The 230,686-nt window shown below is 41.3% G+C and carries 223 protein-coding genes, 1 other RNA gene, 1 riboswitch and 4 other annotated features (2 of these 229 cut by a window edge); of the genes, 188 read left to right on the top strand and 36 right to left on the bottom strand.

From position 1 onward, the window contains the following. From EL241_RS07730 to argF, 9 genes are all read left to right on the top strand, one after another. Positions 1–1,309, top strand: the 3' portion of a protein-coding gene (locus EL241_RS07730; RefSeq protein WP_003755534.1) for a septation ring formation regulator EzrA. It extends 395 nt beyond the left edge of the window; 1,309 of the gene's 1,704 nt are visible here — the last part of the coding sequence; its start codon lies beyond the left edge, outside the window; it ends in the stop codon at positions 1,307–1,309. A 93-nt stretch (positions 1,310–1,402) separates the two neighbouring features. Further along, positions 1,403–2,548 (top strand): cysteine desulfurase family protein, encoded by a 1,146-nt coding sequence (locus tag EL241_RS07725; protein WP_036103843.1) that lies wholly within the window; start codon positions 1,403–1,405, stop codon positions 2,546–2,548. Next, positions 2,548–3,756 (top strand): tRNA uracil 4-sulfurtransferase ThiI, encoded by a 1,209-nt coding sequence (gene thiI, locus EL241_RS07720; RefSeq protein ID WP_003755538.1) that lies wholly within the window; start codon positions 2,548–2,550, stop codon positions 3,754–3,756. Before EL241_RS07725 ends, thiI begins: the two co-directional genes overlap by 1 nt. 77 nt (positions 3,757–3,833) lie before the next feature. Further along, entirely contained in the window at positions 3,834–4,664 is an 831-nt protein-coding gene (locus EL241_RS07715) for a DNA/RNA non-specific endonuclease (protein ID WP_003755540.1), read from the top strand. A gap of 198 nt (positions 4,665–4,862) precedes the next feature. Continuing rightward, on the top strand, positions 4,863–5,894 hold the full coding sequence (gene argC / locus EL241_RS07710; RefSeq protein WP_126320473.1) for an N-acetyl-gamma-glutamyl-phosphate reductase: 1,032 nt from the start codon (positions 4,863–4,865) through the stop codon (positions 5,892–5,894). Positions 5,895–5,906: 12 nt separating this feature from the next. After that, a complete protein-coding gene (gene argJ, locus EL241_RS07705; protein WP_003755545.1) occupies positions 5,907–7,103 on the top strand; it encodes a bifunctional glutamate N-acetyltransferase/amino-acid acetyltransferase ArgJ in 1,197 nt (398 codons plus the stop codon). Between the two features lie 15 nt (positions 7,104–7,118). Then, positions 7,119–7,871: an acetylglutamate kinase gene (gene argB, locus EL241_RS07700; protein WP_003755547.1), complete on the top strand. Its 753-nt coding sequence runs from the start codon at positions 7,119–7,121 to the stop codon at positions 7,869–7,871. Further along, positions 7,868–9,019: an acetylornithine transaminase gene (locus tag EL241_RS07695; RefSeq protein WP_036103849.1), complete on the top strand. Its 1,152-nt coding sequence runs from the start codon at positions 7,868–7,870 to the stop codon at positions 9,017–9,019. The genes argB and EL241_RS07695 overlap by 4 nt, the downstream gene beginning before the upstream one ends. 6 nt (positions 9,020–9,025) lie before the next feature. Further along, a complete protein-coding gene (gene argF / locus EL241_RS07690; protein WP_036103851.1) occupies positions 9,026–9,967 on the top strand; it encodes an ornithine carbamoyltransferase in 942 nt (313 codons plus the stop codon). Positions 9,968–10,013: 46 nt separating this feature from the next. Here argF and EL241_RS07685 read toward each other — a convergent pair whose 3' ends face one another. Then, complete coding sequence (locus EL241_RS07685) at positions 10,014–10,817, bottom strand: NAD kinase (protein WP_126320472.1); 804 nt, start codon at positions 10,815–10,817, stop codon at positions 10,014–10,016. Between the two features lie 137 nt (positions 10,818–10,954). Between EL241_RS07685 and sppA the strand changes: the two genes are divergently transcribed. From sppA to tpx, 3 genes are all read left to right on the top strand, one after another. Then, positions 10,955–11,971, top strand: coding sequence for a signal peptide peptidase SppA (gene sppA, locus EL241_RS07680; RefSeq protein ID WP_036103853.1), 1,017 nt, complete (start codon positions 10,955–10,957; stop codon positions 11,969–11,971). A gap of 12 nt (positions 11,972–11,983) precedes the next feature. Continuing rightward, positions 11,984–12,490 carry an RDD family protein gene (locus EL241_RS07675; RefSeq protein ID WP_036103854.1) on the top strand — a complete coding sequence of 169 codons (507 nt, stop codon included), beginning with the start codon at positions 11,984–11,986 and terminating at the stop codon, positions 12,488–12,490. A gap of 62 nt (positions 12,491–12,552) precedes the next feature. Further along, the gene (gene tpx / locus EL241_RS07670) at positions 12,553–13,050 is read left to right on the top strand and encodes a thiol peroxidase (protein WP_003755559.1); all 498 of its coding nucleotides are present in this window, start codon (positions 12,553–12,555) and stop codon (positions 13,048–13,050) included. Between the two features lie 49 nt (positions 13,051–13,099). On the opposite strand, the gene EL241_RS07665 is transcribed toward tpx, so the two are convergent. Together EL241_RS07665 and EL241_RS07660 are read right to left on the bottom strand one after the other, a co-directional pair. Beyond that, positions 13,100–14,494 carry an MDR family MFS transporter gene (locus EL241_RS07665; protein WP_036103855.1) on the bottom strand — a complete coding sequence of 465 codons (1,395 nt, stop codon included), beginning with the start codon at positions 14,492–14,494 and terminating at the stop codon, positions 13,100–13,102. Positions 14,495–14,575: 81 nt separating this feature from the next. Then, positions 14,576–15,199 carry a TetR/AcrR family transcriptional regulator gene (locus EL241_RS07660; protein WP_036103856.1) on the bottom strand — a complete coding sequence of 208 codons (624 nt, stop codon included), beginning with the start codon at positions 15,197–15,199 and terminating at the stop codon, positions 14,576–14,578. A gap of 208 nt (positions 15,200–15,407) precedes the next feature. Here EL241_RS07660 and EL241_RS07655 point away from each other — a divergent pair, with 208 nt between their 5' ends. The 4 genes from EL241_RS07655 to EL241_RS07640 all read left to right on the top strand — a co-directional run bounded on the left by EL241_RS07655 (position 15,408) and on the right by EL241_RS07640 (position 21,177). Continuing rightward, positions 15,408–16,721: a right-handed parallel beta-helix repeat-containing protein gene (locus EL241_RS07655; protein WP_052009063.1), complete on the top strand. Its 1,314-nt coding sequence runs from the start codon at positions 15,408–15,410 to the stop codon at positions 16,719–16,721. Positions 16,722–16,846: 125 nt separating this feature from the next. Further along, positions 16,847–17,845 (top strand): class I SAM-dependent methyltransferase, encoded by a 999-nt coding sequence (locus tag EL241_RS07650; protein WP_036103857.1) that lies wholly within the window; start codon positions 16,847–16,849, stop codon positions 17,843–17,845. Between the two features lie 22 nt (positions 17,846–17,867). Further along, positions 17,868–19,061, top strand: a complete 1,194-nt coding sequence (locus tag EL241_RS07645; RefSeq protein ID WP_003755571.1) for an acetate kinase — start codon at positions 17,868–17,870, stop codon at positions 19,059–19,061. A gap of 124 nt (positions 19,062–19,185) precedes the next feature. After that, positions 19,186–21,177: a GW dipeptide domain-containing protein gene (locus tag EL241_RS07640; RefSeq protein WP_077912698.1), complete on the top strand. Its 1,992-nt coding sequence runs from the start codon at positions 19,186–19,188 to the stop codon at positions 21,175–21,177. 109 nt (positions 21,178–21,286) lie between these two features. Here the strand turns inward: EL241_RS07640 and EL241_RS07635 are convergent, their stop codons facing one another. Beyond that, positions 21,287–21,745, bottom strand: a complete 459-nt coding sequence (locus EL241_RS07635) for a universal stress protein (RefSeq protein ID WP_003755575.1) — start codon at positions 21,743–21,745, stop codon at positions 21,287–21,289. 156 nt (positions 21,746–21,901) lie between these two features. Here EL241_RS07635 and EL241_RS07630 point away from each other — a divergent pair, with 156 nt between their 5' ends. Continuing rightward, a complete protein-coding gene (locus tag EL241_RS07630; protein WP_036103862.1) occupies positions 21,902–22,333 on the top strand; it encodes an RrF2 family transcriptional regulator in 432 nt (143 codons plus the stop codon). Continuing rightward, on the top strand, positions 22,330–22,902 hold the full coding sequence (locus tag EL241_RS07625) for a class I SAM-dependent methyltransferase (protein ID WP_036103864.1): 573 nt from the start codon (positions 22,330–22,332) through the stop codon (positions 22,900–22,902). The genes EL241_RS07630 and EL241_RS07625 overlap by 4 nt, the downstream gene beginning before the upstream one ends. A gap of 54 nt (positions 22,903–22,956) precedes the next feature. Here the strand turns inward: EL241_RS07625 and EL241_RS07620 are convergent, their stop codons facing one another. Continuing rightward, positions 22,957–24,051 (bottom strand): M24 family metallopeptidase, encoded by a 1,095-nt coding sequence (locus tag EL241_RS07620; RefSeq protein WP_036103865.1) that lies wholly within the window; start codon positions 24,049–24,051, stop codon positions 22,957–22,959. 182 nt (positions 24,052–24,233) lie between these two features. On the opposite strand from EL241_RS07620, the gene EL241_RS07615 reads away from it, so the two are divergent. The 39 genes from EL241_RS07615 to glpK all read left to right on the top strand — a co-directional run bounded on the left by EL241_RS07615 (position 24,234) and on the right by glpK (position 69,862). Next, positions 24,234–24,917 carry a metal-dependent hydrolase gene (locus tag EL241_RS07615; RefSeq protein ID WP_003755582.1) on the top strand — a complete coding sequence of 228 codons (684 nt, stop codon included), beginning with the start codon at positions 24,234–24,236 and terminating at the stop codon, positions 24,915–24,917. Between the two features lie 25 nt (positions 24,918–24,942). Further along, positions 24,943–26,244, top strand: a complete 1,302-nt coding sequence (ytoI, locus tag EL241_RS07610) for a CBS-HotDog domain-containing transcription factor YtoI (RefSeq protein ID WP_003755585.1) — start codon at positions 24,943–24,945, stop codon at positions 26,242–26,244. A gap of 24 nt (positions 26,245–26,268) precedes the next feature. After that, a complete protein-coding gene (locus EL241_RS07605) occupies positions 26,269–27,210 on the top strand; it encodes a DHH family phosphoesterase (protein WP_036103868.1) in 942 nt (313 codons plus the stop codon). Positions 27,211–27,324: 114 nt separating this feature from the next. Beyond that, positions 27,325–30,657, top strand: coding sequence for a DNA polymerase III subunit alpha (dnaE, locus tag EL241_RS07600; RefSeq protein ID WP_036103870.1), 3,333 nt, complete (start codon positions 27,325–27,327; stop codon positions 30,655–30,657). Positions 30,658–30,921: 264 nt separating this feature from the next. Beyond that, the gene (accD, locus tag EL241_RS07595; RefSeq protein WP_115345641.1) at positions 30,922–31,806 is read left to right on the top strand and encodes an acetyl-CoA carboxylase, carboxyltransferase subunit beta; all 885 of its coding nucleotides are present in this window, start codon (positions 30,922–30,924) and stop codon (positions 31,804–31,806) included. Further along, positions 31,796–32,752 carry an acetyl-CoA carboxylase carboxyl transferase subunit alpha gene (gene accA, locus EL241_RS07590; protein ID WP_036103873.1) on the top strand — a complete coding sequence of 319 codons (957 nt, stop codon included), beginning with the start codon at positions 31,796–31,798 and terminating at the stop codon, positions 32,750–32,752. The genes accD and accA overlap by 11 nt, the downstream gene beginning before the upstream one ends. 273 nt (positions 32,753–33,025) lie before the next feature. Then, entirely contained in the window at positions 33,026–33,985 is a 960-nt protein-coding gene (gene pfkA, locus EL241_RS07585; RefSeq protein WP_003755590.1) for a 6-phosphofructokinase, read from the top strand. A 165-nt stretch (positions 33,986–34,150) separates the two neighbouring features. Next, positions 34,151–35,908, top strand: coding sequence for a pyruvate kinase (pyk, locus tag EL241_RS07580; RefSeq protein ID WP_003755591.1), 1,758 nt, complete (start codon positions 34,151–34,153; stop codon positions 35,906–35,908). Positions 35,909–36,143: 235 nt separating this feature from the next. Then, positions 36,144–36,608, top strand: a complete 465-nt coding sequence (locus tag EL241_RS07575) for a DUF441 domain-containing protein (protein WP_003755592.1) — start codon at positions 36,144–36,146, stop codon at positions 36,606–36,608. A 72-nt stretch (positions 36,609–36,680) separates the two neighbouring features. After that, complete coding sequence (citZ, locus tag EL241_RS07570) at positions 36,681–37,802, top strand: citrate synthase (RefSeq protein ID WP_003755593.1); 1,122 nt, start codon at positions 36,681–36,683, stop codon at positions 37,800–37,802. A gap of 26 nt (positions 37,803–37,828) precedes the next feature. Continuing rightward, on the top strand, positions 37,829–39,091 hold the full coding sequence (gene icd / locus EL241_RS07565; protein ID WP_172465241.1) for an NADP-dependent isocitrate dehydrogenase: 1,263 nt from the start codon (positions 37,829–37,831) through the stop codon (positions 39,089–39,091). A gap of 197 nt (positions 39,092–39,288) precedes the next feature. Further along, positions 39,289–41,922: a DNA polymerase I gene (polA, locus tag EL241_RS07560; RefSeq protein WP_126320470.1), complete on the top strand. Its 2,634-nt coding sequence runs from the start codon at positions 39,289–39,291 to the stop codon at positions 41,920–41,922. A 21-nt stretch (positions 41,923–41,943) separates the two neighbouring features. Beyond that, positions 41,944–42,765, top strand: coding sequence for a DNA-formamidopyrimidine glycosylase (mutM, locus tag EL241_RS07555; RefSeq protein WP_126320469.1), 822 nt, complete (start codon positions 41,944–41,946; stop codon positions 42,763–42,765). A gap of 8 nt (positions 42,766–42,773) precedes the next feature. After that, positions 42,774–43,367: a dephospho-CoA kinase gene (gene coaE / locus EL241_RS07550; protein ID WP_036103875.1), complete on the top strand. Its 594-nt coding sequence runs from the start codon at positions 42,774–42,776 to the stop codon at positions 43,365–43,367. 68 nt (positions 43,368–43,435) lie between these two features. Then, positions 43,436–43,900, top strand: coding sequence for a transcriptional regulator NrdR (nrdR, locus tag EL241_RS07545; protein WP_003755598.1), 465 nt, complete (start codon positions 43,436–43,438; stop codon positions 43,898–43,900). Positions 43,901–43,905: 5 nt separating this feature from the next. Then, entirely contained in the window at positions 43,906–45,285 is a 1,380-nt protein-coding gene (locus EL241_RS07540; RefSeq protein ID WP_052009066.1) for a replication initiation and membrane attachment family protein, read from the top strand. 9 nt (positions 45,286–45,294) lie between these two features. Beyond that, positions 45,295–46,218, top strand: coding sequence for a primosomal protein DnaI (gene dnaI, locus EL241_RS07535; protein WP_036104429.1), 924 nt, complete (start codon positions 45,295–45,297; stop codon positions 46,216–46,218). Positions 46,219–46,268: 50 nt separating this feature from the next. Further along, positions 46,269–46,493, top strand: a binding site (T-box leader). Positions 46,494–46,568: 75 nt separating this feature from the next. Continuing rightward, on the top strand, positions 46,569–48,491 hold the full coding sequence (thrS, locus tag EL241_RS07525) for a threonine--tRNA ligase (RefSeq protein WP_003755601.1): 1,923 nt from the start codon (positions 46,569–46,571) through the stop codon (positions 48,489–48,491). 89 nt (positions 48,492–48,580) lie between these two features. Then, positions 48,581–49,168: a ribosome biogenesis GTP-binding protein YihA/YsxC gene (gene yihA / locus EL241_RS07520; RefSeq protein WP_003755602.1), complete on the top strand. Its 588-nt coding sequence runs from the start codon at positions 48,581–48,583 to the stop codon at positions 49,166–49,168. Between the two features lie 148 nt (positions 49,169–49,316). Beyond that, positions 49,317–50,627, top strand: a complete 1,311-nt coding sequence (gene hemA, locus EL241_RS07515; RefSeq protein ID WP_036103877.1) for a glutamyl-tRNA reductase — start codon at positions 49,317–49,319, stop codon at positions 50,625–50,627. Beyond that, on the top strand, positions 50,624–51,559 hold the full coding sequence (hemC, locus tag EL241_RS07510; protein ID WP_036103878.1) for a hydroxymethylbilane synthase: 936 nt from the start codon (positions 50,624–50,626) through the stop codon (positions 51,557–51,559). The genes hemA and hemC overlap by 4 nt, the downstream gene beginning before the upstream one ends. Then, complete coding sequence (locus EL241_RS07505; protein ID WP_036104432.1) at positions 51,552–52,274, top strand: uroporphyrinogen-III synthase; 723 nt, start codon at positions 51,552–51,554, stop codon at positions 52,272–52,274. The genes hemC and EL241_RS07505 overlap by 8 nt, the downstream gene beginning before the upstream one ends. Then, the gene (gene hemB / locus EL241_RS07500; protein WP_036103879.1) at positions 52,271–53,254 is read left to right on the top strand and encodes a porphobilinogen synthase; all 984 of its coding nucleotides are present in this window, start codon (positions 52,271–52,273) and stop codon (positions 53,252–53,254) included. The genes EL241_RS07505 and hemB overlap by 4 nt, the downstream gene beginning before the upstream one ends. A gap of 3 nt (positions 53,255–53,257) precedes the next feature. After that, positions 53,258–54,550, top strand: a complete 1,293-nt coding sequence (gene hemL / locus EL241_RS07495; RefSeq protein WP_036103880.1) for a glutamate-1-semialdehyde 2,1-aminomutase — start codon at positions 53,258–53,260, stop codon at positions 54,548–54,550. A 41-nt stretch (positions 54,551–54,591) separates the two neighbouring features. Then, positions 54,592–54,812: a binding site (T-box leader), on the top strand. A 42-nt stretch (positions 54,813–54,854) separates the two neighbouring features. Continuing rightward, positions 54,855–57,503 (top strand): valine--tRNA ligase, encoded by a 2,649-nt coding sequence (locus tag EL241_RS07490; protein ID WP_036103881.1) that lies wholly within the window; start codon positions 54,855–54,857, stop codon positions 57,501–57,503. 61 nt (positions 57,504–57,564) lie between these two features. Beyond that, positions 57,565–58,869 (top strand): bifunctional folylpolyglutamate synthase/dihydrofolate synthase, encoded by a 1,305-nt coding sequence (locus EL241_RS07485; RefSeq protein WP_036103882.1) that lies wholly within the window; start codon positions 57,565–57,567, stop codon positions 58,867–58,869. Positions 58,870–59,038: 169 nt separating this feature from the next. Next, positions 59,039–59,782: a prepilin peptidase gene (locus EL241_RS13935; RefSeq protein ID WP_126320467.1), complete on the top strand. Its 744-nt coding sequence runs from the start codon at positions 59,039–59,041 to the stop codon at positions 59,780–59,782. A gap of 11 nt (positions 59,783–59,793) precedes the next feature. After that, a complete protein-coding gene (gene radC / locus EL241_RS07475; protein ID WP_036103883.1) occupies positions 59,794–60,474 on the top strand; it encodes a RadC family protein in 681 nt (226 codons plus the stop codon). A gap of 183 nt (positions 60,475–60,657) precedes the next feature. Next, positions 60,658–61,665 carry a rod shape-determining protein gene (locus tag EL241_RS07470; RefSeq protein ID WP_036103884.1) on the top strand — a complete coding sequence of 336 codons (1,008 nt, stop codon included), beginning with the start codon at positions 60,658–60,660 and terminating at the stop codon, positions 61,663–61,665. Between the two features lie 56 nt (positions 61,666–61,721). Then, positions 61,722–62,585 (top strand): rod shape-determining protein MreC, encoded by an 864-nt coding sequence (gene mreC / locus EL241_RS07465; RefSeq protein WP_003755623.1) that lies wholly within the window; start codon positions 61,722–61,724, stop codon positions 62,583–62,585. A 2-nt stretch (positions 62,586–62,587) separates the two neighbouring features. Further along, positions 62,588–63,100 (top strand): rod shape-determining protein MreD, encoded by a 513-nt coding sequence (mreD, locus tag EL241_RS07460; protein ID WP_003755625.1) that lies wholly within the window; start codon positions 62,588–62,590, stop codon positions 63,098–63,100. Between the two features lie 151 nt (positions 63,101–63,251). Further along, positions 63,252–63,929 carry a septum site-determining protein MinC gene (gene minC, locus EL241_RS07455; RefSeq protein ID WP_003755627.1) on the top strand — a complete coding sequence of 226 codons (678 nt, stop codon included), beginning with the start codon at positions 63,252–63,254 and terminating at the stop codon, positions 63,927–63,929. Between the two features lie 2 nt (positions 63,930–63,931). After that, positions 63,932–64,732, top strand: a complete 801-nt coding sequence (minD, locus tag EL241_RS07450) for a septum site-determining protein MinD (protein ID WP_003755629.1) — start codon at positions 63,932–63,934, stop codon at positions 64,730–64,732. A gap of 58 nt (positions 64,733–64,790) precedes the next feature. After that, positions 64,791–66,122 (top strand): ribonuclease E/G, encoded by a 1,332-nt coding sequence (locus EL241_RS07445; RefSeq protein WP_170166150.1) that lies wholly within the window; start codon positions 64,791–64,793, stop codon positions 66,120–66,122. Between the two features lie 47 nt (positions 66,123–66,169). After that, positions 66,170–66,244, top strand: a sequence feature (ribosomal protein L21 leader region). 12 nt (positions 66,245–66,256) lie between these two features. Continuing rightward, entirely contained in the window at positions 66,257–66,565 is a 309-nt protein-coding gene (gene rplU, locus EL241_RS07440) for a 50S ribosomal protein L21 (RefSeq protein ID WP_003755633.1), read from the top strand. A gap of 43 nt (positions 66,566–66,608) precedes the next feature. Beyond that, positions 66,609–66,926, top strand: a complete 318-nt coding sequence (locus EL241_RS07435) for a ribosomal-processing cysteine protease Prp (RefSeq protein ID WP_036103887.1) — start codon at positions 66,609–66,611, stop codon at positions 66,924–66,926. 13 nt (positions 66,927–66,939) lie between these two features. Further along, positions 66,940–67,230 (top strand): 50S ribosomal protein L27, encoded by a 291-nt coding sequence (rpmA, locus tag EL241_RS07430; RefSeq protein WP_003755637.1) that lies wholly within the window; start codon positions 66,940–66,942, stop codon positions 67,228–67,230. A 302-nt stretch (positions 67,231–67,532) separates the two neighbouring features. After that, the gene (locus EL241_RS07425) at positions 67,533–68,351 is read left to right on the top strand and encodes an MIP/aquaporin family protein (RefSeq protein ID WP_036103889.1); all 819 of its coding nucleotides are present in this window, start codon (positions 67,533–67,535) and stop codon (positions 68,349–68,351) included. A 17-nt stretch (positions 68,352–68,368) separates the two neighbouring features. Further along, positions 68,369–69,862, top strand: a complete 1,494-nt coding sequence (glpK, locus tag EL241_RS07420; RefSeq protein WP_036103890.1) for a glycerol kinase GlpK — start codon at positions 68,369–68,371, stop codon at positions 69,860–69,862. Between the two features lie 44 nt (positions 69,863–69,906). Here glpK and EL241_RS07415 read toward each other — a convergent pair whose 3' ends face one another. Then, positions 69,907–70,422, bottom strand: a complete 516-nt coding sequence (locus EL241_RS07415) for a hypothetical protein (protein ID WP_036103893.1) — start codon at positions 70,420–70,422, stop codon at positions 69,907–69,909. A 235-nt stretch (positions 70,423–70,657) separates the two neighbouring features. On the opposite strand from EL241_RS07415, the gene obgE reads away from it, so the two are divergent. The 18 genes from obgE to EL241_RS07325 all read left to right on the top strand — a co-directional run bounded on the left by obgE (position 70,658) and on the right by EL241_RS07325 (position 90,384). Then, the gene (obgE, locus tag EL241_RS07410) at positions 70,658–71,947 is read left to right on the top strand and encodes a GTPase ObgE (RefSeq protein ID WP_003755644.1); all 1,290 of its coding nucleotides are present in this window, start codon (positions 70,658–70,660) and stop codon (positions 71,945–71,947) included. A 73-nt stretch (positions 71,948–72,020) separates the two neighbouring features. Continuing rightward, positions 72,021–72,869 carry a prephenate dehydratase gene (pheA, locus tag EL241_RS07405; RefSeq protein WP_036103895.1) on the top strand — a complete coding sequence of 283 codons (849 nt, stop codon included), beginning with the start codon at positions 72,021–72,023 and terminating at the stop codon, positions 72,867–72,869. Between the two features lie 48 nt (positions 72,870–72,917). Beyond that, a complete protein-coding gene (locus EL241_RS07400; protein WP_036103896.1) occupies positions 72,918–73,646 on the top strand; it encodes a YebC/PmpR family DNA-binding transcriptional regulator in 729 nt (242 codons plus the stop codon). Between the two features lie 102 nt (positions 73,647–73,748). Continuing rightward, complete coding sequence (gene ruvA, locus EL241_RS07395) at positions 73,749–74,351, top strand: Holliday junction branch migration protein RuvA (RefSeq protein ID WP_126320465.1); 603 nt, start codon at positions 73,749–73,751, stop codon at positions 74,349–74,351. A 16-nt stretch (positions 74,352–74,367) separates the two neighbouring features. Next, positions 74,368–75,375, top strand: coding sequence for a Holliday junction branch migration DNA helicase RuvB (gene ruvB / locus EL241_RS07390; RefSeq protein ID WP_040486449.1), 1,008 nt, complete (start codon positions 74,368–74,370; stop codon positions 75,373–75,375). 2 nt (positions 75,376–75,377) lie between these two features. After that, positions 75,378–76,406: a tRNA preQ1(34) S-adenosylmethionine ribosyltransferase-isomerase QueA gene (gene queA / locus EL241_RS07385; RefSeq protein WP_036103898.1), complete on the top strand. Its 1,029-nt coding sequence runs from the start codon at positions 75,378–75,380 to the stop codon at positions 76,404–76,406. A 126-nt stretch (positions 76,407–76,532) separates the two neighbouring features. After that, a complete protein-coding gene (tgt, locus tag EL241_RS07380) occupies positions 76,533–77,672 on the top strand; it encodes a tRNA guanosine(34) transglycosylase Tgt (protein ID WP_036103900.1) in 1,140 nt (379 codons plus the stop codon). A gap of 37 nt (positions 77,673–77,709) precedes the next feature. Next, positions 77,710–78,033 carry a preprotein translocase subunit YajC gene (yajC, locus tag EL241_RS07375; protein WP_003755660.1) on the top strand — a complete coding sequence of 108 codons (324 nt, stop codon included), beginning with the start codon at positions 77,710–77,712 and terminating at the stop codon, positions 78,031–78,033. Positions 78,034–78,202: 169 nt separating this feature from the next. Beyond that, a complete protein-coding gene (locus tag EL241_RS07370; RefSeq protein WP_003755662.1) occupies positions 78,203–78,562 on the top strand; it encodes a post-transcriptional regulator in 360 nt (119 codons plus the stop codon). Beyond that, positions 78,559–80,829, top strand: coding sequence for a protein translocase subunit SecDF (gene secDF / locus EL241_RS07365; protein ID WP_036103902.1), 2,271 nt, complete (start codon positions 78,559–78,561; stop codon positions 80,827–80,829). The genes EL241_RS07370 and secDF overlap by 4 nt, the downstream gene beginning before the upstream one ends. A gap of 83 nt (positions 80,830–80,912) precedes the next feature. Continuing rightward, the gene (locus EL241_RS07360; RefSeq protein WP_036103905.1) at positions 80,913–81,236 is read left to right on the top strand and encodes a LapA family protein; all 324 of its coding nucleotides are present in this window, start codon (positions 80,913–80,915) and stop codon (positions 81,234–81,236) included. Positions 81,237–81,334: 98 nt separating this feature from the next. Next, positions 81,335–83,128 (top strand): HSP90 family protein, encoded by a 1,794-nt coding sequence (locus EL241_RS07355; protein WP_036103909.1) that lies wholly within the window; start codon positions 81,335–81,337, stop codon positions 83,126–83,128. 9 nt (positions 83,129–83,137) lie between these two features. Continuing rightward, positions 83,138–84,133: a hypothetical protein gene (locus tag EL241_RS07350; protein ID WP_052009070.1), complete on the top strand. Its 996-nt coding sequence runs from the start codon at positions 83,138–83,140 to the stop codon at positions 84,131–84,133. Between the two features lie 41 nt (positions 84,134–84,174). Then, entirely contained in the window at positions 84,175–86,499 is a 2,325-nt protein-coding gene (gene recJ, locus EL241_RS07345) for a single-stranded-DNA-specific exonuclease RecJ (protein WP_036103912.1), read from the top strand. A gap of 23 nt (positions 86,500–86,522) precedes the next feature. Further along, a complete protein-coding gene (locus tag EL241_RS07340; RefSeq protein WP_036103915.1) occupies positions 86,523–87,044 on the top strand; it encodes an adenine phosphoribosyltransferase in 522 nt (173 codons plus the stop codon). Between the two features lie 163 nt (positions 87,045–87,207). Then, positions 87,208–89,424, top strand: a complete 2,217-nt coding sequence (locus EL241_RS07335) for a RelA/SpoT family protein (RefSeq protein WP_036103918.1) — start codon at positions 87,208–87,210, stop codon at positions 89,422–89,424. Positions 89,425–89,440: 16 nt separating this feature from the next. Then, positions 89,441–89,887: a D-aminoacyl-tRNA deacylase gene (gene dtd, locus EL241_RS07330; protein WP_036103920.1), complete on the top strand. Its 447-nt coding sequence runs from the start codon at positions 89,441–89,443 to the stop codon at positions 89,885–89,887. A 5-nt stretch (positions 89,888–89,892) separates the two neighbouring features. Further along, entirely contained in the window at positions 89,893–90,384 is a 492-nt protein-coding gene (locus EL241_RS07325) for a GNAT family N-acetyltransferase (protein WP_126320464.1), read from the top strand. Positions 90,385–90,394: 10 nt separating this feature from the next. Here EL241_RS07325 and EL241_RS07320 read toward each other — a convergent pair whose 3' ends face one another. Further along, complete coding sequence (locus tag EL241_RS07320) at positions 90,395–91,675, bottom strand: N-acetylmuramoyl-L-alanine amidase family protein (RefSeq protein WP_036103927.1); 1,281 nt, start codon at positions 91,673–91,675, stop codon at positions 90,395–90,397. Between the two features lie 173 nt (positions 91,676–91,848). Further along, positions 91,849–92,094, top strand: a binding site (T-box leader). 46 nt (positions 92,095–92,140) lie between these two features. Here EL241_RS07320 and hisS point away from each other — a divergent pair. Both hisS and aspS read left to right on the top strand, forming a co-directional pair. Further along, on the top strand, positions 92,141–93,433 hold the full coding sequence (gene hisS / locus EL241_RS07315) for a histidine--tRNA ligase (RefSeq protein WP_036103930.1): 1,293 nt from the start codon (positions 92,141–92,143) through the stop codon (positions 93,431–93,433). After that, a complete protein-coding gene (gene aspS / locus EL241_RS07310; RefSeq protein WP_036103932.1) occupies positions 93,430–95,208 on the top strand; it encodes an aspartate--tRNA ligase in 1,779 nt (592 codons plus the stop codon). The genes hisS and aspS overlap by 4 nt, the downstream gene beginning before the upstream one ends. Before the next feature lie 82 nt (positions 95,209–95,290). Here the strand turns inward: aspS and EL241_RS07305 are convergent, their stop codons facing one another. The 4 genes from EL241_RS07305 to cymR form a co-directional block, all read right to left on the bottom strand. Continuing rightward, on the bottom strand, positions 95,291–95,674 hold the full coding sequence (locus tag EL241_RS07305) for a hypothetical protein (protein ID WP_003755688.1): 384 nt from the start codon (positions 95,672–95,674) through the stop codon (positions 95,291–95,293). A gap of 131 nt (positions 95,675–95,805) precedes the next feature. Beyond that, the gene (locus EL241_RS07300) at positions 95,806–96,174 is read right to left on the bottom strand and encodes a P-II family nitrogen regulator (protein ID WP_077912701.1); all 369 of its coding nucleotides are present in this window, start codon (positions 96,172–96,174) and stop codon (positions 95,806–95,808) included. 9 nt (positions 96,175–96,183) lie between these two features. Next, the gene (locus EL241_RS07295) at positions 96,184–97,389 is read right to left on the bottom strand and encodes an ammonium transporter (RefSeq protein ID WP_036103939.1); all 1,206 of its coding nucleotides are present in this window, start codon (positions 97,387–97,389) and stop codon (positions 96,184–96,186) included. 205 nt (positions 97,390–97,594) lie between these two features. Beyond that, positions 97,595–98,020, bottom strand: a complete 426-nt coding sequence (gene cymR, locus EL241_RS07290) for a cysteine metabolism transcriptional regulator CymR (RefSeq protein ID WP_036103942.1) — start codon at positions 98,018–98,020, stop codon at positions 97,595–97,597. Between the two features lie 143 nt (positions 98,021–98,163). Here cymR and EL241_RS07285 point away from each other — a divergent pair, with 143 nt between their 5' ends. From EL241_RS07285 to EL241_RS07250, 8 genes are all read left to right on the top strand, one after another. Beyond that, positions 98,164–99,438: a replication-associated recombination protein A gene (locus EL241_RS07285; protein ID WP_003755697.1), complete on the top strand. Its 1,275-nt coding sequence runs from the start codon at positions 98,164–98,166 to the stop codon at positions 99,436–99,438. A 57-nt stretch (positions 99,439–99,495) separates the two neighbouring features. Beyond that, positions 99,496–99,685, top strand: a non-coding RNA gene (gene ssrS, locus EL241_RS07280) — 6S RNA. Positions 99,686–99,781: 96 nt separating this feature from the next. Beyond that, positions 99,782–100,942, top strand: coding sequence for a cysteine desulfurase family protein (locus EL241_RS07275; protein ID WP_036103945.1), 1,161 nt, complete (start codon positions 99,782–99,784; stop codon positions 100,940–100,942). Then, positions 100,939–102,054 carry a tRNA 2-thiouridine(34) synthase MnmA gene (mnmA, locus tag EL241_RS07270; protein WP_036103948.1) on the top strand — a complete coding sequence of 372 codons (1,116 nt, stop codon included), beginning with the start codon at positions 100,939–100,941 and terminating at the stop codon, positions 102,052–102,054. The genes EL241_RS07275 and mnmA overlap by 4 nt, the downstream gene beginning before the upstream one ends. Positions 102,055–102,201: 147 nt before the next feature. Further along, positions 102,202–102,873, top strand: coding sequence for a tetratricopeptide repeat protein (locus EL241_RS07265; RefSeq protein ID WP_036104446.1), 672 nt, complete (start codon positions 102,202–102,204; stop codon positions 102,871–102,873). A gap of 11 nt (positions 102,874–102,884) precedes the next feature. Beyond that, positions 102,885–105,272 carry an SF1B family DNA helicase RecD2 gene (recD2, locus tag EL241_RS07260; RefSeq protein WP_036103951.1) on the top strand — a complete coding sequence of 796 codons (2,388 nt, stop codon included), beginning with the start codon at positions 102,885–102,887 and terminating at the stop codon, positions 105,270–105,272. A gap of 122 nt (positions 105,273–105,394) precedes the next feature. Further along, complete coding sequence (locus tag EL241_RS07255) at positions 105,395–105,868, top strand: Rrf2 family transcriptional regulator (protein WP_036103954.1); 474 nt, start codon at positions 105,395–105,397, stop codon at positions 105,866–105,868. Positions 105,869–105,886: 18 nt separating this feature from the next. Next, a complete protein-coding gene (locus EL241_RS07250; protein WP_036103958.1) occupies positions 105,887–108,550 on the top strand; it encodes a YhgE/Pip family protein in 2,664 nt (887 codons plus the stop codon). 42 nt (positions 108,551–108,592) lie between these two features. Here the strand turns inward: EL241_RS07250 and EL241_RS07245 are convergent, their stop codons facing one another. Then, positions 108,593–109,528: a helix-turn-helix transcriptional regulator gene (locus EL241_RS07245; protein ID WP_036103964.1), complete on the bottom strand. Its 936-nt coding sequence runs from the start codon at positions 109,526–109,528 to the stop codon at positions 108,593–108,595. 79 nt (positions 109,529–109,607) lie between these two features. Between EL241_RS07245 and EL241_RS07240 the strand changes: the two genes are divergently transcribed. The 8 genes from EL241_RS07240 to EL241_RS13815 all read left to right on the top strand — a co-directional run bounded on the left by EL241_RS07240 (position 109,608) and on the right by EL241_RS13815 (position 116,814). Then, positions 109,608–110,063: a VOC family protein gene (locus EL241_RS07240; RefSeq protein WP_170166149.1), complete on the top strand. Its 456-nt coding sequence runs from the start codon at positions 109,608–109,610 to the stop codon at positions 110,061–110,063. Continuing rightward, positions 110,060–110,578 carry a ClbS/DfsB family four-helix bundle protein gene (locus tag EL241_RS07235; protein WP_126320462.1) on the top strand — a complete coding sequence of 173 codons (519 nt, stop codon included), beginning with the start codon at positions 110,060–110,062 and terminating at the stop codon, positions 110,576–110,578. Before EL241_RS07240 ends, EL241_RS07235 begins: the two co-directional genes overlap by 4 nt. Positions 110,579–111,125: 547 nt before the next feature. Next, the gene (gene ptcA, locus EL241_RS07230) at positions 111,126–112,148 is read left to right on the top strand and encodes a putrescine carbamoyltransferase (protein WP_003755719.1); all 1,023 of its coding nucleotides are present in this window, start codon (positions 111,126–111,128) and stop codon (positions 112,146–112,148) included. 59 nt (positions 112,149–112,207) lie between these two features. After that, positions 112,208–113,584 (top strand): APC family permease, encoded by a 1,377-nt coding sequence (locus EL241_RS07225; RefSeq protein WP_003755722.1) that lies wholly within the window; start codon positions 112,208–112,210, stop codon positions 113,582–113,584. Next, the gene (gene aguA / locus EL241_RS07220) at positions 113,571–114,668 is read left to right on the top strand and encodes an agmatine deiminase (protein WP_036103967.1); all 1,098 of its coding nucleotides are present in this window, start codon (positions 113,571–113,573) and stop codon (positions 114,666–114,668) included. The genes EL241_RS07225 and aguA overlap by 14 nt, the downstream gene beginning before the upstream one ends. Before the next feature lie 5 nt (positions 114,669–114,673). After that, a complete protein-coding gene (arcC, locus tag EL241_RS07215) occupies positions 114,674–115,615 on the top strand; it encodes a carbamate kinase (protein ID WP_126320461.1) in 942 nt (313 codons plus the stop codon). 124 nt (positions 115,616–115,739) lie between these two features. Then, complete coding sequence (locus EL241_RS07210; RefSeq protein ID WP_126320460.1) at positions 115,740–116,519, top strand: MurR/RpiR family transcriptional regulator; 780 nt, start codon at positions 115,740–115,742, stop codon at positions 116,517–116,519. Positions 116,520–116,706: 187 nt separating this feature from the next. After that, on the top strand, positions 116,707–116,814 hold the full coding sequence (locus tag EL241_RS13815; RefSeq protein WP_232020816.1) for a hypothetical protein: 108 nt from the start codon (positions 116,707–116,709) through the stop codon (positions 116,812–116,814). 325 nt (positions 116,815–117,139) lie between these two features. On the opposite strand, the gene EL241_RS13810 is transcribed toward EL241_RS13815, so the two are convergent. Then, entirely contained in the window at positions 117,140–117,256 is a 117-nt protein-coding gene (locus tag EL241_RS13810) for a putative holin-like toxin (RefSeq protein WP_232020815.1), read from the bottom strand. Between the two features lie 102 nt (positions 117,257–117,358). Here EL241_RS13810 and EL241_RS07200 point away from each other — a divergent pair, with 102 nt between their 5' ends. From EL241_RS07200 to EL241_RS07190, 3 genes are all read left to right on the top strand, one after another. Then, the gene (locus tag EL241_RS07200) at positions 117,359–118,708 is read left to right on the top strand and encodes a PIN-like domain-containing protein (RefSeq protein ID WP_126320459.1); all 1,350 of its coding nucleotides are present in this window, start codon (positions 117,359–117,361) and stop codon (positions 118,706–118,708) included. A gap of 321 nt (positions 118,709–119,029) precedes the next feature. Next, positions 119,030–119,419, top strand: a complete 390-nt coding sequence (locus tag EL241_RS07195) for a peptidoglycan-binding domain-containing protein (RefSeq protein WP_036103970.1) — start codon at positions 119,030–119,032, stop codon at positions 119,417–119,419. Between the two features lie 253 nt (positions 119,420–119,672). Then, complete coding sequence (locus EL241_RS07190; RefSeq protein ID WP_036103973.1) at positions 119,673–120,044, top strand: peptidoglycan-binding domain-containing protein; 372 nt, start codon at positions 119,673–119,675, stop codon at positions 120,042–120,044. A gap of 113 nt (positions 120,045–120,157) precedes the next feature. On the opposite strand, the gene EL241_RS07185 is transcribed toward EL241_RS07190, so the two are convergent. Next, on the bottom strand, positions 120,158–120,325 hold the full coding sequence (locus EL241_RS07185; RefSeq protein WP_126320458.1) for an IS3 family transposase: 168 nt from the start codon (positions 120,323–120,325) through the stop codon (positions 120,158–120,160). A 9-nt stretch (positions 120,326–120,334) separates the two neighbouring features. On the opposite strand from EL241_RS07185, the gene EL241_RS07180 reads away from it, so the two are divergent. After that, positions 120,335–120,598 (top strand): recombinase family protein, encoded by a 264-nt coding sequence (locus EL241_RS07180; protein WP_382310564.1) that lies wholly within the window; start codon positions 120,335–120,337, stop codon positions 120,596–120,598. On the opposite strand, the gene EL241_RS07175 is transcribed toward EL241_RS07180, so the two are convergent. The 6 genes from EL241_RS07175 to EL241_RS07150 form a co-directional block, all read right to left on the bottom strand. After that, positions 120,595–120,834, bottom strand: a complete 240-nt coding sequence (locus EL241_RS07175; protein WP_232020814.1) for a DUF1433 domain-containing protein — start codon at positions 120,832–120,834, stop codon at positions 120,595–120,597. The genes EL241_RS07180 and EL241_RS07175 overlap by 4 nt on opposite strands. 93 nt (positions 120,835–120,927) lie before the next feature. Then, a complete protein-coding gene (gene fosX, locus EL241_RS07170; protein ID WP_126320457.1) occupies positions 120,928–121,326 on the bottom strand; it encodes a FosX/FosE/FosI family fosfomycin resistance hydrolase in 399 nt (132 codons plus the stop codon). 28 nt (positions 121,327–121,354) lie between these two features. Next, positions 121,355–122,431, bottom strand: coding sequence for a helix-turn-helix domain-containing protein (locus tag EL241_RS07165; RefSeq protein ID WP_036103977.1), 1,077 nt, complete (start codon positions 122,429–122,431; stop codon positions 121,355–121,357). Between the two features lie 219 nt (positions 122,432–122,650). Further along, positions 122,651–123,283, bottom strand: coding sequence for an IS3 family transposase (locus EL241_RS07160; RefSeq protein ID WP_077912705.1), 633 nt, complete (start codon positions 123,281–123,283; stop codon positions 122,651–122,653). Continuing rightward, positions 123,284–123,541, bottom strand: coding sequence for a hypothetical protein (locus EL241_RS07155; protein WP_077912706.1), 258 nt, complete (start codon positions 123,539–123,541; stop codon positions 123,284–123,286). It abuts the gene before it with no gap. 14 nt (positions 123,542–123,555) lie between these two features. Then, positions 123,556–123,810, bottom strand: coding sequence for a transposase (locus EL241_RS07150; protein ID WP_126320456.1), 255 nt, complete (start codon positions 123,808–123,810; stop codon positions 123,556–123,558). A gap of 179 nt (positions 123,811–123,989) precedes the next feature. On the opposite strand from EL241_RS07150, the gene EL241_RS07145 reads away from it, so the two are divergent. The 8 genes from EL241_RS07145 to EL241_RS07110 all read left to right on the top strand — a co-directional run bounded on the left by EL241_RS07145 (position 123,990) and on the right by EL241_RS07110 (position 131,709). Then, positions 123,990–124,805, top strand: coding sequence for a hypothetical protein (locus tag EL241_RS07145; protein WP_126320455.1), 816 nt, complete (start codon positions 123,990–123,992; stop codon positions 124,803–124,805). 1,053 nt (positions 124,806–125,858) lie between these two features. Further along, complete coding sequence (locus EL241_RS07140) at positions 125,859–126,113, top strand: transposase (RefSeq protein ID WP_036103983.1); 255 nt, start codon at positions 125,859–125,861, stop codon at positions 126,111–126,113. Next, on the top strand, positions 126,095–126,751 hold the full coding sequence (locus EL241_RS07135; protein ID WP_126320454.1) for an IS3 family transposase: 657 nt from the start codon (positions 126,095–126,097) through the stop codon (positions 126,749–126,751). The genes EL241_RS07140 and EL241_RS07135 overlap by 19 nt, the downstream gene beginning before the upstream one ends. Next, the gene (locus EL241_RS13930) at positions 126,748–126,984 is read left to right on the top strand and encodes an integrase core domain-containing protein (RefSeq protein WP_036103988.1); all 237 of its coding nucleotides are present in this window, start codon (positions 126,748–126,750) and stop codon (positions 126,982–126,984) included. Before EL241_RS07135 ends, EL241_RS13930 begins: the two co-directional genes overlap by 4 nt. 211 nt (positions 126,985–127,195) lie before the next feature. Then, positions 127,196–127,777: a hypothetical protein gene (locus EL241_RS13805; RefSeq protein WP_232020813.1), complete on the top strand. Its 582-nt coding sequence runs from the start codon at positions 127,196–127,198 to the stop codon at positions 127,775–127,777. A 21-nt stretch (positions 127,778–127,798) separates the two neighbouring features. Next, positions 127,799–128,968, top strand: a complete 1,170-nt coding sequence (locus tag EL241_RS07125; RefSeq protein WP_232020812.1) for a hypothetical protein — start codon at positions 127,799–127,801, stop codon at positions 128,966–128,968. Between the two features lie 10 nt (positions 128,969–128,978). Next, a complete protein-coding gene (locus EL241_RS07120) occupies positions 128,979–129,728 on the top strand; it encodes a hypothetical protein (protein WP_036103991.1) in 750 nt (249 codons plus the stop codon). 1,528 nt (positions 129,729–131,256) lie between these two features. Continuing rightward, on the top strand, positions 131,257–131,709 hold the full coding sequence (locus EL241_RS07110) for a hypothetical protein (RefSeq protein ID WP_126320453.1): 453 nt from the start codon (positions 131,257–131,259) through the stop codon (positions 131,707–131,709). 387 nt (positions 131,710–132,096) lie between these two features. On the opposite strand, the gene EL241_RS07105 is transcribed toward EL241_RS07110, so the two are convergent. Both EL241_RS07105 and EL241_RS07100 read right to left on the bottom strand, forming a co-directional pair. Then, positions 132,097–133,500, bottom strand: a complete 1,404-nt coding sequence (locus EL241_RS07105) for an ATP-binding protein (RefSeq protein ID WP_036103994.1) — start codon at positions 133,498–133,500, stop codon at positions 132,097–132,099. Beyond that, the gene (locus tag EL241_RS07100) at positions 133,497–134,189 is read right to left on the bottom strand and encodes a response regulator transcription factor (RefSeq protein ID WP_003755739.1); all 693 of its coding nucleotides are present in this window, start codon (positions 134,187–134,189) and stop codon (positions 133,497–133,499) included. The genes EL241_RS07105 and EL241_RS07100 overlap by 4 nt, the downstream gene beginning before the upstream one ends. A 168-nt stretch (positions 134,190–134,357) precedes the next feature. Between EL241_RS07100 and EL241_RS07095 the strand changes: the two genes are divergently transcribed. The 6 genes from EL241_RS07095 to EL241_RS07070 all read left to right on the top strand — a co-directional run bounded on the left by EL241_RS07095 (position 134,358) and on the right by EL241_RS07070 (position 140,556). Next, positions 134,358–135,818: an ABC transporter permease gene (locus tag EL241_RS07095; protein ID WP_036103997.1), complete on the top strand. Its 1,461-nt coding sequence runs from the start codon at positions 134,358–134,360 to the stop codon at positions 135,816–135,818. Positions 135,819–135,827: 9 nt separating this feature from the next. Then, on the top strand, positions 135,828–136,508 hold the full coding sequence (locus EL241_RS07090) for an ABC transporter ATP-binding protein (RefSeq protein ID WP_036104000.1): 681 nt from the start codon (positions 135,828–135,830) through the stop codon (positions 136,506–136,508). A 296-nt stretch (positions 136,509–136,804) separates the two neighbouring features. Continuing rightward, positions 136,805–139,435: an alanine--tRNA ligase gene (gene alaS, locus EL241_RS07085; RefSeq protein ID WP_036104001.1), complete on the top strand. Its 2,631-nt coding sequence runs from the start codon at positions 136,805–136,807 to the stop codon at positions 139,433–139,435. Between the two features lie 104 nt (positions 139,436–139,539). Beyond that, on the top strand, positions 139,540–139,812 hold the full coding sequence (locus EL241_RS07080; RefSeq protein WP_003755748.1) for an IreB family regulatory phosphoprotein: 273 nt from the start codon (positions 139,540–139,542) through the stop codon (positions 139,810–139,812). After that, on the top strand, positions 139,809–140,225 hold the full coding sequence (gene ruvX / locus EL241_RS07075; protein ID WP_003755750.1) for a Holliday junction resolvase RuvX: 417 nt from the start codon (positions 139,809–139,811) through the stop codon (positions 140,223–140,225). Before EL241_RS07080 ends, ruvX begins: the two co-directional genes overlap by 4 nt. 13 nt (positions 140,226–140,238) lie before the next feature. Further along, positions 140,239–140,556 carry a DUF1292 domain-containing protein gene (locus tag EL241_RS07070; RefSeq protein ID WP_003755752.1) on the top strand — a complete coding sequence of 106 codons (318 nt, stop codon included), beginning with the start codon at positions 140,239–140,241 and terminating at the stop codon, positions 140,554–140,556. Between the two features lie 61 nt (positions 140,557–140,617). Here EL241_RS07070 and EL241_RS07065 read toward each other — a convergent pair whose 3' ends face one another. After that, positions 140,618–141,241 (bottom strand): DedA family protein, encoded by a 624-nt coding sequence (locus EL241_RS07065; RefSeq protein ID WP_036104004.1) that lies wholly within the window; start codon positions 141,239–141,241, stop codon positions 140,618–140,620. Positions 141,242–141,422: 181 nt separating this feature from the next. Between EL241_RS07065 and mltG the strand changes: the two genes are divergently transcribed. The 7 genes from mltG to EL241_RS07030 all read left to right on the top strand — a co-directional run bounded on the left by mltG (position 141,423) and on the right by EL241_RS07030 (position 146,699). Next, positions 141,423–142,490 (top strand): endolytic transglycosylase MltG, encoded by a 1,068-nt coding sequence (mltG, locus tag EL241_RS07060; protein WP_126320451.1) that lies wholly within the window; start codon positions 141,423–141,425, stop codon positions 142,488–142,490. A 16-nt stretch (positions 142,491–142,506) separates the two neighbouring features. Continuing rightward, positions 142,507–143,166 (top strand): O-methyltransferase, encoded by a 660-nt coding sequence (locus EL241_RS07055; protein WP_036104006.1) that lies wholly within the window; start codon positions 142,507–142,509, stop codon positions 143,164–143,166. Beyond that, positions 143,159–143,791 (top strand): uridine kinase, encoded by a 633-nt coding sequence (gene udk / locus EL241_RS07050; RefSeq protein WP_036104008.1) that lies wholly within the window; start codon positions 143,159–143,161, stop codon positions 143,789–143,791. The genes EL241_RS07055 and udk overlap by 8 nt, the downstream gene beginning before the upstream one ends. A gap of 208 nt (positions 143,792–143,999) precedes the next feature. Continuing rightward, entirely contained in the window at positions 144,000–144,482 is a 483-nt protein-coding gene (greA, locus tag EL241_RS07045; RefSeq protein WP_036104011.1) for a transcription elongation factor GreA, read from the top strand. Positions 144,483–144,522: 40 nt separating this feature from the next. Next, positions 144,523–145,161 (top strand): DUF1510 family protein, encoded by a 639-nt coding sequence (locus EL241_RS07040; RefSeq protein ID WP_036104013.1) that lies wholly within the window; start codon positions 144,523–144,525, stop codon positions 145,159–145,161. 50 nt (positions 145,162–145,211) lie between these two features. Further along, the gene (locus EL241_RS07035; RefSeq protein ID WP_036104017.1) at positions 145,212–145,919 is read left to right on the top strand and encodes a 5'-methylthioadenosine/adenosylhomocysteine nucleosidase; all 708 of its coding nucleotides are present in this window, start codon (positions 145,212–145,214) and stop codon (positions 145,917–145,919) included. A gap of 327 nt (positions 145,920–146,246) precedes the next feature. Next, positions 146,247–146,699, top strand: a complete 453-nt coding sequence (locus EL241_RS07030) for a hypothetical protein (protein WP_126320450.1) — start codon at positions 146,247–146,249, stop codon at positions 146,697–146,699. 360 nt (positions 146,700–147,059) lie between these two features. Here the strand turns inward: EL241_RS07030 and EL241_RS07025 are convergent, their stop codons facing one another. Next, a complete protein-coding gene (locus tag EL241_RS07025) occupies positions 147,060–148,862 on the bottom strand; it encodes a M3 family oligoendopeptidase (RefSeq protein ID WP_040486458.1) in 1,803 nt (600 codons plus the stop codon). 148 nt (positions 148,863–149,010) lie between these two features. Between EL241_RS07025 and EL241_RS07020 the strand changes: the two genes are divergently transcribed. From EL241_RS07020 to holA, 12 genes are all read left to right on the top strand, one after another. Next, positions 149,011–149,532 carry a YqeG family HAD IIIA-type phosphatase gene (locus EL241_RS07020; RefSeq protein WP_003755770.1) on the top strand — a complete coding sequence of 174 codons (522 nt, stop codon included), beginning with the start codon at positions 149,011–149,013 and terminating at the stop codon, positions 149,530–149,532. Beyond that, positions 149,529–150,629 carry a ribosome biogenesis GTPase YqeH gene (gene yqeH, locus EL241_RS07015; protein ID WP_036104023.1) on the top strand — a complete coding sequence of 367 codons (1,101 nt, stop codon included), beginning with the start codon at positions 149,529–149,531 and terminating at the stop codon, positions 150,627–150,629. The genes EL241_RS07020 and yqeH overlap by 4 nt, the downstream gene beginning before the upstream one ends. Positions 150,630–150,644: 15 nt before the next feature. Continuing rightward, positions 150,645–151,469: a shikimate dehydrogenase gene (aroE, locus tag EL241_RS07010; protein ID WP_036104026.1), complete on the top strand. Its 825-nt coding sequence runs from the start codon at positions 150,645–150,647 to the stop codon at positions 151,467–151,469. After that, positions 151,466–151,759, top strand: a complete 294-nt coding sequence (yhbY, locus tag EL241_RS07005) for a ribosome assembly RNA-binding protein YhbY (protein WP_036104028.1) — start codon at positions 151,466–151,468, stop codon at positions 151,757–151,759. Before aroE ends, yhbY begins: the two co-directional genes overlap by 4 nt. Before the next feature lie 13 nt (positions 151,760–151,772). Then, a complete protein-coding gene (locus EL241_RS07000; RefSeq protein WP_052009078.1) occupies positions 151,773–152,342 on the top strand; it encodes a nicotinate-nucleotide adenylyltransferase in 570 nt (189 codons plus the stop codon). Beyond that, complete coding sequence (gene yqeK, locus EL241_RS06995; RefSeq protein WP_036104036.1) at positions 152,335–152,898, top strand: bis(5'-nucleosyl)-tetraphosphatase (symmetrical) YqeK; 564 nt, start codon at positions 152,335–152,337, stop codon at positions 152,896–152,898. Before EL241_RS07000 ends, yqeK begins: the two co-directional genes overlap by 8 nt. A gap of 17 nt (positions 152,899–152,915) precedes the next feature. Next, a complete protein-coding gene (gene rsfS / locus EL241_RS06990) occupies positions 152,916–153,272 on the top strand; it encodes a ribosome silencing factor (protein ID WP_003755779.1) in 357 nt (118 codons plus the stop codon). Positions 153,273–153,324: 52 nt separating this feature from the next. Then, positions 153,325–154,059: a class I SAM-dependent DNA methyltransferase gene (locus tag EL241_RS06985; RefSeq protein ID WP_036104038.1), complete on the top strand. Its 735-nt coding sequence runs from the start codon at positions 153,325–153,327 to the stop codon at positions 154,057–154,059. Between the two features lie 91 nt (positions 154,060–154,150). Continuing rightward, complete coding sequence (locus tag EL241_RS06980) at positions 154,151–154,747, top strand: helix-hairpin-helix domain-containing protein (RefSeq protein ID WP_052009079.1); 597 nt, start codon at positions 154,151–154,153, stop codon at positions 154,745–154,747. A 78-nt stretch (positions 154,748–154,825) separates the two neighbouring features. After that, positions 154,826–155,308, top strand: a complete 483-nt coding sequence (locus EL241_RS06975; RefSeq protein WP_003755783.1) for a ComE operon protein 2 — start codon at positions 154,826–154,828, stop codon at positions 155,306–155,308. 111 nt (positions 155,309–155,419) lie between these two features. Next, entirely contained in the window at positions 155,420–157,564 is a 2,145-nt protein-coding gene (locus EL241_RS06970; RefSeq protein WP_126320449.1) for a DNA internalization-related competence protein ComEC/Rec2, read from the top strand. A gap of 67 nt (positions 157,565–157,631) precedes the next feature. Beyond that, positions 157,632–158,660: a DNA polymerase III subunit delta gene (holA, locus tag EL241_RS06965; protein WP_036104041.1), complete on the top strand. Its 1,029-nt coding sequence runs from the start codon at positions 157,632–157,634 to the stop codon at positions 158,658–158,660. Between the two features lie 96 nt (positions 158,661–158,756). On the opposite strand, the gene rpsT is transcribed toward holA, so the two are convergent. Next, positions 158,757–159,011 (bottom strand): 30S ribosomal protein S20, encoded by a 255-nt coding sequence (gene rpsT / locus EL241_RS06960; protein ID WP_003755788.1) that lies wholly within the window; start codon positions 159,009–159,011, stop codon positions 158,757–158,759. A 239-nt stretch (positions 159,012–159,250) separates the two neighbouring features. Here rpsT and lepA point away from each other — a divergent pair, with 239 nt between their 5' ends. The 18 genes from lepA (at position 159,251) to EL241_RS06870 (ending at position 178,116) form a co-directional block, all read left to right on the top strand. Then, entirely contained in the window at positions 159,251–161,083 is a 1,833-nt protein-coding gene (lepA, locus tag EL241_RS06955) for a translation elongation factor 4 (RefSeq protein ID WP_003755790.1), read from the top strand. Positions 161,084–161,147: 64 nt separating this feature from the next. Beyond that, positions 161,148–162,275: a radical SAM family heme chaperone HemW gene (hemW, locus tag EL241_RS06950; RefSeq protein ID WP_003755793.1), complete on the top strand. Its 1,128-nt coding sequence runs from the start codon at positions 161,148–161,150 to the stop codon at positions 162,273–162,275. A gap of 122 nt (positions 162,276–162,397) precedes the next feature. Continuing rightward, positions 162,398–163,435 (top strand): heat-inducible transcriptional repressor HrcA, encoded by a 1,038-nt coding sequence (gene hrcA / locus EL241_RS06945; protein ID WP_036104044.1) that lies wholly within the window; start codon positions 162,398–162,400, stop codon positions 163,433–163,435. Between the two features lie 42 nt (positions 163,436–163,477). Then, positions 163,478–164,053, top strand: a complete 576-nt coding sequence (grpE, locus tag EL241_RS06940; RefSeq protein ID WP_036104047.1) for a nucleotide exchange factor GrpE — start codon at positions 163,478–163,480, stop codon at positions 164,051–164,053. A gap of 18 nt (positions 164,054–164,071) precedes the next feature. Then, a complete protein-coding gene (dnaK, locus tag EL241_RS06935; protein WP_003755798.1) occupies positions 164,072–165,904 on the top strand; it encodes a molecular chaperone DnaK in 1,833 nt (610 codons plus the stop codon). 98 nt (positions 165,905–166,002) lie between these two features. Further along, a complete protein-coding gene (dnaJ, locus tag EL241_RS06930; protein ID WP_003755799.1) occupies positions 166,003–167,142 on the top strand; it encodes a molecular chaperone DnaJ in 1,140 nt (379 codons plus the stop codon). Between the two features lie 86 nt (positions 167,143–167,228). Beyond that, the gene (prmA, locus tag EL241_RS06925; protein ID WP_036104051.1) at positions 167,229–168,170 is read left to right on the top strand and encodes a 50S ribosomal protein L11 methyltransferase; all 942 of its coding nucleotides are present in this window, start codon (positions 167,229–167,231) and stop codon (positions 168,168–168,170) included. After that, positions 168,171–168,929: a 16S rRNA (uracil(1498)-N(3))-methyltransferase gene (locus tag EL241_RS06920; protein ID WP_126320448.1), complete on the top strand. Its 759-nt coding sequence runs from the start codon at positions 168,171–168,173 to the stop codon at positions 168,927–168,929. It begins immediately after the preceding gene. Positions 168,930–169,086: 157 nt separating this feature from the next. Next, positions 169,087–169,260, top strand: a complete 174-nt coding sequence (gene rpsU, locus EL241_RS06915; protein WP_003755805.1) for a 30S ribosomal protein S21 — start codon at positions 169,087–169,089, stop codon at positions 169,258–169,260. 18 nt (positions 169,261–169,278) lie between these two features. Further along, on the top strand, positions 169,279–169,725 hold the full coding sequence (locus EL241_RS06910) for a GatB/YqeY domain-containing protein (RefSeq protein ID WP_036104054.1): 447 nt from the start codon (positions 169,279–169,281) through the stop codon (positions 169,723–169,725). Between the two features lie 167 nt (positions 169,726–169,892). Beyond that, the gene (locus tag EL241_RS06905) at positions 169,893–172,061 is read left to right on the top strand and encodes a GDSL-type esterase/lipase family protein (protein WP_052009083.1); all 2,169 of its coding nucleotides are present in this window, start codon (positions 169,893–169,895) and stop codon (positions 172,059–172,061) included. Positions 172,062–172,198: 137 nt separating this feature from the next. Beyond that, positions 172,199–173,155, top strand: a complete 957-nt coding sequence (locus EL241_RS06900) for a PhoH family protein (RefSeq protein WP_003755808.1) — start codon at positions 172,199–172,201, stop codon at positions 173,153–173,155. Positions 173,156–173,182: 27 nt separating this feature from the next. Beyond that, positions 173,183–175,348, top strand: a complete 2,166-nt coding sequence (locus EL241_RS06895; RefSeq protein ID WP_003755810.1) for an HD family phosphohydrolase — start codon at positions 173,183–173,185, stop codon at positions 175,346–175,348. A 21-nt stretch (positions 175,349–175,369) separates the two neighbouring features. Beyond that, the gene (gene ybeY / locus EL241_RS06890; RefSeq protein ID WP_003755812.1) at positions 175,370–175,855 is read left to right on the top strand and encodes an rRNA maturation RNase YbeY; all 486 of its coding nucleotides are present in this window, start codon (positions 175,370–175,372) and stop codon (positions 175,853–175,855) included. Then, positions 175,833–176,225: a diacylglycerol kinase family protein gene (locus EL241_RS06885; RefSeq protein WP_003755814.1), complete on the top strand. Its 393-nt coding sequence runs from the start codon at positions 175,833–175,835 to the stop codon at positions 176,223–176,225. The genes ybeY and EL241_RS06885 overlap by 23 nt, the downstream gene beginning before the upstream one ends. 29 nt (positions 176,226–176,254) lie before the next feature. Beyond that, positions 176,255–177,160 carry a GTPase Era gene (gene era, locus EL241_RS06880; protein ID WP_003755817.1) on the top strand — a complete coding sequence of 302 codons (906 nt, stop codon included), beginning with the start codon at positions 176,255–176,257 and terminating at the stop codon, positions 177,158–177,160. A gap of 98 nt (positions 177,161–177,258) precedes the next feature. Further along, positions 177,259–177,573, top strand: a complete 315-nt coding sequence (locus EL241_RS06875) for a PadR family transcriptional regulator (protein WP_003755819.1) — start codon at positions 177,259–177,261, stop codon at positions 177,571–177,573. Next, positions 177,574–178,116 carry a DUF2812 domain-containing protein gene (locus EL241_RS06870; protein ID WP_126320446.1) on the top strand — a complete coding sequence of 181 codons (543 nt, stop codon included), beginning with the start codon at positions 177,574–177,576 and terminating at the stop codon, positions 178,114–178,116. It begins immediately after the preceding gene. A 28-nt stretch (positions 178,117–178,144) separates the two neighbouring features. On the opposite strand, the gene EL241_RS06865 is transcribed toward EL241_RS06870, so the two are convergent. Continuing rightward, complete coding sequence (locus tag EL241_RS06865) at positions 178,145–178,780, bottom strand: hypothetical protein (RefSeq protein ID WP_003755822.1); 636 nt, start codon at positions 178,778–178,780, stop codon at positions 178,145–178,147. A gap of 126 nt (positions 178,781–178,906) precedes the next feature. Between EL241_RS06865 and recO the strand changes: the two genes are divergently transcribed. From recO to EL241_RS06800, 13 genes are all read left to right on the top strand, one after another. Continuing rightward, positions 178,907–179,674: a DNA repair protein RecO gene (gene recO, locus EL241_RS06860; RefSeq protein WP_003755824.1), complete on the top strand. Its 768-nt coding sequence runs from the start codon at positions 178,907–178,909 to the stop codon at positions 179,672–179,674. Positions 179,675–179,964: 290 nt separating this feature from the next. Further along, positions 179,965–180,855, top strand: coding sequence for a glycine--tRNA ligase subunit alpha (glyQ, locus tag EL241_RS06855; RefSeq protein ID WP_036104058.1), 891 nt, complete (start codon positions 179,965–179,967; stop codon positions 180,853–180,855). Beyond that, positions 180,848–182,917 carry a glycine--tRNA ligase subunit beta gene (gene glyS, locus EL241_RS06850; protein ID WP_036104062.1) on the top strand — a complete coding sequence of 690 codons (2,070 nt, stop codon included), beginning with the start codon at positions 180,848–180,850 and terminating at the stop codon, positions 182,915–182,917. The genes glyQ and glyS overlap by 8 nt, the downstream gene beginning before the upstream one ends. A gap of 70 nt (positions 182,918–182,987) precedes the next feature. Further along, a complete protein-coding gene (locus tag EL241_RS06845; RefSeq protein ID WP_003755832.1) occupies positions 182,988–183,809 on the top strand; it encodes a pyruvate, water dikinase regulatory protein in 822 nt (273 codons plus the stop codon). Positions 183,810–183,913: 104 nt separating this feature from the next. Continuing rightward, positions 183,914–184,369 carry a YaiI/YqxD family protein gene (locus EL241_RS06840; RefSeq protein ID WP_003755834.1) on the top strand — a complete coding sequence of 152 codons (456 nt, stop codon included), beginning with the start codon at positions 183,914–183,916 and terminating at the stop codon, positions 184,367–184,369. A gap of 4 nt (positions 184,370–184,373) precedes the next feature. After that, the gene (gene dnaG / locus EL241_RS06835; RefSeq protein ID WP_036104067.1) at positions 184,374–186,221 is read left to right on the top strand and encodes a DNA primase; all 1,848 of its coding nucleotides are present in this window, start codon (positions 184,374–184,376) and stop codon (positions 186,219–186,221) included. A 71-nt stretch (positions 186,222–186,292) separates the two neighbouring features. Beyond that, positions 186,293–187,423, top strand: coding sequence for an RNA polymerase sigma factor RpoD (gene rpoD / locus EL241_RS06830; RefSeq protein ID WP_040486463.1), 1,131 nt, complete (start codon positions 186,293–186,295; stop codon positions 187,421–187,423). Between the two features lie 78 nt (positions 187,424–187,501). Next, positions 187,502–188,206, top strand: a complete 705-nt coding sequence (locus tag EL241_RS06825; protein ID WP_036104070.1) for a tRNA (adenine(22)-N(1))-methyltransferase — start codon at positions 187,502–187,504, stop codon at positions 188,204–188,206. Further along, on the top strand, positions 188,203–189,324 hold the full coding sequence (locus EL241_RS06820; RefSeq protein WP_126320445.1) for a Nif3-like dinuclear metal center hexameric protein: 1,122 nt from the start codon (positions 188,203–188,205) through the stop codon (positions 189,322–189,324). Before EL241_RS06825 ends, EL241_RS06820 begins: the two co-directional genes overlap by 4 nt. A 128-nt stretch (positions 189,325–189,452) precedes the next feature. Further along, positions 189,453–190,760 (top strand): DEAD/DEAH box helicase, encoded by a 1,308-nt coding sequence (locus EL241_RS06815; protein ID WP_036104073.1) that lies wholly within the window; start codon positions 189,453–189,455, stop codon positions 190,758–190,760. A 12-nt stretch (positions 190,761–190,772) separates the two neighbouring features. Next, entirely contained in the window at positions 190,773–191,666 is an 894-nt protein-coding gene (locus EL241_RS06810) for a deoxyribonuclease IV (protein ID WP_003755845.1), read from the top strand. A 16-nt stretch (positions 191,667–191,682) separates the two neighbouring features. Beyond that, positions 191,683–192,609, top strand: coding sequence for a manganese-dependent inorganic pyrophosphatase (locus tag EL241_RS06805; protein WP_036104079.1), 927 nt, complete (start codon positions 191,683–191,685; stop codon positions 192,607–192,609). A gap of 14 nt (positions 192,610–192,623) precedes the next feature. Continuing rightward, on the top strand, positions 192,624–193,118 hold the full coding sequence (locus EL241_RS06800; protein WP_036104082.1) for a cysteine hydrolase family protein: 495 nt from the start codon (positions 192,624–192,626) through the stop codon (positions 193,116–193,118). A 58-nt stretch (positions 193,119–193,176) separates the two neighbouring features. On the opposite strand, the gene EL241_RS06795 is transcribed toward EL241_RS06800, so the two are convergent. Further along, positions 193,177–193,875 (bottom strand): TspO-related membrane protein, encoded by a 699-nt coding sequence (locus EL241_RS06795; RefSeq protein WP_036104085.1) that lies wholly within the window; start codon positions 193,873–193,875, stop codon positions 193,177–193,179. A gap of 118 nt (positions 193,876–193,993) precedes the next feature. Between EL241_RS06795 and EL241_RS06790 the strand changes: the two genes are divergently transcribed. Then, the gene (locus EL241_RS06790; protein WP_003755854.1) at positions 193,994–194,425 is read left to right on the top strand and encodes a Fur family transcriptional regulator; all 432 of its coding nucleotides are present in this window, start codon (positions 193,994–193,996) and stop codon (positions 194,423–194,425) included. 155 nt (positions 194,426–194,580) lie between these two features. Here the strand turns inward: EL241_RS06790 and EL241_RS06785 are convergent, their stop codons facing one another. After that, positions 194,581–195,372, bottom strand: coding sequence for a DUF1189 domain-containing protein (locus tag EL241_RS06785; protein WP_170166175.1), 792 nt, complete (start codon positions 195,370–195,372; stop codon positions 194,581–194,583). A gap of 345 nt (positions 195,373–195,717) precedes the next feature. Between EL241_RS06785 and EL241_RS06780 the strand changes: the two genes are divergently transcribed. From EL241_RS06780 to EL241_RS06750, 7 genes are all read left to right on the top strand, one after another. Continuing rightward, positions 195,718–196,326, top strand: coding sequence for a superoxide dismutase (locus EL241_RS06780; protein WP_003755860.1), 609 nt, complete (start codon positions 195,718–195,720; stop codon positions 196,324–196,326). A gap of 144 nt (positions 196,327–196,470) precedes the next feature. Next, positions 196,471–198,633 (top strand): peptidoglycan D,D-transpeptidase FtsI family protein, encoded by a 2,163-nt coding sequence (locus EL241_RS06775; RefSeq protein ID WP_126320443.1) that lies wholly within the window; start codon positions 196,471–196,473, stop codon positions 198,631–198,633. Positions 198,634–198,788: 155 nt separating this feature from the next. Further along, the gene (locus tag EL241_RS06770) at positions 198,789–199,829 is read left to right on the top strand and encodes an aspartate-semialdehyde dehydrogenase (protein ID WP_003755865.1); all 1,041 of its coding nucleotides are present in this window, start codon (positions 198,789–198,791) and stop codon (positions 199,827–199,829) included. A 12-nt stretch (positions 199,830–199,841) separates the two neighbouring features. Continuing rightward, positions 199,842–201,047 carry an aspartate kinase gene (gene dapG, locus EL241_RS06765; RefSeq protein ID WP_003755867.1) on the top strand — a complete coding sequence of 402 codons (1,206 nt, stop codon included), beginning with the start codon at positions 199,842–199,844 and terminating at the stop codon, positions 201,045–201,047. Between the two features lie 18 nt (positions 201,048–201,065). Continuing rightward, positions 201,066–201,938, top strand: coding sequence for a 4-hydroxy-tetrahydrodipicolinate synthase (gene dapA, locus EL241_RS06760; RefSeq protein WP_003755868.1), 873 nt, complete (start codon positions 201,066–201,068; stop codon positions 201,936–201,938). Between the two features lie 20 nt (positions 201,939–201,958). After that, entirely contained in the window at positions 201,959–203,626 is a 1,668-nt protein-coding gene (locus EL241_RS06755; protein WP_003755869.1) for a ribonuclease J, read from the top strand. 97 nt (positions 203,627–203,723) lie between these two features. Then, on the top strand, positions 203,724–204,392 hold the full coding sequence (locus EL241_RS06750; RefSeq protein ID WP_036104091.1) for a DUF4352 domain-containing protein: 669 nt from the start codon (positions 203,724–203,726) through the stop codon (positions 204,390–204,392). 40 nt (positions 204,393–204,432) lie between these two features. Here the strand turns inward: EL241_RS06750 and EL241_RS06745 are convergent, their stop codons facing one another. Continuing rightward, complete coding sequence (locus EL241_RS06745; RefSeq protein WP_126320442.1) at positions 204,433–206,028, bottom strand: ABC-F family ATP-binding cassette domain-containing protein; 1,596 nt, start codon at positions 206,026–206,028, stop codon at positions 204,433–204,435. A gap of 241 nt (positions 206,029–206,269) precedes the next feature. On the opposite strand from EL241_RS06745, the gene EL241_RS06740 reads away from it, so the two are divergent. The 7 genes from EL241_RS06740 (at position 206,270) to EL241_RS06710 (ending at position 212,083) form a co-directional block, all read left to right on the top strand. Continuing rightward, positions 206,270–206,683: an MmcQ/YjbR family DNA-binding protein gene (locus tag EL241_RS06740; RefSeq protein ID WP_036104093.1), complete on the top strand. Its 414-nt coding sequence runs from the start codon at positions 206,270–206,272 to the stop codon at positions 206,681–206,683. Between the two features lie 58 nt (positions 206,684–206,741). After that, positions 206,742–206,846, top strand: a riboswitch (TPP riboswitch). Between the two features lie 62 nt (positions 206,847–206,908). Further along, complete coding sequence (thiT, locus tag EL241_RS06735; protein WP_036104096.1) at positions 206,909–207,472, top strand: energy-coupled thiamine transporter ThiT; 564 nt, start codon at positions 206,909–206,911, stop codon at positions 207,470–207,472. Positions 207,473–207,655: 183 nt separating this feature from the next. Further along, the gene (locus EL241_RS06730; RefSeq protein ID WP_003755878.1) at positions 207,656–208,825 is read left to right on the top strand and encodes a betaine/proline/choline family ABC transporter ATP-binding protein; all 1,170 of its coding nucleotides are present in this window, start codon (positions 207,656–207,658) and stop codon (positions 208,823–208,825) included. Between the two features lie 3 nt (positions 208,826–208,828). Beyond that, positions 208,829–209,482, top strand: a complete 654-nt coding sequence (locus EL241_RS06725) for an ABC transporter permease (protein WP_003755880.1) — start codon at positions 208,829–208,831, stop codon at positions 209,480–209,482. 15 nt (positions 209,483–209,497) lie between these two features. Beyond that, on the top strand, positions 209,498–210,424 hold the full coding sequence (locus EL241_RS06720) for an osmoprotectant ABC transporter substrate-binding protein (RefSeq protein WP_003755881.1): 927 nt from the start codon (positions 209,498–209,500) through the stop codon (positions 210,422–210,424). Beyond that, the gene (locus EL241_RS06715) at positions 210,421–211,092 is read left to right on the top strand and encodes an ABC transporter permease (RefSeq protein ID WP_003755883.1); all 672 of its coding nucleotides are present in this window, start codon (positions 210,421–210,423) and stop codon (positions 211,090–211,092) included. Before EL241_RS06720 ends, EL241_RS06715 begins: the two co-directional genes overlap by 4 nt. A gap of 160 nt (positions 211,093–211,252) precedes the next feature. After that, on the top strand, positions 211,253–212,083 hold the full coding sequence (locus EL241_RS06710; protein ID WP_003755885.1) for a hypothetical protein: 831 nt from the start codon (positions 211,253–211,255) through the stop codon (positions 212,081–212,083). Positions 212,084–212,119: 36 nt separating this feature from the next. On the opposite strand, the gene EL241_RS06705 is transcribed toward EL241_RS06710, so the two are convergent. Both EL241_RS06705 and EL241_RS06700 read right to left on the bottom strand, forming a co-directional pair. After that, a complete protein-coding gene (locus EL241_RS06705) occupies positions 212,120–213,634 on the bottom strand; it encodes an ABC transporter permease/substrate-binding protein (protein WP_036104100.1) in 1,515 nt (504 codons plus the stop codon). Beyond that, the gene (locus EL241_RS06700; RefSeq protein WP_036104103.1) at positions 213,631–214,614 is read right to left on the bottom strand and encodes an ABC transporter ATP-binding protein; all 984 of its coding nucleotides are present in this window, start codon (positions 214,612–214,614) and stop codon (positions 213,631–213,633) included. The genes EL241_RS06705 and EL241_RS06700 overlap by 4 nt, the downstream gene beginning before the upstream one ends. Positions 214,615–214,821: 207 nt before the next feature. On the opposite strand from EL241_RS06700, the gene murB reads away from it, so the two are divergent. The 3 genes from murB to EL241_RS06685 are packed head-to-tail and all read left to right on the top strand — an operon-like array spanning position 214,822 to position 217,269. Beyond that, positions 214,822–215,745, top strand: coding sequence for a UDP-N-acetylmuramate dehydrogenase (murB, locus tag EL241_RS06695; RefSeq protein WP_003755890.1), 924 nt, complete (start codon positions 214,822–214,824; stop codon positions 215,743–215,745). Beyond that, positions 215,742–216,773, top strand: coding sequence for an AI-2E family transporter (locus EL241_RS06690; protein WP_003755892.1), 1,032 nt, complete (start codon positions 215,742–215,744; stop codon positions 216,771–216,773). Before murB ends, EL241_RS06690 begins: the two co-directional genes overlap by 4 nt. 43 nt (positions 216,774–216,816) lie before the next feature. Beyond that, positions 216,817–217,269, top strand: coding sequence for a GNAT family N-acetyltransferase (locus EL241_RS06685; RefSeq protein WP_036104109.1), 453 nt, complete (start codon positions 216,817–216,819; stop codon positions 217,267–217,269). Positions 217,270–217,276: 7 nt separating this feature from the next. Here EL241_RS06685 and EL241_RS06680 read toward each other — a convergent pair whose 3' ends face one another. Next, a complete protein-coding gene (locus EL241_RS06680; RefSeq protein ID WP_036104112.1) occupies positions 217,277–217,870 on the bottom strand; it encodes a flavin reductase family protein in 594 nt (197 codons plus the stop codon). A gap of 81 nt (positions 217,871–217,951) precedes the next feature. On the opposite strand from EL241_RS06680, the gene EL241_RS06675 reads away from it, so the two are divergent. After that, entirely contained in the window at positions 217,952–218,620 is a 669-nt protein-coding gene (locus EL241_RS06675; protein ID WP_052009084.1) for an ArsR/SmtB family transcription factor, read from the top strand. Positions 218,621–218,651: 31 nt separating this feature from the next. On the opposite strand, the gene EL241_RS06670 is transcribed toward EL241_RS06675, so the two are convergent. Continuing rightward, the gene (locus EL241_RS06670; RefSeq protein ID WP_126320441.1) at positions 218,652–220,049 is read right to left on the bottom strand and encodes a 6-phospho-beta-glucosidase; all 1,398 of its coding nucleotides are present in this window, start codon (positions 220,047–220,049) and stop codon (positions 218,652–218,654) included. Between the two features lie 223 nt (positions 220,050–220,272). Here EL241_RS06670 and EL241_RS06665 point away from each other — a divergent pair, with 223 nt between their 5' ends. From EL241_RS06665 to EL241_RS13635, 8 genes are all read left to right on the top strand, one after another. After that, entirely contained in the window at positions 220,273–220,710 is a 438-nt protein-coding gene (locus EL241_RS06665) for a universal stress protein (protein WP_036104115.1), read from the top strand. 164 nt (positions 220,711–220,874) lie between these two features. Next, a complete protein-coding gene (locus EL241_RS06660) occupies positions 220,875–222,089 on the top strand; it encodes a quaternary amine ABC transporter ATP-binding protein (protein ID WP_036104119.1) in 1,215 nt (404 codons plus the stop codon). Continuing rightward, positions 222,086–222,949 carry an ABC transporter permease gene (locus EL241_RS13645; RefSeq protein ID WP_036104122.1) on the top strand — a complete coding sequence of 288 codons (864 nt, stop codon included), beginning with the start codon at positions 222,086–222,088 and terminating at the stop codon, positions 222,947–222,949. Before EL241_RS06660 ends, EL241_RS13645 begins: the two co-directional genes overlap by 4 nt. Positions 222,950–222,962: 13 nt before the next feature. Then, positions 222,963–223,817, top strand: coding sequence for a glycine betaine ABC transporter substrate-binding protein (locus tag EL241_RS13640; protein ID WP_036104125.1), 855 nt, complete (start codon positions 222,963–222,965; stop codon positions 223,815–223,817). Between the two features lie 149 nt (positions 223,818–223,966). Next, entirely contained in the window at positions 223,967–226,492 is a 2,526-nt protein-coding gene (locus EL241_RS06650; protein WP_036104129.1) for a right-handed parallel beta-helix repeat-containing protein, read from the top strand. A gap of 79 nt (positions 226,493–226,571) precedes the next feature. Next, the gene (locus tag EL241_RS06645) at positions 226,572–227,330 is read left to right on the top strand and encodes an SDR family oxidoreductase (protein WP_036104131.1); all 759 of its coding nucleotides are present in this window, start codon (positions 226,572–226,574) and stop codon (positions 227,328–227,330) included. 39 nt (positions 227,331–227,369) lie between these two features. Then, on the top strand, positions 227,370–227,780 hold the full coding sequence (locus tag EL241_RS06640) for a MerR family transcriptional regulator (RefSeq protein ID WP_232020856.1): 411 nt from the start codon (positions 227,370–227,372) through the stop codon (positions 227,778–227,780). A gap of 61 nt (positions 227,781–227,841) precedes the next feature. Beyond that, positions 227,842–228,012, top strand: coding sequence for a hypothetical protein (locus EL241_RS13635; RefSeq protein ID WP_159099822.1), 171 nt, complete (start codon positions 227,842–227,844; stop codon positions 228,010–228,012). Positions 228,013–228,198: 186 nt separating this feature from the next. Here the strand turns inward: EL241_RS13635 and EL241_RS13800 are convergent, their stop codons facing one another. The 3 genes from EL241_RS13800 to cls all read right to left on the bottom strand — a co-directional run. Continuing rightward, positions 228,199–228,684: a glycosyltransferase gene (locus tag EL241_RS13800; RefSeq protein WP_232020855.1), complete on the bottom strand. Its 486-nt coding sequence runs from the start codon at positions 228,682–228,684 to the stop codon at positions 228,199–228,201. Beyond that, complete coding sequence (locus EL241_RS06635; protein ID WP_232020854.1) at positions 228,681–229,877, bottom strand: glycosyltransferase family protein; 1,197 nt, start codon at positions 229,875–229,877, stop codon at positions 228,681–228,683. The genes EL241_RS13800 and EL241_RS06635 overlap by 4 nt, the downstream gene beginning before the upstream one ends. A gap of 150 nt (positions 229,878–230,027) precedes the next feature. Further along, positions 230,028–230,686 carry the end of a cardiolipin synthase gene (gene cls / locus EL241_RS06630; protein ID WP_036104137.1) on the bottom strand. It continues 865 nt past the right edge of the window, so 659 of the gene's 1,524 nt are visible here — the last part of the coding sequence; its start codon lies beyond the right edge, outside the window — the gene reads right to left on this strand; it ends in the stop codon at positions 230,028–230,030.

Here is a 230,686-nt window from a genome sequence, read left to right as displayed (position 1 = left end):
TCAAAGTGAAGAAAAAAATGCGGAAGAGAGCCGCACGACCAAAGAAAAATTTGCCGGTTTAAGACGAGAAGTCTTGACACGTGGTTTCAAACTCGGCAATACGCGTGCGGAGATCGAACAAAAGCTGGATCAATTAGCACTTGAATTAAATGAATACGACCACTTGACTGATCAAGGGGACCATTTGGAAGCTCGCGAAAAAGTCAAGCATGTCCAAGTGGAACTACAGCAAGTCGAAGTCGAAATGGAAAAAATCCCGAATCTGCTTCATGAAACAGAAGTTGCGCTTCCGGATGATATCGGCAAGTTGAACGAAGGTCATGAAGAAATGGTAAGAGATGGCTTTTACTTAGCGCATTTAGAGATTCCAAGCGAAACGAGCCGGATGCGGGAGCAACTAGAAAAACTCCGTGCGACGATTCAAAATTTGGATTTGGAAGCAGCAGAAGAAGGCGTTGTAGCTTTACATAAAGAGTTGGATCTGTTCTACGATGAATTGGAAAAAGAAGTAACAGCCAAACGATTTGTGAAAGATAATCGTTCTGTGATCGGCGAAAAAATCACCAATCTTATTCAAGTTGCTGATTCCGTCGCCGTCCAAATCGAAGAAGTCAAACAAACGTATCATGTAGGAGAAGACGAACTAGCCACGTATTTGAAAACGAGCGAGAAGTTAGAAAAACAAAGTGAATCCTACGAGCAAGTAATTACCTTATTGCAAAGCAACGAGATCGCTTTTTCTGCAGCGCAAGATACATTCAAAGAGATCGAGATCGCTCTAAATGAAATTACATTGGAGCAAGATGAATTTACCGGAGAATTACGTTCGCTCCGCAAAGACGAATTAGAAGCCCGCGATGCTGCAAGCGCGATGCGCAGAACAGTCATCGGGCTGGACCGCAAGATCGAACGTGAAAGACTGCCGGGACTCCCAGAAGATTACGTTCAGTGGCGCCTGCACTTAGGCGAATCCATCGACAACCTGGAAGCTGCTTTAGAAGCGAAACCATTGAACATGAAAACAGTTTCGCAGCATTGGCAAGTGGCGGAAGAGGATCTCAGACACCTTACAGAAAAGACAGAAGAAATGATCGAAAACGTGCAGTTGGTCGAACACGTTATCCAATATGCGAATCGTTACCGTTTATCCAATCCGGAATTAGCAGAAAGTCTTTCAGGGGCAGAATATCATTTCTACGAAGATTTCCAATATAAAAAAGCTTTGGAAATCGCCGTTACGGCTTTAGAGAAAGTCGAAAGTGGCGCCTTTAAGAAAATCGAAAAGAAATATACGGAACAAGATAACTGATCGAACTGGCTATGCCCCCGAGCATAGCCAGTTTTTATGTCTTGACAGATGTGATAAAATATATATGGTATAAATTCGGAAGCGGGGAAAACAATGATTTATTTTGATAATAGTGCGACAACTAAACCCAAAGATGCGGTTTTAGAAACATATACAAAAGTGGCGCAGCATTATTTCGCAAACCCAAGTTCATTGCACCGCCTAGGCGGGAAAGTGGATGAGTTGCTGACGGAAGCGCGCAAACAGATCGCTAGTATGCTTGCTGTGAAACCAGCAGAAATCATTTTTACTTCGGGCGGGACAGAGAGCAATAACCTGGCGATCAAGGGAATAGCACGAGCGTATCGTGCCAGAGGAAACCACATCATCACCTCGAGCATCGAGCACCCTTCTGTGCGGGAAGTGATGCAGGAGCTGGAAACGGAAGGTTTTCAAGTCACTTATTTGCCAGTAGATAAGGACGGACGCGTTTCGCCAAGCGATGTAAAAACAGCGATCACGCCGGAAACGATCTTGGTATCGATTATGTATGTGAATAACGAAGTCGGTAGCATTCAGCCGATTCAAGCTATTGGAGAAATACTAGAAAAGTATGAGCAAATCAAGTTTCATGTCGACAATGTCCAAGGAATCGCCAAGGTGCCACTAGACATAGAAGACGCGCATATCGATCTTTTATCGATTTCCGGGCATAAGATTCATGCGCCGCGCGGAATCGGGATTTTATATAAGCACGAAAAAGTTAGTCTACATCCAGAAATGCTGGGGGGCGGGCAAGAAAATGGCTTACGCAGTGGCACGAGTAATGTGGCTGGCGCAGTGGCTTTTGCGAAAGCATTGCGACTTGCTTTTGATGAGGAAAAAGCAAAGGCTAGCGATCTGCGTGAAGTAAACAAGTATCTGCGCGAGCAACTCACTGATATCCCAGCTATTACTATCCATACACCTGCTGAAAATGCAGCACCGCATATTTTATGCTTTACGGTAGCAGGCAAACAGCGTGGCGAAGTCATCGTGCATGCACTGGAGAAAAAAGATATTTATATCTCGACAACAAGTGCCTGCTCTTCCAGACAAAAGTTAGCCAGCAGCACCTTAAAAGCAATGGGTGTAAGTGATAACGAGGCAACAGGTGCAGTACGAGTAAGCCTCTCGTATGAAAATAGAGGGAGCGAGGCAAAGGTTTTTATCGAAGCATTGCAAGAAGTTATTGAAAATCTAAATAAAGTGGTGAAATAATGGAATTTGATAGAATCGTTATACGTTATGGAGAATTATCGACCAAAGGAAGAAATCGCAAACAATTTATCAAAACACTAGCGCATAATGTGAAAACAGCGATCTCCGACATGCCGGAAGTAAAAGTTTACGGAGAGAGAGACCGGATGTATTTGATTTTAAATGGAGCAGATCCGACCGCTATCGAAGCGCGTCTGCGTCCGATATTCGGGATCCAATCCTTTAGTCCGGCTATTCGTACCGAATTAGATGTAGAAGAAGTGAAGAAAGCGGCGGTCGTGTTGATGACCGAACTGCAGGAACCAAATTGGACATTCAAAGTGGCAGCAAGAAGAAGCTATCGTGATTTTCCGCTTGATACGAATGGAATCAATCAAACAATCGGTGGTCATGTATTAAATGCTTTTCCTGATTTGAAAGTAGATGTGAAACAACCGGTAGTCAAGTTAACGATCGATGTTCGTAAAGAAGGTGTTTTTCTTTCAGCGAAACATATTTTAGGAGCAGGTGGTCTGCCAGTTGGAACCTCTGGCAAAGCAATGCTGATGCTTTCCGGTGGGATCGATAGTCCGGTCGCTGGTTACCTAGCTATGAAACGCGGCGTGGATGTGGAAGCTGTCCATTTTCACAGTCCGCCCTATACGAGTGAAAAAGCGAAACAAAAAGCAGTGGATCTAGCTGCGACATTGAGCAAATACGGCGGTGATGTCCGTATGCACGTGGTCCCATTTACAGAAATTCAAGAAACGATCAAACAACAGATTCCGGAAAGTGTGATTATGACAGTCACCAGACGAATGATGCTCCGGATCACCGATCAGATCCGTCAAAAAGAACAAGGGCTTGCGATCATTAATGGAGAAAGTCTAGGACAAGTAGCAAGCCAAACCTTAGAGAGCATGACGGCTATCAATGCGGTTACAGCAACGCCGATCATTCGCCCTGTAGTAACAATGGATAAAAACGAGATCATCCAGATCGCCAAGCAAATCGATACGTATGACCTCTCCGTACAGCCATTCGAGGATTGTTGCACCATTTTCACACCACCATCGCCGAAAACAAAGCCCAAGCTTGAAAAAATCGAGCGATATGAAAGCTTTGTTGATTTTGAGCCGCTGATCCAAAAAGCAGTAGAAGAAACGGAAAGCTTTGTGGTCGAAAGCAGCCAAAAACAAGCAAAAACCGAATTTGCCGATTTATTTTAAAAGGAAGATGATCAGGCAGGAAGACGCTTTGAACGAAGCGTCCAGCGCCTGATCTTTTTTTAGAAAGGAAAGAGACAATGAAACGAAAATCACCGTGGATCAGTTTGATCATTATCGCGATCATTGCTATTTCAGCAATTTTCAAGATCGATATTTTAGGAGAACTTGGTTTATCTGATCAACCGCAAAAACAGAAACAAACCATTACACGCTCCAATAATGCCCCGCTTTCCAATGCGGTGGATCAGACTGTATATAAAAAGTTGGCAAGCAAAAATTATCAATCAGGAGAAGCGCCCTACATAGAAGTGAATAATGGGCAAAGCAATTTGGATATCCGCAAGTGGAAAGAAAATCGCGTGATTTACGGAAACCTCGATAAATGGAACCGGACAACCTATGTGACAGCGTTTATCGATCGCAAGAACTTAGGTAAATCGAAAGGACGCGACCGCCAAATCTGGCAGCCGACTGGTTGGCACCAAAAGGAGATTGACGGCATGCCGATCTATAACCGTGGTCATTTGCTGGCGTATACATCCAGTTTCAATTTTGATCAAGACGGTAATTATAAAACCGGCGAACAAGGTAGCATCGATAATCCGAAAAACTTAGCTACGCAATCGCAATTTTCAAATCAGCATACGCAGACTTATTTTGAAAACAAGGTCCGAAATGCCCAAGCGATTCGTGGCAATAAAGTGATCTATCAAATCGTTACCGTCTTTCGTGGACAAGAAAAAATGCCGCGGGGCTATTGGCTTCAAGCAGTCGATAGTAAAGGAACTCTCCATTTCAATGTCTATAACTGGAATGTCCAACCGGGGATCGTTTTTAATTATGCGACTGGAACTTCCAAAGTAGCTAAGCAGATGAAAGTATCCACCGATAATCATTTAGCCGAATAGGAAAAAGAACATACCGCGTTGCATGTTCTTTTTTTTTTGCGCTAAAATTTCAGAAAAAACAATAAAATGTATATAAAATACAAATAATATGTATAAAATCCAATTAAATCGTATATATAATTAATAAAAAAACATTTGACATTATATTTATACATAACTATAATGAATATATTCCAATAAATGTTAGGGGGAAACAGAATGAAGGTAGCGATTGTCGGAGCGACGGGATATGGTGGTTTAGAATTGATTCGTTTACTGCAGCAACATCCCGATGTTGAAATCGTTTCACTACATAGCACAACGGCAGCAGATCAGCTGATTACTTCTCTATATCCTCATTTAGCTGGTCAGCACCTTCCTCCTTTAGAAAGAATCGACCCTGAAAAAATCAGCCAAACCGTGGACCTCGTTTTTCTAGCAACACCAAGCGGGACTTCCAAAGACTTGGCGCCAGCTTTTCTCGAATTAGGTATGAAAGTGATTGATCTATCAGGCGATTTTCGTTTGAAAGAAGGAGCACTTTATCAACAGTGGTATCAGAAAGCACCGGCCGCAGATTTATATTTGCAACAGGCCGATTATGGTCTCACAGAGTTTCGTGACGATCCAGCAGCGACATTCGTTTCAAATCCAGGCTGTTATGCGACAGCTACTCTGCTAGGTTTAGCTCCGCTTTTGCAACACCAGCTGATTGAACCATATTCTATCATTGTGGATGCTAAGTCTGGGATCTCCGGTTCTGGCAAAGCACCAACACCACTCACGCATTATTCAGAAGTAAATGACAACCTCATTTATTATAAGGTCAATAAACACCAGCACATTCCGGAGATCATGCAGCAGATCAACAAATGGGATGCTTCCGTTCCAAACATCCAATTTGCGACTGCATTGCTACCAATCACTAGAGGGCTGGTAGCCACTATATATGTGAAGCCCAAGCTGCCGATAACAGAAGAAGCGCTCTTCGCGTACTATCAGCACCTTTATGAGAAAAAGGAATTTGTCCGAATGATGCCTGCGGGCGAACTGCCGACAATCAAACAAGTCGTCGGCTCCAATTATTGTGATATCGGTATCACGTATAATCCACAAACAAATACACTTGTGATCTTGGCAGTGATCGATAATCTGATCAAAGGCGCTGCGGGACAAGCAATCCAGAATTTAAATGTAATGAATGGATGGGAAGAAACTAAAGGATTGGGTTTTGTTCCAGTGTATCCATAAGGAGGAAAAAACTTGGAAATTATCGAGGGAGCAATCGATTCGCCAAAAGGCTTTCATGCAGATGGAAAGTTTGCTGGCTTAAAGAGAAAAAGAAAAGATATCGGCTGGATTGTTTCCGAAGTGCCAGCTTCTGCAGCTGCCGTATATACAACGAATATCATTCAGGCAGCACCGATCGCAGTGACGAAAGCATCTATCCAGCAAGATGGAACGTTACAGGCAATCATCGTCAATAGTGGTAATGCCAACGCCTGTACAGGGAAACAAGGCACAGAAGATGCTAAAACGATGCGCCGTTTGACTGCCGAACGGTTACAGTTATCAGAAACGGACGTGGCGGTTGCATCTACCGGAATCATTGGTGAAACACTACCGATGGAGAAAATCACAACAGGGATTAAAATGCTGGAAACAAACGTACAAAATGGCAAAGCGTTTCAGCAAGCGATTTTAACCACGGATACCTTTGAAAAAACAATTACCTGCAAAGCTGTGATTGATGGAAATGAGGTCACGATGTCCGGCGTTTCCAAAGGTTCAGGAATGATTCACCCGAACATGGCCACGATGCTGGCATTCATCACCACGGATGCTGCTATCAGTCCGTTGCTTTTGCAGCAACTATTGAAGCAAAAAGTGGATCAAACCTTTAATCAAATTACGGTGGATGGCGACACATCAACGAATGACATGGTGATCGTCATGGCTAATGGTATGTCGGGAGCAGCGGAGATTTTTCCGAATACTGAGGCTTATGAGATTTTTACAGATATGTTTCACACGATTTGCGAGTTTTTAGCCAAACAGATCGCGCGAGATGGGGAAGGCGCAACGAAACTAATTGAAATCAATGTCAAAGGCGCGACTAATTCAGAAGATGCACGAATGATCGCGAAAAAAATCGTTTCCTCGAGTCTGGTTAAAACCGCTATTTTCGGTGGAGATGCGAACTGGGGCAGGATCATTTGTGCGATCGGCTATTCAGGCGGCAGGATCACACCGGATAACATTACCATCAAAATCGGAGATACGATGATCTTGCAGCAAAGTGAACCCGTCGAATTTTCGCAGGCAGAGGTAGATCTGTATCTACGCCGGGAACATATCGTCGTGGATGTCAATTTGCATATCGGCATCGCCTCGGGGACTGCTTGGGGCTGCGATTTAAGTTATGAATATGTCAAAATCAATGCGTGTTACCACACCTAAAAGGAGCTGACTTGGATGAAAGATATAATTGTGATCAAGATCGGCGGTGTTGCAAGCGCTAATTTGACGCCGGCATTTTTCGAACAAATCAAAGCATGGCAAGAAGCAAACAAGAAAATAATCATTGTGCATGGCGGCGGACATTATATTTCCAGTATGTTAGAACGGTTGGCGATCCCTATTAAGACGAAGGACGGGATTCGTGTGACAAATGAACAAACACTGGAGATCACAAAAATGGTGTTGATCGGCCAAGTACAGCCGCTTATTATGACCGCTTTCCAAACTCAACATATTCCGGCAGTTGGCCTCAATGCTGGGGATTCCGGAATCATTTCTGCTAAGAAAACCGCAGACCCCTCATTGGGTCTAGTAGGAGAAGTGACAGCTGTCCAAACGGAAGTGATCGAGCATCTATTAGCCGCTGATTTTGTGACAATCATCGCACCGCTAGGGATTACCGAAACATTTGACTGGCTGAATATCAATGCAGATATAGCAGCTTGTCAAATCGCAACCGCCATGCATGCCGAGCAGTTATTTTTACTCACAGACGTCGCTGGTGTCCAAGTAGCCGGAGAAGTGCAAGCGGAAATCACAACAAAAGCAATTACAAAGTGGAAAGAGGACGGTACTATTTATGGTGGCATGGTTCCTAAACTAGCAAGTGCTGAGGCTGCGCTGCAAGGAGGCGTAGAGCAAGTTATTATCACCAATCACTTGGCAAATGCAGGAACAACGATTAAAAGCGAGGTGACGGTTTCATGAAAAATGTCTTTCCGAATTACAAGCGTTATCCGATCGAATTAGTAGAAGGTAAGGGGACAAATGTCAAAGACGCCCAAGGCAAAACGTATTTAGATTTTACAAGTGGTATCGCTGTCTGCAATTTGGGTCATGTTCCTGATTCGGTGAAAACAGTTGTAGAAGCGCAGTTGAACAAAATCTGGCATACATCGAATTTATATGAAAGTTCACTGGAAGAAGAAGTTGCTGCGAAGGTCGCGCAAAACGAAGCATATCAAGTTTTTTTCTGTAACAGTGGGACTGAGGCGAATGAAGCGGCAATCAAATTAGCACGCAAATACACGCACAAAGAAAAAATCATCAGTTTCACCCAATCCTTCCACGGACGAACATTTGGTTCCATGAGTGCGACAGGTCAGTCGAAAATCAAAGAAGGCTTTGGCAAACTCGTTCCTGGATTTGAATTTGCTACCTTCAATGAAAATAGTGCTCTTGAACAGATCGATGAAGATACGGCGGCAGTTTTCATTGAATTGGTGCAAGGAGAGGGTGGCGTAAATGAAGCAGATCCTACCTGGGTACAAGCGATCCAATCAAAATGTGAAGAAACAGGGGCATTGTTGATCGTAGATGAGATCCAGACTGGGATCGGTCGCACCGGAACGCGATATGCCTTTGAACAATACGCTATTTCACCAGATATTTTTACATTAGCAAAAGGGTTAGCAAACGGATTTCCAATCGGAGCAATGGTAGGAAAAAATAAATTGGCGGAAGCTTTTGGCCCTGGAAGTCACGGTTCTACTTTTGGGGGAAATAAGATAGCGCTTGCTGCTGCCAAGCAAGTTTTGACAGAAATCGATCAGCCAGCCTTTTTGGAAGAATTGAACATAAAAGCAGCCGATTTTAAAAAACAACTGACGGCTTTAGTAAAAGGGCTTCCCGGTTCAGAAGTCCGTGGGAAAGGCTTTTTGCTTGGGATCGAACTCCCAGGACCAGCGGATGAAGTCATCGCAGCCTGCCGAGAAAACGGACTACTTGTGCTGAGTGCTGGTCCAAATGTGCTTCGTATTTTGCCGCCACTCACGGCAACGGAAGAAGAGATTACAGCAGCACTTGCTATTTTAAATGATGCTTTATTAGAAAAATGGATGATACAGGAAGGGTGAGCGAAAATGTTGGAGATGAAAAAAAGTTATCCCAAAGATATGCTTTCGCTGTTAGAATGGTCGAAAGCAGAAATCGAAGAATTGATCCAATTAGCACTGGAAATGAAAACCAATCCCAAACACTTCAGTCATGCACTGAGCGGGAAAATATTAGGCCTTATTTTTGATAAGCCCTCCACGCGGACGCGGGTCTCTTTTGAAGCAGGTATGCTGCAATTAGGTGGACAAGCAATTATGATGAACGGAAAAGAGTTGCAACTAGGAAGAGGAGAGCCGATCGCTGATACAGCGAAAGTCCTGTCGAGTTACATAGATGCATTGATGATCCGGACATTTAGTCACGAAGAAGTGGAGACGTTAGCCGAGCACGCTACGATCCCAGTTATCAATGGTTTGACTGATTTGCATCATCCCTGTCAGGCGCTGGCAGATCTGCTGACGATGTATGAATGGAAAGATGATCTCACGAATGTGAAAGTCGCATTCATCGGCGATGGCAATAACGTCTGCCACTCGCTGTTATTGATTTGCGCGTTAATGGGCATCACGATCCACTGTGCGATCCCTGATGCTTACCAGATCGACGCCACGATCTTGGAGAAAGCACATCAGCTGGCGGCAGAAAGTGGAGCAGAGATCGTCGTTACTGCCGATCCAGTTAAAGCAGTAACGGATGCCGATTTCATTTATACGGATGTGTGGACGAGCATGGGGCAAGAGAAAGAAAATCAAACCAGAATGGGGATTTTCTACCCAACTTATCAAGTCAACACAGCATTGGCTGCTTATGCGAAACCGGATTATAAGTTTCTGCATTGCCTACCCGCTCATCGCGAAGAAGAAGTGACAGCGGAAATCATTGATGGCGAACATTCTGTATGCTGGCAACAGGCCGAGAATCGTCTGCATGCGCAGAAGGCTTTGTTGCAGTTGGTGCTACAACATTAAAAAATGGGAAAACCACTAAGAAAAGTGGTTTTCCCATTTTCGTATGCTACAAAAAATTCCGCTTCACTTTATCCCAAAATGAATTTTTAGGCAGTTTGATAATATTGATGAATCGGTCGCCCACTTCCAAATGAATGTCATAAATATGCTGAATGCTCAGTGCTTCTCCATCCATGCCAATCAATGGGAATTCATTATGCCCTAATTCGGAAGCCATCTTTAAGTGCAGCTTCCGCTTAGAACTAAGCAGGAAAGAAGACCCCAACGTCCGGAAACGATTATTGTTCAGGGAGGCAAGTTCACTTACCTGCATGGAAGGCAGTAGCGGGTCAATGATCGAGCCATGCACGGATTTATTATAGGCTGTGCTTCCAGTCGGCGTGGAAATAACCATGCCATCACCACGGAATGTCTCAAATAAACTTTCATTGATAAAAACATCTAACGTCAAAGTTCGGATCGTAGAAGAGCGGATATTGAAATCATTCAACACATAAAAAGCTTTGGTGTTATTGACCGTCCCGTGGATCGTCGGATATTTACGAACAAGCCAGCGTTCTTCTGCTGCGGCTTTGATGATCTCATCGAGCTGATGGATATGAAAATCACAATACTGTCCCAATTGTTCCGTTAAAGCAATTCCTGCATACAGGCAATCCGTTCGAAAACCAGTATCCCGTACTGCTTTCAAAAAGGCACTGTCGCCGCCGATGCTGATGATCACATTCGCTTCTTCAGGATCGGCCGTGATGTCGTAGCCATAAGACTTGGTTATCTTTTTCAATTCTCTGACTTTTTCATGCAGCTGTTCGGTTTTACGATAAAAAAAATAAAAGGTTGTTTGTGGCATAGTACTTCCTCCTTCTTTATCCTTTGTGTCCAGTATAGCATGAAAGCAGCAAAGTTGCCTTTATTTTACTGATAGTTGATAGGGAGCCTGAATCTTGCTACTATTAGTGTATATCTTATGAAAAGGGGTCAATACATATGAATGCAAAACGATGGGTCGCGCTTGCGTTAGTGGCAGGTTTACTACTGGTAAGCGGGTTAGTAAAAATCACCACCAGTCTTTTAGCAGCCGACCAAGAAACTAAACCAAGTTTCATTGATTCGCTGCTGGCGGATGAGGATACATTTGATGAAAAAACGCTAGAAGAAGGCGACGGAGATGCTCGAATCGCAGTTTTGTCTGTTGACGGAACCATCCAGGATACTGGAGAAGCTAGTTCGCTTTTCGGAAGCAGTGGCTATAATCATGCTGCCTTTATGAAACAACTAAAACAGATCGAAGCAGATAAATCGGTAAAAGGAATTTTGATGTATGTGAATTCTCCTGGCGGTGGAGTAATGGAGTCTGCGCAGATCCGCGACAAATTACTGGAGGTCAAGAAGAAAAGAAAGCTTCCTGTCTATGTTTCAATGGGAAGCATGGCAGCATCCGGTGGCTATTACATTTCCACAGCAGCGGACAAGATCTTCGCAAGTAAAGAAACTTTGACGGGTTCGCTTGGCGTGATCATGCAGGGCTATGACTACAGTGGACTGATGAAAAAAGTCGGGATCTCCGATAATACGATCAAGAGCGGCGCACATAAAGATATCATGAGCAGTAGCCGTCCCATGACAAAAGAAGAGAAAAAAATCATGCAGCAGATGATCAATGATTCGTATGATGAATTTGTAAATGTCATTGCTACTGGCCGCCATATGTCGAAAGAAAAAGTTCGGAAGATCGCGGACGGACGCGTTTATGATGGTAGACAAGCTAAAAAAATCGGGTTGATCGATCAATTCGGTTATAAAGAAGATGCGATCCGTGCACTTAAAAAAGAAAAAGGACTGCAAGATGCTGATGTTTTTGAATATCAGCAAACTGGCGGAATCGAAAGTTTATTTTCTGCCTCGGTAAAAGGAATCGTCAGCCCGAATGCAGAATTGCTTTCTTTCTTAAAAATGAGCGGAAATATAAGTGCACCAAAAATGATGTACTTGTATGGAAAATAAGGAGGGATAAAAATGACGGAACCACGTGTTTTTTACTACCGCCAAGCAGCCGCTGAAAAAATGCCAGCAAGCGAAGCGATACCCAAGCCTTATTTTGCAGGTTTTTGGATTCGTTTCTTCGCTTATATCATTGATCTGATCGCAGTAGGATCGATTCAAGTCATTCTGCTGACACCGCTATTCACAGGTGTTGGCTTGCCAAAACATTCCAGCCTTTTCAGTTTGTATGGTCTGGCGAGCGCCCTTCTTTTTCTAGCTTATTTTATCGTTTTCACTAAGCTGGGAGGACAGACACTTGGGAAAATGCTACTAGGGATCAAAGTGATCCGCTTAGACCGGAAGCCGCTGACATTCAGCAATGTACTTTTCCGTGAAGGACTGCTACGCTATCTGCAGAAAGTGATTCTACCGCTTTATTTGGTTGTCGCATTCACTCCGCAAAAACAAAGCATCGCAGATTTACTGGAGAATACGACCGTTGTCCATATTGGTTATTTAGAATTAGAGACAAAAGCATAATATTCGCTTCTTGAAACAGTTTTTCTTACAATAGAAGAGGAAAGTAAAAAGGAGGAATTTACATGGTACAAGTGACATTTAAACAAAAACCCGTGACACTCGGCGGAGAGCAGCGTAAAGCAGGCGATAAAGCACCTGACTTTAAAGTGCTGAATAACGCGAGCGAACCTGTAACGTTAAAGGATTATGCAGGCAAAACAAAGATCATCAGCGTTGTCCCATCCATCGATACAAGTGTCTGCTCCCAGCAAACGAGAAAGTTCAACGAAGAAGCTGGCGATTTAGAAAATACCGTGGTGTTGACGATTTCTGTTGATTTGCCATTTGCACAGCGTAAGTGGTGTGCGAACGAAGGATTACCAAATGCGATCACATTGTCAGATCATTATGATTTGTCATTCGGCAAAGCATACGGCGTTGTCATGGAAGAACTTCGCTTATTGGCGCGTTCCGTTTTCGTTGTAAATAGCGATGACGAAATCGTGTATAGCGAATATGTAGAAGAAGGTACCAACCATCCTGATTACGAAAAAGCGATCGAAGCCGCAAAATTGGCATAATTGCCATATAAATAAGCATGCAAGAGTTTACTCTTGCATGCTTATTTTTTTATTTGGCTTGTCTTCTCTTTAAAAACAGCCCAATAATCAATCCCAGTACAATGAAGCTTGCGAGCAGTAAGAAAGTATGCTGATATCCGATCAGACTGGCGCTTTTGATACCAAGCGTTTTATGCGCATCGATCTGCTGCGAAAGAAACACTGTCAAAAAGGCAACTGCCAGAGAATTAACGATTTGCATCATAACATTAGAAATCGGCGTTACCCTGCTAATGAATTGAATGGGCACCGATTGTAAAGCATGATTGTTTACTTGCATATTGACTAGTCCTTGGCCGAGTCCTAACAAAATAACAGCGGCTAGCAAGTAGGAAATCGAAGAAGATGGCTGTACTTGTGATAATAGGGACAAACTCGCCCCTGTCATGAAGAAACCTGGAAGCGCAGCAGCTTTGGTTCCAAATTTATCAAATACTTTACCGCCGATGATCATACCGATAAAGCTAGCAATGGCCTGCGGAACCATCATCAACCCGGCATGGAAAGAAGAGTACCCGCAAATCTCTTGTAGATATAGCGGAATTAGGAGCATGGAACCGAAAACTGCCACCTGATTTAGCCACATCAAAACGATCCCTTTTCTAAACTCAGAAATTTGAAAGGCTTTGACATGCAAAAGGGGAGCATCTGCTCGTAATTCGGTAATGATAAACGTGACCAGCATAATTATCCCTACTATCAAAAAAAATAAAGCTATAGGATTTTCCCACCCCTCGTCTGCTCCAACATGAATCCCATAAATCAAAAACGGAAAAGCAAAAGGAGAAAAGAGTGCCCCTTTGACATCGATTTTTGCATGTTTGTTTGCTTCGAAGTTCGGTAAAAACAGCACGGCCATTAAAAGTGCACCTGCGCCGATCGGCAAATTTATCATGAAGATCGTGTGCCAATCAAAGTGATTGATCAACCAGCCAGATAATGCCGGTCCAACGGTTGGTGCGATCAGCATCGGCAGACCTAAAAAGCCCATCATACTTCCACGTTTTTCGATAGGGATGATCCGAAAAGACATAGCAATACCAAGCGGTCCCACGACTCCTCCAAAAATACCTTGAAGAATTCGGAAGAGGATCAGCTGCGTCATCGATCCTGAGATTGCAGCTAAAAAGGAAGAGACGGTGAACAATACGACCGTCATAATAAAGACTTTTTTAGCGGAAAAACGATCTGCCAACCAGCCGGCATAAGGAATTACCGTTGCCATTGCAAGTGTATACGCAGTAATCGTCCATTGGGAAACTGCCAATGAAGAATGAAATGCCTGCTGAATATGCGGTAAAGCAACATTCATCACGGTCGTATCCATCATTACTAGAAGCATTCCCAGCGAAATCGTTAAGATCGAGGGGAGTACCTTTTTTAATTCAAAATTTTGTGTATCCATTTTTATCGCCTCTTATCATTTTTAGAACACTGTTCGATAAAAATACTAACACTGTTCGAATTAGTTGTAAAGAAAAACTTTTCAACGATCGGCTTCAATCTTTTCCATACCAGATAAAATTAATTGCAAGCCAAATTCAAACATGAATGGACTACCTAAACGATCAAAAATACCCGCTTTTTTGTAGGCAGTTAAAAACGGCAGAAATTTATAGCTTTCTTCTTCCTCCTCTGTAAATCGATTATCCCTTTTTTGGAAACGCTCGCTATCAATCTTAAACGTACAAATATAATTCATATAGGCATTGATCGCAAAAAACTTTTCTTCGGGCTCCATTGTCAAATCACTTAATGTCATCAATAGAGTGTCTAATAATTTTAAATAATTACGGCTGGAAGGTGGATAATCCATCAGTAATTGAGCTAATCCTGGATAATGATCCAAGGTTGTTAAAATATGATGGGCATATTTTTCTAAGCGACCTTTCCAGGTTCGTTCTTCCACAGGAAAAAGAATTTCTTCGCTTGCATGATTGATCAATTCTGCAAACAATGCTTCCTTACTCGGAAAGTGGTAATATAAAGAAGAGACAGTCATTCCTACTAATTCTGCCAGTTTACGCATGGAGAAACCATTTGTCCCATGGGATTGTAATAATTGCCATGCAGCGTTTGTGATCTTCTTTTGAGTTTCTTGCTTTTTCATTTTATTTTCTCCTAAAAATAGACTTTATATCTGTACATTATTATAGCATAGTAGAAAAGCAGCTATCCATAACTATTTTTGTGGCTATTTGCGGAGGATAAAAGCAGGAATCGATCAGTATTTTTAAAAATTGGTTGAACCAGTTAGGATTGTTGTCAAAATAGTAGAAATGAAGAAAAAAACTTTATTTTGGAGGGAGCATATTTAATTGAAAAACTGGATGATTGTAATCTGTATAGTGCTTGCGGGGGTGATTTGGGGAACGATTCCTAATCAGGCAGAAGCGAAAAAGGAATTGTTTGTTTCACCAAGCGGGAGCGATAACAGTAAAGGGACTAAAAACAAACCACTGAAAACCATTTCAAAAGCGGCTAAAATAGCTAAAAAAGGAACGGTTGTCACAATAAAGAAAGGAACGTATCCTGAGCATATCGTGCTGAAAAATTCGGGCACTAAAAAGGAACCGATTATCTTTCAAGCTGAAAAGCCTAATACAGTGAAAATAACAGGAAAGAAAAAAGGGAATCAAGAACAGCTGATCCTCATCAATAATAAGCAGTATATCCAAATCAAAAACATTGAATTGACCAATTTTTGGACAAAAAAAGAAGACTTCACACCGATCGCGATCATGGTCACGGGGAAATCCAGTCATATTCGGATTGAAAAAACCTATATCCATGACCTTGGAACCAAACATAAAAATGGCAATGCCCATGGAATCGCAGTATATGGAAATAAACCGATCAAGGACATTACGCTTGTAAAAAATAAACTGGCTCATTTGAAATTAGGATACAGCGAGGCAATGGTGCTGAACGGTGATGTGTCCACTTTTAAGATCACAGATAATATATTGACGAAAAATGATAATATCGGCATCGATATTATCGGCGGGGAAGGGGTCTCTGCCAGCAAAAAGACCGATAAAGCACGTAACGGCAGCATCCTCCGTAACAATGTCAGCTATCAATCCAGCAAACATAATCCGGCCTATAAAGGAGAACAGGCTGCCGGAGGTATCTATATCGACGGTGGCGAGAATGTTTTGATCAAAGGAAACACATCGCACAACAATGATATTGGGATTGAAGTGGCAAGCGAACATAAAAATAAAGTAGCAAAAGACATCCGTGTGCTGAATAATACGGTCCGGCAAAACAACTATACCGGAATTGCAGTAGGTGGTTACGATTCTAGCGTTGGCGGAATCAAAAATGTTGTTATTTCCGGTAACATACTTGCTGATAATGATAAAATCGGGCAAGAAGCTGGACAACTATTGATCCAGTCCCACATTACTCAATTAAAAGTAACCAATAATAAATTGTATAATAAGAAAGCCGGGTTTTTCATCTCCCAGGGAGAAAAAGAAAAAATCAAAGCGGTATTATCCGGAAATAAATACTATCTAAGGACTGGAGACAAGTTCTTGAGTACATGGCAAGGGAAGCGAATAACCAGTTTTTCTAAATTCAAAAAGCTTACCGCTGAAACCGGAAAAATAATAAAGAGAAAATAACAGACTGTATTAATTGATTTGAAAAACTGTAGTAATCTCTTTAAGAAAAAACCCTTTAATAATAAAGCGAATTACTGTATAATGTTTTGTGGTGTTATTAATGAAAAATAGTAGAGGTGTTACTTTTGACAAATTCAGTCGCCGAAGAACTTTTCCAAGTGCTCGACAGTACGACCGTCATTTTGCAAGACGCTTTGGAAATAAGCTATTTGGAAGCGTTGTATGAAACAGGAGAAAATTTGTTTCAGCACGAGGTGTTACAAGTAGAAGAAGTTAGTGCCGAGCAAGTAGCTGATTTGAAAAAAGCATATGCGTCGGTCGCGCTCGATGATTATACGCCAGAGGATATCCGCCGAGCACTTCAACTTGCGCTCTTAAAAGGCATGAAGCACGGTATCCAAACGAATCATCAAATGACTCCGGATTCGATTGGCTTTATTTTAGCTTATTTCATTGAGAAATTGACAAAAGAAAAAGCAGAAGTAGCCATTTTAGATCCAGCTTGCGGCACCGGTAATCTCCTCTCTACGATCACGAACCAGCTGCTGCTGACAAAAGATAAAGTCGTTCAGGCAACTGGTATCGAAGTAGACGATCTGCTGATATCTCTTGCCCTTGTATCCAGTGACTTACAAGGACAACGTACCCATCTGCTTCATCAAGATGGACTCAGCAATCTGCTCGTTGACCCCGCAGATATCGTCGTCAGTGATCTTCCGGTCGGTTATTATCCGGATGACGAGCGAGCAAATACGTACGAACTAAAACAAGCGTCCGGGCACTCCTTTGCTCATTATTTATTTATTGAACAAGGTATGCGCTATACAAAGCCAGGCGGCTATTTGTTCTTCCTTGTCCCAGACAGTATGTTTGCAGACAGTGAATTTCCGAGAGTCGACCGTTTTATCAAGAAACACGGACACATGCAAGGTATCATCAAACTTCCAGAGACCTTGTTTAAAAGCGAACAGTCGCGAAAAAGCATTTTGATCTTGCAAAAGCAGTCTGCAGAAACAAAAGCGCCGAAAGAAGTGCTGCTTGCCAACTTGCCGACATTATCTGATCCGGCAGTAACAGCACCGATTCTAAGCAATATTGAGAAATGGTTTAACGAGAATAAATAATAAAGGAGTAGAATAATTTATCATGGATAAAACAATTGCAATCAATGCGGGTAGCTCATCTTTGAAATTCCAATTATATGAAATGCCAGCAGAAACCGTCATCACAAAAGGTATCGTCGAAAGAATCGGATTAAAAGATTCTATTTTTACAATCTCTGTGGGAGACGAAAAAGTAACCGAGATCGTGGACATTCCGGATCACGAAGTCGCTGTTCAAATGCTATTAGAAAAATTATTAGAACATAAAATCATCAGCTCTTACGATGAGATCACAGGAGTAGGACACCGCGTCGTTCATGGCGGCGAAGTTTTTCCTGAATCCGTTGTGATCGACGACCAAGTTATCGAAAAAATTGAAGAACTTTCTGAACTTGCGCCGCTTCACAATCCGGCAAACGTTATCGGGATCAAGGCATTCCGCAAAGTATTGCCGAATATCGTATCTGTGGCAGTTTTCGATACAGCATTCCACCAAACAATGCCACCAGCAAGTTTCCTATACAGCTTGCCATACAGCTATTATGAAAACTACGGCATCCGTAAATACGGTTTCCACGGAACAAGTCATAAATATGTATCCGAACGCGCTGCTGAACTATTAGGCCGTCCAATCGAAGAGCTACGCTTGATCACTTGTCACTTAGGTAATGGTGCAAGTATCGCAGCTATCGAAGGCGGAAAATCAATGGATACATCGATGGGATTCACGCCGCTTGCTGGTGTTTCCATGGGAACTCGTTCCGGTAACATTGACCCGGCACTTATTCCTTACATCATGGAAAAAACGGACAAAACAGCGGAGCAAGTGCTAGATGTGCTAAACAAAGAATCCGGGATGCTTGGCGTATCAGGCATTTCCAGTGATTTGCGCGATCTTGAAAAAGCAGCAGCAGAAGGAAATGACCGTGCAGAACTTGCTTTAGAAGTATTCGTAGACCGTATCCACAAATACATTGGTTCTTATGCAGCACGCATGAACGGTGTAGATGCGATCATCTTTACAGCCGGTATCGGTGAAAACAGTACTTTCATTCGTGAAAAAGTATTACGCGGCCTAGAATTCATGGGCGTATATTGGGATCAAGCTCTAAATCAGATCCACGGTGAAGAAGCCTTCATCAACTATCCGCATTCACCAGTCAAAGTAATCGTTATTCCGACAAACGAAGAATTAATGATTGCTCGCGATGTAGAAACCTTGAAAGACCAAGCCTGAAAATAATAGAAAGCCCTGTAAGTCAAATAAGTATGTTTTGCCTTGCAGGGCTTTTTTTATGAATAACTTTAGAGAAAAACGGTCTGCTAACGGGGAAGGCAAGCCTGAAATGGGAGGACCTTGAGTGAAGAGAAAATGGCGAGTTACTGGAATATTTATTATTGTTTGGAGTATCTTGTTTTTAATAACAACAACCAATGTGTATGCAAAAAGCACGCAAAGTAAAGTGAAGTCAAGTGCAAAGGTAGCGCATGTCAGCTACCGGATCAAAGCGAAAAACAATTATGATGTGTATGCGTATCCGCGGGAATTAAAGGCGAAGAGCAAACGTTTGCACGCGAAAACAGCCAGCAAGAATACAACATTTTTCGCAGACAAAAAAATCATTACCACGAAAAAACACACGTATTTTCGACTGGTAAAGGGAAATGGTCAAGTATACGGATATATCGATGCAAGAGGAATCGCCAAATATGCAACGACATATCGCAGCAAAAACTTACCTAAAAAGCTATATCATTTTAGCAATGATACGAAAGATGTCTGGAATTATCCGGCTGGGACTGCTTATAAAGCGAAAGTAGTTTACCGTAGCAAAAAGTATTGGACCACCTCTTTCTATGTTACAAAAGAAACGACTAGAAAGAGCGATAATACCAAATATTATTATTTAAAGCAGACAAATGGCAAAAACTTCGGCTGGATTTATTATAAAGCAATGAAAGTTGGTAAGTATCAGGCGCCAGCTAAGCCTGCTGCTCCACCTGTCTCACCGGCGCTTCAGCCGCAAATATTCGCACAAGATCTTTCCGTACCGATCGGCGGATCTTGGCGGGCTGAGGGAAAAGCGTTTAGCCCTTATGACGGCATCGCAGCTCTTTTGAGTGAAAAAGGGGATTTCCACACGCAAGTAGAACCGGAAAAAGCAACGATCCTCTCCAACAATGTCAATCTATCGAAAGTTGGTAGTTATGTCATTACCTATCAATATAAGACGAAATATGGTACAGCTACTGCAAGATCCAATATCCACGTGATCAGCGGATCAGACACACAGGCACTGGAACAATTCAAATCAAGCTACATCACGCCGCTGGAAAATAATGAGAATAATCCTTTTCCACATAAAGCTGCAACAAATATGGATGAACTGTTGAAACCGACTTATCAATATAACAATCAATTCCCGACCAGCGCGACCAAACTGCAAACCTATAAAAATCTTGAGAATAAACCAACAGGTCAAACCTATGCCTCGACACTGATCTTGCCGACATCTTTAAAAGATAATCTCACGCTTTATAATCCGCAAAGTATTGTAAAAGAAGGAAAATATATGTATGTGATTTATGATGAAGATACGTATTACGGCAGGTTAGTACGATATGATCTAAGTTTTCCGCTAAAGAACATCGGCGATTACCGGCTGCTCTCTAAAAAAGCCAGTTTAACTGATCCATATTTGATCCGTTTGCGCGATTCCATCAAAATCAGTCCGAAATTTCCGACTGGTCACGGTCAGACATTGTCGGAAAGTGGCGGCACGCTATATATGTTGTCAGATACGACTACAAGCACAGGCGCACAATATAACACGGTTATCCAGAAGCTGGATAAAAACACGTTGCTCCCGGTTCGAGAGTGGTCCTTTAAACTGAGTAATCGTTTTTCAACTAGTACTAGCTACTATTATGTAAATAACTTTACTTGGGCAGGCAATAATGAATTTTATTTTGCTTTGAAAAGAAAAGCAAGAAGCGATGCGCGCTTTACTGGCTATCAATTTTACCGTGGAACAATAACAGGGAACAGCGTCAAAGTCAATCTGATCAAACAGAATTTGACGCAATATATCGGCTATTACATGCAGAATATAAGCTACAATCCGTTGAATGACAGACTTTATATCGTTTCCGACAGTATCTATGCCAGTTTCCCACGTGAGAAATTAAAAGAAGGAACGCTGGAAGGAAAAGATATCGTTTATACCAGACTTTTAAAAGATTTGGGTGCCAATGTCATCGAAACACAAGATATCACCTTTGAGGGAACAAATGCATATATTTTAAACGTACGTTATCCCGAGATCCTGCAAGCAAATAACATCACAGACTGATAAAAGAGGAGAAAAACCTGTATGACGGTTTTTCTCCTCTTTTTTAGCTGAAAAAATGGACTTGAATCGAAGGATCCAAATCCATTTTCACGATATTATGTTTATTTAATTAGGCTTCGTAAGTTGGTTCTTCATTTCTTACAACCAATACATCACAAGGAGAATGACGAATGATGTACTCGGAAACGCTACCGATCAATAAACGTTCTACAGCGTTTAATCCAGTAGCACCACACATGATCAAGTCAGCTTTGAAAGCTGTTGCTGCTTCTTTTGTGATCGCCGTTTTAGGTGAACCATATTCAATATAACTTTCTACTTTTACAACACCGGCATTAGAAGCATCTTCTTTATAACCTTCTAGCAATTCGTCCGCATATTCCGTTGCTTTGTCTGCCATGCTTGTGTCGTAATTGGCAACAGAAGAAAATGCTCGGGTATCGATAACGTGTACTAAACCTAATGCTGCGTCATTCCGTTTTGCCACTTGGACTGCTTTACGGAAAGCACTTTCTGCTTCTTTTGATCCATCCACCGCTACTAAAACTCTTGAATATTGTTGTAACATATTCGTTACCTCCCTAAATATCTTTTTATATTACTATTGTACCCCTTTTTTTATTGAACAAGCACAAAAACGAGAAAAAAATAAAAATAATTTGCTTTTTTGTTATATAAAGGATATTATAGATATATTAAGTCTACGATTGAAAAGGAGCTAATCATGAAATATTCTAAAGCAACCAATTATGCGCTGCATACGATGGTTTATCTCGCACACACAACACTGGAGAATACGCTCGGAGTGAAAGAGCTGGCAGAACGCTTTCAAGTATCCTCCACTTATTTGTCCAAAGTATTGACTACACTTGTTAAAGCGGGGTTGATCGAGTCTGTGTCAGGAGTCAAAGGTGGTTATAAATTGGCACGATCAAGTGAGACCATTACTTTTTTGGATGTTGTCCAAGCAGTAGAAGGGGCTAATCCGCTCTTTGTCTGTGGGATGACTGCGACTCCTGCACACAATGAGAAAATCTGTTTGATTGAAAATGCCATGAAAGAAGCGGAACAGAAGATGGAAGCAGATCTAGCAACTAAAACAATCGCAGGTGTGGCTCATCAAATGAAGTCCCTAAAGGAGGAAATGAAGAAATGAATAAGCAAAATCCCAAACTGGCGCACAAAATGGCCTACTTAGATAACCCAGAAAGGAATGCTATCATTAGTCCCCAAGAAATCTTCGAACTGATCTCACCGTCTGAAAAACCGACGATATTGGATATTGGAGCCGGAACAGGATTTCTCACTATTCCTGCGGCAAAAGCGTTTGGCGGCAAAGTGGTCGCTTTAGATATGGATAAAGATATGTTGGATATCATTGAGGAACGTGCAAAAAAAGAAGATTTAGAGGATATCGAATTGCTACTTGGCAATGCGGAAAATATTGCGCTAGCAGATAATTCAGTCGATACTAGCTTGGCTTCTCTTGTTTTACACGAAATGCACGATCTAAATAAAGTACTGATAGAATTAAATCGGATCACAAAAGCGAAGGGACAACTTATTTGCTTGGAGTTTGAAAAAGAAAAAGCCTCTGAGAAACACATGCATAACCGTATAAGCTCGAACGAGATGGAAACAGCTTTGATCATGGCAGGATTTAAACCGATTAAAAAATCTCATTTGGCTCAGCACATGTATCTGCTGGTAGCAGAAAAAGAATAAAAGCAAAAAAAGAAGCACGCTTATTATGCGCGCTTCTTTTTTATAGCCTTATACTTAACGGATAACTTGCAATCCTTTTGGATATTCTGTAAGTACTGTACAGCCATTTTCAGTTACGACGATATCGTCTTCGATCCGAACGCCAGCTACTTCTGGTACATAGATACCAGGCTCGATCGTGAAGACCATATTGGTTTGGAGAGGCATCTCGTTCGTTTCAGTGATCGATGGGAATTCATGCACGCTTGCACCTAATCCATGACCAAGGCGATGCGGAAAATAGTCGCCATAGCCAGCCTCGGCAATGATGTTTCTCGCTGTTAGATCAATATCTTTTGCAGTTTTACCAGCTTGAACAGCGGCAACAGCAGCTTCTTGGGCTTCTAAAACAGTTTGATAGATTTTTTCCTGTTCGGCAGAAATATCACCAAAGGCTACTGTACGTGTGATATCAGAACAATAACCTTTGTGAACGACACCTAGATCGAATAAGACGAGGTCGCCTTTTTGAATCTTTGTGTCACCGGGCGTTCCATGCGGAAGGGCGCCATTTTTACCTGTCAATACCATAGTATCGAAGGACATGGCAGTGACGCCTTTTTTCTTCATTTCAAATTCGATCTTCGCTACGATCTCCGCTTCTGTTTTTCCTTCTGCGATCTCGCTGACACCCACTTCTACAGCATAATCAGCAAGCAGTGCTGCTTCTTTTAAAATCTGTAATTCTTCTGGTGTCTTGATCAGGCGGATCATTTGGATTTTTTCTTCTGCATTGGCAAAGGCACTGTCTGGTAGAAGGGATTGAAGTATCTCGTAACGTTCTACAGTCATATGACCTTTTTCAACCGCTAAATTAGAGAGCGATGCACGGTTTTTTAATTGAGAAGTGATGATTTCCCAAGGGTTTTCAATGTCACTATAGCCATAAACCGGATGTGACCAGTCGCCGCCTTTGACGTCCTCGATCTCTAAACCAGGAACGAATAAAAATGGTTCTGCCTCTTGGAATACAGCTAGAGCCAGCACGCGTTCATGTGGTTCACTTACATAGCCGCTAAAATAAGCGACATTTTCTGGATTGGTGATCAAGCAAGCATCGATGGCTTCCTCTGTCAGCCAATGTTGTAACACATCAATATTTTTTTCCATGTCTAATCCTTCTTTCCTTCAATTACTCTTCCTTATCATAACACGAAGCGACGGCTAGTTTAAAGAATAATGTTGAGTGGTACAAATAATGGAAAAGAGAACTGTTATATAGTAGTTTATCAAAAAAAATGATACAATAAAAAAGTAGAAAAAATTCAAGATGTAGGAAGGAAGTAAGAAAAATGAAAATCACTTTTCATGGTCAATCTTGTCTAAAAATCCAAACAAAAGGAATTGAAATTCTTGTTGATCCATTTATTTCCGGAAACGAAAAATGTGATTTGGAAGTAGAAGCGCAGCAACCTGATTTTATCTTTGTCTCCCATGGACATGACGATCATGTCGGCGACACAGTAGCAATCGCAAAACAAAGCGGCGCAACGATTATTGCCAATGCAGACTTAGCAACTTTCTTTTCATTGGAAGGGGCAGAAAATATCGCGCCGATGCATATTGGCGGAAAGCGGGAATTTCCGTTTGGAACAATCAAATTGACCCAAGCATTCCATGGGTCACAAACGGTAAAAGACGGAAAAATCGTCAACCTAGGTTTTCCGACCGGGGCTGTTTTTACGCTAGAAGGAAAAAACATTTACTTTGCAGGTGATACAGGAATATTCTCCGACATGAAACTGATTGGGCAACTGAATCCCTTGGATCTGGCGTTCTTGCCGATCGGTGACAATTTCACGATGGGACCAGAAGATGCGGCGCTGGCAGCAGAGTTTTTACAAGCTAAAACAGTTGTACCGATGCACTACAACACATTCCCGCTGATCAATCAAGATCCTGAAGCGTTTGTTGGTCTCCTTCCAGAAGGAGTTGCAGGAAAAGTGCTGGCGATCGGAGAAGGATTAGAATTATAAACTATCTAAAGAGCAGGTGTGAAAAATGGCTACCAAGCATGAGCAAATCTTAAAATATATTGAAAATCTTGCGGTCGGGGAAAAAATCTCAGTACGAAAGATCGCAAAAAATCTTTCCGTTAGTGAAGGGACTGCCTACCGCGCGATCAAGGATGCGGAAATCATGGGCTACGTTTCAACAATCAAGCGTGTGGGAACCCTCCGGATCGAGCGCAAGCAAAAAGACAGCATTGAGAAACTGACATTTGCCGAGATCGTCAATATGATCGACGGACAAGTCCTCGGTGGGCGTGAAGGGCTGTATAAGTCGCTTAATAAATTCGTGATCGGGGCGATGACGGTAGAAGCAATGGAACGCTACACGGAAGCAGATAACCTTTTGATCGTAGGGAATCGTGTGAGTGCCCATGAATTAGCGCTGAAACGCGGAGCAGCTGTTTTGATCACCGGTGGTTTCGACACCGAAGAAGCGGTCAAAAAACTAGCGGACGAAAAAGAACTGCCGATCTTGTCGACTTCTTATGATACGTTCACTGTAGCAACGATGATCAATCGAGCGATCTATGACCAATTGATCAAAAAAGAAGTCGTGCTTGTCGAAGATATTTTGACGTCGCTTGAAAACACTGCTTATCTGACGACTGCCGAAAAAGTTTCTGATTGGCATGATAAAGAAGAAGCAACCGGTCACAGCCGTTTCCCGGTAGTCAACAAAGCGATGCGCTTAGTTGGCATGATTACTAGCAAAGATATTTTAGATAAGAATATGACGGCTTCGATCGAGCGAGTGATGACGAAAAATCCGCTGACCGTTGGCGAGAAAATGAGTGTGGCTTCTGCTGCACATATGATGATCTGGGAAGGAATCGAAGTCATTCCGGTTGTCAAAGATGATCTAACGTTAGTCGGTATCGTTAGCAGACAGGATATCTTGAAATCCATGCAGATGATCCAGAAACAGCCACAAGTCGGGGAAACGATCGACGATACGATCGCGAACCAGCTGTTTGAAAAAGAAGACGGTTTTTATGAATTTCAAGTTTCTCCGCAAATGACGAACTCGTTAGGCACGCTTTCTTATGGCGTTTCTGCCCAAGTAGTCGGCGAAGTTGTCCAACAAAAATTGATGGCACTCAAAAAGCGGAATGTGGCTATTGAAAATATCAATATGTATTTCTTAAAACCTATCCAGATGGATGCGCAGCTGCAAGTCCAGCCACGAATTTTGGAAATGGGAAGAAAATCTGCTAAATTAGATGTAGAATTATATTTAGAAGGCATTCTGACAGGAAAAGCAATCGTCACCTGTCAAATGATGGAACGATAGCATACAAGAGTAGGGGTATCTATAATGAAAACAAAAATTTTAGAAGCAATAAAGCAATATGATGTCATTATTTTGCATAGGCATGTAAGACCAGACCCAGACGCATACGGATCGCAAATGGGACTTGCGGAAATTATTCGCGCCAGTTTTCCGGGAAAAGAAGTTTACTCCGTGGGGCAGCCAGAAGAATCGCTTCGTTTCCTAGGTGAGGTCGATACGATCGCCGATGAGAAATATCAAGATGCGTTGGTTATCGTTTGTGATACTGCCAATGAAGAACGGGTTTCCGACCGGCGCTATACTAGCGGAAAACAACTTATCAAAATCGATCATCATCCCAACGATGATCCATACGGTGATTTGCTTTGGGTAGACACAGCAGCTTCTTCTTGCAGTGAAATGATTGTCGACTTTTATGAAACTTTCGCCGCGGAATTGACGCTGAATACTACAGCGGCTCGTCTGCTTTATGCAGGGATCGTTGGCGATACCGGACGCTTTTTATATCCGAGTACAACCGAGAAAACGCTGCGTTTGGCTGCGAAATTGGTCAGCTTTCCATTTGACCGCTCCGCTATTTATGAGCGCCTATATGAACTACCGCGGCCGATCATTCAATTGTCCGGTTATGTGCTGGAACATTTCGAAATGGATGAATATGGGGCAGCGACAGTATATTTGGATGATGCATTATTACAAAAATATGCCGTTGATCCACGCCGTGCCTCGGCACTCGTGTCCATACTGGAAAATGTCGAGGGAATCCGCGCTTGGATCTTATTCATCCAAGAAGGCGAATTTATTCGGGCCCGCCTTCGTTCTAAAGGACCGGTTATCAATGAACTGGCGAAAGAATATCATGGCGGAGGTCATCCGCTAGCATCCGGTGCGACGATTCATAGCCCATCAGAAGTAGAAGCAATGACAAGAAAACTTTCTTTATTATGTCAAAACTATTCCAAATAAGTGAGAGCGGCTCTTCCAATAGAAGAGTCGCTCTCGTATAAATGCGAACGTACTTTCTTTTTTTTGGCTGAACCGATATAATAAAAGAAAAAGGCCAAGAAAGGAGTTTCGATAATGGGATTTGTACATCTCCAAGTAAAAAGTGCATTTGATCTGCTTTCCAGCACAGCCTCGCTTGACGCACTCATTGCGAAGGCAAAAGCGTGTGGATTCGATTCTCTAGCGATCACAGATAAAAATGCCTTATATGGGGCAGTGAATTTTTATGAAAAATGTCAGGCTGCTCAAATTAAACCGATTATCGGAATGACCGTTTCCGTTTATGGCTATATCGATACGACACGTTCTTATGAGTTGCTTTTACTAGCTGAAACTACTGCGGGCTATCAGAACCTGCTTAAAATAGCGAGTGCCATTCAAACTCAAGATGAAAAAGTCCTCCCACTCAATTGGCTGAAAGCTTATGGAAAAGGATTGATTGCGATTTCTCCTGGAGCGACAGGTGAAATAGAGCATCTGTTAATGGATAGTTCTCCTGAGAGTGCTGCTGAAGTAGTAGCATACTGGCAGTCGATCTTTTCACAGAATTCTTTTTTCTTATCGATCCAAGCGGAGAATCCGCGCTTGAAAGAAGCTGTTCAGAATTTCAGTAGCACGCAAGGAATCGATGTTGTCCTTACTAAAGATGTCCAATATCTGGAAGCAGGAGACGTTCGTGCGCAGGAAGTGTTGATGGCGATCCGTGATAATCGAACTGTTGATTACGAAAAATTGCCGCTTGCCGGACCGAATTTCCTTGCTTCTGCTGATGAAATGGCAGCAAGCTTGACTACTGACTTTGAGCAACAAGCTTATGAACAAACGGCGAAGATCGCAGCAAGATGTCAAGTTGAAATCCCAATGGGGCTGCAGCTGCTACCGCGTTTCCCGCTGAGGTCAGGCAGCAATGCCAGTGCGGAATTAGAAAAGTTGGCGCTGGCAGGATTGCAAGAAAGAAATGTTGCAAGAGACAAACGGTATTTAGACCGGTTGCGTTACGAGCTGGATGTTATTACGAAAATGGGATTTCAAGACTATTTTCTGATCGTTTGGGACGTCATGCGTTTCGCCAGAGAAGTAGGGATCCTCACCGGACCAGGGCGTGGTTCTGCCGCAGGATCACTGGTTTCTTATGCTCTTCGGATCACGGATGTGGATCCGATCGCTTATCGTCTGCTGTTTGAACGTTTCTTAAACCCGGAGCGTGTAACGATGCCGGATATCGATCTGGATTTCCCAGATAATCGCCGCGATGAAGTCATTCGCTATGTCGTCGATAAATACGGCGCAGATCATGTTGCTCAGATCGGAACGTTCGGGACATTAGCTGCAAAAGCGGCGATCCGCGACACGGCAAGAACGTTTGGATTGAATGCAGTGCTACTTTCCGAATGGTCGAAAATGATCCCTAGTCAACTTGGGATAACATTAAAAGCAGCGCGTGAACAGAATCCGCGGTTAAACAGTCATATCCATTCTTCCCATGTCAATGAGATGATCTGGGAGATCGCAGAGAAATTGGAGGGACTGCCGCGCCATATCTCCACACATGCTGCCGGAATCGTTATCAACGATGAACCGCTTGTTACCTATACACCCGTTCAGTCGGGAAGTGGAGATGCACGTTTGACGCAATATGCGATGGGCGAGCTAGAACGTATCGGTCTTTTGAAAATGGACTTTTTAGGACTGCGGAATCTCAGCTTGTTGGATCGGATCTTGAAAATCGTCAATTATAATCGTACGAAGCCGCTCACGCTAGCGGATATTCCACTGGAGGACAAGGCGACGCTGAATCTTTTTCAAAAAGGAGACACAACCGGAGTCTTTCAATTCGAGTCAAGTGGGATTCGGCGTGTCCTTCGCAAACTGAAGCCGACTTCTTTTGAAGATATCGTTGCGGTCGATGCCCTGTATCGTCCCGGTCCAATGGAACAGATCGATACTTTCATTGCCCGCAAGCATGGGGAAGAAATGATCGTTTATCCGCATGAGGATCTGAAGCAGATCTTAGATGTCACGTATGGTGTTATCGTTTACCAAGAACAAATCATTCAAGTGGCGAACCGGATGGCTGGTTTCTCGCTAGGAGAGGCAGATATCCTTCGCCGTGCAGTGAGCAAGAAAAAGCGGGAAGTTTTAGACGGCTTTCGCAAACAATTTGTCTCCGGCGCAAATGCAAATGGTTATGCGGAGACGACGGCCAATGAAGTGTATGATCTGATCGTTCGTTTTGCCAATTACGGCTTCAACCGCAGTCATGCTGCTGCGTATTCCAAGATCGCTTTCCAACTAGCTTATTTAAAAGCGCATTATCCAGCAGCTTTTATGTCCTCTCTATTGAGTTCTGTATTTGGGAACGATGAGAAAATCGCCCAGTACGTAACGGAAGCGAAAAACTATGGAATCGAGATGCTTGCGCCAAGCGTCAATAAAAGTGGCTATTATTTCCAAGTAGAACAGGAGAACAAGATCCGCTATAGCTTGCGTATCATTCGAAAAGTGCCAAATAAATTTATTTTAGAGCTCTTGAATGTCAGAAAACAAGGGGGCCCGTTTGCTGATTTCTTCGATTTCTGTGAGCGTATGCCAAATAATATGCTGACCCACCAAGTTTTAGAAGCGCTGATCTATGCAGGAGCATTTGACGAATTCGGTAAAGATAGAGCGGTCCTTATGGCTTCTATTGAGGCAGGACTCCAATATACAGATCTTTTCGGTGAATCGGAAGCAGGAATGAATCTCTTTGCTACAGAAGATTCTTTCTTAAAGTCGATGAAGCCGAAATATCGGGAAGCGGATCCGATGCCGATGGATACAAAACTAGATAAAGAAAAAGAATTTACCGGTCAATACGTTTCCGCACATCCTGTTACTTCCTATCAACAAGTAGCGCAGACACTTGCGGTTACAGAACTTGCTGATGTGACGAATGGAAATTCTTACGCCATTGCAGTGTATGTACATCAAATCAAGACGGTTCGCACGAAAAAAGGGTCGCAGATGTGCTTTTTAACCATCAGTGATGCCTCCAAGGAATTTCGGGCTGTGGTTTTTCCAGAAGTATATGCAAAGGCGCAAGCAATCATCCAAAAAGGTGCGATCTTGCTGCTGAAAGTAAAAGTAGAGGATCGTAACGGGGAGATGCAAGCTGTTGTGAACAGTATCCAAGATATGAAAACACTCGAGCCTGCCAAACGGCTTTTCTTGAAAATCGCCACAGCTGAAGAACTGAATATGGTCAAAAAGATCTTACTCCAAAATGCCGGTGACCATGCCGTTATCGTTTATCATGCCGGGGAAAAGCAGACGCTACAACTGCAAAATAAATTCTCCGTAAACGGCTCGGAAAACTTGCTGCACCAATTAAAACAGACGTTAGGCACCGAAAATGTCGTTTGGAAATAAGGTTTAAATTTCCTATCTTTCCAAAAAGTATGGTATAGTGTAAAATGGAATTTATTTGTTAAGAATCTTTTTCTTTATCTTTCGGCGGGATGGCGGTTGTTCATTTCTGAGGAGAAGGGCTAGTATTGGCGCGAGCACCAAGCAAGACCTTTTCATGCAGAAGGAAGGCACTGTTGTCTCGCTGAGATCAGTTTTTGTTTGAAAAAGTATCATGCACTTATTAGATTTAAAATTATAGAAAGCGTAATGGGGAGGTTTTTTTCCTTGTTAGGAGATTTGTTTACAAAGCCGAAAAAAAGGAAGTATGCAAGTGTGTCAGCTAGTGGGGCCAAGACAGAAGTACCAGAAGGCATCATGACAAAATGTCCCGACTGTAAGAAAATCATGTACACCAAAGAACTGCAAAAAAACAAAATGGTATGCAGCCATTGTGGATATCATCATCCAATAGGGGCAATGGCTCGTATCGAGATGCTCGTTGATGAAGGTTCTTTTCAAGCGTTGGATGCAGATCTTACGACCGCTAACCCGCTTGGGTTTGACGATTATATGGATCGCATCGAGAAAGATAAGAAGAAAACCGGATTGAACGAAGCGATCGTGACTGGACATGCCAAACTGGATGGTGTTCCATTTGTTGTTGCTGTCATGGATTCCAGATTCCGGATGGCAAGCATGGGATCTGTCGTAGGTGAAAAGATTCTTCGTGCTGTGGAAGAAGCAGATCGGACCAAAGAAGCATTCATTATTTTCACCGCTTCAGGTGGTGCCAGAATGCAAGAAGGAATGATCTCGCTGATGCAAATGGCGAAAACTTCTGCTGCCTTCAAACGCTTCAGCAATCATGGCGGACTTGCGATCACGGTTATGACGCACCCGACAACTGGTGGAGTTTCTGCTAGTTTTGCTTCCCTTGGTGATTTTAACTTTGCTGAGCCAAAAGCATTGATCGGCTTTGCAGGACGCCGAGTAATCGAACAGACTGTTCGCGAAGAGTTACCAGAAGACTTTCAAACTGCTGAATTTTTATTGAAACATGGACAGTTGGATGATGTTATTTCCAGACTCGATATGAACGAGAAGCTGGCATTCATTTTGCAAGTCCATGCTCCAAAGGATGAGGAAGTAGGTGAACAGGATGGCGAGTGAATTAGAATTTGAAAAACCGATACTCGAACTCAAAGAGAAGATCACCGATTTAAAAGAGTATAATGAAAATGCGGAAGTGGATTTGACCCGCGAGATCGAAAAGCTGGAAAAACGTCTGGCTAAGCTAGAAACAGATATCTATGGCAACATGACAGCTTGGGACAAATTCCAAGTAGCGAGACATCCTGAACGCCCGACTACGCTAGACTATATCCCTTATCTGTTTGATAATTTCATGGAGCTGCATGGCGACCGGGCCTATGGTGATGATGCGGCTATCGTTGGCGGTATCGCGACCTTTAAAGGCACACCGGTAACCGTTATTGGTCACCAACGCGGGAAAGATACTAAAGATAATCTTGTCCGCAATTTCGGGATGCCACATCCCGAAGGCTTCCGCAAAGCACTTCGCTTGATGAAGCAAGCGGATAAATTTGGTCGCCCGATCATTTGTTTTATCGATACAAAGGGTGCTTATCCAGGTCGAGCTGCCGAAGAACGTGGCCAAAGTGAAGCAATCGCACGGAACCTATATGAAATGAGCGACATGAAAGTGCCGATCATTTCCATCGTTATTGGGGAAGGCGGAAGTGGCGGGGCGCTGGCACTAGGTGTCGGCAACCAGATCTTTATGCTAGAGAATGCGGTCTTTTCCGTTATTTCTCCAGAAGGCGCTGCAGCGATCCTTTGGAAAGATGCGAGCAAAGCCCAAAAAGCGGCAGAATCTATGAAGATCACGGCCGATGATCTATATGAACTGCAGATCACGGATGGTATTATCCCAGAAGTGAAAGGCGGCGCGCATCGCGATTTAGAGGAACAAGCGAAAGCAATCGAAAAAACACTGAGTAAAGCGCTTCATACATTGACAGCTCTTTCAAAGGAGCAATTGGTGGAACAGCGTTATAATAAATTCAAAAAAATCGGCGTCTATGAAGTCGAATAAATAACAATGAGGAAAGAAACGCCTAGAGTCGCAGTTCTTCCCTCGTTTTTTTGTAATTAGTGAAATATTTTTCAAAGTCACGAGAAGGTAGACCAATTCCCGAACGCCCTAATGAAAAACGTTTTCATTGTCTATTCCAATCATCCAGAATAAGAATGAAAGTAGAAAACATTTGAAAAAACGCCGGAATCCTGCTTTCCATTTACATTGTTTTCATGTAAAATGAAATACGAAGAATGACAAATAATATCATTTTCTAAGGTGGTAGAAAAAATGAAACGAATTGCAATTTTAACAAGCGGAGGCGACGCTCCAGGAATGAATGCTGCTGCACGTGCAGTAGTACGTAAAGGGATCAACGAAGGGCTGGAAGTTTACGGAATAAATTACGGCTTTTTAGGTCTTGTCAACGGAGATATCCATAAACTGGAACTTGGTTCAGTAGGAGATCTTTTGCATCGTGGAGGAACTTTCTTATATTCCGCACGCTATCCAGAATTTGCGACAGAAGAAGGTCAGCTTAAAGGAATCGAACAACTGAAAAAACACGGCATCGAAGGATTAGTCGTAATTGGTGGCGACGGTTCTTATCATGGCGCAGAGGCGCTTACGAATAGAGGATTCCCAACAATCGGCGTACCGGGAACGATTGATAATGATATTTGTGGAACAGACTTTACGATCGGTTTTGATACAGCACTTAATACAGCGCTCGACGCACTGGATAAAATCCGTGATACAGCGACAAGTCATGAACGTACTTTTATTATTGAAGTAATGGGACGCGACGCTGGCGATATCGCACTTTGGTCTGGATTAGCTGGCGGTGCAGAAGCGATCCTTATTCCTGAAGAAGAATTCAGCATGGATGATGTTGTCGGACGTTTGAACCAAGGACGTGCTCGTGGTAAAAAACACAGCATTATCGTTGTTGCAGAAGGCGTTATGAGCGGAAACGAATTTGCGGAACGCTTGGCTGAATATGGCGATTATCATGCACGTGTATCTGTTTTAGGTCATATGCAACGTGGGGGAAGCCCGACTGCATTCGACCGTGTACTTGCAAGCCGTTTAGGCGCTCGTGCAGTAGAATTACTATTAGAAAACCGCGGCGGTCTAGCTGTCGGTATCCGTAATAACCACATTACAGAAAATAACATTACAGAAATTTTAAAAGAAAAACACACATTGGATAAAGATTTGTTCAATCTAGCATCGATTTTATCCATCTAAGACAGAGAAGGCTGCCCATAATGGCGGCTTTTCTGCTGCGCGTATGGAATCGTAGTATTGCGATGTTTTTCACAAATAAGCAGACCTTACTAGGTTGTAGCTGGTAAATTAGTTTGTTTATGTATATAATGAAGAGGAATAGGTAGTTCTAGGAGGAGTATTAACATGAAAAAAACTAAGATCGTTTGTACTATTGGGCCAGCCAGTGAATCGATAGATACATTGGTAAAATTGATTGAGTCGGGAATGAACGTTGCTCGCCTTAACTTTTCCCATGGTGACTATGAAGAACACGGTGCTCGAATCGAAAATATTCGCAAAGCATCTGAACAAACAGGGAAACAAGTAGCTATTTTATTAGATACAAAAGGCCCTGAAATCCGCACGAATGATATGGCAGGCGGCAAGTTAGAATTCGCTACTGGAGATATCGTACGCGTAGCAATGGAAGAAGTAGAAGGAACAAAAGAAAAATTCTCCGTTACTTACCCACAATTATTCGATGATGTAGAAGTTGGATCTTCTATCTTACTTGATGATGGATTGATCGCGCTGGAAGTAACTGAAAAAGATGCTAAAAACCGCGAATTAGTAACGAAAGTATTGAATCCAGGCGTATTGAAAAACAAAAAAGGCGTTAACGTGCCAAATGTTTCGATCAACTTGCCAGGTATCACTGAAAAAGATGCTAACGACATTCGTTTTGGTTTAGGTCAAGGAATCGACTTTATCGCTGCTTCTTTTGTACGACGTGCATCAGATGTACTGGAAATCACGAAAATTTTAGAAGAAAATGATGCGACTCACGTTCAAATCATCCCTAAAATCGAAAACCAAGAAGGTGTCGACAACATCGACGAAATCTTGCAAGTATCGCAAGGCTTGATGGTTGCTCGTGGCGACCTTGGAGTTGAGATCCCAGCGGAAGAAGTTCCAATCGTTCAAAAACAATTGATCAAAAAATGTAATAAATTAGGTAAACCTGTTATTACTGCTACACAAATGCTAGATTCGATGCAGCGCAACCCGCGTCCAACTCGTGCGGAAGCAAGTGACGTTGCCAATGCTATTTTCGACGGAACAGATGCGATCATGCTTTCTGGTGAAACAGCAGCTGGGGATTATCCAGTAGAAGCAGTTAAAATGATGGCGCAAATCGCGATCCGTACAGAAGAAGTGATTTCGACACAAGACAAAGTAGCGCTTAAAATGCATGAAAATACAGATATGACGGAAGCAATCGGCCAAGCAGTTGGTCATACGGCGCGTAACCTAGATGTTCATACGATCGTTGCTGCGACACAAAGCGGTCACACAGCGCGCATGATCTCTAAATACCGTCCGAAATCGCATATCGTTGCCGTAACATTCAACGAACATGTATATCGCAGCTTGGCGTTGTCATGGGGTGTTTACCCTCGTTTAGCAGAGCCAGTTTCCAACACGGATGAAATGTTTGAATTAGCTGTGAAAGAATCTGTTGATTCCGGAATCGCGAAACAAGGCGACTTGATCATCATTACGGCTGGTGTACCAGTTACAGAAAGTGGTACAACTAACTTGATGAAGATCCAATTGATTGGTGAAAAAGTAGTCAAAGGCCAAGGGATCGGCGACAAATCCGTAAGCGGAAAAGCAATCGTTGCCAAATCCAATAAAGAAGCTTTAGCGAAGGCAGAAGAAGGCGGCATCCTTGTTGTAAAAACAACGGATAAAGAAATTCTTCCAGCAATCGAAAAAAGCGTAGCGATCATCGTAGAAGAAGGTGGACTGACAAGCCATGCAGCTGTTGTAGGAATCAACTTAGGTATTCCTGTTGTTGTTGGTGCAAAAGATGCCACTTCTCTAATCAATGATGGGGAAGTAATCACGGTTGACTCACGTCAAGGCAGTGTCTACAATGGTAAAACATCAACTCACTAAAATAATGATCATCGACCGGTAAAGCCTTGTGCTTTGCCGGTTTTTTTATTTCCATGTCTAAATTACCGAAATTGAGGTATAATAACTGAAATAAGAACTGCAATTTGAGTTAGTTTCAATTGTTTTTTCTTATGTTATATAGAAAATAACATAAGGTTTACTTTATGACATTTAGTGATTTTATGTTATAATTACTTCTATCTTGCGAGTTTGCAAGTTTGAAAGGTGTAATGGAATGTTTTCAGAAAGCATGTTATTTTTATTACTTTTTTTACTCCTTGGTTTAATAGCGAAGAACAATTCATTGATTATTGCTGTCGTGGTCGTTTTGTTATTAAAAATTTTCCATGTTGATGGCAAGATCTTAGAAACGATCCAAGCAAAAGGTATTAATTGGGGAGTAACGATCATCACGATTGCGATCTTGATTCCAATTGCCACGAATCAAATCGGCTTGAAAGATCTGATTGAATCTTTTAAGTCCGCAGCTGGTTGGATTGGCTTAACAGCGGGGATCCTTGTGTCGATTCTTTCTAAAAAGGGTGTCGGCTATATGTCCGTTGATCCGCAAATCACTGTCTCGCTTGTTTTCGGGACGATACTAGCTGTTGTACTTTTCCGCGGAATCGCTGCTGGACCAGTTATTGCTGCGGGAATAGCGTACATAGCCATGCAAGTGGTTGGTTTTATCGGTAGATGAGGTTTGTGAAATACACGAATAGTGCAAAGTCTTCTAAAGAGGGCTTTGCATCTTTAAAAGGAGGAATAAATCATGCCACTTTCTAAAGGATTAGAAAATGTCTACGTTGCTGAAACATCGATCAGTTCCATTGTAGATGATACGCTGACTTATGTTGGCTATAGTATCGACAATTTGATGGAGAATGATGCGTCATTTGAAGAAGTGATCTATCTTCTTTGGCACCTGCGCTTGCCGAATGCGAAAGAACTGAAAAAATTCCAAGAAGAAATTGAAGCAAATATCGAAGTTTCCGAAACGATTATTACTAGCCTACGAATGCAGAACCACCAAAATTTGCATCCGATGAGTGTTTTGCGCACAACGGTATCGATGCTTGGGGTATTTGATACGGAGTCGGAACTGGAAGACGGGGAAGCGGTATACCGTAAGGGACTGCGATTACAAGCGAAAATGCCTACGATCGTAGCTGCTTTTTCAAGGATCCGCCGCGGATTAGATCCAATCGCGCCCAAAAAAGGACTTTCGATGGCTGCAAACTTTTTGTATATGCTGACGGGAGAAGAGGCAGATGAACTTTCTGTAACTGCCATGAATAAGGCACTTGTTTTGCATGCTGATCATGAGTTCAACGCTTCCACCTTCACTGCCCGCGTTTGTGTAGGAACCCTTTCGGATGTCTATTCCGGAGTCACTGCTGCGATCGGCGCATTGAAAGGACCGCTTCATGGCGGAGCAAATGAACGTGTTTTCGATATGCTCGAAGACATCGCCGAATTAGAGAATGTCAGATCCTATATCGGGAATAAAATCGACAATAAACAAAAAATCATGGGATTTGGTCATCGCGTGTACCGAAATGGTGATCCAAGAGCAAAATATCTACAAGAAATGTCTCAAAAAGTAACAGCTGAATCTGGTGAAGAAAAATGGTATTTGATCTCGAAAGAAGTAGAACAAGTCGTATGGGAATTAAAACATTTGCATCCGAACGTCGACTTTTATTCGGCTTCGCTCTATCACGCGCTCGGAATCGATCATGATCTGTTTACACTTGTCTTTTCTGTAAGCCGTGTATCCGGTTGGCTAGCACATATTTATGAACAATATCGCGATAACCGTCTGATCCGTCCACGTGCGATTTACGTAGGACCGGAAAACAGGGAATATCAACCAGTTGAAAAACGCTTGTAATAAAGGAGGAAAAGCAAGATATGACTATTGGTGAAAAAATTCAAGTAGAACAAGGGACATTACATACCCCGAACAATCCGATCATTCCGTTTATTGAAGGGGATGGGACAGGAAGAGACATTTGGCGTGCGGCGAAGCGAGTATTAGATGCAGCAGTCAAAACGGCATATAAGGGTGAGAAAGAAATTGTCTGGAAGGAAGTATTAGCTGGGCAAAAAGCTTTTGACACGACTGGGGAATGGCTTCCAAAGGCAACATTAGATACCATTCGTGAGTATCTGATCGCAATCAAAGGCCCTCTAACAACACCGATCGGAGGCGGGATCCGTTCGTTGAATGTAGCGCTTCGTCAAGAACTCGATCTTTATGTATGTCTGCGCCCAGTTCGTTATTTCGAAGGAGTTCCTTCTCCAGTCAAACGTCCAGAAGATACGGACATGGTGATTTTTCGGGAAAACACGGAAGACATCTATGCGGGGATCGAATTTGCAAAAGGAACAGAAGAAGCTGAAAAGCTGATCGCTTTCTTGAAAAAAGAGTTTGGCGTGAACAAGATCCGTTTTCCAGAGACATCCGGGATCGGTATCAAGCCGATCTCACAAGAAGGAACGGAACGGTTAGTGCGTTCTGCGATCGACTATGCGATCAAAGAAGGCCGTAAATCGGTTACTTTGGTCCATAAAGGAAACATCATGAAGTTCACAGAAGGAGCCTTCAAAAACTGGGGCTACGAATTAGCAGAACGGGAATATGGTGACCAGGTCTTCACGTGGAATGAATATGACCGTATCAAAGAAGAAAAAGGGATCGAAGCAGCTGATAAAGCGCAAACACTTGCTTTAAATGCTGGTAAGATATTGATCAAAGATTCGATCGCTGACATCTTCTTGCAGCAGATTCTCACAAGACCAGCTGAATTTGATGTTGTGGCTACGATGAATCTAAACGGCGATTATATTTCTGACGCGCTTGCTGCCCAAGTCGGCGGAATCGGGATCGCTCCGGGAGCTAATATCAATTACGATACCGGTCATGCTATTTTTGAAGCAACGCATGGAACAGCACCTAAATATGCAGATCTTGATAAAGTGAATCCATCCTCTGTCATCCTCTCTGGAACATTGTTGCTAGAGCATATCGGTTGGAGCGAAGCAGCAGAATTGATCACGAGATCTATGGAGAAAACGATTGCTTCTAAAGTCGTGACTTACGATTTTGCCCGCTTGATGGAAAATGCTTCTGAAGTTAAATGTTCGGAATTTGCGGATGAATTGATTAAAAATCTATAATATAGAGATTTTAAGCGATCTATAACTAGTCTGTAATTTTGATTTTAGATAAAAACATTCAGTTAATGAGAAATAACTTCTTAGCGAATTTGCTGAGAAGTTATTTTTTGTGACAAGCAATGCGACCGCAAGTGTTTTTCCCCTATACCTATGTTAAAATAAAGATATTGAAGCAAGAAACAAGGAGGATATCCCTGATGAATAAATTGATTTTGATTGATGGTAACAGTATCGCGAATCGCGCATTCTATGCATTGCCACTCTTAAATAATGATAAAGGTGTCTATACAAATGCTGTTTACGGCTTTGCAATGATGCTGATGAACGTGATCGAAAAGGAAAAGCCGACACATGCACTAGTTGCATTTGATGCAGGGAAAACGACGTTTAGACATAAAACTTTTAAAGCATATAAAGGCGGCCGCCAAAAAACACCAAGCGAACTTTCCGAACAATTCCCCTTTATTCGCGAACTGCTAGATGCTTACAGTATTGCCCGTTATGAATTGCCCGACTATGAAGCAGATGATATTATCGGTACGCTTGCTCGCGAGGCAGAAAAGGAAGCGTTTGAAGTCATCGTGATCACAGGAGATCGTGACTTGACACAACTTGCTTCAGCGCACATCACGGTCTATATCACTAAGAAGGGTATCACCGATATGGAAAAAAATACGCCCGAATCTCTTCAAGAAAAATATCAATTAACACCAGCACAGATTATTGATATGAAGGGCCTAATGGGAGATTCCTCCGATAACATTCCCGGAATTCCAGGAGTTGGCGAAAAAACAGCGCTCAAGTTGTTACATCAATACGGTGGGACGGTCGAAAGTGTATTGGAACATGCTTCTGAGATTTCCGGCAAAAAATTGCAGGAAAAAGTGATGGAAAATAAAGAACTAGCGCTACTAAGTAAAGAATTAGCAACAATCAATACCGAAGCACCTGTCGAAGTAAAAATCGCGGATACAGCTTATTCCGGCTATGATACCGAAAAAGTTATTCCGTTGCTTAAAGAAATGAACTTTACATCCTTGCTGAAAAATATCAGTGCAGAGGATCCGGAAGAAGAGAAAATAGAGCTACAAGGGATCGACGTAACGATCAAAACCGATGTTTCACCTGAGGATTTCGGGAAACACACCTCTTTTTATATCGAATTACAAGGAGAAAATTATCACACCGCTGACATTATCGGCGTGGCAATTTCTTCCGATAAAGGAAATTTTTATTACAGCGCGGCAACGATCCAAAACAGCACTGCGTTTGCAGATTGGATCAGCGACCCCAATCAGACAAAAGCCGTATACGATGCCAAAAAAACAATGGTCACATTAAATCGTTTAGGACTGCCATGCGAAGGGATCTTGTTCGACTTTATGCTCGCTTCATATGTGCTCGATCCTTCTCAGACGATCGACGATTTCGCTAGTGTAGCCAGTCGTTATGATTATACGCAAGTAGAGGCAGATGAACTTGTTTTCGGTAAAGGAGCAAAATACAATGTTCCAGACGAAACGAAAGTTGCAGATCATTTGGCCCGCAAAGCAGTAGCTATTGCCAAGCTTGAACAAACAGTCAATGAATCGCTGGAAAAAAATGAGCAGTTGGAACTTGTGGATAACTTGGAATTACCTCTGACATTTGTCCTTGCGAAAATGGAAATGGAAGGCGTTCGTGTTGATACGGAGCGCTTAGAAGAGATGAAATCAGAAATGGCAGCGCGTCTGCAAACAATCGAATCTAGCATTCATGAACTTGCTGGAACGACTTTCAATATCAATTCACCAAAACAACTAGGTGTGATTTTATTTGAGACGCTTGGCCTGCCGCCAGTCAAAAAAACAAAGACTGGTTACTCGACGGCTGCAGATGTTTTAGAAAGCCTCTCTGGTAAGCACCCGATCATTGATGAGATCCTGTTATATAGACAATTAGGTAAGATCCAATCCACCTATGTGGAAGGACTGCTAAAAGTGACTGATAAAAAGACAAGCAAAGTCCACACTCGTTTCAACCAAACACTGACACAAACAGGACGTCTGAGTTCTGTTGATCCGAACCTGCAAAACATCCCGATCCGCTTAGAAGAAGGCCGGAAGATCAGACAAGTCTTCGTTCCAAGCCATCCAGGCTGGAAAATGTTTTCTGCCGATTATTCGCAAGTAGAATTACGGGTGCTAGCCCACATTTCCCAAGATGAAAACTTAGTCTATGCCTTTAGAAACGATTATGATATCCATACGAAAACAGCTATGGATGTTTTCCATGTTTCGGAAGAGGAAGTGGACAGCTTGATGAGAAGGCAAGCGAAGGCAGTCAATTTCGGCATCGTTTATGGTATCAGCGATTATGGTCTATCGCAGAACCTTGGAATCACCCGAAAAGCGGCAAAAGATTTTATTGATCGTTATTTCGCTAGCTATCCAGATGTAAAAGTCTATATGGAAGAGATCGTCCGTTCTGCCAAAGAAAAAGGGTACGTGGAGACGATCTTGCATAGACGTCGCTATATTCCAGAAATCACCAGTCGTAATTTTAATGTCCGCAGCTTTGCTGAGCGAACAGCGATGAACACGCCAATCCAAGGAAGTGCAGCTGATATCATCAAACAAGCGATGCTACTCATGGATGAACGCTTAGAGTCCGAACAAATGGAAGCAAAATTACTGCTCCAAGTACACGATGAATTGATTTTTGAAGCACCGGAAGCAGAAATCGCAAAATTAGCCGAGATCGTTCCAGATGTTATGGAAAATGCCGTAGCACTTTCGGTACCGCTGAAAGTAGACAGTGCCCATGGCGACTCTTGGTACGATGCAAAATAAGTAGAAAAAGGGGTAACAGCAATGCCAGAACTACCAGAAGTAGAAAATGTCAGAACAACACTCGAACGCCAAGTTATCGGAAAAACGATCGATCAAGTGATTGTTCATGTTCCGAAAATGATTCACGGACTTCCGGCAGATGAGTTTGTCCATATGTTGGTTGGCCAAGAAATCGAAGCGGTAAGACGTCGCGGAAAGTTTCTGCTTTTCGACCTGACGGACTGCACGATTCTTTCACATTTGCGGATGGAAGGGAAGTTTCGCGTTTATCCCGAAACCGAACCAACTACGAAGCATACGCATATCATTTTTCATTTTACCGATCAAACTGAATTACGGTTCTTGGACGTCCGTAAATTCGGAACCATGCAAGTTGCCGCCAAGCATCAGGAAGAAACGACAAATTCTCTCCAAAAGCTCGGACCTGAACCACTTTCCGCTCATTTTGAGCTAGCTGCTTTTGTAAGTAAACTAAAAAAAACGACCCGCGCAGTCAAAACGGCTTTATTAGATCAAAAATTAGTCGCAGGAGTTGGCAATATCTACGCCGATGAGATCTGCTTTGAAGCAGAGGTGCTACCGATGCGGGCAGGAAATGAATTAAGCGATGCTGAAGTCGCTGCATTATATGAAGCCACCAAAAAAATCATTGGTATTGCAGTCGAAGCAGGCGGTTCCTCCATTCGAACTTATGAAAATTCACAAGGAAAGAAAGGGAATTACCAAGACTTTCTCAAAGTTTACGGTCGGACGGGGGAAAAATGTCTGCGTTGCGGCGGTACAGTGGAAAAAATAAAATTAAATGGACGCGGCACTCACTTTTGCCGGGGTTGTCAGAAGTAGGTGGAAGAATGAGTAAAACGATTGGATTAACGGGCAGTATCGCTACAGGAAAATCTGCCGTCAGCAAAATGCTTGCTGATAAACAGATTCCTGTCGTAGACGCAGATGTCGCTGCGAGAGAAGTTGTAAAAAAAGGTAGTGAAGGGCTAGCGATGATCGAAGCAACTTTTGGAGCTTCCTTTTTGAATGGAAATGGCGATTTAGACCGGGCAAAGCTAGGAGAACTGATTTTCCAAGATGAGACGCAGCGTGAAAAGTTGAACCAAATCACGCATCCACTAGTGCGAAAGTATATGTTGGAAAAACAACAGGAGTGGATAGCGGAAGGAGCACCATTGATCATTTTCGATATTCCGTTACTATATGAAAGCAAGCTGACCCATTTGGTCGATAAGGTCATCGTCGTCAAAGTGGATCCAGAAGTTCAGCTACAACGTTTGATGTCGCGCAATCATCTTTCCGAAAAAGATGCCAAGCTCAGGATCGCAAGTCAAATCTCGATTTCTGAAAAAGCGAAACTTGCCGATTATGTCATTGATAATAATGGTACGCTGGAAGAAACAGAAGCACAGCTGGATCGGATCTTGGCAGAATTGCGTTAAGAACAAATAGTCAGTCCGCCCGCATCATGGTATAATAAACACAAAAATGCTTTAAGGGAAGTGATAGCATGAGATGTCCCAATTGTAAATATAATGGAACACGTGTCGTAGATTCAAGACCAGCAGATGCTGGAAATTCCATTCGCAGACGAAGAGAATGCGAACAATGCGGGTTTCGATTTACGACATTTGAAAAAGTGGAAGAAAGTCCACTGATCGTAGTGAAAAAAGATGGTGCACGCGAAGAATTCGCGCGCGAAAAAGTCAGACGAGGACTCATTCGTGCTTGTGAAAAACGTCCCGTCAGTGCAGAACAGTTAGAAGAGATCGTAAACGAAGTAGAACGCGAGCTGCGTAACATTGGTGACAGCGAGATCTCTTCTGAATTGATCGGTGAAAAAGTCATGGATAAATTGGCGAATCTCGATGAAGTAGCATATGTGCGCTTTGCTTCTGTGTATCGGCAATTTAAAGACATCAATGTATTCGTCGAAGAATTAAAAGAACTGATGGAAAAAAATAAAGAAAGGTGAGCGCTTTGGCCGGATTTTGGATGGAATTACAAGCGATAGACAGCTATCAAGTAAAACTAAATGGTACATTTAATACGATCGATGCCAAAACACTCACGATGCTTTACCAACCCTTGATGGGAACAAGCAGCCTAGCGCTATACCAAACGTTAGCCGCAGAAGTAGAAGAGAACCGTCTTTGGACAGCAGAAAGCCGCTCTCACATGCAGCTCCTAAGCATGCTTCATGTAGGACTCGAAGAATTATTTGAAGCACGCTTGAAACTAGAAGGACTAGGGCTACTCAAAGTCTTTATGAAAGATGCGGACGACACCCGTGAATACGTGTACGAAATCTTGCCGCCACTTTCGCCAGCCCAATTTTTCGGGGATGGCTTATTGAATATTTATTTATTCAGCCAAGTAGGCGAAAAGCAGTTTAAACGATTACGCACATTTTTCTCAGATGAACCATTACCAGCAAACGATTATAAAGAAGTGACACGATCCTTCCAAGATGTTTTTGAAACTTTCAAAGGTACTGCGATTCCACCCGATGTTAACCATGTTGCTTCCGAAGTTTTTCAGAAAAGCAAACCGACAGTGATCCAATTAGATAAAAAAACATTCGATTTTGAAGCCTTTTATCAAATGCTTTCTCCGCAATTGATCACACGAGAACAAATCACGCCTGCTGTCGAACAAGCACTGGTGAAAATGCATACGATCTATGGCGCTTCAGCAGAAGAATTAGTGACTTACTTATATCGCGCGCTAGAACCGAGCGGCGATATCGATTTAGAATACTTACGAAAAATCGTTCGCAACGGCTATCATATCGAGACCGGCAGACTACCGGCCCTTAGCATGAAACAAAGCGCCCCACAAGAAAAAATATCAGAGCAGTCAGAACCGGCCAGCGATGAAGAAGCTTTGCAGATCTATTTGGAGAACATCACGCCGTTTCAGCTACTGGTAGACATTGCGGATGGAGCAAGACCCGCTGAGACCGATTTGAAAATCGTGGAAGAAGTAATGGAACAACAGCAGTTACCGACACCAGTCATGAATGTCTTGATCGAGTACGTTCTTTTGCGCCTTGATGGCAAGATCGCCCGTAACTACATGATGACGATCGCGGCACACTGGAAACGTAAAAAAGTCCAAACCGCAAAAGATGCGATGGAACTTGCTTGGGCTGAACACGAGAAATACAAGCGCCTACAGGAAGAAACCAAAGACAAGCCAACGAACTACTCACGCCGCGGCAATGGAAAGAAAGAAGTCCTGCCGGAATGGTTTGATAAAGAAACTGCAGAACCGACTGACAGCAAAATGACGAATAAAGAAAAGCAAACCTTGGAAGAACAGGTTCGCGAAATCAAAGAAAAACTAAAAAAGAGGTAGGTGAAAGAAATGGATAAAATCAATCAGACGCTAGGCAATCTCTTCGACGGACGTGATTTCGATGATCGTTATCAAAAACTGAAACAAGAAGTTTTGGCTTATCCGCGGGTAAAAACGTTTCTTGAAGAAAATAAAGACGTGCTCTCCGAACAAATGGTCAATCAAAATTTATCAAAGCTATATGAATTTATGACCGAAAATCAAAAATACGAAGAGAAACAAGAAACCATGATGCCGGGCTATGCGCCAAGATTATCCTTGAATGGCGAATATATCACTGTCAGTTATTATCCTACGAAGGAAAAAGTCGAAGCAGATAAAAGACGTGCGATCGAAAGACGGATGCGCTCTCTCTACATGCCGAAACAAGTGCTGGAAGCAGATCTCGAAGATTTTTTCACGGACGAAGAATCGCGCCAAGTCGCCTTGGTTGAAGCTTATCAATTTTTGAACAGCTACCCAAGTGCAAACGGTGAGCGTCTAAAAGGTCTCTATATCCATGGTAATTTCGGGACAGGAAAATCCTACTTGCTAGGAGCGATGGCGAAAGAGCTTGCCGTAAAAGGCATCTCATCAACGCTTGTCTATCTGCCTGAATTCATGCGTGAGATCAAACAGTCGATCTCAGATAATACCGTTGGCGAAAAGATCCAGTTTGCGAAAGAAACCGATATTTTGATGCTGGATGACATCGGTGCCGAAGCCATGACAGCATGGACCAGAGATGAAGTTCTCGGTGCGATCCTGCAGTTCCGTATGCAGGAAGAACTACCGACATTCTTTTCGTCCAATTACACCATGAACGAGCTGGAAAGCCATTTGATGTTTACCGGGAACGGAAATGAAGAACGATTGAAAGCAAGGCGAATCATGGAACGTATCCGTTATTTATCCAAAGAAGTCGGTTTGGAAGGCAAAAACAGACGCTATTAAAAAAAGACTTGAAAATTAGCCGATTGTAGCATATAATGCTTATCATATACTAACAAGTAACGATGAGGACAACCATTCTAATTGGTGATTACAGAGAAGGAGGGGTAGCTGCGAACCTCCGAATCGAAAATTAGAAATCGGACCACCTCTAAACTGCTGTCAGGAACGCTTTTGCAACTATTGACAGCCGGCTTGCCTCGTTATTGGCAACAAGAGTGAAGCTTTTTTAGCTTCAGAATCTTGGGTGGAACCACGAGCGTAAACTCGTCCCTTGAGCGTAGTAGGGGCGGGTTTTTTATTTTGCCTTCCTTTACTTACAAAATCTAAAACAAACAAAGGAGTCGATAAAAATGAAAATCACTTTCCCAGATGGTGCAGTAAAAGAATTTGATAAAGGAGTTTCTACTGCAGACATCGCCGCATCCATCAGCCCAGGACTGAAAAAGAAAGCCTTAGCTGGAAAAATCAATGGTGAATTGGTGGATCTGGCAACACCAATCGAAGAGGACGGAAAAATCGAGATCGTCACTCCTGATCATGAAGACGCCCTTGGCATTTTACGTCACAGCACAGCACACTTGCTTGCTCAAGCACTTAAACGCCTTTATCCCGACATCAAATTTGGAGTTGGACCGGCAATCGAAACAGGCTTTTACTACGATGTCGATACAGAAGAACCAATCAGTGAAGAATCTTTCCCAGTGATCGAAAAAGAAATGCAGAAAATCGTCCGCGAAAATCTGCCGATCGTTCGGGAAGTTGTCAGCCGCGAAGAAGCGATCAAACGCTTTGAAGCAATTGGCGATCATTATAAATTGGAATTGATCGAAGCGATACCAGCGGATGAAACGGTAACTATTTATTCACAGGGTGAATTTTTCGACCTTTGCCGCGGGATCCATGTCCCTTCCACAGGCAAACTACAAGTCTTCCAATTGCTTAATGTAGCCGGTGCATACTGGCGCGGCGATAGCAATAACAAGATGCTGCAGCGTATTTACGGAACAGCTTTCTTCGATAAAAAAGACCTAAAAGCTTTCTTGAAAATGCAAGAAGAAGCAAAAGAACGCGATCACCGTAAGTTAGGTAAAGAACTAGGATTGTTCGCGATCTCCCAAGAAGTAGGGCAAGGCTTGCCACTTTGGTTGCCGAAAGGTGCTACGATCCGCCGCGTGATCGAACGCTATATCGTAGATCGCGAAGAGCGTCTCGGTTATAGTCACGTCTATACACCAATCATGGCCAAAGTAGATTTTTACAAACAAAGCGGTCACTGGGATCACTATCATGAAGATATGTTCCCGCCAATGAAGATGGATAACGAAGAATTGGTTCTACGCCCAATGAACTGTCCGCATCACATGATGGTCTATAAAAATGACATCCACAGCTATCGTGAGTTACCGATCCGAATCGCCGAACTAGGCCTGATGCACCGTTATGAGATGAGTGGTGCCTTATCAGGATTGCAACGTGTTCGCGGGATGACATTAAATGATGCGCATGTTTTCGTAAGACCAGATCAAATCAAAGATGAATTCAAACGCGTGCTTGAACTTATCCTTGCCGTATACAAAGACTTCGACATTACAGATTATAAATTCCGCTTGAGCTACCGCGACCCTGAAAATACAGAAAAATATTTTGATGATGATGCGATGTGGGAAAAAGCACAAACAATGCTCAAAGATGCGATGGATGAAATGGAAATGGATTATTTTGAAGCAGAAGGCGAAGCAGCATTTTACGGACCGAAATTAGACGTCCAAGTAAAAACAGCGATTGGGAAGGAAGAAACACTATCGACTGTTCAACTTGATTTCCTTTTACCAGAACGTTTTGATCTGACTTATATCGGTGAAGACGGCGAAAAACACCGCCCAGTTGTTATCCACCGCGGTGTTGTTTCTACAATGGAACGCTTTGTCGCTTATTTGATTGAAGAATACAAAGGTGCCTTCCCAACTTGGCTGGCTCCGATCCAAATGCAGATCATTCCAGTCAATCGCGATGCTCATTTCGATTACGCTAAAGAAGTAGAAGACAAATTAGTCCGAGCTGGTTTACGCGTGGAAATCGATGACCGCAATGAAAAACTTGGTTATAAGATCCGCGAAGCGCAAACACAAAAGATTCCATACGCATTAGTCGTCGGCGATCAAGAGTCGGAAAACGGCACAGTCAATATTCGTAGATATGGTTCTAAAGATTCCGAAACACTTTCTGTAGATGACTTTATCAAACAAGTCGTTGCAGAAGTAAATAAATTTTAAGAAATGAGTCACTCTCCAAATAGGGGAGTGATTTTTTTTGCAATATCCGTTATACTTAGCAAAGAAGCTATTTGAAGTAGGGGGAAATTATGAACGTAAACAACGTTGAACTTGTAATCAGTGCCGTTTGGCAGGAGCAATATCCAGAAGGCGGATTACCAGAGTTCGCACTTGCAGGAAGGTCAAATGTTGGTAAATCTTCTTTTATCAATACGATGATCGGCCGTAAAAGTATGGCACGTATTTCATCGAAACCAGGGAAAACGCAGACCCTTAATTTTTACAACATTGAAGATACACTCTTTTTTGTCGATGTACCAGGTTACGGGTTTGCTAAAGTATCTAAAAAAGAACGTGAAAAATGGGGAGAAATGATCGAAACCTATATCACTTCCCGTGAACCGCTTCGGGCAGTGGTTCAAATCATCGATCTTAGACATAAACCGACAAAAGACGATGTTATGATGTATGAATTCTTAAAGTATTACGACATTCCAGTCATTATTATTGCCACAAAAGCGGATAAGATCCCACGTAGCAAATGGTATAAAAATGCCAAAGTCGTCAAAGAAACACTCGATTTTGATGCCAACGATAAATTAGTATTGTTTTCTTCTGAAACGAAAATGGGGAAAGAGGAAGCTTGGCAGCATATCGAATCATTTCTTAATCGCTAAAACTGCCCCTCCGTCCCTGAAATCTAATCAGCTGGGAAGGGGTTTTTTAGTTTGTCCGAATCAAAAGCAGATTCACAAACGGCGTATTTGGTTTCACAAATGAAAAGTGATAAAATAAACAATGAATTTAAATCTAGGGGGATTATCCATGTTCATACTCTCTATGGGGCTCAATTTTAAGACCGCTCCAGTAGACATTAGAGAAAAACTTTCCTTTATAGAATCAGAAGTGGAAATGGCGCAGATCACATTGCAACAAGAAAAGAGCATTTTAGAAAATGTGATCATTTCGACTTGCAATCGAACAGAGATCATTGCGGTTGTAGATCAGATACATACAGCACGCTTTTATTTGAAACGCTTTATTGCAGATTGGTTCCAAATGGAAATAAGCGCTGTGGAGCATTATCTTTATTTTTATGAAGATGGCGAAGCAATCAAACATTTATATGAAGTAGCAGCTGGATTAGATTCCCTTGTTCTTGGCGAAACACAGATTCTCGGTCAAGTAAAGAACGCCTTTGATACCGCGCATCAACTAGGCACAACGGGAACGCTGCTGAATCAATTGTTCAAAATGACGATCACATTTGCTAAAAGTGTGCACTCGCAAACTAAAATCAACGAAAATGCAGTTTCTGTGAGTTATGCAGCTGTGGAAGTGGCCAAAAAAGTACACGGTGATATCGCTGGAAAGCACTTCAGTATTTTAGGGGCTGGAGAAATGAGCAAACTGGCATTACAAAATATTGCTGGGCAAAAGGCGATCGATTTGACGATTTTAAACCGGACTTTATCTCGCGCAGAAGTACTTGCTGCCAAACATGGCGGGAAAGCAGCACCTATCGATGAACTGGGAGCTATTTTGACAGAAACGGATGTATTCATCAGTTCCGTGAGTGTGGCAGAACCGATTATTTCCAAGGCAGACATGGAAGCTTGGTTGGCTACTCGTCCAGAAAAAGAATTATTGGTCATCGACATCGGTGTGCCTCGAAATATTGCCGATGAATGTGCAGAAATTCCCAATTTGATTTTATACAATATTGACGATCTGGAGGGTGTTGTTTCGGCGAATACCGAAGAACGCAAACGAATCGTTGCCAAACTTGGAGTAGTGATCGAACAAGAAGTAGCCGCTTTCTATGAATGGCAAAAACAGTTAGGTGTTGTTCCAATCATTCGAGAGCTTCGTAACAATGCGCTTCAAATCCAAGCGGAAACAATGAGAAGCTTGACGCAAAAAATCCCTGGATTAACAGATCGGGAAGAGAAAGTGATCGGAAAACATATGAAGAGTATTATCAATCAGCTTCTCAAACAACCGATCTCTGAACTGAAAGAAATGTCTGCGGAAGAAGATGCAGCTTATAAATTAGATATTGCCAAACGAATTTTTCAAGTTGAAGCCACAACAGAAATGAGTGAAACAGAAATAGAAATGGGGAATAAACAGTGAAAAGCCAAATCGTTGTCGGCTCTAGACGGAGCAAACTGGCGCTAGTGCAGACCAATTGGGTAATAAACGAATTAAAAAAACATTATCCCACTATTGATTTTCGCATAGAAGAAATGGTGACAAAAGGGGATAAGATTCTAGATGTCACACTAAGTAAAGTTGGCGGCAAAGGGCTCTTTGTCTCCGAAGTCGAACAAGCATTAGTAGATAAGCATATTGATTTTGCTGTTCACAGTATGAAAGATGTTCCAGCGGTTATAGAAGAAGGTCTAACGATCGCAGCGATTCCAGAGCGCGAATCTGCAAATGACGTATTCGTCTTTAAAGAAGTCCATGATTTCGGTGATCTGCCAACCCAAGCAATAATTGGGACAAGTAGCTTGCGTCGTGCCTCGCAAATATTAGCAGAACGTCCTGATTTGCAGATCAAATTTATCCGCGGTAATATCGATACCCGGCTTCGTAAATTACGCGAAGAAGATTTTGATGCGATCATTCTCGCCCAAGCAGGATTAAGTCGCATGGGCTGGCTGGAAGACGATTCGCTTCGTATTCAAACGATCCCTGAAACGATTTGTCTACCAGCAGTTGGTCAGGGAGCATTGGCAATTGAATGCCGTGAAGAAGATAATGATACCAAAGATATCTTGCGCAGCATCCATCATGCGATCACAGCAAATTGCGTTGCCGCTGAACGCGCTTTTCTAAAGACATTAAATGGCGGCTGCGAAATACCGATCGCTGGTTATGCTACTCAATCTGGAAGTAAAGTATCTTTCAAAGGACTTGTTGGAACACCAGACGGCAAAGCGATCTGGGAAGCCGAACGAGTGGGAGAAGACGCGGATCAGATCGGCACAGAAGCAGCAAATGAGCTGCTGGAAAAAGGTGCTGGAGCATTGATCGCCTCGCTCCGAGATGAAAATGTCTAAAACATTCGTATTGACGAGGACGGCTGCTGATAATGAAAAATGGCTGCCCTATTTTCATGAGCTAGGAGTAGAAGCAGTGTCATTACCACTCATTGAAACCAAAGCGCTCCCTTTTCAAATTAAAAAGGAGTATGATTGGATTTTCTTTACAAGTGCGAAAGCCATTCATTACTTCGCTGAAAAATATGATCTAGCGGTCGTGACTGCTAAGATTGCGGTAATTGGAGAAAAAACGGCAGAAGCCTTAATTCGATATGGAAGAAAAGCTGATTTCGAGCCTTCCAGCTATGTGGCGGAAACGTTTTTAGAAGAATGGCTGCCTCAATATTCGGCTGACAAACGCATCTTGTTCCCGCGAAGCAGTTTGGCTCGGGAGGTTATTGCGAAAACTTTGCGTGAGCAAGGCTATTCGATAGAAGAAATAGATATTTATGAAACAGTTATACCTGCTTCCAGTTCGAACCTATTTGCAGCGCTGATCCAAACAGAAAAAGACTTTCTTTTTCTATTTGCCAGCCCCTCTGCATGGCATAATTTTGAAGCAATCTGCCAAACGAGGAACCAGTCCGTACAAGCATGGGAGTATGGATCGATCGGCCCGATCACTAGCCGGGCAATCGAGGCATCTGGTTGTTCTGTGAAATATCAGCCGGCAGATACTTATACGATGGAAGCGATGATTCAGGAAATAATGAGGGAGGAAAAGCAATCATGAACTATGATTTTGATAGACATCGCCGTCTACGCTCAAGTAGCGTGATGCGTGATTTAGTGAGAGAGACCATTTTAACGATGGATGATATGATCTATCCGATTTTTGTGAAAGAAAGCAATGAACCGAAAACGGAGATCCCTTCAATGCCAGGTATTTATCAATATCCTCTAAATGAACTAGCAGCGGAGATCAAAGAAGTATCGCAATTAGGTATAAAAGCCGTTCTTTTATTCGGGATCCCTAATGAAAAAGATGCGATCGGAAGTGGGGCTTTTCACACACATGGAATCGTGCAAGAAGCAACTCGGGTAGTCAAACAAACCGTTCCCGAAATGCTCGTAGTAGCAGATACATGTCTTTGCGAATATACAGATCATGGCCATTGTGGTGTTATCCAAGAAGGTCAGATCTTGAACGATGAATCACTGGAGTTATTGAAAAAAACAGCTGTCAGTCAAGTAGAAGCAGGAGCAGATATTATTGCGCCTTCTAATATGATGGACGGATTCGTCCAAGCGATCCGAGCAGGTTTGGATGAAGCAGGGTACTTCGATATTCCGATCATGTCTTACGCAGTGAAATATGCTTCCGCTTTTTATGGGCCATTCCGTGACGCCGCAGGAAGCGCTCCGCAGTTTGGGGATCGTAAAACGTATCAAATGGATCCCGCGAATCGCTTGGAAGCACTAAGGGAAGCGCAAAGTGACGAAAAGGAAGGTGCTGATTTTATTATTGTAAAACCATCACTTTCTTACTTAGATGTCATGCGCGATGTTAAAAACCAAACGAATCTACCAGTTGTTGCCTATAATGTAAGTGGTGAATATTCCATGGTAAAGGCAGCCGCTATAAATGGCTGGATCGATGAGGAAAGAATCGTTATGGAAATGTTGACGAGCATGAAACGCGCAGGATCTTCTTTGATCATCACATACTTTGCGAAAGATGTTGCTCATTATCTAAAGAAAGCAGGGATGTAATAGATGGCTAATTATTCTAAATCTAAATCTGCATTCAAACAAGCTATAGACATCATGCCTGGCGGAGTAAATAGTCCTGTCAGAGCTAACAAAGCAGTTGATGCCCCGCCAATCTTTATGGAAAGCGGAACAGGAGCCTATTTAACAGATATCGACGGCAATTCTTATATCGACTATGTTTTATCTTGGGGCCCACTTATTACCGGACATGCTAATCCCCTCGTAGTCGAAGCGATCACTTCTGCCGCGGCAAAGGGGACAAGCTTTGGCACACCGACCGAGATCGAAACAGAATTGGCAAAACTAGTGATTGAACGTGTCCCTTCGATCGAGATGATCCGAATGGTCTCTTCCGGCACTGAAGCAACGATGAGTGCTATTCGTTTGGCACGAGGCTATACGAAAAGAGAGAAAATCTTGAAATTTGAAGGTAGCTATCATGGTCATGGCGACTCCCTTTTGATCAAAGCCGGTTCCGGCGTCGCAACTTTGGGATTGCCCGATTCTCCAGGAGTAACGAAAAATCTAGCAGCCGATACGATCACAGTTCCCTATAATGATCTCGAAAGCACACGATTAGCCTTTGAAAAATACGGCGATCAGATCGCTGCTGTCATTGTAGAACCTGTTGCAGGAAACATGGGTGTAGTTCCGCCTATCGCTGGTTTCTTAGAAGGTCTCCGCGAATTGACTACCCAGTATGAAAGTCTGCTTATCTTTGATGAAGTAATGACCGGTTTCCGCGTAGATTATTATTCGGCACAAGGATATTACGTGGTCACTCCTGACATTACTTGTCTAGGAAAAGTTATCGGCGGCGGTCTGCCAGTTGGTGCCTATGGCGGTAAAAAAGAAATCATGGAGCAAATTGCCCCAAGTGGACCGATTTATCAAGCAGGAACTTTATCAGGAAATCCATTAGCAATGAATGCCGGATTTGCGACTTTGAAACAATTGACGCCCAATCATTACGATGTCTTTCGGTCACTGATCAGCCAAATGGAGGAAGGATTAAACTTGCTTTCAGAGCAATACGAAGTCCCAGTCCATATCAATAAAGCGGGGTCCATGTTGGGTTTCTTCTTTACAAAAGAAAAAGTCATTGATTTTGAAACAGCAAAAACAAGCGATTTAGAATTCTTCCGTCAGTATTACCGTGAAATGTTGGGCCAAGGGATCTTTTTACCACCATCTCAATTTGAAGGGATATTTATTTCCACTGCCCATACGGAAGCAGAAATCAATAAAACATTAAACGCGTTAGAGTATACATTTAAACAGCTAAAGAACAATTGACTAAATCACGCTAGTTTGCTAGAATAAAGGCAATTAAATTTTTAAATGCTAAGAAGAGGAAGAGTAAAATAGTGTTTTTCTCCAAGAGAGAAGGAAAAGCTGAGAACCTTTAGAAAAAACTATTTGAACGTAGCCTTGGAGCAGTTTTTCTGAACGAGCAGTAAGAAAAACCGGTGTGTGAAACATCGTTATCGTAATGAAGTGCTTACTTTCAAGTGAGTAAAAAGGTGGTACCGCGAATGATACTCTTTTCGTCCTTTTATAGGATGAAGAGAGTTTTTTTATTGAAAAAAGGAGGATGTTTATGTCAGAAAATAATGAAATAAAAATGCCGACAAAATATGAACCAAATAATGTAGAAGCAGGAAAATATGAATGGTGGAAAGAACAAAACTTCTTCCAAGCCAAGATCACAAAAGATAAACAAGCTTTTTCAGTTGTTATACCGCCACCAAACGTAACAGGCAAACTACACATCGGTCATGCTTGGGACGTTACCCTCCAAGATATTATTGCCCGGATTAAACGGATGCAAGGATTTGATACGCTATACTTGCCAGGAATGGACCATGCAGGTATCGCGACACAAGCAAAGGTAGAAGAAAAACTTCGCGAAGAAGGCGTTTCTAGATACGATCTTGGCCGTGAAAAATTCATTGATCAAGTTTGGGATTGGAAAGAAGAATATGCCGGCGAGATCCGCAAACAATGGGGAAAACTGGGCTTGAGCCTTGATTATTCCAGAGAACGTTTTACATTAGATGAAGGCCTTTCAGATGCCGTGAAAAAAGTTTTTGTAACGTTATATGAAAAGGAACTTATTTATCGCGGTGAATATATCATTAACTGGGATCCTGTTGCTAAAACAGCATTATCCGACATTGAAGTTATCCATAAAGATGTTGAAGGCGCATTTTATCACTTGAAATATCCGCTATCTGATGGATCGGGCTATTTGGAAGTTGCGACAACCCGTCCAGAAACGATTCCTGGTGATACAGCAGTGGCTGTTCATCCCGATGATGAACGCTATCAGCACTTGATCGGAAAAACGATTATTTTGCCGATCATGGACCGAGAGATCCCAATCGTAGCTGATGAATACGTAGAGAAAGATTTTGGATCAGGTGCTGTGAAAATCACTCCTGCACATGACCCTAACGATTTTGAAGTAGGTAACCGCCATGATTTGCCTCGTCTTATCGTGATGAATGAAGATGGTACGATGAATGCTAAATCTGGTAAATATGAAGGATTAGATCGTTTTGAAGCACGTAAGCAGATCATTGCCGATTTCAAAGAACTAGGATTATTCATCAAACAAGATAGCCATCTGCATTCCGTAGGCCATTCAGAACGAACAGGTGCAATTGTTGAGCCGTATCTCTCTAAACAATGGTTCGTTAAAATGGAGCCTCTCGCGAAACAAGCCTTAGATTTCCAAAAGACAGAGGAAAAAATCAACTTTGTACCACCTCGTTTTGAGAAAACATATGAAAACTGGATGGACAATATCCATGATTGGTGTATTTCAAGACAACTTTGGTGGGGGCATCGTATCCCGGCTTGGTATCATAAAAAAACAGGTGAACTTTATGTGGGGACCGAAGCCCCTGCCGATTTGGAAAACTGGGAACAAGACGAAGATGTACTCGATACTTGGTTCAGTTCTGGACTATGGCCTTTCTCGACAATGGGCTGGCCAGATACAGAAAATGAAGATTATAAACACTTTTTCCCAACAAATGTATTGGTTACCGGATACGATATTATTTTCTTCTGGGTTTCAAGAATGATTTTCCAATCGTTAGAATTTACAGGACATAAACCTTTCAATGATACACTTCTTCATGGCCTTGTTCGTGATGCAGAGGGACGGAAAATGTCTAAATCACTTGGCAATGGCGTAGACCCAATCGAGGTTATTGATAAATACGGTGCAGATTCCTTGCGCTACATGCTATCTACAGGGACATCTCCTGGTCAAGACTTGAAATTCAGCTTTGAAAAAATTGAAGCATCTTGGAATTTTATCAATAAAATTTGGAATGCTTCTCGTTTTGCTCTAATGAATATGGACGGCATGACATTTGAAGAAATCGATTTGAGTCATGTAAAAGAAGTGAGTGACAAGTGGATTTTAACACGTCTTAATGAGACGATCGAGTCAGTTACTAAACTTGCCGAACGATATGAATTTGGTGAAGTAGGACGGGTTTTATATAACTTTATTTGGGACGATCTTTGCGACTGGTATATCGAAATTGCTAAAATCTCACTTTATGGTGAAGATGAGCTCGCAAAGAAAACCACAAAATCGGTACTAGCCTATACTTTAGATCAAACAATGCGTCTTTTGCATCCGTTTATGCCTTTTGTGACGGAAGAGATTTGGCAAAATCTGCCACATGAAGGCACTTCTATAACAGTTGCTGAATGGCCAGTAGTAAAAGCGGATCAAATCGATAGAGAAGCTTCGGAATCCATGAAAGTTCTTGTAGAAGTGATTCGTGCGGTTCGAAACATTCGTGCTGAAGTAAATACACCATTAAGTAAGCCAATCGTTTTGCAGTTGAAACCACAAAATGAACATTACAAGACGATCCTAGAAACGAATCTTTCTTATATCGAACGCTTCTGTAATCCAGAGACCGTTGCGATTTCTTTTGATCTTGAGCCTTCCAATACAGCAATGACAGCTATTGTAACAGGAACAGAAATATTCTTGCCATTAGAAGGGCTAATTGACATCAATGAGGAAATCAAGCGATTAGAGAAAGAACTGGAGAAATGGAACAAAGAAGTTGCTCGTGTACAAGGAAAACTAGCAAATACACGTTTTATGGAAAAAGCACCAGAAAAAGTAATTGAAGAAGAACGCGCGAAAGAAAAAGACTATCTTGAAAAACGTGCAAAAGTAGAAGAGCGTATCCAAACGTTACAAGAGGCTTGATAAACTGGTCATATCTGTCAGTTGACGGATATGACTATTTTTTACAGAAAGTTGGGGATCAATGGTGAAATTCAATGATTACGAAGCAGCTATTGCTTGGATACATGGAACTCTCCGTCTGGGAATAAAACCAGGATTAGGACGAATGGAGTTTTTATTGGAGCGGTTAAACAATCCCGAACGGAGTAATAAATGGGTTCATGTAGCCGGCACCAATGGGAAAGGATCCACAGTTACTTTTATTAGAGAGATTTTAGAACATAGCGGGTACAAAGTAGGCACATTTACATCTCCTTATATCGAAACCTTCAATGAACGGATCTGCGTCAATGGGAACCCGATTCCGGATGAGGATCTAGTGACGATTGCAAACCTTATTTATCCAATAACCTTAGAAATGAAAGAGAGCGAATTTGGCTCGCCATCGGAATTTGAGATAATTACAGCTATGATGTTTGTTTATTTTGCAGAAGTTGAAACAATTGATATTGGTGTGATTGAAGTTGGCTTAGGCGGAAGGTTGGATTCAACAAATGTATTAACACCTCTAATCAGTGTCATCACAACCATTGGAATGGATCATATGGAATTCTTAGGCGATAATCTAGCAACGATTGCCAAAGAAAAAGCTGGGATCATTAAAGACTCACTTCCAATCATTTCAGGAGTTATTCAGCCAGAAGCATCAGAAGTGATCGAAATGATTGCTAGGGATAGACAGGCGCCGTTATACAAGATAAATAAAGATTTTGACATAAAAACATCGACTAAGTCAGAATTGCGTTTTGTAAGTAGAAATAAAGAATTGCCCGATTTAAAACTAGGGTTGGAAGGGAAGCATCAATATCACAACGCTGCTTTGGCAGTGGAAACGGTTCTTTTACTGGCAGAGACAACGGACTTTTCAATCTCCAATCAAGCCATCAAATTAGGTTTGGCCAATGCTTTTTGGCCGGGAAGAATGGAAACGATCTCCAATCATCCGCTTTGCATTCTAGATGGTGCTCATAATCCAGAGGGAGTGCAGGCATTTGCTGATAATGCTTCGGCGATTTCGGGGGATAAAGTTATTTTGTGTAGCATCCTAGGGGATAAGGATCATAGGCAGATGTTAGCTACTCTAAAATCCATACCAAATGCCAAAGTTTATTTAACCACATTCGATTATCCAAGAGCGATGGATCAGGAAGAGCTTCGCCACACAGCAGAAATACATTCGATTGAAGCGGTGGTGGATTGGAAGTCCTGGTTACAGACTTATTGGAGTCAAGAAGAATTAGAAATAACATTATTTATTACTGGTTCGCTCTACTTCATTTCAGAGGTACGTCATTTTATAAAGAATGGTGAAGCGAAAAGCAAATAAAACTGATTGGTTATGCAGAGTGGAGCGGTAATATGTTTCATTATAACAATCACCATTATTTCTTCAACTCCCGATATTCTTCTTTTGAGAGGTAATAGTTACACAAAAACAGCTTTTTCTCTATAGACGAAAAAGCTGTTTTTATATAGAGAAAATATGATTTTTGCCAATGCAGCTAAAATCAATTCCTGCTACTATACAAATAAAAGGAAAGATGCCAATGCTTTTTTTCTGGTTATTTGTGTATAGCGCTATTGCTACCTCATTTGTACTTTTTCTCGCAGAACATTTTTTTGAATGGCAAAAACACTTGTGGCGAAAATCCAAGTGTGATCATTGCGGTTCCATGCTGCATTGGGCCCAATTGATTCCGATCTTTTCCTTTCTCAGGCAACGCGGAAAAGCCATATGCTGTCATAATAGATTGAGGCTGCATTATGTCGTTTTAGAAGTCGTATCTCCATTGTTTATCTGCTTGTTATATGTAAAATATAATTTCTCTATCTCCTTTTTTTATTACCTTCTTCTATTTATTTTTTTATTGTTTTTCACAGTTACAGATTATTTATATATGTATATTCCATTACGTTATTTGTACTTCTTGTTGGTGATCCTCTTTATATGGAATTTAACCAACTGGCCCTTTTATCAATCTCTCTTACTCTGTAGTATTTTTTACGCCTGTCTTTACTTGCTCTTTCACCAAGGTATCGGCAGCGGGGATATCCAACTGCTTATTATTTATAGTGCTGCATTAGGATGGAGACAAGGATATATATTATTTACTGGGGCAGTACTAATAGGGTTGATTAGCTTACTACTACTAGTGAAGTTCAAAAAAATCTCTAACTCTGCAAAAGCGCCGTTTGTTCCGTTTATTTTCATCAGTTACATGGGCATAATATTATTTTAGGAGGGTTTTTTATGCAAATGAAAGAAATGCAGATTTTTGATAAACCTCGAGAAAAAATGCAGACAAGAGGGCAAGCGCAACTTACCATAACGGAACTTCTTGCGATATTATTGGAAACGGGAACGAAAGAAGATTCCGTTTTATCATTAGCCAATAAAATCATTCTTAAATATAAATCGCTAGGAGATATCAAAGATCTGACTATCGAAGAATTGCGATCTATCAATGGTATTGGACTTGCGAAAGCTACTAAAATCATGGCTGCGATCGAGATTGGGAAACGGATCTGTCTGCAAAGTGAATCAGAAAAAAATAATATAGCGATCAGAAGTCCACAAGATGCAGTGTCCATTGTTTTGCCAGAGCTTGCTTTTCTTTTTCAAGAACATTTCCATTGCGTGCTTTTGAATACACGAAATCAGATTGTTCATCGGCAGACTATCTTTATCGGCAGTTTGAATGCTTCTATTGTTCATCCACGAGAAGTTTATGGATTAGCTGTACGGAAATCTGCTGCCCAAATCATGTGTTTTCACAATCATCCATCGGGAGATCCAACTCCTTCTCCCGAAGACATCCAAGTTACTAAGAATTTGGCGAAAGCCGGGGACATCATCGGCATTCCCTTGATTGATCATATCATCATTGGCAAGGATTCATTTACCAGTTTAAAAGAACAGGGATATTTTTAAAGAAAAGTATAAATTTACGGGAAGCGTGAGAAAATGGATGTCTGTTTCTTTAGAGTATGCTATAATAAAATGGTTGTTTATGTATACTTTATGGATAAATATAAAAGCAGATTTATTGGGTTTAAGAGATGATTTTAAAGCTGATATACATAACGAAAACCGTAGATGAAAAGGAGAATATGGATGTTTAGATTTGGAAATAAAGATATTGGTATTGACTTGGGAACTGCAAATACACTTGTTTATGTAAAAGGAAAAGGGATCGTACTGCGTGAACCTTCCGTTGTTGCTATGAAGAAAGATACACAAGAAATTGTGGCTGTAGGTAGCGAAGCAAAGAATATGATTGGTAGAACGCCTGGAAATATCGTTGCTATTCGACCTATGAAAGATGGAGTTATTGCTGATTATGATACAACTGCTGCGATGATGAAATACTACATCCAAAAAGCGAGCAAAAATATCAATGCAGGTAAGCCGCGCGTTGTTGTGTGTGTTCCTTCCGGTATTACCGGAGTAGAAAAACGTGCCGTAACAGATGCGACGATCCAAGCAGGAGCGAAAGAAGCTTATCCGATCGAAGAGCCTTTTGCAGCCGCAATTGGAGCAGGACTTCCTGTATGGGATCCAACGGGAAGCATGGTCGTTGACATCGGTGGCGGAACAACAGAGGTTGCCGTTATTTCTTTGGGAGGTATCGTGACAAGTCGTTCCGTGAGAACAGCAGGGGATGATATGGATGACGCAATTATCAATTATATCCGTAAAAAATATAATTTATTGATCGGTGACCGTACTGCGGAAACGATCAAAGTTGAAATCGGTTCGGCTGGACATAGTTTTGAAGGACTTGCTCCTTTCAGCATCCGTGGCCGTGATTTAGTAACAGGACTTCCAAAAACGATCGAGATCCAACCTGAAGAGATCAGCGAAGCATTGCGTGATACTGTTTCTGCAATCATCGATGCAGTGAAAAGTACGTTGGAAAACACACCGCCAGAACTTTCTGCAGATATCATGGATAAAGGAATCGTTCTTACAGGTGGCGGAGCATTATTGCGTCAACTGGATGACGTTATTTCAGAAGAAACAAAAATGCCAGTTATTTTAGCTGAGGATGCACTGGATTGTGTGGCGATCGGAACAGGGAAATCGTTGGACAACATGGATGTTTACAGAAAGAAAAACTAACGACTAAGTCCTGTGCGAATAATGCAGGAAGAATATTAGCGAGATGAGGTGTCCACATGCCGCAATTTTTTCTTAATAAACGTTTGATTATCTTGTTGATATCCATCATTGTGCTCGTAGCTTTGGTTGGATTTTCGTTGCGGGACCGAGAAAATGCTTCTTGGCCGGAACAGTTTGTTAAAGACGTTGTTGGGTTTGGAGAGAATATCATTTCTAAACCAGTTTCGTTTGTTGCAAATGTAACTGGAAATGTTTCTTCTTTGAAAAACACCTATAAAGAAAATGAAGAATTGAAAAAACGTTTAGAAAAAGTAGCTCAATTAGAGAGTGATGTAGCAGATTTAGAAAAAGAAAATAAAGACTTGAAAAGCACGTTGAAGATCCCGGCAAGTATTCGTGATTATAAATCGATCAATGCATCGGTCATTTCTAGAAATCCGAATAACTGGAACGATCAAGTAGAACTGGACAAAGGGACCAACGACGGCGTCAAGCCGGATATGGCAGTTGTTACGCCAGCAGGATTGATCGGGAAGGTCACTACTGCTGGGGCAAAATCGTCGACGGTTGAACTGGTTTCTTCTGTTGATGTGAAAAATCGCGTATCTGCGAGCGTTCAAGGAAAAGATAGAGCTTTCGGGATCATCAACGGTTACAATGCGGATTCAAAATTATTGGAATTAACGCAGTTGCCGTATGATATGACGTTCAAGAAAGGGCAAAAAGTCGTTACTTCTGGACTTGGCGGAAAATTTCCTGCTGGAATTTATATCGGAACGATCCAAAAGGTAGAGACCGATAAAATGGGGCTTTCCCAAACAGCGTCGTTGAAGACCGGGGCTGATCTGTATGACTTGAATCATGTGATCGTCTTGGACCGCAGTGTTCAATCCGGCAGCTCCGATGATGGAGGTAATTGAGCATGGATTTGAGAAAAAATGTTGCGCTACCTGCTATCATTATCTTGACTTTTATCCTAGAAGGGGTAGCCAGTCTGATTTTCGGCAAACAACTTTTTGCTGAAAATCGGCTGTTTATTCCTCATTTTCTTTTAGTTATGCTGATTTTGATGACGGCTTTCTACAAAAGAAATCCAACTTTGATCTATGCTTTTATTTTGGGATTGGTTTATGATATTTACTATACGAATATCATGGGTGTTTTCTTTGCCCTCTTCCCATTGATCGTTTACATTACGGATAAATTTTTGCAGGTTTTCCAGAAAAATATTTTGCTGTTAGCATTGATAACGATTTTTGATATTATCTTGATGGAAAGCATCGTTTATGCTTTTTATCTGCTGATCGGCAAAACGAATATGGAGATTTTTGCCTTTATCGATACTCGTCTATGGACGACGATCTTATTGAATTTTGCATTTTACTTGATTGCATATTTTCCATTCAGGCGCTTTTTACTAAAACTAGAAAATTAACATGGAGCAGCTTAAATCGTTTTCCGCATGCAGGTAAATAGACTGTAGCACGATTTAAGCTGTTTTTATAGAAAAGAAATGTCAAGTCAACTTTTTCCTGTTATAATGGAAACAATGACAGGATACACCATAAAGTGGGGTGAATTTGAAAATGCAAAAAAATGTACAAATCAAAGGTACGAAAGATGGGATCGTGATCAGTCTTAGCGACAAAGCAGATATCATGCAGTTAAGGCAGGAGTTACTGCAATTATTGGTAGAACAGAAGCAAGGTCCTTATTCTGGCGAGAAACTGGAAGTACAAGTTCAATTGGGGAATCGGCTGTTTTCTGAAGAAGAAGAGGCGGATTTTGCTGGGATCATCCATGATAATAGCCAGATGAAGATCAAAGCTTTTTATAGTAATGTCATGACGAAAGAAGCTGCCAAAAAGTGGAAAGAGGAAGAACAAATCTATTCGATGGCAACGATCATTCGTTCCGGACAAGTTATTCATGTTCCTGGCGACTTTTTATTGATCGGAGATATTAATCCTGGTGGGCAAATTCGCGCGGATGGAAATATTTTTGTTTTAGGTCAAATCAAAGGAATCGTGCACGCCGGCTTTGCTGGATCAAAGGATGCAGTTGTTGCTGGCAAATTTTTATATCCGTCACAAATACGGATCGCTAGCGAATTTTACAGCTTTGATGATGAAGCCTATAAAGAAATTGGAGATACCGATTTGAAGGCGGCTTTTATTACAGATACAAAAGACATCAAAGTGGACGGCGTACATACATTAAGAAAAGTAAGACCGCATATTGCTAATTTTCAAGGAGGGCGTTAAAAATGGGAGAAGCGATAGTCATAACTTCCGGGAAAGGTGGCGTAGGTAAGACTACTTCTACTGCTAATCTGGGGACGGCATTAGCCCTGCAAGGTAAAAAGGTATGCTTGATCGATATGGATATCGGATTACGTAACTTAGATGTTATATTAGGACTCGAAAATCGAATTATTTATGATCTCGTAGATGTAGTGGAAGGCAGATGCAAGATTCATCAAGCACTTATCAAAGATAAACGTTTTGATGACTTGCTCTATCTATTACCTGCAGCACAAACGACAGATAAAAGTGCGGTCTCTGGTGAGCAGATGATCGCGTTAGTAGAAGAATTGCGCCCTGATTATGATTTTATTTTGATCGATTGCCCTGCTGGGATTGAAACAGGTTATAAGAATGCTGTGGCCGGAGCTGATAAAGCGATCGTAGTGACGACACCAGAGATCTCTGCAGTGCGTGACGCAGACCGAATCATCGGGTTGCTTGAAAAAGAAGCTATTGAGCCGCCGAAATTGATCATCAACCGTATTCGGACGCAAATGATGGAAAATGGTGATGTGATGGATATTGATGAGATCACTTCCCATTTGTCGATTGAACTACTTGGTATCATTATTGATGATGATGCGGTTATCCGATCATCTAATAGTGGAGATCCAGTGGCGCTTTTGCCGAATAATCGGGCATCACAAGGGTATCGCAATATCGCAAGACGGATTTTGGGAGAATCGATTCCATTGATGTCGATCGAAACCAAGAAAAAAGGCTTTTTTGCCAAATTAAAACGTTTCTTCGGTGGAAAATAATACGTAGAAAAGGTATCGGGCTTTTGCTCTATGCCTTTTCTTTATAAGGATGACGAGAATGAAAGAAATCATTATCAGTAATAAAAATACGGAGGGCCATTTAGCGTTGCTGGAATCGGGGCGGCTATTGGAATATCGGCTTGTAAGACCTTCAGAGGATGTTTCTGTTGGCGACATCTATTATGCGGCTGTTGAAAAAATCGACAAAAAAATCAATGCCGCTTTTTTGAATCTGGGAGGATCGGAAAAGGCGTTTATCCATATGAAAGATTCCCCAGCTGCTTTTAAATGGACACAGGGAGCCAAACTTCCTGTGCAGATCACACGGGAAGGAACCGCAATCAAGTTGCCTTTGGCTACCGGCAATATTGAATTTGCCAATGATTTAGTGGTTCTTATTGAAGGCGCACATTATCTTTCTGTTTCCAAGCGTTTGACTTCGGAACAGAGAAGCAGCTGGGTCAAGGCGGTAGAACCTATATTAGAGGCTGATGAAGCAGCTATTCTGCGGTCGAAAGCTGCCGAGAAGAGCATAGAGGAAGTGACTAGCGCGATTTTCGAGCTGCGTCAGCGTTTCCAAACTTTAAAAGAAAAAATCGGTTTCCGCAAAAAAGCAGGGTTAGTACAAAAAAATGTGCTCGACTTCACTGAAGTTATCTCGCAGTGGCAGCAGCATTACCCAGATGTCATGCGAGTCGTCACGGATGATAAACGCGCTTCTATTTATACAGATTACCAGGAAGATACGTTTCACAGCTACCATTTACAACCAGCGATTGAAAATCTGCTCCAGCCGGAAGTTGTTTTAGCAAACGGTGTTTCGTTGTTTATCGAAAAAACAGAAGCAATGTGGATCATTGATGTCAACACCCACCGTTATAAGAGTAACCAAGCGAAAAGTGAAGTTATGGCAACGGTAAACCTTGCGGCTGCAGAGGAGATCGTGCGGCAGATCCGGCTGCGAAATATGAGTGGCTTGATCGTGATCGATTTTGTTGGCGGTATGAATGAAACGGGCTTCCAAAAAGTGAAGGATAAAATGGAAGTATTAACAAATAAAGAATATGTGACTACGCAGATGGCGGACTTTTCCAAAACGGGACTAATGCAGCTAACGCGCAGAAAAAAGCAGCAATCACTACTTGAGACTGTCACAGTCGCTTGCCCGGTCTGTAATGGCAGTGGCCATATCCAATCTGCGTTGTCGCTTGCGTATCAGCTAGAACGAGAGTTGATGAGTTACAAAGGGCTTTCTTATGCAAGCGTCTATGTTACAGAACCGGTATTATCTGCTTTTCTGGATCTACAAGTATGCGAGCATATTGATCTGGAATGGGAGATCGGGGAAGAGGCAGTTCCATTTTATGCTATCAGACGCACGGAAAGTTGACACTGACATGTGGATATGCTATTATTTTACTGTTATGTTTGTAGCGCACCACGCTACAACCGCACAAAGCAGGAATTAAGCAATGGCAACATTCTCCTGTGCTGGCGAGTCTTAGTATATGAGGAGGTGCAAGTATGTACGCGATTATCGAAACAGGTGGGAAACAAATCAAAGTAGAAGCAGGCCAAGAGATCTATGTTGAAAAATTAGCAGGTGAAATTGGTGATGTAATTACTTTTGACAAAGTTCTTTTAGTTGGAGGCGACGACTCAAAAGTTGGGGCTCCATTTATCGACGGTGCTACAGTTACGGCTAAAGTTGAAAAACAAGGTCGTGCTAAAAAGTTAACTGTTTATAAATATAAACCTAAAAAGAATTACCACAAAAAACAAGGTCATCGTCAACCTTATACAAAATTGACTGTTGATGCAATCAACTTGTAAGGTTTGGACTGCTCGTCAGTCGCAAACGAAAGGACGATAAAAGATGATTCAAGTCAATGTAAAACGGAGAGAAGACCATGTTATATCATTTACAATGAGCGGACATGCAGATTTTGCCGAACATGGCAGTGATCTTGTCTGTGCAGGCGCTTCTTCGATTGCTTTCGGTATGGTGAATGCCATTTCGGAAATAAAAGAAACAGAGCCGATTGTAGAACAAAGTGAAGGCTATCTTCATTATGTAGTTCCTGTAGAATGGGAAAATGATACGACTGTTCAAACTTTACTTACAGGGATGGAACATCAATTAAGATCACTAGCGTACAGCTATCCTGATCATATTAAAATTTACTCCAACTAGGAGGTGGAATTTCATGTTAAAATTTGATATTCAACATTTTGCGCACAAAAAAGGTGGCGGTTCGACTTCTAACGGCCGTGACTCAGAATCCAAACGTCTTGGAGCTAAACGTGCTGATGGTCAATTTGTAACAGGTGGATCTATCCTTTACCGTCAACGCGGTACAAAAATCTATCCTGGTGCTAACGTTGGCCGTGGCGGCGATGATACACTTTTTGCTAAAACAGAAGGTATCGTTCGTTTCGAACGCGTTGGACGCGACAAGAAAAAAGTGAGCGTTTATCCAGTAGTTCAAGAAGCATAAGACTAAAAACCATTCTTCGGAATGGTTTTTTTATTTTTCTAACAGGCGTTACTTTTTTCATAACAAGGGTATAAATATATAACTACAACAAGATTTATTGTGACCATTTGTACATATCATTTGATTGACAGCGCTTTCTCCATATGTTTAAATGGGGGTAAGTTAATAATTAGTCAGGAGAAGAGATGACAATCAAATTCGATCGGTGTAGCCACCTGTCGCTTTGTTTGTCATTCTTTTTTTGAATATAAATATCTGCTTTCAATGCAGCAGACAAACGTAATCAAAAGGAGTTGGAAAAGATGATTGGTACGAGTTTAGCAACACAGTTTTTGGGAGAACTCATCGGCACCGCGGTATTGATTATTTTTGGTGGAGGCGTCGTTGCTGGCGTGTCGCTGAAAAAATCAAAAGCCGAGAACGGTGGTTGGGTAGTTGTATCGATAGCATGGGGGCTAGCGGTCACAATGGGTGTATATGTCTCTGGATATATGAGTATGGCACATCTTAATCCTGCCGTGACACTCGGTATGGCGATTGCAGGAAACTTTCCTTGGAGTTATGTACTTCCTTATATCATCGCCCAATTTATTGGTGCATTTATCGGGGCGACATTGGTATGGCTTCATTATTATCCGCATTGGAAAAAAACAGAGGACCCTGCAGCTAAGTTAGGTGTGTTTTCTACAGGACCAGCAATTCCACATTTCACGTCAAACTTTTTCGGTGAAGTGTTAGGAACTTTCATATTAGTATTTGGATTATTATCTTTAGGATCTAATAAATTCTCAGATGGTTTGAATCCCTTAGTCGTTGGTGCATTGATCGTTGCAATTGGAATGAGTTTAGGTGGAACAACCGGTTATGCTATCAATCCGGCTCGTGACCTTGGCCCGCGGATCGCGCATTTTGTTTGGCCAATCGCTGGAAAGGGTAATTCAGACTGGGGGTACTCATGGGTACCTGTTCTTGGACCGATTGTCGGTGGAGGATTAGGCGCAGTTATCTATCAGTTGATTATTAAAGGAAGTTACAGCAATTGGCTGATTCTATTTGCAGTCTTATTCATATTAGTACTTATTTTCACTGTACAATTAGATAAAAGAAAACATTTAGCATAACTGAGGAGGATTTTATCATGGAAAAGAAATATATTTTGGCATTAGACCAAGGAACAACAAGTTCACGAGCAATGATCATCAATCAAAACGGAGAAATCATCGGCGTGGAACAAGAGGAATTTGAACAGATTTTTCCAAAACCGGGCTGGGTGGAACATAATGCTAATGAGATTTGGGCGTCTATCTTAGCAGTTATTGCTGGTGTACTATTAAAAACAAATATTTCTTCTAAAGAAATCGCGGGGATCGGGATTACCAATCAACGGGAAACCGCAGTCGTTTGGGAAAAAGATACCGGGAAACCGATTTATAACGCAATCGTCTGGCAATCACGCCAAACAGAAGATATTTGTAAAAAGCTTCGTAAAGATGGCTATCAAGATATGGTAAAAGATAAAACCGGCTTGTTGATCGATCCTTATTTTGCCGGTACGAAAGCACGCTGGATCTTAGATGAAGTAGACGGCGCGCAAGAACGTGCAGAAAAGGGCGAGCTGTTATTCGGAACGATCGATAGCTGGCTGGTTTGGAAATTAACTGGCGGGAAAGCGCATATCACTGATTATTCCAATGCTTCCCGTACACTGCTCTACAATATCTATGATCTTGAGTGGGATGACGAACTTTTGGAAATGCTCAATATTCCAAAAGCAATGCTTCCAGAAGTAAAACAATCCTCGGAGATCTATGAAAATACCGTTCCTTATCATTTCTTTGGAGAAGAAGTTCCAGTTGCCGGAATCGCTGGCGACCAACAAGCAGCATTGTTTGGTCAAGGATGTTTTGAAAAAGGGATGGCAAAAAACACTTATGGGACAGGTTGCTTCTTATTGATGAATACCGGCGAAAATGCAGTGAAGTCGGAAAACGGCTTACTTACGACATTAGCATGGGGAATCGATGGAAAAGTAGAATATGCTTTAGAAGGAAGTATCTTCGTTGCTGGTTCTGCTATCCAATGGTTGCGTGATGGTCTGCGGATGGTACGTCAATCACCGGATACAGAAAATTATGCAACACGGATCGAATCCTCCGACGGTGTTTACGTGGTTCCTGCCTTCGTTGGACTCGGTGCTCCGTATTGGGACGCTGACGCACGTGGAGCTATTTTCGGACTTACCCGCGGAACAGAAAAAGAACAATTCATCCGTGCCACATTAGAATCACTTGCTTATCAAACAAGAGATGTGATGGATGTCATGGAAAAAGACTCAGGAATCGCTTTGAAAACGCTTCGGGTAGATGGTGGCGCTTCTTCCAATAACTTTTTGATGCAGTTCCAAGCAGATATCTTGGATGTACCGGTCGAACGTCCGGAAAACCAAGAAACAACGGTTCTAGGTGCAGCATTCTTAGCAGGTCTGGCTGTTGGACTATGGAAAGATAAGAGCGAGATCAAGAAACAATGGAAGCTAGACAAACGCTTCAAAGTGAAAATGGGTAGCGAAGAACGTAATGACCTGTATGAAGGTTGGCAAAAAGCGGTTAAAGCAACACAAGCTTTTAAATAAAAAAGAGGATGCCGGTTAATCGGCATCCTTTTTTTGCACTATTATTATCTATAGAATTTTCGCTTCCTTGGTTTTGCTTTCGATAATATATCCGTGCCAGTTCGTTTGACTGTTTTTGTTGCAATCATTAAGGCGGGAAGGGCGCCGACAAAAAGCGAAATGAATTTTTTCTCTTTTTTATTCGGTTTTTGCTGATTGTTGTAGCGGGTATACAAGATCGCCAGCTGTTTTTTATGATAGGCGTTGAAACTGCCTTCCACCGCATAGCTATAATTTTCTAGAGCATGTAGTATTTCTCTGCTGATGAGCAAAGCTGTCTTTTCATCAGCTTCTAGCTCCGGTTTTTCACCTAGCGTGTCTACTGTATTTTCATAACTGGCGATCGCCAATCTATAAGCGTGTTCATTACGTTTAACGGCTGCTGATTTTTTATCCTTGTTTTTTTCAGCGAACTTATGAATACCTTCTTTTGCCGCTTGTGCAACTAGGTCGGCTACACCAGCTTGGATCGCTAGCTTGACGATTTTCTTAGCTGCAGCTTTTATTAGGAATGGATTCATTTTTACACCTCGCTTTGTCTTTTTTGTAAGGGAACTAGTATTAATTATACCCTTTTCTCATAAATTTAGTCGATTTAGGTCTTATGAGCAAGAAACAGAAGATATTTCTATTTTAACGAACTTGAATTAAATCGCATTATAGAGTACACTTTAGAATATCAAGCAAATAGAATGCTACTTCAGAGATAGAGAGAATACAATAACTTTTTTATAAGAATAGGAGAATTTCATTTACATGTTTGTCGATCAGGTAAAAATATATGTTAAAGGCGGTAACGGTGGTGACGGAATGGTCGCATTCCGCCGCGAAAAGTTTGTCCCGAACGGCGGGCCGGCTGGCGGAGATGGCGGTAAAGGCGCGAACGTCGTCTTTATCGTGGAAGAAGGACTGCGGACATTAGTAGACTTCCGTTATAAACGTCATTTCAAAGCACATCATGGAGAACACGGTATGAGTAAAAGTATGCACGGACGCGGTGCAGACGATCTAGTTGTCAAAGTTCCACCGGGCACGATCGTAAAAGATATTGATACGGGAGAGATCATTGCGGATTTGGTAGCTCACGGTCAAACAGCTATTATTGCTAAAGGCGGACGCGGCGGACGCGGTAACAAGCGTTTTGCGACACCGGCCAATCCTGCGCCGGAGCTTTCTGAAAACGGCGAACCAGGTCAAGAACGTAATATCCAGTTGGAGCTTAAAGTTCTTGCAGATGTTGGCTTAGTCGGTTTCCCAAGTGTTGGTAAATCCACGCTTCTTTCTGTTGTATCGGCTGCACGTCCGAAAATCGCAGCCTATCATTTCACAACGATCGTCCCTAATCTAGGAATGGTGGATACACATGACGGAAGAAGTTTTGTTATGGCTGATCTGCCGGGACTTATCGAAGGCGCTAGCCAAGGTGTTGGCTTAGGTCATCAATTCTTACGTCATATCGAGCGGACGCGCGTTATCGTTCATGTGATCGATATGTCGGGTTCCGAAGGCAGAGAGCCGATCGAAGACTTTAAAGCAATCAATCAAGAGCTTGAAACATACAACCTTCGCCTTATGGAACGCCCGCAAATCATCGTAGCCAATAAAATGGATATGCCGGAAGCGGAAGAAAACTTAGAAAAATTCCGCAAAGAAATCCCAGGGGAATACCCGATCTTCCCAATTTCTGCAGTTACCCAAACAGGTCTGAAAGAACTGATCTTGGCAATTGCTGATAAATTGGAAGATACACCAGCCTTTCCGCTGGATGAAATCTTGGAACAAGAAGAAGAAAATACAGTTTTATATAAATTTGAAAAAGAAGAACCGGATTTCGAGATCACTCGCGATCCAGATGGTGCGTTTGTGCTTACTGGGGCGAAAGTGGAGCGCTTGTTCACAATGACGAACTTCGAACGGGATGCTTCCATCAATCGTTTCTCCAGACAGCTTCGTTCACTTGGAGTCGATGAAGCCTTGCGGAAACGTGGAGCTAAAGACGGCGATGTTGTTCGTCTGCTTGATTTTGAATTTGAGTTTATGGAATAGCACGCATAGGAGCCTAATGTATTTTTCGCGAAATGCTTAGGCTTCTTTTCTACATAAGAAAGGGGTATGAAAAATGAAAGTCGCATACTTAGGACCAGCTGCCTCCTTCACGCATTCAGCTGCGTCCAAAGCATTTCCTTATGGGGAGATGCAAGCAAAAAATACGATTCCTGATTGCATCATGGCCATTGAAAAAGAAGAGGTCGACGTGGCAGTTGTCCCAATCGAAAATACAATTGAAGGTAGCGTCAATGTGACACTCGACTACTTGTTCCATTTTTCTAAAGTACCTGTCGTAGCAGAGATCGTTTTGCCGATCTCACAACATTTGATGGTCCATCCGGAGAATAAAACAGCATGGAAATCGGTACAAAAAGTAATGTCGCATCCGCAAGCTTTAGCACAATGCCATACGTTCTTACAGGCAGAATTATATGGAACGGAACAGGAAGTCACACCTTCTACGGCATATGCAGCTAAATATGTAAGCGAGCACCCGGAAGAACTGCTTGCTGCTATCGCTCCACGTATGGCCTCAGAACGATATGGTTTGGAGATCGTCCAGGAAGACGCGCAGGACTTGGAGCTCAACCAAACGCGCTTCTTTGTGCTGAGTCGGATCCCGATTGAGATTCCGCTCATTAAAGAAGAAGAAAAAACAACACTTACGTTTCTACTCCCACAAAATTTACCTGGTGCATTACATAAGATATTGTCGACGTTTGCTTGGCGCAATATCGATATGAGCCGGATCGAATCTCGGCCGCTAAAAACATCACTCGGAGAATATTTCTTTTTCGTTGATTTGTTATCAGCGGGAAAATCGCAATTAGTAGCAAATGCAGTGGAAGAGATCGGATTGATCGGCGGTGAAGTCCGCAACTTAGGAACCTACCATGTCTACCGCCTTGCTAAGGATTGATGCTTAGCAGGGCTTTATGCTTCTTGATTTGAAGAAAGGATGATAATGATGTCTGGACATTCGAAATGGAACAATATTCAAGGACGAAAAAATGCGCAAGATGCGAAACGCGCTAAAACGTTTCAAAAAATAGCGAAGGAACTATATGTGGCAGCTAAAGGCGGGGCAGATCCCGATATGAATCCGAGTCTACGTCTTGTGATGGATAAAGCAAAAGCGGCTAATATGCCTAATGATAATATCAAACGGGCAATCGATAAAGCGACAGGGGCAAATGCGACAGAAAATTATGAAGAAGTCACTTATGAAGGATATGGCCCGGCAGGTGTTGCCGTCTTGGTCCATGCTTTAACTGACAACAAGAATCGCACGTCTACCAATGTTCGTGTCGGATTTAATAAAAATGGCGGTAGTTTAGGTGAAACTGGAACAGTCAATTATTTGTTTGATCGTAAAGGATATTTAGTGATCGAACGTACGGATATAGAAGTTGAGGAAGACACTTTCATGCTCGAAGCAATCGAGGCAGGAGCAGAAGATGTCTTCGTCTATCCGGAAGTGTTTGAAGTGCTTACGGATCCAAGTGATTTTACAGCTGTAAAGGATAGTCTGCAGGACGCTGGTTATGTATTCGCAGAGGCAAATCTGATAATGAAACCGCAAACAACGATTGAAGTTCCTGAGGATAAAAAGGAACAATTAGAGCAAATGATCGATGTGTTGGAAGAGGACGACGATGTCCAAGAAGTTTATACGAATGCAGCGCATCTAATTTAAAAACTACTATAATATTATTATGTAAACAAGAAAATAAAACAGTACAAACGTTCTTTTTTATGCTATCATAAATGGTATGAGTAAAGAAAGAGAGGAACTTTTATGTACGATTATATCAATGGCACCGTTACGGACATTACCCCGGAATTCATCGTGGTGGAAGCCGGACAAGTCGGTTATCAGTTAATCACCGGCAATCCGTTTGCCTTTCAGTCTATGAGCGGACAGACCGCCAAAGTATTTGTATATCAGCATGTGAGAGAAGATAGTCTAACACTTTTTGGCTTTAAAACTAAAGAAGAGCGTTTCCTATTCAAAAAATTACTGAGCGTTTCTGGGATCGGTCCGAAAAGTGCTTTGGCGATCATTGCGACTGGGGACGCCAATGCATTGATCAGTGCGATCGAGGCAGAAGACGATGTTTATTTGACGAAATTCCCGAGTGTCGGTAAGAAGACAGCTAGGCAGATCATTTTGGATTTAAAAGGCAAACTAAGCGATGTGGATACTTCCTTTGCAAAGATGCAGAGAAAAGAAGAAGATTTGACAGCTGGTTTGACAGAAACGTTGGAAGAAGCTATTTTAGCATTAGAAGCATTAGGTTATAATAAAAAAGAATTAAAAAAAGTCATTCCAAAATTGGAAAAAGAAGATTTGAGCAGCGATGCTTATATTAAATTAGCGCTACAATTGATGACAAAGTAAAGGAGGGATTATGGACATGGAAGAACGGATCATTTCTGGAGAATCTGTGAATCCTGAAGAAGAAAGTTTTGAGATGTCACTAAGACCTCAACTGTTGGCCCATTATATCGGTCAAGATAAAGTAAAAGATAACTTGAAGATCTTTATTGAAGCAGCAAAAAAAAGAAATGAAGCACTCGATCATGTGCTGCTTTATGGACCGCCTGGACTTGGGAAAACGACGCTAGCAATGGTTATCGCCAATGAAATGGGTGCCGGGATCAGAACGACAAGTGGTCCGGCAATCGAACGACCAGGGGACTTGGCTACAATTTTGACCAGCCTCGAGCCGGGGGATGTTTTATTTATCGATGAGATCCACCGTCTATCGCGAACGGTCGAAGAGATACTGTATCCAGCAATGGAAGATTATTTTATTGATATCGTGATCGGTAACGGTCCTACTGCGAAATCTGTTCGTCTTGATCTTCCGCCATTCACATTGATTGGCGCAACAACTCGGGCAGGACAACTATCAGCGCCGCTACGTGATCGCTTCGGTGTTATCGATCACTTGGAGTTTTACACAGAAGCACAATTAGAAGCAATCATCACGCGGACTGCTTCGATATTGGATACCGAAGTAGATGTTCCCGGTGCAGAAGAGATCGCACGTCGCTCACGCGGGACCCCGCGAATCGCGAATCGTCTATTAAAGCGGGTGCGTGATTTTGCTGATGTGAAGGCAGATGGCTATGTGACTGAAAGGCTTGCTAAAGAAGCGCTAGAACTTCTGCGTGTTGACCCGCGTGGTCTGGATACGATCGATCAGCGTTTATTACAAACGATTATTCACTCGTTCGGAGGCGGACCTGTCGGAATCGAAACAATTGCGGCAAGTATCGGTGAAGAACGCGAAACTATTGAAGATATGCAAGAACCTTACCTGCTACAGATCGGTTTTCTGCAACGAACTCCTCGTGGTCGGCTAGTTACGGAAAGAGCATATAATCATTTAGGAATTTCATATGAAAAAGGTGTGTAGAAATGAAAGTAGAAGATTTTGATTTTGATTTGCCAGAAGAGCTGATTGCCCAAACTCCATTATTAGATAGAACGGCCAGTCGCTTGATGGTATTAAATAAAGAAACCGGAGCCATTGATGATAAACATTTTGCTTCGATCGTTGATTATCTGGAACCTGGGGACGCGCTTGTTCTTAACAATACACGCGTTCTTCCTGCCAGACTTCATGGCCTCAAAGATGAAACCGGCGCCCATATCGAAGTGCTACTCTTAAAGCAAAAAGCAGATAATGAATGGGAAACCTTGGTAAAGCCGGCGAAGCGTATTCGGGTCGGGCAAACGATCACATTTGGTAATGGCGAACTGAAAGCAGTCTGCAAAGAAGAGTTGGAGCATGGCGGTCGCATCCTTGAATTTCACTATGAAGGTATTTTTTATGAAGTTTTGGAAAGCCTTGGTGAAATGCCGCTGCCACCGTACATTAAAGAACAGCTGGAGGACCAAGGACGCTATCAGACAGTATATGCGAAAGAAAATGGTTCCGCTGCAGCACCGACTGCAGGCCTCCATTTTACAGAAGCCTTGCTGGATCAAATTCGGGAAAAAGGAGTAAAAGTGATTTTCTTGACACTTCATGTTGGCCTTGGGACATTTCGTCCTGTCGATGTCGCAGATACGGATAATCACAAAATGCACTCTGAATTTTACCGACTGACGAAGGAAGCCGCAGCAGAACTAAGCGAAGTGAAAGCTGCCGGTAAGCGTATTATTGCAGTGGGCACTACGTCGATCCGAACACTGGAAACGATCGCTTCAAGAAATAATGGCGCTTTAGTAGAAGAATCTGGTTGGACAGATATTTTTATCTCCCCTGGGTTTACTTTCCAAGCAGTAGATGCGCTGATCACCAATTTCCACTTGCCAAAGTCAACGCTGATCATGCTCGTATCAGCACTTTCCAACCGCGATATCATCTTACATGCATATCGGCATGCCGTAGAGAACCGTTATCGTTTCTTTAGTTTCGGCGACGCGATGTTTATTCATTAATACAAACAATACCGGCTGCGCGAAATAGGCGAAAAAGATTGAATTCGTATTTTCTTCCGTCTGATACTTGTAATAGACAAGTATTTTCGTTATGCTAGTAAAAGAACAAGTAGAAAGAGGTAAGTAATGACTGCGATTCGTTATGAACTTATAAAAACAGATAAGCAAACTGGCGCTAGACTTGGCAAGATCCATACACCACACGGCACATTTGATACACCAATGTTTATGCCCGTCGGAACGCTTGCAACAGTAAAAACGATGTCTCCAGAAGAGTTAAAAGCAATGGGGGCTGGGATTATTTTAAGCAATACCTATCATCTATGGTTAAGACCTGGGGAAGAACTTATTCGTGAAGCAGGCGGCTTGCATCGCTTTATGAACTGGGATCAGCCGATCTTAACAGATTCAGGTGGTTTTCAAGTATTTAGTTTGAGCGATATTCGCGATATCAAGGAAGAAGGTGTTCATTTCCGAAATCATCTAAATGGCGACAAGTTATTTTTGTCTCCGGAAAAAGCGATTCAGATCCAAAATGCGCTGGGTTCCGACATTATGATGTCATTTGATGAATGCCCGCCATATCCGGCTACGCATGATTATATGAAAAAATCGGTAGAACGTACTTCGCGCTGGGCTGAAAGAGGCCTTCGAGCACACGAACGTCCAGAGGATCAAGGACTTTTCGGCATCGTGCAAGGTGGTGCATATCAAGATCTACGGGAATTGAGTGCGAAAGATCTGGTTTCTCTTGATTTCCCAGGCTATTCGATCGGCGGCTTGTCCGTTGGCGAACCTAAATCGGTAATGAATGAAGTGCTGGAATATACGACACCATTGTTACCAACTAATAAACCTCGCTATTTGATGGGAGTAGGTTCCCCAGATTCATTGATCGACGGCGTGATCCGTGGAATCGACATGTTCGACTGCGTATTACCGACGAGGATCGCCCGAAATGGGACTTGTATGACATCGCAAGGCCGATTAGTAATCAAAAATGCTAAATTTGCCCGCGATTTCAGACCAATCGATGAGGATTGCGATTGCTATACATGCCGCAATTACAGCCGTGCCTATGTACGTCACTTAATAAAATGTGATGAAACATTCGGTATAAGGCTTACTACTTATCATAACCTACATTTTTTGTTAAACTTAATGAAGCAGGTAAGAACTGCTATCCAAGCAGACCGGCTTGGTGATTTCAGGGAAGAATTTTTTGAGCAATATGGACTGAATCGTCCGGACGCGAAAAATTTCTAATATATAATAACATATCGGAGAGGGGTTAAAGTTTTATATGCAAATGTTAATTCCATTGGTCTTAATGATCGTACTTTTCTATTTTTTGTTGATAAGACCGCAACAAAAACGTCAAAAACAAGTACAACAAATGCAAAGTGGTTTGTCTAAAGGTGATAAAATCATCACTATTGGAGGACTGCACGGTATTGTAGACGCAATCGAAGATAACACTGTTATCTTGAATTGTGGCGGCGCTCGATTGACTTTTGATCGCAATGCGATTCGTACTGTACTTGAAAAAACTGCAGAACCAAGTGTGCTTGCAGATGAAGAAGTAGTAGAAGAAGTTCAAGAACCGGATAATGATCAAACCAAATAAGTAAACGGATGCTCTTTATAGCTTGAAAACTGTAAAGGGCATTTTTTATTAGGGAAAAGCTGCTTTTTCTGTTAAAAAAGGAATTCCTTCATTTTTTTCTTTTCATTTGACCCGAGATTAGATAAAATGGAGATATGTTGATTGTTTTTGGAGAAGGAGGGGAAACGAAATGGCGAATAACTACCAAGAGTGGCATGACACACTTGAGCCGGCGATATTGATCAAAGTAGAAGATTTCCATATATTAGGGTACCGCGAAGTGAAAAAACAAGATATCTGGGAATTTCTTACGGAAGTCATATGGGCGAACAAACCCACTCCTGCTCTGCATGAACGGATAAATGATGTTATGCAGATGAAGATAGGGCAATTAATACAATTTATTATGAGGACATCTGAAAAAAACGTACCAGAAGCAGGTGCGAAACTGGATCAGGAATTGGTGGATGCGGTCATCGATAACCCAAAACAGGAAGAAATCGCCCCTGCGGCAAACATTTCAGATGAGGAAGGAACGAGTCATACATGATTAAGAAAAGCAGAATCGTTGCGTTCTTACTTGCACTGGCTATCATTTTCGGCGTCGTTTTTGGAACGGCAAAGGTGGTACTTAGTCATATCAATTTAGGATTGGATCTTCAAGGTGGTTTTGAAGTTCTCTATCAAGTAGAACCAGCAAATGGCAAGGGAACAGTAGATAAATCTACGTTATCAGATACTGTGAGTGCGCTTGACCGCCGGGTAAACACACTTGGTGTTGCAGAACCAAGTATTACCATTGAAGGCAAAAATCGGATCCGTGTGCAATTAGCAGGGATCAAGGACCAAACAGAAGCAAGAAAGTTGCTTTCCACAACGGCCCAATTATCTTTCCGTGATGCGGATGATAAGCTAATGATGGACGGAAGCGATCTAGTTGGCGGTGGCGCAAAACAAGCGTTTGATAACAATAATCGTCCGATCGTAACGTTGAAACTCAAAAGTGCATCCAAATTTGCCAAAGTAACCAAAGAGATCCTAGCAAAAGCACCAACGCAGGAAAATCAACTCGTTATTTGGCTGGATCATAAAAAAGGACAAAAATACAAAGAGGAAAGACAAAAAGAAAAACCAGCTTTCCTATCAGCACCAAATGTCAGTCAAGTCCTAGACACGAACCAAGTGGAGATCACTGGTGATTTTGAAGTAAAAGAAGCCAAAGATCTAGCTAACTTACTGAATTCTGGAGCACTACCAGTTAAAATGAAAGAAGTTTACTCTACTTCGGTAGGTGCACAATTCGGACAAGATGCGCTAAACGAAACAGTAATGGCTGGGTTGATCGGTGTACTTGCGATTTTCATTTTCATGATGGCTGTTTATCGCTTCCCAGGTTTTGTTGCCTCTGTTACTTTGGTTGCATACACCTACTTAGTCTTGCTGATTTTAAGTCTGCTGCATGCGACGCTGACTCTACCAGGTATTGCAGGGTTGATACTGGGTATTGGGATGGCAGTCGATGCGAATGTTATCACCTATGAACGGATAAAAGAAGAGATCAAGATCGGTCGATCGATCAAGTCGGCATTTGAGATCGGCGGTAAAGAAGCTTTCCGTGCCATTTTTGACGGAAACTTTACCACATTGCTTGTTGCTGGCGTATTGTTCTATTTTGGAACAAGCTCGATCAAAGGCTTTGCTACGGTATTGATCATCAGTATCTTGATCAGTTTCTTGACGGCTGTTTGGGGATCTCGTTTACTGCTTCGCTTTGCGATCGACAGCAATTTCCTTAATAAACGTCCAGGCTGGTTTGCAGTCAGAAAAGATGAGATCCATGATCTGCATGAAGATATCAGCACATTTAAGTTAAAAACGCATTTTGACCGCTTTGATTTTGTTAAACATCACCGCGGCTTCTTATGGACTTTCGCAGTGATCACAATAGCCGGGGTCATCTTGTTGTCCGTCTTCAAAATGAATCTTGGCATTGATTTCTCAAGCGGTACGCGCGCAGATGTAACAGCGGATCATACGCTTACAGCAGCTGCTGTCCAAAAGGACTTGAAAGAGATCAATATGCCTGCTGAAACGATCGTTTTACAAGGGAAAGACCAAAAAGTTGCGGTTGTTTCCTATAAAGGCGCGCTTAGCCAGCAGGAAATCGCGAAATTCAAGGCAGAATTCAAATCGAAATATGGTCATGAACCAAGTATCAGTACAGTAACCCCTACGGTCGGCAAGGAATTGGCAAAAAATGGTTTCTGGGCATTGGGAGTCGCTTCCATCTTGCTTGTGATCTATATCGGTATTCGTTTTGAACTTTATATGGGGATCGCAGCGATCTTGTCACTCCTATTTGATGCTTTTGTGATCTTTATTTTCTTCAGCATCTTCAGGCTGGAGGTCGATCTTACCTTCATTGCCGCGGTGTTGACGGTTATTGGTTATTCGATCAATGATACGATCGTTACGGCTGATAGGATTCGGGATATCAGTAAACAAATGAAACGTTTCAAAACGAAAGAGGAGATCGCTAGCAGTGTCAATAGTGCGTTAAGACAAACGTTTACTCGTTCGATCAATACGATCTTAACTGTTATTTTCACAGTTGTAGCTTTAGTAGCATTCGGAAGCAGTTCCATCTTGAACTTCTCCATTGCTTTGCTAGTTGGTCTGATCTCCAGTGTATTCTCTTCTATCTTTATGGCAATGCAGTTATGGTACGTCTTCAAGGTACGTCAATTGAAGAAAAAAGGTACGATTACTACAGTCAAGAAGAAGAAAAAACGAAACGGTGGTCAACCAGTCGTATAAATCCGAGACCAAGCAGCTACGGTTGCTTGGTTTTTTTTCTGGGAAAATGGGGTAAATGAGTAAAATGAAAGGGAGGGATTTTTATGAAGGTACAATGGCAAGTGATTGTTGGAATTATATTAGCACTTCTTATTGCTATTTTTGCTGTTATCAATGTAGATGCAGTGCAAGTCAATTTCTTATTTGTCGAGGCGCAGTGGCCACTAATCTTGATCATCATTGGTTCCGTGCTGATTGGTTGTCTGATTATTTTCTGTTTGAATCTTGGCAAAGCTCGTTCACTGAAAAAACAAATCAAACAACTAAACAGTCAAAATGACGATCTAAACCGTCAATTAACGGCTTTCCGCGAGCAAAATGCTGCGAAACCGAAACGTGCTCCAAGTACGCAAACGCCAATCGAATAAAGAAGTATTCCTAGCAGATCAGTGTTCCAGCATTTTGACATTGATTTGCTATTTTTGTATACTTTAACTACTAGATAGTAGCGAAAGGGGAACGTTTTATGGAAGAAAACATGCGCTTCAAAGTAAATCTCGGTGGCATGATCGACATTTTATCCAACCATCTGTATGATTCCAAAGATGTTTATATTCGGGAACTGCTGCAGAATGCTACAGACGCAATTCGAGCTCGAAAAAAAAACGAATCTTCGCTAACAGGAGAAATCGCTGTTAGTTTAAATACATCGGACCAAGGCGGTTCGGTGCTTATTTTTGAGGACAATGGGATCGGACTTACCACCGAGGAAGTCCACGAATTTTTAGCAACGATCGCCAGCTCTTCTAAAGGGTCTAAGCGTTTTCAAATCGAAGAGAATGATTATATCGGTCGCTTTGGGATCGGTCTGCTTTCCTGTTTTATCGTCAGTGATGAAATCGTCATGATCTCCACATCAGCAAAAACAAGGCAGACAGTGGAGTGGCGTGGGAATGCGGATGGTACGTACCAGATCCGTGAACTTGATCTGCCGGATCGTGAGCCGGGAACGCATGTTTATTTGCGCGCTGATCCACAGGCGGAAGAAGGATTGGAGTGCTTCGAAGCGGAGCAGCTGGAAAAAGTACTTAAAAAATATGGAGCTTCGCTGGAGATCGCGATTCGCTATGAGGATCAGATCCTTAATGAAACAACGAAACAGTTTGCTGACCTAGAAACCTTGCAGCAACTTCCTTCACATGAGATCCTTGCATTTGGCCGCGAACTCTATCAAACGAACTTTGAAACGTATTGTCTGCTTCAATCAGAAAATAAACGTACATATGGGATCGCCTATGTTATTCCGTATGCGATCCAAATGAATGCGAAACGCAACCATACCGTGTATCTCAACAACATGTTTGTGACGGGACAGTCTGCCGATATTTTACCAGAATGGTCTTTCTTTACTAATTGTGTCTTATGGACAGATGAGCTTCAGCCAGTCGCTTCTCGGGAAGACTTTTATAAAAATGCTACGCTGGAAAAGGTGGCTGGTTCACTTGGAAAAGCACTTAAAAAGGGGATCGAATCACTTAATCAAGAAGTGTTGGAACGAATCGTTTACACACATTTCCACGCATTCAAACTGATGGCATTAGAAGATAATGAGTTTTTAGAATTGATCTATCCTTACTTGCCTTTCCGGACAGGAAACGGCGAAGAAAGTCTCGCTGCGGTTTTAAAGCGAACAAGCGACATTTATTATACGTATTCTGTTGATGATTTTAGACAGATCATCGATTTAGCAAGAAGTAAAGGCATGGAAGTGATCAATGGTGGTTTTAGTTACGATGCAGCAATCTTGCGTGCGCTAAGCGATATGGTCGAAAACGTGCAGCTCGAAATGATCGAGCCAGCTCAGCTGTTAAATGAGTGGAATGAGATCTCGGCGGACGAACAGCAGTTTTTTGCGGCACTTCTGGAGTCTTTAAATCAGCGGATGGCGGAGTATGAAGTCAAAGTAGCAATCAAAAAGTTTGAACCACGCGACATGCCAGTGCTGTTTATCAATCCGACCGCAACGCAGCAGCTTCGTGAATTGGAGCGTGCCCAAGAAGAGTCCAATAGCTTATTTAGTTCGATCTTAGAGAGCATCCAAAGTGATTATGGCGTGGAACGTGTCTTTGCCGAGTTGTATCTCAACTTGGAAAATCCATTGATCAAACGCTTGTTTTCCCAAGATCGAACGGCGGAGTCGCTAGAAACGATCGTAAAAATGCTGTATATCCAAGCATTGCTATTCGGCCATTATCCGTTGAAACAAAAAGAAATGACATTAATGAACGACAATTACCTGCAAATTTTGAGCATGTTATAGGAGGACGCGATGAATTATTTAGAAGACCTAGAGTTAGCCTACCAATTAGGTGATCAAAACCCGGAAGTCATCCCGATATTGGAACGCGTGATCGCTGCGGCAGATGTTTATCAAGACATTGAAGTGGGCGTTGAAGCACGCGATTTGATGATCGAAGCTACTGTCTATAATGGACAAATGAAAAAAGCGCTGCAAGCGTTTGCCTGGTTGATAAAAAAATATGAAGAAAAAAGCCCATTTGTATCCACGTATGATATTTTATGGAAATACAAATGGATCGCCGGCGACACTTGCGGGATTTTGGCGATTTCTAAAGAACAAATAGAAAACTTGCTAGCCGATATGAAAACAAAATTCCAAGAAAACGGCTTTTCGCTGCGGCCTTATTATAAAACAGTTGCGATCGCAGCGGAAGAAATGGGGGACGCAGAAACCGCGGCCGACTATTTTGCGAAATGGCAAGCAACACCAGCTGATTATATGAATGATTGTGTGGCCTGCGAAACAAACGATGTGGCGCATCATCATTACTTCACTGGTGACAGCCAAAAGGCGATTCAAGCCGCAAAACCGGTCATTAATGGGAAACAAAGCTGTGCAGAGATACCGCATTTAACATATGGCTTCGCAGCTCTGGCATTTTTGGATATCGATCAACTTGATCAGGCAGCAGCTTGTTTTGCTAAAGGTTACCCGTTGGTGCGGCAAGAACCGGAATATTTAAAAACGATCGGTCAATTTGTTGCTTATCATTATCAAATCGGGGATCTTGTGAAGGCAAAAGAAATTATTGCTGAGAATGAAGCGATCTTGGAAAAATCGGATTCTGAAATGAGTAAGATGCTCTTTATGATCCATGCATTGCCAGTCGTTCAAGCTGACAGTAGTTTCCCGGAGATATCGCGTGATTTAGCGGCAAGATTCGATGCTAGAAATGGTAATGGTTATTATTCGAAATTATGGCAAACCTCCATGGATAAACGAGAAAGAGACTTGGAAATTTAACCGATTTCCAGTATAATTGGAAGGTTGAAAGGTGTGGTAATGTGATTCGTTCCAAATATACATGGAAAATAAAGCAGACAGATGAAAAACAAGTGGCAGCACTTGCAGAAGAATTAGCGATACCAGTTCCACTCGCAAATATGTTGTGGAAGCGTAAGATCACTACTGCTGGTCAATACGACAAATTTTTCCACCCTACCAAATACGATGTTTACGACCCATTTTTGCTTCCAGAAATGGACAAAGCAGTAACGCGTATCAAAAAAGCGATCGCAGGCGGAGAACGTATTCTTATTTATGGCGATTACGATGCAGACGGTGTAACAAGTATCGCTGTTCTCTATAAAACATTGATCAAATTAGGTGCGGAACCTAGTTTTTATATCCCTAATCGTTTCACAGAGGGCTACGGTCCGAACAGCGCTGCTTTCCAAGCGGCCAAAGCAGACGGTGTGGATCTGCTGATCACGGTAGACAACGGGATTGCTGCGCTTGATGTGATGGAAGAGGCAGCTGCGATCGGATTAGATGTGATCGTGACCGATCATCATGAAGGACGCGACACATTGCCGAAAGCATTGGCAGTTATCCATCCACGTCATCCAGAAAGCGATTATCCGTTCCCGGATCTAGCCGGAGTTGGTGTTGCTTATAAATTGGCGCATGCTTTGCTTGGAGCGGAGCCGACAGATTTACTCGACCTCGTGGCTGTCGGAACGATCGCGGATCTTGTTTCCCTAACGGATGAAAACCGCTTGCTTGTCCAAAGAGGATTGCGGAAACTACGCGAAGAACCAACGCTCGGTTTAGCTGCTTTAGCAAAAAAAGCGAGTGTGAAGTTAGAGGCGGCAACGGAAGAAACGGTTGGTTTTGCCTTAGCACCCCGTCTGAATGCAATTGGTCGTTTAGGCCCGGCTGATCCAGCTGCTGATCTATTATTGACCCCTGATGAGGAAGAAGCAGGCTTTTTAGCTGAGGAGATCGATGAAGCCAATAAAGAACGAAAAGCGATCGTGGCTGCTATTACAGAAGAAGCAGTTACATTGGTAGAAGAGAACGGTCTTGCAGAGGATCGCGTTTTGATTCTTTCTAAAGAGGGCTGGAATGCCGGTGTATTAGGGATCGTGGCATCACGCTTAGTGGATCGCTACGCTCGTCCCGTGATTATGCTTGCTAGCGATCCAGCTACTGGAATCGCAAAAGGCTCTGGCCGAAGCATACCTGCGTTTCATCTTTATCAAGAGCTAGATAAAAATCGTGCGTTGATGATCGCTTTCGGTGGACACCCGATGGCTGCAGGTCTGACTATCGCAACAGAACAAGTCGAGGAACTGCGCAGCCAGCTCAATCAGCAAGCAGCGCTATTAAAGGACGAAGATTTTCAATTGGAATTGATTGTAGAAGATAAATTAGCGCTAGCCGATATCGATGTAGCGTTCATTTCAAAAATAGAGAATCTAGCACCATTTGGCACGGATAATCCGAAGCCGGTCTTCCGCTTGCAGAATTTGAAACTACAAAATACGAAACGGATCGGCGGAGACAAAACGCATTTAAAAACGTTGCTTGTTGATGAGAACAATACTTCCGCAACGCTTGATGCGGTAGGTTTTGGCTTTGGTGATCTCGCAGAAAAGGTTTCGGCGCAGGCAACGGTAGAAATTGCTGGCGAGTTATCGATCAATGAATGGAATAATGTCCGGAAACCACAACTACGGTTGGTGGATATGCATATCGAAAAATGGCAACTCTTTGATGTCCGTAATAAAACTGATTGGCAGCAATTGATCAAACAGCAAGTTGCCGATCGGATGATTATTTGCTTCCAACCGGAAACAGCAGACAAATTGAGCAGCGAACTGAACAATGAAGAAGTGATCGCGGCCAAAGATGCAGCCACGGTAACAGGTGAGGGCTCATGCGAGGAATTGATCTTTGCGGATCTGCCGGTCGAAGCAGAACAAGTGACCTCGCTCGTGAACAAGATCAAACCGGCACGGATCTACATCCATTTTTCTGATTCAGAAGAAATAGCTGCGATCCCAGACCGTTCTGCATTTGCAAAACTATACAGCTTGATCAAAAAGTTCCAGCCATTTTCCTTAGAAAAATACATTCCGCATTTATCAAAACAGTTTGGTTGGACGACCGCACAAATTAATTTCATGTCAAACGTGTTTTTTGACTTAAATTTTGTTACAATGAATGATGGTGTTATTTTATTAAATGAAGTAAAGGAAAAGCGTAACTTGGAAGACTCGACAGTCTATCAGACAAAAGCGAATAAGCTTGCGGTCAAACAAAAACTGCTTTATGCGAACTACCAGGAGCTGCACGACTGGATTGCAAAATCGATGGATTTCTAGGTTACCTAGTTGGAGGAAAAAACATGAATTTGAACGAGTTAAGAGATTATGTAGCGATTGTGAATGATTGGCCCAGTGAAGGGATCGTTTTTAAAGACATCACGCCTTTAATGAATAACGGAGAGGCATACAAATTTGCGACTGATCAAATCGTAGCATATGCCAAAAAATTAAATATCGATATCGTCGTTGGTCCGGAAGCACGTGGTTTTATTATCGGCTGTCCAGTGGCATATTCACTTGGTATCGGCTTTGCACCGGTTAGAAAGCCTAATAAATTACCGCGTAAAACGATCGAAAAAAGCTATGATCTTGAATATGGTTCCAATGTATTGACCATGCATGAAGATGCGATCAAACCTGGACAACGTGTTTTGATCACGGACGATCTGTTAGCAACAGGCGGGACGATCGAAGCGACGATCAAGTTAGTAGAAGAACTTGGCGGCATCGTTGCCGGCTGTGCCTTTTTGATCGAACTAACAGAATTAGAAGGACATAAAAAATTAAACGGCTATGACCGCTTGATCTTGATGGAATTCTAAAAATTACCAAACAGCTTCTTTTTTCAGAAAATGAACGAATTTTAAGGAAAATTCCTTTATAAAGCGCAATTTTCCATGTATAATAAAAATAACCTTTGAAAAGCACTCTGGGAGACCTGGGTGCTTTTCATTCACATAAAAACACACTAAAGGGGTGATGAAGATGGCAAAGGAAAAAAATCTCACTGCTGAGCAAGTGATTGAAATGGCTGCTCATTATATGAATAAAGAACATCTAGCGATCGTAGAAAAAGCCTATACATTTGCTCGCGATGCCCATAAAGAACAATTTCGTAAATCAGGTGAGCCATATATTATTCATCCCATTCAAGTTGCGGGAATCTTAGCGGAACTGCGGATGGATCCTTCTACCGTAGCATCAGGATTCCTGCATGACGTTGTAGAAGATACGCCTGTAACGCTTGATGACTTAAAAGCAGAATTTGGCGAAGAGGTTGCCATGCTCGTTGATGGCGTAACGAAACTTGGTAAAATCAAATATAAATCACACGAAGAGCAACAAGCAGAAAACCACCGGAAGATGTTTATTGCAATGGCACAGGATATCCGGGTCATTTTGATCAAACTGGCAGACAGGCTGCATAATATGCGGACATTGAAACATCTGCCTACTCAGAAACAGCGAAGAATCGCTAATGAGACCTTGGAGATCTTTGCACCGCTCGCTCATCGCTTGGGGATATCGCGCGTGAAGTGGGAGCTCGAAGACACAGCGCTACGTTATCTCAATCCGCAACAATATTACCGCATCGTTCATTTGATGCGTCAAAAGCGCGACGAGCGCGAACGCTACCTCCAAGATGTGATCGACGGCGTCAACGACAATTTAGAAGAACTGAATATTCAAGCAGACATTACTGGCCGGCCGAAACATATTTATTCGATCTACCGCAAAATGTCTATTCAGCAAAAGCAGTTCAATGAGATCTATGACCTGCTTGCTGTAAGAATCATCGTCAGCAGCATCAAAGATTGCTATGCGGTCCTTGGAATCATTCATACACGTTGGAAACCGATGCCAGGCCGCTTCAAAGATTATATCGCGATGCCGAAATCGAATATGTATCAATCGATCCATACAACAGTGATCGGCCCACAAGGTGAACCATTGGAAGTGCAGATCCGAACGACAGAAATGCACCAGATCGCTGAATACGGGGTCGCAGCGCATTGGGCTTACAAAGAAGGCAAAGTGGTCAATGCGAAAACTTCTTTCGACAACAAAATGACTTGGTTCCGAGAAATCTTGGAATATCAAAATGAAGCGGATAATGCAGAAGACTTTATGGAAAGTCTGAAACTGGATCTATTTTCTGATGTTGTCTATGTATTCACACCCAAAGGGGATGTTTATGAGCTGCCAAATGGTTCAGTCCCACTTGATTTTGCTTACCGCATCCATACGGAGATCGGGAACAAAACAATCGGTGCGAAAGTGAACGGCAAGATCGTGACACTGGACTATCAGCTCAAAACTGGCGATATCATCGACATTTTGACCAGCAAACATTCTTATGGACCAAGCAGAGATTGGCTGAAACTCGTGAAAACTTCTCAGGCTCGAAATAAGATCAAACAATTCTTTAAACGTCAAACTAAAGAAGAAAATGTCGAAAAAGGTCGCGATGCTGTTGAAAAAGAACTACGACAATCGGGCTATGATCCAAAAGAATATTTGACCAATCCACATTTGGAACAAGTCGCTGCCAAACTTAACTTCTCGCACGAAGATGATCTGTTTGCGGCGGTTGGCTATAATGGTTTGACCCCAGTTCAAGTGGCCAATCGTTTAACGGAAAAAGAACGACGCGAGCGGGAAGCAGAACAAGAAACAGAAAAACTGCTGACCCAATTTGAAAATAAAGTTTCCAACTCAGAAGCAAATAATGAAAAGCTGAAGATCAAACACAATGCTGGCGTGGTTGTCCAAGGAGTCGGAAATCTCTTGATCCGTTTATCACGTTGTTGTAATCCGGTTCCGGGAGATGAGATCATCGGCTATATCACTAAAGGACGAGGCATCTCGATCCACCGGAAAGACTGTCCGAATGTACAATCGATCGAAGAAGAACGGTTGATCGAAGTGGAGTGGGAAGCTGCTGATTTGCAAGCGAAAAATGATTATAATGTCGATATTGAAGTTTATGGTTATAACCGTAATGGCTTATTAAATGAGATTCTTCAAGTGGTAAACAGCCTTACTTCCAATATCAATGGTGTCAATGCCAAAGTCGATCAAAATAAAATGGCGACGCTGGTACTAACTCTGCAAATTCATAATATCAATCACTTGCAGCGGGTGGTAGACAAGATCAAACAGATCCCTGATATTTATGCAGTAAGACGTTTGATGAATTAAGGAGGTCAAGAGGCAGATGCGTGTGTTATTACAACGAGTCAAACAAGCAGCAGTAACTGTCAGTGGACAGGAAGTCGGCAAAATCAAGCATGGTCTCTGCTTGTTTGTCGGCTTTACGCACGGCGATGACGAAGCGGCGCTTGACTATGCAGTGAAAAAAATAACTGGTTTGCGTATTTTTGAAGATGATGCCCAGAAAATGAATTTGGCATTGGCGGATGTGGGCGGCGAAATTCTTAGCATCTCGCAATTCACACTTTATGGAGATGTGAAAAAAGGGCGGCGTCCTAGTTTCAGCAAATCTTTGCCGGGAGAACAGGCAAAAGCGCTATATGAACAGTTTAATGCGAAACTGCAAGATACAGGGACAGTGGTGCAGACAGGCGTGTTTGGAGCCGATATGGATATTTCGATTCTTAATCATGGCCCTGTGACTTTCATGATCGACACCAATGAAATGTAAAAAGGATGGTCAATGTGGACAAAACAATAACCTACCGTTATGCAACGCAGCAGGACGTTCCGCTCATTTATCGATACATTCTCGAACTTGCTGAATATGAGGGGCTGGCTGATGAAGTCAATACGAGCGAGGCAGTGCTGGAGGATAGTTTATTTAACATACAAGCAGCGAAAGTGCTTTTCCCCGAAATAAATGGGAAACCGATCGGCTTTTGTTTGTTTTTCTATAACTTTTCGACGTTTCTTGGCCGCCCAGGGCTCTATATTGAAGATCTCTACATCGAGGAGGCTTATCGCGGAAGTGGCTATGGAAAAGCACTGCTTGAAAAAATGCGCTCAATTGCGGAGGCAGAAAAGTTGGGACGGGTGGAATGGTGGTGTCTAGATGAAAATAAAGCATCCATTGCTTTTTATAAATCACAAGGCGCTGTTCCAATGGAAGACTGGACTGTTTTCCGAATAGCAAATCCAAGCGATAACAAAAAAAAGAATCCATAACGGATTCTTTTTAATTTGCAAAATAATTGGATAAGCCATCATAAACGGCATCTGCAACTTGTGTGCGGTAACCTGGGGAAGTAATATTTTGTTCATCTTTCTGCGAGCTTAGATAACCTAGTTCAAGTAAGATGGAAGGTTGGGTGTTTTCCCGAAGCACGTAGAAATCACCGACCCTTGTGCCACGATTCGGAGTTGGGAGTTCTTTGCCGAGTGCTTGATTGACAGAAGAAGCAAGTTCCTTATCGCGGTTATGGTAATAATAGGTAGTTTGACCAGAAACACTTGCATCATCTTCTTCGTTGCTGTCGAAGTGAAGGCTGATAAAGGCATCGGCTTTATCTTCGTAGGATTGATCAGCACGTGATTTGAGCGAGATGTATTCATCCGTAGAACGTGTAAGGATAACTTTAGCACCAGATGAACGTAATTTATCTGCCACCACATTTGCCATTTTCAATGTCATATTTTTCTCCTTGATACCATCAGATCCACGCGTACCAGGATCATTTCCTCCGTGTCCAGGATCAAGAACGATCACTGCCTCGGATAATTTTGTTGTTTTCGGTTTAGGAGCGGCATCGCCTTTTTGACTGATATCTACGACCCAGTTTGCGATATAACCGGACTGGCCGTTGGTTGTTTTAACTTTATACCAGTCTCCCTGAACGCCTTCAATGTCGAAGGATTCGCCAGCATCTACTTTTTCGAGGATATTACTGTTTAAAGCTGCTGTTTCGCGAATATTTGTCGCATTTTCACGAACGGTCACTTGTTGAAGTGAACTGTCTTTCTCGCGGGTTGCCGATTCTTTGATCGTGATATAAGAAGAATTGATCCATGCGATCTTGCCTTTGTACTGAACTTGTGCCCAGCCGTTTTGCTGGCTGATCACCGTGACTTGATCTCCTTTATGTAATAACCCGATTGATTCACTAGAAGTACTTGGACTCGTGCGGATATTAAGCCCGCCGTCCGATGTTACGGTAGCGAGACTGTTACTTGCTGCGCTGACATCTTTGTTTTTTACGAGCCAGCTGGCAACATAACCGCTTTCGCCGTTGCTCAAACGAACTTTGTACCATTTATTTTCTTCGCCGATCACTTGCAGAAGATCATGTTTCCGAACCTGACTCGTTACATCGTAGGCTAGTCCAGGACCATTCCGTACATTAAGTACTTCGGTCTGAACTTCGACCGTATTTGCATGAGCCATTGCGATCGTCGTCATAATTCCCGCTACAATCAGTAAAAAGGAAACAATGGTAATAAATAGGAACTTGTTTCTCATTTATCTAATCCACCACCTGAAGCTTTCTATTCAATTTTGTATAAAAATTTACTGTCATTACTAAAATCCTATCACAAATTCGTCACTGTGAAAACAAGAAAAGCTGAGAATCCGCATTTTTTTGAAATATATTGACTTTTTGATTCGTTTCTAGTAACCTAAACATATTCATACTTTGACCAGAGACGAAGAAAAGTAAGAAACTTTTTCCATTATAGAGAGTTGGACCCTTAGGCTGGAAGGTCCATGAATGTGATGGTTTCCGAAAGACACTTCAGAGGTTTTCTGTTGAAAGCTTTCTATTAGAGAGCTGTGTAAACAGAAACGTATTACCGGCGTTAACGGAATTCAAGTGAGGATCAAACAGGATCCTAATTAGGGTGGTACCACGGGTGTATAGTCAAACTCTCGTCCCTTGTTTTTCGGAACAAGGGACGGGGGTTTTTTTGATAGGGAGGATAAAAAATGAAAATTCAATTACCAAGAGGAACGCGTGATATTTTACCAGAAGAAGTCGCGAAATGGCACTTTTTGGAACGTTCTTTTGAAGAGATCTGTACGGATTACCAATATCAGGAGATTCGCACGCCGATTTTTGAACATACAGAACTATTTGAACGCGGTGTGGGGGACTCTACCGATATCGTAACGAAAGAAATGTATACCTTCGAAGATAAAGGTGGCAGAAGCTTGACACTTCGGCCAGAAGGTACTGCTTCTGTTGTGCGGGCATTTGTCGAACATAAGATGTTCGGTTCTCCCAATCAGCCGAATAAGCTCTATTATAAAGGACCGATGTTCCGCTATGAACGTCCGCAAGGCGGTAGACAACGTCAGTTCCACCAAATGGGGATCGAAGCACTCGGAAGTTATGATCCGGCGATCGATGTAGAAGTGATTACTCTGGTGATGCACTTTTTCCAAAAAATCGGACTTAGCAATACGAAATTAGTTATCAATAGTTTGGGTGATAAGGAAAGCAGATTGAGACACCGGGAAGCTTTGATCGCGCATTTCGAACCACGGATCGATGAATTTTGTGCGGACTGCCAAAATCGTCTGTATAAAAATCCACTACGGATATTGGACTGTAAAAAAGATCACGATCATCCATTAGTACAATCGGCACCGTCGATCTTGGATTATTTAAATGAAGCGTCCACGGCTTATTTTGATAAAGTAAAAAGTTATCTAGATGCAGTTGGCTTGGACTATGAGATCGATCCAACTATGGTTCGCGGGCTGGATTATTATAATCACACTACCTTTGAGATCATGAGTGTCGAAGAAGGCTTTGGAGCAAAAACAACGCTGTGCGGCGGCGGTCGGTATCATGGCCTTGTTCAAGAATTTGACGGGCCGGAAACCCCCGGTATCGGTTTTGGTATCGGAGTAGAGCGAGTGTTGTTAGCGCTAGAAAAAGCAGAAGTGATCATTCCAGAAGAAAAAGCGCTTGCGTGTTATGTTATTACAGCGGGCGAGGGAACCGCAGTCAAAGCGATGAGTATTATGAATACCCTCCGTCAGCAAGGAATCAGCGCTGAAAAAGACTACCAAGATCGCAAATTAAAAGGCCAACTGAAAGACGCGGATCGCAAAAATGCGCTGTTCACGATCATCGTCGGCGAAGAGGAACTCGCAAGCGGGGTATATAAATTGAAAGATATGAAAAGCGGTGAACAAACAGCAATTGCCGAAGATGCGATCGCTGCAACGATTTCTAAAAAATTACAAACATTGAAGGAGGAACATCAATGAAAAAGCGAACGACATATTGCGGACAAGTTTCCGAGCAAGACATTGATAAAAAAGTGATTTTACACGGTTGGGTACAAAAACGTCGTGACCTAGGCGGCTTGATCTTTATTGATTTGCGCGACCGCGAGGGGATCGTTCAAGTGGTCTTTAACCCTGCTAATTCAGCGGATGCGTTGGCTGTGGCGGAAAAGATCAGAAATGAATTCGTTGTTACTGTAGAAGGAACCGTTGCAGCTCGTTCAGAGAGCGCGGTCAACGATAAAATCGCGACTGGGAAAGTGGAAGTGTTGGCGGAATCGATCACGATCTTAAATAGCTCGAAAACCCCACCATTTTATATCGAAGACGGCGTAAATGTGGCAGATGAGCTGCGCTTGAAATATCGATATTTAGATCTTAGGAGACCGGAAATGAATCAGATTTTCCGGATGCGTCATCTTGTCACCCAAACTTTCCGTGATAAATTAAATGAACTGGGCTTTTTAGACATCGAAACGCCTTATTTAACAAAAAGTACGCCTGAAGGGGCTCGTGACTATCTTGTGCCGAGTCGCGTTTATCCAGGAAGTTTTTATGCGCTTCCGCAGTCGCCGCAAATTATGAAACAATTGCTGATGTCTGCTGGCTTTGACAAGTACTACCAAATTGTACGCTGTTTCCGCGATGAAGATTTGCGCGGTGACAGACAGCCTGAATTTACCCAAATCGACTTGGAAACGAGCTTTTTATCCAAGGAAGAGATCCAAACGATCATGGAAGAGATGCTTGCCGCAGTGGTGAAAAACGTCAAAGGTATCGAGATCGAACGTCCATTCAGAAGAATGACTTACACAGAAGCGATGGATCGCTATGGAATCGACAAACCAGATATCCGTTTTGGTTTGGAGCTCAAAGATGTTTCTCCTGTTGTTAAAGATGTTGACTTCAAAGTGTTTACGGGAGCAATCGAAAACGGTGGTCAAGTAAAAGCGATCAATGCGAAAAAGGCAGCTGGAAACTATTCGCGTAAAGATATCGATGCATTGGGAGCATTTGCAGCGAACTACGGTGCTAAAGGACTTGCTTGGCTGAAAGCAGAGGCAGGCGAACTTAAAGGGCCGATCGCGAAATTCTTTGATGCAGACAAGCAAACAGCGCTCAAAGAAATTTTAGAAGTAGAAGACGGCGATCTATTGCTGTTTGTTGCTGATAAGAAGGACGTTGTTGCCGCGTCATTAGCAGCATTGCGCAATAAACTCGGAAAAGAATTGGGATTGATCGATGAAGATGAACTTGCTTTCATTTGGATCACCGACTGGCCGTTATTCGAGTACGATGAAGAAGCAGGACGCTTTGTTTCTGCGCATCACCCATTCACGCTGCCGCAAGAAGACGATATCGCGCTTCTGGAGAGCGCTCCGGAAAAAGCCATGGCAGAAGCCTATGACATTGTTTTAAACGGCTATGAGATCGGTGGCGGCTCATTGCGGATCTATCAGAAAGATGTGCAAGAAAAAATGTTCCGTGCACTTGGTTTTAGTGATGAAGCAATGCAAGAACAGTTCGGCTTTTTGCTAGAAGCATTGGAATACGGTTTCCCACCGCATGGAGGAATCGCATTAGGTCTCGATCGTATCGTCATGATCTTGGCAAAGCGGACGAATCTTCGCGACACCATTGCCTTTCCGAAAACCGGCAGTGCATCCGATCCGCTTACAAATGCACCAGACACCGTAAGCGATGCGCAACTGCATGAGTTGGAATTGGTGGTTGAGAAAAAAGAAGCTAAAAAATAAAAGCAGTTGAGCACCCCGAATGTCCTAAACATTCGGGGTTTTTTTAGAGCAAACAAAAAAACACACGGTCAGCCATGTGTTTTTATTCCATACTCGTTTCGATATTCTCGACTTTCACAATCGTGATTTTATTCGCCAACAGTCCGCGGTTCGCATCATTCGACCAGAAGGGGCCTTTCAGCGCATCACGTTCTTTTCCTGCCGGTTGTTTCTTGTTATAGTAATTAGCTTCCACATTATACCGTTGGCCCGCTTTTACATTCTTCCATTGCTGCTTCGATAAGGGAAGGGTAACGATTTTATCGCCGGCACCATCGATCGTGCCATTTATTTTGTGATCCTCTAGCTTTTTAGTTACTAAAAAAGTAAAGGTAACATCTACTTTAGATGATAGATGTTGATAGAAAAAGTAGCCTCCAGCTAAAAGTAGTAATGCTAACAAGGTGAAAATAGGGACTTTACGCATTAAAAAATTGCGCCTCCAATCTAAAATAACGGCTTGCTTCTCTATTATACGAGTTCGTTATTTAGAAAGAAAGAGGGAGGCGCAATTTCTCATGGTATTTTTAGAATATTACTGTTTTTCTTGGTATTCTATCATTTTGCCGGAGGGCTGTCTTGCAGGGCTGCCACGCCATGTTCGCCAGTGCTGATTTTGATCACATCACTTAGCGGATAGACAAATACTTTCCCGTCGCCCGGCTCGCCGGTACGAAGTGTATTTTTGACAACTTCCAAGACTGCTTCTACAGGAACAGTAGATACGACGATTTCAACTTTCATTCGTTCGTGCACATTATTTTCTTTGATTGTACCGCGATAAAGTTCGATCATTCCTTTTTCAAGGCCGGTTCCTACTGCTTTTGTAACGGTGAGTCCGCTTACTCCGATTTCCTTAAGTGCTTTTTGAAAAACATCAAAGCGGTTGGGGCGTGTAATGATCTCTATTTTTGTTAGTGACATAATGGTTCCTCCTTAATCTTGATAAGCCTTTTCGCCATGTAGTGTCAAATCGAGGCCTTTAAACTCTTGATCTTGATCTACACGGATTGGTACAAACAGTTTGATGATAAGCGTAATGATCGCTGTAACTGCTGCGGCAAAAACGAGTGTGACCACGATCGCGATCACTTGTTTCAGCAAGAGGCTAGGATCCCCATAGAACAAGCCATTTGCTCCACCGTCATTCACTTTTAGTGTCGCGAACAAACCAGTAGCGATACCGCCCCAAATGCCGCCGATGCCGTGCAGGCCAAATGCATCCAAGGCATCATCATATTTGATTTTCCCTTTTAACCAGAATACACCCCAGAAACAAATGGCGCCACCGACCAAGCCGATAATAAGTGAGCCGGGAACGGAAACAAAACCAGCTGCCGGTGTGATCGATACCAAACCTGCGATCGCTCCGGAAATCGTTCCAAGAATAGTAGGACGCTTGTTAGTCAGCCATTCAACAGCGGACCAACCGATGATTCCGGCAGCAGCTGCTGTATTCGTGTTGATAAAAGCAGCCATTGCTACATTATCGATCGTCAAAGCACTGCCTACATTGAAGCCATACCAGCCGAACCAGACGAGCGTTCCACCGATCAATGTCAATGGTAGACTATGTGGAGCCGAGTTGTCCGCTTCCTTGCGTTTGCCGATCATCAGTGCAAGTACGAGACCAGATACCCCGGAACTGATGTGCACGACATTCCCACCCGCAAAATCAAGTGCACCCAGTTTACTTAGCCAGCCACCGTCTCCCCATACCCAATGAGCGATTGGGGCATAAACGAAAAGGGACCAAAGGACAATAAAGATCAAGTAAGCGGAGAAATTCATCCGCTCAGCAAATGCGCCAGAGATGATAGCTACTGTTAAAATAGCGAATGTCATTTGAAACATCATAAAAAGGATATGCGGCAAAGCATCCGAATAGCTGTCATTTGCTGCAAAGCCAACGTTGTGTAGAAAAGCCCATTCCGTTCCGCCAATAAAACCATTGCCGGGAGAAAAAGCTAGGGAATATCCGATAACCACCCATAAGATCGAAATAACGGCCATTGCTCCAAAACTATGCATGGCGGTACTTAGCACGTTTTTCCGTCTTACCATGCCTCCGTAGAATAAAGCGATTCCTGGTGTCATGATCCAAACTAGTAACGTACAGAAAAATAAGAATACTGCTTCCATAACCAACTCTCCTCTTTTTGTAAGATAATCTAACATTAAATAATTTATTTATGCCCTCATCATACACGAAAAAAAAGATAAAGCAATAAAAATCAGAAAATTTAATGTATTTTGTAAGATAATCTAACAGAAAACGCTTCCAAAAAGCAGATTGGTATAGACCGCGGAATAAAAAAAAGAAGCCCCTTTACGGGACTCCTGCTTTTTAAATATAAAACATGTAACCTGATTCGAGCGCGCGTTCGTTTTCCGAGTGTGCTAGCAAGTCGGCAAGGGTGGTGTTATCAAGCACATCTCGTACTGCATTTCGCATACGCGTCCATAATTCACGCTGAGCCGATTCTTCATTTTCCATACCTTCAACAAGGACGATCGGACCTTCAAGCGTTCGGATCACGTCGCCTGCTGTGATTTCAGAGGGGTCATGATTCAGCACATATCCTCCATAAGCACCGCGGATACTTTTGACGATCCCGGCATTGCGAAGTGGCCCAATCAATTGTTCTAAATAATGTTCGGATAATCCCTTAGCTTCGGCAATACTACGCAAAGAAATCGGACCATTTCCAACTTGGCGGGCAAGTTCCAGTGTGACCGTCAAACCATAACGGCCTTTTGTTGTAATTTTCATTTTAAAAAACCTCCACGTCATTAAAACCACTATTATTATAACCAAACTACTAGGAATTAGCAAACAAGATTCTCCACTATGGAAACAAACGTTCTTATGATATAATAGAGTATAAGAACGAAGAATAAAAGAGGAGGGCTACGATGGCAATTCAACCCCTTGCTTTCCGTATGCGTCCAAAATCACTGGATGAGATCGTGGGTCAAACCCATTTAGTAGGAGAAGGTAAGATCATAAACCGTATGGTGAAGGCAAAACAGCTTTCCTCCATGATTCTCTATGGTCCGCCGGGCATCGGTAAAACCTCGATTGCAAGTGCGATCGCCGGCAGCACGAAATATGCGTTTCGCACGCTAAATGCTGTAACCAATAATAAAAAAGATATGGAAGTCGTTGCTGCCGAAGCGAAAATGAGCGGGACAGTAATTTTACTGTTAGATGAAGTTCATCGCCTTGATAAAGCGAAGCAGGACTTTCTGCTACCGCATTTAGAGAGCGGTGCGATCATTTTGATCGGCGCTACCACCAGTAATCCTTATATCGCGATCAACCCGGCGATCAGAAGTCGTACGCAGATTTTTGAATTAAAACCATTAACAATAGAAGATATCGAAAAAACGATCGATCGTGCTTTGGCAGATACGGAAAATGGTCTGGGCGATTATCAAGTGGAATTAGCTCCGGAAGCGAGAGAGCATTTCGCAACAGCCAGTAATGGAGATGTCCGCAGTGCTCTTAATGCTTTAGAACTTGCAGTCGTTTCTTCCGAAACCAATGAAAAAGGCGTGATTCATGTTAGCTTGGAAGTGGCAGAAGAATGTCTGCAGCGAAAGAGCTTAGCGCACGATAAAGATGGGGATGCCCATTACGATGTGCTCAGCGCATTTCAAAAATCGGTTCGAGGAAGTGACGTTAATGCGGCACTTCATTATATGGGACGCCTGATCGAAGCAGGCGATCTGATCAGCATCAGTAGGAGAATGCTCGTCATGGCGTATGAAGATATCGGCCTCGCCAATCCGCAGGCAGCTGTCCACACACTCTCAGCGATTCAAACCGCTGAAAAAATCGGCTTTCCAGAAGCGCGCATTCCGCTGGCCAACGCAGTGATCGAACTATGTTTATCGCCAAAATCAAATTCGGCGATCATGGCGATCGATGCAGCGCTTGCAGATATCCGTAAAGGGCATAGTGGCGAAGTCCCCGATCACTTGCGGGACGGCCATTATCAAGGCGCGGCAAAACTTGGTCGTGCGCAAGACTATAAATACCCACACAGCTATGAAAATGCGTGGGTGGATCAACAGTATCTTCCGGATAAATTGATTAATAAACGTTACTATGAGCCAAAAGAAAATTCTAAATTTGAACAAACTATCGCGGGGGTTTATACAAAAATCAACCAAAATAAAAAGTGAAATTAGAGTATCAATGATTGTAAATTTTTTTAATCTATGCTATTCTAATGATGAAAAGAAACCCTAATGTATTCGAGTAGTTCCCATTATTTTTGAACCGAACAATTTTTATTACCTTGGGAGCCTGGAGTTCAGGCGCAGCGCACATGCCTCCACACGAGGAAGTGTAAAACGTCTGACAAGGCACCCACCTGCATTAACTGCGGGTTCAAAGGACGGGAATCCTAACGGTACGATTGGGGTTTCTTTTTTTATTAAAAAAGTCAGTGTTTTTGCTTTCCGAAAGGATAGCTGTTACAATAATTATCGATTCAAATTGATGACAAAAAAGGAAGCGATTTTGGTGGAAAAAAGAATTTACCTGGACCATGCAGCTACAAGTCCGATTCATCCAGAAGTCGTGCAGGCGATGCTTGGAGCAATTTCTGGCAGCTATGGCAATCCATCCAGCATCCACTTTGCTGGAAGAGAAGCACGTAAGGTGCTCGACGAATGCCGTGCAGAGATAGCAGCAAGTATCCATGCGGATGAGAAAGAGATTATTTTTACAAGTGGCGGTACTGAAAGTGATAATACCGCTGTGATCGGCGCTGCATATGCTAATCAAGAAAAAGGCAGACATATCATTACATCTACTATCGAACATCATGCTGTTCTTCGCGCATGTGAGTTTTTAGAGACGAAAGGGTTTGAAGTTACTTACTTGCCGATCAATAGCGAGGGAGTGATCGAACTTCAAGAGCTGAAAACAGCATTGCGAGAAGATACGATCTTAGTCAGCATCATGTACGGAAATAACGAGATCGGCACAATTCAGCCAATCAGTGAGATCGGCGAATTGTTGTCGGAACATCAGGCTGTTTTTCACACGGATGCTGTTCAAGCGTATGGTCTTGCCGAGATCGATGTAAAAGCGATGGGTATTGATCTTTTATCTACCTCTTCCCATAAAATAAATGGCCCCCGCGGAATCGGCTTCTTATACTGTAAAAATGGTGTAAGATTAGAATATCCATTCCACGGTGGTGAACAAGAACGCAAGCGCCGTGCTGGAACTGAAAACTTAGCCGGCATTGCCGGGATGAACGCTGCACAAAAAATCATCCATAAAGAACGCGCAGCGAAAACCGAAGATTATCTATTCTTTAAACAACGAATGGCCGAGTTCTGGCGCGAAAATGGGATAGACTTCAGCGTAAATGGCGCAAGTGCCTCTACCTTGCCACATGTCTTCAGCGTTCGCTTCCCGGATGTGTCGATCGAACAGCTATTAATGAATCTGGATATGGAAGGCATCGCTGTATCAAGCGGTTCTGCTTGTACAGCCGGAACTGTCGATCCTTCTCATGTACTCGTAGCGCTTTATGGCGAAGAGCATCCCGGTATCCAGGAAACAGTCAGATTCAGTTTTGGGTTGGGGAATTCTTTAGAAGAAGTGGAATACGCAGCAGAAAAAGTAGTCGGGATCGTAAAACGGCTGAAAAAGAAAGTGAGTGAAAAATAGTGAAAGATAACAGTAATATCCGCGTTGTAGTCGGGATGTCAGGCGGCGTTGATTCGTCCGTTACAGCCTACCTGCTGAAACAGCAAGGATATGATGTCGTTGGTATATTTATGAAAAATTGGGATGACACAGATGAATTCGGCGTTTGTACAGCAACCGAAGATTATGAAGATGTTATCCGCGTAGCTAATCAAATCGGTATCCCGTATTATGCGGTCAATTTTGAAAAGCAGTATTGGGATAAAGTATTCACTTATTTCCTAGCTGAATATAAGTTAGGTAGAACGCCAAATCCTGATGTTATGTGTAACAAAGAAATCAAATTCAAAGCTTTTCTGGAACATGCGGAAAGCTTAGGCGCAGATTATGTTGCTACCGGCCATTATGCACGCACTGAAATCGTGGATGGCGAAGTGCAATTGCTTCGCGGAGTAGATAATAATAAAGATCAAACTTATTTTTTAAATCAACTTTCCCAAGAACAACTTTCTAAAGTTATGTTCCCGCTTGGTGGAATGGAAAAATCGGAAGTGCGCGACATTGCACAAAAAGCCGGCTTAGCGACTGCGAATAAGAAAGATAGCACGGGGATCTGCTTTATCGGAGAACGCAACTTTAAACAATTCTTGAGTGAATATCTGCCTGCACAACCTGGGGAAATGCGCACATTGACAGGCAAGCGGATGGGCAAGCATGATGGCTTGATGTACTATACGATCGGTCAACGCCATGGTTTAGGCATTGGCGGAGACGGGGAACCTTGGTTTGTGGCTGGTAAAGATTTAGAAAACAATGTGTTGTTCGTGGAACAAGGGTTCCATCATGACAGTTTATATTCTGACATGCTGATCGCTACAGATGTATCGTTCACATCGAACCGCCCGAAAGAAACGGTATTTCATTGTACAGCGAAATTCCGCTATCGCCAAGTCGATTCAGGCGTCACAGTTTATCTAACAGAAAATGGCACAGCGAAAGTCGTTTTTGACGAACCAGTTCGTGCGATCACGCCGGGACAAGCCGTTGTCTTTTATGATGGTGATATCTGTTTGGGTGGTGCCACGATCGATACTGTTTATAAAAATGAAAAACAATTGGATTATGTAGGTTAAAAGAGAGTGGTTATCAATAATGATAACCACTTTTTCTTTTGAAAAAAGGACGATCACCATGTTTCTCTGCATTTCAAGAGGAATCGCATGGCTACTTTTCTTTTTTATGATAAAATAAAAGAAAGAAACTTGGAAAAAGGGGTTATTATGGATAAAAATCAATTAGGTATTACATATATGCAAGAAGGAAAACTAGAAGAAGCGGTTAAAACATTTACAGAAGTGATCGAAGAAAATCCAGAAGAGCCGATCGGTTATTTGAACTTCGGGAACGTTCTGCTTTCCATGGACGACTTCGAACGGGCAGAATTGTTTTTCAATAAAGCTTTGGAACTGGACAATACGATTCCTGCTGCTTATTACAGCTTGGGTAGTTTATATTATGAATTGGAACGCTATCAAAAAGCGGCAGAAACATTCACATTGGCGCAGAAGAACGGAATGGAAAATGGCGATCTTTACTTTATGCTAGGAATGTCCTTTGTACAATTAGAGCAAAATAAACTGGCGATTCCCTATTTATTGCGGAGCGTCGAACTAGCTCCAGAAGATAGAGAAGCATGGTTCCAATATGGTATTGCACTCGCGAAATCAGAAGTCTACGAAGAAGCGATCGGCGCACTTGAGAAGTCGTTAGAATTAAAACCGGATGACGCAGACAGCCTTTATAATATCGGTGCCGTCTATTTAGCATGGCAGGGCGATCTCGTAGTCGGAAAAGACTACCTAGAACGCGCCGTAGCCTCTGACAGCAATCACGAATTGGCACTTCGAGCGCTTTATGCGATCGAAGAAATGGAAAAAGAAAACAACGATTAGGAGGATCAATGATGGAAGAACAAGGCTCTTTATTAGAACAGCCAGAAGAATTATTTATTAAAGGGACTATTTTATCCACGATCTTCCATAATGCTGATAACTTGTTTTCTGTCGTTCGTTTGCTAGTAAAAGATACGAACACGAATTGGGATGAACGGGACATCGTCGTTACCGGTTATTTCCCAGCCTTACATGAAGAAGAAGTATATCTGTTTTACGGAAAAATGAAGGAGCACCCGAAATTCGGGCAGCAGTTTCATGCCGAGCGTTTTCAAAAAGAAATGCCGCAATCACGGGAAGGCGTCATCAGCTACTTATCTGGAGAGCTATTTAAGGGTATCGGCAAGGTTATTGCGGAAAACATCGTTGATACACTTGGAAAAGACGCGATCAGTAGGATCTTAGCGGATCCCTCGCTGCTGGATAATGTCCCGAAACTACCAGAAGCAAAAGCGCTGACATTGATCGATACACTTCGGGAAAATCAAGGTCTGGAACATGTCATGGTCAAACTCAATGAATATGGGTTTGGACCTCAGCTATCCATGCGTATCTATCAAGCTTATAAACAAGATGCGATCGAGGTGATCGAAAAAAATCCTTACCGGTTGATTGAAGATGTTCGTGGGATCGGATTTCAGCGTGCCGATGAACTGGGGCGTAAGCTCGGTTTAAGTGGTGCGCATCCTGATCGTATTCGCGCAGGTTTGCTTTATACAATGGATCAGATCAGTATGCAACAAGGGCATGTCTATATGGAAGAAGAGCCGCTTATCCAAGAAGTGATCCATTTGCTCCAAGAAAGTGAACCGGTAACGATCTCGCATGAGGAAGTAGCAAAGGAACTGCTTGTCTTAGCAGAGGAACAAAAATTGATAAGGGAAAACACACGGATCTATCTACCTTCTCTCTATTTTGCGGAAAGCGGTTTTGCCTACCATGTGAAGCGAATGATGAAACAAACGGAATATGCAGAGCAGTTTCCAGAATCAGAATTTTTGTTAGCGCTCGGAGAACTAGAGGAGCGCTTGCAGGTTTCCTTTGGAGAAACGCAGAAAGAAGCGATCAAACAAGCGCTGATGTCACCGATGCTGGCACTTACAGGTGGTCCGGGTACGGGGAAAACAACGGTTATCAAAGGGATCGTCGAACTATTTGCGGAACTCCATGGCCTTAGCTTAGATCCGCATGCCTATAAAGATGGCGCGGCTTTTCCTATCCTGCTTGCAGCCCCAACTGGCAGAGCGGCTAAACGAATGTCGGAATCGACTGGACTTCCGGCGATGACGATCCACCGTTTGCTTGGCATGAATGGGCAAGAGAACTTGGATGATGAATCGGAACGCTCTATCGATGGACGCTTGCTTATCGTGGACGAAATGTCGATGGTCGATGTGTGGCTGGCGAACCAGCTCTTTCGCGCACTTCCTGCGCATATGCAAGTTATCTTGGTAGGCGATCAGGATCAATTGCCGTCAGTCGGTCCAGGTCAAGTGCTGAAAGATATCCTTGAATCGAAACAGCTCCCAACAGTGGAACTGACTGATATTTACCGCCAAAAGGATGGCTCTTCGATCATTGAAATGGCGCATGCAATCAAAGAGGGACAATTACCTCCGGATTTTACGAAAAACAGCGCAGACCGCTCTTTCTTTCATTGCCAAGTTGGTCAAATCAGTGACGTCGTAGAACAAGTGGTCAAAAATGCCAAAGCAAAGGGATTCCGGGCGAAGGACATTCAAGTTCTGGCACCGATGTACCGCGGTCCAGCCGGGATCGATATTTTGAATCGCCAACTGCAGGAAATTTTTAATCCAAATGATACGGGTAAGCGTAAAGAAGTTGCTTTCGGCGATATCAAATATCGGATACATGATAAAGTGCTTCAACTTGTCAATCAGCCGGAAAAGAATGTTTTTAATGGTGATATCGGCGAAATCGTCTCGATTATTTATGCAAAAGAAAATACAGAAAAACAAGATATGATCGTTGTGGAATTCGATCAGACCGAAGTGACGTATTATCGGCAGGAATTCACGCAGATCACGCATGCGTATTGTTGTTCGATCCATAAAGCGCAAGGGAGTGAATTCCCGATCGTCATCATGCCGGTCGTGAAAAGCTATTACCGGATGCTACGACGCGACCTCTTGTATACAGCCGTTACAAGAAGTAGTCAGTTTTTGATTATATGCGGCGAAGAAGAAGCTTTTCGAGCTGGTGTCGAACGAATCAATGAGCATACACGCAATACCACGTTATATGACAGACTTGTGAGCGAAGATGTGTTGCTCGATGAAACAAGCAGTTTGAAAGTCCTGACCATGACAAATGTGGAAGAAATCGATCCGATGATCGGAATGGAAGGAATAACGCCGGAGCAATTCGCGAGCGCATGATAAATAACGTCTCAGTGGATTTCACTGATGCGTTATTTTTTTGCAAAAAAAAGCTTGCTATCTTCCCTAATAAGAGATATTATATATCCATAGATAAAACATATCCACAAAAGGAGCGACTCATGAAACTTAAAAATGGCATTGAGCAGACAATTTGTATTCTCATTATGTTAGAAACCCAGGATAAAGCAAAACCATTAAAAAGCTACACAATCAGTGAACGTCTAGGGATTTCCGATTCTTATCTAAAAAAAGTGATGCGGCAATTAGTCGTTGCAGGTCTGGTAACTTCGGAAGCTGGGAAAGACGGTGGCTTTATTTTAGCAAAAAAAGCCGAGGATTTTACGATGTTAGATATCTATGAAGCAATCGAAGGAAAAGAAAGTTTTATCCATTCGACAAACTTAGCGGCAAAAGTTTTCTTGTACGAAGATATCATCGAAGCGAAAGAAAGCGAGATTTTAAATGTATTTTTTGAAGCAGAAGAATTATTTAAAATACGATTGGGACAATACAAATTTTCACAGTTATTAATGAATACCGAACAAATCAATAAGGGTGTAGATTGGAAAGAAATCCCACTTAAGGGAAAGTAAGAGAAGGAAGGTATCAAGTTGATCAAAGCAGAATGGAAGAGCATTTTTAATAAAAAGCTCTTAATAATCGTATTGTGTGTGATGTGTTTCATTCCATCCATTTATACAGTCACCTTTTTGGGCTCCATGTGGGATCCATATGGAAAAATGGAGAAACTTCCAGTAGCGGTTATCAATCACGATAAGCCCGTAAAAATGAATGGCAAAAAAATGGCGATCGGCGATGAAATGGAAAAAAACATGCGTAAAGATGGGAAACTGGATTTTCGGTTCCCCACAGAAGCGAAGGCAGCAGCAGGATTAAAAAGTGGTAAATATTTCATGGTGATCACGATCCCGAAGGACTTTTCCAAAAATGCAACCACTCTGCTGAAAGACGATCCAAAGAAAATGACGATCAACTATCAAACGATGGCTGGGCACAACTTCACGGCATCAAAATTTATGGGAAATGCAGTAACAGCGCTGAAAGACAGTATTGCCTCACAAGTGACAGAAATCTATGCGACAAGCGTATTCGGGCAATTCAAAGAAGCTGGCAGCAGTTTTACAAAGGCTGGAAAAGCAAATAAAACATTGGCAGATGGTAGCGGGAAAATTCAATCAGGAAATGCAGCTCTGACTGCGAATTTACAAAAGCTAGCGGATAGTACACTTACTTTCCAACAGGGAACCGCCAAATTAGAGCGAGGTTTCGTTTTATATCAAGATGGTGTGGGCAAAGTTGCGAAAGGCAGCAGCACACTAGCATCAGGAACGAAACAACTTGCCTCACAAACAGCCCCGCTTGCACAAGGAGTCGATGCCTTGGCCGGAGGAGCCGATGAATTAGCGACGGGAACGACCCAATTTGTCAGCGGTGTAAAAACAGTTGGCTCAGGTATGGATCAACTGAATAATGGCTTAATGCAGCTAAATACAGGAATGCCGCAAATGGAAAAGCAATCCCGCCATTTAGAGAACGGCATCGCAAAACTGCAGATCGGCAGTTCGCAATTGGAAAATGCAGTCTCCAGTTTGAATACAAAATTAACAAGCAAAGAAGCGAAAGCGCAAACTGCTCGTTTATCAGAGGGGCTGGAACAGTTGAAGCAGGGAATGACTGCACTGACTAAAGCAAAGATTCCAGCATTGACGAGCACACTACAAACTTTGAATGAACAAATCGCCACTTCCCAGCAAAGTATCCAATCTGCTGTCCAAACAAGTGACAAAGAACAGACAACGCTCCAAGAAATCGACAATCTGCTAGCAGATAAAAGTGACTTGGATGCGGACGGTATGCAAGCGTTAAAAGCAAAACTTGCGGCTTTGAAAAAACAACAAGGAACTACGAATCAGTCGGTTCATCAACTGCAGACCAATATTTCCACAACAAAACTTACAGAGCAAGTCCGTGATGTGGCTCAAACAGCTGCTGCTCTTCAAGCAGGCTATTCGGGAACAGACGCACAACCTGGCATTTATGGCGGAACTAAACAACTACTGACAGCTAATCAGCAAATTGCATCAGCTATAGGCGGTTCAGGGAAAAGTATTTTAACAGGTGCTGCTCAATTGAACCAAGGTTTAGAAACGACTCACAGCGCTGTAAAACAGGCCAATCAACAACTACCGAAGTTAACGAGTTCCGTTTCCCAACTCGAAAGTAGCAGTAGCAAACTTGCGCAAGGAAATCGTACATTAGTGGCTAAGTCGGGAGCTTTGCAAAACGGAGCTTCTGGACTGGATAACGGTTTGACTACTCTTAATGCCAAAGTACCGCTACTGACTAATGGAACAGCGCAATTGGCGACTGGGGCAGCCAATCTACAAACCGGCTTAGCGACTTTACAAGCTAAGGGCAGCACGCTAACGGCTGGAGTAAATCAATTGGATAACGGGGCAACCGGTATTCACCACGGTTCTGAGCAGTTGGCAGCCGGTTCCTCCAAAATAGAGAAAAATATGACAAAAATCGTTGATGGGAACCAGCAACTCGCTACTAATCTGCAAACTGGCGGGGAAAAGATCAACCAACTCCATCCAACTGATAAAACTTATCAAATGATGGCGAAACCAGTTAAAACCAAACATGAAGAATTAGCGAAAGTCGTAAACAATGGGACAGGAATGGCACCTTATATGATGTCACTGGCACTATTTGTCGGCGGGATCACATTGAATATGATGTATAACATTTATTCGCCAAAACAATATCCGCGTTACGGCGTCAGTTGGTGGGCGAGCAAAATGTCTGTTCTTGGAGCAGTCGGAATCTTACAAGCGCTCTTAATGGTGATTTTCTTGACCTTTGTGAATGGTTTAGAATCAGTGGCGATCTTGCAAACATTCGGCGTTTTAGTAGCCACGTCGTTGATGTTCATGGCGATTATCTGCTTCTTTAACCTTGCGCTAGGAAAAGCTGGTTCGTTCTTGATGCTGATCTTCTTGATCTTGCAACTTGGCGGTTCAGGAGGAACGTATCCCGTTCAACTTTCCAATGGCTTTTTCCAAGCGATCCATCCATTTTTACCAATGACGTATTCCGTCGATGCGCTACGTAATACGCTCTCCATTGGCGGAAGCATCCAGTCGGATCTGTTTATCATCATTACGTTAGCTATTGTATTCAACCTGCTTATCATTCTCTTTTTCCGTGGACAACGCAAGAAAATATCGCAAGAAGAAGCAGTAGCATAATTAAGCGAAAAACCCTTGTCAGTATAATAGGACAAGGGTTTTTCACTCACAGCGATCAAGCAATTCCCTGAGATAAGCTGTATAAGCCTTTTTCAATTCGCTCGGTTCGAGGATCGAGATCGTTTTCCCGAATGATAAAAAATAACGGACTAGAAAGGGAATTTCCTGTTTTCCGAAAGTACCCTCTATGTAAGTGCCATCGGAGGTGCGCACAAGCTCCATATTCGCATAATGCCGTTTATAAAATTGTTCTTCTCCATCTGGATAAAGTTGGACTTGGAAGCGATAGGGACGATCAGCACGCAACTGGTCCTGATAGCGATGTTCCAGCTCTTCCGGTGTAAATATAAGTGCCGCCTTCGATGATCGTTCTACAGATTCGATAAAGTCACAACGAAAAATCCGAAAGGCCTGTTTAGTGAGGTCATAACAGGAACAGTACCAGTTACCATCTATTGTTTGTAGTTGCAGTGGCTGGATCTCGCGAATTTCTGTATGATAGCGTGTATAGGTAATCACAATGACTTGCTTTTGAAAAATCGCGTCAAAAAGAGCTTTGAGATGCGGCGACTCTTGATGTTGCTCCATTCCGGTGTAGCGGATCATCTGGTCAGCGAACAGGACCTTTTCTTGCTGAGGTGGGGAGAGTACCGCTAATAGTTTTGTTTTGATCTGCTGGTAATCTTGTTCAAAAGGCGTCACAAGCAATGATTTCAATAATTGGAGTGAGAAAAAAATCGCGTGCAACTCATTATCATTGAAATAGATCGGGGGTAATAATTTATGTTCCAGCAAATGATAACCGCCATGACTGCCGCGCTCGGAATATAAAGGCACGCCGATCCGTTCTAGCGCCTCGATGTCGCGTAGCGCTGTCCGTTTAGAAATAGCGAATCGTTCCATAAGATCCCGCAGATTAAACATTTTACGGCTATTGATAAATAGTAACTCTTGGATCAAGCGTTCATCTTTTTTCATTTTAATTCTCCCGATGGTGCCGTATTTTGACACCATTATAGCATATACTTAGACTATCAAAAAGAAGGAGGATTTAATGATGGCGCATGTAAAAGTAACTACATTTTTATCTCTAAATGGAAAGGCGCAGGAAGCTATTTCTTTTTACCAAAAAAATCTTGATGCAAAGGTTCGGTTCCGAATCACTAATATTGAAATCCAAGCAAAAATGGATCCGGAATATACATTTCCTGAATCAGAAAAAGATTTTGTTTCGCATTCGGTGTTAGAAATCGGTTCCTCAGAGCTATCCATCATCGATGATATGATGGATGAAGGCACAGATGTAGTGACAGGAAATAATCTATCACTATGCCTATACAGCAGTTCCTTAGCGCAAGTGACCGATTTTTATGAACGTGTTACAATGGATAAACGAACAAAAGTCATTATTCCCTTAGAAAAAAACTTTTTTGCCGAAGCATATGCGATTGTAAAGGATCCATTTGGCGTGATCATTCAATTCGCTGTGCAGGCGGAAGGAGAACAAAGATGAGAACTTATGCGGATAAATCAGAATTAGTAGCAGCCATACAAACGGCTTATCAAACATTTATCTCCGAATTTGAAAATGTGCCCGAAGCGTTGAAAGATCTTCGGTTGGAGGAAGTCGACAAAACTCCTGCAGAAATGTTGGCTTATCAATTGGGCTGGCTAGATCTGCTATTGAGCTGGGAGGAGGACGAAAAAGCAGGCAAAAATGTTCAAACCCCAACAGTGGATTATAAATGGAATAATCTGGGAGGACTGTATCGATCTTTTTATAAGCGGTATGAAGCCGCTACTCTACAAGAAATGACAACAGAATTGACCGCATTGGTGGAAAAAGTCTGCGCTTGGGTTTCGTTGCTGTCAGAGCGTGAATTAATGGAGCCGGGACAAAAAAATTGGGCAACGACGAAGGCAATGTGGCCAGTGGTGAAATGGGTGCATATCAATACAGTAGCACCATTCACCAATTTCCGTCCGAAGATCAGAAAATGGAAAAAGCTGGCTCCTGCTGCTCAATAAGTGATATAATCCTTTCATACATACGCAGAAAGGAAGTCGTTCATGGAGCTGGCCGCATTAAGTTTTCAAGCCTTTATACCAATCTCGGTGATTGGCGTCATCGTGATCATTATCGGCCTTATTATTTGGCTGAGTATTCGCGGGAAAAAAAGATGAACCGTTCTTATTGCTAACAAGCCTTTCTGGCTTGTTTCAGCTTGGCGAAAAACGATCATCTTCGTCGTTAAAGCCTGCGTTCCGATGCTCACGTACATAAGTACGCTCCGCTTCGGTACTCAACTTTGCCTAAAATCTAATCATTTTTCGCCAAGCTGAAAACAGCACGAAAATAATTGAAATGATGTTTTTTTCAGTCTAAAACAAGCCTTTCTGGCTTGTTTTTTTATGTGCGTAACATGTTACGCAAAATGAAACGAGTTACAAGGTTCTCTAGTCTGTTGCGAAACCTTGGAAAAGGCTTTTCCAAATTTTATTCTTGTATTATGATGAGCAAGTAATCAGATTACTCGAGCAAGCCGGCTTGTAATAATCTAACGAGGTGGAAAACATGGTAAAGGATTTTATAGACACAAAAGATTTTTCCAAAGAAGAAATTTTATTTATGGTCGATTTAGCATTAAAAATGAAAGAATCTATCAAAAATGGACATTATCCGAAATTATTGAAAGATAAAACACTCGGGATGATCTTTGAACAATCGTCGACGAGAACGCGTGTCTCTTTTGAAACAGCGATGACACAATTAGGTGGCCATGCGCAATATCTAGCTCCTGGTCAGATCCAATTGGGTGGACACGAATCCGTTGGAGATACTGCTAAAGTGCTATCTCGTTTGGTCGATATCTTAATGGCACGCGTTGAACGCCATCATACCGTCGTGGAGCTTTCTGAAAGCGCTTCTATTCCTGTTATCAACGGAATGAGTGATTACAACCATCCCACACAAGAGCTTGGCGATGCCATTACCATGATCGAACATCTTCCAGCAGGTAAAAACATCGAGGATTGTAAAATCGTTTTTGTCGGAGATGCGACGCAAGTATGTGCTTCAACGATGTTCATGGCTACCAAATTAGGAATGGATTTTGTACAATTCGGGCCAAAAGGTTTCCAATTAAAAGAAGAACATCGCAAAATTGGAGAAGCAAACTGTAAAGTATCCGGCGGAAGCTATACGGTAACAGAAGATTTGGAAACAGCGATCAAGGATGCTGATTTTATCTATACAGACGTTTGGTATGGTTTGTACGAAGCTGAACTTTCCGAAGAAGAACGGATGAATGCTTTTTATCCAAAATACCAAGTCAATAAAGCAATGATCGATAAAGCGGCACCACACGTGAAATTTATGCACTGTCTGCCAGCAACGCGCGGCGAAGAAGTGACGGATGAAGTGATCGACGCACCTTACAGTGTGGTATTAGATGAAGCAGAAAATCGATTGACAGCAATGCGTGCTTTGCTAGTTTACTTTATGCAGCCGTTCGTTAAACCAGCTTCTGAAAAAGTGGGCGACCATTATGACAGCGAACTGGAATTATTGCTACGCAAGGCACCGAACAAGCAATAGAAAATAGGGGAAGAAGCGGTCAGCTGCTTTTTCCCTACTCATAAAAGAGGCGAGTGCAAATGGAAAAAAAGAAATTCCGCTTATTTGACGCGGTGCTTATGGCTGTCTGCGTTATTCTAGTTGTAGAATCCGCGGCACCAGCAGCTGCGATCGGTCCCAGTCAGTTCTTCTGGTGGATCAGTTTGCTGATCTTGTTTTTCTTACCTTATGGGCTGGTATCAGCAGAACTCGGCACGACGTATGATGACGAAGGCGGCATTTATGATTGGGTAAAAAGGGCATTTGGCAGACGCTGGGGAGGTAGAGTCGCTTGGTATTACTGGATCAACTTTCCGATCTGGATGGCGAGCTTAGCAGTGTTGTTCGTAGAAGTAATGACACAGATTTTTTCTTTTCATATATCAACCATGACATCGATCATTATCCAGCTGGTATTTGTATGGATTGTCACACTGATTAGCGCGTTTCCTGTTAGTGATAGTAAATGGATCTTGAATATCGCAGCGTTTTGCAAAGTTGCGATCATGGTCAGCTTAGGTGTGCTTGGTATTTATTTTGCCGTTACGAAAGGACTAGCAAATGACTTTTCCGGTAAGGCATTGTTACCGTCTTTTGATTTGAACAGTCTATCATTTATTTCGATCATTTTATTCAATTTCTTGGGATTTGAAGTTGTGACGACACTGGCGGGAGATATGGATAATCCCAAAAAACAAATCCCACAAGCTATCATCATTGGCGGGGCTTTGATTGCTTTCTTCTATGTATTAGCAGCATTTGGGATCGGCGCAGCCATACCTGTAGGCGACCTTTCGACATCAGGCGGTTTGATCGACAGTTTCTTGCTAATGATCGGACACAATAATTGGTTTGTGATCATTATCGGGATCATGTTTATGTATACATTGGCTGCTAACTTGATTTCATGGGCGCTTGGTGTTAATTATGTGACCATGTATGCAGCAAAAAATCAAGATTTGCCGAAAGTGTTTCGGATCGCTAGCAAAAAAACCGATATGCCGATCGGAGCGAATGTGATGAATGGTGTTGTTGCTTCTGTGTTGATCATCGTGGCACCATTCATACCGAATAAAGATATTTTCTGGGCCTTTTTCGCACTCAATGTGATCGCGCTACTTGTTTCCTACATGGTCATGTTCCCAGCTTTCTTGAAGTTGCGGAAAAGTGATGGAAAAAGAGTTCGTCCGTTTAAAGTTCCTGGACCAAAATGGGTGATTCGCCTTGTAGCATTTGTACCAATGATACTTCTTGGAATCACATTGATTTTCTCAGCGGTTCCTTTAAACGGGAGTTCCGCAGAAATAACTGGAAAAGTTCCGATCTTGATTGGTTTCGTGATAACAGCGGTTATTGGCGAGATATGTATTCGTGTGGCGAATGGTAAAAAGGAGGACAAGAAAGATGAAAACAATTGATGGATTTCCAAAAGCAGAAGGTTTCCGTATGCCGGGTGAATTTGAAGCGCATAAAGGCTGCTATTTAATTTGGCCGGAGCGTACAGATAACTGGCGCTTAGGAGCAAAACCTGCGCAACAAGCATTTACCAATGTAGCAACGGCGATTGCCGAATTTGAAAAAGTGACGGTCTTAGTCAGCAATCGGCAATATAAAAATGCCCGCTATCAGTTGCCGGATGAGATTCGTGTGATCGAAATGGCGAGCGATGATGCATGGGTTCGTGATTGCGGACCAACATTTGTGAAAAACGAAGCCGGAGAAGTTCGCGGCATTGATTGGACGTTCAATTCTTGGGGTGGCTTAGTGGATGGTCTATACTTCCCTTGGGACAATGACAACATGGTCGCACAAAAAGTTTGTGAGATCGAAGCTTGTGATCGTTATGAACTTCCTGAATTTGTGCTCGAAGGTGGTTCTATCCACGTAGACGGTGAAGGGACATTGATCACAACGGAAGAATGCTTGCTGTCAGAAGGACGCAATCCCCAGTTTTCCAAAGCGCAGATCGAAAAGATCTTGAGCGAATATCTCAATATCCAAAAGATCATCTGGCTGAAACGTGGAATCTATTTAGACGAGACGAATGGACATGTCGACAATATCCTTAATTATGTGCGTCCAGGAGTTGTAGCACTTGCGTGGACCAATGATAAAGAGGATCCGCAATATGAGATCTCTAAAGAATGCTTCGATATTTTAAGCGAAGCAACAGATGCCAAAGGCCGGAAATTGGAGGTCCACAAATTAGAAGTACCGAAACCGATCTTGATCACTGAAGAAGAAAGCTTGGGCGTAGATGCTGTAGCAGGGACACTTCCGCGAGAAGAAGGCGACCGCTTAGCAGCAAGCTATATCAATTATTATACAGCAAATGGTGGTATTGTTTTCCCACTTTTCGGTGATCCAAATGATGAAAAAGCACGAGCAGCGCTGACAGAACTTTATCCAGATCGTAAAATCGTCGGCGTGCGTGCCCGAGAAATATTATTGGGCGGCGGTAATATCCATTGTATTACACAACAAGTACCAGATGGGAAGTAGAGCAGATGAGAAAATTAAGAATCGTTGTAGCACTTGGCGGAAATGCCATCTTAACAGATGACGCTTCTGCCAATGCACAAAAAAAGGTTTTAAAAGAAACCGCAGAATATTTGATCCCGCTGATCACCGCAGGACATCAAGTAATCATTTCGCATGGTAACGGGCCACAAGTCGGCAATTTAGTTTTACAGCAAGAAGCAGCTCACTCCGATAAAAATCCGGCGATGCCACTAGATACCTGTGTAGCGATGACACAAGGGAGTATCGGATATTGGCTACAGAACGCGCTGGATGAAGCGCTCTTGAATCATCAATTACAGAAAGAAACAGCAACGATCGTCACCCAAGTCATCGTGGACAAGAATGACACAGCTTTTCAAGACCCAACGAAACCGATCGGTCCTTTTTTGACAGAAACCGAAATGCAGGAAGAAAAATTGCGCACCAAGGCTGTCTACAAAGAAGATGCAGGACGCGGTTATCGGAAAGTAGTGCCATCGCCGAAACCAATCGCGATCAAAGAATATCCTGTGATCGCGCAACTGATCGCAAATGATGTCGTGACGATCTCAGCAGGCGGTGGCGGTATCCCTGTGATCCAGGAAGGAAATGAATATGTCGGCATCGAAGCAGTAATCGATAAAGACTTTGCTGCTGCAACATTAGCTGAAGCTGTTCAGGCTGATCAGCTGATTATTTTGACTGGTGTTTCACACGTTGCGATCCGATTCAATCAGCCTGATCAAAAAGAATTACAGCGAGTGACAACCAGCGAACTAGAGGCTTATAAAGCAGAAAATCACTTTGCAAAAGGGAGCATGCTACCAAAAATCGAAGCAGCGATCCAATTTGTAAGAGGCAATCCGCATGGAAAAGCCGTTATCACTTCACTGGAAAATCTGCCTAATTTATTGACAGAAGGAGCAGGAACGGTTATTACAAGATAAACACTCAGGCCTGCTAGCAATCACTTCGATCAGTGGTTGCCAGCAGGTTTATTCCTATTGTTTCCTTATCCCTTTTTCCTTTATAATAGCAAAGAAGAGATAAGCAACTTCTGGAGGAATGGCAATGGATTTTTTCGAAATGGTAAGTAAACATGTTTCCATGCTGACACGTAACGAACGAATTTTATTCGATTATGTGGTCAAGAACATGGATGTCATCAAGCACCAAAGTATACGTGAAGTAGCGGCAGAATGCTTTGTTTCTACGACTACCTTTTTGAGGTTCGTAAGGAAACTAGGTTTTGTCGGTTATAGTGAATTTACAACAGTTCTAAAATTTACATTATTGGATAAAAAGCGTTCCAAACAATTACCGTTCGTTGTTGATCAGCAAGATTACCGCGAAGAATATTTAAAAAACATCATCGAATCCGTGCGTGTCTTGGAAGTAGATAAGATCAACCGGATCACGTCAGTACTTCAAGATCGTCCGCGAATATACATCTTTGCTAAAGGGTTGAGCAAACATGCGGCCCAATATATCAAATACCTATATACGATGAGCGGCTTTTTTGTAGAATTCCCGGAAGATTATCAATATCGTCAGGCAGCAGCAGTCCATATTCAATCAACAGATATTGTTTTTATTCTTACATATGGCGGCCACGACATCGAATTGATCCAGATCGCCAGACAGCTAAAGAACACGAATCAAGTTCAAATGCTGGTATCGATCACCGGCGCAGACAACAATATCATTCAGAATATGAGTGACATCAATTTGTATATTTTTACAGATGAAATCGAGATTGCTTCACTAGATATCACCTCTAGGATCTCAACAATTGCTATTATGGAATTGATTCTCTATCAATATATGGAAAATAAAAATAAACAGATGTAACTAGAAAAGTGGCTGGGACTTTGCGCTATTGGCAGTAAACTTAAGTAAGTGTATGTCCGAAACTCCTTTCATTTTTAGAAAAATTGCATAGGCCCTTTGCTTGGTGGAGCATGTGTAGGGTAATTACCTTCGTAAAGGCGTATATTTACTTCCGGTTTTTTATTAACGTGATTTTTGTGTGGGGGATATGGTGCGATTAAAAGAATGGGAAAAAGGCGATTATACAGGAAGGGAGGTAATGGCACGAATTGCCTATCTAAACGACTTTCAAAAAGTCAGGGTATCTTGTTTCTAGTTTTGAACTGCAACGTTCTCAACTATCATTAAAAAAGTATAAAGGAGATACATCAGCAAATAGTTGCCGGTATACTGATATGTAGGTTGGCGCTGATCGATGCTAATGGAAACATGGAACTAGCGATTGAAAATATGCGCAACAAAGGGAACGCCTGACTAGTAAAAGAAGAATTTCTTGTTTTTAAAATAGCTATTGTGGTATACTAAGAATGAAAAGAGAGCTTTGCGTCAACATAGCCCTCTTGTAGTAGCACCGTTAAAATGACGGCAGCCTCTATTGATTAATTGACCATCAACACTCGGCTAAAAGTGATACTTGATGGTTATTTTTTTTGCTCAAAGCCTAGTATCAGCACGACTAATGTCGCAAAAGCGATCATCAGCGTAAGTGCTTCAAACACAGACAAGTCTAGCTCCTCTCCAGGAGTAAAACTATACATTCAAACATAGGCATCACCCCCTAATGAGGATTTAGCCACCATCTTTCTCACTTTGCTACTTTTAATAGTATACCATATTAATATTTTATAAGGAGATACAAGATGAAAGAAATTTTTGAAGTGTTTTATCAAGATGCAGAAATTGACTTTAACAATATAAAAAGTGATGAGCTTATAGTTTTTGATACCAATTTTTTATTACATATTTTTAGATATTCTAATGAGTCAAGAGGCCAAATTGTTAAAGCCATAGAAAAAGTGAAAGATTCTGTTTTGGTGCCATATATAGTTGGCTTAGAGTACCACTTTAATAAACAAAATGGATTAAGGGAGATAAAAAAGGGAAAGACAGAATTAATTAATGGTGTAAATGGCTTAATAGAAGATATTGAGACAAAATTCATTCCCATTTTAGATTCATTCAGTAAGCTAATAAGGAGTAAAGATGAAAAAGCTATCAGCGAAGAAATTAAAAGCACTTTTAGTGACGATTTAAAAAAGTTTATTCAAAAATTTCAAGATGAAGTATTGTCGAAAGAATTAAACTTAATAGATAATCAGGATAAAGGGGAGATTTTGGCAGAACTATTGAAAGGTAAAGTTAATAATGCTGACAAAAGAGAAATAATAAAATTTATAAATGAACATGGAAAAGATAGATATGATAAGCAAGTACCACCTGGTTACTTAGATAAGAAAGTTAAAGAGGGCGACATTAGAACCTTTGGTGATTTTGAGTATGACAGAATGTATGGAGATCTTATTTTATGGAAGGAAATTTTGTTATATTGTGAAAAAAATAAAATTAAAAAATGTGTTTTAATATCCGATGATTTAAAAGAAGATTGGTTATATGTAAGTAAGGGTGAGAGAGTAGGGCCAAGAGTTGAGCTGAAACAAGAACTATGGAAAAATAGTCAAACTACCTTATCTATTATGGATTCTAATGCTTTTTTGCAGTCCGTATTCAATGAGAGGACTAATATATCCAAAGATCGTATTGATTATAAAGCACAAGGAATATTTAAAAATAATATCGATTATAGTGGGAGATTAGGAATCAAGGAGTCGGTAATTTTACGTTCTAGGTTATTTCAAAAATTATTTTCAAATAGTTTTAGAAGATTTAAAATAATTAGAAATAGGATAAAGCGTTCTTATGATAGAGAAGGCGAATTAGAATCGATTAACAAAGAAATTATATATAGCATTTTGTTAAATGCGAGCAGAGATATTGAACAAATTCTTAATGGATCCAAGGATAAGATCTTAATAATAGAGGGTAATTACAGTGAAGAAGAGATAGTTGAAATTAAAGAGGTTTTATTTAGTGAATTAAATAATCTAGAATACTTAATTTCCTGTGTTGAAGATGAAACCATGAGTTATTTATTTGTAAATATAAGTAAGATTTATGAACACATACATGATGTCTTTACTTTGAGAGGTTAGTATAAAGCTGTTTACTGACAAGATTACTAAGAAAGTCTAGAAATTATAAACTATAGACTATCTGAGGCATATTTAAAAAACCTATTAATCTAGATAAGATTAATAGGTTTTTTGTCTATATAATAGTACAAAAAAAGTATTGTACAAAATATAAAAATAAATGGAAGCTAGAATATCCATGTTTAAAAAGTAATATAATCAACCCTTTTTTCTCAAATGAACCGTTTAGGATGAAATATAGACATTTCACGATATAAATGTTTAAATGTTTAGAATGTTTGCTATAATGTAAATAACTTCAAAGAAAAGGAGATGTTTGCGATGAATGTAAAAGCAATTAATTTAAAAAAAGTCTTTCTTAGTATTAGTATGGTAGTGACATTGTCAATGAGTTTTGTTGGAATTTCATGTATTAAAACTGACTATAATGTAGAAGCAGCGGCCTTGCAAGGGTTACATGAATCATATTACTCGATGAAGAAAGATAGCAAGGTTAAAAAAGCAGATGTTGCTACAATTCAAGTAAAATACAATAATTGGTTGTATAATGTATCTACTATAACTTATTTTATGAAAAATAGATTGAGCGAAGACGGGTACTTTGGGAATAATACTTTTTTAGCTATAAGATATTATCAAAGTAAGCATAAAGATTTAAGTATTGATGGTGTGGTTGGGAAGAGTACGTGGAAGTATTTGAGATTAGAATAGAAAATTTTTGTTTTTTTGTAAAAGCTGTATATTGTTATATTTATTTTGTTGGAGACTGAACAGGTAATGATTTTTCGTGGGAGTAAGTCCATGTGATAATGCATAAATATTTCACAACATAAATTTTTATAACATGGTCAATGCCGATTAGTGGGATAGTCTTTTTTGCTGATTCGTATTCTTGATGGATATCTTTGTCTGGTAAATAATTTTTCAACATAACCTATATATCAAACAAAAAGGAGAGATTCATATGAATCGTTTTAAGACGATTTTTGCCGGTTTATTAGTTTTAATCACACTTTCAACAGTTACTGGGATAACACCAATCGGGCAAGGGATAATAGGTGCAAAAACAGTTGATGCAGCCGTCTATAGAAATGCATTTGGATCAAGAAATTACAGCTATGCTTACACTATAAAGATTCAAAAAGCATTAAACAACTTTGGGGCACTTAACCAAAGCAAGTTCTATATAAATCTTAAAAAAGACGGTGTTTATGGTGCCAAGACAGCAGAGGCTGTTAGTATTTTTCAAGGAGAGGCAAGATTAAAAGTTGACGGACACTGTGGTGCTGAAGCAACAGGAAACACATGGAATAAATTAAAAATTTATTATTGGTAACAATTATAAATTCAGTTTCATAATACCTTAAGGGTTCTGTTATATAGTCTAAAAAATAGTACACACTAACAGTTGGATAGATGTCAATAAAGTAGACAGAAAAAAGGAATATTTTATGAAGAATTATTTAAAAAAGCAAGTTCTTTTAAATTAGGTGATAAGAAGTTGTTTGCGGAATGTGGTCTCTTTGAATTATAGAATCCTTCAATATATTCAAAACAAGCTAACTTTACTTCTTCCAAAGAGGAAAAATTTCGTCGATTAAGTTCTTCTTTCTTCATATATTTAATGTGCTTGGCTCCTTTGCAGAATTTGAGCGAGATATGATCGTTAATCGAACTGGAGAAGGTCGGCAACGTGCAAAAGCTGCAGGAAAAAAATTAGGGCGAAAAGGACAGCCTGAAGAAAAGATTCAACTAGCAATCTATCTTTGGGAAAAGCGGAATGAAAATAAGTATTCGATTGTGGATATTGTTACTTCAACCGGCGTCCCAAAGGCAACACTCTATAAGAAAATAAAGGATATGGAAAAAGAAAACAGAAGCAATCTCTAGTGGGATTGCTTCTGTTTTTGTTCTTCCAATATTTTAGATACAGTTTTAGTTTTATTTGTATACTCTGGTTTGGCTAAATTTCCAAGTCCTCCTGATTCTGCGCCTTTTCCTTCAAAATTAGTTCCAGAATCAATATCCGCATCGAACTTTAAATTAGGATCATCGTTTATATAGCCTTCTATAACATATGTACCAGTGGGGATAGTATGTATATCAGTAAAATTGGGGATTGTCAAAGGCGGCATATGTTAAAGTAAGTGTAGGAAGAAACATCAGAGATGGGCTAGGAGGAAAATGGAAGGTTATTGCTGCTAAAGATTGGATAAGAGTCAATATGCCGCTAAACGCTCTTCTAAAGTACCTGTATGAAGTTCAAACAAATGCATGTCCTCATCGTAAAAATATAAAGATGCTCCCTCCCCCTCTATTCTTGAACGTCCTACGTCTAATTGCCCACCAGCTCGTATAATTCGCTGCCGATAACCGGGTAAATCTGAAAGCGCAACTTTGAATGCGATATGATTATATGTTTTCGGGAGCGGATGTTGGTTATTTTCCATGAGTGCTATCCAAAGCTCTCCAATCAATAGAAACTTTTCACGATAGTGAGAATGATAATTTTCACCACTAGTATAAATTTCTTTCGCCTGAAAGATATTCTCAAAAAAAAGGGTGCTTTTTTCTATATCCTTAACAACAAACGTAATATGGCTTATTTTTTCAATCAATTTAATCTCTCCTATTTATGCAGTTTAATTATAGACATTTATTAATAAGCTCTAAATATTGTGAGTCTCCATAACCTATTCTTGGGAAAAGTCTCAATAAGTTGTTCAGCAATTCATCCGTCGATAAGTTCTTGTTTTTATAAATATACTTAGTCACTTCATTATGCTCATTCAACATATCCAGATATAGATTAACTGCTTGAAACATGACCGGAAGCAGTTCACTTGATGGCTTTTGATGATTTAGTAACACTTCTTTATAGACAGATAAATAATTTCCTAACTTAAGTTTAGTCTGATTCACTTTAAATTCATCTTCTCTAAAACTGTTTAGGAACACTTCTCCATTATAGTCAGACTGTTCAAGATATGCAAGCATGGTTAATAGATTCATTTGACAAAACATATCTTCTCCAAACCATAGTACTAGACAATTATAGGATTTAGTAAAAAGACAATTCAGCGGGGCAATCACTTTTTTCCTATAATTTTCTTTGGTGTCATAATGTCCTGATGATCTTAGCTCAATAAATGTCTCACTAAAAATTATTTCAGTTGTTTCATGGACGGACATTGCCTCGTTAAACGGAACATAGTCTGCAGACCCCATTAACTGCTTGTCTTTAAAAACCTTATACATATGCTGACCATTTAACACATTTAACACATTCTGATTAAGAAATGCTTGTTTAAGCGTTGGCAATTGATCAGATTCAATTTTTTTCGAAATATCCATCTGATATCCCTCTCCTTCTTTGTTTATCGTTAATTTAAAAACTGTTTGAATTGGAACTCGCTGCTGTTGATACATTTTTGGAGTAATTCCAAAAACGGATTTAAACGCTCTACTGTAGGCTTCCTGTGAAGAATAATCATAATCGAATGCGACATCGATTATTTTCCGCCCATTTTCAAGCTTTTTTGTAGATAAATACAGTCTTCTAAGAAGAGTATATTGTCGGATACTCATACCCGTTGATTGATGGAATTTAAACGAACAATAATAGGGACTGAAACCCATATGAACCGATAGTTTATCCAACGAAATAGTCGCAAGAAGATTCTCTTCAATCCAATCAATCATATCTTGGATGTAGTCATTCATTTTCATTCGCCTCCCACAATTAGAAGTATATAAAATTTTGTTCTCTAGTATTTGATATTTATTGTAGTAAACTAATCTGATGTTTCAAAGATTCTATTGATGGTAGTTAGAACGCAATTATTGATTTTCTGACAAGTTTAAGTGTCACTATATACAAAATTTTTATAAATTGAAACTATTTGAAATGAGATGGATAAGAGTCAATAGTTGAAACAGTTTTTACGAGAGGTTTTTCAAGGTTAAGCAGATGAAAAATTTTTGTTCAAACTTGTTTGAGGATAAATAAGCTAATGAGCTATGAATTCGGCGATTATTATAGAAGCCTTGAACATAGCTGAAAACTTGAAGCTTTGCTTCTTCAAAATTGGAATAAGCAGATCGTTGGTAAACGTGCTCTTTTTTTGACAGAGCGTGGAAAGACTTGATTCCAGCGTTATCATAGGGATATCCTTTTTGGCTGTAAGAATGGTAGATATCCATTGCTTTTAACTTTGTTTCATAATCGATACTTGTATATTGCGAACCTAAATCGATATGAAGGATCAGTCCTTTTTCTATCTTTCGTTTAGAAAGTGCATCATCTAAGGCTTTAAGGACGATAGAAGTCTGCATAGTTCGATCAAAGTGATACCCAATAATTTTTCGGGAATGCAAATCCATGATGGTGGATAAATAGCACCAGCCGTCTGCGATGGTATAGATATAAGTAATATCAGCTACCCATTTTTGATTGAGTCCAGTCGTTGAAAAATCTTGATCCAGTAGATTTTTATAAGTTTTTAAGATTCTTTTCGTTGGCTTTCCTGCTTTAAACTTCTTCACCGTAATAGACCGAAGGTTTTGTCTTCTCATTTATTTTTGGACACGTTTGATACTGATGTCCGGATATTCGAGGTACGAACTTGCTAGCAAATAACGAAGTTTCCCAGCTCCATAGATTCCTTGATTTTCTTGATACAATCGTAAAACACGTTGATCCAACAACTGATCGGCTCGCTTTCTTTTGGAAACAATCGGATTTAAATGCCTGTAGTAGGAACTTCTGGAAACACCAAGACTCGTACCCATTTTTAAAATACTATGGCGGCCTGCTTCTTGTTCTTGGTTCATCCATTTTAGGATGGCTATTTCTTTGCGAGCAGACCGAGTGCTTTTTTTAAGATGAGGAGTTCTTCATCCTTTTCTTTCAATTGTTTTTTTAATCGTTTGACTTCGTCAGAAGTAGGCCCTCCGGGACTGATAGGTGTATTTCCTTGAATCCACTTCAAAATGGTGGAGTAACCAACTTCGTAATCAGTAGCCAATTGACGGGGTGTTTGTCCTTGTTCATGAAGGCCAAGTATTGTTTGTTTAAAGTCTTCTGCGTAGCGTTTGGGCATGTATGACATCTTCCTTTGAGATTAATTTTACACTCTCTTAAAAGTTTTCTCAACTTCTATCCTACATCCATTTGGGAGGAGGAGGCAATACAGGAACAAAAAAATATACGAAAAAGGGAGAACGAAAATACAAATATTTACAATCCAAAGTCATTCGGTTTTATCATATCGCTTTCGTGTTGACTACCCATGTACTGCTTGCAACATTTAGTATTGCGGTCATCAATGCAGGTAAGTTCAATACAGAAGATAGTGGAAGTGGGGCTAAAAATCAATTACGCCTAGCAGGGACAGAAATGTTTCTTGCGGACCGAACCTACAGGCCTCAAACGCACTCGGCAGAATTTTTATTTCAAATAAAACGGGAGTCTATTTATCAAAAACAACCGATGCAAATGGTCGTAGCAGAGAAGAAAACAAGGCAGAAGTTACCTAGTAAACTCATGGAATTAAATGAAGAATATATGCTTGTGGTTGTTCAAGATATACCTGAAAAGTGGAAAGAGATAGTGATTGATATTGGAGAAAACGAACTTTATGTGGATACAAATTCAGAAGTGAAAACGGACTATCTTTTAACAAAAGATAAGTCAGAAATCGTCCAAACTGGAGAATGGAAACAAGGTGCTTTCCACTTTTCTAAAGAAAAAACACCAAGCAAAAATATGTCGAGTCCATTAGATGGAGAAGGATATTTGAGGTATTATGCGGAAAGGCAAGTACAAGCTGCGGATCGATTAGCAGATGGCTATGGCGCAGATATGGATCGATTGAATCAAAATATCAAGCACATGGATGAACAAATTGCATCGTTAGAATCGGATAAAAAATATCAGACAGACAAGCAACAAGAAATAACCAATTCAGATATCAAATCTATTAAAGGACAACAAGAAGGAATGCGAGGGAAATTAAGTGAAATGAAATTAGGCATCAAGCAATTAATGGCTCGTAAAGGGAAACTGGTGGAGTGGTTACGTGATCATCCAGCCTAGTTTCCCCTTTTTTTACTCCAAATTTACTGGCAAAAAGCTGGCAATGCTAGCTAGTTTGTGAAAATGAAAAGGAATACGTAAAAAAGCAACTGGCAAAACACTGGCATTTCCTCTTATTTTGACCGCGGATTGGCGCTAGGCACTGCCTAGCTTCTCAATGATTTGACCCCAAAACCCCTTAACCTGCTTTAAACCGAAATGGTTTCACAATTTTGGTTTAAAGCTCTTTGGGTTTGGCTCGATGCCAAAATCAAAGAGGGGATCGCTCGCAAGTGTCTAGAAAAAAGAAAGGAAGGAGAACCGAAACGATGGTAAACGAAAGCACCACCCAAAGTGTCTCCATTCTGGGGCTTAGCAAGGAAGCAGAGCACTACATCAGGCAACAGGCAAAGGCAGCAAGGTGGGGATGATCATAATGTCATACAAAGTTACTTTGACTGTGTGGGACTTGAATTGGAGGCTTCCACATTGAAAAGGCGAGTAATCAGGAGCTAACGAAAGCACAGAGTGAAGTCATAGAGGTGTCTGATTTTCAGCTAGAGCTCTTTTCGCAAGGAATAACGAAAAAATGCTTTAGAGAAATTAGATATTACGGAAGCAGGTTTGGATCAATTGAAAAATAAGGAAAGAGAATGGATTAGATAAATGATTATTTAGTTGTTTATGCTAGTTTAAAAAGGGGGAGAGTCGCTCCTTCCAAAGCGATTACTCCCCTTTTTTATGATTATTATTTGAAAAAATATGGTTTCTGTGATAAAGGTAGGCTACCAGCCTAGTTTGAAGAAAAGTTCAACAGGGTATAAAAGAAGAGAGCTATGCGTCAACATAGCCCTCGTGCAAACAACATATAAGATGGCAACCAACCGAATAAGCTTAAAAAATCACTCAATCCAGCGGTTTAAGCTTATGAGTGGTTTTTTAAAGCAAACTTTGTGATACAATATGTATTGTGGCTAAATTCGCAATGCATATTTTGGTGTTAGTATCAAACCTTAGACAACTTTTCGTAGAGACAAAAATAAATTAAACTTATCTACGAGAGGACGGATTTTTATGACCCGATATGAAGAAAATTTCAAACAGATGATTGTTGAACTGAATCAAACTGGACGTTCTGTTCGAGGTTTAGCAAAAGAATATGGCTTATCTGAAGCAACCATTTACAAATGGAAGCGTTTATATTTGCCAAATCAGTCCACAGGACTGATTGGAAAAGAAGCGACTGACCTGAGAAAAGAAAATGCTCGTTTGAAAGAGGAACTTGAAATCTTAAAAAAAGCCGCAGCCATATTCTCTCGAAAGACCTAAATTTACTTGTTCAATTTATTGAAAAAAGGGGTAAAGTTTACACCATTTGTTTTTTGTGCCGGTTATTAGAAATTCCCAGAAGTGTCTATTATTTCTACAGAAATAGGCCTTTGACTACCACGCAAATAAGAAATAATTACTTGAAACAGAAAATTGCGGATATCTTTTTTGAAAATAAACAGCGATATGGCGCGACAAAAGTCTATTACGTGTTGTGTAAAGAAAACATTTCCGTTTCTCTTAAACATGTACAAAAACTAATGCGACAAATGAATTTACGTTCTATTACGATTAGAAAATATCAGCCACAAAGGAATAAACAAACAGTGGTGCCCAGAGTAAATAGCTTGAACCAAGATTTTTCCACTAAAACTATTTGTGAAAAATGGACAGCCGATATTACCTACATTCCTACTAAGAAAAATGGTTGGTGTTACTTATCTTCGATCATGGATTTACACACGAGGAAAATTATGAGTGATACATTTTCAAAACGAATGACTGTGGAGTGTGTCATCCAAACATTAAATAAAGCAAAAATACCGTATTCCATTCCAGACGGAATGATTCTACACACTGATTTAGGTAGCCAGTTCACAGCAATCGAAGTGAGCAATCGCTTAAAACTAACAAAATAAGGCATTCCTATAGTCGAAAAGGAACTCCTTATGATAATGCAGGAATCGAATCTTTTCATGCCTCATTGAAAAAGGAAGAAGTCTACACGACTAGTTATTCGAATTTTGAAGAAGCAAATCTAGCGCTATTTAGCTACATTGAAGAATTTTATAATCGGAATCGAGTCCATAGTTCGATTAACTATTTAACTCCGCAGGAGTTTGAAGATCTGGAAAAAGAAAAAATGGCATAACCGTCTCTACTAAAATGTGTCCAAGATATTGACTCAAATCCATTAAGTGAAAATATATGGAGTAGGAGTCTAGAAATTATGATTTCTAGACTTTCTTAGCGCCGACGAACAAATGCTGGCTATTGAATAAACGCAAATTATATTTTTGTTTCTAAAATAGTCTATAATGAAGAGTATAGATTAATGAATATTTTAGACAGGAGAGATCGATGTGGAACAAAAATTTAATCAAGAGCAAATTGAACATTTGGCAGCAGCATTTTTAATAGACTATTTTGCATATGATAGTAGAACTCAAACGGAATTCAAGCTAGCGGATAAGTCTCCAGGATATGATGGCGAATTAAGACTCTATAATATATCTCAAGGAGAGAAGAGAGAAAAGAATAAAGTGGATTGTACTTTTCATGTTCAGATTAAAGGAACTACGCAAGAAATTAAGAATAAAAAAAGACCAACATTTAGAACTAATAGAAACGATTTAATTTTTTTTGAAAATACGAATAAACATTGTTTATATTTTAACGTTGTTGTGGAAATTATTGAAGGCAAAGCTATAAAGATACCTTACTACCGTTTTTTTTCAAACTTTGAATTAAACCAAATAATAGAAGACATGAAGAAAAATAATAATACTAATCGGATGTTATCTTATACAAAAATGGGAGATATAAAAGGTTTTATTGCGATATTGCAAAATCTAAAAGAAGATTTAAGTCAAGTTGTACTCTCGCAAGAAGATTTCCAATCAATAAAAACGAAATCAAAGGACTTTTATGTTTCAAGAACATGAGTTATTCCAGACAGTTCGTCTTTGGAATTTTTGTATGGGGAGACATTCACACTTTATGCGAAATCTACTACATTACCTGGTTATAAAGCAGCTATAGGAAAGGTTACGTTAGAAAAAAAGTTATTTGATGAGGTTCTTGACTTTAAAATTGAATTTGGAGATATAACTACAGTGTATGTTTCATCTGCTTCTTCAATAGATCGCGTTGTTGAAGGTATAGAAATAAGTAAATCAATTAAACTATTCATTCGAGAAATTGCAAATAAAAAAGCAATAACTATTAGTTTTGATTATGTATTAAATGAAGAAGAAACTATGGAAACGCTTGAGTTCAGTCATAAAATAATCAAGTATTTACGCACTAATAATGAAATAAAGATAAATGATATTCTGATTAAATTTGATTCAACTTTAAAAACGGATACCTCTGACTTTGAAGAGTTTGAACGAGCTCATTCTCAAATACTGAAGGCGATGAGGCATTTTGAAATGAATATTGATGAAAACATCAAAAATATATCTGAAAAACAAATAAAAGAATTACTATATATGTATGATATAGAACAAGGAAAAATAATAAATGAAGAAGAGAAGTTAGTATATTTTAAGTTTGGGTTAAAAGTCTATTATTTTCTTTTAGGTAAAAGTGGCGTCTATAATATTCTTTGGAAAGACTTCGAGAGTAAGCATTTTTTGAAAGTTGAACTAGATGATGAGACGTATGAGTATGTTCCCAATTTTATTATGGTTACAAGAGATATTCATAAAGTATATAATTTCAATTTCAAAGCAGTTCAAGACAGAATAAATGAAAGTGTTTTAGAAAACAATTGGGACGAAGTTTTTAATAAATATGAATTGGAACTGATAAGTGACTATGATAACAGCAGAGATAGTAGGGTTTTAAGTCTAGCGTCGTTAATAAATAAATTGCTATTAGAGAAAGATACTAATAACATAGTTGAGAAAATCAATTATTGGCAAATAATAGCTAGAAAAGAGAGCCTATCCTTTGATGATATAAAAGAATTAAAAGATATTGTTCGAGATAGTAGCTTTGCGGAGGACATACATTTAGCAGCTAAAGTTTTAATTAATACTAAATTTAAAGGTGAGTTTAATTTAGAAAATGAAAATTTTGAGCCTATTAAGCAATATCCAATTTACAATTTAGTCAAGATCTTAGATTAGGGGGAATAATATGTTATTTGATTTATCTACAATTTATAATACGTATATAACACTAGCAAAATTTTTGAAAATTGACTATGAAACACTACGAAAACTCCTTGATCAATATCATATTGAAAAGTCAATTAATCACTTTAAAACGAAACTTCCAAAGGACGCTGAAACGATCACTAAAAAATCCAGGATTAAATTTTTTCATATAACAACCACCATTGATAATTTAGCTTCTATCAAAGAGAGGGGCATACTAACTCTTGATAAGCTGCTAAGTACTGAATCTTCATTCACTAATTTTTTGAAAGAGCACAATATAGAATACATTGAGAATCAACAGATATTTTTAGTTGAAGGGCAAGAATTGGATATAAAAAATGAAAGTTGGACTAACGTGGTAGAACGCCTTACTGATGACTCAATTATAAATGGTTTCTATTATATGGATGACAGTATGAAAAATTACAGTAGCGTAATTAGTTATCCTGAGATACTTCATGATTTAGATGAAATACTAAACAATAAATATAAATTAAAGGATAAATGGAAAAATTTAGCAACTCCTTATGTGTTAGAGATTGAAATCCCTTGGATAGATGGAGAAGGGGATAATTTGGGCGAAGAAATAGATGCAGATGAATTTTTTAAAAGGTTAGTGAAAAGGGCTGCTGGCGAAGAACAACGTAATGAGGATAATATTTTCTTTGTAAAAAAGGGTAGAAATATTTCACCAAAAGAAATCAAAAACTACAAAAAATTAATATAAAGAATATAGGACATTAGGGTATACCTTATTCGCATCTCAAAGGAATGCGAATATACTTAGCTTTATAACCGGACAATAGAGTTGTGCAAAAATGGTATAAATTTCTTGAATTTTGAGATGATAAGGAATGTCTAGGATTGGATATATCCGAGTAAGTACGTTTGAACAAAAGAATTGATCGCCAGCTGGAGGAATTAGAAATATGTGACAAAATTTTTTTTGATAAAGTCAGTGGAGGAACAATCAATCGTCCAGAACTTGTAGCGCTGTTAGGAAATATTCGATAAGGGGGCATTGTATTCTGTACAGATATTAAATAATTTAATCATGGAACTTTACAAATATCAGGCTAAATCTGAAAGATTATGAATCAAAAAAAGACAGCAGCAAGGAATTCTACTATCCAAAGAAAAAGGCAAAAATAAAGAAAGAAAAGAAAAAAATCACATCGGATGAGATCCAAAGTTGAGGCTTGCAATCGATTTATATCTACAATAAGACGGATCTAACAAGTATAAATATACGTTAGTTGATATTGAAAAAAGCACTGATATTTCACGCCAAATGTTAAGCCTTTACCTGAAGGAACTTAAAATAAGTAGGTAGAGCCTTCTATTTTTATCCGATATGTCTGTCGCTCGGTGTGATATACCCATTTTTCAGGAAAAGGAGTAGATTTTTTATCGCGGTCCCTACCAAGATTACTACGAAATCTTTAATAAAATCAGAAAAGCAACTTGACATGTGAACTATTGCGCAATAATATTTTAGAATAGTCACAGATAATTCTACTGAAGGGAGATGATTAGTATTAAGAAATTACTTACATATACTATAATTTTACTGTCATGCTTTTCACATGTTTTAATTTTTTCAGGAACTTATGAAAAGCTACCAAATTGGTTGTTAGATAATAATATTTTCTTTTTGCTTTTTTTTATTGGTTTACCAGTCGTTGCACTTTTCCTATTGGGATATAGTATGTTCCATAAGAAATTTTCTTGGCTGATCTTAATAGTATTTATGGTGTGTTTTATCGGTTTAATCAATAATAGTATGTTATTGCTAATAGGGTTTCAGATTTAAGTTACATCGCGGGAGTGAAATTAGATAAAATAATCTATGTTAACTATACTTCTTTTGCTAAGAATGATAGCTTTACATCTTTTATTTTTAAGCGCAGCCTCTGTAAGCAATGAAGATGTTTATGAACTGGGTGCTGAACAAAAAAATATAAATCCGTTTACATATCCATATAACAAATGGAATAAAGAAATTGCGCAACTATTATATGCTAACTATGAATAGATAAACATATTGCCTATAATTTAAGCGCAGGGACTTTAACAAGAAATCTCAATTATTGTTCCAAGCTGGTATATCAAGCTCATTACTATGGAACAGGGTATTGAAGTAGCGACAACTGGGTTGACATTCGTTTCGCCAGCAGCTATTCCTAATACATTTACTGGAAAGTATGCTCCTAAAAAAGTTGGTACATATTGATAAAAAGAGGTGAAGATGTCTTATGAAAAAAATCGTTATCGGAGTACTTGTGGTTATAGTACTAATTATTGCTGTAGTTGAAGGGAAGTACTATATCAATATGTACTACCAAAAAACGCAAGCTAAAAAACCCATAGAAGCTGCTATCAAGACTTCAAAAATCCCTCAAAAGGATATTTATGTGATGAAGGAAAACGAGTATGGTTCTGAATCTATAGGAGATAGTGTTAAAAAAGAAATCACTACAAAGAAAGATTACCAAAATTGGAAACAGTTTGTTCGCAAGGAAAAAAAATACTTAGATGGAAGTTCATGGCATCAGAAGAAGGGTTGGGATAAAATAGATAAATGTGAAACATCCTATCAATTTGTCTATGACACTCATACTAAAAAAGTACGAAAATATTATATCCTTGCAGGAAATTCAGTTAATTACAAAAAGAATAAACAATATTTTAGTTATCTTTTAAATTAGTAAATAAATTTTTTATTATGTGTTCATTCGCAAGCTTCAGTTTTTGACTGGAGCTTTTATTATTCAATAAATTTTTAACTTGCCAAATAGAACGTTTGTTATTATTGGAGGAGGGCATTTCAATGACGTATGAAGATCAAGACATACAAACATGGCAAGGTATGATTCTATCCGAGCATACAGAAAATCTGTCAGAAGGGCAATAGAAAAATGGTACACATAGAAAATCCCCTATCACGACACTCTTTGTATCGATATGAAATCGTTCTTCGCCAGTGCCAAACGAGGATTAGATTTTTCTTGTTCGTCATAAGTAATCCAGGTCGCAGAGGACGCTCCTCACATCATCATTTTGCCCCGCGTATGGGGGACTGTATCCCCAAGCGCTCACTGAACAGAAGGAGCGGGGAAGTATAGAGAAAATGTGGTTCCTTCCCCGCGCTTACTTTTTACTTCGATTCGCCCGTGGTGTTGTTCTACTAACTGCTTAACAATGGTGAGACCGATACCGTATTCCCCATATTTTGTATCTGTACGCGATAGATCTGCTTTATAAAACCGTTCCCAGATCTGAGTCAATTCTCCTGGATCCATACCGATGCCGGTGTCCGTGATCGTGAGTAGCGTTTCTTTATAATTAGAAGCAGCTTGTAATGTGATCGTCCCTTTTTTGGTAAACTGAATGCTGTTTTTCACCACATTGATCACGATCTGAGTCAGTCGATCATAATCTGCGTAGATCTGGAGCGATTCAGGAGCGTCGATCTTGATCTCATTTCCAGTTTCCTTAACTAGCGGAAGCATTTGATCTTTGATCGTATTTAAAAATGGCAGCACTTTAAAAGAGGTTTGCTGCAGATGGACTTTATTGGAAATAATCCGTTCATAGTCCAGATTTTCATTTACTAATTTGGTCAGCCGTTTTGCTTCTTTTTCAATCAATGCTAAAGAGCGCGGAAATTGGTCAGCTGGAATCAAATCATTGACAAGTCCTTCAGAAAGGCCACTGATCGTGGTAAGTGGTGTGCGCATTTCATGAGACACATCTGCGATAAACTGGCGACGGCGCTTTTCTTGGCGGTTGATTTCTGCTTTGGATCGCGCTAATGCCTGCACCATTTGGTTGAAATCGGTGGTCAAATCATCGATCTCATCAAGTTGTCCGCTCGTGAGTTGGATGTCGTAATTTCCTTGCGTGACCGTTTTTGTTGCTTTACGCAAGCGGTTGATCCGTTTGACCTGCATTTTCGAGAGCAGGAAACTGATTACCAGGGCGATCACCACAGAGAAGATGATCGTGTAGAACATATAGGCATTGATTTTCCCAATGACGCGTTCTGTTCCGCTTACTGGAGAATTCAAAATAATAATTCCTCGAAGCTCATTTTGCTCTAAAATCGGGATATAAACAATAGACATGGTTTGATTAAAACGATCATCCATTTGGTGAGAGATGATTTTGCCTTTTTCTAGCTGCTTTCTCTCAGCCATACTGATTTTGAAACTCGGCGGAAGTGGGCGATTGAAATTGGGATAAACGATTTGATTATTGGGCTTTAAAATCGTGTAATGGATATTTTTCACGCTCAATAAACGCTGATACGTATCTAAGACGGGTTTGGAAAGATCATCATCCGCAATTTTAACACCATATTCGCTTAGTTCATTGACACTACTTTCAAAGAAATAATTTTTTAAAAAATGCGAGGTCAAAAAACCAATCAGCAGACAAGCAATCAAAAGTGAGAGAAATTGGACAGCAAACAATTGATATTGGAATTTAAATCTCATTGATCATCAGCTACTTCCTCAAATTTATAACCTACTCCCCAAATCGTAAACAAGTAATGCTGCTTTTGATTGGCGATTTTTTGACGCAGCCGTTTGATATGGACATCGACTGTGCGTTCATCTCCGTAAAATTGATAACCCCACACTTGCTCCAACAACTGTTCCCTCGAAAAAACTTGCCGCGGATGCTGCAAAAAGAAATAAAGTAGATCAAATTCTTTCGGTGTAAGTGCACCTAATGGTTTCCCTAGATGAAGGACTTCGCGAGTCTGCAGATCCACTACAAAATCTTTTGTACGGATGATCGAACTAGGTTGAGAGCCCTCGACTTTATGATGACGCCGTTTGACTGCTTTGATGCGCGCCAAAAGCGTGATTGGACTAAATGGTTTGATCACATAATCATCTGCACCCATTTCCAGCCCTAGAACTTGATCGGATTCCGACTCTTTTGCTGTTAAAATAATGATCGGAACATCGCTTGCTTCTCTTATTTTTTTACAGATCGTCATGCCATCCAAGGAAGGGAGCATAAGGTCGATAATGACGAATTCCCAGTCTTCTTCTAAAAAGCGGTCCAGTCCTTCTTGACCGTCATGAATAAAAGTTGCCGTTATCGTTTCTTTCATAAAAAAAAGTTCCATCATTTCGCAGACGCTATGGTTATCTTCAATCATCAATAATTTCAAATCGTTCCACCTCTTTTATAACTACTTTAAAGCTAGCGAAAAACAAGCAAATTTGCAAGCACTTTTGCCGATTTTTGAAAGTTTAAAAGCTTTATCATACTTTGTTCACAGTTCGTTCATATCTTGCCGATAATCTAAAAAAGAACCAAGGAATGGAGGAAACTGATGATGAATTTTTTAAAACGTGCACTGCTTAATCTAAAAGAGCGCAGAGGAAGGGCCATTTTACAATTTATTGTATTTACTGTCGTTTGTGCTTTCGTCTTATCGGGATTTGCGATCCAGTCGGCGACAAATATCGCAACCAAGCAGGCCAGAGAAAAACTTGGATCGACTGTCACGCTATCGGTCGACCGCGATAAACAGCGTGAAAAGATGCAGAGCCAGCAAGGAGAACGGCCAAAATTCGAGAGCAGCCCGATCGCTGTATCCGCGGCAGAAAAAGTAGCTTCCTTGAATCATGTCAGCACTTATAATCTATATTCCAGTACCCAAGCGCTTGCCAGCGGTTTTGACCCGATCAAGTCTTCTGGGGATGACTCCGATAATCAAGACAGCTCGAATTCCCAAGGCGGTTTTGGAGGAGCGAGAGGCGGGCAGGGAATGACACAGGCTGATCTCAGCGTCAGTGGGGTTTTAGACAGTGCTAGTTCGACAGATTTCGATGCGAAAACCAGCGTTCTTACTTCCGGCAAAGCCATTACAAGCGATGACACTTCGAAAAACGTGGCACTAGTGGAAGCAACGTTGGCAGAAGCGAATGACTGGAAAGTCGGTGATACATTTAAAATCAAATCCAGCGACAAAAAACACACCGTCAAATTAAAAATCGTGGGTATTTATACCAATAAATCCAGCAGCAGCGATTCAGCTGCTAATTTTTCCTTTTTAAATCCCTATAACAAAATCTATACGCCATACACAGTTGCTAATACTTTAAAAGGTTCCAGCTATAAAAACAAAGTTGATTCGGCGGTCTATTCGATGGACGATGCGAAAAATATCAGTTCGTTTGTAAGTGCCGCTAAAAAACAAAAAGCGGTGGACTACGACGTCTATCAATTAGATGCTAATGACGCGCTGTACCAACAAATGGTGGGTCCAATCAACAATGTCGCCTCCTTTGCTAAAATAATCGTCTATGTAGTAAGTATTGCTGGTGCATTGATCTTGGCACTGCTGATCATTATGCAAGTCCGTGCCAGAAAATATGAAATGGGTGTTTTACTTGCGATCGGTGAAAAACGCAGCAAATTGATCGGTCAGTTTTTTGTCGAATTACTTATCGTTGCATTGCTCGCCTTTGCAGTATCAGCAGCTGGCAGCCATTATCTAGCACAAGCAGCAGGGAATAAATTACTGGATAACCAAAATAGTTCAGAAAAAACAACCCAGCCAACCAATCAGCAAAACGGCAGACCAAGTGGTGGCTTTGGTGGTTTCGGAGGGCAGCCAACGAATACGAACACAAAACAAACTGCGATCACCGCTCTAAATGTGCACATCAGCTTAGCCGATCTAGTGAAAATGGGATTGATCGGCATTGGAATCACATTCTTTGCTGTTGCTGTCCCAGCCATTTTCGTAGTACGTTTGAATCCAAAAGAAATTTTAACTAAACAGGAGTAGGTGAGAGTAATGACGCAAATTTTAGCATTTCAAAATATCCAATATTGGTATCAAAATCCAGAAAGTAAAATCCTGAATGATGTCAGTCAAACATTTGAAACTGGTAAATTCTATACAATTGTGGGACGATCCGGGTCCGGGAAGACAACCTTTTTATCATTGGCAGGAGGGCTTGATAGTCCAAATCAAGGAGATATTTATTACAAAGATCAGAATATCCGCAAAATGGGCTTGCAGAAATATCGTAATAAAGGCGTGTCGATTATTTTTCAAAGCTACAATCTGTTGACGTACATGACGGCGCTGCAAAACGTTCTAACTGCAATGGAGATCACCAAAGTCCGGAAGAGGAATAAAAAGAAAGTGGCACTCGAAATGCTAGCAAAAGTAGGGATCACAGAAGCAATGGCCAAACAGAAAGTGCTAACGCTTAGTGGTGGTCAGCAGCAGCGTGTCGCCATTGCCCGGGCACTATGTTGTGAAACTGAACTGATCGTTGCCGATGAACCGACCGGTAACCTCGATGATAAAAGCAGCAAAGAAGTCATCACTATTTTTCAAAATTTGGCACACGATGTAGGGAAATGTGTCATCATGGTCACGCATGATCTGGAAATCGCCAAAGTTTCTGATGTGACGTTGACACTGAAGGCGGGAAAATTCCTCGAAAAAGCAGGAAACGTTTATTGACAACCTGACGTGCCTTCTATATAATTTGGTTAAATACTAAATCAAGATATGAGTCTGAAGGAATATGATGACGATCATACGCATAACAGAGAGGCAATCCGTTCGCTGAAAGGATGCCATGTAGTAATTGTCCATTGCTCTCCTTCGAAATCAAGACTCCGCAGTTCTGCGTTAACGACTATAAAGAGGTAATGATAAAGTCTACATCATTGCAAACAGGGTGGTACCGCGATCAGTCGTCCCTGTAGCAATGACGTGGGCTTTTTTTGCTTATAAAAAAGAGGAGGAACATTGAAATGAAACAATTAAGCAGTCAAGAAGTAAGACAAATGTTTTTAGACTTTTTCAAAGAAAAAGGTCACACGATCGAACCAAGCGCATCATTAGTTCCAGCAAATGATCCGACATTATTATGGATCAACAGCGGAGTAGCAACGATGAAAAAATATTTTGACGGTTCAGTCATTCCAGATAATCCACGGCTTTCTAATGCCCAAAAATCCATTCGGACAAATGATATTGAAAATGTCGGTAAAACAGCCAGACACCATACCTTTTTTGAAATGCTCGGAAATTTCTCGATCGGTGACTATTTTAAAGAAGAAGCGATCGTATGGGCATGGGAATTTTTAACAAGTCCAAAATGGATCGGCTTCGATCCGGAAAAACTATATGTAACGGTTTATCCAGAAGATAAAGAAGCAAAAGCGATCTGGAAAGAAAAAGTTGGCTTGGCCGATGCGCACATTGTCGAGATCGAAGATAATTTCTGGGATATCGGCGTGGGACCAAGCGGCCCAGACAGTGAGATCTTCTATGACCGCGGCGAAAGCTACGGCAACGATCCGGATGATCCCGAGCTTTATCCAGGCGGCGAAAACGAACGTTATCTGGAAATCTGGAATCTAGTATTTTCACAGTTCAACCACAATCCAGATGGCAGTTATACACCGCTTCCAAAGCAAAACATCGATACAGGGATGGGACTAGAACGTATGGTTTCCATTATCCAAGACGCACCTACCAACTTTGAAACAGACTTATTTATGCCAACGATCAAAGAAACCGAAAAATTGGCAAATGTACGTTATGGCAATTCTAGTGAAACCGATGTTGCTTTCAAAGTAATTGCTGACCATATTCGTACGGTAGCATTTGCGATCGGCGATGGGGCACTTCCTTCTAACGAAGGGCGAGGCTATGTCTTGCGCCGCTTGCTGCGCCGGGCTGTCCGCTATGCAAAACTGATCGGTATCAACGAACCATTTATGTATCGTCTTGTTCCAGTTGTCGGTTCGATCATGAAAAGCTATTATCCGGAAGTAAGCAAGCAAGAAAGCTTTATCCAAAAAATCATTCGTAGCGAAGAAGAACGTTTCCATGAAACACTGAACGAAGGACTTGCGATCTTAGAGACGATTTTAAAGGAAGCAAAAGCATCAGGCGAAGCAACGATCAGTGGCTCAGCGATCTTCAAATTGTATGATACGTATGGTTTCCCAGTGGAATTAACAGAAGAATACGCAGAAGATCATGGACTAGCAGTTGATCATGAAGGTTTTGAAGCAGAAATGAAACAACAACGTGAACGTGCTCGGGGAGCAAGGGCAGACGTGAAGTCGATGCAGGTCCAAGGAGAATTGTTGGCTACATTGACAGAACCAAGCGCATTTATCGGCTATGAAAATACCGAGAGCCGCTCCCAAATCGTTTATTTGATCCAAAATGATACATTAGTAGATGAAGTAAAAGCAGGCGAAGAAGCACAAGTGATTTTCCGCGAAACACCATTCTATGCAGAAAGTGGCGGTCAAATCGCAGATCACGGAACAATCCAGTCCACAAGCGGTCTTGCTTATGTGAAAGATGTCCAAAAAGCACCAAATAAACAAAACCTACACCGCATTTTTGTCGAGGAAGGCGTATTAAAATCAGGAGAAGAGGTCGACTTGCGCGTTGATACGTATAAACGTAAAAGTACGGTCAAAAACCATACCGCTACTCACTTATTGCATCGCGCACTCAAAAATGTCTTGGGGGAACACGTTAACCAAGCAGGTTCTCTAGTAGAACCGGAACGGCTGCGTTTTGATTTTTCCCATTTCAGCCAAATTTCAGAAGCAGAACTTGCCGAAATGGAAGCAGCCGTCAACGAAAAAATTTGGGAACAGATCCCGGTTGTTATTGAAGAAATGCCGATCGATGAAGCAAAAGCACTTGGTGCCATGGCACTTTTCGGTGAAAAATATGGCGATATCGTGCGCGTTGTCCAAGTTGGACGCTACTCGATCGAGCTTTGCGGCGGGGTCCACGTTAAAAATACCTCTGAAATCGGTCTGTTCAAGATCATTTCCGAATCTGGTATTGGCGCCGGCACACGCAGAATCGAAGCAGTGACTGGCGAAGCAGCGTACCGTTTCGTTACTGAACAAGAAACGACTCTCAAAGAAACGGCAGCAAAACTGAAGACAAACAGCAGTGAAGCACCGCAAAAAGTGGATCAACTGCTTGCAGAATTAAAAGAAGTCAAACGAGAAAACGATTCGCTCCTTGCGAAACTTGCTAATACAGAAAGCGCAGCTATTTTTGAACAACCGGAAGAAGTAAACGGTGTGCCGGTGATCGCGAAAAAAGTAAATGCCAAAGATATGAACCAATTGCGCCAATTTGTCGATAACTGGAAAGACAAGCAATTGGAAGGCGTCTTAGTACTTGCAACAAGCGAAGAAGGAAAAGTCAATCTGATCGCAGCTGTCAGTGAAGCATACCGCAGTAAATACCCTGCTGGCAAACTGATCAAAGAAGTGGCAGCGCGCGTTGGTGGAAACGGCGGTGGCAAGCCGGATATGGCTCAAGCAGGCGGTAAGAACCCCGAAGCACTGCCAGAAGCACTTGCTTTTGTAAAAGAATGGATAAGTATTCAATAAGAATGATTTAATTCGCGAAAAGCGCTTGGATTTCTTTGTTATTTTCCCCATTATAGTGTAAAATGTAGGAAACAAAGCTGTAAACAAAAGTGGGGTGTGAGGATATGGATTCAAAAGATCAAACAATGTATTACAATTTCGGCGATGATTCCATTGAAGAAGATGTGAAGCGGATCATGAAAGAAGTGTATAACGCTTTGCAGGAAAAAGGCTACAATCCAGTTAATCAAATTGTTGGCTATCTGCTTTCAGGCGATCCTGCTTATATTCCAAGACACAACGATGCAAGAACATTGGTGCGCAAACTGGAACGTGACGAAATCATTGAAGAATTGGTAAAATCTTATATGAAGACTCACCAATCCGACGCTAAATGAGGGTCATGGGCTTAGATGTCGGCTCGAAAACAGTCGGTGTCGCAATCAGTGATGCGCTTGGATGGACAGCACAAGGCATTGAAACTATTGCCATCAACGAAGCTGCCAAACAATTCGGATACGATCGCGTAAAAGAACTCGCGCAAGAATATGAGGTGTCGAAAATCGTGGTCGGCCTGCCGAAAAATATGAATAACACATTAGGTCCTCGTGCGGAAAGCTCAAAAAAATACGCAGAGGTCTTAGAAAAAAGAGTACAACTCCCAGTAGTACTGTGGGATGAACGGATGACGACTCAGGCCGCTGAACGCACACTTCTTGAAGCAGACGTTTCAAGAGGGAAGCGCAAGAAAGTGATCGATAAGTTGGCAGCTGTGATGATCTTGCAGTCCTACTTGGATACAAATAATTAAAAGAGGTGAAAACATGGCAGAGGAACACAACCATAACCATGCGCATAATCACGAGGAAAACTTGATTTGGATCACAAATGAAGAAGGAAAACAAGAAGCATACGAAATTTTATTTGATTTCGATTCGGAAGCATTTGATAAATCTTACGTTTTGTATTTCCCAGCGGATGCGAGCGAAGACGATGAGATCGAGATTCTCGCTTCTTCTTATATTCAAGATGAAGAAGGAAATCAAGGTAAATTAGAACCAGTTGAAACAGATGAAGAATGGGATATGATCGAAGAGATTCTTGCTACATTCCTCGCAGATGAAGAAGGCGAAGAAGAATAATCGGGCAGCAAAAAAGCTACGCAGACCAGTAACAGGTTGCGTAGCTTTTTTCGTTTTTGGATCAAGCAGCAGGTCTTCTTCTCTTCCATAGTTTATATAAGCCATAAAGGACTAAGAGAATAACTGCGATCAGCATCAAATAACTGATTGGCCGCATGTATTTCTCTACGGCGCCCCAGTGGGAACCGAGCGAGTACCCAAGCCAAGTCAGCATAAGGTTCCAGGGAATACATCCTAGCGTTGTGTAGATCACGAATTTATATATATTCATTTTTCCGATTCCGGCTGGTAAGGAAATGAAAGTCCGGATCACCGGCAACAATCTGCCGAAAAATACAGTAGCTGCACCATAATGTTCAAACCAAAGTGCTGATTTTTCTAAGTGACTGGCATTTAAGAAAATAAACTTACCATACTTCAAGATAAAGGCTTTTCCGCCATATTTCCCCACATAATAAGCAAGAAGCGAACCGAAGAGATTCCCGAGTGTGCCCGCGATGACAACAAGTGCGATGTTTAATTTCCCGGCTTCCGCCATGAATCCGCCGAAAAGCATGATGACCTCACTGGGTAGCGGAATACATACACTTTCGATCGTCATCCCGAGAAAAATCCCGAAATGTCCTAATGTGTCAACAAGCCAAAGTGTGAAAGTTTGTAATAGATGAATAAGTGAATGTAACACGATCAAGGACTCCTTTTAATAAAATCACAGCTTAATCATTATACCGAAAAAAAGCGAAATCGTCATCACTAGATTGCCTTGCTAATTCTAAATATTAATTAAAGTTTTGAAGAAACATAGCAATTTACCGCGAAAGTCTGTATAATAAATAGGGAATTTGCTGAGAGAAAAGAGGTCTATAATGGAAAAGAAAACGAGCAAAATCATCACCGTGGTCATCGTCAGCATCGTCGTTTTACTTCTTCTCATCGCTGGTATCAGTTATTTTTATGTAAAATCAGAATTAGACGCAAAATCACCAGACAGCGACAAAAAAGTAATTGTGGAGATACCAAATGGTGTTAGCAGTAAACAAATTGCTGAACTGCTTGAAAACAAAGATGTTATCAGTAGCGCAAGGATTTTTTCTTTTTATGTCAAATATAATAATAGTAATCTCAAAGCTGGTAATTATCAATTATCACCGTCCATGAGTGTTGATCAGATCGTAAGCAAGATCCAAAGTGGCAAAACGGTCCCGCCAGAAAAATTGGTTATTCCGGAAGGGTATACAGTGGATCAAATCGCCAGTCGCATCGCTGAGTTCGAGCCAAAACTTTCCAAAAAAGCGGTTCTGAAAACGATGGATGATCCTGCTTTTGTAAAAGAAATGATTGCGAAATATCCGGATATGCTCAGCAAAAAAGTATTACATAAATCCGTTCTTCATCCACTGGAAGGTTATTTATATCCAGCTACCTATGAATTCAAACAAACCCATCCAACCGCAGAACAGATCATTGAAGAGATGTTGAAAGCAACTAGCGTCAAGATCACGAATTATGCACCACAGTTGAAAAAGCAAAAGAAATCTGTCCATGCGTTTTTAACAATGTCTTCTATTATTGAAAAAGAGGCGACGCAAAATACAGATAGAGCAAAGATCGCGAGTGTCTTTTATAACCGAATCAAAGTGAAAATGCCGCTACAGACAGATCCTACTGTCCTTTATGCACTTGGAAAGCACAAAACAAGGACTTATTATAAGGATCTGGAAGTGGACTCGCCTTATAATACCTATAAAAACACAGGATTGCCTCCTGGCCCTATCTCTAATAGTGGCGTCACTTCCATGGAAGCAGCACTTCATCCTGCTAAGACGGATTACTTGTATTTCTTAGCGAATAGCAAAACACATAAAGTTTATTTTTCTAAAACGTTAGAAGAACACAATGCTTTAAAAGAAAAACATATTTCACAAGGAAATTGATTGAAGGAGAATGACAATGGACGACTTGATTCGTACCTATTTGCAAGAACAAATACCTGCACGTCATCCGTTTTTTCAGGAAATGGAGAAACGGGCAAAAGAAGACGGCGTTCCGATCATGGAGCCAGATTCATTAGAGACCATGCTGATGATCATGGAAATCCAACAACCGAAACGCATTTTGGAACTGGGAACCGCGATTGGCTATTCCGCGCTCCGCATGGCAGAACGGCTACCGCATACGGAGATCATTACGGTGGAACGCGATCAAGAGCGCTATGATCAAGCCATCGAAAATATCAATACTTACGGAGCAGAAGACCAGATTCGTGTCGTGTTTGCTGATGCCTTGGAACAAACGGAAGCTATCTTAGCGCATGGGCCATTTGATGCGATCTTTATCGATGCAGCCAAAGCACAATACGAAAAATTCTTTACCCTTTTCACTGCTAGGCTGATAGATGAGGGTGTTATCTACACAGATAATGTGCTTTTTAAAGGCTTAGCATTAGAACTTGAACCCGATTTGCAGAAGAAAAGACGTGTTGCACGGAAAATGCGTGAATTCAATCAATTTTTAACGGCTCATCCTGACTTTACAACCAGTTTCATCCCCTTGGGCGATGGATTAGCGATTACGAAGCGAAAACAAAAAGGGAGCCATGATAATGAATAAGAATAAGAAACCAATCGTGGTAGGAGTAACAGGCGGCTCTGGTTCCGGGAAAACGACCGTGACAAAAGCTATTTATGATTACTTTCAGGGACACTCTATCCTCATGCTGGAACAAGATTATTATTATAAAGATCAATCGCATTTACCGATGCAAGAACGCCGGAAAACGAACTATGACCATCCGCTTGCCTTCGATACCGATCTCTTGATCGAGCATTTGAAAATGCTACTCAACTATGAGACAATAGAGAAACCAGTGTATGACTATACCATCGATACACGCTCCTCAGAAGTGATCATTCAAGAACCAAAAGAAGTGATTATTCTGGAAGGGATCTTGATTCTGGAAGATCCGCGTCTTCGCGAGCTGATGGATATCAAAGTATATGTCGATACGGATGACGATATCCGCTTTATACGCAGGCTCACCCGTGATATCAATGACCGCGGCAGAACAATGGAGTCTGTCATCGATCAATATTTGTCAGTTGTCAAACCCATGCATAATGAATTTATCGAACCTACTAAAAAATTTGCAGATATTATTTTCCCAGAAGGTGGGAAGAACCGCGTGGCTATTGACTTGATGACAACGAAAATAGCATCGATCCTGCAAGCAAAATAACCGCATTTTCAAAAGATATGCCTTTCTGCTTGTCAAATGGCAGAAATTACGGTAAAATTTCCCTAGTGAAAATTGAAACGTTTGCTTACTGGAAGAGAAAACGATGGATGATTCTCACATAAGGTAAATATTCATTTCAAAGTGCGGAGTAGCCTCCGTGCTTTTCTTGCAATAAAGAAATAATGTGTATATAAAGGAGAGAACTAGATTGGCTCAAGAAAAAGTATTTCCAATGACCCTGGAAGGGAAAGCAAAATTAGAAACAGAATTACATGAATTAAAAACGGTAAAACGTAAAGAAGTTGTAGAAAGAATCAAGATCGCTCGCGGTTTCGGTGATCTATCAGAAAACTCCGAGTACGATTCTGCTAAAGATGAACAAGCATTCGTAGAAGGTCGCATCACAACCCTGGAAAACATGATCCGCAATGCGCAGATCATTGATGCTTTAGATGCAAGCAACGATTTAGTAACACTTGGTAAAACAGTAACCTTTACGGAAGTTCCTGATGGAGACGAAGAAGCTTACACGATTGTCGGTAGCGCCGAAGCAGATCCATTTGAAGGACGTATCTCTAACGATTCTCCAATCGCTAAAGCACTTTTAGGACACAAGATCGGCGAAGAAGTAGAGATCCAAACCCCTGGCGGCGAAATGACAGTTAAGATCATCGCGATCAGCGCTTCTTAATCAGCTTTCGTGCTAGTGGATATAAAGGCGGTGAATACACGTGGCAAATAGCAGACAAACAAAAAACAAACGCGTTTCGCAAAATATGGTGGATGCTTCCAGACAAGAGCAAAATACGAAGCGTAAAAAAACCAACTTGATATTAAATATCTTGATTATTGTCGTCGCACTATTGATCGTTTTAAGTTTGTGGTTTGTTTTATTTACAACGAATAAAAAGGAACAAACTCCTTCCAATACCAAAACAGCATCTTCTGTTAAAAATAAAGAAGATGCTGCAGGTGTTTCTAAGAAAGAAAAAACACCTGCAAAAGAGGAAAAAGCAAAAGAAGAAACAAAGACCGAAAAAAGTGATGATCCTAATGTCTCTGAAGTGATCACGAAAAACTGGCAAGCGGTCAAAACGGAACAAACCGGTCAACACATCAATTCGTATGACTCCAGCAGTGTTGATTGGAAAGAAAAGCTGGAAGCAGCAAGCGAAGGTGCAGACATCCCGCGTGACGATATGTCTGTCTGGTTTGTGGAACATGGTGAGAAGCCAGCAACGGAAGCAATCACCACGGTTTCTAAAAAAGAAACGCCTGACAAGGCTTTCCGCGTTTATCTGTCTTGGAAAGACAACGAAGGTTGGGCAGCCACAAAAGTAGAAGTATTGAAAACAAATGATAAACGATAAAAAAGAATGGGACTGCGTCTAAGTGCCATTCTTTTTTTAAGGAGGAAATTATGCAACGAATCGGAATTATCGGCGCTATGCAAGAAGAAGTAGCACTATTAAAAGAAAAATTAGTACATAGAGAAGAAATCGTCCTTAAAGGGGCAACTTTTTACAAAGGTTATATCCATGACAAAGAAATCATTTTGCTTCAATCTGGGATCGGCAAAGTGAATGCTGCGATCGGTACTACGATCCTTTGTCAAAACTTTGAACCGGAAATGATTATCAACACTGGAACAGCAGGAGGAGTGGGTTCGGAACTTTCTGTTGGTGATATCATTATTTCTGATCAGCTGACTTATGGCGATGTCGATGCCACTGCTTTCGGTTACGAATTTGGCCAAGTACCACAAATGCCAGCTTTTTATCGAGGTAGTGAAAAGCTAGCGAGACTAGCGCAATCGATCTATAACACTGCTTTGGAAGAAATCGGCAACAAAGCTTATTATGGTTTGATCGTGACAACAGATTCCTTCATCTCTAACAGCGAACAAAAACAGGCTATCCAGCAGCAATTCCCTGCTGTACAGGCGGTAGAGATGGAAGCAACCGCAATTGCCCAAACCGCTTCTCATTTTGAGATACCATTTGTTATCATTCGCGCGATTTCTGATACAGCAGACGGAAAAGCAGCAGATTCATTTGATACATTTGTCGAACTTGCTTCTAAACAATCCGCGTCTTGTATTTTGAGATTGTTGGAGGAATTGGCTTGAATAGGCAGTGCCTGTGAATGAATCAATAGGAGGAAATGGACATGCAAAGTTGCTAGTTATGCAGATAAAACTTTTTGGAATAGTAGCCATGCTTATAAAAAAATAAGCACATTAAATATAAAGTTTCCACTGCTACAATGAATAAGAATCCGAATTATTGTTCTAAAATGGTATTTCAATCATATTATTATGGAAGCGGAAGTATAAATGCAATCGAGCCAGCAATGGCCGGCTTAGATTGGATTTCCCCATCTATGATTCCACGAACATTTACAGCGAAATACTATCCTAAGAAAATAGGAACCTACTAAAGAAACGAGGTTTATTATGAAAAAAATAGTAATCGGAATTATTGTAGTTGTCGTGCTAGTTATTGGGGGTTCTTATGGCTATTATTATGGAAACATGTGGTATCTCAAAGCTAAGGCCAAAGTTCCTATTGAAAAAGCAGTCAAGAGTATGGACATCCCTAAATCAGACCTTTATGTCATTAAAGATAATACTTATTATACGGCCGATTCAGTGGATGATGTGTATAAAATAATTACCACGAAAAGTGATTATAAGCAATGGGAAAAGCTGGTTCTAAGACGAGATAAATATTTTGATGGTACTAAGTTGAAGAACAAACGGGACTTAAATAAAATAGAAAATTGTGAGATAACATATTATATTACTTACGAAAAAAACACTAAAAAAGCAACTATTGATTATGTTCTAGCTGGTAACAGTATTAGTAAAAAAAGTGAAAAAAAATATTTTCATTACTTTAAAAAATAAATAGTTAAATTTTATGTGTTCACTCCAAGCGACGGAAATATAAAGTTATTGTTCACCTAAAATAAAAGCAAAAAGGAATCACATGGAAACACCATTTTCGAAAATGGATTTCATGCGGTTCCTTTGTTATTTGACTTATTGAGTCTTATGATTTCAATGATGAAGCCATTGCTGAAATGGATAATTATCTATCGGTACAATAATAATGGAGTTTAATTTGTGACGTAATCAGAGTATGACTATAAAAAACTGTCTGAAAAATTTTTCGTATTTTTCGTTCGAAAGATTGACGTAGGAGCTTGGCACAGCTTTTAAAAAAACAGGAAAGAAAGATTTTCTTTCCTGTTCTCTATTCTAGTCTCAAAGCTCACTCGTAAGCTCTAAAAATTCATCTACATCTTTTGCTGCTGTCTGAACAGCATTTTCCCAGAAAGCGGGTTCTGTCAGATCAACGCCTAAATGCTTCTTAGCTAATTGTTCTGTCGTCATCGCACCAGTATCGCGCAAGAGGGCGATATATTTATCTTCGTAGCTTGTGCCTTCTTCTAAAGCGATATGATAAATGCCTAGCGAGAACAAATATCCGAATGTATACGGGAAGTTATAGAATGGCACGTCGGCAATATAGAAATGCAATTTCGACGCCCAGAATTGCGGATGGTATTCATCAAGCGCATCCATATAAGCTTCGCGTTGTGCTTCTTCCATTAATGCATTCAAACGGTCAACGGAAAGGACACCTTCTTTTCGCGCTTCATAAAAGCGAGTCTCAAATAAGAAACGTGCATGGATATTCATGAAGAACGCAATACTGCGACCGATTTTATCTTCTAATAATGTGATCTTGTCTTCTTTTGTCGCCGCATCTTTTACCGAAGCATCGGCAATGATCATTTCAGCAAAGGTAGAAGCTGTCTCTGCGACATTCATTGCATAATCCGTATTTTCAAAAGCCTCATCTCGGATCACGTGTGAATGGAAAGCATGACCTAATTCATGTGCAAGCGTAGCGACTGTTCCAGGCGCTCCATCATACGTCATGAATATCCGGCTTTCTTTTTCAAGTGGGAAATCGATACAAAAGCCGCCGGGACGTTTATTGTCGCGATCTTCTGCTTCGATCCATTCTTCCTTGAATGCGTATGCAGCGAATTTCGCCATTTTTGGACTGAATTTGCCAAATTGTTCGATGATAAAATCAGCGCCTTCTTGGTAGCTGTATTTTTTAGGCTCACCAGAGAAGACAAGGGGCGCCTCCACATCGTAGAAGCTTAACTTTTCAAGTCCCAAGATTTTTGCTTTTCTTTCAAGGAAAGTGACGAATTTAGCTTTATGATTGTCAATGACTTGCCACATCGTATCTAACGTTTTTTTATCTAAGCGGTTGTAATCGAGCGGTTCGGCATGGATATCTTCCCAGCCACGCAACTGATACGTTGCTAAACGGAATCCAGCTAAATGATTGAGCGTGTCGCCAAATAAGCGGCTGTTATCCTGCCATGCTTTCGTATACGCGCGAAATACTTTTTCTCGTACAGCACGATCCGGGTGATTGAGCAGGTTAAGTGCTTGCCCCGCAGAATATTCTTTCTCCTCGCCATCTAGATTGACTGTAACACGTACTTTGCCGACGATCGTATCATAATGATCAGACCAACCACGGTAGCCATCGACGGATAAACTATTGATAGCGGCTTCTTGTTCCTTGCTGCCTTTTTTCTTGCGGTTAGTGCGTGCTTCGTTCAAAATAAACTGGATCTCATTCAATCCGTTTTCGTTCAGTAGTCTTTCCCAAACATCATCACGGATCGAAGCGAATTTGTCATACCAATCATCTTCTGCTGTATGCAAAATCGAAAAATATTCATAAACGAGCGAAGCGAGCTCATTCGCTCGTGTGTCGTTCACATCTGCTGAAGCAAGACACTCTAAAAAGTTACTGCTATTAAGAAGCCCTTTTGTAATATCAGCATGCTGATTGACCAATAATAAGAATTCCACGGAATCTTCTTTTCGAGTAGGGATCACCCAATCTTTTATATGTAGTACAAAGCTGTCTAAATCGCTTTTTAACGCTGCAAGACTTTCTTTTAATTCTTCTGAACCGCTTCCTCCTGAATAAATCGCGTCCAGGTTCCAATTCAAAGAATAGGAATCACTCATCTTTATTCCTCCCTTCATAATAGGCCTATTATAGCATTTTTTTTCAAAAGGAAACTACTAAAACCCTAGGAAATACGGAAATTTGACATTTTAGGAGGGAATTGTGATAAAATAATGTAATCATATGAATAAATGAGGTGCCAATGAAGTGCTAAAACAATTTTCACCAGACAAAATGTTAAAGACTCCGTTTGGAATAACAGCAGAACATCTTCGTGAGATGGGGAAAACAACTATTTTGACTGATTTAGACAATACCCTGCTGGCTTGGGATCAGTTAGATGCGACCGATGAAGTCATCAACTGGTTTACGATCTTAGAAGCAGAGGGGATCAAAGTCATGATCCTATCCAATAATAATGAAATGCGGGTAGAACGCGTAGCGAAAGCAGCACGGATCCCTTTTTTGGCAAAAGCAAAGAAACCATTAGCTGGCAATTTTAAAAAAGCGATGGAGGCACTTGACGCAACGCCGGAAGAAACGATCATGATCGGCGACCAGATCATGACAGATATATGGGGCGGGAACCGGCAGCAACTTTACACGATTTTCGTGAAGCCAGTAAAAGAAACGGACGGCTTTATTACAAAGTTTAACCGTATGATGGAACGAATGATCTTAAAATCACTTCGTAAAAAAACAAATCTAAAGTGGGAGGATTCACTTTGACAGAAGAATTAAGATGTATTGGCTGTGGAGCCGTTATTCAAACCGAAGATCCTGAAAAGATCGGCTATGCGCCGAAATCTTCGTTAGACAAAGATACGATTATCTGTAGACGTTGTTTTCGTCTAAAGCATTATAATGAGATTCAAGATGTCTCGCTTACAGATGATGACTTCTTAAAGATCTTGAATACGATCGGAGCGAAAAAAGCGCTGATCGTCTATGTTGTCGATATCTTTGATTTTGACGGCAGTTGGCTACCGGGATTGAACCGTTTTGCGGGCAATAATCCGGTACTATTAGTCGGCAATAAAGCAGATTTGCTGCCAAAATCGTTGAAACACGACAAATTGATAAAATGGATGCGTGGCCGTTCGAAAGAGCTAGGCTTACAGGCAAAAGATGCTGTTCTCGTCAGTGCGGAAAAAAATACTGGCTTTGATGAACTGTTAGATACGATCGACGACTTGCGAGGCGGAGAAGACGTTTATATCGTTGGTTGTACAAATGTCGGGAAGTCCACATTGATCAACCAGATCATCAAACGTGCTTCCGGTGAGAGCAATGTGGTGACCACATCGCAATTCCCTGGAACAACACTTGATAAGATCGAGATCCCGCTTGCAGACGGCAAATTGCTTGTCGACACACCAGGGATCATCAATCATCATCAAATGGCTCATTTTGTTTCTGGAAAAACATTGAAGTTAATGATGCCGAAAAGCGAGATCAAACCGCTTGTTTTCCAATTAAACGAAGAACAAACACTTTTCTTCGGTGCGTTGGCACGTTTAGACTATGAGAGCGGCGGCCGGAAATCATTTGTCGTTTACATGTCAAATCAACTCAAAACACACCGTACGAAATTAGAAAAAGCGACGCAGCTTTATGAAACACAAGCCGGTGAAGTATTAGCACCGCCGACAAAAGAAGAAATCGCGGACTTGCCCAAACTTGTTCCGTATCAATTCCAATTAAAAGAAAAACAAGATATCGTCTTTTCTGGATTAGGCTGGGTAACGGTTCCTGAAGGCAATGTAAAAGTCACTGCCTGGGTGCCAGAAGGAGTCAATGTCAGTATTAGACGTTCGCTTGTGTAGTAAAAGAGGTCAACAATGGAAAAATATGCAGTGATCGGCAATCCAATCAATCATTCCTTATCGCCAAGTATGCATAATGCTGCTTTTCGATCAGAAGAACGTGACGCCAATTATGAAGCGATCCAAGTTTCTGTGGAAGCTTTCGATGCGGAGATCGCCCATCTACTCGCTGGCGATTTTAACGGTTTTAACATCACCGTTCCTTTCAAAGAACGTATCATTCCGCATTTGGATGAACTAAGCCCCTTTGCCAAACGTTGTGGGGCTGTGAATACAGTTATCAAAGCTGATGGGAAATGGCTTGGCGACAACACAGATGGTGCTGGCTTTATGGAAGGATTACGCGAGATCAAAGCAGTCACGAGTGAAGACCGAATCTTGATCATCGGAGCAGGCGGGGCAAGCAAGGCTATTTACTTGGCATTAGCAGATGCATCGCCACAGCAGCTCGTCATCGCCAATCGTACAGTAGAAAAGGCAACAGCTATGGTACAGAAAACACACGAAGCATGGTCGCTTGCAAAAGCAGAAAAATATTTGGCTGATTTTACGATCATTATTCAAACAACATCGATCGGACTGCCAGCGTCTAAAAATGAAACACCGATCCAATTGACAAATTTACAAGCGGGCACTGTGGTGGTCGATATCATCTATAATCCTGCTGAAACTGCTTTTCTAAAGCAGGCAAAGACAAAAGGTGCGGTCATCCAAAATGGTCTGCCGATGTTTATCGGTCAAGGAGCATTAGCCTACCAACGCTGGACGGGACATATGCCCAACCTTGAAGTAATGAAAAAGAAGCTATTAGAAGAACTAGGAGGACAATCATCCCTATGATTTCAGGAAAACAAAAGCGCTACTTGCGCAAAGAAGCACACGAGTTAGAGTCGATTTTTCAAGTTGGCAAAGGTGGCGTCGTGCCTACCATGATTACGCAATTGAATGATGTTTTAGAAGCACGTGAACTTATCAAAGTTTCGATTTTACAAAATTGTGACGTACCGAAAGAAGAAGTGGCAGAATTGATCACCTCACGAACGCACGCAGAACTAGTTCAGATCATCGGCCGAACGATCATTTTGTATAAAGAATCAAAGACTAAAAAGCAAATCATCTTGCCGTCGTAAAGGAGCGAAACAGATGGTTCAAAAAATCGGTATCCTTGGTGGTACATTTAACCCGCCTCATCTTGGTCATTTGATTATGGCTAATGAAGTGAAAGAACAGCTTGATCTCGACAAGATCTGGTTTCTTCCTAATCAGCTTCCACCGCATAAAGAAGAGGAAAACCTCGCAAGTGCTCAGCAACGATTAGAGATGTTGCAGGGAGCTACGGCGAATAATCCTTTCTTTGCGATCGATGAGCGAGAATTGCACCGCTCCGGGAAATCTTACACGTATGATACGATCAAAGCGTGGAAAGCAGAAAGTCCGGAGAGCGAACTTTATTTCATCATTGGTGGCGATATGGTTGAGTTTTTACCTAAGTGGTATAAGATTGATGAACTAATCAAGTTCGTGCACTTTGTCGGGGTAAATAGACGCGGGCATCACCGCAAGTCGCCCTATCCCGTTATCAAGATCGACATTCCTGTGATCGAGATCTCTTCCACGATTATTCGCGATAAAGTAAAACAAAATAGCTCGATCCAATACTTGGTACCTGATAATGTGGCGAATTATATAAAGGAGAATCATTTATATGACTAGGGAACAGATCTTAGAAAAAGTAAAAGCAGCAATGCCTGAAAAACGCTATCAGCATTCACTTGGAGTAGAAAAGACTGCTATCCAGCTTGCCAAGCGTTATCAGGTTTCGGAAGAGAAAGCAAGCCTAGCCGGTATTTTGCATGATTATGCAAAGTATGTAGATGTGCCAAAAGCGCGGCAAATCATCGAGCGTGAAAAGATGGATCCGCGACTGTTAGATTATCATTCGGAACTATGGCACGCCCCAGTTGGCGCTTTTCTTGTACAAACAGAATTCGGCATTACTGATCCAGAGATCTTGCATGCCATCGAATATCATACCACCGGAACTGCGGAAATGTCCGAGTTAGATAAAGTGATCTTTTTAGCTGATTACATCGAACCTGGCCGCGATTTTCCAGGTGTTGAAGAAGCACGCCGCCTTACCCAACAATCGCTGGATGACGGCATGGTCTTCGCGCTTTCCAGAACAATCGTTTACTTGATCGAAAGAGAGCAAAAAGTATTCCCGGAAACATTAGCCGCTTATAATTACTATATTGCACGAAAAAAATAAAGGAGTGACAAATAAATTTGACTAGTTATGATGTACTTATGACAGTTGCAAAAGCAGCTGATGATAAACGCGCGGAAGATATTATCGCAATAGAAATGAAAAAACTATCCAGCATTGCTGATTATTTTATGATCTGCCACGGTAACTCGGACAAGCAAGTAGAGGCGATCGCAAAGGAAATCAAAGATAAAGCGGATGAAAACCAAGTGGAGATCAAACGTCTTGAAGGTGCCGATGAAGCAAAATGGATCTTGCTAGATCTTGGCGATGTGATCGTACATGTTTTCCAACGCGAAGAACGTGCGTATTATAATCTTGAAAAATTATGGGGCGATGCGCCAACTGTGGATGTAACGCCTGCATTTAATTTATAGGTAGCAGAAAGAGATCAATAGATCTCTTTCTTTATGTAAGGAGGAAACTGTGATGAGCTATGAATATTTTCCGGGATTTTATGATCGGTTGATGGATCCTGCCCTGTATCAAAAATGGTTAGAATTTACGCAGCGTCATGTGGACCGGAAAGCGACTAAATTGCTTGATCTAGCTTGTGGGACTGGAGAACTGGCACTTGAATTTGCTTTTGCTGGCTTTGCGGTCACAGGACTTGACCTTTCATCAGAAATGATTGATGTAGCCACGGAAAAAGCATTAGCTGCCGAAGTTCCCATCGATTTTGCGACCCAAGATATGACGACCTTTTCCTTGCCGGAAAGTTTTGATGTGATTACTTGTTACTGCGACTCGCTTAATTATTTAGACACAGAAGCAGCTGTCAAAGCTACCTTTCGAAATGTGGCGAAACAGCTAAATGAATCGGGAACGTTCCTTTTTGATGTTCATTCTGTCTATAAAATGACGACAGGGTTTCATGCTTTCTCATATGGCGATGCGGAAGAAGAAATCGCCACGATCTGGAATTCTTTCCCCGGCGAATCACCACTATCTGTAGAACACGAATTGACGTTCTTTCTTTTGGATGAAGAAAGCGGAACATATACAAGAGTAGATGAATTACATAAAGAACGCACCTTTCCAAAGGAACAATACATAGCTTGGCTCGATGAAGCCGGTTTTTCGAAAATTGAAGTTTATGCCGATTTCACAGATAATCAGCCTACTGAAACAAGTGAACGGATCTTTTTTGTAGCGAAGAAATAATTCTCAGGATTATTTCTTTTTTTTATGTGACCAACTGGAAAAAGGGAAATCGACATTCGGGTGGAAAAAGTAGTTAAAGGAGGCAGACAACATGAATATTTATTTGCGGAAGTATACCAAACAACTCATAACTGCCGGCATTGCTCTGATCGGTGCCCTCTTACTTTTTTGGTTTTTAACGAGGACTGAAGCACCTGTCGCTGAAGCTACGCCAAAACCAGTGGATCAAACTAAAGCAGCCGAATCTGAAACGCCAAAATCATCAAAAACGATTGTAGTAGACATTAAAGGAGCAGTAAGCAAACCTGGCGTTTATCAGGTTGCTAAAGATGCTAGAGTACAGGATCTAGTCCACTTGGCGGGTGGGGTAAACCAAACAGCCGATATGAAGCAAATCAATCTGGCTGCCAAACTGAAAGATGAAGAAAGTATTTACATTGCCAAAATCGGCGAGATAGCAGAACAAACCGATACAGATAAACAGACGAAAGATGCTACCGTTAATATCAATACTGCCTCTCTACAAGAACTACAAGGTATTCCAGGCGTCGGCCCAGCAAAAGCACAAGCCATCCTTGAATACCGCGAATCAACCGGTTTGTTTCAAAAAGTGGAAGATTTAAAGAATATTTCTGGATTTGGTGAAAAGACCATTGAGCGCTTAAAAAACTTTATTGCAGTAAAATGACGAGAAAAGATTGACGGTTATTTAACGTTAGCACTATACTAGTTTTAATGATGTCTAATTGCTAAAGGAGTTTTTAATATGCAAAGAATTGCGTGGGATCAATTTTTCATGGCGCAAAGCTATTTGATTTCTACACGAAGCACGTGTACCCGTTTAATGGTAGGTGCTACAATCGTTCGCGACAAACGAATTATTGCAAGTGGCTATAATGGCTCGATCGCAGGTGGAGATCACTGCACGGAACATGGCTGCTACATTGTAGACGGTCATTGTATCCGTACGATCCATGCTGAAATGAACGCAATCCTCCAATGTGCGAAGTTTGGTGCTTCTACTGATAATGCAGAACTATATGTAACCCATTTTCCTTGCATATCCTGCTGTAAATCAATCATTCAAGCAGGAATCAAGACGGTTTATTATGGTGAAGATTATAAAAATCACCCCTATGCGGTAGAACTTTTTGAACAAGCGAATGTCACGACCAAAAAAGTAGAAATGAGTAAAGACATCTTTGATCGTGAACCATTTACCTCTGAAAATATAACAGAAGCAAAGTAAATACACCAAAGAGCGGAGGCGAACGGACTGCACAAACCTCTAAGTACGCTTTTTCTGACGCTGATTCTCAGCATCACACTGTTTCATTTTTATCCACAAACTGCAATCTTAATGTGCAGCTTTAGCTGCTGCGCATTTGCTGTTTTTAAAAAAAGAATATGGCTGCTGGTCGCTTTTATCACCCTGTTATACCTGCTTTTCTTACAATGGACACATCATGGCGATTCACAGTTGCAAAGTAGAAGTGAACGGAATGGCTACATCTCAGAGCGGCTAGACATAGACGGAAACCAATTTCGAACGGTTCTCCAGACCTCGACTGGAAGAATCCAAGTAACCTATAAAATCAATCAGCTCTCCGAAAAAAAGCAACTGCAGAAGCTAGAATATGGAAATTATCTTTTTTTAAAGGGGGAAATAACTCCTCCACAGAAGAGTAGAAATTTTGACCAGTTCGATTATGCTGCTTTTCTAGAAAAAAATAATATTAAGGCGGTTTTTCAAGCAAAAGAATTGCGGATAGGTACTAAAAAGCGTAATACACCGCTATTACTCATAAAAAACTACCGCCGCTTTTTGTATACGCATATCGAAAATACATTACCACAACCAACAAGCGCTTATACTGCTGCATTAGTACTTGGAGAACGCACTAACTTTTCCGAAGAAAGCTACCGGGACTTCCAAGAACTAGGAGTTGTGCATTTATTAGCGATATCCGGCCTGCACATCCAAGTACTTTTAAAAGCAGTATACTATCTGCTGATTCGCATCCGGCTACCGCATGAATATGCAAAAATCAGTATTGTTATCTTTATTCCCTTCTATATTTTTTTGACAGGGGCAGGACCATCAGCTACGAGAGCCGGTATTATGGCGTTGCTAAGCTATCTATTACCGCTTTTTATGAAGAAAATCGATCCCTTTACCGCACTTTGTGCCAGTGGTATAATCTGCTTATTTATTCGCCCTATGCAGCTGTTTGATGTGGGATTCCAGCTGAGTTACGCACTGACAGCAGGTATTATTCTTTCTAATCAAAAAATCTTACGCCGCTTTACCTCTAATTGGAGCCAGATGTTTGTGCTTTCTTGGATCACAACATGGATCTCTATCCCCATTGTCTGTTATCACTTTTATCAAATCTCCTGGACAGGTATTTTTCTCAATTTGATTTATGTTCCATTATTTGTTTTTTTCGTCCTCCCATTATCCTTTCTCTCTTTTTGCTTCCCGATAGCAGCAGTTTATGGCAATCCTTTACTGCTTTTCATGGAAAAAATCACGCATTATCTCGGCAGCATTCCGTATCAAGTGCTGATAACTGGAAGGCCCCATCCAAGTTTGATTATCGCTATTCTTGCATTGATCTATCTTTTCTTTCTCCTTTGGGAAAATCGAAAAACCTCCCGCTACATTTGCCTTATTGCTGTTTTCGTATTGCTGCTTCTAAGTAAAAGTAATTGGATAGGGAAGGTAACATTTATTGATATTGGTCAAGGGGACAGTATTTTGATTCAATTACCAAATAACAAGGGGAATTACCTCATTGATACTGGCGGACAAATGGCTTTCCAACAAGAAAAATGGCAAAAACGACGGCGCGATTTTACAATTGGAAAAAATATCCTTGTCCCCGTCCTGAAATCAAAAGGAATCGGAAAATTGGATAAAGTGATCGTAACACATAGTGATGCAGATCATATGGGAGCACTCGAAGAATTGGAAGCAGAAATAACCATGAAGCAGTTATATCATGGAGAGGGCGCAGAACAGAAGAAAATCCTGCAAAAAGCCTTACAAAAATGGCCTTCTTCTAAAGTACACACAATGAGAGCGGGAGACAGTTGGGACATAGGCGACGGCATCCATTTTGAATGCCTCTACCCATCCAAACAAGGAAAGGGAGAAAACAACGATTCACTTGTTATCAAAGCAAACCTAGATGGAAAAACATGGTTGTTCACGGGCGACTTGGAAGCGGAGGGGGAGGTACAGCTATTGAATAAAGCAATTCGAGCGGATATATTAAAAGTTGGTCACCACGGTAGTAAAACTTCTACGTCCCTTGCATTTGCTAAAACTGTAAATCCAAGAATAGCTATTATCTCCTGTGGCGTAAACAATCGCTTTGGTCATCCGCATCGGCAAACATTAGCGACGCTGCGGCAGATAGGCGCAGTTGTGTACCGTACCGATCTGCAAGGCGAGATTCGTTATACGTTTGGACAAGGTTTTACATTCAAATTAGACTAGGGCTTGTCATCTTCCGAAAGATGCCTTACGATAGAAGGATAATAAAGTAGGAAGGTGCTAGGGAGATATGTTAGCTGAATGGAATCGTATCAACAAAGGAGAGCTCGCTCCGCTCTATCTTATTATCGGAACAGAGGATTATATTATCAATGAAACCAAAAAGAAATTAAGTGACCAAATCTTAGAAGCAGAAAATTCGGAATTTAATTATGCCAATTTTGATTTAGAAGAAACGCCTGTCGAAACGGTAATCGAAGAAGCGGAAAGTATGCCTTTTTTCGGAGATCGTCGTTTGGTGATCGCCAGTAATCCCGTTTTTCTAACTGCTGAAAAAACAAAATCCAAAATCGAGCATCGAACAGAGAATTTGGAACGCTATCTCGCAGAACCAGCGCCTTATTCTGTGTTATGTATTATCGCGCGTACACCTAAATTAGATGAACGGAAAAAACTGACAAAATTAATAAAAAAACAAGCAACTGTGATCGAAGCAAAACCGCCAGCAGAAAAAGAATTGAAGCAGTGGCTCATGAATGAAATCACAAAAGCAGAAATGAAGATTGAACCTGCTGCGTTGGATCGCTTGATCGAATTGACCAATATCAATTTGACTACTAGCATGAACGAACTGCAGAAATTAATGCTTTACGGCCAAGAAGAACGGCTTGTGACAGTGGATAGTGTCGAACAACTCGTAGTTCGCTCGCTGGAACAAAATATTTTTTTATTGCTGGATAAAATGATCGCCTTTGATATTGCCGGAGCCTTGCGTATTTATTATGATCTTTTAAAGCAAAAAGAAGAGCCGATTAAGATTATGGCATTGATCGCAAGTCAGTTTAGACTGCTTAATCAATTAAAAATATTGGAAAAGCAAGGATATAGCCAGCAGCAGATGGCAACTAAATTACGGGTTCATCCATTTCGTGTGAAATTGGCTAGCAGACAAGCTCGTAATTTCAGTCAGCCAGACCTGGATTTCATTTTAAAACAACTCGCAGCTATTGATTATGAACTGAAAACTGGTTATGGAAATAAAGAACAGAAATTTGAATGGTTTTTATTTACACTACACGACAAACGAAAAGTTAGATAAAAAAATCCCGCTGAGTATCCAATGACATTCGATAACTAGCGGGATTTTTTATAAAATGAAAAACACCACACATAAGGTGTGATGTTTGCTTCGCTATTATTTAGCTAATTTAGCAGCTAAACGGGATTTGTTGCGAGCAGCATTGTTTCTGTGGATCAATCCTTTGCTTGCAGCGCCATCCAATTTTTTGCTTGCTTCTACATACAATTCTTGTGCGTTGTCTGCATTAGTTGCAGCTGCTTCTTCAAATTTCTTGATAGCAGTACGCATTGCGGAACGTTGTGCAGCATTGCGGCTGTTACGAGTCTCAGTTGTTTTTACACGTTTGATTGCAGATTTGATATTTGGCATTCCATTCACCTCCGTCCAGACTAATGAGGTACTATTTATTTACTTCAAGATACCTTTAATTTTATTCAGAACACAAGTAATTATACCGAAAGTATCTTCATAATGCAATAATACTTTTCGATTTTATAGAAATTTATCATTAAATCCAAAGAGAGATTGAAAGTTATGGCATCTACTGCTATAATCAAGGTTAGTTTGCCATCGGAAATTGAGATGAGTTCTTATCAGGAGCTGGAGATATGAATAAAGAAGAAATGCAAGCACGACAACAAAAAATAAGAAACTTTTCCATCATTGCTCATATCGATCATGGGAAAAGTACACTTGCCGACCGCATTCTGGAGAAAACCAATGCGTTGACCCATCGTGAAATGAAAAGCCAGTTATTGGATTCGATGGATTTAGAACGTGAACGCGGGATCACTATTAAATTGAACGCCGTACAATTGAATTATCAAGCAAAAGATGGAGAAACATACATTTTTCATTTGATCGATACACCGGGACATGTCGATTTCACCTATGAGGTGTCGCGAAGTCTAGCTGCCTGTGAAGGCGCTATTTTAGTCGTTGATGCTGCCCAAGGGATTGAAGCACAGACACTTGCCAATGTCTACTTGGCACTTGATAATGATTTGGAAATATTGCCTGTCATCAATAAGATCGATCTTCCTGCTGCTGATCCGGAACGTGTTCGCGAAGAAGTAGAAGACGTGATTGGACTGGATGCAAGTGAAGCTGTCCTGGCTTCGGCAAAATCAGGGATCGGCATCGAAGAGATTCTAGAGCAGATCGTTGAAAAAGTTCCTGCACCAGGAGGAAGCATTGACAATCCTCTGAAAGCGTTGATCTTTGATTCGATTTTTGATCCATATAAAGGCGTTATCGCGAATATTCGGATCATGGACGGAATGGTAAAAGCCGGTGATACGATTCAAATGATGGCGACCGGTAAAGAGTTTGAAGTAACCGAAGTAGGTGTATTCACGCCGAAAACGACCCCGCGCGATAGTCTAATGGTAGGGGATGTAGGTTATATTACTGCTGCTATCAAAAATGTCGCAGATACGCATGTCGGTGATACGATCACACTTGCAAACAATCCTGCAAAAGAAGCGCTACCAGGTTATCGCCGTTTGAACCCAATGGTGTACTGTGGCCTTTATCCGATCGACTCCTCACGCTATAATGATTTGCGTGATGCCCTTGAAAAGCTAGAATTGAATGATTCAGCGCTACAATATGAAGCTGAAACTTCTCAAGCACTTGGATTTGGTTTCCGTGCTGGATTCTTAGGCTTACTGCATATGGAAATCATTCAGGAGCGGATCGAGCGCGAATTCAATATCGATTTGATCACTACGGCTCCGAGTGTTATCTATCATGTCAAAATGACTGATGGTTCCGAGATCGTGGTGGATAATCCAGCTGACATGCCGGATCAAACGAATGTTGCCAGCGTGGAAGAACCTTATGTAAAAGCAACTGTCATGGTACCGAATGATTATGTCGGTGCTGTAATGGAGCTGGCGCAAAATAAACGTGGCAATTTCATTACAATGGAATATTTGGATGATATTCGCGTGAGTATTATTTATGAGATCCCATTATCTGAGATCGTCTATGATTTCTTTGATCAGTTAAAATCCAGTACAAAAGGCTATGCGTCGTTTGATTATGAGCTGATCGGTTATAAAGAAAGCAAGCTAGTCAAAATGGATATTCTCCTTAATGGCGAGAAAGTCGATGCGCTCAGCTTTATCGTTCATCGTGATTTTGCTTATGAGCGCGGCAAGATCATTGTTGAAAAGTTAAAAGAACTTATTCCTCGGCAGCAGTTCGAAGTTCCGATCCAATCCGCGATCGGCACAAAGATCGTTTCGCGTTCGACCATCAAGGCGCTGCGTAAAAACGTCCTTGCAAAATGCTACGGCGGCGATGTTTCCAGGAAACGTAAATTATTAGAAAAACAAAAAGAAGGTAAAAAACGGATGAAATCGATTGGTTCCGTGGAAGTTCCGCAAGAAGCCTTTATGGCGATCTTGAAGATGGATGATTCCCCTTCCAAATAATAAAATGAAAAAGAGTTGTCAGCATATACTGGCAGCTCTTTATTAGAAAGAAGGCCTTGTCAAAATGAGTTCTGTTTATATCCATATCCCATTTTGCGAACATATTTGTTATTATTGCGACTTTAATAAAGTCTTTTTAGAAGGTCAACCGGTGGATCGTTATGTCGATTTGTTGATCAGAGAAATGGAAATGGTAACAGGAAAGCAAGAATTAGAACCGATCGATACAGTATTTGTAGGTGGAGGGACACCAACGACATTAAATGAAAAACAGCTTGCCCGCTTATGCACAGCTATTCACCGACTTTTGCCACTACGGGAAAACGCGGAGTTTTCCTTTGAAGCAAATCCAGGCGATTTGTCGCTCGAAAAAATCCAGGTTTTGAAAGACCATGGCGTCAACCGTATCAGTATGGGCGTGCAGAGTTTTAATAATGAGTTGCTAAAAAAAATCGGCCGGATCCATACCACAAAAGATGTGTATCAGTCTGTCGATAATCTCCGAAAGATCGGTTTGGATAATGTCAGCATCGATTTGATTTTCAGCTTGCCGACACAAACCTTCGCTGATTTTAAAGATACGCTCACGCAAGCACTTGATCTGGATCTACCGCATTATTCTGCCTATTCGCTCATTATCGAGCCAAAAACGATTTTTTATAACTTGATGCAAAAAGGGCAGTTGATCTTGCCGAAACAAGAAATCGAGGCGAATATGTACGATACCTTAATGAATGAAATGGAAAAACACGGCCGCAGACAATATGAGATCAGCAATTTTGCTAAACCAGGTTTTGAAAGTAGACACAATATCGTTTACTGGAGCAATGAACATTACTATGGTTTCGGTGCAGGAGCGCACGGTTATCTGGGCGAACAGCGTTACAGCAATTTTGGGCCGATCAAAAAATATATGGAACCGCTCGAAAACGGGGAACTTCCTGTTTTCCAAAGTAGAGTATTGCCGCTTCAAGAGAAAATGGAAGAGGAGATGTTCCTAGGTTTGCGGAAAGTGGACGGCGTATCAAAAGCGCATTTTTTGCAAAAATTTGGACAGAATTTGAATGATGTCTTCCCGCATGCAATCGAAAAGACACTTGCGGAAGGTTTATTATATGAAAATGAGGAGCGGATCGCTCTTACTCGTGACGGTCGTTTTTTAGGAAATAATGTTTTCCAAGAATTCATTTGACCTTCTTTGACAAAATATAAAAAAACAAGTGTTTTCTGTTGACTATCACCATATTGTTTGGTAAATTAATAATTGTATTTAGCACTTAGAAGTTCAGAGTGCTAAAAATAGAGGTGATAATCATGTTAACGGAAAGACAGCTGTTGATTTTTCGTGCAATTATTGATCACTTTACCTGGACCGTGCAGCCAGTAGGTTCCAAAAACTTGATAAAAGAAAAGAATCTGCCGTACAGTTCAGCGACGATTCGCAATGAGATGGGTGTCTTGGAAGAGCATGGTCTGATTGAAAAGACCCATTCTTCTTCCGGAAGAGTTCCTTCTGAAAAGGGATATCGCTTTTACGTCGATTATTTGTCCCAACCACAAACATTGACTAGCCAAGACAGACAGATCATCGGATCTTTGTTTTCCAATGATTACGTGGAAATGGAGCAGCTGATCCAAAATTCAGCTTCGATGTTGTCCAACTTGACACATTATACTTCCATTCTGCTAGGACCTGCCACAGCGACGAATCGACTTAGCGGTTTTCGCTTTGTACCGATCAATCAGCATCAGGCGATGTTGATCTTGATAACGGATCAGGGGCACGTCGATAATCATTTGGTATCTATCCCGGAAGGCATCTCGTTAAGCGATCTGGAAAAGATGGTCAATATTTTCAATGAACGCTTAGTTGGTGTCCCGGTCGAACGACTTCGTTCTCAGATACCAGTGGAAGTAACGAAATTGCTTGAAAAACATGTAGCCAATCATGAAAAACTGCTTGGGATACTAGATAACCCTTTGCAGCAATTTATGCAAAACAAAGTTTATTTTGGCGGAAAGACCAATATGCTCCACCAACCGGAATTCCATGACATCGATAAGATCCGCGATTTTCTAGGGCTGCTGGAAGAGGAACAAAACATTTATGAATTGTTTCGCGATATCCCAGACAGCCTGCAAGTGAAGATCGGACGCGAGATCGATAATCGAGTGATGGATGATTGTAGCATTATTACGGCTACGTATAAAGTAGGCGGGGAAAGTGTTGGCGGAATCGTTTTGCTTGGCCCTACACATATGGAATACAGCCGGATGATGGGACTGGTAGATGTTTTCAGCCGCGATTTGACAAATGTTTTGACGAAACTCTATTTAGAGAACCAAAATTAAGAGAGGACTGGAAGGCGAACGTTTTTCAGGAGGTGACCAAAAGTGTCTGAATCAAAAAACAAGCAAGAAAAAGTAGAAGAAGAAATTGAAAAAGAAGCGCAAGTAGATTTGGAAGAAGTTTTAGCGGAAGAAGAAGCTACAACTGAAAAAACAGAAACAGATCCATTAAAAGAAGAAATCGAAACGCTCAAAGCACAATTAGAAGAGCAGGAAAATCGCTATCTTCGTCTGCAAGCGGATTTTGACAATATCAAAAAACGCCACATTGCAGAGCGTGAAGCGATCCAAAAATACCGTTCCCAAAATTTGGCACAAGATCTTTTGCCAGCGCTTGATGGTTTTGAAAAAGCATTGGCATCTGCTAGTGAAACGCCAGAAACAAAAGCACTGCTTACTGGTATGGAAATGGTATATAAACAAATTCTGCAAGCACTTAAAAATGAGGGGATCGAACCGATCGAAGCGGTCGGCGAACAATTTGATCCTAATTATCACCAAGCAGTGATGCAGGACAGCGATGATAGCGCAGAAAGCAATAGCGTTACCGCAGAACTTCAAAAAGGTTATAAATTGAAAGATCGGGTTATTCGCCCGTCAATGGTTAAAGTAAATCAGTAAAAACAGGAGGAATTTAACATGAGTAAAATTATTGGTATTGACTTAGGTACAACAAACTCAGCCGTGGCAGTTTTAGAGGGCGGCGAAGCAAAAATCATCCCAAATCCAGAAGGTGCAAGAACGACCCCTTCTGTTGTCGGTTTTAAAAATGGCGAACGTCAAGTCGGGGAAGTTGCCAAACGTGCAGCAATCACAAACCCGAATACAGTAAGCTCGATCAAACGCCACATGGGTACAGACTACAAAGAAAAAGTAGAAGACAAAGAATATTCACCGCAAGAAATCAGCGCGATCATTTTACAATACTTAAAAGGCTATGCAGAAGATTATCTTGGTGAAAAAGTAGACAAAGCAGTTATTACCGTTCCGGCTTATTTCAATGATGCGCAACGTCAAGCAACAAAAGATGCTGGTAAGATCGCAGGGTTGGAAGTAGAACGTATTATCAATGAACCAACAGCAGCAGCACTTGCTTATGGTCTTGATAAAACAGAGCAAGACCAAACGGTATTAGTATTTGACTTGGGTGGTGGTACGTTTGACGTATCGATCCTTGAACTTGGTGACGGCGTATTTGAAGTTCATTCTACAGCCGGCGACAACTTGCTAGGTGGCGATGATTTTGATAAAAAAATCATTGATTTCCTAGTAGCAGAATTTAAAAAAGAAAATGGCATTGACTTAGGTCAAGATAAAATGGCATTGCAACGTTTGAAAGATGCTGCTGAAAAAGCGAAAAAAGATCTTTCCGGCGTAACAAGCACACAAATCAGCTTGCCATTTATCACAGCAGGAGAAGCTGGACCACTTCACTTAGAAGTAACGTTGACACGTGCTAAATTTGATGAATTAACTAAAGATCTTGTAGAACGCACGATCGCACCAACTCGTCAAGCACTAAAAGATGCGAACCTATCCGCAAGCGATATCGATCAAGTTATCTTGGTTGGGGGTTCTACACGTATCCCAGCTGTTCAAGAAGCGATCAAAAAAGAATTAGGGAAGGAACCACACCGCGGTGTGAACCCGGATGAAGTTGTTGCAATGGGCGCAGCTATTCAAGGTGGCGTGATCACTGGGGATGTAAAAGACGTTGTGTTACTAGACGTAACACCACTTTCTCTAGGTATTGAAACAATGGGTGGCGTGATGACGACGTTGATCGAGCGCAATACGACGATCCCAACATCGAAATCACAAGTCTTCTCTACAGCAGCTGACAACCAACCAGCTGTAGATATCCACGTTCTTCAAGGGGAACGTCCAATGGCGAAAGACAATAAGACATTGGGTCGCTTCCAATTGGCTGACATTCCAGCAGCTCCACGTGGTGTTCCGCAAATCGAAGTATCTTTTGATATCGATAAAAATGGTATCGTAACAGTTCGTGCGAAAGACCTTGGAACTGGTAAAGAGCAAAATATTGTTATCAAATCCTCTTCAGGTCTAACAGACGAAGAAATCGAGAAAATGGTCAAAGATGCAGAAGCAAATGCGGAATCCGACCAAAAAGTAAAAGAAAATGCAGAACTTCGCAACCAAGCAGACCAACTAGTGTTCAGTGTCGATAAAACATTGAAAGACTTAGAAGGTAAAGTGGATGAAGAAGAAGTGAAAAAAGCAGAAGCAGCTCGTGATGAATTACAAGAAGCATTGAAAGGCGAAGACTATGACGTGATCAAAGAGAAAAATGACGCGCTTAACGAAATCGTCCAAGCACTTACTGTAAAACTTTACGAACAAGCAGCAGCGGAGCAACAAGCAAATGAAGGCGAAGCTGGCGAGAAAAAAGATGACGTTGTCGATGCAGAATTTGAAGAAGTAAATGACGACGATAAAGAAAATAAATAAGTAGTTTAGATGCCTTATCCCCAAAAAGTCAAAGTCTATCCTGACTTTGACTTTTTGGCTGATAATGGAGTAATATCTAGAAGAGGAGTGATGCAGAGTTGGCAAAACGTGATTATTACGATGTGCTTGGCGTATCAAAAAGCGCAACCCCAGAAGAAATAAAAAAGGCATATCGAAAACTGTCGAAACAATATCATCCAGACATCAATAAAGATGCAGATGCACCTGAGAAATTCAAAGAGATTTCTGAAGCATACGAAGTGCTTAGCGATGAACAAAAACGCGCCCAATACGACCAATATGGTCATGTCGATCCTAATCAAGGTTTCGGTGGTGGAGGCGGTGGATTCTCCGGCGGCTTTGGCGGCGGCGGATTCTCTGGATTTGAAGACATTTTTGATACGTTCTTCGGCGGCGGCGGAAGAACGCAAGATCCTAATGCGCCAAGACAAGGAAGCGATCTGCAATATCAGATGAATCTGAAATTCAAAGAAGCGATCTTTGGCGCGGAAAAAGAGATTGAGATCCCACGCGAAGAAAACTGCGATACCTGCCATGGTACAGGTGCCAAACCAGGTACTCATCCGGAAACATGTAAACATTGTGGTGGTAAAGGTTCCATCAATGTGGAACAAAATACACCGTTTGGTCGTGTAGTTAATAAACGAACATGTCCACACTGTCACGGAACAGGGAAAGAAATCAAAGAAAAATGTCCAGATTGTCACGGCAGCGGACGCATCAACAAAAACAAAAAGATCAAACTCAAAGTTCCCGCTGGTGTCAACGATGGGCAACAAATGCGCGTAGCTGGTGAGGGCGAAGCTGGTATCAACGGCGGACCAAACGGCGATCTATATGTTGTATTTGTGGTAGCGCCAGATGACTTCTTCGAGCGTGATGGAGAAGATATCTATGCAGAAGTACCACTAACATTCGTACAAGCAGCTCTAGGCGATGAAATCGATGTTCCGACAGTCCACGGCAAAGTCCGCTTGAAGATCCCGGCTGGCACGCAATCAGGAACTACTTTCCGTTTGCGCGGCAAAGGTGTTCCGCACCTACGCGGATCCGGGACAGGTGATCAGCATGTCATCGTCAAAGTCATCGTACCGAAGAAATTAGATCAAAAACAAAAAGACATTCTGCGCGAATTTGCTACTACGACTGGCGATAAAGTAGACGAGCAGACATCAAGTTTTTTTGATAAAATGAGAAAAGCATTTAAAGGCGAATAAAACCAAGTGTCCGAAACAGGTATATATTGTAAAATCATGCAATAGCTTGTTTCGGGCATTTTTTATTAGAAATGAGGGATCAAAGTATGGATTGGTCAGAAGTGGAAATACATACGATCAATGAAGCAGTAGAACCGGTGGCAAATGTGCTTACTGAACATGGAGCGAGCGGTGTTTCGATTGAAGACGTAGCTGATTTTTTCAAAGAACGAGAAGATCGCTTTGGCGAAATCTACGAACTTGCAAGAGAAGATTATCCAGAAGACGGTGTTATTATCAAAGCATATTTTTTGAAAACATCGGAATTTATCCAGCAGATACCTGCTTTGGAAAAAGCGGTGCAGCACCTAGCGACTTTTGATATTCCGCTGGGTGATTTGAAATTTCAAGTGAATGATGTATCCGATGAGGAATGGGCGACGGCTTGGAAAAAATATTACCATCCAGTTCAAGTAACCGAACAGATCACGATCGTTCCAAGCTGGGAATCATATACACCCTCTCAGCATGAAATCATTATTGAGCTGGATCCTGGTTTGGCATTCGGTACCGGCACACATCCAACGACACAGCTATGTATCCGGGAATTAGCAACGCAGCTGAAAGGCGGCGAAACCATTTTAGACGTGGGAACAGGCTCCGGCGTGCTGAGTATTGTCAGTGCGAAATTAGGCGCGGAAACAGTCTTAGCAACGGATCTGGATGAAGTCGCTGTGCGTGCAGCTGCAGAAAATATCGCCCTTAATAATACCGAAAATGTCGTTACAGTGAAACAAAATGATCTTCTTAAGGGCATTGAAGAAGAAGCAGATGTTATTGTGGCCAATATCCTGGCAGAAGTAATCGTCTTGTTCCCAGAAGATGTCCGCCGACTACTTAAACCGAACGGCCTCTTTATTGCGTCAGGAATCATTAAAGACAAGGAAGGCTTTGTCAAAGAAGCTTTAGTAAAAGCAGGTCTGGAAATCATTGCGACAAAACAACAAGGAGATTGGATCGCGATCATTTCCAAACAAGGAGGGAACTAAATGCAGCGCTATTTCGTAGATCAAGTGCTGACAACAGACGATGATCCGATTTATATCGAAGCGGCGGATCATCACCACTTGGCAAGAGTCATGCGAATGACCACCGGTGACCAAGTCTATATCGTTTTTGCCGATAATCAGTTCTGCACGGCAGAAATCGTGTCTGTTTCCGAAGATAAGACACTTTTAAAGTTGGTCGAATGGCAAACCAATAATCCTGAACTTCCAATCGCGATCACAATTGCCAGCGGGCTCCCAAAAGGAGATAAACTGGAATGGATCGTTCAAAAGGGGACAGAGCTAGGCGCAGATTCTTTTATTGCTTTCCCAAGTGACCGTTCGATCGTCAAATGGGATGCCAAAAAAACCGAGAAAAAACGCGAACGTCTACAAAAAATCGCGAAAGAAGCAGCCGAACAATCGCATCGCGTCCACGTACCAACGATCACTACCCTTGCAAATGGGAAACAACTTGCTGAAAGGTGCAGGGAGTATGACGCGGTCGTCGTAGCATATGAAGAGAGTGCTAAAGCAAATGAAAAGGCTGTACTGGCATCTGTATTTGCGGCGCTGAGACCCGGTATGCGTCTATTAGTTATTTTTGGACCAGAAGGCGGTATCAGCGAGCAGGAAATCCAACTATTCAAAGCTCAAAAGGCGCATTTTGCCGGGCTCGGACCACGAATTCTTCGGACGGAAACAGCCCCACTTTATCTGCTTGCTGCAGCTTCTTATCAGTTTGAATTAAATAATGAATAAAAGTTAGTGGTTACTTATTGACGCATGAGCAGCTATCGTTTATAATTTTTATTGAGTGAATGCTTATTTGCATTATTACTTCAAAGTCAAATACTTTGAAACTTAAATTATGGATTTTAAGTGAGTGCATATAAGTGCCGGAGGGAGGGAAAGAGAGATGTCAAAAACAGTAGTTCGTAAAAACGAATCGCTTGAAGATGCTCTTCGTCGCTTTAAACGTACTGTTTCCAAAAGTGGAACTTTGCAAGAATCCAGAAAGCGCGAATTTTATGAAAAACCAAGCGTAAGACGCAAGAAAAAATCGGAAGCAGCTAGAAAACGTAAATTCTAATTAAAGGCGATGATTTCATTGACTTTGCTTGACAAGCTGAATGAAGATATGAAACAGGCAATGCGCAATAAAGAGAAAGAAAAACTTTCCGTTATTCGTATGTTGAAAGCCGCTTTACAAAATGAAGCGATTCATCAAGGAAAGAAAGAACTTTCGCCTGAAGATGAAGTGAACGTCCTTGCAAAAGAACTGAAGCAACGTCGCGACTCTGTTACAGAGTATGATAAAGCAGGTCGTACGGATCTTTCCGATAAAGTACGCGATGAAATCAAGATTGCGATGGACTATGCGCCAAAACAATTAACCGCTGAAGAAGTTGAAGATATTGTAAAAGCGAGTATAAATGAAGTTGGAGCAACATCTAAAGCTGACTTTGGTAAGGTTATGAGTAACATCATGCCGAAAGTCAAAGGCAAAGCCGATGGATCGATTGTCAACCAGCTTGTTAAAAAATATCTTTCATGAGAAAAATACCTGTCTCCTTGGAGATGGGTATTTTTTTGTGATAGCTGTCTAAAAAAAGAAAGCCATATTTATTTCATTATTTTGTCACAAAATGTCCACATCTTTTTTCTCTTTCCACTGCTATCATCAAATAGATAATGCTTAAATCAAAAAAGGAGAAAGAGAACTTGAAAAAGAATTTGGGTATCTGCATTTTTATTTTAGTAGTAAGTTTGATCTGCTTGAGCGTTATGCAAAAACAGGCATTTGCGACAAGCGGAAAAGTAAACGTATCTATTGGGTATACCATCGATAGGCAAACTGCCAAAGTAGGTGATGTATTACGTTATCAAAGCGAGGCGAAAAACAATGGCAGTCAAAAAGCCATAGAAACTATCTTTTATGCTACTTTACCGAACAATCTTGAAAAACCGAGAAATGTCGTGATTGTTGGAAATACCGGCATACAATATCCTATCAAGGAGGGCAAGGCAAATGCCAATTTTGCTGGTGGTTATTATACGTGGAATGAGCAGTCACATTTATTAACTGTTTATGCAAAAGAAATTGCAGCACATGCGAAGAAAGGGATTACCTATCAGACAAAGATCATCCGGGGGAACGATGGTCAACAATTAAGAAGTAGCGTCAAATTGGCAGAAGCGACTAATGGAAAAGCGGCTCAGGCAGTTGCCGACTTAAAAGTAATAGGTCAGCCTGCTCTGGCTGTGGGGATCTCTTCTGACAAAAGCGAAGCCGAAGCAGGGGAGCTACTGACATTTATCAGTGAGGGAAGGAACAACGGAAATAAAAATGCCGCTGAAACGGTTTTTCAGATTAAACTCCCAAATGGGCTGGAGAAACCAACAAATGTTGATATATTAGGAAATACGGGAATCCGTTATCCTATTCAAGAAGGCAAAGCCAATGCTAACTTTGCAGGTGGTTATTATACATGGAGCAACCAAAGCCGCATGTTGACTGTGTATGCGAAAGAAATAGCGATTGCTGCCAAAAAATCAATTCGATTCCAAACAACTATCGCTGCAAATTGTAGCGATATAGTGAGAACAAATGCATCACTAGCAGGATTGAATACAGCGACAGTCAAAGGAACAGAGGCTGTTGTTAAAATCCGCAAATCGAAAGAAAATTATTTTCCAACGGTAAATGTGATTACAAAAAAAGATAAAGCAGTCCTATTGAATAATACCATTACTTATTTGACAAAAGAGCAGCAAGTTGGCTTTACTAGCGTGAAATGGGAACCAATCGATGCGGCACTTTTTTCTAAAATAGGGAAGCACCGTGTGACTGGTATGACAGAAACAGGCGAAAAAGTGAATGCCATCATTACCGTATTCCCGGAAACTAAAACAATCCATGTTGCTGCAGCCGGAGATAGTATCACGCGCGGACTAGGGATAACTGCGCTTGGAGACACATACCCCAGTCAGCTCAATTATCGCTTAGGGGCAGGCTATCGTGTCGATAACTATGGATATAGTGGTGCCACGCTTCTTGAAAAAGGAGACCTGCCATATATAAAAACGATCGATTATCAAAATAGCCTAGCAGCACAGCCGGATGTTGTGGTCATCCAATTGGGAACTAATGATACTAGGAGCCAGAATTATATTTACAAGGAATCTTTTTTACAAGACTATGTGAAGTTACTGCAGAGCTATCAATCCTTATCTAGTAAACCTGTTTTGTATATTGCGCTCCCACCAACACTTTTCCTAGAGTCAGCAAATCGCCCTAGTCAAAAAAGACTAGAAACGATCCTACCTTTAATGATAAAGGCAACACAGCGTGCAAACATGGATGTTTCTATTATTGATAACCAAACAGCAACGCGGGCTATAGGACCATTCGTGCGAGACGGCATACATCCCGATGCTAAGGGAGCGGCGGTTATAGCAAATAATGTTTATGCAGGACTTAAAGGAGAAACGGATGTAGCTTTCGATGCGCTAACGCTAGAAGCTTATCAGCAAACATTTGGAGCCCAGAATCAATCGACAGAAACGGGTCTGCAAGTGGTAGGCCTAACAAATAAAAGCTGGTTATCTTTCAAAAACGTCTCTATCAGCCAAACTGTGAAGAAACAGATCACTATCAAAGCAGCAGCGCCATTTACCAATACAACGGTGGCAGTCCATTTAGGCAACGTTGATGGTCCACTTATTGGCAAAGCAGTTTTACAGCGGACTTCGAAGGAAAATTCTTTTACAAGTAACAACATTCAGGTCAATACAAAGCAAGGAGTCCATGATCTTTATCTTGTATTTGAAAATCCTGGTAGTATGCCAAATCAGGAGATTGTCAGGTTAAGTAGTCTCACAACAAAATAATACAAAGAAACAAATCGTAGCCTTTTTTTGCGATTTGTTTCTTTGTAGAATGGAACTCCTTAGCCAATATTTTTCAACAAACCGCTTTTCGTGTATAATAGAAAGCGAATAAAGAGAATGTACAAAGGGGTTAGACAATGCAAAATGAAAATTATAAAGAAGTTGTCAAACTAGAAGCCCAAATAGATGCAAGGGATTTATTTGGCAATAATGATAGTCACCTGCAGATCATGGAAGAAGCGCTTGATATCCAGCTGGTTACACGTGGTGAAGAAATCAGCATCCAAGGCGAAGAAGGAAATGTGCGCTTAGCAAAAGAGATCTGGCAAATGTGCATCAATCTGCTGAAAAGCGGCGTCCATATTGATGGCAGAGATATTGCTCAAGCGATCAAAATGGCGAAAAACGGCACATTAGAATATTTCCCCGCTATTTTCTCAGAAGAGATCACGAAAACGACCAAAGGCAAACCGATTCGTCCAAAAACATTCGGTCAACGGAATTATGTCCAAAAAGTACGGAGTCATGATGTCGTTTTCGGAATCGGCCCTGCCGGAACAGGAAAAACGTATCTAGCAGTCGTGATGGCGGTAGAAGCATGGCGAAAAGGAAATGTGAGTAAAATCATTTTGACCAGACCAGCAGTTGAAGCAGGCGAAAATCTCGGGTTTTTACCTGGTGATCTGAAGGAAAAAGTGGATCCCTATCTTCGTCCCGTTTATGACGCGCTTTATGACATCTTAGGAATGGAACATACGACAAGACTGATGGATCGCGGCATTATTGAGATTGCTCCGCTTGCCTATATGCGTGGTCGGACACTCGATAATGCATTTGTCATTCTCGACGAAGCTCAAAATACTACGATCGCCCAAATGAAAATGTTCCTAACACGACTTGGTTATGAATCCAAAATGATCGTCAATGGCGACAGTACCCAGATCGATCTGCCTAAAGGAGCTACTAGCGGACTTGTGGATGCAGAACGCGTCTTACAAGGCATCAGAGGCATTAGTTTCGTTTACTTTGAACACACAGACGTTGTACGCCATCCGGTGGTTGCAGAAATCATCAAGGCATATGAAAAGCAGTAATCAAAAGATAAGGGAAGGAGTGGCTTTATGAAACAAAAAACACTTAAAGAAAAATGGCGTCATGCCGATCATAAAAAGCTGTTTTATAAAATCGGACTTATTCTTTCCCTTCTTATTGCTTTTTTTCTTTTGATCCAAGTCACTAGACCAGAAACAAGCGATGTGAAGTTATTCCAAGTTGCTGAAAAAACGATCCGCGCCCCGCAAACGATCGAAGACACAGCAAAAACAAAGGAATCACAGAAAAAAGCAGCAGACAGCGTCGAAAATGTGTATTCTTATAATGCCGACACCGGAAAAAATCGGGTCGCGCTCATCCAATCGATTTTTGACTACGTCCATGAAGTGAATGATGAAATAAAGAATAAAGACAAAGCAGCACGAGAAAAGGCGAAAAAAGACGATAAGTCAGCGCCGAAAGCTTCATCTGTCAATGATAAATTGAAGTTATTAAAAAGCAAGCTTTCCGACAATGTTTCCGAAGACATCACAGCAGGGTTATCGGACAATGTCTTGCGGATATTGCTCCAAGCACCGGAATCCGATTTAGCGACCATGCAAAAAGTGATCACGGACGAAATCTCGAAGCGGATGGGAAGCAGTATTCGTTCCGACGAATTGACGTCTGAAAAAATCAAAGCACGGGACAATATCGAACTTTCTAACATCCCGAGTGAATATAAGAATATTTCTAAAAATATCGTTTCTTATGGCATCGTCGCGAATGAGCAGCTGGATAAGGAACAAACAGAAGCGCAGCGAAAAGAGGCAGTCCAAAGCATTGCTCCGGTTCGTATCCTGCAAGGACAGGTTATCGTCCAAGAAGGTCAGATCATCGACCGGGATACCTATCGTCAGCTGAAATTGCTACATCTTTTGGATAAACGCATGCCAGTCAAACAATATATCGGTTATGGGTTGTTTTTGCTGACATTAGCATCGCTATTATATGTGTTTGCGAAAAAAGAACGTACTTCACTGGAGAACAGACTTCGCTCTATGCTGATTTTCAGTACCGTCTACTTGATCAATCTGCTGCTTTTAATGATCGTTATCTATCTCGAATCAATGAATGTCAGCGGGATATCCTTCTTGTTTCCAGCCGCCTTTGCGCCTATGGTGATCAAGATCTTGCTGAATACTAGGTATGCTTTTCTAAGCATTATTTTTAGCGCTGTGACGAGCTTGCTGCTTTTTATCAGCGACAGTTCGACCAATATCAATACACTAATAACCGTTTTTTACTTATTAAGTTCTGTAGCCAGTCTGATTGCATTGCGTAATCAAAGCAGAAGAGGCATGATCTTATTATCGGGGCTGATTGTCGGAGGGCTGAACATCGTATTTGTTCTGCTGCTATTATTGACGAATAATTCCCCGATTTGGCAAGGTGCCAATCTAGGCACAATGGGATACGGCTTTTTAGGTGGATTTGGCGCTTTTGTTCTGGGGATCGGATTGATTCCGCTGTTTGAGATCACATTTGGATTACTCACAACAACTCGCTTAGTCGAGCTTGCTAATCCCAATCATCCGCTTTTAAAACGGATCTTGATGAAAGCACCCGGGACTTATCATCACAGTATGATGGTCGCCAATCTAGCAGAGGCATGTGCGGATAAAATCGGTGCAAATGGTTTGCTCGTTCGCGTTGGTTGTTTTTACCACGACATCGGCAAAACATTACGTCCGCCTTATTTTGTAGAAAATCAATTGCAAGGCATCAATCCACATGACCGCCTGCAGCCAAGTCAAAGCCGCGATATTATTTTGGCACATACTGTTGACGGCGCAGAGATGCTTAGAGAACATCATATGCCGCAGCCGATCATTGATATCGCGCTGGAACATCATGGCACAACGTTATTAAAATATTTTTATTACCAAGCAAAGGAAAACGACCCGGATACCAAAGAAGCGGATTACCGTTATAAAGGACCGAAGCCGCAAACGAAGGAAACAGCGATCATCAATATTGCAGACAGCGTAGAAGCTGCTGTAAGAGCATCGTCCGAACCAACGATGGACAAGATCAAGACGATCATCAAGAGCATTATTGATGAACGAATCTTAGATGGCCAGTTCAATGAGTGTGATATCACCATCAAAGAACTGCATACGATCCAAGATACGCTTATCACGACACTAAACGGTATCTATCATCAACGGATCCAATATCCGGACGACAAATAAAGAAGGGGGCTGAGACACAGCATGCCAAGATTAGAATTAGATATGATCGACGAGACAGAGAAACTACCAAAAGAAACAAATGCCCTAGTATTTGATATTCTCCAGTTTGCCGCTGATTATTTAAAATTAGAAGAAGGTACGGAAATGTCCGTCACGTTTACTGATAATGAACGCATTCGGGAAATCAACCGCGAATACCGCGACAAAGATCAAGCTACAGACGTAATCTCCTTTGCACTGGAAGAATTAGGCGAAGGGGAAACAGAAATCGATTGGGGCGAATTGGAGGTAGAAGTACCTCGGAATTTAGGCGACATTATTATTTCTACAGAAAAAGCAGAAGAACAGGCTGCTAGTTACGGGCACACAAAAGAAAGAGAAGTAGGATTTTTAGCTGTTCATGGCTTGCTCCATCTACTGGGATACGACCACATGGAAAAAGAAGAAGAAAAGGTCATGTTCGGACTCCAAAAAGAAGTGTTGGATGCTTATGGATTACAAAGATAGGAAGTATAAGCGAAGTAAAAATTATGCCGATTCCTTTAAGCATGCCTATACAGGAATCAAAACGGCTGTTATTGAAGAAAGAAACTTACGGTTTCATTTCTGTGCAGCAGTCGTTGTCATTGGATTAGGATTTTTCTATTCCATCACACGAACAGAATGGCTTGTCCTTGTACTCTGTATTTTTGCCGTTCTAGTCGCTGAAATGACCAATACGGCCATTGAACGTGCGGTAGATGTTGCAACTGAACGCTTTATGGAAGAAGCAAAAAAAGCCAAAGATATTGCTGCCGGCTCGGTATTATTAGTATCGACTTGCGCCGTAGTTGTCGGATTAATTATTTTTATTCCGCATATTCTGCATTTTTCTTAACGTTATTTTAAATTATTGGGGGAAAAAATATGACTGAAACATTCAAATCAGGTTTCGTAGCGATCGTCGGACGTCCAAACGTCGGGAAATCCACGTTACTGAACCATATTATCGGCCAAAAAATCGCTATTATGAGTGATAAAGCACAGACCACTAGAAATAAAGTCCAAGGGGTCTATACTACAGATGAATCCCAGATTATTTTCATTGACACACCGGGAATCCATAAACCAAAGCATAAATTAGGCGATTTCATGGTGAAAATCGCATTCAATACTTTTCAAGAAGTTGATCTTATCTATTTTGTTATCGATGCAAGCACTGGTTTAGGACGCGGAGATGAATTTATTATTGAAAAACTGAAAAACGTAGATACCCCTGTTTTCTTACTGATCAACAAAATCGACTTGATCTCACCAGACGCATTGCTTGAATTGATTGCTAGCTACCGGGAAAAGATGGAATTCACAGAGATAATCCCGATTTCTGCACTACAAGGGAACAACGTACCGAATTTACTTACTGAGACGAATGAGCATTTAGATGAAGGACCAATGTATTACCCGAAAGACCAAATCACCGACCATCCAGAGCGCTTCATTATTTCCGAATTGATCCGCGAGCAAGTATTGCAGCTGACTCGCGAGGAAGTACCGCATTCCGTGGCTGTTGTCATTGAAGGAATCGAAAAGAACCCCAAAACCGAGAAATTAACGATCATGGCAACGATTATTGTCGAAAGAAGTACGCAAAAAGGCATTATCATTGGAAAACAAGGACAAATGCTCAAACAGATCGGCATGCGGGCCCGAAAAGAAATCGAATTATTGATGGGTTCCAAAGTCTTTTTGGAAATCTGGGTCAAAGTGCAGAAAAACTGGCGGGATAAAGAACGCTATTTGCAAGATTATGGTTTTGATAAAGAAGAATATTGATCAAAAAACTGCATCGGTTAGATGCAGTTTTTTATTGCTTAATTATATCGCGCCATGATATAATTAAACCATCAAATATATCGAGGTGCGTTATAGTTATGGTAAAGAAAAAAAACGAGAATCAGATTCCAATGACCGAAACAGCTTTTTATATCTTACTTTCGCTCCTGCAGCCACGGCATGGCTACGCGATCATCAAAAACGTCAACAAAATGACTGATGGTCGGATTACGCTTGGGCCTGGAACGATTTATGGTACTTTAAGCAAAATGAGTCAATCTGAATTGATCCAAATTACAGCAGAAGAAAACAATCGGAAAATCTATCAAGTCACCGCACTTGGAAAAGAATTGCTTGAACTAGAACGTAAACGGATTACGGAGTTATATCAAAACGCCAAGGAGGCATTCTAAATGACTAAAAAAATTTTTAAGCTGATAACCGTCGACAACTTTGAAAAAGAAGAAGTATTTCTAGAAGAAATGGCTCAAAAAGGCTGGTATTTTAGTAAGTATACATCTGGAATCTATCATTTTGAACAAGGAACGCCAAAGAAATATACATATTGCATTGATTATAAAGAAGAGAAGGACGATGAAACGAGCTATCTGCAGCTTTTTGAGGATGCAGGTTGGGAAAATGTTTATGCTTACCCGATCCTTCGCGGGAAGTGGATGTACTTTCGTAAGGAAGAAACAGATGAAACGCAAAAAGAACAGATCTTTACAGATCGTCAGTCCTTTATCACGCTGTGGAAAAAAATACGCCACAGATGGACAGTATTTGGTTTAGCCATGATATTTTTGCTACTCTGTATTTCAACATTTCTTATTTTCCGAGCACAGCAGATATCCGGAATCATTATTTTACTTATAACTGTGCTGATTGTGCTATTATACGGTAAAATGTATATCAACTTAACGCGGAAAATCAGATTTACACAACTGAAAGAATAAAAAAAACGCCCTCTCAAACGAGCGCGTTTCATTCCCACATCACCGATCCATAATACACCGCAAAGGGACTTGTATCATAACTATCATAATAAAGCGTGTACTGCTCTGTTTCACCTGGAGCGATCTGCGAAACTTTCGGCTTGCTGTCAATCAATTCCGCATCTTCATCATTTCGATCAGCAAGCTCGATATCTGCTGGCGAAAAAGCTAATGTCTTGGAAGATTTATTTTGAAATTTAACAACTACCTTGTATAAACCACCGCCATTGAGCGATTTTTGCGTTGTCGTCCATGTCGTTGGTTTTTGGACCGTTATCTGTGCATTGTCTTCATAGAGATAACTTTGACCGAATGATTTGGTAAGCGAATCCGTACTTTCTGAACTATCAGTATCACCATCTGTGTCATCGAAAGAAGAACCGCCATCCAATAAATCCTCTTTTGAAGAAGAACTCGTGCTCATATGATTCATTCCTGACATTCCGAAAAAGGCGATCGAACCAACTGAAAATAGTAATCCACCAATGAGCATCATACTGAAGAATCCTGTCAAGATGATTCCTAGATACTTGGTTTTTAAAACGAAAATCAAAATAATACCTGTTACGATCCCGATAAATGCGACCATAACTACGAAACCTAAAAGTAAAAACAAGAGTGGCATGGTGGTCACGTCCTTTGACTAATAATATATACTGATAGTACCACAAAAATGAAAGTTTGACATATTTTAGAAAGTAGACTGTAACATGGTATAATAAAGGAACAAAAAAAGAAAGAGGCTGAAACAATGGAGAAATGTGAAGGGATCGTCATTCGTCAAACGGATTATCGCGAATCGGATAAGATCGTCGTCTTGTACACGAGAGAATTCGGTAAGATCGGTGTTGTTGCTAGAGGCGCAAAAAAAACAAAAAGCCGCTTAGCCGCAGTTACTCAACCATTCGTGAACGGCTATTTCACGTTTTTTGCAAGCAGCGGGCTTGGCACACTCCAGCAAGGCGAGCTGATCCAGAATTTTTCCTCTATCCAACAAGATATCTTCCTGACAGCTTATGCTGCCTATATCTGCGAACTTCTGGATAAAGCCACGGATGAAAAAAGAGCGAATCCGTCCTTATACGAGTTGGTCTTTCAGATTTTACGCGATATCGATGAGGGCTACGATCCGGAAATCTTAGTCCAGCTATTTGAGATGAAGATGTTGCCGGTAATGGGATTTTATCCTGTCATGGACAAATGTGCGATTTGCGGAGAAACGACTGGCCATTTTGATTTCTCCACTCACAGTGACGGTATCATCTGCCACCGCTGCTTTGAAAAAGATCCTTATCGCCTGCACTTGCCGGAAAAAGTTGTGAAATTGCTGCGCTTATTTTATATTTTCCGTTTAGATCGACTTGGCAACATCGACGTGAAACCAGAAACGAAAAAATTGCTGCGTAAAGTGATCGATACTTATTATCAAGAAAAAACTGGATTATATCTTAAAAGCAAGAAGTTCTTATTGGATATGGAAAAGTGGCTTGAAGTCTTGGATAATAAAAAGAGCGATTGACATTTATCACAATATGCAGTATCTTAGTAATTAATATAGATGCATGCGATGAAAGAAATTAAGTAGTAAAAAGCACTGTTGCATAGCGAGATCGGGATAGTGGAAGCCGGTACAATATCTTTTTGCGAAGGCATTCTGGAGCATGAACGAACGAAGGTGGGATTTGCAGCGATCTGCTGTAATTCCAAATAGGGTGGAACCGCGAGCAGCTCTCGTCCCTATATGCATAGATTTTGCATATAGAGGCGGGAGTCTTTATATGCGCTAAATTAAATGGAGGTGCGAATAGGATGAATTTACAAACAATGATACGAACATTGCAGGACTATTGGGCAGAACAAGGCTGCGTCATGCTGCAATCTTATGATGTAGAAAAAGGTGCGGGAACAATGAGTCCCTATACATTCTTAAAAGCGATCGGTCCTGAACCATGGAAAGCAGGTTATGTAGAACCATCAAGAAGACCAGCAGACGGACGTTACGGAGAGAACCCAAATCGTCTTTTCCAGCATCATCAATTTCAAGTCGTAATGAAACCGTCCCCGGACAATATTCAGGAATTGTACTTAGGATCACTGGAAAAATTAGGCATTGATCCACTCGAACATGACATTCGCTTTGTAGAAGACAACTGGGAAAATCCATCGCTTGGTTGTGCAGGGCTTGGCTGGGAAGTTTGGCTCGATGGGATGGAGATCACTCAATTCACCTATTTCCAACAAGTTGGCGGAATCGAATGTTCGCCAGTCACTTCTGAGATCACATATGGCGTAGAACGTTTGGCGAGCTACATCCAAGACAAAGAAAACGTTTTTGATCTGGAGTGGACAACAGGGCTTACGTACCGCGACATTTTTTATCAAGCAGAATATGAAAACTCCAAATATGCCTTTGAAACGTCTTCTACAGATATGTTGCTGCATTTGTTCGATACGTATGAACGAGAAGCAGACAAGCAAATGGAACAAGGTCTGGTATTCCCGGCTTATGATTATGTGTTGAAATGTTCGCATACCTTTAATTTGCTGGATGCCAAAGGTGTCGTGTCTGTCACTGAACGCGCGCAGTATATCGGTCGCATTCGTAAATTGGCGCGTAAAATCGCACGAACTTTCTATGAAGAACGGGAAAAATTAGGATTCCCATTATTAAAAGCAAAGGAGGCGGCAAGTAATGAGTAAAGATTTTTTACTGGAGATCGGCTTAGAAGAAATGCCCGCAAAATACGTCACTTCCTCCGTCCGTCAATTAAAAGAACGCGTAGCCGATTGGCTATTGGAAAATAAAATCAGTTATGAGAACATCGAAACATATGCAACGCCAAGACGCCTTGCGCTGATCGTAAAAGCAATGGCTGACAAGCAAGAAGACCGCATAGAAGAAGCAAAAGGTCCTGCAAAGAAAATCGCTTTAGACGAAAATGGTGACTGGTCAAAAGCAGCGCTGGGCTTTGCCAGAAGTCAGCAAGTCGATCCAAGTGAATTAGGATTTCAAGCGTTTAAAGGTGTCGATTATCTTTTTGTGAAGAAAGAAGTACCGGGACAACCAACCATCTCGCTACTCCCAGAGATCAAAGCATGCATCACGGCGATGAACTTTCCTGTCAGCATGCACTGGGGAAGCAATGAAATGCGTTTCATCCGTCCAATCAAATGGCTGATCGCACTTTTCGATAAAGACGTCATTCCTTTTGAGATCGCCGGCGTTTCTACTGGCAAGGTAACTCGCGGCCATCGTTTCCTTGGAAAAGAAGCAGAGATCAATGAGCCAAGCGAGTACACAGCACGATTACTGGAACAGTTTGTCGTAGCAAACAGTGAGGAACGCAAAGCTGCGATCCGTGAACAGCTGCATGAAATCGAACTTGTGGAGAACTGGAAAATCGAAATCGACGAAACGCTACTTGAAGAAGTCAATAATTTAGTTGAATATCCAACTGTTTTGACAGGCGATTTTGAAGAAAAATACCTGACACTTCCAGAAGAGATCCTGATTACAACGATGAAAGAACACCAACGCTATTTTCCGGCATTTTCACAAGACGGAACGCTACTTCCGCATTTCATTACCGTCCGCAACGGAAACGAAGAACATTTAGAAATCGTAGCGAAGGGAAATGAGAAAGTATTGCGCGCTCGTTTGTCCGATGCTGAATTCTTCTATTTAGATGACTTGAAGCAATCGATCGATGACTGCGTCGCAAAACTTCGGAATATCGTCTTCCATGAAAAACTGGGAACATTGACAGAAAAAATGAAACGCGTAGAAAAAGTTGCCAGCTTGCTTGCAGATCAATTAGCGCTTTCCGCTGAGAAAAAAGACAAGCTGATCCATCTAGCAGCTATCTATAAATTTGATCTCGTGACGCATATCGTCGACGAGTTCCCGGAATTACAAGGTTTAATGGGAGAAAAATATGCCTTACTACAAGGAGAAGAAGCAGACGTAGCAACTGCGATCCGCGAACATTATCTGCCGATCTCTGCTGAGGGAGAATTACCGCAGACAGAACTAGGTTCGATTCTCGCAATTGCAGATAAACTGGAAACATTGATCGCCTTTTTTGCAGTTGGCATCGTGCCGACCGGTTCACAAGATCCATTCAGTCTTCGCAGAAATGCGCTTGGCATCATGCGGATCATGAAAGCTAACAAATGGAATATCCGCTTATTGCCATTGATTCGGGAAGTTATTAAAATCGAACAAGCTGAATTGGATCAAAGTCTCTCCGTGGAAGAACTGCAACAGGAAATCATTCAATTCTTAAAACAGCGCTTAAAAGCAATCATGCTTGGAGAAGCGATCCGCTACGATATTATCGATGCTGTGCTAGACAGTACACAAGATAATGTACCGGAATTATTGGAACGTGCCAGCGTATTAAATAATTATTCCACCGACAGCGGGAACTTCCGGGAAACGATCGAATCCCTTTCTCGTGTTGTCAACTTAGCAAAAAAACATGAAAAAGAAGTTGTGATCGATCCCGCATTATTTGAAAACCAAGAAGAAAAGACATTGTTTGAAGCATTGGAATCCTTAAAACAAAATTTCCAATCTCTACCGGTGGCCGCTCGTTTGGAAAGCTTGATCGCCTTAAAACCAGCCATCGAGGCGTATTTTGATAAAATCTTAGTGATGAGCGGCGACGATGCTGTGCGTAATAACCGTTTGGAACTGCTTTTTGAACTTTCTAATTTCATCAAAGAATTTGCCCAAACCGACGTCATTAATGTAAAATAAAAGAAAAAAGTAGCAGGGATTTGCTTTTTAAGGCTTTCCTGCTATTTTTAAGAAGAGAAGAGGAAATCAAATGACACAGCCCGCTGTATATGTTGTTTCTGATTCTACTGGCGAAACAGCAGAATTAGTGACTCGAGCAGCATTAAGCCAGTTCGGTCAAACACCAAAATTTATCCACCGCTTCCATCATGTCGACTCTACAGAGATGCTGGATGAAATTGTGGATCTGGTTGCCGTCAATCACGGGATTATCGTGCATACCATCGTTTTGGAAGACGTCAGACAAGCCCTTAATGAAAAAGCCAAAGCGTTCGGCGTGCCAATCATTGATTTATTTGGTCCGCTTTTAGAACAACTCGAAGCAACCTACAAAATCAAACCGTTAGCAGAACCAGGAAAAGTCCGATCCATGGACGAGGCTTATTTTGCCAAAGTAGCAGCTATTGAATTCGCCGTCGAAAATGATGATGGTCGTAATCCTCGAGGGATCTTACAAGCGGATTATGTATTGATTGGGATCTCGCGCACCTCTAAAACGCCCCTTTCTCAATATTTAGCTTTGAAGGGCTTAAAGATCGCTAATGTTCCGATCGTTCCAGAAGCCACGATTCCAGAAGAGCTTTTTGAGATTGATCCGAATAAGATCATTGGCTTGAAAATCAGTAAACAGAAGCTTTCTCATATCCGTAAAGAGCGCTTGATGTCGATCGGCATGGCAGATGCAGGTCTTTATGCAAGCGATGCGCGGATTGATAAGGAATTAGCTTTTTTCAAAATATTGACCGATAAACTAGACTGTTTTGTGCTCGATGTGACCAATAAAGCCATTGAAGAAACAGCAAATGAGATTTTGACCCACATTGGCAAAATTTTTGATGAAAAATTTGAATAAAAAAAAGGGAAATTCATTTTTACGGTGAATAATATAAATATGCTGATAAAAATGAGATTATCAGACCTTATCAGAGTTTAATAATGGAAAGAAGGATAGGCTGATTGAGTAAAATTATTGTAGATGCAGATGCTTGTCCAATGAAACCGGAAATATTGCGTTTAGGAAAGCAATATCAGCTAGAAGTTACATTCGTTGCTTCCTATGCGCATTTTTCCATTCATACTAGTAGCGAGGAAAACTGGATATACGTTGATACTGGTAAAGAATCAGCAGATATGCGGATAGTTAATCTTGCTCAAAAAGGCGACTACTGCTTTACGCAAGACATCGGTTTGGCAAGTATCTTGTTGGCAAAAGGAGTTTTTGTCTTCTCTAATCGTGGAGAAGCATATTCCGAAGAAGAAATGCCTATGATGCTCGACATCCGCTACCAACGGGCTAAGGAAAGACGGCAAGGGAAATATGCCAAAGGTCCGAAAGCAATCGAAGAACAAGACCGCACGCTTTTTTTTGAACAGCTGGTCAGCTGGTTTGATCAGAAGGAAGGGAAGCGATAACAAAATGGCTAGAAGAATTCCAGAAGAAGTAATCGATAGAGTCAGAAGCGAAGCCGACATTGTTGACATTATCAGTAATTATGTACAACTAAAAAAAGCGGGACGCAATTATTCTGGTCTATGTCCTTTTCATGGCGAAAAGACGCCCTCGTTTTCTGTTTCACCGGAAAAGCAGATCTTCCACTGCTTTGGCTGCGGGAAAGGTGGGAATGTCTTTTCATTTTTAATGGAGCACGATGGTTTGTCCTTTGTAGAAGCTGTTAAGAAAACCGCTGAACTCAGCCATGTCGATGTAGGTATCGAATGGGATGACGAACCGGCCGAACAGAAAACCGAGCAGTCGAACGATCAATTTAAAATGATCGACATGCATCAGCTTTCCGCCAAGTTTTATCATTATATCTTGCTCGAAACAGAAGAAGGCAGCGAGGCACTTTCTTATCTTAAAGAACGGGGCTTGTCCGAACAGTCGATCATCTCTTTTCAAATCGGCTTTGCACCGAACCATTCCTCGACGATCACTTCATTTTTAGCCAAAAGAGGGATGAATCTTGATCTGGCTGAGATCGCAGGGCTGCTTGTCCGCCGTGAAAATGGTGATCTAGTAGACCGGTTCCGCAACCGCATTATGTTTCCGATCAAGAACGATCGAGATCAGGCGATCGGTTTTTCCGGTCGGCTGTTTAACCAAGATAACGGTCCGAAATATCTAAACACCCCGGAAACACCGATCTTCAACAAGCGTAATGTCTTGTACCACTTATCGGATGCTAGGCAAGAAATCCGGAGGCGTAAGGAGATTGTCTTGTTGGAAGGCTTCATGGATGTGATCGCTGCTTCATCTGCCGGAGTTGGCAATGGGGTAGCCACAATGGGGACGAGCTTAACGACAGAACATATCGGCTTGATCCGGAAAATCACCAATCAGATCGTCATTTGCTATGATGGTGACTCTGCAGGGATCGAAGCCACGCAAAAAGCCGGGCGGATGTTAGAGGCAGATCCGCATTTCGGTTTAGCCGTTCTACAGCTTCCACAAGGGAAAGATCCAGACGAATTTATTCAGACTTACGGTCCAGAAAAATTTGAAGATATTTACGCGCACAATCGCAGTTCCTGGACCGCTTTTCTACTATCTTATCTCAAACGAGGCAAAAATCTCAGTAATCCGCAAGAACAAGCAAATTATCTGGAAGAAGCGATTATGGAGATTGCGAAAATCGACCAGGCGATCGAGCGCGAGATCTATCTTAAACAGCTGGCGACAGAATTCGATCTGTCTTTAGAAACGCTGAGACAACAATTAGCCGATTCGCTACGAAGAAAGCCGGTAGCAAATCAGCATGCAGATATGCCATACAGTGAACCAATCATATTTGAAGAACCAAAACGTAATAAAGGCGCTTTGGTGATTTCGGAAGAGCAATTACTAAAAGCAATGCTCGACAGTCGCGAGAACTTTATGCAGATCCGTCAGTTAATGGAGGGCACCGATTTTTATCATGACGACTATCAGGCGATCTATACGTACTTGATCGGTTTTTATGCAGAGGGAAACACGCCGGACACTAACCGTTTCATGGATTATCTTCCTGAGCAAGAGCAAGCATTCAAGAACTTAGTCGCGACGATCGAGATGCTGGAAGCTCCGGAAGAACAAACCACTGCCGCATTTCGTGATTATATCGCCAGCATCAAAAAGCACGTATGGACGAAAAAGCGCAGTGAACTCCAGAAGAAAATGCAGCGATTGGAAAGTGAAAATGATGCCAAGGCATTGATAGAAACGCTTCAAGAGATCAATCGGATCGACAAACTGCTGACAGCGAGACAATTTGATGAAACGTTTTAAAACCGTTAAAAAAGGTATGTAACAAGTAGAACATGCAAAGCGGTATTTTTGGAAGGAGGAAACAAACAATTATGGCTAAGAAAACAGTAGAAACAAACGAAACTACCGTTGAACTAAGTATCGACCAAGTAAAAGAATTATTGATAGAGACAGGGAAAAAATCGGGGACGCTGACCTATGATAAAGTCGCAGCGCAATTGGCTCCTTTCACATTAGATTCTGATCAAATGGACGAGTTTTTAGTACACTTGACACAAAATGGTATCGAAGTGACTGATGACGTGGACGAAGATGAAGATCCAGATGAAAAAGAATTGATCAAAGAGGAAACAGAGGAATTAGATTTAACGGACATGAGCGTACCGCCAGGTGTCAAAATAAACGACCCAGTGCGTATGTATCTAAAAGAGATCGGTCGGGTCAACTTGCTGACAGCCGACGAAGAAGTCGCTTTGGCAAAACGGATCGAAACAGGCGATATCGAAGCAAAAGGCAGATTAGCAGAAGCTAACTTGCGTCTCGTAGTCAGTATCGCGAAACGTTACGTCGGTCGTGGGATGCTTTTCCTCGACTTGATCCAAGAAGGTAACATGGGGCTGATGAAAGCCGTGGAAAAATTCGACTTTAACAAAGGCTTCAAATTCAGTACCTATGCAACATGGTGGATCCGTCAAGCAATCACCCGCGCGATCGCTGACCAAGCACGTACGATCCGTATCCCTGTGCATATGGTCGAAACGATCAACAAATTGATTCGTGTTCAGCGTTCACTCCTTCAAGACCTTGGCCGCGATCCTTCTCCAGAAGAAATCGGTGAAGAGATGGACCTGCCGACTGAAAAAGTCCGCGAGATCTTGAAAATCGCTCAAGAACCAGTTTCTTTGGAAACACCGATCGGTGAAGAAGACGATTCTCACTTAGGCGATTTCATTGAAGACCAAGAAGCAACATCGCCATCTGACCATGCAGCTTATGAATTACTGAAAGAACAGTTGGAAGATGTGCTTGATACGCTTACTGACCGAGAAGAAAATGTTTTACGTCTCCGCTTCGGATTAGATGACGGCCGGACGAGAACATTAGAAGAAGTAGGACGCGTTTTCGGCGTTACTCGGGAACGTATTCGTCAGATCGAAGCAAAAGCGCTGCGCAAATTGCGTCACCCAAGCCGTAGCAAACAATTAAAAGATTTCTTAGAATGAAAATAGATGGTGCGGCAAAGCAAACAGGATTTATGGTTTGTTTTGCCAGCATCCTTTTTTTGAAAAGAGGGACTACCTATGAATGAAGTGCAATTATCCAAACGCTTAGAAAAAGTAGTAACATACATATCTCCAGGGAGCCGGATCGCCGACATTGGCAGTGATCATGCTTATTTGCCTTGCTATGCGGTCAATAACGGTCTCGCAAGCTATGCGATCGCTGGCGAAGTGGTAAAGGGACCTTATGAGTCAGCCCGCCAGCAAGTTGCTAAAACGGCTTTAACCGCTAAAATCGATGTTCGCTTCGGCGATGGATTAGCTGTGATCGACCACACGGACAAAATCGACACGATCGTGATCGCCGGAATGGGTGGTGCATTGATTCGTTCCATTTTGGAAACCGGAGCATCCAAACTGCTGACGGCAAAAGAACTTGTCTTGCAACCAAACGTTGCCGCTTTGCAGATTCGTGACTGGGCAGAAAAGAATCATTGGGAAGTCGTTTCAGAAGCGATTTTAAGGGAAGATAATAAAATATATGAAGTGCTGCATTTAAAACGTGCGGCGGAGCAAGTGAGTTATAACGAAAGCGAAAAATTATTCGGGCCATGTCTCTTGCAGGAAAAGAATACTGTTTTTCGGGAAAAATGGTTGCATGAAAAAGAAAACTGGCAAAAAATCGGGACAGCGATCAGAAAGAGCGCCGTTCTCTCGGAAGCTAATAAAAAACGCCTAAAAGAGCTGGAAAACAACATTCAATTAGCAGAGGAAGTGTTAAAATGAAAGTAGCAAACGGCTTTGAATATGCAGCGATCTTGGATAAGATCGCGCCCAAGTACTTAGCAATGGAAGGCGATGTGATCGGCCTTCAAGTCGGGGATCTAAGCAAGAAGGTTCGGAAAATCATGTTTACATTAGATGTATTGGAACCGGTGGTCGAAGAAGCCATCGAAAAAAACGTCGATATGATCATTTCGCATCACGCTTTTTTCTATCGTCCTCTTAAAAAAATCGATACTAGCACCGGGCAAGGCAGAATGATCCGCAAATTGATCAAACACGATATTATCGTTTATAATGCTCATACGAATCTGGATATCGCTCCAGATGGTGTCAATGACTATCTGGCAGATGCATTAGGCCTTACCGATACTGAAACGATCGTTTCCACCTACCAAGAGCCATTCGTTAAAATCGCTGTTTATGTTCCTCAAGATGCAGAAGAAAAAGTACGGACAGCCCTTTATAATAATGGCGCAGGAGAAGTTGGGAATGATTATAAAGACACCAGCTTCAGCTATGAAGGCAAAGGGCGTTTCACACCGACTGGCGATGCTGATCCAGCAATCGGCGAAGTAAACGAACCGACGATCGTCAATGAGATCAAGATCGAAACGATCGTCCCCAAACATTTGGAAGAAACGGTCATTAAAGCTGTTCGTTCCGTTCATCCTTATGAGGAGCCGGTCATTGACTGCTTTGATCTCAGCAATCTGACTTATGAACAAGGACTTGGTCGCGTCGGCTTACTGCCGAAAAAAATCAGTATGCCGGCCTTCATCGATCATTTGAAATCAGAACTAGCGATCGAAAATGTCCGCTTTATCGGCGACATCGGTAAAGACGTCGAGAAAGTTGCGATCATTGGTGGCGACGGCAATAAATTCATCCATCAAGTGAAACGCACAGGTGCGGATGTCTATGTGACAGGCGATATCTATTATCATACCGGGCATGACTTGTTAGATCTAGGATTATCCACAGTTGACGCCGGCCATCATATCGAAAAAATCGTCAAAAGTGTTTTAAAAACAAAATACCAAGAAGAAGCAGATAATTTGAAATATGATGTAGAATTGATCGTATCCGAAGCAAATACAGATCCGTTCTTATTCCAATAAAGAGGAAAAAAGAATGCTGATTTATCTCAGCATTCTTTTTTGTTTGGAGACATCCGCATTTTTTAGGTAGTTAGAAACGTCAATAAATGCTATAATGGCATTTAGGAACAGAACGGAGTGAGAATTTAATGGCGAAATCAACAAGGTTCGACCAATTTGGGTTTCAACCTTTTATTAACAAAGCAATTAACAAAATCGGCTTTTATGAGCCAACAGAAGTCCAGCAAAAATTGATCCCTGGTATCATGCGTGGTGAAAGTATCATTGGACAGTCACAAACAGGGACAGGGAAAACACATACTTTCCTATTACCGCTTATCAATAAAATCGATCCAGAAAAACACGAGATCCAAATCGTGATCACTGCACCAAGCAGAGAATTAGCGACGCAGATCTATAATGAAGCACGTAAGATCACAGAAGAAAGCGAGCAACCAATCTCAACGCGCCTATTGATCGGTGGAACAGATAAACAGCGCATGTTGGATAAACTTAAAACGCAACCCCACATCATTATCGGTACACCTGGACGTATCAATGACATGATTCGGGAAAAAGCGCTTGCTGTTTATACTGCAAAAGCATTGGTGATCGACGAAGCCGACATGGCACTAGACATGGGCTTTTTAAACGATGTCGATGCAATTGCTGGTAAAATGCCGCCAAACTTGCAAATGCTTGTCTTTTCCGCAACAATTCCGGAAAAACTGAAACCTTTCCTCAAAAAATACATGGAAAATCCGCGTTATGAACACATTCAGCCGAAAGTAGTATCTTCTACAGCTGTTACGCATACGCTACTTGCTTCCAAAAGCCGTGACAAGATCGACCTACTAAAGGAAGCCTTGACGATTTTTCAACCATTTCTCGGTATCGTCTTCACAAATACAAAACAAACAGCGGACGAAGTAGCCGCAGGACTTACGGAACGGGGCTTGAAAGTAGCAAAGATCCATGGTGATGTATCACCGCGTGAACGCAAACGGACGATGAAGCAAGTTGAAAACATGGATTATCAATACATCGTAGCGACCGATTTAGCAGCGCGGGGGATCGATATCCAAGGAATCAGTCATGTTATCAACTTTGAACTTCCGGATGATCTGGATTTCTATATCCATCGTACTGGACGTACAGGTCGGGCCGGTCATTCTGGTATTGCGCTTACAATCTATGACCCAGCTGATGAAGATAAATTGGCTCAGCTTGAGAAGAAAGGCATCACGTTCCAGCACATGACCATCAAAAAAGGTGCTTTTGTAGAAGTAGAAGACCGCAATCGACGCGATAAACGGGAAGCAAAACGCGAAACAGCGGACCCCCGTGAAATTGGAATGCGCAAAAAGGCAAAACAAAAAAGAAAACCTAACTATAAAAAGAAAATCAACTATAAAATGGCGGAAATCAAACGAAGAGAACGCCGCAAGAAACGATAAGGGGGAATCGGAATGCTACGAATCGGTAGCCATGTTTCCATGAGCGGAAAAGAAATGCTGCTTGGTTCCAGTAAAGAAGCAGCTAGTTATGGAGCAAACACCTTCATGATCTACACAGGTGCACCTCAAAACACACGCCGCAAAGCGATCGAAGACTTAAACATCGAAGCAGGAATGGCACATATGAAAGCAAACGGCATAGCTGAGATCGTTGTGCACGCGCCTTATATCATCAATATCGGTAATAGTATCAAACCAGAGACCTATGAATTGGGTGTCGATTTTCTGCGTTCGGAAATATCCCGTACAGAGGCACTCGGAGCAAAACAGATCGTACTTCATCCTGGGGCTCATGTCGGCGCTGGAACAGAAGCCGGGATCAAGCAGATCATCAAAGGGTTGAACGAAGTCTTAGAGGCGGACCAGTCTGTTCAGATCGCCCTAGAAACAATGGCAGGAAAAGGGACAGAAATCGGAAGAAACTTTGAAGAATTGGCAGCTATTATCGATGGCGTGACGCACAATGATAAACTGTCGATCACATTCGATACTTGTCACACGCACGATGCCGGTTATGACATCGTCGGTGATTTCGATGGTGTTCTTAATCAATTTGATAAGATCATCGGGTTAGACCGCTTGAAAGTGCTGCATCTCAATGACAGTAAAAATATTCGTGGAGCAGGGAAAGACCGCCATGCGAATATTGGTTTTGGAGAAATCGGTTTTGATGCATTAAACTATATCATCCACCATCCAGAACTTGCAGATATCCCGAAAATCTTGGAAACGCCCTATGTCGGTGAAGACAAGAAAAATAAAAAGCCTCCTTACAAATTCGAGATCGCGATGCTGCGTGATCAGCAATGGGATCCTGATTTGTTAGAGAAAATTATAAACCAGTGATAAAGGAGTATGTAAAATGAGTAAAAAACTTGTATTTGGACACAAAAATCCGGACACTGATACGATTTGTTCGGCAATCAGCTATGCAGAGCTTCGAACTGCATTAGGCGACGATATCGAGGCAGTTCGTCTAGGCGAATTAAACAGCGAAACCGCTTTTGTCTTAGATTATTTCCAAGTAAAAGCACCTCGTTTGGTTACAACCGTTGCAGGCGAAGTAGCAGAAGTAGCTTTAGTAGATCACAATGAAAGTCAGCAAAGTGTCGATGATTTGAAAGAGGTCACGATCACAGCAGTGGTTGATCATCATCGCATCGCTAACTTTGAAACAAGCGACCCGCTATATTACCGCGCTGAGCCAGTTGGCTGTACAGCAACGATCCTTTTGAAAATGTTCCATGAAAATAAATTAGAACCCACAAAAACTACAGCTGGATTGATGGTATCGGCAATTATTTCCGATACACTGCTTTTCCAATCCCCAACTTCTACGGAAGAAGACAAAGCTGCAGCAGAATATTTGGCGAAAATAGCAGATTTCGACCTTGATACATATGGACTTGATATGTTGAAAGCAGGTGCAGATGTTAGTTCGAAAACGGTAGCTGAACTATTACTGGATGCCAAAGAATTCAACATCAATAATCAAAAAATCGAGATCGCTCAAATCAATGTCGTTGATGTACAAGATGTATTGGCACGTCAAGAAGAAGTGGAAGCCGTTATCAATAAGGCGATCGAAGCGAAAGGTCTAGCTCTTTACCTATTCGTGATCACAGATATTTTGAAAAACGACTCCGTAGGTCTTGCGCTTGGAACAGAAACAGCCAAAGTGGAACAAGCTTATAATGTCAAACTTGAAAATCACCTTGCACCGCTTAAAGATGTCGTTTCTCGTAAAAAACAAGTGGTTCCTGTTTTGACAAAAATTTTCGAAGCATAGAAAGAAGGATTCCGATGAGTAAACAGGCGTTATTGGTTATCGATATGCAGGTAGGCGTTTGCTGTGGGGACGAAGTGCTTTATCAGTTAGATGAATTAATAGCGGGTATCAACAAGCGGATCCATCATTTTCGCAAAAACGATGCCCCAATTATTTTCGTTCAACACGAAGACGAAGAATTAGTCGCCGGCGAACCGGCATGGGAATTGCTACCGGAACTACTGGCAAGACCAGATGATTTCTATATTCGTAAGACACATCCGAATGCGTTTTATCAGACGGAGCTGCAAAACTTGTTGGATAGCCTCCAAATCGATGAACTGGAAATATGCGGTGCTCAGACCGAATACTGCGTGGACAGCACCGTCAAGTTCGCACACGGCCTCGGCTATCGCTTATATATGAAGCCAGGCTTTTCCTCGACCATAACGAATACACAGATGGATGCTCAAACCACGATCGCTTTTTATGAAGCTATCTGGAATAACCGCTTCTTACAATTTATTTAAAAAAAGCCATTTTTCCTGCTAATGCGGCAAGAAAAATGGCTTTTTTATTTATAGCAAGCTAGTAACGCTTACGAAGGAAAAGCGAGCAACCAATCAGCAATGCACCAATCATACTGAAAATCGCGATTCCGGTATGCGACCCATATAACTTAATACCGATTCCGATGTAAGCCCAGACAAACACCAGTGGATAACATACATCTTGCTGACGTAAGCGGAAAACAATTGCGATGATAATGCCGACTAGTAACGCGAGCACCGTCCAAATCCCTTGAATACCAGTGATGATATGGCTATTTACAAATACATAACTGATATTCGTTAAAAAGGCAACGGTGATCCAGCCGAAATAAATGGAGATCGGAAGCAGGAAAGGGCGCGGTAACAGGGATCGTTGAAGCGCCTTGTAAAGCAAGAAAAGTGCGGAAAATAATAGCAACATCACCAAAAGAGAAAACCAGAACCATTCAAAATGCCAAACGATCAGCCAAAGCATATTGAGTAGATTGCTGGCAATAAAGTTCGCTGTCACTGGCAGTTGGATGTCGCGATAACGAAAAGACACCGCGATCAGCCAGATAAACAGCAAGAGATAAATAAGCCCCCAAATACTGAAAATAAAATTTGCTGGTGTGAACCAAACATCGATTTGATTGCTGACTTCCCCCGTCGTCACACCGTTGAGCGGCAGTGTCTCTGCAAAAAAGTTCACAGCCACCGTAAGGAAAAAGGTTAAATACATCCATATTAAGCGCATAAAATACTCCTTTATATCATAAAATTGAGATAATCCATAATCATTACGATTTACAAGTATGGAAAAGTTGTATATACTGAAACTATAGTTTATTTAAGAGATTAAGAGGTGAGTAAAGTTGACTCTTACAGTAACAGAAGCCATTGATAAAATGAAAGACCAAGGCTATAAACAAACTGAGAAAAGATGTTTTATCCTTGATTTATTTGCTAAAAAAAATAGTTATTTAACTGCTAAAGATGTCTTGGACAATATGAAAGACAGTTTCCCCGGGATCAGTTTTGATACGATCTACCGGAATCTTTCACTCTTTGTTGACCTGGAAATATTTGAAGAAACCGAACTGTCGGGCGAAAAAAACTTCCGTCTAGCGTGTTCGCATATGCATCATCACCATCATTTTATCTGCATGGAGTGCGGTAAAACCAAAGAAATCATGCTTTGTCCAATGGACTTCCTGCAAGAAAGCTTACCCGGCTATCAAATCAATGGTCATAAATTTGAAGTTTATGGTCTTTGCCCAAATTGTGCCGCAAAACAAGCTTCCTGATACCGGTAAAAAAAGAAATCGTTCCTAGCGAAAAGTTAGGGGCGATTTTTTTGAGCCTTGCAAGATATTTCCAATTATAGCGCTATTGAAATGTTTTTACCACCGAAAACCCTATAAAAATCCCTTCTACATGGATGCAGAAGGGAGAAAACGCCTTATTCTTTTTCGCTTGAAACAGTGATGGTCCGAATCGCTAGGTAAACAAAAATCAGTGAAACAACCAGATTGATCTCCATATTGAATGGGACCGTAACTTGAATGATCTCCATGACCATCGTAAATATCGTCGCCAATGTAATACTATACGTCCCGATATTCCAAGTCTGCTTGAAGGTAATATCATTTCGTCCAGCACCAGCTAATAAAAATCCTAGGACAGCAAACAACAATACTTCCATCGCAGTAGAAAAGAGAATAATGATAAAAACAAACAATAGGATAAATGGCACTAAGATCGTTGCCAATTTTTCAACAGATTGATAAGCGTGGATCAAACTAGCTTTATCAGTGATGCCGACCGTTTCATAAGCGACTTTTTGTGAATTCCCGGCTGCACTGATATAAATCCCGTCCGTTAGAAAGGCGATCGCACTATCATAAGAACCAATGCGCGCATCTACATAATTCGGGGTGATTTTATCCGTCGCATCAAAGTAAATATGCAGGTTTCCTTGATCAATAGAGATCGGTTCTTTTTGCTCCTTCGAATCCGTCACTTTCAATTTCCCGGCATCTACTTGGAACTCAGGTATTTGCTGACTGATCGTTTCTTCCCCGACATGGAGCGCGTCTTTCGTGGTGCTGTAAGTATAGTAAGCAGTCGGCAGAAAAGCTACAAAAGCTAAAAGGATCAAATAAATAATACTTTTAGCTAATTTATCTGAGCGAAAGGTCGCGATCGTTTCCGGCGCATACAAACTTTTCCAAAAACGTTTAAAAATATTCATCTGTAATTTCAACACCTCTTCAATCATTGGTTTAGCTTTTAATAAAGCGGGAAAACAAAAGAATGCGAGACATAATCTCGTTTCATTGTTTTTCACAAATCTGGTGCGCAAAAATTTACGCAATACTGGTATAATGATAGCTTGATTTGCCGATAAAAGCAAACAGTTCTGTTTTGAGCAGAAAAATTGCCCCACATGTGAAAGCGTGATAGGCTAAAAGAAGTAAAAGAAAACGCATTACCAAAAAGCGATGTAGGTAGATTGCCTCTCATGGCGGTTCATTTGAACCATTTAGTATTGCTTTCTTTTTGCGCAATTTCATTCATTTTAAGGAGGAGATTCATAATGGCATACGAATTACCAAAATTACCATATGCATACGATGCATTAGAACCGAATTTCGATAAGGAGACTATGGAAATTCACCATACCAAACACCACAATACTTATGTAACCAAGCTAAATGACGCTTTAAAAGGTCATGATGACTTAGCAAGCAAATCTGTAGATGAACTTGTTGCAGATCTAAATAGTGTTCCGGAAGATATCCGTACAGCAGTACGCAACAATGGTGGCGGTCATTCTAACCACACATTCTTCTGGCAAATCTTAAGCCCAAATGGCGGCGGTGAACCGACTGGCGCTATTAAAGATGCGATCGAAAGTACTTTCGGTAGCTTCGACGCTTTCAAAGAAAAATTTGCTGAAGCAGCTACTGGCCGTTTCGGTTCAGGTTGGGCATGGCTTGTCGTGAATAACGGCAACTTGGAAATCACTTCCACAGCCAACCAAGACTCTCCATTAACAGATGGTAAAACACCTGTTTTAGGATTAGACGTTTGGGAACACGCTTACTACCTTAAATTCCAAAACCGTCGTCCAGAATACATCACTACTTTTTGGAACGTTGTCAATTGGGATGAAGTAAACAAACGTTTTGAAGCTGCTAAATAAGTATTCAAATAATGAATTATTAAAGCGCCCACTTTTAAAAAGTGGGCGCTTTTTCTTAAGAAAAAATTAACTTTCTAACGCTGGAAAAAACCCCCATTATCCGCTACAATGATAATAAGAGTGAAAAAGAGAGGAACGAGACGCGTGAAACTTAATTTTAGAAAAAAGAAAAAAGATGTAGATAAGAAGAAACGTGCCATTATTCCATTGCGGCTCAATATATTGTTTTTCGTTATTTTTGTGTTGTTTTCCGTATTGATCTTGCGCTTAGGTATCGTACAGATCGTTCAAGGGGATACCTATAAACGACAATTGGAAGAAACTGATAATGTATCGATCTCCAAAAATGTCCCACGCGGGGTCATTTATGACCGTAATTATAATTTGCTCGTGGGAAACTCGGCAGTTAAATCGATCACATATACCAAAAGTGCCCAGACAAAATCCACGGAAATGTTTAAAGTTGCCAATAAATTAAACAAATTGATTCGTGTGAAAAAAGAAAAAGTTCCGAAACGCGATTTGATCGATTACTGGATCTTAAAGCATCCAACGGAATCATTAAATCGATTAACAGTAAAAGAAAAACAAGCAACAGACGGTAAAAAAACCTATGAATACCAAGTTGCGCATGTAACCGATGCTGACTTAAAAGGGCTAAGCCAAGACGATTTGAAAGCAGCGACGATCTTCAAACGAATGAATACCGGCTATGCGATGTCGGAAGCTATCATCAAAAATAGTGATGTAACGGATGAAGAAGTAGCACGCGTCAGTGAAAACCTTACGGACTTGCCAGGTGTCGATACAACTACCGATTGGAATCGCTACTATACCTATAAGAATACACTACGTTCTATCCTCGGTTCGGTTTCCTCCGAAAAAGAAGGACTGCCGAAAGACAAAGTCGATTATTATTTGGCGCAAGGCTATAGTCGCAATGATCGTGTTGGGAAAAGTTACCTTGAAGCACAATATCAAAGTATTTTAGCTGGTCAAAAATCAAAATCCGACAGCGTTCTGGACAGCCAAGGAAATATCATTGAAACGGTTCAAAAATATGAAGGCTCTAAAGGAAAAGACCTAGTATTATCTGTGGATGTTGATTTTCAAAAAGCAGTAGAAGATATTTTGAAAAAGAATATCAGTAAAGGGAAACAAGCCGGCCAATCAGATTTATTCGACCGTGCCTTTGTGGTAGCAATGGACCCATACTCTGGTGAGGTTCTCGCACTTGCGGGTGAAAAGTTGAATGATAAAGGTGGATTTGATGATTACTCGTTAGGGACATTTACCACTGCCTACGCAATGGGTTCGGCTGTTAAAGGAGCAACTGTATTAAGTGGTATTATGGATAAGGCGATTACACGTAATACGGTGTTTGATGACCATCCGATTCAATTTAAAGGTACGAAGCCGAAAAGCTCTTGGTTCACAACTGGCGGAGCATTTTCTCCTCAACGTGCTTTAGAAAAATCTTCTAACTCATATATGTACCAAGTTTCCATGAAAATGGCGGGATATAATTATGTTTATGATACCCCATTTTCTGCATCGCCCTCTACCTTTAACAAAATGCGCTATTACTACAACCAATTTGGTTTAGGTGTAAAAACAGGGATTGATCTTCCTGGTGAACAAGTAGGTTTTAAAGGGGATGACAAAACGGTCGGAAAAATCCTCGATTTTGCCATCGGTCAATATGATTCGTATACGCCACTGCAAATGGCACAATATGTTTCTACAATTGCTAATAACGGCAATAGAATCGCACCACGAATGTTAAAAGAAATTCGCAACCCAAGTACAAGTGGAGACAAAGTTGGTACCTTAGCAACATCAGTAGCTCCAAAAGTGATGAATCGAATCAATGTAACGCAATCAGATATCGACACTGTTAAAGAAGGTTTCCATCTGGTAACACATGGTCCAGAGGGTACTGGTAAAGCTTACCTTGGTGATGCCAAATATGATATTGCCGGAAAAACGGGGACGGCTCAAGCATTTTATGATGGTCCTAAAAAAGAAAGTCGTGGAGCAAGTGTATGGAATACGACTTTCGTAGGTTACGCACCGGCTAATAAACCGGAAATAGCAGTTTCTGTGGTTGTTCCATGGGGGTATCGTGAGAACGGCACCGACCCTAAAGTCAATATGTCCATCTCACGCGAAGTATTCGATAAATACTTTGAACTAAAAACCAAACGCGCGAAAGCGAAAAAAGATAAATCGGTTGTCGATCAACCCATCAACAATCGGAAAGCGGCTTCCAAAGCACAATCAGAGCAAACGAAAAAAGACCGCTAAAATGCCTTTTGCAGAAAGCCTCTTGCCGCCTGAGCAGGAGGCTTTTTGTTAAATTTCTTCCAGCAAAACACTGCGAAAACCATGATATTATGGTATTATTAAAGAATGTAGGAAAACGATTTAGGTAATCGGCAAACACAAAGGAGGAATTTACCATGACAACCGGCTATCATGTCGCTGTTGTAGGAGCAACGGGAGCAGTAGGAACCCAAATGATCAAATTATTGGAAGAGGCGACATTTGAGATAAAGCAAATCTCTTTTTTGTCTTCTGCGCGCTCAGCAGGAAAAAAACTGTCGTTCCGAGGCGAAGAAGTAACAATCAAAGAAGCGACGCCTGAAAGTTTTGCAGGCGTAGATATTGCTTTATTCAGTGCTGGGGGAAGTGTTTCCAAACAATTAGCGCCTGAAGCAGTAAAACATGGAGCAATCGTTATTGATAATACAAGTGCCTACCGCATGGATGAAAATGTTCCGCTGGTAGTGCCTGAAGTAAATGAAAAAGCATTATTCGAACACCACGGAATCATTGCTAATCCAAACTGCTCCACGATTCAAATGGTAGCAGCTTTAGAACCGATTCGTGCGGCTTTTGGTCTGAAACGCGTCATTGTTTCTACCTATCAAGCGGTATCGGGTTCTGGTGTCAGTGCGATTCGAGAATTAGAAACACAATCACAAGCTATCTTGAATAAAGAAGCGTTCACGCCAGAGATCTTACCAGTCAAAGGCGATAAAGAGCATTACCAAATTGCGTTTAACGCCTTGCCACAAATCGATGTCTTCACTGAGAATGACTATACGTATGAAGAAATGAAAATGACCAATGAAACGAAAAAAATAATGGAAGATGACTCGATCGCGGTTTCTGCGACATGTGTGCGTCTTCCAGTTGTAAGCGGTCATTCTGAGAGTGTTTATATCGAAGTGGACGCGGATGACCTTACTGCTAAAGATTTACAAGATAAACTTCGAAACGCTCCTGGTGTTGTTTTGGAAGATGATCCAAGTACGCAGCTGTACCCGCAGGCAGCAAACGCTGTCGGTAAAAAGGAAGTATTTGTGGGGCGGATCAGAAAAGATTTAGACCAAGCAAATGGATTTCATTTATGGATCGTATCGGATAATCTATTAAAAGGCGCTGCATGGAATTCCATCCAAATTGCAGAAAGCCTGATTCGTTTAGCGATTATTTAAGAGGTGTAACAAATGGAACTAGTCGTACAAAAATTCGGTGGTACATCCGTTCAATCAAAAGAAACTAGAGAAATGGCATTCAATCATATTCAGAAAGCGATCCGTTCCGGCAAAAAAGTCGTCGTTGTTGTTTCCGCTATCGGACGCATCGGGGATCCTTATGCCACTGACACATTGTTAGAATTGATCGGTGCAGGTGGTACTAAGCTTACAGAACGAGAACAGGATATGTTAGTTGCGGTGGGTGAACTGATCTCGACTTCCGTTTTCACAAATATGTTAAAAGAAGCCGGCGTTAAAGCAGAAGGATTTTCGGGCGGACAAGCAGGTATCCATACAACTTCGGATTATCAGCAAGCAAAGATCACAAAGGTGGACCCGGGCCGGATATTAGCTGCATTAGAACATGTCGATGTCGCCGTTGTAGCCGGATTCCAAGGAATTGCCCCAAATGGTGACGTAACTACGCTTGGGCGTGGTGGTAGTGATACTTCAGCCGCAGCACTTGGTGTGGCACTAAAAGCACACTACGTCGACATCTTTACTGATGTCGATGGGATGATGACCGCAGATCCGCGGATCGTCGAGCATGCTCATCGGCTTAATCAAGTGAGTTATGAAGAAGTAAGCAATATGGCGAACCACGGTGCAAAAGTGATTCACCCTCGAGCTGTAGAGATCGCGATGAAGGGAAATATCCCAATGCGAATCCGATCTACATACTTAGATGGCATGGGGACATTGATAACAGGGCAAGAAGCCCTTACGGAGAAAAAAGATGTGGGCGACCGCCTTGTGACTGGTGTCGCGCATGTTCCAAACTTGACGCAATTCACAGTACCTGCTAATGGTACTGCTATCCAAAAACAAGCTTTTCAAGTACTTGCTGATGCAGCTATCAGTTTGGATTTCATCAATATCTCCACAGAAAACATTGTTTTTACAGTGCCGTTCAGCAAAAAAGAAGAAGTTATTGAATTATTAAAAACTTTAGACCTAGAAGCAAAAGCAATCGATAATTGTGCTAAGGTCGCAGTAGTGGGAGCAGGAATCACCGGTGTGGCAGGCGTTACTGCGAAAATAGTTAGTGCGCTTGCAGAGCACCAGATTCCGATTCTACAATCTGCAGACAGCCATACGACCATTTGGGTCTTAGTGAACGAAGCAGATATGATCATCGCAGTAAATGCCTTGCATGATATTTTCTGTTTAGGTTAATTTAGAGGAGGAACAACCATGGATTTTGGGAAAGTCGTGACAGCAATGGTCACACCATTTCATGCAGAGAAAGATAAAGTTTGCAAAAAAAGAATACATCATTTAGTCGAACATCTCATTAAAACCGGTTCCGATGGTCTTGTAGTCGGAGGAACTACAGGTGAATCGCCAACGCTGACACATGATGAAAAAATCAAGCTTTTTAAACAAGTCGTTGAGACGAACGCAGGTCGCGTAAAAATCATCGCAGGTACAGGATCGAATAATACGGCAGAGACGATCGCTTTCACGCAAGAAGTTGCTGAAATCGGCGGAATCGATGCTGTCTTGGTTGTTGCACCTTATTACAACAAACCAAATCAAGAAGGCTTATACGCGCATTTTAAAGCAGTAGCCGAAGCTTCTCCGCTGCCAGTAATGATTTATAATATTCCCGGCAGAAGTGTTGTGAACATCGAACCGGAAACCATTATTGCGCTTTCCAAACTACCGAATATCGTCTCTGTAAAAGAATCAAGCGGCAACTTAGATAACATTTCAAAAATCATTGCAGAAACAAGCGAGGATTTTACCCTTTATAGCGGCGATGATAGCTTGACCCTGCCGATTTATGCAGTAGGAGGAAACGGAGTCGTTTCTGTAGCGAGCCACGTAGCCGGCAATGAACTGCAAGAAATGCTCAAAGCTTTTGATAATGGCGATGTGAAACGCGCAGCTGCGCTTCACCGCCAGTTATTGCCGCTGATGAAGGAGCTTTTCAGTGTTCCGAATCCAGCGCCAACAAAATATCTGCTCAATAAGCAAGGAATCAGTGTTGGTCACGTTCGCTTGCCGCTGACCGAAGTAGATGAACAAACCGGAAAACAATTAGAAAAACTGTTAAATCAGTAGATAAGAAAGGAGGATGACATTTGACTATCAAAAAAGTAAAAGCCATCAAAATCATCCCGCTTGGTGGGGTAGACGAAAATGGTAAAAATTTATATATCGTAGAAATTGATGAAGACATCTTTATTTTAGATGCAGGCTTAAAGTTCCCAGAAGATGAATTACTAGGGATCGATGTCGTCATCCCAGATTTTAAATATTTAGAAGAGAACAAAGACCGGGTAAAAGCTATCTTTTTATCCCATGGACATGAAGATGCGATCGGCGCACTCCCATACTTACTCCAAAAAGTGAAAGCCCCCGTTTATGGAACAGAACTTACGATCGCTTTAGCAAAATCAGCAATGAAAGCATTACCGAAACTAAGATTCCGTAATTTCCATGTCGTAGATGAAGAAAGTGTCTTATCCTTCAAAAAGATCGATGTTTCCTTTTTCCGTACGACGCATACGATTCCTGATTCAGTTGGGATCGTTCTGCAAACAAGTGAAGGAGCCGTGGTCTATACAGGCGATTTCAAATTCGATCAGTCCGCTGCCGTAGGTTATCAAGCAAACTTGAGCCATATTGCTGAAGTGGGTGAAAAAGGCGTGCTTGCGCTTCTGTCTGACAGTTCAGAAGCGGAACATCCGGGCTCGACTGCGAGCGATCACTTAATCAATGAAGATATTCGTCATGCCTTTCGCTCCGCAGAAGGAAGAGTTGTTGTAGCTTGTGTTGCATCTAACTTTATTCGTCTGCAGCAAGTGCTAGACGCATCATTCGCTGTAAAAAGAAAAGTAGCGATCGTCGGAAAAGAATTAGAACAAGTCGTTTCTATCGGGAAAAAATTAAATAAATTATTGATCGATGATGAATTATTGGTATCACTGAAAACAGCTAATAAATTGCCGGATCATGAAGTAACGATCATTGAAACCGGTAATCTAGGAGAGCCAATCAAAAGCTTGCAACAAATGGCGAATGGACATCATCCGCAAGTCAACATCAAGGAAGGCGACACAGTGTACATTACTACAACATCTTCACCTGCCTTGGAAACGGTGATGTCAAAAACATTAGACATGCTTTATCGCGCCGGCGCCAAAGTACTTACAATGAACAGCAACCTGTTCATTTCCGGACATGGTAGCCAAGAAGATCTGAAATTGATGATGAATCTACTTAAGCCAACCTACTTTATTCCTGTACATGGAGAATATCGTCTCTTGATCGCTCATGCGAAACTAGCAAAAGAAGTAGGCATCCCGCAATCAAACACATTCGTTATCAGTAAAGGTGATGTTGTCGAATATAAAAACAATAAGATGTCTGTCGGTAATCGTGTGTATGCTGGAAATACGCTGATTGACGGACTAGGTGTGGGAGATGTGGGCAACATCGTCTTGCGTGACCGGAAATTGTTATCCGAAGATGGGATCTTCATCGTGGTGGTAACATTGAACCGTCGCAGCAAAACGATCGTTTCTGGGCCAGAGATCATTTCCCGAGGCTTTGTTTATGTAAGAGAGTCCGAAGATCTGATCGAACAGTCTTCCAAAGTGATCACCACGATCGTTGAGAAAAATTTGGCGGATCCTGAATTTGAATGGGCAAAACTGAAGCAAGATATTCGTGATAAGCTTAACCGTTATTTATTTGAACAAACAAAACGCCGTCCAATGATCTTACCGATCATCATGGAAATTTAGTCCAATCAAAACAACTCTCGCTATAGCCGAGAGTTGTTTTTTTTACTGCCTTTATGATATATTGAAGTACGAATAAAGACAAGGAGCTATCAACTATATGGAAATTTGGATCGTTATCGGGATATTTGCTTTTCTCGTATTTATCGCCGGTTTAGTCATGTTGTTCTTGCCGATCACGAAAAAAATCGGTGCTATTATACTTATTGTTGGGATGCTTGCTATTGTGAGCTCCATTATTGGTGTCGTTTTGAGCCTTAAACACTATCAGGATGTTCAAAATCAAGTGTTTGAATATGGCAGCAAAACGACAGATTCTGCAGAAAATACAGAAACAAAGCAAACACATAAAAATTACTCCGTAAACTGGAAAAATACAGACGACGCCATCAATAAAGAAATCAAAAAAATCACAATCACTAAAGGAAAAACATTTTCCACATTGGAAAATAAAGACATGCCGGGGAGTGTTACGGTTTATCTCACGATCACTAACAAAACAGGGGAGACCATCGACACTTATCCAACACAAGGCGAGCTGACTACTGACGCAGAAACTGTTAACGGCGCAGATGCCTTGCTATCAGATTTTGATAAAACCAAGCTAAAACCAAACGAGAAAACTACTGGAAAATTAGTTTTTCCGATTGCTAAGCTGAAACAGGTTGGGGACGTGTCGCATATCCAGTTAAACTGGCTGAATTATATCGGTAAAGCAACTGATCCGAAGCGAACGGAAACAGAAGAAATCAAGCTGCCTGCTAAATAATGACATAGAAAAAGCACTGCTTTAACGGCAGTGCTTTTTCTTATACATGCAAAGCTTCTTCTAAATACCCATCGTACGTGATTTCCTTATTGTAAAACTCGTCTTTGGAAATATTTAACACACGTGTTGCCAATGATTGTAGTAATTGGTGGTCATGCGAAGCAAACAGGATTGCACCTTTAAAGCTTGCCAAGCCATTATTTAAAGAAGTGATCGATTCCAGATCCAAGTGGTTGGTAGGTTCATCCAAGATAAGCACATTAGAATGCGATAACATCATTTTAGACAACATACATCTCACTTTTTCGCCCCCAGATAACACGCGGACTTTTTTCAACACTTCATCGCCGCTAAACAACATGCGCCCTAAGAAGCCGCGCAAGAACGCTTCGCTGTCATCTTCAGGAGAGAACTGACGAAGCCAATCTACTAAGTTCATATCATTTTCTTCAAAGAACTCCGAGTTGTCTTTCGGGAAGTAAGTTTGTGAGGTTGTAACACCCCATTTGTAGCTTCCTTCGTCTGGTTCTAATTCACCAGCAAGAATTTGAAACAACGTCGTTTTGGCAAGCTCATCATCGCCGACCAAAGCCACTTTGTCATTTCGATTGATAGTAAAGCTTAGATTATCTAATACTTTTACGCCATCAACCGTTTTAGAAAGATTCTCTACCGTCAGTAAGTCGTTACCAATATCTCTTTCCGGTGAAAATTGAATGAATGGATAGCGTCTGCTGGAAGGTTGGATATCTTCCAGTGTGATTTTATCCAGCATTTTTTTCCGGCTGGTCGCTTGCTTCGATTTGGAAGCATTCGCACTGAAACGAGCGATAAAATCTTGGAGCTCTTTGATTTTTTCTTCTTTCTTTTTGTTGCGGTCGCCCATCATTTGTTGTGCTAATTGACTGGATTCATACCAGAAGTCATAGTTACCGACGTACAGCTGGATCTTGCTGAAATCAAGATCCGCAATATGTGTACATACTTTGTTTAAAAAGTGACGGTCATGTGAAACAACGATGATCGTATTTTCAAAATTGATTAGGAATTCTTCCAACCAGTGAATGGCACGGATGTCTAAGTGGTTGGTAGGTTCATCGAGTAATAGCACATCTGGTTTACCAAACAGCGCTTGTGCAAGCAATACTTTCACTTTTTCAGAACCAGTAAGTTCTTTCATCAGTTTATCGTGAAGACTGGAATCGATTCCCAGTCCGCTTAGTAAAACAGCAGCTTCTGATTCTGCTTCCCAGCCGTTCAGTTCCGCAAATTCACCTTCTAATTCAGCGGCGCGGATACCATCTTCATCGCTAAAGTCTGCTTTCATATAGATCGCATTTTTTTCTTCCATGATTTTATAAAGCACATCATGACCCATGATGACCGTATTCAAAACAAGTTCTTCATCATATTGGAAGTGATCTTGCTTCAAAACGGCCAACCGTTCACCAGATGGCAAGTGAACATTTCCAGCTTGAGATTCGATCTCACCAGATAAGATTTTCAAGAAAGTGGATTTACCAGCACCATTAGCACCAATCAATCCGTAGCAGTTTCCAGGTGTAAACTTAATGGAAACATCTTCAAATAATTTTTTATCGCCGTAGCGTAATCCTACGTTATTTACAGTTAACATGTTTTTCCTCCCATACAAAGTGCACAATTAGTTCTATTTTAACATGAGTTAGAGCACAAAGAAACCCAGTAAATGATAGAAAGGTCATTTATCGGTTGTCTATAAAACTTGTTTTCCGGTATAATTGCTGTTAGATAATGGAAGGATGGCGAAAAGATGAAGCACACCATAGCATTGTTAGCAGATGTGCATAGTAATAGTACAGCACTTGAAGCTGTTAACGTTAAAAGGAGATTTTGAGATGGAAAAAGATATTCTTTTACTGCAAAAAACAAATAAATGCCTCGCCTTACCAGGTACAGAAGAAGTCTTCCCATTCGGCGCGGAAACGCATGTCTTGCGGCTTGCCGAAAAGATGTTTGCGCTGATTCATCGTATGCCGACGGGGGAACTATACATGTCCTTAAAATGTGATCCTGCCAAAGCAGAGATACTAATGCAAGAATATCGCTCGATCATGCCGGGTTACCATCTCAATAAGCAGCATTGGATCACGATCGTCTACCATGATGACGCCGCGACCGAAGTGGAGGCTGAACTCGAACAGAAATTGATCGAAGCCAGTTATCGCCTAGTATTTTATAAGTTGACGAAGAAAAAACAACAAGCATTCCGCCTAAAATACGGGGGAGAGCTTTTTGATAAAAGCGAGTAAGATACTTTACAAATGAAGAGATACTGGTATAATGATACGAGTAAGACAATTACATAAACGTTACCACAGGGGGAGCTTTATAAGCTGAGACTGAACACTTGATGTTCTAACCCTTTGAACCTGTTCGTTAGTACGAGCGTAGGGATTGTGGCAAGTAGCATTTCGATATCGAACTGCTTTCTTCTGGGGTGCGTTTAGCAAAAAGAAGAAGGGAGTTTATTTTTTATGGTCAATAAAAGATTGTTAGTGCTGCTGGAATGTGCTATTTTTGCAGCGATCGGACTTATTTTAAGTCTAGTACCGACCGACATCGGTTCGAGTTTTTCGATTTCACTGGGAATGATCCCGATTTATGTGATCGCGATTCGCCGCGGCTTCTGGGCGGCTGGTTTCACGGGGCTATTATGGGGATTACTGCATTTTGTAGTTGGGAAAGCGTATATCCTGACTCCATGGCAAGCTGTCATTGAATATGTCATTGCATTTGTATTTGTAGCATTTGCTGGTATCAATTCGAGTAAAATTCGCTATCTCATCGTTGCAAAATCCTACAAAAAAGCAATCAGCCTAGCATGGGTATCGATGTTTGTTGGTGGCTTTGCAAAATACTTTTGGCATTATGTAGCTGGCGTTATTTTCTGGGGAGCCTATGCCTTTAAAGGTTGGAGCGCGCAATTATTCTCCATTGTTATGAACGGAGCGAGCTTTTTAGCCACTCTGATCGTGGCCGGAATCGTTGTTAGTTATCTCATAAAATTAGCACCAAACTTATTTTTTTCAAAAAAATAGTACTTTTTTATAAAAACGGCAAACCCTTTGATAGAGAAGCGGTCAGTCAGTTCAAAAAGGAAAGCTTATTGTAAAATAAAAACACAATAAGCTTTCCTTTTTGTTTAGAAATGGGGAAAGTAGGGCATGTTAAGGGAGAGTAGTTTAGTTTTATATAGAAAATGACCTTGGGAGGTGTAGGGCGTGTTAAAATTTGAACACGTATCAAAAACATACAAAGGTGGTAAAAAAGCGGTAAATGATTTGAACATCGAGATTGAGAAAGGTGAATTTATTTGCTTTATTGGACCTAGTGGTTGTGGTAAAACAACGACAATGAAAATGATCAATCGACTAATCGAACCGACAGAAGGAAAAATCTGGATCAATGACAAAAATATTTTTGAGGAAGATCCGGTGAAATTAAGACGCTCGATCGGCTATGTTATCCAACAGATCGGTCTCATGCCGCACATGACGATCCAAGAAAACATTGTGCTGGTACCAAAACTTTTGAAATGGTCGGAAGAAAAGAAACGGGAACGTGCTCAGGAACTTATCAAATTGGTGGATCTACCAGAAGAATTCTTGGATCGTTATCCGTATGAACTAAGTGGCGGACAGCAACAACGGATCGGTGTGCTCAGAGCATTAGCAGCGGATCAAGACTTGATCTTGATGGATGAACCATTTGGAGCACTTGACCCGATCACTCGAGATGCCTTGCAAGAACAATTCAAAAACTTACAGCGCGAACTCGGCAAAACGATTATTTTTGTTACCCATGATATGGATGAAGCATTGAAATTAGCAGACCGTATTGTTATCATGCATAGCGGAGAAATCATCCAATTCGATACACCGGACGAGATATTGCGTAATCCGGCTACAGACTTTGTAGCAGATTTTATCGGGAAAGAACGTTTGATCGAGGCAAGACCAGACGTGACGCAAGTAGGTCAGATCATGAATCCGAATGCGATCTCGATCACTGCGGATAAATCGCTTCAAGCAGCCATCCAAATCATGAAAGACAAACGGGTCGATACCTTACTTGTTGTCGATGATCGGCATAACTTAAAAGGCTTTATCGACGTTGAAGCAATCAATAATAATCGTCGCACAGCTACATCGGTTATCGATATCATGGAAAGAGATGTATTCTCTGTGACGGAAGATACATTAGTACGTGATACGATCCAACGTATCTTGAAACGCGGTTATAAATATGTTCCAGTTGTAGATAATGAGAAAAAACTGGTCGGGATCGTAACGAGAGCAAGTCTTGTCGACATTGTTTACGATTCTATTTGGGGAGAAGTAGAAATTCCAGAAGCAAAGGATGCCTCTCCAGTAACAAGTGAGGGGGAATAAAGAATGGATTCATTTTTTGGTTTCTTTCGCGAAAACGGCCATAGTCTGCTTGTGCAAACATGGCAGCATCTCTATATCTCCTTATTAGCAGTTTTGCTTGCGATTGTGATCGCAGTTCCAGTCGGGATTATGTTGACACGCTCGCCAAAATTAGCAAATATAGTCATCGGAATCGTCAGTGTCTTGCAAACAGTTCCATCCTTAGCGATCCTGGCTTTCATCATTCCATTCTTGGGTGTAGGGACATTACCGGCAGTCGTTTCCCTATTTATTTACGCTTTATTGCCGATCTTGCGAAATACATTTATCGGTGTCAAGGGCGTCGACAAGAATTTGATCGAATCAGGTAAAGGAATGGGAATGACTAACTGGCAGCTGATCGTCAATGTGGAGATCCCGAATTCTATTTCCGTTATTATGGCTGGGATTCGTTTATCTGCAGTATATATTATTGCTTGGGCAACGCTTGCATCTTACATAGGCGCTGGCGGTCTTGGTGATTTCATTTTCAATGGTTTGAATCTATATCGTCCGGATCTTATTCTCGGCGGTGCCATACCGGTTACGATTTTGGCATTGCTCGTGGAATTTGCACTTGGAAAATTAGAATACCGAATGACACCGAAGGCAATTCGTGAGTCCAGGGATAATAGGTAGGAGGAGGCAGATAAAATGAAGATTATAAAACGATCAATCATACCCATCATGCTGATCGCCGTCCTTTTAACTGGTTGTTCCTTACCGGGGCTCGGCGGTGGTTCAAAAGATACGATCAAAGTAGGTGCGATGAGCACCACCGAATCACAGATCATCACTAATATTTTAAGCCAATTGATCGAACATGATTCGGATTTAAAAGTAGATATTGTCAATAACTTAGGTTCTTCCATCGTTCAGCAGCAAGCGATGAGCTCAGGTGACATCGATATATCCGCAACGAGATATACCGGTACAGACATAGCAGCGCTTGGACTAGAACCGATCAGTGATCCTAAAAAAGCATTAGCAGCCGTAAAAAAAGGCTTTAAAGAACGTCATCAAACATGGTTTGATTCTTATGGCTTCGCTAATACCTATGCATTCTTAGTACGAAAAGATACTGCAGAAAAATATAATTTAAAAAATGTAAGTGATATGCAAAAACATCAAAGTGATTTAGTAGCAGGTGTCGATAACTCATGGATCGACCGTAAAGGGGATGGCTATCAAGGTTTTTCGAAAACCTACAATATTTCTTTCAAACGGATTTTCCCCATGCAGATCGGTTTGATCTACACCGCGCTCAAGAATAATCAAATGGATGTTGCATTGGGTTATTCGACAGACGGACGTATCCCGACCTATCATTTGAAAATGTTGAACGACGACAAACATTTCTTCCCGCCATATGATGCTTCGGCAATGGCAAGCGACAAGATCTTGAAAAAACATCCTGAACTGACCAAGATCATCAACAAGTTGAAAGGTAAGATCTCTACTGAAGAAATGCAGCGCTTGAATTATGAAGCAGATGGCAAATTAAAAGAACCTTCCGTTGTCGCAAAAGAGTTTTTAGAGAAAAACAATTACTTTGACAAGGAAGGGGGCAATAACAAATGAATACTTTACAACAACTGATCGATTATTACCAAACGAATGGATCATATGTCGCATTTGAATTCTGGCGTCACTTTCTAATGAGTATTTACGGTGTCTTATTTGCCGCGATCATAGCCATTCCAGTAGGCATCTACATTGCTAGACATAAAAGGCTGGCAAACTGGGTGATCCAATTTGCTAATATCATCCAAACGATCCCGGCACTAGCAATGTTAGCAGTGCTAATGCTGATTATGGGTCTCGGAACAACAACGGTAGTGGTAGCACTCTTCTTGTACTCCTTGTTGCCAATACTTAAAAACACCTATACCGGTATCCAAAACGTTGATAATGCGCTATTAGAATCCGGAAAAGCTATGGGGATGACGAAATTCCAAGTATTGCGGATGATCGAACTGCCGCTTGCTTTATCCGTTATGATGGCTGGTATTAGAAATGCACTTGTAGTTGCAATTGGTGTCGCAGCGATCGGTACATTTATCGGTGCGGGTGGATTAGGGGATATCATCGTTCGCGGTACAAATGCTACCAACGGAACGGCGATCATCCTCGCAGGCGCACTTCCAACAGCATTGATGGCCATTATTACCGACTTGCTGTTAGGATGGCTAGAGCGTGCTCTTAGCCCCGTGAAAACGAAGAAGAAAAAAATGCAGGAAGTTCTATAATAGTTTCAAACAGGGAGTGGTTAAAACCACTTCCTTTTCTTTTGAATAACATAATAATATTATGTAAACTAAGTAAGATTCTTATGACTTTCTCTCGAAATTTTCATTTTTTTCCTTTATAATAAGAGTATAAATAGCTTCGCATAGGAGTGATGATGAGATGACCTACCGGTTGCCGAAACAAGCGAAAAAATTATTAGAACAACAGCATACTTTGCCATATCTACTCTACACAGATAATGGTGGCTATCAAGTCACTATTTATACGACCTTAGGTAAAATCAGTGGCATTGTGATCCAACATGAATCAGGGAAGACTGCCGATGAAAAAGAAACAGAAGCAATATTATTCCAACTTCAAAAATATTACTTTTACTTTGAATACTTGCGGAAGCGTTTGGCTCTTGTAAAAGAAAAAGACAGTAGTATCGCAGAAAAAATCGAAGTTCAATCCGCGATCTTAGAAGAACAAGTGCTTTTTGATGAAAAAATCCAGCCAAAAGCGGATGCCTTAAAGACGATGCTACATGTGTTTGATCAGCAGCAATGTAAAATGGATGTCTATCAAGAAGATATTTCCTTATTAAATGAAAAAATAAAACTGCAACAAAAGATCACCAGTGAAGATTGGGAAGCAGCTGAAGACTTGGCAATTGCTTTTGGTACTTCTGCTTATGCGCAAAGTATTTACTTGCAGGATTACCGCTCCTTGCGCAAAGCATTGCAAAAGTGGACCGCAGAGCAACAAAAACAACTGCCGGCTGCCAAGCGACGAGAGCTTAATAAGTTGCTGACGCTACTTAGTGATACCAACGCTGGCCTTGTTTTTGATCATATCCTTTCATTAGTCCCTCGTTTAGAGGAAAACTTAATGCTGGATAAGGAACGTTCTAAGGCAGCCCGAATCTCCGAGTTCCAAAAAGAATTCGGTAATTACGTGAAGTTCTATAAACCGGATATCGCGAAAGTAAAAGCATTAGTTCGCAAATAAAAAACGCTCTGCCAAGTGCAGAGCGTTTTTTATGTTCTATTTGATAATCCCTTTTTTCTCAAGAAAGTTTTTTGCCACTTCTTTGGCAGATTTTCCATTCACATTGACTTCATAATTCATTTGACGCATCTCATCGTCTGTAATGATATTGCTGAGTTTGGACAATGGTTTTTTGAGTTCTGGATATTTTTTGATCGTCTTCGTAAGCATCAATGGTGCTCCTTGATAAGGAGGGAAGAGGTGCTTATCGTCTTGTAGTACTTTTAGTTTGTATTGTCTGATCTCGCTATCCGTAGAATAAGCATCCAGTAAGTTGATGTCGCCTTGCTTATAGGCATTGTAGCGCAATTTCGGCTCCATCGTTTTGATATTAGGGAAGTGGATGCCGTATAATTTTTCGATCCCTTTATAACCATCGCCGCGATCTTTGAATTCGAGTGTGAATCCGACCTTCAGTTGATCCGTTACATTTTCTAGATCACTGATATTCTCGATCTTATTAGCTTTGGCAAATTTAGGAGAGATGGCTAGTGCATACGTATTATTATATTTCATTGGAGGCAAATAAGTCATATCGTATTTCTTGGCGATCCCATCTCGTGCTTGTTCATATACTGCTTTTTCGTCCCGTGATTTTGCTTTTTCCTGTAAGAAAGTTTCTAAGACTGTTCCGGTAAATTCTGGATAAATGTCGATATTTCCGGATTTGAGTGCATTAAACAAGAAGCTTGTTTTACCCATGTTCGGTTTGACATTCACCTTCAGATCCGTTTCGTCTTCAATCACATATTTATACATGTTGATCAAGATCTCTGGTTCCGCGCCTAATTTGCCGGCAATCGTAATTTCTTTCTTTTGTCCGGAAAAATAGGGGATCGCGATGACAGAAGCAGCTAATAGGACTGCAACAATTACTGTAATAATGGTACTTTTGAAAGAAGCACGTTCTAAATAACGCAAAATCGCGTCAAAAACGATTGCTAGTAAAGCTGCCGGGATCGCACCGAGGAGGATCAGATAGTTGTCATTACGGTCAATACCAAGTAAGATCAAATCCCCAAGGCCACCAGCGCCAATCAAGGCAGCAAGTGTAGCAGTCCCGATGATGAGTACCATCGCTGTGCGGATACCGGCCATAATAACGGGCATTGCAAGGGGCAGCTGAACTTTGAACAACCGTTTACTACGGTTCATCCCCATTGCTTCACTGGCTTCGACAAGCGCCGGGTCGACTTCTTTGATCCCGGTATATGTGTTTCGTAAAATCGGTAGTAGCGCGTAAATGAACAGCGCAATGATGGCTGGTAAAATGCCGATGCCGACTAATGGAATCAATAGACCTAACAGAGCAAGCGAGGGAATCGTTTGCAAAATCGCTGCTACTTGAATGATTGGTTCTGCGATTCGCTGATGCCGTGCTAGATAGATTCCTAACGGCAAAGCAATGATAACAGCAATAAAAAGAGCAATGAAGGAGATCTGCACATGTTGGAGTAATGCTGTCAGAAGCTCTCCTTTACGATCCGCTAACGTATTTAAAAAGCTATTCATACATGCTCACCTTGCCTTTCCATCACGATCGATAGGAAGCGCAAGACGTGCTGATTTGTAACAGTGGCAATAAAATTGCCGTCTGCATCTTTTACAGGAATCGATTTTGTGTCTGCTAAAGTTTGAATCAGTGAATCAAGGCTATCAGAAGCATTCACATACAAGCTACCGTCATCTGTTTGGTAGGATAAATGCAGGTTTTCATCTAATAGATCCTGAACCGTATAGCTACTTCCCAAGACAGATTGGCTATGTGCATTACCGGAATCCAAGAAATTACGAACAAACTCATTTTCCGGATGACGTAAGATTTCTTCGGGCGTGTCGATCTGTACTACTTCGCCATCTTGCATCAAACAGATCCGATCGCCGAGCGCGATTGCTTCCTGCATATCATGAGTAACAAACACAATCGTTTTTTTGATTCGTTTTTGCAGATCAGAAATATCTTGCTGCAACTTTTGACGAGAGATCGGGTCAAGCGCGCTGAATGGTTCATCCATTAAAATAATATCTGGATCAGCTGCTAGGGCGCGAACCACGCCTACACGTTGCTGTTCGCCACCAGATAATTCTGCTGGCTTGCGGTGACGGTACTTTTCCGGTTCTAAGCCAACGCTGTCGAGCAGTTCTGTGATGCGTTCCTGGATTTTTTTCTTATCCCATTTTTTCAACTCCGGAACGATCGCGATATTTTCTTCGATAGTCATATGTGGAAAAAGTGCGATTTGCTGCAATACATATCCGATATTCCAGCGTAATTCGTGAATATCATAATCACTGATTCGTTTGCCGTCTATGTAAATGGTTCCCTTTGTCAGTTTATTGAGTCGATTGATCATTTTCAGTGTCGTCGTTTTTCCGCAGCCACTAGGACCAATAAACACAAAAAACTCACCATCTTTGATATCAAGATTGATGTTTTTTACTGCTTCTAAGCCATCTTTATAGGTTTTAGAAACATCTTCAAATTTAATCATGCTGCACCTCCTGTATGGAATGGATTTTATTCGTATAAAACGAATGCGTGTCGTGCGCGTAAGTCACTTCGTTCTTTTACCCTCTTTTTTAGTTTTTACACCTAGAATCGCGAGGTAAACCATTGATGTTTCTTTTTATTTATAATTTTACATGTTACAATAAACTAAGCTACATAGCAACTAGAAAGAAAGGTTTGAAATAAACAAATGGATATGAAAAAATTTGCGGAAATGCTACAGTCGAAATTTCCTTTAATGCCTTTGAAAGAGAAGGAATCATTGGCTAAATATAGTTATACAAAAACAGGTGGACAAGCAGATCTTTTTGCGATGCCGCGTGATATGGAAGAAGCAAAAGCATTGATTGCCTTGATCGATCAGCATGATGTCCCGCTTACTGTCATCGGCAATGGCTCTAACCTTGTTATTCGAGATGGAGGCATCAGAGGGATCGTGGTTCATTTTGACTTGCTTTCTTCTATCAAAAGAGAAGGGACAAAGGTCATTGCCGGTAGTGGTGCGAAAATCATTGCTGTATCGGAATTTGCCTGCAATGAGAGTCTCAGCGGCCTAGAATTTGCCTGTGGGATCCCTGGTTCAGTCGGCGGAGCACTTTATATGAATGCTGGGGCGTACGGCGGCGAGATCAGTCAAGTTTTAGTGGAAGCAACGGTGCTTGATCAATCTGGGAACCTGCTTCATTTGGAGAAAGAGGACTTGACGGCGAGTTATCGGAACAGTACGATCGCGAATAAAAATTATATAGTTTTGGAAGCTGTTTTCCAGCTGGAGCTTGCCGAAATGGCTGTCATTCGAGCACAAATGGACGAATTAACGGCACTGCGTGAAGCCAAGCAACCGCTGGAATATCCATCGTGTGGAAGCGTCTTTAAGCGGCCACCTGGTTATTTTGCTGGGAAATTGATTCAAGATGCCGGCTTGCAAGGCTTGCAGATCGGCGGAGCGCAAGTTTCCGAAAAGCATGCTGGTTTCATCGTGAACGTAGATCATGCGACCGCCACAGATTATATGGATGTCATTCATCACGTTCAAAAAGTAATAAAAGAAAAATTTGACGTTATTTTAGAAACGGAAGTTAAAATCATCGGAGAAGAGAGGCCAAATGAGTGAATGATTTAATTCGATTTGTGAAGCAGAAAAGTGTTACACGTGTTTTAGTGTTTTTACTATTAGTATTCGTGCTCTATCTAGTTAGGAGCATGATTGATATTATTTTGATGACCTTTATTTTCTCTTATTTGATCACGCGGTTAGAAAACTTTATTTTAAAACGCGTGTCGATCTACAGACCGATCATCGTTATTATTTTGTATGCGCTGATCGTTGTGTGTCTGACGTTGCTGCTTGTCAAGTATGTTCCGATCATCATTGAACAGCTGAATCAGCTGATTAAATTCGGGAATGCTTTCTTTACAACTAAAAGTAATAACCAAATCATTGATTACATCGTAAAAATGGGGAATGATTTCAATATCACCAAATATACAGATAAAGGTTTTACATTCCTGCTCAGTTCGCTGAAAAGCACGGGAACGGTAATGATGAACATTTTTATCGCACTGATGTTGAGCCTGTTCTTTTCACTTGGCAGAGAACACCTATTAGTATTCACAAAACAATTTGAAACGAGCAAGATCGCTTTTATTTATGAAGAAATGAAATTCTTTGGCGTGAAATTTGTACGGACGTTCGGAAAAGTCATCGAAGCACAATTTTTGATCGCATTAGTCAACTGTGTGCTGACAACGATCGTCTTATGGTTCCTTCACTTCCCGCAACTGCTTACACTATCGATCATGATCTTCTTACTCGGATTGATACCTGTCGCCGGCGTAGTTTTATCATTGATCCCGCTTTCAATCGTTGGGTTTTCGATCGGTGGCATCAAATATATTATTTATGTGATTATTTTGATCGTGGTGATCCACGCGATCGAATCGTATATCCTTAACCCGAAATTGATGTCGGCAAAGACAAACCTGCCTGTATTTTATACATTCATCATTTTGATTTTCGGTGAACATTTCTTTGGGATATGGGGATTGATTGTCGGCATCCCTGTGGTAATGTTCTTCTTAGATGTTTTAGAAGTGACAGGGCAGGAAGGAAAGCTTGGTGGAAATAAAAAAATGACTTAGGACATCCCTAAGTCATTTTTCATACAGAAAAGGAGGCTACGTCATGCTGACGTTACAACAAATGTCCAGAGAAGAATATACGAATTACCTATCAAATGCGGTTATTGATTATGCGGCTGATAAAATAACAGCTGGAACTTGGACGAAAGACGAGGCAATTGGATTAGCAAACGATGCATTTGCTGATTTATTACCTCAAGGAATTGATACACCTAACGAGTATTTATATACGATCCACCGCTCCAATATTCCAATTGGTCACATATGGCTACATTACAAAGACCAAGCAGCATTTATCTATGACTTCTTGATTATCGCTGATTATCGAAACAAAGGATATGGTTCAGAAGCCATGACCTGCCTAGAACAAAGAGCTAAACAGATAGGTGCGGTGAAGCTATCCCTACATGTTTTTGCGCATAATAAGCAGGCGGTGCATGTTTATGAAAAAGCTGGCTTTCAGTATACGGATCATACAATGGCAAAAAATATTTAGAAACCAGCTACTTGTTATATCGAAAATTATAACCAAGCAAGGTGTCAGCAGCTTTGTAAGCTCTGAATTGATAGATCAGCGGCGACCAAGCCTCGCTATTGATTTGGCCGTTTTGATCTAGAATGGATTCAGCAGCTAGGACCTGCGAGATAGAAAGTTCGACAATCGCGAACTGCTCTCGCTCCGTTATATTTTCGATATCCGCAGCTATTTGCAGCGGGCACTCAGCAATTGCCGGTACAGCTGTATCAGGAATATGTTTAGGCGAGAAGCCACTTGTTGTAAATTTGTCGGCATCATAGGTATAGCCCATTTTTTGTTTATACGCCGGCACTTCAAGCATTCCTGTCTTTTGGGCGATTTTTTCGACCTCGTTCCACTGATGACTTGCCGTCACATTGATTACTGCCTGCGATCCGGCCTGAATATTACGGAAACCTTGGCTTTGCTGGGCGATCCCGATAACGATCTTATCGATCAGCGTCCATGAAGAAGACAAAGGGGTGATATTGGCTACGCCGGTAATTGGATCAATGGTCGTTAGTAAAAGGACCGGAAAACCATAGTATAGACTGTTTGCTTTTACTGCTTGATGTTTCATAACTATCATCCTCACTTTCTAACTCAACCATATCATCTCAATGAATCGATGCACATCGAAGTGTCAAAAGGAGGGCTTTTTTTGGAAATCAAAGAGGCAGATCTTTATGCTGTTACTAGATTATTGAATGATCAAACTCGAATCGCGATTTTGGAAATACTTATGGACGGTCGTTTCCATACCGTCAGTGAATTAGCTAAATACTGCAAAGTAAAAACCAACACTGCAAGCTTTCATATGACAAAGCTACTGGAAATAGGTTGGCTGGAAACCCATAAGCAGGGGAGATATCGTTATTATCGGCTAGTGGATGAGCAGTTGGCTGGTCTATTGGAGCAGCTCCTTATCTTAGCTCCTGTAAAAAAACATACGACTTTGATGAAAAGTTTGGAAATGGAGCGGCTGATAGAAGCGCGGACTTGCTATAATCATCTCGCGGGAAAGTTAGGAGTAGCGCTACTGAAGTATCTATGCGAGCAGCAACTGATTTCCCGTCAAAAAGGACATTTAATAGTTACCGAAAAAGGCCTGATATTTTTCCGCAACTGGGGGATCGAGGTGGAAAAACTGCAGGATCCGTTATGCAAAGATTGCTTAGACTGGACGGAAAGAGATTTCCACCTTGCTGGAAAACTTGGCAATGCTATATATCAGACGTTTCGAGATAACGGCTGGATCGAAAGTCACCCAACAGATCGCTCTGTTACGCTCTCAGTTAAGGGGAGAAACAGGTTTCCATTTTTAATATAAAAACGAGACGCATGGTGCGCCTCGTTTTATTTTATAATTCTTCGCCGTTGCTTGCGATCACTTGCTGATACCAACCAAACGATTTTTTCTCAGAACGTTTTAGTGTACCATTACCGGCATTGTCTTTATCTACATAGATGAAGCCGTAGCGTTTTTCCATTTCGCCGGTCCCGAAGCTGACGATATCAATGATACCCCATGGCGTATAGCCAAGTAGATCTACACCATCTTCTTCGACTGCTTTTTTCATTTGGATAATGTGTTCTTTCATGTAGCTGATGCGATAATCATCATGGATCTCGCCGTTTTCTTCGACTTTATCATATTCGCCGAAACCATTCTCAACAATGAAAAGCGGAAGGTTATAACGCTGATAGACAACATTCATTGTATAACGCAAGCCGATTGGATCGATTTGCCAACCCCAGTTGCTCGCTTTCACATATGGATTTTTCTTTGTGATGATCTCGCCATTTTCTTCTGCAACCGTACGCGACATATAATAACTGAAGCCAATGTAATCGACTGTTCCTTCGCGAAGAGACTGCAACTCTTCTTCCGAGTAATCGATATGATATTGCTTCCGTTTCCATTCATTCAGAGCATAAGCAGGAATCTCGCCCCGGGCATGGATGTCATTGTAGAAGAAACGTTCGTTCATTGCTTTGACAGAAGCCAACATATCTTCTGGCTTACAAGAATATGGATACACAGGAACATAGGCCATCATACAGCCGATTTGGAAATCCGGATTGATCTTATGACCTAATTTTACGACTTTGCTGCTGGCGATCAGTTCGTTCAAAGATGCTTGATAAATGATTTCTTCCGCATTTTCGCCGTCTTTGATCTGCACTGCAGAGTTTGTCCAATTGAGTAATCGTTCGGATCCATTTGCTTGATTATTGATTTCATTAAATGTCATCCAGTATTTAACTTTGTCTTTGTAGCGATTCATGACCACATCTGCAAAGCGCACAAAAAAGTCGATTAATTTTTTATTACGAAAACCGCCATATTCGGTATAAAGATGATAAGGGATCTCAAAGTGAGATAACGTGATAATTGGTTCAATATCGTATTTTAGCAATTCATCAAACAAGTTATCATAAAATTGAAGGCCCGCTTCATTTGGTTCGTTTTCGTCGCCATTTGGGAAAATCCGGCTCCAGGCAATGGAGGTACGAAAACATTTTAATCCTAATTTCGCAAATAATGCAATATCTTCTTTATAATGATGATAAAAATCGATTGCCTCATGATTCGGATAGTTTTTGCCCGGTATCACGCCGTCAGTGATCTCGCGTGCTACACCATTTGCGCCTGCCGTCATGACATCTGCAATACTGGGGCCTTTTCCGTCTATATTCCAAGCACCCTCGATTTGATGAGCAGCTACTGCGCCGCCCCATAAAAATTTTTTGTCCACTATTTTCGTGCTCCTCTCGTTTGTCTACTTCTCTAGCAATTTTCTAGTTAAATATAGCACTAGGGTACCACACTGTAAACGCTTTTCCGACAAGTTGAAACATGTTTCAAACATTTGGAATAAAGCCATTCGATTCTGTTTCGATCTGATTGGTCTTAAACAATGAAAAAAGGGTATATGGAGAATGGAAAGTTATTTTAGTAATGGGAAAGGGTGGGGGAAGATGTTTCTTTATAAACGTATCTTAGTTGGTGTTGACGGGTCTAATGAAGCAGAAGCAGCTTTCAGACGTGCGGTACAATTTGTCAAAGCAGAAGAGGATGCTGTACTGGGAATTGGTTTTGTTGCAGATGTTCGCAGAATCGCTCCGTTGATCGATTATGAACAAACATATGCAAAGAAAGCAAAGGCGTACGGCGAAGAGTTGGTAGAGATCTATAAGCAAGAAGCGCTTCGCTTTGGCGTCCAACATATCGAAACCTTCGTCCATTTTGGAACCCCTAAATCTACATTAGTCCGTAAAATATTAAAAAATTTCCAAGCCGATCTGCTCGTTGTGGGAGCTACTGGATTAACGCAGGCAGAGCAGGCTCTTTTAGGAAGCGTCACGGACTATGTTACCCGAACAGCTCCATGCGATGTCTTTATCATCAAAAAATGATACAAATGCTAGCAACAGCGTTTCATTAGGAAACGCTTTTTTTGTATGCAAAAACAAAAAGCTGTTTGACAACATACAACTCAGATGATAGTATTGGATTGTCTGTTAAGAGGCAACTTATTGTAAAAAAGAAGTTGTTTCTTTAGAAAAGGAGGATAGCTAAGTTGACTAAAATAAAAGTAGAACATCTAACTAAGATTTTCGGCAAGCGTAAAAAGCAGGCACTGGAAATGATCCAGGCCAAAAAGTCGAAATCAGAAATTTTGAAAGAGACAGGTGCATCCGTTGGTGTATACGATGTCAGCTTTGAAGTGGAAGAGGGAGAAATATTTGTCATCATGGGACTTTCAGGAAGTGGGAAATCCACATTGATTCGGTTATTGAACCGATTGATTTTCCCGACAAATGGCCATGTTTTTATTGACAATGCGGACATTTCCTCTGTCAGTAAGAAAGAATTATTGCAGATCCGCAGGCAGAAAATGAGCATGGTCTTCCAGAATTTCGGATTATTCCCGCATCGCACGATTTTGGAGAACACGGAATTCGGCTTGGAAGCACGTGGCATTGGGAAGAAGGAACGCATCGAGAAAGCAAGAGGTGCTTTGCAAAACTCTGGACTACTGGATTATCAGAATCAGTATCCGAATCAGCTTTCAGGAGGTATGCAACAGCGCGTAGGATTGGCAAGAGCAATCGCCAATGATCCAGAAATCCTTTTGATGGATGAAGCTTTTTCTGCATTGGATCCTTTGATAAGAAGAGAAATGCAGACCGAACTGCTCAACATCCAAGATCAGCTTAAAAAGACGATTATTTTCATCACCCACGATCTGAACGAAGCATTGCGGATCGGGGACCGAATTGCATTGATGAAGGACGGAGAAATCGTTCAGATCGGAACGGGTGAAGAAATATTGACGAACCCGGCAAATGACTATGTCGAAAGTTTTATTGAAGATATTGATAAATCCCGTATTTTGACAGCAGAGAACATTATGATTCCAGCAGTGACAATCAATATAGATGTCGATGGACCAAGAGTAGCACTCAATCGGATGCGCCAAGAAGAAATTAGTCTATTGATCGCAACAAATGCGAGTAAACAATTAGTAGGCTATATTACTGCCGAAGATGCCTACACAGCCAATAAAGAGAAAAAAGAACTTCGCGAATTCCTCAAACAAGATATCCCCACCATTGAAAAAGATATGAAACTCCATGATATTTTCAACATCATTCACCAAGTTTCTTCCCCAGTCATTGTTCTGGATGGAGGAAAGATCGCTGGCGTCATTGTTAAAGGAATTGTGATCGAGGCGCTTGCAACGAGCGAAAATGCCGCAGACAGCGAAGCGCGAAAGGGAGTTGAATCATGACAACTACATTTGTATTAGGAAAGATCCCTGTCGCTGAATCCGTTGAAAACTTGACAGATTGGATGACAACGAACTTCGCATCCTTCTTCGATTTTTTCCAAACGATCGGGCAGGGACTAATGGACAATATTACGTACTTATTGGGATTGATCCCGCCGCTCGTATTTATTTTGATCCTTGCCGTATTAGCCTTTTTTATTTCTGGTAAAAAAATCGGCTTGACCGCGTTTGTGATTATTGGGCTATTATTTATTCGTGACCAAGAATTATGGGACGCACTTGTCAATACGATCACCTTAGTAATCGTCTCCAGTTTAGTTGCGATTATTATTGGTGTTCCCGTAGGTGTCTGGATGTCGAAGAGCAAGATCGCAGAAAGTATTATCAAACCGATCTTAGACTTTATGCAGACGATGCCGGGATTTGTATACTTGATTCCAGCCGTCGCCTTTTTCGGCATTGGAGTTGTTCCAGGTGTATTTGCTTCCGTGATCTTCGCATTACCGCCAACTGTGCGCTTTACGAATCTCGGTATCCGGCAAGTGCCGGTTGAATTAGTGGAAGCCTCTGACTCTTACGGAACAACAGGATGGCAAAAGCTGATCAAGGTGGAGCTGCCAATCGCGAAATCAACAATCATGGCGGGAATCAATCAAACCGTCATGCTGGCATTATCGATGGTAGTTATCGCCTCAATGATCGGTGCACCTGGTTTAGGACGACAAGTACTACAGGCATTGCAACGCGCCCAAGTCGGAAATGGCTTCGTTGCCGGCGTATCACTTGTTATCTTAGCCATCATCATGGACCGCTTCACACAATATTTGAACACACGCAAACGGAAGACAAAAAACCAATAAGGAGTTTGTTAAAATGAAGAAAATAAAGTTAGCAGTTAGTTTAGTAGCAGCACTAGTTTTAGTGCTGGCAGGTTGTGGTGCTGGGGGAGCATCCTCTAACAAGAATAAGAAAATCGATTTATCCTATGTGGAATGGGATACAGAAGTTGCTTCTACACATGTTATTGGTAAAGTACTGGAAGACCAAGGCTATAAAGTGACGTATACCCCACTGGATAATTCTGTTATGTGGCAATCGGTTGCCAACAAAGAATCTGATGCTATGGTAGCAGCATGGCTTCCCAATACACACGCTGCACAATACAAGAAGTATAAAAGCAAGGTCGATGATCTAGGGGTCAATCTGAAAGGTGCTAAGATCGGCTTGACCGTTCCCGCATATATGAATGTCGATTCCATTGAAGATCTGAAAAATCAAGCAAATAAAAAGATCACTGGAATCGAACCAGGCGCTGGGGTCGTGAGCGCTGCTGAAAAAGCAACCAAAGATTACTCGAACCTAAAAGGCTGGGAAGTTGATACCTCATCTTCAGGCGCAATGACCGTTTCATTAGCAAAAGCACTGAAAAACAAACAAGATATCGTTATCACTGGCTGGTCACCACACTGGATGTTCGCTAAGTATAAACTGAAATATTTAGAAGATCCGAAGAAAAGCTTTGGCGATGCTGAATCGATTCATACCATGGCAAGACAAGGTTTGAAAAAAGACGATCCAAAAGCATATAAGATCCTAGATAAATTCAACTGGTCCAAACAAGATATCGAAGACGTCATGCTTGAGATCAATGATGGTAAAGATCCAAAAGATGCCGCAGCAGATTGGGTCAAGAAACACAAAAAAGAAGTTTCGGAATGGACAAAATAAAGAATATCCGGACAAACGCCTTGCGAAATTTACAGGGCGTTTGTTTTTTATAGGTAAGAGGGGCTATCTTTACTATTTAACTAGCGAAACTCCCTTATTTCCGCTATCATATGTATATATATTCAATTTCTAGTGGGGAGGAAATTGCAATGAAAGAGACAATAACGGTAAAAAAAGGCGGTTTCTTAAATAAATATCGCACCATCCAACAAGGAATCAATGATGTGGATGAGGGCGGGACTGTCTATATTGAAAGTGGTGTTTATCAAGAAAGAATAATCTTGGACGGAAAAAATGTGACCTTGGTTGGTCAAGGAAATGTAACCGTCACAGGAGAAATAGATTATCCGCTGATCACAACCATTGATACAACACTTTCGTTAAAAGGACTTACGTTTATCCAAAAAGGACACACAAACGCAGTATATATAAAAGAAAACTCTAAGGTCAAGATCGATTCATGTACAATCGAAGGCGAGGATCACAAAGACGTCAAAACAACTTATCCAGCGCTATGGGTAGGGCTGGATTCGGTTGTTTTTATTCAAGATTCAACGCTGATCGGACATACTTCGAACAGCATTCATCTGCAAGAATCGACGATGCAACTAGAAAACTGCACCATCAAAGGCTTTGGTATCTATGTCTATCAAAAAGCTAAGCTGACCACAAATGGTCTGAAAATCAGTCATCCCAGCAGTTATGGCGTGTTTGCAAAAGAAGGGCATTTCGAGATGCGTGACACTAGAATGACAGGCGGCGGTGTAGCAGCGATCCTGGAAGACGGTAAAGGGGCTATTCATGGGATCACGACCAATCACACTTATCGCGACGTTTTTCGCGTCGATCATAGTGAATTGACAGTGACCGATGCCGACATCCAACATTTTTGCGAGATCAAAGATGTCGATGAAAAGGCAAATTATCCAGCCGTGTTTGTGAAAAACAATTCCACTGTCACTCTTGAAAAAGTGAATATCCACGATTCTAAGCTAGATGCTATCCAAGTATATCAATCCAGATTAAAAATAAGTGATAGCCAGATCTCTAAAGTATATATGGGGATTTTCATTCGCGAACAAGCCAAAGTCACCCTGGATAAGGTACATATTTCTCAAACTGTTTTTAACGCCCTGAGCATCGCAGGTAATGCAGAAGTAACTGTCAAAGACTCTCATTTTGATGAATGTGTCATTGGAAAACATGATAAAAACTATCCGGTCGTGATTATGCGCGAGCAAGGAAGTTTGCATGTAGAAGGGACGACCATCAGTAATTCCGCGAATGATGCTATTTATATGGCTGAACTTCAAAATGCCGTATTGAAAGACATGACGATCGATGCCACAGACGTCGGTATCTATGTAGAAAAAACACCGCTCTCCGTTGAAAATATCACCATCAAAAATTGCTTGAAAAACGCGGCATTCTTTGTGCAAAGCCCCGTTACTATTACTAACAGCCACATCGAAAGCAACAATCTGCTCAGCAAGCCAGAATATGAACTGGATTCCGAGATCCCTAAGAAAGTAGATGCGTCGGTTTCCATTATCAATGCTCGAGTTTCCGCGACGAATCTCACTATCAGCGACAAGACGGCATCGATCTCCCTGCAAAAACAAAGTCGTTTCCAAGGAAACTCCCTTAGACTATCCGGCGGTGTTTTTAATATGGAAAGCGATTTCCAAGCCGAACACCTTATGTTTATCAATTTGGAAAAAGAACCGATCCATTTTAAATTGTTGCTACATGCAACCGCCAATGTTCAATTCGATAACCCAAATGATTCGATTTCCTATGTTAAAGATCTGACTAGTAAATTGGAAAGCAACTTGCTAAAGCCGGCACATGCGATTGTGCAACATGATTTTACAGCGAATACAAATCCGGCAGTAAAACCAGTGCCGCCACTGCCGGAAACAAATCCAGCGCCACCAGCAGAACTACCACCTCAAGCATCCTATTCGCTGGCAGGGCCAACTGCTTATAAAGAAACAATGCAACGCTTGTTAAAACAGGCCTCCCTTTATCAAGTCCGCCTTAGTCAAGGAATAACGCTACCACATAACTGGTCCATGCTTTGGATTGAAAAAGGAATCACGGATGTCATCGATTATGTAGCGCAAACAAAACAAGCATTTTACGAGTCTAACCTCATTTCCGAAGATAATACTTATCGCTTATCGGAAACCGATCCCTCTCTTTATCTAGAGACCGCAAAAAATGGCTTACTTTGGATCGACCAGCTTGAAAGAGTTTGGAGCGATACAGCCTTTCTAACAGAAATCACTCGTATCGTGGAAGAAAGAGCGATTATTTTCACCGGGACAGAAGAAGAAGTACATGCGCTTGCCCAAAACGCTCCCGAACTATACGCAAAAATTGGACATCAAGTGATTTTCGATGATTTTACAGCAACGGACACAGCAGCGATCATCCAATCAAAATTAACAGATCTCCAGTTTGTTTTTGATACCGCATTCTTAAAGCAAGCTGTAATGGATAATTTTCCAGCTAAAAGCCAAGCCGGATGGCCTGAAAAAGTCGTACAAGCTATCATTCAGAGCCAATCAGACCGACTGCTGGCTGAACCAGACCAACAATTAGTTAAAGACCAAATCGTGACATTGACACAGGCAGATATCTATAAAGGGATTTTAGCTACAATTAAGTAAAAACTTTCATTTTCCTCCTTGCTTGATAGGACACTCTAAGGTTTACACTAGAGTCATATCATTTAAGGAGGTTTTATTCATGGCAAAATTGGATACTTTAAAAGACAAAGTTGTAGTTATCGCAGGAGGAGCAAAAAACTTAGGTGGTTTGCTCAGCGAATTGTACGCGAAGGAAGGTGCTAAAGTCGTGATCCATCATCATGATGGCCAATCACTAGAAGATGCAAAAGCCACTTTAACAAAAGTCGAAGCACAAGGAGCAGAAGGTAGCTTATTTTCTGGAGACCTCACGATCGTTGAAAATGTAGAAGCTCTTTTCGTCCACGCTGAAAAAACTTTCGGGAAAGTAGATATTGCTATCAATACAGTTGGAAGAGTATTGAAAAAGCCTATTTCGAAAACGACAGAAGCTGAATTCGACAGCATGTCCGATATCAACGCTAAATCTGCTTATTTTTTCATTAAATATGCGGAAAAGTATTTAAATGACAACGGTAAGATTATTACATTAGCTACTTCGCTGTTAGCAGCATATACTGGATTTTACTCCACTTACGCCGGTGAAAAAGCACCAATCGAACATTATACGCGTGCAGCATCCAAAGAATTTATGGCGAGAGGCATCTCAGTAAACGCAGTAGCGCCTGGACCAATGGATACACCTTTCTTCTATCCACAAGAAGAAGAAGAGGCGGTAACATTTCATAAATCACAAGCGCTGCACAATCAGCTCACGAAGATTGAGGATATTGCTCCGCTGATCATGTTTCTGACGTTAGATGGCTGGTGGATCAATGGCCAAACTATATTTGCAAATGGTGGTTACACAACAAGATAACAAAAAAAGCCTCTCAGAAATTAATTGGAGAGGCTTTTTTTGCAATTACTTCTTTATGTCGCTAAAATAGAGGGACAATCTCATTTAAAGGTGTTGAAAATGATGAATGTAAAAGAAATTTCAGAAATGCTTCAAATAAGTACACATACTATCCGTTATTATGATAAAGAGGGACTATTTCCTTTTATCGACCGCGATGAACATGGTTATCGCAATTTTTCCGAAGAAGATGTTTATTGGGTGGAATTTATCCGCTGCATGCGTTCTACACACATGCCAATCACAGAACTTCGCAAAATCGCTGAGTTATTTGAAGAAGGCCGATCCACCAAAGAAGAGCGGCGACAAATTTTTGAAAATCATCGCGCTAATTTGCTTCAACAAAAAGAGTTGATTGATATTGCACTTAGGAAGTTAAATGAAAAGTTTAAGATCTTGGATAATGAGTGAATTTACGAGGCTGCTTTGAAACAGTGTGTCTGATCATTTACAAAGAATGGGGTAAACAAACGTGAGTACGAAAAAGGGTTCTAGAAGATTTAATTCGGAGAAAATATCTAACAGCATTGCTACTAAATTTGAAGATTTAGATGCTCAAATAAAAGCTTTTTTTGCAGAGAAGGGCTTTAAAGAAGGCGATATAATATATCAATCCGTCTCAATCCAAAGAGATCATAAATAATTTACATAAGATATTGATATAGAAAATCTATAAACAGTTAATTACATTCATTGTATGCTAACTGTGTTCTTTAATAGTGAATACAATTAACTGTTTATAAATCAAGAGAGGAAGCCAAACTTCCTCTTCATAAATCTAAAATTTTCTAGTTTACATAATATATATTATAGGAAGTATTAGCTTAACTTAAATCTCAATATCGATCTTACTAATTTGGGCTATCGATACGTCATCCAGCATATTTTCAATCATTTCAATTGCTTCTTCATTATATTTCTTATAATCAAATCGTTTTTGTTTAAATTCGTGCGTGTACATTTTTTCCATCCCATTGACCAAACCTGTTGTATCATTGTCTACTAATAAACCGTAGCCATCTTTTAAAATACTATAACAACCAGGGATATTTGTGGACAGGATATTTGTATCCAATACTAAAGATTCTAACAATACCATTGGCTGGCCTTCATGTACAGATGATAAAACAAACGCATCAGCAGCTTTTATTGTTGGGAACGGATTATCGAGCTGACCTAACAAATGCACTTTTCCTTGTAATCGTGGATCAGCTACATATTCCGTTAATTCAGCTTCCAATTCACCAGAACCAATGATATATAAACTAGTAGCCGAGTATTTTTCTTGTAACTGATAAAATGCATCAATCATCATTTTCTGATTTTTTCAGGTGCTAAACGGCCCATTGTAACGAAATTAAAAGTATCTGCCGGTAATTGTACGCCGTTTTCTTCGTCAGAGGCTTCTAAGATGCGCTTATAATCAATGCTATTGTGTACATAAGTCATTTTGGACGTATCTTTTACTAGATGCTTCAAGAAATCTTTGTTGACATCTCCAGTGTGCTCAGCAACGGAAACAACATGGTCAAAATAGTTGTATAACGGGAAAATAATATTTAAGTCGTCACGATGTTTATAATTTCCAGCTGTTTTTTTGCTATATTCATGCATCATTTCATTATGTTGGAAAATAATTTTCTTGGAATCTTGTGAAGCAACGAATAAGAGCGTCCAATATTTGAAATAGCCGTCAAAATCTAAGGCGATATCGATTTTTGTTGGCCCAAGAATCCGTTTAAGTTCACGTTGGTAGATTGCTTTGATATCTGCTGTTAAAAAGTTAGCTTTTCCATTTTTTATAAGATGTGGCAGTGGTTCCTCATGAAATTGGGTGAATGCTGCTGTTTCTTCTGGGAAAATATTACAATCGCCGGGAATTTGGACTTTAACAACGTTTGCTGGGATCTTGTCAAAGTTTTTGTGTTCATAGTAACCCAAATTATCTTCTTCTATAACAATCAGTTGATATTTTTCCTTATCGAGATTATGCATAAGATTCAGCGCGGAAGTTGTTACTCCATTCTTTTTAAAGCCACCACAATACATTACGATATTTTTCTTCACTTTTTGTTGTATAGGTGTTTTTGTGAAAACATATTGAGCCCAGTCTTTAACTGAAATGAAATCAGCTGTGAGAATTGGTTTGATCTGCGCGAGCGATTGTGGTGCATTTTCCTGCATGATAAAATCTGCGTGCAATAGTAGTCGTAATTGGTTGGCATTTAATGTTTCTTCAGGCAAGATTTGCAGGTAATTTTGGTTTTCTTTTTTGATAAAATAAGTTGGTAATTCTATTGTAGAAAGAATCCACTCTGCCTCAGCTAGAGCGATCGCAGCTTCTTTTGTGGTTATATCTTGTGAATAAGAAACGCTCTTTCCAATAAAATGTAGATTACTTGCTAATAGTGCTTGAGCTTTTTCCTTTTCTTTTGTGAAAAAAATCACTTTATTGTGTATTAATTGATTATTTTTATAAGCCTTTACATATTCTGTTTTTCCATTCATGCTACATGTTCCTCTCGACGTACCTATATTTTTCGATCAATCTGGTACCTCTGAGTTAGAATGTTACTTCTTTCTTTTCCCTCTTTATAAAGCAACTAAACTCCAGAACTCCCTTTATATTCAGGAATACTAAAGTTTAGCTGCTTTTGTTTACAATATCGGCGATAATAAGCTGGAAAGATTTTCCTTCAACCGTACGTATAATGATTTCGCTCGCATATCGCCCATGGTATATAGTGTGCTTCCCAAAAAATCAGCCTGAAAATCAGTTTCCATTTGGACAATGGCTGGATCACGGTTATATAAAAACACCATCAATTCATGATTTAAGCGGAAACTGCGGATATCAAAATTAGCCGTTCCGACAGCGGCGCGTTTTCCATCTACTAGCAAGAGTTTGCTATGCACAAAGGAGTCAGCCCGATAAGCATATACCTTCACGCCTGCTTCAATCAGTGTTTCGATATAAGCATTGCTGCCGTGGAACGAGATGCCACGGTCACCTTTTCCTGGTAAGATGATTCGGACATCGATACCGCTCATGGCAACGCGCCTTACAACGGCTAATGCCTCTTCATCAGGCACAAAATAAGGCGAGGCAATCCAGACGCTTTCTTTTGCAGAATCGATCAGATCTAGCATGGCATCTCTTACCCACTTCTCTTTATCATAGGGGCCACCGTAAATGACCTGTGCCCAGTCCACGCCGGCTGCTGTGGGACTGAAATAGCGAGCGATCCCATTTTTACTGATAAATTCAGTTGCCGAACCAGCGCGGTTTTGCATATAGACCCAGTCGACCAAAAAGG

The organism is Listeria grayi (assembly GCF_900638015.1).
GTDB classification, from domain to species: Bacteria; Bacillota; Bacilli; order Lactobacillales; family Listeriaceae; genus Listeria; species Listeria grayi.
This window is presented reverse-complemented; position numbering and strand designations above follow the sequence as displayed.

Coding starts and splice junctions, on each gene's coding strand:
- EL241_RS07725 (WP_036103843.1), top strand. CDS start 1,403: ATGATTTATTTTGATAATAGTGCGACAACTAAACCCAAAGATGCGGTT.
- thiI (WP_003755538.1), top strand. CDS start 2,548: ATGGAATTTGATAGAATCGTTATACGTTATGGAGAATTATCGACCAAA.
- EL241_RS07715 (WP_003755540.1), top strand. CDS start 3,834: ATGAAACGAAAATCACCGTGGATCAGTTTGATCATTATCGCGATCATT.
- argC (WP_126320473.1), top strand. CDS start 4,863: ATGAAGGTAGCGATTGTCGGAGCGACGGGATATGGTGGTTTAGAATTG.
- argB (WP_003755547.1), top strand. CDS start 7,119: ATGAAAGATATAATTGTGATCAAGATCGGCGGTGTTGCAAGCGCTAAT.
- EL241_RS07695 (WP_036103849.1), top strand. CDS start 7,868: ATGAAAAATGTCTTTCCGAATTACAAGCGTTATCCGATCGAATTAGTA.
- argF (WP_036103851.1), top strand. CDS start 9,026: ATGTTGGAGATGAAAAAAAGTTATCCCAAAGATATGCTTTCGCTGTTA.
- EL241_RS07685 (WP_126320472.1), bottom strand. CDS start 10,817: ATGCCACAAACAACCTTTTATTTTTTTTATCGTAAAACCGAACAGCTG.
- sppA (WP_036103853.1), top strand. CDS start 10,955: ATGAATGCAAAACGATGGGTCGCGCTTGCGTTAGTGGCAGGTTTACTA.
- EL241_RS07675 (WP_036103854.1), top strand. CDS start 11,984: ATGACGGAACCACGTGTTTTTTACTACCGCCAAGCAGCCGCTGAAAAA.
- tpx (WP_003755559.1), top strand. CDS start 12,553: ATGGTACAAGTGACATTTAAACAAAAACCCGTGACACTCGGCGGAGAG.
- EL241_RS07665 (WP_036103855.1), bottom strand. CDS start 14,494: ATGGATACACAAAATTTTGAATTAAAAAAGGTACTCCCCTCGATCTTA.
- EL241_RS07660 (WP_036103856.1), bottom strand. CDS start 15,199: ATGAAAAAGCAAGAAACTCAAAAGAAGATCACAAACGCTGCATGGCAA.
- EL241_RS07645 (WP_003755571.1), top strand. CDS start 17,868: ATGGATAAAACAATTGCAATCAATGCGGGTAGCTCATCTTTGAAATTC.
- EL241_RS07635 (WP_003755575.1), bottom strand. CDS start 21,745: ATGTTACAACAATATTCAAGAGTTTTAGTAGCGGTGGATGGATCAAAA.
- EL241_RS07630 (WP_036103862.1), top strand. CDS start 21,902: ATGAAATATTCTAAAGCAACCAATTATGCGCTGCATACGATGGTTTAT.
- EL241_RS07625 (WP_036103864.1), top strand. CDS start 22,330: ATGAATAAGCAAAATCCCAAACTGGCGCACAAAATGGCCTACTTAGAT.
- EL241_RS07620 (WP_036103865.1), bottom strand. CDS start 24,051: ATGGAAAAAAATATTGATGTGTTACAACATTGGCTGACAGAGGAAGCC.
- EL241_RS07615 (WP_003755582.1), top strand. CDS start 24,234: ATGAAAATCACTTTTCATGGTCAATCTTGTCTAAAAATCCAAACAAAA.
- ytoI (WP_003755585.1), top strand. CDS start 24,943: ATGGCTACCAAGCATGAGCAAATCTTAAAATATATTGAAAATCTTGCG.
- EL241_RS07605 (WP_036103868.1), top strand. CDS start 26,269: ATGAAAACAAAAATTTTAGAAGCAATAAAGCAATATGATGTCATTATT.
- dnaE (WP_036103870.1), top strand. CDS start 27,325: ATGGGATTTGTACATCTCCAAGTAAAAAGTGCATTTGATCTGCTTTCC.
- accA (WP_036103873.1), top strand. CDS start 31,796: ATGGCGAGTGAATTAGAATTTGAAAAACCGATACTCGAACTCAAAGAG.
- pfkA (WP_003755590.1), top strand. CDS start 33,026: ATGAAACGAATTGCAATTTTAACAAGCGGAGGCGACGCTCCAGGAATG.
- pyk (WP_003755591.1), top strand. CDS start 34,151: ATGAAAAAAACTAAGATCGTTTGTACTATTGGGCCAGCCAGTGAATCG.
- EL241_RS07575 (WP_003755592.1), top strand. CDS start 36,144: ATGTTTTCAGAAAGCATGTTATTTTTATTACTTTTTTTACTCCTTGGT.
- citZ (WP_003755593.1), top strand. CDS start 36,681: ATGCCACTTTCTAAAGGATTAGAAAATGTCTACGTTGCTGAAACATCG.
- polA (WP_126320470.1), top strand. CDS start 39,289: ATGAATAAATTGATTTTGATTGATGGTAACAGTATCGCGAATCGCGCA.
- mutM (WP_126320469.1), top strand. CDS start 41,944: ATGCCAGAACTACCAGAAGTAGAAAATGTCAGAACAACACTCGAACGC.
- coaE (WP_036103875.1), top strand. CDS start 42,774: ATGAGTAAAACGATTGGATTAACGGGCAGTATCGCTACAGGAAAATCT.
- nrdR (WP_003755598.1), top strand. CDS start 43,436: ATGAGATGTCCCAATTGTAAATATAATGGAACACGTGTCGTAGATTCA.
- dnaI (WP_036104429.1), top strand. CDS start 45,295: ATGGATAAAATCAATCAGACGCTAGGCAATCTCTTCGACGGACGTGAT.
- thrS (WP_003755601.1), top strand. CDS start 46,569: ATGAAAATCACTTTCCCAGATGGTGCAGTAAAAGAATTTGATAAAGGA.
- yihA (WP_003755602.1), top strand. CDS start 48,581: ATGAACGTAAACAACGTTGAACTTGTAATCAGTGCCGTTTGGCAGGAG.
- hemA (WP_036103877.1), top strand. CDS start 49,317: ATGTTCATACTCTCTATGGGGCTCAATTTTAAGACCGCTCCAGTAGAC.
- EL241_RS07505 (WP_036104432.1), top strand. CDS start 51,552: ATGTCTAAAACATTCGTATTGACGAGGACGGCTGCTGATAATGAAAAA.
- hemB (WP_036103879.1), top strand. CDS start 52,271: ATGAACTATGATTTTGATAGACATCGCCGTCTACGCTCAAGTAGCGTG.
- hemL (WP_036103880.1), top strand. CDS start 53,258: ATGGCTAATTATTCTAAATCTAAATCTGCATTCAAACAAGCTATAGAC.
- EL241_RS07490 (WP_036103881.1), top strand. CDS start 54,855: ATGTCAGAAAATAATGAAATAAAAATGCCGACAAAATATGAACCAAAT.
- EL241_RS07485 (WP_036103882.1), top strand. CDS start 57,565: ATGGTGAAATTCAATGATTACGAAGCAGCTATTGCTTGGATACATGGA.
- EL241_RS13935 (WP_126320467.1), top strand. CDS start 59,039: ATGCAGCTAAAATCAATTCCTGCTACTATACAAATAAAAGGAAAGATG.
- radC (WP_036103883.1), top strand. CDS start 59,794: ATGCAAATGAAAGAAATGCAGATTTTTGATAAACCTCGAGAAAAAATG.
- EL241_RS07470 (WP_036103884.1), top strand. CDS start 60,658: ATGTTTAGATTTGGAAATAAAGATATTGGTATTGACTTGGGAACTGCA.
- mreC (WP_003755623.1), top strand. CDS start 61,722: ATGCCGCAATTTTTTCTTAATAAACGTTTGATTATCTTGTTGATATCC.
- mreD (WP_003755625.1), top strand. CDS start 62,588: ATGGATTTGAGAAAAAATGTTGCGCTACCTGCTATCATTATCTTGACT.
- minC (WP_003755627.1), top strand. CDS start 63,252: ATGCAAAAAAATGTACAAATCAAAGGTACGAAAGATGGGATCGTGATC.
- minD (WP_003755629.1), top strand. CDS start 63,932: ATGGGAGAAGCGATAGTCATAACTTCCGGGAAAGGTGGCGTAGGTAAG.
- EL241_RS07445 (WP_170166150.1), top strand. CDS start 64,791: ATGAAAGAAATCATTATCAGTAATAAAAATACGGAGGGCCATTTAGCG.
- rplU (WP_003755633.1), top strand. CDS start 66,257: ATGTACGCGATTATCGAAACAGGTGGGAAACAAATCAAAGTAGAAGCA.
- EL241_RS07435 (WP_036103887.1), top strand. CDS start 66,609: ATGATTCAAGTCAATGTAAAACGGAGAGAAGACCATGTTATATCATTT.
- rpmA (WP_003755637.1), top strand. CDS start 66,940: ATGTTAAAATTTGATATTCAACATTTTGCGCACAAAAAAGGTGGCGGT.
- EL241_RS07425 (WP_036103889.1), top strand. CDS start 67,533: ATGATTGGTACGAGTTTAGCAACACAGTTTTTGGGAGAACTCATCGGC.
- glpK (WP_036103890.1), top strand. CDS start 68,369: ATGGAAAAGAAATATATTTTGGCATTAGACCAAGGAACAACAAGTTCA.
- EL241_RS07415 (WP_036103893.1), bottom strand. CDS start 70,422: ATGAATCCATTCCTAATAAAAGCTGCAGCTAAGAAAATCGTCAAGCTA.
- obgE (WP_003755644.1), top strand. CDS start 70,658: ATGTTTGTCGATCAGGTAAAAATATATGTTAAAGGCGGTAACGGTGGT.
- pheA (WP_036103895.1), top strand. CDS start 72,021: ATGAAAGTCGCATACTTAGGACCAGCTGCCTCCTTCACGCATTCAGCT.
- EL241_RS07400 (WP_036103896.1), top strand. CDS start 72,918: ATGTCTGGACATTCGAAATGGAACAATATTCAAGGACGAAAAAATGCG.
- ruvA (WP_126320465.1), top strand. CDS start 73,749: ATGTACGATTATATCAATGGCACCGTTACGGACATTACCCCGGAATTC.
- ruvB (WP_040486449.1), top strand. CDS start 74,368: ATGGAAGAACGGATCATTTCTGGAGAATCTGTGAATCCTGAAGAAGAA.
- queA (WP_036103898.1), top strand. CDS start 75,378: ATGAAAGTAGAAGATTTTGATTTTGATTTGCCAGAAGAGCTGATTGCC.
- tgt (WP_036103900.1), top strand. CDS start 76,533: ATGACTGCGATTCGTTATGAACTTATAAAAACAGATAAGCAAACTGGC.
- yajC (WP_003755660.1), top strand. CDS start 77,710: ATGCAAATGTTAATTCCATTGGTCTTAATGATCGTACTTTTCTATTTT.
- EL241_RS07370 (WP_003755662.1), top strand. CDS start 78,203: ATGGCGAATAACTACCAAGAGTGGCATGACACACTTGAGCCGGCGATA.
- secDF (WP_036103902.1), top strand. CDS start 78,559: ATGATTAAGAAAAGCAGAATCGTTGCGTTCTTACTTGCACTGGCTATC.
- EL241_RS07360 (WP_036103905.1), top strand. CDS start 80,913: ATGAAGGTACAATGGCAAGTGATTGTTGGAATTATATTAGCACTTCTT.
- EL241_RS07355 (WP_036103909.1), top strand. CDS start 81,335: ATGGAAGAAAACATGCGCTTCAAAGTAAATCTCGGTGGCATGATCGAC.
- EL241_RS07350 (WP_052009070.1), top strand. CDS start 83,138: ATGAATTATTTAGAAGACCTAGAGTTAGCCTACCAATTAGGTGATCAA.
- EL241_RS07340 (WP_036103915.1), top strand. CDS start 86,523: ATGAATTTGAACGAGTTAAGAGATTATGTAGCGATTGTGAATGATTGG.
- EL241_RS07335 (WP_036103918.1), top strand. CDS start 87,208: ATGGCAAAGGAAAAAAATCTCACTGCTGAGCAAGTGATTGAAATGGCT.
- dtd (WP_036103920.1), top strand. CDS start 89,441: ATGCGTGTGTTATTACAACGAGTCAAACAAGCAGCAGTAACTGTCAGT.
- EL241_RS07325 (WP_126320464.1), top strand. CDS start 89,893: ATGGTCAATGTGGACAAAACAATAACCTACCGTTATGCAACGCAGCAG.
- EL241_RS07320 (WP_036103927.1), bottom strand. CDS start 91,675: ATGAGAAACAAGTTCCTATTTATTACCATTGTTTCCTTTTTACTGATT.
- hisS (WP_036103930.1), top strand. CDS start 92,141: ATGAAAATTCAATTACCAAGAGGAACGCGTGATATTTTACCAGAAGAA.
- aspS (WP_036103932.1), top strand. CDS start 93,430: ATGAAAAAGCGAACGACATATTGCGGACAAGTTTCCGAGCAAGACATT.
- EL241_RS07305 (WP_003755688.1), bottom strand. CDS start 95,674: ATGCGTAAAGTCCCTATTTTCACCTTGTTAGCATTACTACTTTTAGCT.
- EL241_RS07295 (WP_036103939.1), bottom strand. CDS start 97,389: ATGGAAGCAGTATTCTTATTTTTCTGTACGTTACTAGTTTGGATCATG.
- cymR (WP_036103942.1), bottom strand. CDS start 98,020: ATGAAAATTACAACAAAAGGCCGTTATGGTTTGACGGTCACACTGGAA.
- EL241_RS07285 (WP_003755697.1), top strand. CDS start 98,164: ATGGCAATTCAACCCCTTGCTTTCCGTATGCGTCCAAAATCACTGGAT.
- EL241_RS07265 (WP_036104446.1), top strand. CDS start 102,202: ATGGATAAAAATCAATTAGGTATTACATATATGCAAGAAGGAAAACTA.
- recD2 (WP_036103951.1), top strand. CDS start 102,885: ATGGAAGAACAAGGCTCTTTATTAGAACAGCCAGAAGAATTATTTATT.
- EL241_RS07255 (WP_036103954.1), top strand. CDS start 105,395: ATGAAACTTAAAAATGGCATTGAGCAGACAATTTGTATTCTCATTATG.
- EL241_RS07245 (WP_036103964.1), bottom strand. CDS start 109,528: ATGAAAAAAGATGAACGCTTGATCCAAGAGTTACTATTTATCAATAGC.
- EL241_RS07240 (WP_170166149.1), top strand. CDS start 109,608: ATGGCGCATGTAAAAGTAACTACATTTTTATCTCTAAATGGAAAGGCG.
- EL241_RS07235 (WP_126320462.1), top strand. CDS start 110,060: ATGAGAACTTATGCGGATAAATCAGAATTAGTAGCAGCCATACAAACG.
- ptcA (WP_003755719.1), top strand. CDS start 111,126: ATGGTAAAGGATTTTATAGACACAAAAGATTTTTCCAAAGAAGAAATT.
- EL241_RS07225 (WP_003755722.1), top strand. CDS start 112,208: ATGGAAAAAAAGAAATTCCGCTTATTTGACGCGGTGCTTATGGCTGTC.
- aguA (WP_036103967.1), top strand. CDS start 113,571: ATGAAAACAATTGATGGATTTCCAAAAGCAGAAGGTTTCCGTATGCCG.
- arcC (WP_126320461.1), top strand. CDS start 114,674: ATGAGAAAATTAAGAATCGTTGTAGCACTTGGCGGAAATGCCATCTTA.
- EL241_RS07210 (WP_126320460.1), top strand. CDS start 115,740: ATGGATTTTTTCGAAATGGTAAGTAAACATGTTTCCATGCTGACACGT.
- EL241_RS13815 (WP_232020816.1), top strand. CDS start 116,707: ATGGTGCGATTAAAAGAATGGGAAAAAGGCGATTATACAGGAAGGGAG.
- EL241_RS13810 (WP_232020815.1), bottom strand. CDS start 117,256: ATGTATAGTTTTACTCCTGGAGAGGAGCTAGACTTGTCTGTGTTTGAA.
- EL241_RS07200 (WP_126320459.1), top strand. CDS start 117,359: ATGAAAGAAATTTTTGAAGTGTTTTATCAAGATGCAGAAATTGACTTT.
- EL241_RS07195 (WP_036103970.1), top strand. CDS start 119,030: ATGAATGTAAAAGCAATTAATTTAAAAAAAGTCTTTCTTAGTATTAGT.
- EL241_RS07190 (WP_036103973.1), top strand. CDS start 119,673: ATGAATCGTTTTAAGACGATTTTTGCCGGTTTATTAGTTTTAATCACA.
- EL241_RS07185 (WP_126320458.1), bottom strand. CDS start 120,325: ATGAAGAAAGAAGAACTTAATCGACGAAATTTTTCCTCTTTGGAAGAA.
- EL241_RS07165 (WP_036103977.1), bottom strand. CDS start 122,431: ATGAATGACTACATCCAAGATATGATTGATTGGATTGAAGAGAATCTT.
- EL241_RS07160 (WP_077912705.1), bottom strand. CDS start 123,283: ATGAGAAGACAAAACCTTCGGTCTATTACGGTGAAGAAGTTTAAAGCA.
- EL241_RS07155 (WP_077912706.1), bottom strand. CDS start 123,541: ATGAACCAAGAACAAGAAGCAGGCCGCCATAGTATTTTAAAAATGGGT.
- EL241_RS07150 (WP_126320456.1), bottom strand. CDS start 123,810: ATGCCCAAACGCTACGCAGAAGACTTTAAACAAACAATACTTGGCCTT.
- EL241_RS07140 (WP_036103983.1), top strand. CDS start 125,859: ATGACCCGATATGAAGAAAATTTCAAACAGATGATTGTTGAACTGAAT.
- EL241_RS07120 (WP_036103991.1), top strand. CDS start 128,979: ATGTTATTTGATTTATCTACAATTTATAATACGTATATAACACTAGCA.
- EL241_RS07110 (WP_126320453.1), top strand. CDS start 131,257: ATGAAAAAAATCGTTATCGGAGTACTTGTGGTTATAGTACTAATTATT.
- EL241_RS07105 (WP_036103994.1), bottom strand. CDS start 133,500: ATGAGATTTAAATTCCAATATCAATTGTTTGCTGTCCAATTTCTCTCA.
- EL241_RS07095 (WP_036103997.1), top strand. CDS start 134,358: ATGAATTTTTTAAAACGTGCACTGCTTAATCTAAAAGAGCGCAGAGGA.
- EL241_RS07090 (WP_036104000.1), top strand. CDS start 135,828: ATGACGCAAATTTTAGCATTTCAAAATATCCAATATTGGTATCAAAAT.
- alaS (WP_036104001.1), top strand. CDS start 136,805: ATGAAACAATTAAGCAGTCAAGAAGTAAGACAAATGTTTTTAGACTTT.
- EL241_RS07080 (WP_003755748.1), top strand. CDS start 139,540: ATGGATTCAAAAGATCAAACAATGTATTACAATTTCGGCGATGATTCC.
- ruvX (WP_003755750.1), top strand. CDS start 139,809: ATGAGGGTCATGGGCTTAGATGTCGGCTCGAAAACAGTCGGTGTCGCA.
- EL241_RS07070 (WP_003755752.1), top strand. CDS start 140,239: ATGGCAGAGGAACACAACCATAACCATGCGCATAATCACGAGGAAAAC.
- mltG (WP_126320451.1), top strand. CDS start 141,423: ATGGAAAAGAAAACGAGCAAAATCATCACCGTGGTCATCGTCAGCATC.
- EL241_RS07055 (WP_036104006.1), top strand. CDS start 142,507: ATGGACGACTTGATTCGTACCTATTTGCAAGAACAAATACCTGCACGT.
- udk (WP_036104008.1), top strand. CDS start 143,159: ATGAATAAGAATAAGAAACCAATCGTGGTAGGAGTAACAGGCGGCTCT.
- EL241_RS07035 (WP_036104017.1), top strand. CDS start 145,212: ATGCAACGAATCGGAATTATCGGCGCTATGCAAGAAGAAGTAGCACTA.
- EL241_RS07030 (WP_126320450.1), top strand. CDS start 146,247: ATGAAAAAAATAGTAATCGGAATTATTGTAGTTGTCGTGCTAGTTATT.
- EL241_RS07025 (WP_040486458.1), bottom strand. CDS start 148,862: ATGAGTGATTCCTATTCTTTGAATTGGAACCTGGACGCGATTTATTCA.
- aroE (WP_036104026.1), top strand. CDS start 150,645: ATGGAAAAATATGCAGTGATCGGCAATCCAATCAATCATTCCTTATCG.
- yhbY (WP_036104028.1), top strand. CDS start 151,466: ATGATTTCAGGAAAACAAAAGCGCTACTTGCGCAAAGAAGCACACGAG.
- EL241_RS07000 (WP_052009078.1), top strand. CDS start 151,773: ATGGTTCAAAAAATCGGTATCCTTGGTGGTACATTTAACCCGCCTCAT.
- yqeK (WP_036104036.1), top strand. CDS start 152,335: ATGACTAGGGAACAGATCTTAGAAAAAGTAAAAGCAGCAATGCCTGAA.
- EL241_RS06985 (WP_036104038.1), top strand. CDS start 153,325: ATGAGCTATGAATATTTTCCGGGATTTTATGATCGGTTGATGGATCCT.
- EL241_RS06980 (WP_052009079.1), top strand. CDS start 154,151: ATGAATATTTATTTGCGGAAGTATACCAAACAACTCATAACTGCCGGC.
- EL241_RS06975 (WP_003755783.1), top strand. CDS start 154,826: ATGCAAAGAATTGCGTGGGATCAATTTTTCATGGCGCAAAGCTATTTG.
- EL241_RS06970 (WP_126320449.1), top strand. CDS start 155,420: ATGTGCAGCTTTAGCTGCTGCGCATTTGCTGTTTTTAAAAAAAGAATA.
- holA (WP_036104041.1), top strand. CDS start 157,632: ATGTTAGCTGAATGGAATCGTATCAACAAAGGAGAGCTCGCTCCGCTC.
- rpsT (WP_003755788.1), bottom strand. CDS start 159,011: ATGCCAAATATCAAATCTGCAATCAAACGTGTAAAAACAACTGAGACT.
- lepA (WP_003755790.1), top strand. CDS start 159,251: ATGAATAAAGAAGAAATGCAAGCACGACAACAAAAAATAAGAAACTTT.
- hemW (WP_003755793.1), top strand. CDS start 161,148: ATGAGTTCTGTTTATATCCATATCCCATTTTGCGAACATATTTGTTAT.
- hrcA (WP_036104044.1), top strand. CDS start 162,398: ATGTTAACGGAAAGACAGCTGTTGATTTTTCGTGCAATTATTGATCAC.
- dnaK (WP_003755798.1), top strand. CDS start 164,072: ATGAGTAAAATTATTGGTATTGACTTAGGTACAACAAACTCAGCCGTG.
- prmA (WP_036104051.1), top strand. CDS start 167,229: ATGGATTGGTCAGAAGTGGAAATACATACGATCAATGAAGCAGTAGAA.
- EL241_RS06920 (WP_126320448.1), top strand. CDS start 168,171: ATGCAGCGCTATTTCGTAGATCAAGTGCTGACAACAGACGATGATCCG.
- rpsU (WP_003755805.1), top strand. CDS start 169,087: ATGTCAAAAACAGTAGTTCGTAAAAACGAATCGCTTGAAGATGCTCTT.
- EL241_RS06900 (WP_003755808.1), top strand. CDS start 172,199: ATGCAAAATGAAAATTATAAAGAAGTTGTCAAACTAGAAGCCCAAATA.
- EL241_RS06895 (WP_003755810.1), top strand. CDS start 173,183: ATGAAACAAAAAACACTTAAAGAAAAATGGCGTCATGCCGATCATAAA.
- ybeY (WP_003755812.1), top strand. CDS start 175,370: ATGCCAAGATTAGAATTAGATATGATCGACGAGACAGAGAAACTACCA.
- EL241_RS06885 (WP_003755814.1), top strand. CDS start 175,833: ATGCTTATGGATTACAAAGATAGGAAGTATAAGCGAAGTAAAAATTAT.
- era (WP_003755817.1), top strand. CDS start 176,255: ATGACTGAAACATTCAAATCAGGTTTCGTAGCGATCGTCGGACGTCCA.
- EL241_RS06875 (WP_003755819.1), top strand. CDS start 177,259: ATGGTAAAGAAAAAAAACGAGAATCAGATTCCAATGACCGAAACAGCT.
- EL241_RS06870 (WP_126320446.1), top strand. CDS start 177,574: ATGACTAAAAAAATTTTTAAGCTGATAACCGTCGACAACTTTGAAAAA.
- EL241_RS06865 (WP_003755822.1), bottom strand. CDS start 178,780: ATGCCACTCTTGTTTTTACTTTTAGGTTTCGTAGTTATGGTCGCATTT.
- recO (WP_003755824.1), top strand. CDS start 178,907: ATGGAGAAATGTGAAGGGATCGTCATTCGTCAAACGGATTATCGCGAA.
- glyQ (WP_036104058.1), top strand. CDS start 179,965: ATGAATTTACAAACAATGATACGAACATTGCAGGACTATTGGGCAGAA.
- glyS (WP_036104062.1), top strand. CDS start 180,848: ATGAGTAAAGATTTTTTACTGGAGATCGGCTTAGAAGAAATGCCCGCA.
- EL241_RS06845 (WP_003755832.1), top strand. CDS start 182,988: ATGACACAGCCCGCTGTATATGTTGTTTCTGATTCTACTGGCGAAACA.
- dnaG (WP_036104067.1), top strand. CDS start 184,374: ATGGCTAGAAGAATTCCAGAAGAAGTAATCGATAGAGTCAGAAGCGAA.
- rpoD (WP_040486463.1), top strand. CDS start 186,293: ATGGCTAAGAAAACAGTAGAAACAAACGAAACTACCGTTGAACTAAGT.
- EL241_RS06825 (WP_036104070.1), top strand. CDS start 187,502: ATGAATGAAGTGCAATTATCCAAACGCTTAGAAAAAGTAGTAACATAC.
- EL241_RS06820 (WP_126320445.1), top strand. CDS start 188,203: ATGAAAGTAGCAAACGGCTTTGAATATGCAGCGATCTTGGATAAGATC.
- EL241_RS06815 (WP_036104073.1), top strand. CDS start 189,453: ATGGCGAAATCAACAAGGTTCGACCAATTTGGGTTTCAACCTTTTATT.
- EL241_RS06810 (WP_003755845.1), top strand. CDS start 190,773: ATGCTACGAATCGGTAGCCATGTTTCCATGAGCGGAAAAGAAATGCTG.
- EL241_RS06805 (WP_036104079.1), top strand. CDS start 191,683: ATGAGTAAAAAACTTGTATTTGGACACAAAAATCCGGACACTGATACG.
- EL241_RS06800 (WP_036104082.1), top strand. CDS start 192,624: ATGAGTAAACAGGCGTTATTGGTTATCGATATGCAGGTAGGCGTTTGC.
- EL241_RS06795 (WP_036104085.1), bottom strand. CDS start 193,875: ATGCGCTTAATATGGATGTATTTAACCTTTTTCCTTACGGTGGCTGTG.
- EL241_RS06785 (WP_170166175.1), bottom strand. CDS start 195,372: ATGAATATTTTTAAACGTTTTTGGAAAAGTTTGTATGCGCCGGAAACG.
- EL241_RS06780 (WP_003755860.1), top strand. CDS start 195,718: ATGGCATACGAATTACCAAAATTACCATATGCATACGATGCATTAGAA.
- EL241_RS06770 (WP_003755865.1), top strand. CDS start 198,789: ATGACAACCGGCTATCATGTCGCTGTTGTAGGAGCAACGGGAGCAGTA.
- dapG (WP_003755867.1), top strand. CDS start 199,842: ATGGAACTAGTCGTACAAAAATTCGGTGGTACATCCGTTCAATCAAAA.
- dapA (WP_003755868.1), top strand. CDS start 201,066: ATGGATTTTGGGAAAGTCGTGACAGCAATGGTCACACCATTTCATGCA.
- EL241_RS06750 (WP_036104091.1), top strand. CDS start 203,724: ATGGAAATTTGGATCGTTATCGGGATATTTGCTTTTCTCGTATTTATC.
- EL241_RS06745 (WP_126320442.1), bottom strand. CDS start 206,028: ATGTTAACTGTAAATAACGTAGGATTACGCTACGGCGATAAAAAATTA.
- EL241_RS06740 (WP_036104093.1), top strand. CDS start 206,270: ATGGAAAAAGATATTCTTTTACTGCAAAAAACAAATAAATGCCTCGCC.
- thiT (WP_036104096.1), top strand. CDS start 206,909: ATGGTCAATAAAAGATTGTTAGTGCTGCTGGAATGTGCTATTTTTGCA.
- EL241_RS06725 (WP_003755880.1), top strand. CDS start 208,829: ATGGATTCATTTTTTGGTTTCTTTCGCGAAAACGGCCATAGTCTGCTT.
- EL241_RS06720 (WP_003755881.1), top strand. CDS start 209,498: ATGAAGATTATAAAACGATCAATCATACCCATCATGCTGATCGCCGTC.
- EL241_RS06715 (WP_003755883.1), top strand. CDS start 210,421: ATGAATACTTTACAACAACTGATCGATTATTACCAAACGAATGGATCA.
- EL241_RS06710 (WP_003755885.1), top strand. CDS start 211,253: ATGACCTACCGGTTGCCGAAACAAGCGAAAAAATTATTAGAACAACAG.
- EL241_RS06705 (WP_036104100.1), bottom strand. CDS start 213,634: ATGAATAGCTTTTTAAATACGTTAGCGGATCGTAAAGGAGAGCTTCTG.
- EL241_RS06700 (WP_036104103.1), bottom strand. CDS start 214,614: ATGATTAAATTTGAAGATGTTTCTAAAACCTATAAAGATGGCTTAGAA.
- murB (WP_003755890.1), top strand. CDS start 214,822: ATGGATATGAAAAAATTTGCGGAAATGCTACAGTCGAAATTTCCTTTA.
- EL241_RS06685 (WP_036104109.1), top strand. CDS start 216,817: ATGCTGACGTTACAACAAATGTCCAGAGAAGAATATACGAATTACCTA.
- EL241_RS06680 (WP_036104112.1), bottom strand. CDS start 217,870: ATGAAACATCAAGCAGTAAAAGCAAACAGTCTATACTATGGTTTTCCG.
- EL241_RS06665 (WP_036104115.1), top strand. CDS start 220,273: ATGTTTCTTTATAAACGTATCTTAGTTGGTGTTGACGGGTCTAATGAA.
- EL241_RS13645 (WP_036104122.1), top strand. CDS start 222,086: ATGACAACTACATTTGTATTAGGAAAGATCCCTGTCGCTGAATCCGTT.
- EL241_RS13640 (WP_036104125.1), top strand. CDS start 222,963: ATGAAGAAAATAAAGTTAGCAGTTAGTTTAGTAGCAGCACTAGTTTTA.
- EL241_RS06650 (WP_036104129.1), top strand. CDS start 223,967: ATGAAAGAGACAATAACGGTAAAAAAAGGCGGTTTCTTAAATAAATAT.
- EL241_RS06645 (WP_036104131.1), top strand. CDS start 226,572: ATGGCAAAATTGGATACTTTAAAAGACAAAGTTGTAGTTATCGCAGGA.
- EL241_RS13800 (WP_232020855.1), bottom strand. CDS start 228,684: ATGATGATTGATGCATTTTATCAGTTACAAGAAAAATACTCGGCTACT.
- EL241_RS06635 (WP_232020854.1), bottom strand. CDS start 229,877: ATGAATGGAAAAACAGAATATGTAAAGGCTTATAAAAATAATCAATTA.